Origin of the sequence: Serratia liquefaciens ATCC 27592, assembly GCF_000422085.1 — a bacterium.
Lineage (GTDB): Bacteria > Pseudomonadota > Gammaproteobacteria > Enterobacterales > Enterobacteriaceae > Serratia > Serratia liquefaciens.
Genome location: NC_021741.1, coordinates 3,030,382 through 3,259,313 on the forward strand (window position 1 = coordinate 3,030,382; position 228,932 = coordinate 3,259,313).

Consider the following 228,932-nt stretch of genomic DNA (forward strand, 5'->3'; position numbering starts at 1 on the left):
AAAGTCAGCAGGTCGATAGTTTGGCTTTTGCTGTTCATCTCGCGTACAACGCGGTAAATCACAGCGTGCTGCCGGGTGTAGAACATGTCTGCACTCAGGAAAGAAAAAACGCGCTGAACTCGGTCGCTCTGCGCGTCTAGTAGGATTGAGCCAAGCACTGATTGCTCAGACTCGATGCTGCTCGGCGGCAGCCGGTAATCAGACGTCATCACTGTTCCCCTCTCGAACCTTCAAATAAACCTCATCGCTCAGCAAGTAATCAATATTCTTGCAGCGCCACGTCTTACCAGTCTTGGCATCAGGGCGATCACCCAGCATCCAGCGACAGCTAACCGAGATGTAAGCCAGGTAGTCTTCCCATGCCTTCATGCTGAAAGGCGCGTTGTCCAGCTGACGGGTAATCTTCCCTGCTTTCACCCAGAAGGTTTTGATCAGGTTCTTGCGCTTGTCGCTCAATGCTCGAACGCTAGGGCATTCCGGCAGTATCCGATGGTAGGCATCGATAACGTCTTGGCATGAGTGGGTTGGTTTTTTCTGTTCAGGTTTTACGGCTGCTACGGCACTCTCTTTATCTTTAGATAAAGAGTTATTAGTTATATTATTGTTTATGGACAATCGTTGGACATCCGTTGGACAAACATCGCTGGAAGCCGCATTGTTACTGGTGTTTGCATTGGACAATCGTTGGACATCCGTTGGACAATTTGGGAACTGAAAATCGTCATATTTTAGGATGGTTATCAGGCTAAATTTCCTGCCCATCGCCTCGACTTTTAGCATTCCTTTTGACTCGAAGCTGCGAAGTAAACTCTTCACTTTGTTGTCTGGGATGAATGTCTCAGTTACCAGGGTTGGGCGTCCGGTAATCATCTGCCCACGACCAACCATCATCTCACCCACATCGGTGTTAACGATTGCAGGCGAGTAGTTTGCTTTAAGTATCAGATGGAGCCAGAGGTGTACTGCCTGTGAGTCTTTGTACAGTCTGCTATCCATGAATTGACGGTGTATCAAGGCAAACCCCTTACCGGTTGCCTCCGGTGTCACTACGTGGCGCTCCTGCTGCCTGTAGTCGGATAATTTTCTAACGACGCCCATCTTTCTTCACCCCTGCTTTAGCCAGTCTGAAAACGCCAATCAACCTTTCGGCGAATGGCTTATTGCATGCTGCTGTGTAGACAAGACCGTCAGGTGAATCCGGATGCTGCCGTTCCTCTTCTTGCTTGTAATTTCTGCGTTTTAGCGACATAATTACTCCTGTGAATTGATCCAGTCATTCGCACTTAGGCCTTTGAAGTTGCTGCTTCAGAGGCTTTTTTCTTTTTCAATTTCCATCTTTTCCCCAAAACGATTTTGCTTATAGTTGTTTGGCAAACACCAAATTTCTTACCAAGTGCAGTGCCACCAAATTCTTTGTGCCTAGGGATATAGATAGCTAGAATTTCCTCAATCTGTTCCACGCTCAGCTTCGCTTTCCCGTTGCACTCGCCGCTAGCAGACCTACCTCGAGCAACGCGATCCATTACGTTATCCATGGGGGTTCCGGTTTCTAAATGGGTAGGATTAATGCATGAAGGGTTGTCGCACCTATGCCTTATCACGAGCCCATCGATTTCTTTAAGGGTCAACCCAACAGCAACGCAGTAAGCAAACCGATGGGCTAAAATCATTTCTCCCTTCACGATGATTTTTCCGTACCCAGCCGTGTTTTTTGATCCAGTCCAAACTACGCAGTCACTTCTTTCGGCATTTGGTAATATTTCCAGCATTACGCCTCCATGATGCTTCCCGAGCAGCTCGGGGCTTTTTCATTTGATAGATATCCCGCCAGACGCTTAGCCAATTCAGCCATCTCATCATCTGCAACACCCCACTCCAGAACAGCGAGTAGCATTGCCATGCGAGGGACTAGAGACTCTTTCCAGCGAGTTACTTGTGATGGGTTAACGCCTACTGCAGCGGCGATCGATGACACGCCTTTGAGGGCGATTTTGTTCAACAATGTGCTTTCGATACGACGAGCATCATTGCGTGTTTTTGCAGTTTCCATACGTCATACTTCCTTTGTGGTTTAAATAGTTACGTGCGGCATCCGTGGGGATTGCCACTTGGTTATTGGTGGCCACATTGCGGCAGCCGGTAGTGTTGTTAAAGAGCGGTAAAACTATGCAGCTTGTTCTGGGTGCTTAAACAAGTGAGGTAGGTCTGGGCGGATTTGGTAATCCTGGACTTCCCCACCTGTTGCCAGAACGATGGCCTTAACGTTTTCTGGTGCTACTTTTGCTTTACTGTGTAGCCACTTCTGCACCGCAGACTGGCTAACGCCACATGCTACCGCCAGCTTCTTTTGTGTACCGACGATTGCGATGGCGGTTTTAATTACTTGGTTAATTACTGGTTCCATAAAACCACCTCCGTTGTATTCAAGGTATAATATACAACTATAGTTTTATTTTAGCAATACTGTAGTTGTTTGACCCAGTAAAACCGAGGTTGTATTTTCTTGGTTATGAAAATGACTCTTGCTCAACGCTTAAAAGTCGCGATGGCGGCCAAAAACATGACGCAGTCCGCACTAGCTGAAAAAGTTGGTGTGTCACAGGCTGCAATACAGAAGATCACTTCCGGCAAAGCCAAAACATCCACTAAGATTGTGGAGATGGCCGAGGCATTAGACGTGCGTCCTGAATGGCTAAGCAGTCAAAGTGGGCCAATGAAGGATGGCGAGGATGGTATTTCTTCCTTTCATCACCCCGACTCTACAATCCCGCCTGAAAGCGAGTGGGAGAAGGTTGATTCATGGGATAGCAATACCCCTTTACTAAGGGAAGAAGTAGAGGTGCCTTTTTTGCGAGATATTTCTCTCGCCGCTGGGGACGGAAGTTATAACGAAGAAGACTATAACGGATTCAAATTGAGATTCTCCAAAGCCACATTGCGCCGGGTAGGTGCAAGTACCGATGGCAAAGGAGTGCTCTGCTTCCCTGCTCGTGGGAATAGTATGGAGCCGAACATACCAGACGGTACTACGGTTGCGGTCAATACAGATGATAAGCAGATCGTCGATGGAAAAATCTACGCTATAAGCCAGGATGGCTGGAAACGGATCAAGCTTCTTTATCGTGTCGGCCCCGACAGAATCAGCATCAGGAGTTACAATGCTGCAGAACATGAGCCAGAGGAGAAAGGCATTAACGAAGTAGAAATTATTGGACGCGTTTTCTGGTACTCAGTTTTGCTTTGAGCCACACCTCAAGCTCGGTAACCCCGAGCTTTTACGTTTCTGCCCCTCCTAGCCTGCCCCTATCCAGTTTTAATCTGTATCAAATTGCAAAATAAATAAACTTTAATACAACCAAAAACAACCACTTAAAACAACCACGCCATAATTTACAACTACAGTTGTTGACATAAATACAACTATGGTTTTAAATTAGCCCATCGAAACGAAATATCGATGCGGCAGATGGACCTACCAGCCGCGCCAGACATGAAGTCAGGCTGCTTCTTTAACAATCAGATTTGTATGCCGAGAGGTGTACACCAAAGTGCAGTTGGCTTTGGGATGGTGAATGCGAAGGCTGATTCGCAGGTGCTAGGCAGCGCTTACCGCAAGATGTGGAAATTGCCGCCATATCACAGCAAGCCGGAGATCAGCACCGGCCACCATCACCAAAGCCAATCCACTGGAGATTATCTATGAACGCAAAAGAACGTTGCAAGCTGCGCAGAAAGCTCCGTCGGGCTGCTGAACGCGCAGAGTCAACAAGAGATATCAGATTGAGCAAGAGCGTTGCAACGGCTCTTGTAGGAAGCGAGAGAGTGGCTAAGGCGCTGTCGATGATTGACTACAAAGCCTGCCCTAGACCAGTACGCGAATCATCAGAAGGCGGCGCAATGTGTCTTCCAGAGGTAGCGATGTTCGCTGCAGGGTTCCGCAAGAGCCGCAAAGATGCAACGCACACCGTTAAATAAGTAGTTACATGTGCCTTAATTTTGGTACGTCGATGTACTGAATCGGCGGGACTTTATCCATCCGATATTCATTTTTGCATCGAGGACACTGATGAACAAAAAAGTTATTGGACTTAACCGTTTGAATGCTTGGTTGAAGTATAGATATCTTGTACTCGCCGAAGCAATGTGCACAAAGGTAATGAGAATTAACAACCTCATCGGACGAAGGCTTAGGGCGATATACAATAGAGTTACCTGCCGTCGTGTAAAGCTCATAGTTCTCAGCTTGCATAACAAACATCTTGATTTTGTTATTTTCGTCGCGGAGTTGCACCTCGATATCTCGGGACGATTGATACAAACCAGAGAGCTCCGCATTAAGCATTTGTAGCTCAGTTATTTTTTCTGACAGGTTTCCAGCAGCTTCTTTAACCAGGGCATCGTCTCTGCCATCTTTAATTATTTTCAGTAACTCAAATATCTGCTTACCAAGGGCAACGCCTGCCATTACATCCATTTTCATCACTCTTAAACTGTAGGGGTGATTGAAGTTTATCCGATTTCTCGCTGTAGGGGTACAACGGGAATCCTCGCCGCCTGAGAGGATTAACAAAGCAGGCAACTGATTATATTCATTGCGAATTAACACGGGCGTTATGTCTGGGGAAAGCGCAAACACAAAGCCTCTTCGGAGGCTTTTCTTTTACATCAAGCTGCCACTCGGCGGCTTTTTTATTGAGGTCAATATGAACGCCACTGAGTTACGCAATATTCTTGATGACCATAAGGTCTGGGTGACGTCGTTACGTGAAAGCGGATCCAGAGCCAACCTGCGCGATGCCAACCTGTGCGGTGCCAACCTGCGCGGTGCCAACCTGCGCGGTGCCAACCTGTGCGGTGCCAACCTGTGCGGTGCCGACCTGTGCGGTGCCAACCTGCGCGATGCCAACCTGTGCGGTGCCAACCTGCGCGATGCCGACCTGTGCGGTGCCGACCTGTGCGGTGCCAACCTGCGCGATGCCAACCTGTGCGGTGCCAACCTGCGCGATGCCAACCTGCCTGATCACACATTCGTAATCATGGGTGAACCGTACTTCCTGCAGATATCGAATGGCGAACATGTCCGCGCAGGTTGCCAAAATCACACCGTTGAGCAATGGCGCAATTTCACCAAACGAGAAATCGCAGAAATGGACGGCAAGAAGGCGCTGAAATTCTATCCGAGACTGCTGAAGATTATCGATTTCTACCTAGGCGCCGGTGAGCATCCAGACTGGGTTAACGAACCAGAAACTGATACCGAAGAGGCTGCATAACGCGGCCTTTATTTTTAACTGGAGGGTGCGGCATGACTTACAACGCGAAGGTTTGGTTTGGTGTGTTTGCTATCTGCGCCCTCTTCTGGTGCATAGCGGTTATTATTTTGATTGGGGTAGCAAAATGAGCAAAGAAACAGGCGGGCCTGCGTTCCCTGACCATGGAGGTCAATATGATTACACGGGAGGTATGACATTGCGTGACCACTTCGCCGCAAAGGCCATGCATGCCATCATTCGCAGGTATGACGGGCATAGTTTTGGCGGTGGCCCCGAATCTCCTCAATACAAAGAGTTGTCTGAGGATGCCTACCACATTGCTGACGCCATGCTGAAAGCACGCAATAGCTGACCATCCCAAAGCTCGTTATCTAGCGGGCTTGCTGATGTACCAGTAAGAAGATGTAACCCCTCTTATCATCACTTCGGGCTGCCTTGTGCGGCCCATTTTTTTACCCGGAGAAAAGCATGAGCACCCAATTTGATTTTGGTGATTACGCATTTATCGAGCAACTGAGGTACGGAGCGAACAACGAAATGTTCGTTCACAAGGTGGTAAGCCAGATTCGCTCCAATACGTGGGTTGATGTTCCTGTGAAAGTACCAGCAACGGAAGTTATGCATAGCAACATGGAGGATGTTTGTTTATGCATCTGCTGCGGAGTCGATGAAACCGAAGTTAAAAGGTACCGCGTTTCTGACATGAAAAAGAGCCGCATGTAGCGGCTTTTTTATTCCCATCGCTAAGCCAATTTACGAGTTGGTTCAGCAATGAATACCTATCAATCAGGAGTAACCCTATGCAGCAACTTGCCTATGCTGGGTGCCCGCTAATGGGCGCTCAATCAGAAACACTACTCGAAATTATCACTCGCCGTATGCGCTGCATTGGCCGGTGGTTGAAAGACACTCTCAATCAGCGAGGTGAGCCCTAATGGACCTAACCAGAACAATGCAGCTTCTCGCCCTGCTCGCCAAAGAGAAGAACGACAACATGCTTTTCCAGTTAGCTAATTCACTTTTCTATCGGGGGATGAAATGAGCCTCGCAACCACTATCGAGCAAAGCAAAGCCAACCGGCGCGAGCATATCCTTGATGCCCTGCACTACCGCCGCAAGGGCCTTCGAAAAGCCGTGCAATCATGCCTTAACCGTTCAGCTTGGGAAAAGATGAATCAGCGTTATTTTCTCGGTGAGCAACCATTTTAGGAGGCGATATGAGTAAGGAATTCATTCAGAGACTGGCGAAGATACAGAAGGAACTTAATGCACCTAAGAATCAGCGAAACAGTTTCGGGAATTATAACTATCGAAGCTGCGAAGACATTCTGGAAGGCGTAAAGCCATTGCTTGGCGACCTGTTCTTATCAATCAGCGATGAGATTGTGCAGATCGGCGATCGCTTCTATGTGAAAGCGACGGCCACAATCACCGACGGGGAAACGTCGCACTCTACGTCTGCAATGGCTCGTGAATCGCTAACAAAGAAAGGCATGGATGATGCCCAGGTTACCGGCGCAACAAGCTCATATGCTCGGAAATACTGCTTAAATGGATTGTTTGGTATCGATGATGCAAAGGATGCTGATACCGACGAGCACAACAAGCAGATAGTCGCGCAAGACAAGAAGACCGGCAGTAACAAGCCAAGCTCAACCCAAATTCTTTATGCATTTACTGATGCAGCAAGCAAAAAAGTCTCCGTCCATGAACTTAAAGAGGCATTCGGCAAAGCATGGAAAATGCTGGAAGGGACCGAAGAGCAGAGCAAGGCCAAAGACATCTACGAAATTCGCAAAAATGAACTGGAGTTACCCGCCTAATGCACACCATCACAGTACGACTTAATAAAGCAGCTCGCGAGTTCCAAGCCGGTGAGACCATAGGCTTCAACATACGCGCTGGCGTTCAGTATTACGATCGCCAGAAAAAACAGAAAGAGTGGACAAACTACAGCGCCGTTGTGTTCGCAAAGCCCGGGCCACAAGTAGATTACTATCGCAGCGTATTAACAGAGGGGTCTGTTGTTGAGATTTCTGGCGACAACATAAAAGTTGATGTTTATGACGGACAGAACGGGCAGTCAATTACCCTGGAATTGCTTAACGCAAAATTAGGGTTTGCCCAATCAGGCCAAAGTCAGGGAAAGCCTCAGCAGCAAAATTCAGGGCAGCACTCGAGTCAGCAAAGCCCTCCCGATGACTGGGATATCCCGTTCTAATCCACCCTCCCCGCAGGTAACACCAATGACCAAACAAGAGCTATACACTGCAATCGCGGTGGACGTCCTCGCGGCCATGGACTGTGCCGAACGGGGAGAATCACACTGGCGAGTTAACGGAATGATGGCAAGGACTGCTGCTCATTTCGCAGCCTTCAACCCACCATGCCCCGATCATCTCCTACCACCTGAACGCAGGCCATTCAGTAGGGATAACCCCTACACACCTACAGCAAGTGAACCAACCGGACAAGTACAGACGGTTGTTCGGATTGTTGGTACCTGCTGGGAGTTCCCTGACGGTACGAGAATCCCAAAATTTTGGGCCGCCGACCAGAAAGCCAAGTCACTCGGAATGGTGCTGGAGAAACGCAAAGACTGGCGATTCAGCGTCAACGAATAACTCCACTCCGGAGGTCATCATGAGCACCCACCCTCTTCATGCGAATAACTTTCGCAGAGAAGCCCTTTCTCACGGAAACGTGATGACGTCTCCGGGGAAGGTTATTTCTGCATTCAAGCTGGAGAATCTCAGTCGGGAGTCACCGCTGGCTAAACTAGGCTGGACGCAGTACCTGCCAGTCGATGGACTGCACTCCCCTGACGGCAATTACACCTACGTCTATCAGCTATTCACTGACAGCTACAGGGTGATTCACACGGTCGTCAAAGAGGATGACCTACCCTGCAGCAAGCTGATGCCTGGTGAAGTCCAGTACCTGAACCATCTACTGATTAACGTAGGCAAAGACAAGCCAGATATGGCTGAGCTGCGTTTTAAGGCATCTATCTTTCTGGGAGAAGAACTGGCGTCAATCGTCAATCCATTCTCGTTTAACACAGCCATTAAAAACGCTATCCAGCGCGGATATCGGCTAACGCCAACCCAGATAGAGCAGCAGTTGGTTAGCTTTGACGGCTACTCAGCTGAAGAAATTAAGTTCATCACCGAGCGACTCGGAAAGGTATCCGCTGCAGAAATAGCCAAGGTATGCCAGCGACCCTATCAGTCAATTGTCACATGGGCTAATGAGCACGGTTTCTCCTCGGCATTCCACTATCAAGCGTGGAGCCAGGACGACGAAGACCAACTCGCGACCCTCTATCAGGCAGGTTATTCCATCAGCCAAATAACCGAAATTATGAGCCGTGATTCCAAACGAATCGTCAGTCGCATTGCTGTGCTCATCGCCAGTGGACGGTACCCAGATATGAAGCCAAGGCCACGCGGCCGCATGCCAAAAATCAAACACGAAAATCAAGGGTGAACAATGAACGTATACGAAACAAAACGATATGAACCTGGTTTCAGCTATGAGTCAGGACTCCCCGGCATGTTTGAAACTTCGAAGGGCGGCTACGTGGCACACGGTGACTATGCAACGTTGTTTTCTGAGCTGGAAGGTGTGAAAGCTGAGCGCGATGCGCTGGCTGTGGAGAATGCGGCGTTGAAGGAATCTTCCGCCGATCTCCGTAGGCAGGCATTCAACGGTTGCCGAAACTCTCACAACTGCGGCCCATTCCAATACTCGGATCTGTGCGAGTCGATTATTGAAGCGACCAAGACCGAAACCCCAGCCACTGACGCAGCACTTGCAGCTATCCAGGCGCAGGGGGTGGAGAAGGCCATCGAACGCCTGATGAATATGTTCGCAAGCACTGGGCACATTGGCATCCCTGTCATGGCTCTTGAATGTCTAGCTAAAGAGCTGCGGGAGGCCAAATGAAAATCACCGAAACCAAAGTTCAGAGCCTCGAAATCACAGAAGTCGAACGCCTTGACCCTATCCGCGTTATGGCTGAGAACTACGAGCCAGGCAAAGGCCGCATCACTATCACCTGCTATGGCAAGGCATGGACGTCTGCATGGTTTGCGATGGGTGGCGACACCGTACAGGCGTTTTTCATTCGCGTATCGAATGACTATCTGATCGGCAATTTTGCCCCGCAGCTAAACAGCGAAGTCGATGACGACAACGAAGCGAACCTGGAGTTTGTGAAGCAGGAAATCTGCAAGCTGCGTCGTGATGACGAACTATCGCGTGCTGACGCTCGCAAACTATGGGGTGAATGCGAATACACCGACGACGTAAAGGAATACGTCTGCTCAAGGGGTGTTTCTTCGCCAACGTGTTTATTTGGTGATGACCCTTGGTATGCGCGCTGGCCTACCGTCCCTAATCACGAATACCAGTACCTGGAACGAATTCTGGATGTTGTACGTGAAGCACTGAAGCAAGTGGAGGCCAAATGAAAGAGCGCGACATCGAAAATCTTAATGACCACGAACTTGCCGACCTGAAAAGCGGCGTGGAGCGTGAACTCAAACGCCGCGAAGACGGACCGAAAGTAATCACGTATTACGTGCTTTCCTGCATCACCGAGGTTGAACATTTCGTTGATATGGATTCCGCACTGCGTTGCTTAGCCTTTCGCACAGAAGGCCTACAGAAATGGGTTGCCGAAGGCCAGGAAGGCCGTGATTACGTGAATAAATGCACGGGTATCGTCGGCGTTACGTTCCGAGTTAAAGAAATGAACCTCGACCATTTCAACATGCAAGTAGCTGCGAAATATTTCGATGACATCTGCTATCCGGATCCGGAGGTGCGTGATGCCAGCAAATGAACTGAAGCCCTGCCCGTTCTGCGGTGCGGGTGAAACGTTTATAGCTCCTAATCAGAACTGGACTGGCATGCGCTACGCAATTCACTCGTATGCGTTGCGCCATATCTGCACCGATCGAGCAGTAATAACTATGACCCGCAACACTGAGGTGCTGCTTATTGCTGCATGGAACCAGCGGGCCGAGGCCCAGGAGAAAGCATTATGAGCAAGATAAAAACGATGGGTGCCAGCCCGCTGACCGGGAATATTTATTACGGCACGGTAGACATGGATAAGTCCCGTTACGTAGGAAAGAAAACTGATGTGACAGATATGGCATGTGAGGCTGTTGCTGAACACCTGTTTCACACGCAAAAGAGCAAGGTTTACCGCCTCAAGGATGGTCGTGAATTGGTGATAAGCGTACAGGTTCGGGAGGTCAAAGATGGACAATAAGCTGAGCGAACTGAAAGCGGCAGCCGCGAAATATTCTCTGACGCTCAAGGCTCATCGGGAAAACCCAAGAGATATCGATTCTATTAAGGCTTGGGACGAAGCAGATGCCGAATTATCCCGGCTCACAAGCCACGATGAAACAAACATCATCATCGCCCTGCTGGCAGACAATGAGGCGAAGGATAAGCGCATCGCCGAGCTTGAGCAAGACGAACTAGCAACGCGGGCCTCTAGTCGTGCGGTGCATGAAGCACAGGAAAACCATATCAACCAGCAGCAGGACATAATCGAATCGCTTGAGAAGAAAAACGTCGATTTAGGGCGAGCGTTGGGAGCGGCAGAAAAGCGCATCGCCGTGCTGGAACGTGAACGCGATAATTGGCAGGCGGAAACTTTGGCAATGCGTGATTCCTGGCGTGAAGAACGCGCCGAGCTGGAAGCCAAGCTGGCTACGCCTGTAAGTAGCGGTTACAAATTGCCAGCAGACTGGCGGCTCGATGAATCAACGGGCGCTAAAATTCTCATGTACAAGGACTGCAGCGTTATCGAAGACCAGCAAGCTGAGTATGTCCTATCGCTTATTCAGGCAGCGGCACCGGAGGGCGGCAATTGACTCTCACACCACCGTATTTATACTGTATGTATAAACAGTATTTATTGTGGTGTAAGCATGACAACAAAAAACGGACTCGGCTATCAAGTCGTCTATCGCGGCGAAACTCTTCCCAATTTCGTAGAAGGTGGATGGGTGTTCTTCCAGCGCCTCAAGGAGTACGGCGGCGGCTACTGGCTCGGGCGAACCTATCACGATGTGTTCATTCTGGAGTATGATCGACCAACTTCACTGTACGACGGGATATTGTTCATTTTCGAAATGAAGAGAGTCGAGCGAGGCTACACTGCATTCGACGATGACTTTACCCTTACATAGGATTTGGCTATGTCATACAACCTAGGCGACAAGTCGCCAGAAGAGCGTGAGAAGGTTAACGTAGATTTGGCGGCATCAGGCGTGGCATACAAGGAGCGTATGAATATGCCAGTGATAGCTGATCAGGTTGAGTCTGAGCAGCCTGAAAGCCAGCGTGAGTATTTCCGCGAACGCCTGCAGCACTATCGCGGAGTTAGCGCTAAGCTTCCAGGGCCAAACGATCCGCGCTATCAGCAGATGACTGATGCTAACGGAAAGAAATGACCGCAACAAAAGGAGAGGTAGTAATGGAAGTAGATTATTTGCTCATCGAAGCTGATAAGACTGCCTCGATTCATCGAGCAGAGAGAAATGACAATGTGGTTTATGTACCCCAAGTGAATAATCAGGATATGGAGGATGGAAAGGAACCTATATACAGGAATGGATTCAAGACTTATGGAGTTCATATTCACAAATCCGGGGATGGCAATCGTTATCTTGTTGGGGTTTCCGGAGGACAGATAGATAGCCATGAGATAGATCAGATTTTATTCGCTATAAAGAATAAGCCTGCCCCACTCTAGTTCATAAAAGGTTCGATGCAGCCTCGCATTTGCGGGGTTTTTTATTACCAAAAATCTAGGAGCACATCATGACAGACACTTTTGAAAAGTGGCTGGATGAGCTTATTCAAAATCCAGCAACAGGGTTAACCGAAGCGCGGAGAAGGGTTCTGAGCATCCCCCGCACAGACTTTGCGCGTGAAGTATGGAAAGACTGCCTCAAGGCCAGGAAAGGCAAGGCAGCCAAGTAACCTCTCTCGGAGTATCCCTTATGACAATTCACAACCTACCTACTGAGAAGCGATTCCCAGTAGAGCGTGAGCTTGGCCTGCGTATAGCCGAGCTAATCAGCGAATACCACGGCCAGTTGTCATCGGTGGCCACCGTCGTAATTTTAGAAGTCGTCAAAAACGATTTGTTGAATAAAGGTGGGAAAGAAAATGTGCGATGAATTCGAAGCAGCAAGCGAGTTGGAAACATTTTTGCGTGATGTGGCGCTGGCAAACAGAAAGCCACCGGTGACGTTTACTGGGTTCTGTGCAAGCGAGTGGTGCAGGGAAAAGATAGCTAAAGGGATGTTCTGTGATGAAGGGTGCCGGGAAGATCACCGGCTACAACAGCTGGAGAAGATAAACAAACGGAGGGTGGCAGCATGATTATCAAAAGTTCATGTCTGGATGCTGTGGTTACTGTGGCATTGCTAGTGATTTGCGTGATTGTGCTGGGCTGGGGATTCTATGGATAGGATGCTGCAATGGATACAACGATAGAGAACGCTATCAGGTCTGTAGCCCGACGATGCAGGACTGAAATCATTGCCCAGACCGAAGGCAAGCCGAAGCAACTGCACGACCCTATCACCACCGAAATTCTAAACTCTCACGCCAAGAAAATCACCGCAATTCCTCCAGGTAAATTCAGCGCAAAATTATGGCTGAGTTATTACGTGCATCTCATAGATAAGGAGTCTCATTAATGAAAGCAGAAGAAATGTTAACCAGCGAAGACATCCGGTCTCTGCTGAAAATTTCCAACTCGTCAATGCACAGACTGCGACATAGAGACGTAAATCCATTCCCTGAGCCTGATTTTTACGGCGTCGGTTCAGCTAACAAATGGTTTACTTCAAAAGTCGCAGAATGGCAGCTTGCAGAGAGTCAGCGAGCTAAGATCAAGCCAGCCGAGCACTTACACGAAAAAACTAGGCGGTTTTCTCGTCGCGCTGCTTGAACTCGACAACATCCGGATTAACGATCGCCATCAGCTTAGCGAGCCACCTATCATAAGCAACAGTCATTTCCTTCATGTAGTCATGCCTATCATAGACAGACCACACGCCAGGGAGTTTGTGCCCAAGCATAACCTCAGCAACGTGTGGCTCAGTGATACTAGACCACATCGTCCGCGCTGTACGCCGCAAATCGTGAATAGTGAAGGGCTTAAACTCTGGGTGGTTCTTTCTTATCGCCTTGTTAAGCCCTGCTATCACCGTCACGTGAGCACTTGCCTTTAAAGGTATCTCTTTGGTGGAAAAAACGAACCTACCCGGAGATGCCTTCACCCTTCTTTTTACTATCTCCCCAACAAATTCATTCATTGGCCTAACTATGGGCCGTTTGGTATCCAGTCCAGTTTTGTGATTCTCTGGAGGGACTGTCCATGTCATCTTGTCAAAATCAAAATGGCCCTCCTCTGCCAGCCTGAGCTCTCCAACGCGGCACCCATAAAACAGGCATAGCCTGATAAGGTCTTTGTTGCTTTGCGTTATCCTGCCACCATCTATGGCATGCCAGGCGATAGAAATCTCTTCAGCAGACAGCGAGCGTTCGACAGATTTTGGTTTGATGCCAAAGTCAGAAGCGTTTATCTCCAGCAATGGGTTTTCATCGACTAACTGTCGCTTCTTGGCCCATGAATAGCACCGCTTCGCATTTGATATCAGCTTTACTGCGGTTTCTGCTTGTGACTTCGCAACCCTTTCCAGTGTAGTGATCCAAGTATGGATGGTGATTCTGCTCGCAGGGAGGTCGCCAATAATCGGAAAAATGTGGATTTCAAACGTTCTGAGAATTTGATCTCCGGTTACTGTCGTCGATTTTAGCAACCCATGCCATTCACGATACAGGCTCTCGAAAGACTGCCCCCTCCTCGTCTCATCAATCAGTTTTGAGTGCTTTGGGCTGTCACCGTTAGCCACAAGAGTAGAAAACCTTGCAGCTTCCGCCCTTGCATCTTTCAGCCCAATTGCGGGGTAACTCCCAATCGTCACCTTGTCAGCCTTGCCATTCAGCCGGTACCGATAGAAGAATGTAATAGAGCCCTTGACTGAAATTCGCACCCACAGACCGTCGCGATCAGACTTCTCTTCAATCTTGTCACGCGCCTTACCAAGCTTGGATTTTAAGAATGAGTCAGATAGAGCCATTGTTAGCACCATATTCGCAGAAAGAAAATTCTAACGAGTATAGGCAATGGACATACGGATGGACACAACCAATGAGGATTATATATAAAATGTGGTGGGATGGGTTGGGATGCCATAAAAAGAAAAGGCCCGCTCCATCTCGTCTCAACACCAATTTTTGGCATGGGTTGATAATGAGTAGAGCGAGCCACCTCGTCCCGACACAGGAAGAAGGTAATGGTGTTGAAACTTAGAAACGATAGGTCAGGTTCACTGCCACGACGTCGTCGGTGCTCAGCTTCAGTTTGTTATCGTCGTTCAACTGGTTGATTTTGTAGTCAACGTAGGTGTACATGTTTTTGTTGAAGTAGTAAGTCGCACCCACTTCCACGTATTTCACCAGATCAACATCGCCAATCCCTTCGATATCCTTGCCTTTAGACTGCACGTAGGCCAGAGAAGGACGCAGACCGTTTTCGAACTGGTACTGGGCCACAACTTCGAAGTTCTGCGTTTTGTTGGCGAAGCCAGATACGCCATTGCCGCTGATTGGCGTCATGTTGCGCGTATCGGCGTACATGGCAGCCAGGTAAACCTGGTTGGCGTCGTATTTAATCGCTGTGGTCCAGGCCGTTGCGCTGTCGCCTTTACCGTAATCAGATTTTTTCTGATCGCTGGTGCGGTTAGAATCCGAGAATGCCGCCGCTACGCCGATACCGGAGCCGCCGATGTCCTGGTAATCCAGGGACATGCCGTAACCGTCGCCGTTCTGTTTGGTCACGCCGCGGCTGTCGCTGTCGTTTTTGCCCTGGTACTGCAACGCCAGGTTCAGGCCTTCCACCAAGCCGAAGAAGTCGCGGTTACGGTAGGTAGCCAGGCCGTTGGAGCGCGCGGTCATAAAGTTGTCGGTGTAGCTGTAGGAGTCGCCGCCGTATTCCGGCAGCATGTCGGTATAGGCTTCTGCGTCGTACACCACGCCGTAGTTACGGCCGTAGTCGAATGAACCGTAGTTGGCGAATTTCAGGCCGGCAAAGCCCAGACGGGTTTTGGTGCCGGCAGTGCCCTGCGCTTCATCGTGGTTGGCCTGGACGTTGTATTCCCACTGGCCGTAACCGGTCAGTTGGTCATTGATTTGCGTTTCGCCTTTAAAACCGAAGCGGACATAAGTCTTGTCGCCATCTTCGGATTTGTCATCGCTGAAAACATGTTTGGCGGCTACGCGACCGTACAGGTCGAGTTTATTGCCATCTTTATTATAAATTTCTGCCGCGTTGGCAAAGGAGGTCATTGCCCCTAAGGCAATAGCTAAGGCTAATACACTGCGTTTCATCATTTATTTTCCTAGATATTATAATTTTAATTTCTGCCCATCACGCCCAATTTATGGTTTGGGCTGTGATCTTTATCATTTAGTGTTTTATGAGCGCCTCTAATTAAGAAGCCATGTGACATTAGCATCATGAATCCAAACTTAAAATAAAAAAGTTCATAAAACACCGTGGATAAAGCATGTTTATTTGTAACTAAATATTACAACAAAGAGGTCAATCAACCCATTGATTCATATTGATATTTATTACATATCTTATAACCAATTTGGTGCAACGCACCATAAAGGTGCAATTTAGTTTCCTTTTGTATGCTTTCCATTCGATTCATAAATACCATGAATCTTAGCATGGTTACTAATAACGTTACTTATTTCACATTTTTATCTGAGTAAAGTCATTGCGGTAATTTAGTGCGTTTCACCACGCTTTAAGCAAGTCTTTTACCGCTTCGAATAATTAAATCGATTCAAACCATCAAAAAATGACGGCAAAAATAAATTCAACATAAAATATAAGTTTCGATAGAGAGACTATAAAGAAGGGGAAGTAACAGGAATTAGCAGCAGGATATACCACCGTTATTTAAGGTTGCAGCCGACATCGCTACAACCCTAAATACTGTAAGTATAAAACCGTATTCGAAACTGGCAGGTTAATACAGCGTGCTGCGCGGCGCTTCAATTAGCACCATACCGGCGCGCAATCCAAGTGCGACCTGGGGATTAGGGAATAAAATCCATTCTCTGGCATGCTGAACCCGGTACTCCTCCCCCGGTTGTTCGCACAGTAACGTCCCCTGCTCCAGCTCGGTAAAGTTGGCGGTATCATCACTGAGATGCAGTTTGAACGCTTCGCTACGTTTGATCAGCGATCGCTCAACGCGGAACACCCGCAGAGCCTCTCCCATTCGCTGCGGCAAGGCTTCGCCACTGACTGCCGCCTGCAGTGCACGGTTAATGGCCGCAAATTGCTGTAAATCATTGCTACCAAACGGCCGCGCCTTGCCCAGTTCCAGCGTACAGCTGGCGGCGCCGGCATGTTCACTGGTGAAATTACTGAAGGTGCCGCCCGGCGCACTGTGGATCACCAACGCATCCAAATCGGCCGCGTCCAGCAATGCCAGCATCTCGGCACTGTAAGGCCCGGTCTGGAAAGGAAGAATCCCGAAGCGCGGTAAGCGTGAATCACGAATCGCCGTATGCAGATCATAATGGAAACGTGTCGCTTGCTCACCGTCGAAAAACGCGGCGACGACCTGCTCCAGCTGCTGCGCCCGCATGGTTTCGTCGCTGTGGCTGAAATCGCGATAGCGGCCGCCAAACATCCGGTTCATGTCGCTGTGCAGGTACCGTTTATTGGCGCGCATTGACGGTGGGTTGCCCAATATCACCAGCAGCCGAACCGCCAAAGTTCGCTCGCCGCCAAGCAGATCCTTGACCAGTTGATTGAGCAGCTCAATCGGCGCCGTTTCATTGCCGTGGATCCCCGCCGACAGCACCACCGCCTGCCGGTATCCCCGGCGCGGTGTGATTTCCAGCAGGCCTTCCGCCAGCCAACGCCAGTGTAAATCCGCATTTTCGCCCCGTTGCTCTTCGGGCGTTTGCCCTTCCAGCGTCAGAGCCAACAAATCAAACATGATGACATCGCCTATTGTTGGAAAGGATAAACCGATCCCAGCCCGAGGATGGTCGTCAGGGTATCCAGCGCATCGCGCCCTTCACGCAGCAATTGCGGATCAGCCAAGTCGTTCTGCGTCAGACGATCTCGGTAATAGCGGTCAACCCAGTCATTGAGCGTAACGAACAGCGTATCGTTCATCATCACGCGCGGATTGACCGCCCGCAATTCCTGCTCGTTCAGCGCCACACGTAATCGCAGGCAGGCAGGCCCACCGCCATTGCGCATACTTTCACGCAGATCGAACACCTTGATTTCATCAATTGGTCCGCCACTGGCCACCATCTCGCTCAGATAGCCCCACACGCCGCGATGCTGGCGCGACTCTTCCGGCACCACAATCATCATCTTGCCGTTAGGCTTGGTCAGAATTTGGCTGTTGAACAGATAGGTCGCTACCGCATCCGCCACGGAAACCCGCTCCGTCGGCACCTCAATCGCCACCAGTTCGCTGTCCAGCGACGCCATTTTGCGACGCACTTCATCCAGCGCCTGCTGCTGCTGATAAAACGCTTGCTGATGGTGGAACAATACATTCTGGTTACTGACGGCGATAACGTCGTTGTGGAATACGCCCTGATCGATCACCGCCGGATTCTGTTGCACAAACACCGTATGTTGCTCATCCAACTGGTGCAGACGGGCAATCGCCTCCCCGGCCTCGCGGGTCTGGCGTGCCGGATAGCGAGTTGGGGCGATTTCTCCGCCAAACTCCTGTCGGCCGTAGACGAACATCTGCACGCTACGCTTGCCATAATCGCCGCCCAGTCGGTTGTGGTTGGCCGCGCCTTCGTCACCAAACAGCGCCACCTGCGGCAAAGCCTCATGGTGGGCGAAATGGCGTGGATCGTTGAAAATCGCCCGCAGCACGCCGGTGGTGGTCTCGGCCTCAATCGCACGATGGAATTTGTTGTTCAGATTGGCCGCGGTGAAATGCACTTTGCCATCCGCGCTGTCCGCCGAAGGTGAAACCGTGGCCGCATTGGCGGTCCACATGCAAGAAGCCGAGCTGAGCGCAGACAGCAGGCGCGGAGACTGCTTCATCGCCTGCGCCAAGACCGTTTCGTCGCTGCCGCTGAAACCCAACTTACGCAGCATCGGCAGGTGCGGTCGTTCCTGCGGCGGCAATACCCCCTGCTGAAAGCCGAGATCCGCCAGCGCCTTCATCTTCAGCAGACCCTGTTTGGCCGCCAGTTTCGGATTCGACACGCTGTTTTGATGCTGGGTCGAGGCCTCATTGCCAAATGACAACCCGGCATAGTGATGCGTCAGGCCCACCAGACCATCGAAATTGACTTCATATCCTGACATGCTTTTCTCCTGGGCCCAGCAAGCTCGGCCCTACTCAAAACATACCCTATGAATTTCAAGTTGCAGCCAGGCGAGCAGCTTGCTCATCCCCAGTTATTGTAGGGGCGCTACATGCTGTGCCCGCGTTAAACGGGGCGAACTTATTCGCCCCGCTGCGGCTTGAAAGGCGACGGGTAAAATTTAATTAAACGACAGCCCCGGCGACAAACTGGCCGGCAGCGTCAGGCTTTCGCTTTCCAATGACGCCATTGGCCAGGCGCAATAATCTGCCGCGTAATAGGCGCTCGGACGGTGGTTGCCGGACGCCCCGACACCGCCGAAAGGTGCCGCACTGGAAGCCCCGGTTAAAGGTTTGTTCCAGTTGACGATACCGGCACGCGCTTCCAGCAGCAGATGATCAAACTGCTCACGCTGCGGCGAGACCAGCCCAACCGACAGGCCATAACGCGTTTGGTTGGCGATACGCAGCGCCTCATCAAAGTCGTTATAGCGAATGATGGTGGTTAGCGGGCCGAAGTACTCGTCGTCCGGTACGTCACGCACCCCGGTCACGTCAATAATGCCTGGGCTGAGCAGCGCGGTGCCGCTTTCCAGACGCTGCATGGTCAGCAGAGCTTTGCCGCCCAGTGCCAACAGGTGATGTTGCGCCGCCAGCATTTTTTCCGCCGCCGCCGAAGAGATCACGCCGCCCATAAACGGCTGCGGTTCAGCGTCCCAACGCCCGACACGCAGCGCACTCGCCACCTGCACCAAACGCTCGATAAAAGCGTCGCCCTCACTGCCGCGTTTCACCAGAATGCGGCGCGAGCAGGTGCAGCGCTGGCCGGCGGAAATAAACGCCGACTGAATCGCCAGGTTAACCGTCGCATCGCGATCCTCGATCTGATCGATAATCAGCGCGTTGTTGCCGCCCATTTCCAACGCCAGGATTTTTTCTGGCTGCCCGGCCAACTGGCGATGCAGGTGGTAACCGGTACCCGCACTGCCAGTGAACAGCAGGCCGTCGATATCCGCACTGGCGGCCAGCGCCTCACCGGTTTCACGCCCGCCCTGCACCAGATTGAGAACCCCATCGGGCAGCCCGGCCTGTTGCCACAGTTTCAGGGTTTCTTCGGCAGTTTGCGGCGTCAGTTCACTCGGCTTGAACACCACGGTGTTGCCCGCCAGCAGCGCCGGCACGATGTGGCCATTCGGCAAATGTCCGGGGAAGTTATAAGGGCCGAACACAGCCAGTACGCCGTGCGGGCGGTGGCGCAGCACCGAAGCACCGTCCGCCATCGCAGTCTGGCTTACGCCGGTACGCGCCTGGTAGGCCTGCAATGAAATCGCCACTTTGCCGATCATCGCCTGCACTTCGGTCAGCGTCTCCCAACGCGGTTTACTGGTTTCACGGCTGATCACCGCCGCCAAAGAAGACTTGTGCTCTTCCAGCAAAGCGGCAAAACGCTTCACCAACTGTTCGCGTTGTTCGAACGGAGTACGTGCCCAGGCCGGAAAAGCGGCGCGGGCAGCTTCACAGGCGGCAGCAACATCGCTGCCGTCGGCGGCGTTGGCCTGCCACAGCGGTTGGTTATCAACCGGATCGGTTTTGCTGAACGCAGCGCCATGGCCTTGCTGCCAGGCACCATTAATAAAGAGTGCAGGATGTGACATTACGCTTTCTCCTGTGCAATAAGGGGGATGACCCGCACCGGGCTGCCTTGTTCAACGCCCAGCGCCTCGGCGGTAGCGGCATTGAGATGTAGACGGTCGTCATACAGATCGGCATTGACCAGCAGTGCGCGGTAATTCTCATAATGATCGTTGGCCACCAAAAGAGCCGGCGCATCGGCGCGCATCGGGGTCTCATCCAGCACCACTTTCACCAGACGGCTTTGTTTGACCGCGCGGATCTGATCGATTTCCGCTTCCAGCGTTGGGCCACCGTCAAAAATATCGACGTAACCCTGATAACGCAGCCCTTCGGACTCCAGTACCCGGCGTGCTGGCACGGTCTGCGGGTGCACTTCGCCAATCACTTTTTGCGCGTCTTCGGCCAGGAAATCGACATACAGCGGGTGTTTCGGCATCAGTTCGGCGATAAACGCTTTCTGGCCGGTGCCGCTCAGGTAGTCCGCCTTGGCGAACTCGATGGAAAAGAAATGGTTCCCGACGCTCTCCCAGAACGGCGAACGGCCCTCTTCATCAGAGAAACCGCGCATTTCGGCAATCAGCCGGGCGGAGAAACGCTCACGGAAAGCGGCGATAAACAGGAAACGCACCTTCGACAACAGCTTGCCGTTTTCGCCGTGACGATAGTCCGGATCGAGGAACAGCGTGCACAGTTCGGAATGGCCGGTGTGATCGTTACTGAGGAACAGCGTCGGCACCGATTTATACACGTTCAACTGTTTGGATGCATGCACCTGCGTGCCGACGCGGAAGCTGTACCAGGGTTCAGTCAGCCCGACGGCCACTTCAATCGCGCAAACCCCTACCGCCTGCTGGCGCTCGCTGTCTTCCAGCACAAACAGATAACACTGGTCACCACGCGGAAGTTCGCCTTGCCAGGTTTTTAACGCCCGCTCAATGCGTGCCGACAAGGTATCTTCATCTTGTGGCAGGGAAGTGAGACCGATGCCGGACTTACCGGCTAGCGTCAGTAAGTCAGCCAAATCGCGACGCTCTATAGGGCGAATAATCATCATAATGCGAACCTCGTCTGAATCAGGCTGCGCCGGTAAGGGCGCAGCCTGTGTGTTAGCTGCAAATCCGCGCCACGGCTCGCGCGAATCGCGCCAGCCCCTCTTTCACATCCTGCTCAGGAATAACCAGTGAAGGGGTGAAACGCACCACGTCCGGACCGGCGATCAGGGCAATCACGCCCTCTTCGTTGGCAAACTGCGTGATCTGCTTCGCCTTGCCGGCGTAGTCCTTGGTCAACTGGCAGCCAATCAACAGGCCGCCGCCGCGGATATCAGAGAAAATCGGATACTGCTGGTTAATCTTGTTCAGGCCGTCAAGGAACCACTGGTGGCGTTGCTTAACCCCCTCCAGCACTTCCGGCGTGTTGATGACGGAGAACACCGCGCCCGCCACCGCCGTTGCCAGCGGGTTACCGCCGTAGGTGGTGCCGTGGGTGCCGACGCTCAGGGTTTTGGCCAGTTCGTCAGTGGTCAGCATAGCGCCGATCGGGAAGCCGCAGCCCAGCGCTTTCGCGGTGGTCAGCACGTCAGGAACCACGCCGTACTGCATGTAGGCGTACAGGTCGCCGGTACGGCCCATGCCGGTTTGCACTTCGTCGAAAATCAGCAGCGCATCGTGGCGATCGCACAGCTCACGCAGGCCTTGCAGGAAAGCAGCATCGGCCGGCAACACGCCACCTTCGCCCTGAATAGGCTCGACGATCACCGCGCAGGTGTGGTCGTTAATCACCTCGGCAGCGGCTGCCAGATCGTTAAATGGCGTGTGGGTGATGCCGCCCGGCAATGGCGCGAAGTCCTTGGAATACTTAGGCTGGCCACCGGCAGACACGGTAAACAGCGTGCGGCCGTGGAAGGCGTTGTTGAATGCCACAATCTCGTTCTTGCTGTGGTTGCCGTTATCCAGTGCGCGTTTACGCGCCAGTTTCAGCGCCGCTTCGTTGGCTTCCGCCCCGGAGTTACAGAAAAACACCTTCTCGGCAAAGGTGGCGTCAATCAGCAGTTTGGCCAACCGCAGCACCGGCTCGTTGGTATAGCCGTTGCCGAGGTGCCAAAGTTTGCCCGCCTGCTCCACCAGCGCTGCGGTCACGACCGGGTGCGCATGGCCCAGCGCGTTAACCGCAATGCCGCCAGCAAAATCGATGTAAGACTTACCCTGCTGATCCCATACCTGCGAGCCTTCTCCCCGTACCAGAATAAAATCAGCGGGGGCATAAACCGGGACCATCCAGTCGTCGAAAGACTGGCGGGTAACTGCGATTGGCTGTTCCATAATGACCTCATAACTTCAGCAAAGACTGAATTTTGACTGTAAGGGCCGCTCCAGCCTGGATGGTCCACAACAAAACATAAAAAACCGCGCCGTTCGATCCGTTTTTTAGCCGGTGATAACTCTGCCTTTCACCGCCTATTCAGAAACAAATCTGTTACATCATTCGCGTTTTTCGCTATTTATGCCGGGTATCAGGTCCTGTAACGGGGAATAAATGTTAACGAGCAGTTAAAATACATGCCGTTTGATAAAGAGTGTAGAGCAGCTATCGTGCCAAAACGGGATTTTTGGCGAAAAACGCGGTTTTTTTCGGTAAAACAACGGCTTATAATGCATACTTATTCAATAAATATGCATTGCTAATGAATAATTGGAAAAATAAGGCGAAAAATCATCATTGGCTGCGAAATCCTATTCAATGACAAAAAACTTCGATATTTCTGATCGCGCTCGCAAAAATAATTTGGCCTGATTTGCTCCCCATCACACTTTTGCCCCATTCAGGTGCAGAAAATGCACCGGATGCGGGCAAACCCGCGTCATTACAGGCTCTGCGTGCCCCTGTATGGGCCAAAATCGGGCGTGAACCTGGGCAACTGCCGCGTCAGATCTCATATTTGTTAACTTGCCGAACAAAATGTTGACAGTCTGCTGACGCGATAATAGGTTAATTTCAATGGAACACGTGTTCCATGATGAAAAAACACACACCACATCGACTGCACAGGATCGGGGTTATCATGGCTCAAGTCTGCTTGCGTAATAATAAAAGAATCACCGGGGTCGCACTGGCCGTGCTGCTGGGCCTGCCTCTTTCCGCCAGTGCCAACACCAGCATTACCTTCGCCAACTATTTGCCCAATGATTACATCAACAAAGTGATTAAAGACTTTGAGGCGGCGCATCCGGACATTCAGGTGCAGTCGATCAAATGCGGCTTCGCCGACTGTCATCAAAAGCTGACCACCGCGTTGGCCGTTGGCCAAGGCGCCGCCGATATCTTCAGCGTCAGCACCATCAAACTCGGCAGCTTCGCCAACTCCGGCGGCCTGAATAACCTGAGCGCCCCGCCGTTCAGCATTGATAGCCAGGGCTGGCAGTTCGATCCTTCGATGATCAGCCTGGCTAAGGGTAATGACGGCAATATCTATGGCGTGCCTTACGACACCGGGCCGGTGATCATGATCTACCGTAACGACATGGTTCAGAAAGCGGGTGTAAAGATTGAGGACATCACCCAAAGCTGGGACAGCTTTATCGCCTTCGGTGAGAAGCTGAAAAAAGAGCAAGGCGCCTATCTGCTGCCGGCGGCCACCAGCCTGATCAATCCGCTGGTGGTAGGCATGAACAGTGAGCCGGGTAAGCCGGTATACACCAAAGACGGCAAGCCCAACCTGGATTCACCGCAAATCAAACAGCTGATGACGGTGATCAAAACGCTGTATGACAAAGGGCTGGCAGCCTCCCTGGACGGCTCCACCAACTCGCAGGAATACATCAAACTGTACCGGCAGGGGAAACTGTTCGCCGATATCGATGGCCCGTGGGACGAAGGCCGCATCGAGCAAGAACTGGATCCGGACGGTGCGAAAGCCGGTCTGTGGCGGGTGACGGGCGTGCCGGGCAATATCAAGGTCAACGCAGGCGGCACCACGCTGGTGATCCCCAAGCAAAGCAAGAATGCCCAGGCGGCCTGGCAGTTCATTCAATACTTTATGCAGCGTGACGTGGTGATCGACGCCGCGAAAACCGCCGGCACCTTGCCTGCACGCCTCGATGTGTATAACGCGCCTTACTTCGATACGCCCAGCAGCATTCTCGGCGGTCAACACTCGATGCGCTATTACGCCAGCCTGGTGCCTGACCTCAAGCCCGTAGCTTCCTCACCGGAAGACAATATCGCCAACGAAATTCTCAACGAAGCGGCGAAGAAGATCCTGGTGCAGCATCAGGACATCGACAGCACTCTGCGCGATGCCAATAAGCTGCTGGAGCGGCGGATGCGCGCCCTGTAATCATCAGCCAACGGCGGCTTACCGGCCGCCTTTTTTCGTTTTCCGTCGGTTCGGGGAGTCTATGCGTAAGCGATTTTTCAAAGGGCTGCTGCACGATCACCGCACCGCCTACCTGCTGCTGCTGCCTTTCATGCTGCTGTTTGCGGTGTTCAACGCCTTCCCGATCTTCTTCTCGGCGTTTCTCTCATTCCAATCCTGGAACCCGGTAAAAGGCCTGAGTTCGATGAAGTTTGTCGGGCTGGATAACTTTTACTATGCCTTCACCGATGACGCCTTCTGGGTGTCGCTGGTCAACACCATTAAAATCACGTTGGTGTCCGGCCTGTGCCAACATCTGTTCGCCATCACCCTGGCTTATTCGCTGCTGCACATCATCGTGCGCGGCAGGCGTTTTTTGAAGGCGGCGATCTTCCTGCCCTACATCACCTCTTCCGTTGCCGTCAGCCTGATCGTGTTCAACCTGTTCTCGCCGGTCGGCATGGTCAACGAGCTGTTAAGCGAATTGGCCGCCAAGCTGCACCTGAGCGCGCTGGCCGCCGCGTTGCCGATCAACTTCTTTGACAGCGACTGGATCCGCTTCACCATCGCCAATCAGGTGACCTGGAAGTTCACCGGTATCAATACGGTGATTTACATGACCGGTCTGGCCTCTATTTCGCCGGACCTGTACGAAGCGATCGAGCTGGACGGTGCTGGCCGCTGGCAAAAATTCCGCTATATCGCACTGCCGCTGCTGGCGCCCTTTATCTTCTTCGCCACGCTGATGACGCTGATCGGCAACATGCAGCTGTTCAATGAGCCCATGATCCTGACGCAGGGCACCGGCGGTGTCGACAACAGCGGCCTGACGGTGTCGATGTACGTCTACAAGACCGGCTGGTCCTATCTGGATATGGGCACCGCTTCGGCCATCTCCTGGATCCTGTTCCTGCTGATTGCGCTGGTGAGTGCGCTGGTGTTTTGGGGTTTCGGCAACCGTGGAGGACTCAAAAATGATCGCTGAGGGCCGCCGTTTCGACACCGGCAAGCTGGTGATTTACCTGTTGGTATCGCTGTTCGCCTCGCTGTCGCTGTTCCCGTTCTATTGGTCGGCGTTGCTGGCGACGCAGGACACCCGCAGCATCATGGGCATGTCGCTGCGCTTCGGCAGCCACCTGCTGGAAAACTACCGGGGGCTGGAGCAACAGGTGCCTTTCACCCGCTCGCTGCTCAACACCCTGTATGTCACCGCCATGGCCACCCTGACCAGCGTGTTGGTTTCCGCCGCGGCGGGCTACGCCTTCAGCGTCTATCAGTTCAAGGGCAAAAAGGTGTTATTCACCACCCTCATGTTGACCATGATGGTGCCCAGCGTGGTCAACCTGGTGCCCTACTTCTTCGTGATTAAAAGCGTTGGCCTGCTCGACCAGTTTGCCGCCGTCTGGCTGCCCGCCGGGGTGAATATCTTCGGGATTTTCCTGGTGCGGCAATACGTCAGTTCCTCACTGCCCAGCGAAATACTCGACAGTGCACGCATGGACGGTCTGAATGAACTGCAGATATTTTTGCGTATCGGCCTGCCGCTGATGCGCCCGGCACTGCTGACGGTAGCGATCGTGGTGGTGGTCGATACCTGGAACAACTTTATGTTGCCGCTGGTGGCATTGCAGTCGCCGGACAAGCAAATTCTCCAACTGGTGCTGCGCAGCCTGAGCGGCGCTACCGCCACGCCATGGAACCTGGTGATGACCGGCAGTTTCCTGGCGATCGTCCCACTGCTGATCGCCTTTATCTTCTCGTCCAAACAAATGATGGAAAGCCTCACCCGTGGGGCGGTCAAAGGGTAACCTTATGCAATTCATTGATATTTACATTGAAAACGACACTGCGGCGCGCCAGCAAATCACCCTGTTTACCGCTGCGGAAGGTTCACTGCCGGTAACGCTGCAAAATGCCAGCCTGCAACAAGCCGCCGTCGGCGTGCTTTATCCGCTGGGTGACGGCCGTTTTGCGCTCAATATCGGCCCTGCCCTGACTCCCGCAGCCCTACAGGATGCCGGTGCCGGTATCGCCGTCGGGCAAAAACACTTCGGGCTGCAGCACCTGCGCCTGACACTGGATGAAGGCTCATCGGCCAGTACAGAAACCTGGCGCTGGCTGCTGTTCGGCCTGCGTCTGGGCGCTTATCGCTATCAGCATCATGCCAGCGCTACGCTGACCGACCCGACCCAGCCGTTAGCCAGTCATGATGCGACAACGCAGGCGCTGTGCGACTGGGCCAATCTGCATGCCGAGGGCGTGATCATCGGACGTGAGCTGATGAATAAGCCGGCCAATATTCTCTATCCGCAAAGCTTCGTGGCGGCCGTCGCGCAATTGCCCTTTACTCATGTGCGCCAGGAGGTGCTGGATGAAGAGCAGATGGCACAGCTTGGCTTCGGTGGCCTGCTGGGCGTTGGTCAAGGCAGCGCCCGCGCATCGCAATTACTGATCCTCGATCACCATCCCGCCAACGCACGCCATACTCTGGCGCTGGTGGGTAAAGGTGTCACCTTCGACAGCGGTGGCATCAGCATCAAAGGTGCGGCACGCATGAGCACCATGAAGTTCGACATGGGCGGTGCGGCTGCGGTGGTGGGCGCCATGCGTATCATCGACGCGCTGCAACTGCCGATCCGCGTGTTTGGCCTGTGCGGCCTGGTAGAAAACATGCCCTCCTCCCGCGCACAGCGCCCCGGCGACGTGGTGACCATGCACAACGGCAAGTCGGTGGAAATCATTTCAACCGACGCCGAAGGCCGCATGGTACTGGCGGACGTCATCAGCTATGCCCAGCAGCGCTTCCAGCCCGACTTTTTACTCGATATCGCCACCCTGACCGGCGGCGCAGGCGTGGCGCTGGGCAAGGAGTATGCGGCCATGATGGGTAACGACGACGACTTTCTGGCGCAGGTCACCCAGGCGGGCAAGGCCAGCGCCGAGCCGGTGTGGCCAATGCCGCACGGCGGCTGGTATCGCGGGGTATTGAAGTCTGAATTTGCCGATTACCGTCACGGCGGTGAAGATCCGCACGGCAGCCCGTGCGTGGCGGCGACCTTTATCGGCGAGTTCGTGCAGCCGGGCCAGCGCTGGGCGCACCTGGATATTGCCGCCATGTCTACCGATATGCCGCACCGCAAGCTGTACGCCAACGGCGCGTCCTCATTCGGCGTGCTGCTGCTGGCGCGATTGAGCGCCCTGCTTGCCCAGACGGAGTGCGAATGATGGCTTACGTAGAACTGGTTGATATCAACAAACGCTATGACAACGGTTACCAGGCCGCCAGCGACGTGAATCTGCAGGTAGAGAAAGGTGAGTTTGTGGTGCTGCTCGGCCCGTCCGGCTGCGGCAAGTCCACCACGCTGCGGATGATAGCCGGGCTGGAAACCCTCTCCTCCGGCGAACTGTTGATCGACGGCGAACGCATGAACGAGGTGCTGCCCAAATACCGTGATATCGCCATGGTTTTCCAGAGCTATGCGCTGTACCCGCATATGACCGTCTATGAAAACATGGCGCTGTCTTTGAAAATCAAAGGAATGGCCAAAGCGGAGATTGCCACGCAGATTGCCGCCGTGGCCGAAATGCTGCACCTGACGGAATTCCTGAAGGTCAAACCCGGCCAGCTTTCCGGTGGTCAGCGTCAGCGCGTGGCGTTGGGCCGGGCGATCGTTCGGCGGCCCAAGGTGTTTCTGTTTGACGAACCGCTCTCCAACCTCGATGCCAAACTGCGCAACCGCATGCGTCAGGAGTTGTCTGCACTGCATAAGGCGATCGGCGCGACCATCATTTACGTCACCCACGATCAGGTGGAAGCCATGACCATGGCGGACAAAGTGGTCATCATGAATCAGGGGAAAGTGCAGCAGATCGGTACGCCGCTGGATCTTTATCATCGCCCGGTTAATCGCTTTGTCGCCGAGTTTATCGGTTCGCCGCAGATGAATCTGTTTGACGTGCAGGTTCTGGTGCAGGGCGAGCAGATCGTATTGCAGGGCGACTCTGGTTTGCTGCTGCCCTTGAGCGCCGCCGAATTCCCGGCGCTGGCAGCAAGAGGAGGCGACTGGCTGACGCTGGGCTGTCGTCCGGAAGCGTGCAGCATCAGCGCGCCACGGGCAGAACCCCACTTGAGTGGAACACTGGTGTACAGTGAAAACCTGGGCGCTGAGAGCAACCTGTTCGTACAGGGTGACAACGGTGCGCAGTACATCGTCAAACAGCACGCCCAACTGCAGTATGCCCAGGGCCAGCCGCTGGCCATTACGCTGGATATCACCGCCCTGCACTTTTTTGATCCGCATAGCGGTCAACGGGTAGCTCAAAGCGGGGAAACAGTGTTGCCGGCCGGCATTCTGTGAGACCATATCGCCGCTGCGTGCCTCTGCCGCAGCGCCCCGTTTTCCGTTGAGTAGCTGCCGTATGCCGATGAAAAAAGTCACCTCTCACGATGTCGCCCGCGTGGCCGGCGTTTCACGCACCGTGGTGTCACGCGCCTTTTCCAATCAGGGCCGGGTCTCGCAAAAGAACCGCGATCTGGTGATGCGCGTCGCCAGTCAGTTAGGCTATGCGCCAGACGCCATCGCCCAGAGCCTGCACAGCGGCAAAACCGGCTTTGTCGCGGTGGTAGTGAACCACTTTCACGATTTGTCTGACCTGGAGTTTTTCGATCGTCTGGTTGAACAACTGCAGAAGAGCAACCGGCAGGCGGTGATGATCCGCCTGGAAGGCATTGACGATCCGGCCAACTACCTGAAGCAAACCATCTCTTACCATGTCGATTCTGCCGTGGTGTTCGCCGACAACATCAGCGCGCGTGCAGCAAAAGATCTGTTTCGCATCGCTACGCCCATTATGCTCAACGGTTTGGCGGGCGACGCCCTGTGCGACGCTCTCAACGCCGATGAGTCACCCAGCCTGCAACAGCTGGCGGCACTGATGGCGCAAAAGGGTCAACGCCGCGTGGCGCTGCTCGGTGGCCGCAGCAGCGCCCACGGTGAACAGCTGCGTCAACAAACCTTTCTGGCTCATGCCGCACAGCAGCAGTTAGAGATTGTCGCGCAGCTGAGCGGCGACTACAGCTACCTGAGCGGCTTTAACCTCGCGCCGCAGCTGCTGGACGCGCTTCCGGCTCCGCAGGCCATTTTCTGCACCGCAGACTCCATGGCGATGGGGGTGATGGACTATATTCGTTTGCACACTTCGCTGCAGATCCCTCAGGACGTCGCGGTTTACGGCTTCGACGATATCCCGATGGCAGCCTGGCCGAGTTACCAACTCACGTCGGTACGCCGCGATATGGACGCAATGATCGCCGCCATCGTTCGGCTGGTCGAACTGCGCAGCGGCAGCCCCCAGGCTGCGCCGCAGCAGATCACCATTCCCACCGAGTTGGTGGTTCGCGCGTCTTGCTAAACCGGTAGGGGTGAGCCTGTTCGGCCCGATTTAACGCATTGATGATGCTATTGGGCGCAGCATGCCGCGCCCCTTCCATAAACCACCGAGCAGCGGGTCACCGGGTGGTTATAATCTCCGCGTCGCGCAATTCCGGCGCTGCCATACCGCTCTGCCACAGCCAATACTGAATTGGGCCCGGGCAGTTAAGGCTGACGACCTTATGGTTTCCGTCCTTATCGATGGCGTGAATAGTCACCCCTTCGGTGTAGCCATCTTTCAGGTAATTCAGATCCTCGATGGCCTCGTACACCGCCTGTTCCAGCGTCATGCCCATCTTCATATACAGCACCACTGCGCGGCTGGTACCGCAGCGAATGGTCATTTCCCCGGTGTGGGTACAGGCACAGGCGCCATAGCGGCTGTCGGCATAGGAGCCGCTGCCGATGATCGGGCTGTCCCCCAGCCGCCCCGGGTATTTCCACGCCCAGCCTGACGTTGACGTCGCCGCGCTGAGCGTGCGCCCACCATCCATGGCTAAAAATACCGTGGTGTCGCGCACCCGTTCTGGATCGGTGGCATTATTCGACAACCCTGCCAGTGGGATATTCGGCCAGTTGCGAAGCTGTTCGGCGTCCATCGCCTGCTCCAGTTTTTCCCACCAGACACGCTTGGAGTCGGCAATCAGGTTGTCACCCGCCAATGCGCCGATCTCAGCGGCGAAACGTGCCGCTCCGGCGCCCACCAGGATTTCATGGTTAAGATCTTCCATTACCCGATAAGCGACTTCCACCGGATGCAGATAGCCTTGTAACGCTCCCACCGCACCGGTGCGCAAGCTGTCGCCGTCCATCACCGAAGCGTCCAGCTCCATCTCACCCAGCACGTTGGGCCAGCCGCCGAAACCCACCGTACGTACGCTCGGGTCCAGCTCCACCAGCTTGATGCCCTCAACGATGGCACGCAGGCCATTCTGCCCCTGTCGTAACCGTTCGGCAGACAGACCGATACCCGGATGTCCTTCAGAGTTTGCAATCACAATCATAGGGTTATGTTTCCCGCACGGCGTTCAGCGCTAAAAGAAAGGCACCGGTGATGACCGGTCATTCGCATCAATGGAACACGTGTTCCATGGTGATTAAAAAATATCGCTGCCCACCTGAAAAGTCAAACCGAAGCGGTGAAAAGCGTGGCGTGACGCGCCTTTTCCAACAGGGCACACACCACTAAGCCCACAGGCACATTGTTCTACTACACTGTGATCTCACCAGAAGATTTCATCCCCCTGTGCCAGAGGAATCAAGATGTCCAAGAAAACTGTTGATCTCACCCAGCCTGCAGCACAGCACGATATCCGTACCTTTCTTGATGCGCTGAACTCCAGTGACGCCAAACCCCTGGAGCAGTTGAGGCCGAAAGAAGCGCGTAAGGTGATGGAGGGCCTGCAAAGCGGTACCGAAGTCCCTCTGCGTGAAGTCGAAATCAGCGAAAAAACCATTCACGTCGATGGCCAGGATATCCTGTTGCACATCGTGCGACCGGCCAAAGCAAAGGAGAAGCTGCCGGTATTCATGTTCTTCCATGGCGGCGGCTGGGTGTTGGGGGACTTCCCGACCCACGAACGGCTGGTGCGCGATCTGGTCCACAGCTCCGGCGCAGCTGCGGTGTTCGTTAACTACACCCGATCGCCGGAAGCCCCTTACCCTGTCGCCATCAATCAGGCCTACGCGGCGACCGAATGGGTGGCCGAGTACGGCGAGAAAATCAACGTTGACGGTTCACGTCTGGCGGTCGTCGGCAACAGCGCCGGCGGCAATATCGCGGCGGTGGTCAGCCTGATGGCGAAAGATAAAGGCACGCCTGCCCTGCGCAGCCAGATCCTGCTGTGGCCAGTGACCCATGCCAATTTCGATACCGAGTCTTACCACCAGTTCGGCGAAGGCTATTTCCTCACCCGCAATATGATGAAATGGTTCTGGGACCACTACACCACCGATAAAGCCCAGCGCAAAGAGATCTACGCCTCGCCGCTTAACGCCACGATGGAACAGTTGAAAGGCCTGCCACCGGCGCTGGTGCAAACCGCCGAGCTGGACGTGCTGCGTGACGAAGGCGAAGCCTACGCCCGCCTGCTCAACGCCGCCGGAGTCGAAGTCACCTCCACCCGTTATAACGGGCTGATCCACGACTATGGCTTGCTCAACGCGATCGCAGAAGTCCCGGCGGTGCACTCGGCCATCCATCAGGCCGGGCGCGCGCTAAAACATTATCTGGCCTAAGCTCAGCCGACATAATGGCAGGCCACCCGATGTCCTGCCGCTACCTGCCGCAATGCCGGGGCCTGTTCCCGGCATTGCGCAGTGGCCTGCGGACAGCGAGTGTGAAAGCGACAGCCTTGCGGCGGTTGGGCAGGGTCAGGTAATTCTCCCCGGGCCATCGCCTGCGGCTGACGGTGCGGGTCCAAACTGGGTACCGCGGCCAACAGTGCCTGAGTGTAAGGGTGCAGCGGCCGACGAAACAGCGCATCGCGATCGGCGCTTTCTACAATCTGCCCGAGGTACATTACCGCTACGTCCTGACACAGATGCTCCACCACCCCAAGATCGTGCGAAATAAACAGGAAAGTCATCCCCTGCTGTTCCTGAAGATCGGAAAACAGGTTGATGATCTGCGCCTGAATAGAGACGTCCAGCGCCGAAATCGGTTCGTCGGCGACGATAAACTCCGGCTGCAGGATCAGCGCGCGGGCTACGCCGATGCGCTGGCGCTGGCCGCCGGAAAACTCGTGCGGGAAGCGCCCGTAATGCTGTGCCGACAACCCGCAGATTTCCAGCGTGTCTATCACCCGGTCTCGCAGCTCGCTCTTTTGCGCCAAACCGTGCTGCAGCAGCGCTTCGCCAATCGCATCGCCTACCCGCATTCTCGGATTCAGAGAGCTGTACGGGTCTTGAAACACCAGTTGCATCTTCGGGCGCATCGCGCGCCGCTCGCGGGCGCTGAGCGCATCTAACGCCTGTCCGTTGAACAGTACCTCACCGGCGGTCTTTTCATGCAGCCCCAGCAGGGTTCGGCCTACGGTGGTTTTACCGCTGCCGGACTCCCCCACCAGGCCAAAAACCGTTCCCCGGCGAATGCTGAAGCTGACATCATCCACCGCCCGCAGTTGCCCGGTGGTCTGACCGAATAGCCCTTCACGCAGCGGGAAATATTTCTTCAGCCCTTTTACCTCCACCAAGGGTTCAGCCAACATGAATACGCCCCCCGGCATTCAGGAAACAGGCGGATTGCCGCCGCCGATCGCCATACAATGGCGGAATACCATCACGGCAGCGGGCGCTCGCTTTGTCACAGCGTTCGGCAAAGGCGCAGTAGTCCGGCAAACTGGCCAGATCGGGCACCTGACCGGGGATCGAATACAACCGCCGCCGTCGCTGCCCCGCCACCGGCCGCGAGGCCATCAATCCCTGAGTGTAAGGGTGTTGCGGGTTGGCCAGCACTTCATGCGTGGCCCCCTGCTCGACAATACGCCCGGCGTACATCACCACCAGCCGATCCGCCATCTGGGCAATCACCCCGAGATCGTGAGTAATCAGCATCATCGCCATATTGTGCTTACGCGCCTGCTCGCGCAGCAGCGCCAGAATTTGCGCCTGCACGGTGACATCCAATGCGGTAGTGGGTTCGTCGGCAATCAGCAACGCCGGCCGGCAACTGATGGCCATGGCGATCATGATGCGCTGCAGCATGCCACCGGAAAGCTGGTGCGGATAGCTGGTCATCAGCTGTTCGGCGCGTGCCAGTCCGACCTCGGTAATCAGCGCCGTGGCCTCCCGCCAGGCCGCTTTGGGCGCAGTCCCCCTATGGCGGATTAGCGGCTCAACCAACTGCTCGCCGATGGTCAGCACCGGGTTCAGCGCACTCATCGGCTCCTGAAAGATCATCGCCAAACGGTTACCGCGTAAATCGGCCATCTGTTGCGGCCGCAGTTTCAGCAAGTCCTGGCCGTCGAAGTGAATTTCACCGCCGTCGATTTGCGCCAGCGGTTGCGGCAACAGCCCCATCAGCGCCATCGCGGTCACGCTTTTACCGCAGCCGGACTCACCGACGACCCCCAGCGTTTGTCCGGCATAAAGGTCAAAACTCACCTGTTGCACCGCCCGCACCCGCCCTTGTTCGCCCTGGAAGGCTACCGACAGTTGATTAAAGGCCACCAGCGGTTGGCTCATCGTCTTACCCCGTTCATTTTTGGATCAAGCGCGTCTCGCAGGCCGTCGCCGAGAATATTAATCGCCACCACGGTGATGAAAATCGCCAACCCCGGCGGCATCCACAGCCAGGGGCGGCGTTGAAAATCGATCAGGCTGTTGGCGGCGTCCATCATGTTGCCCCACGACGGCATTGGCGGCACCACGCCCAACCCCAGATAGCTCAGGGCCGATTCACTGAGAATGGCATTAGCGACGCCCATGGTGGCCACCACCACCAGGATCGGAATGGTATTGGGCAGCAGGTGGCCGAAGATACGCCGCGAGGTGGATAACCCCAGCACCTCAGTGGCCAGCATGAAGTCACGCTCGCGCAACGACAAAATTTGCCCACGCACCAGCCGCGCCAGCGACGGCCAGCCCAGCAGGCTGAGCATGATCATCACCATGTAAATACGGTAGTCCGGCGAAACGTCCAGCTCCGACAGCATCGCTCCCATGATGATCAGCAGCGGCAGGCTGGGAATGGTCATCAACAGATCGGCAAAGCGCATAATCAGCTTATCCACCACGCCGCCAAGATAGCCGGAGAGCGCCCCCAGCAGGTAGCCGAGCGTGACTGACAACAGCATCGACACCAGGCCAATGGTCAGCGAAATACGCCCCGCCAGCAGCAGGCGGGTATAAATATCGCGACCGAGAAAATCGGTGCCCAGCCAGTGTTGCGCGCCGGGTGCCTGATTGATACTCAACGCATCGCCGGCATCGTCCTGCCAGGGCGACAGCATCGGGCCGAACAGGCACAGCACCGCCATCAACACCAACAGCAGCAGTGAAATCATCGCCAGGCGGTGACGCCGCAGCCGCTGCCAGGCCTGGGCGGTCGGCGGTGGCGATAGCTGCGCCAGCGCCGGGAGTTGCGCTTGCCGCCAACGGCGACGACGCCCGAAAAACAAGGATGCCAACATAGTTACCTCAAACGAATGCGCGGGTCGGCATAGGCGTACAAAATGTCCGCCAGCAGATTGCCTAAAATGGTCAATACCGCCAGAAACAGCGTAAAGCCCATCAATACCGGGTAGTCGCGCGCCGCCAGCGAATCGAGATGGATGTGCCCGGCACCCGGCCAGTTGAAGATTTTTTCGGTGATCAGCGCACCGGAAAACAGCGCGGGTAGCTCAAAACCCAACAAGGTGATGATCGGCAACAGCGCATTACGCAGCGCATGCCGCAGGATCACCGTCTTTTCCTTCAGCCCCTTGGCGCGTGCGGTACGGATATAATCCATGCGGATCACATCCAGCATACTGGCGCGGAAATAGCGCGTCAGGGTGCCGGCCTGCAGCATCACCAACGCCAGCACCGGCAGCAACAGGTGCGCCGCCACGTCCAGTGCCCACGCCAATCCGCTGGCTTCGCTACCGGTGCGCAGCATGCCACCCGCAGGCAGCCAGTGCAGATCGACGGCGAACCATTTGATCAGCAACAGACACAGGAAAAAGGTGGGAAACGACATGGCACCGAAAACCGCCACGGTCACCAGATGATCGAACAGCGAATAGGGTTTCATCGCCGAGGCGACACCTACCGCCAGCGCAATGCCCCAGTACAGCACCAGCGCTACCGACGCCAGCAGGAAGGAGTTCCAGATGTACTGGTTCAACAAGGTACTGACCGGGATCTGGTATTGCAGCGAGAAACCGAGATCGCCCTGCAGCAGTTGACCGAGCCAGTGCAGATAACGGCTGAACAACGGCTGATCCAGCCCGTACAGCGCCCGCAGCTCAGCCGCGCGCTGCGGCGTCAGGTTGATGTTGCCGTCGATAAAGTCACCGGGGGTCAGCGCGAAAATAAAGAAAATCAGCAGCGATGCCAGCAGCATCATCGGAAGGGTTTGCAGCAAGCGGCGCAGGATAAAATTTCTCATGGTGTTTTCCGTCACCGCTGCCCAAACCGGCGCAGCGGTGCCTTACCGTTACTGAGCGATCTTGACGTCCGGCAGGCTGCCGGTCAGGCCGTTGTATACGTCCGGTTTAAAGCCGGTGACGCGTGCGCTGCTGGCGCTGAGCACTTTACGGTTCCCCAACAGGATCACCGGCGGATCTTCAGCCAGCACCTGATACAGATGGTGATACAGCGGCTTACGCTGCTCGATGTCCAGCGTGGCGTTAGCCTCGCCAATCAGCTTGTCCACCTGCGGATTGCTATAGCCGGTTTCACTGACCTGACTGATGAAATCGCGTACCCCGTCGTGCGGATCATTCAGCCCGCTGGTACTGAGCGACGCCAGATCGTAATTACCGGCCTTGCGTTGCGCCAGCAGCGCATTGAAATCCAGCACCTGCGGCTTCAACAGCACGCCAATCTGCCGATAGTTATCTTTGGCAATCGGCACCAGCGCGTCGTTAATCAGCTTTTTGGTCACCAACAGCGTCAGCTCCAGCTTTTTACCGTCCTTCTGGCGAATGCCGTCCGCTCCCGGTTTCCAACCGGCCTGATCCAGCAGTTGCTTGGCTTTGTTGACATCGTAAGCATAGGGGTTGATCCCCTTGGGATCATAAGCCCAGGATACGGGTGAGATCGGCTGATTGGCGACCGAACCGTAACCCTGGTAGACCACGGTGATCAGCTTTTGCCGATCCAGCCCGTAAATCAGCGCCTGACGCACACGCGCATCCTGCAGTGCCGGGCGTTTAAAGTTGAAATCCACCCGGCTGTAGTCGCTCGAGCTGTACAAATTGATATTGGCGAAGCCGAGCAGCTTCAGCTGTTCAATATCATCCGGTTTGGAAGTAAAGGCGTCGTAGTCGGTTTCACCGGTCTGGAACAGCTGGAAGTTGGTAGAGGGGTTGGTCACGCGGTAAATAAAACGCGCCACCGCTGGCTTACCGAGATAGAAGTTCGGGTTGGCGTGAAAACGGATCTCCTGACCCGGCACGTATTTGTCGTAAATATAAGGGCCATTGCCTAACGGCTTGCCGTTCAGCGCACGCACGCTGTCCAGCTTACCGCGCTGGTACTCCTTGCCGTAATAGGCTTTCGACAGCACCGGCCCGCCGATCAGCTGTAGCGTAGTCGCCCCCGGCTGGGTGGTGGTGATTTGAAGCGTACGATCGTCGATCACCTTTAGCCCGCTGATGCTGGGGGCAGTTCCGTTCTTGTACTCCGCCCCGCCCTGAATGTGCGCCGGAGTAATGTCGGTCTCTCCGTCATAGGCCGGGTCATGCAGCAGCGTCAGGGTAAAGGCAATATCTTCGGCCTTGATTGGCGAGCCGTCGCTGTTGACCAGATTAGGCCGCAGTTTAATGGTGTAGACCCGGTTGTCCGGGCTGACCTGCCAGGACTCTGCCAGCCGCGCCACCGGCTTGCCCTGGCTGTCCAGACCAATCAGCCGGGTAAAGATCACGTCGGTGACGTTCTCATCCCAGCCATTGCTGAACAGATAGGGATTGAAGTTACCCTGAGGTTCAAGAATACCGGCCACCACGGTGTCTTTACGCAACTTGGCCGCCGCCGGCACCAGGCTGGCATCGCTGGCCGGGGTAATACCTTCCGCCAAGGTTTCCGCCTGCACGCTAAATGCCAGCCCCACGGCACAGACGATCGCCAGCGTAACCAGTCGCTTTTGTAAAGGTTTGATTGCCTTGTTTTTTATTTTTCTCACCCACTGCCCCTCGTTTACCCGTTGATAAATGTGACAAAATTTATCGCAGAGTAATCGCCGGCCGGGAGGCTGTCTAACAACGAAACCGGCATTCTATTGCCGGAAATCGCAATATGAATTTTTCTATTGCGATAGCCGGCCGTTGGGGGGAGTTCAGCCTGCCGGCTCGAGCTGCCGGATAAGTTTGGCTAAGGTCTGGATAGCCGCTTCATGCTTGTCGCTCCAGTCGAAAGAGGCGTTCAATCGGAAGCAGTGGTTGAAATGGTTGCCGGTGGTGAACATCCTGCCCGGCGCGATACTCACCCCCAGCGCCAGCGCGCGCTGATACAGCTCCATCGACGACAACGCCGGATCCAGCTCTACCCACAAAAAGTAACCGCCATCTGGCTGGCTGACCTTTACGGTCGGAGGGAAGTGGTGAGCAATCGCCTGACGCATCATGCTCTGACGCTGAGCCAGCAGCCGACGCAAGCGCCGCAGATGGGTATCGTAGCCACCGTGTAGCAGATAATCAGCGATCGCCAACTGGGTGGGCACGCTGGTGGATACCGTGCTCATCAGTTGCAAACGCTGGATCTGCTGTGCGTAGCGCCCGGCAGCCACCCAGCCCACGCGAAAGCCCGGCGCCAGACATTTGGAAAACGACGAACAGTGCAAAATCTGTCCGCCCTGGTCTGATGCTTTGGCCGGCTGCGGGCGCTCAGCGCTGAAGTACAGTTCGCCGTAAACATCGTCCTCAATCAGCGATATCTGCCGCTCGCGCAACATGCCCACCAGCCGCTGTTTATTCTCTGCCGGCATCGAGGCGCCCAATGGATTCTGGAAGTAGGTCATCAGCCAGCAGGCCTTGATCGGGTACTGTTCCAAGGCATGTTCCAACGCATCCAGATCGATGCCGTCCTGCGGATGGGTCGCGATCGCCACCGCCTTTAACCGCAGCCGCTCCAGCGCCTGCAATGCCCCGTAAAAGGCCGGGGACTCGATCGCCACGTAATCCCCCGGCTGCGTCACCGCTTGCAGGCTAAGGCTCAGCGACTCCATGGCTCCGGCGGTAATCACGATTTCATCCGGGGCGACCTGCATGCCGCTTAAAGCATAACGCTGGGCAATGTTGCGGCGCAGCGCGTCGTTGCCGGGCGGCAGGTTAGCCAGCGAACTGTGCGGGGTAAATTTGCGCGCCACGCTGCTCAGCGCCCGCGCCAGCTTCGGCTGAGCAAACAGCGTAGCATCGGGAAAGGCCGAACCGAAAGGGACAATGCCTGGGTCTTTGCACGCCTGCAGCACGTCGAAGACAAAGGTGTTGATGTCTACCTGCTCGCTCAGCAGCAGTTTCTCCCCGCGTGCCGGCTGCGGCAGCGGCTGCGGACGCGCCGCCACGTAATAACCGGACTGCGGGCGCGCAACGATCCAGCCCTGGCTCTCCAGCAGTTGATACGACTGCACCACCGTCATCAGACTCAAGCCGGCGCGTTTACCGCTTTCCCGCAGCGAAGGCAGCTTGTCCCCCGCCCGCCATACCCGGTTCTGGATCTGTTCACGAATTTGTTGTGCAAGCTGCTCGTATCTGGTCATAGGCCTTAACTGTTATATGAAAAAGTGAAATAACTGTCACTATTATAGTCACTGTACTCCGTGCTTAACTTGACGCCAAGCTTTCCACAAAAAAATTACAGCTATACTGAAGAGGTTATTTTATGTCCAACCCAAGGAGGCGCCATGCTGGGTCTTGATGCACTGGAACTTGCCAGAATACAGTTCGCCTTCACCGTTTCTTTCCATATTATTTTTCCTGCAATCACCATAGGTTTAGCCAGTTATCTGGCGGTGCTGGAAGGGTTATGGCTGAAAACGCGCAATGAAGCCTATCGCGATTTGTACCATTTCTGGTCAAAAATTTTCGCCGTCAACTTCGGCATGGGCGTGGTTTCCGGGCTGGTAATGGCCTATCAGTTCGGTACCAACTGGAGCTTCTTCTCTGAGTTTGCCGGCAGTATTACCGGCCCGTTGCTGACCTATGAAGTGCTGACCGCCTTCTTCCTCGAAGCCGGTTTCCTTGGGGTGATGCTGTTCGGTTGGAACCGCGTCGGGCCAGGGTTGCACTTCTTCGCGACCTGCATGGTGGCGCTGGGCACCCTGATTTCCACCTTTTGGATCCTGGCTTCCAACAGCTGGATGCAAACGCCGCAGGGCCACGAAATCATCAACGGCCAGGTGGTACCGGTCGACTGGCTGAAAGTGATATTCAACCCGTCATTCCCCTACCGTCTGTTGCACATGTCGACCGCCGCCTTCCTGTCTTCGGCCTTCTTCGTGGGCGCTTCCGCCGCCTGGCACCTGTTGCGCGGGCGTGATACGCCGGCAATGCGCAAAATGCTGTCGATGGCGATGTGGATGGCGCTGATCGTCGCGCCGGTACAAGCCCTGATTGGTGATGCGCACGGCCTGAATACGCTGAAGTACCAACCGGCGAAGATTGCCGCCATTGAAGGCCACTGGGAAAACCCGCCGGGAGAGGCCACGCCGCTGATCCTGTTCGGTTGGCCGGACATGGAGCGTGAAGAGACTCGCTTCAAGCTGGAAGTGCCCTATCTTGGCAGCCTGATCCTGACTCACAGCCTGACCGAACAGGTCCCGGCGCTGAAATCCTTCCCGCCGGAAGATCGCCCCAACTCCACCGTGGTGTTCTGGTCGTTCCGCATCATGGTGGCGCTCGGCATGCTGATGATCCTCGCTGGGGTGTGGAGCCTGTGGCTGCGCTGGCGCGGCGGGCTGTACCAGTCGCGTCCCTTCCTGTACTTCATCCTGTGGATGGGGCCATCGGGGCTGCTGGCGCTGCTGGCGGGTTGGTTCACCACCGAAATCGGCCGACAGCCGTGGGTGGTCTATGGCCTGCTGCGTACCAAAGATGCGGTCTCTGCGCACGGTGATTTGCACATGAGCATCAGCCTGCTGGCGTTTATCATCGTTTACTGTTCGGTGTTCGGCGTGGGCTACTCCTACATGATGCGTCTGATCCGTAAGGGACCGCAGCAGCATGAAAGCCATGAAGACGACACGGACGGCAGACCGGCTCGCCCGCTGTCTGCGGTAAAAGAAACTCTGGATGACAGGAGCTGAGCATGGGCATTGATCTTCCGTTGATTTGGTTTGTGATCATCGTGTTCAGCACCATGATGTACGTGGTAATGGACGGCTTTGATTTGGGTATCGGTATCCTGTTCCCCTGGGTCAAGGACAGCGGTGACCGCGATGTGATGATGAACACCGTCGCACCGGTGTGGGACGGCAACGAAACCTGGCTGGTACTGGGCGGTGCGGCGCTGTTTGGCGCCTTCCCGTTGGCCTACGCGGTGATCCTCGATGCGCTGGCCATCCCGCTCACCCTGATGCTGTTCGGGTTGATTTTCCGCGGCGTGGCCTTTGAATTTCGCTTCAAGGCCAAGGAAGAAAAGCGGCATATCTGGGATAAGGCGTTTATCTGGGGCTCTCTCTTCGCCACCTTCAGTCAGGGGGTGGTGGTGGGTGCCATCATCAACGGCTTCCCGGTCAACGGCCGTAGCTATGCCGGTGGTGCTCTAGACTGGCTGACGCCGTTCGCGCTGTTTTGCGGGTTGGGGCTGGTGGTGACCTATGCACTGCTGGGCTGTACCTGGCTGGTGATGAAGACCGCCGGGGATCTGCAGGCACGCATGTATCGGTTGGCAACGCCGCTGCTGATCACTCTGCTGCTGGTGTTGGCGGTGGTCAGTATCTGGACGCCGATTGCCCATCCCGAGATCGCCAGCCGCTGGTTTACGTTGCCAAACCTGTTCTGGCTGCTGCCGGTGCCGGTATTGGTGTTGCTCAGCGCCTGGGGTATCCAGCGCGGCGTGAAAAACGCGGCGCACTATTCGCCGTTCTTGCTGACCCTGCTGCTGGTGTTCCTCGGCCTGAGCGGCTTGGGCATCAGCATCTGGCCGCTGTTGATCCCACCGTCCATCACCCTGTGGGACGCCGCAGCCCCACCGCAAAGCCTGGGCTTTATGCTGGTCGGCGCGCTGTTTATCATCCCGATTATCTTGGTCTACACCTTCTGGAGCTACTACGTGTTCCGCGGCAAGGTCAGCCATGAACAGGGTTACCACTGATGAGGGAAGACATTATGCAAAATAAAACCGCATCCGCTCCGGCCCCCTGGTGGAAGCGCGTTGGCTGGCTGGTGATTATCTGGAGCGCCAGCGTACTGGGGCTGTTCCTGGTCGCCTCGATGTTCCGCCTGCTGATGACCGCCGCGGGCATGAAATCGGAATAAGTTGAGCGCTATCTGGCCGAAGTATTGGGGAAGTAGAAGGAAATAACCAGCGTTACCAAGGGTAGTGCACCAATTTTCAACAGCTCGAACACTTGCCTGATAGGCTCGCTTTGATCCCAATAAGCGTGGGCGGTAAAAACGCCCACGCTTATCACGAAGATCCCGCACAGCACCTGACGCGCCAAGCGCAAACGTTCCATTTCATCGAAGACCAATATCTCCTTCAGGTACCCCTTTGCGGCCTCATCGTGCAGGTTTACGTTTTCGGTGCTCATGGGAAGATCCCCACGACTCGCCCCACGGCCTCCAGCTCTTTGCCATTCTCCCGCACGATGCCAAGGGACGTTCCGTTCTGTTTCATCCAGTGCTTATCGGCTATGGCTATCAACGCAAAGGCCATCTTGATCACCTCGGTTTTCTCCATCCCATGGCGCCGGGCTATATCATTCAGATCGTCATCAATCTTATTGGATAAACGGATCGGCAAACTGCGCATACTCCACCTCCTGTGGCTGACTGTCAGTGAGATAGAGTTTACGTGAGCCGCACGGCCTGTTCAATTAGTGAACTGCGTAACGTCTCGCAAATTCAATATGTTGCAAGACTTGCGTTTAGCCACGATCAGCTGGGCTTACGCCCCATAGCGCTGAGAAAACGTTGCTGTAACCGCAGCAGCTCCCTCAGTTCAAGGACCCGATAATCAATGCCAAAACGCGGGGCAACCTCTTCAATGATGCGACTCAATGCCGGGTAGTGCCGGTGATTCCAATGGGGAAACAGGTGGTGCGTCAGGTGCAGGTTAGCCCCGCCAAGCCAATACCCCAGCCACGCCGGTGAAGCTTGCCAGTCAAAGGTGGTGGCAAAAACGTGCTGATACCAACCGTGCGCCAACCTTCCCTGTTCGGGGGCCTGATAAAAGTTGGCTTTGGCCCAGTGGGTGCCGACAATCAGCATCACAAACACCAGCGACGACAGCATCTGGCTGAGCAGATAGGTCAGTAACACCGTGCCGACACCGATCGTCGGCGGCGTGAGCCACAGCGGAACGGCCAGCGCCAGGGTAAAATGCGCCAGCTTGCCCAACAGGAAAATCCCCCATCCCTTCCGGCCATGGAACATCATCTTTGGCGTCATGCGGGTTTTACCGGCGCGATCCAACCAGTCGAACAACCAGATGTAATAAGGGAAAGTCAGCGCCGCGACGATCGGCCAATAGTAAGGCTGAAGGCGCATAAACGCCTTGCGGTGCTGGAACGGCGTTTGGCGCAACACCCCGTTGGGTTCAATGTCCGGATCGTAACCTTCGATGTTGTTATAGGCGTGGTGGAAAATGACATGCCGCACTCGCCAGCAGTCGGCATCCAGCCCCAGGGGCATACTGACAAAGAAGTTAAGCCAGTGATTTAACCGTGCGCGTTTGAAAACGGCATTATGCGAGGCGTCGTGTACTACATTCACCGTTAGCATCATGGCGGAAAAAATAAAGCCGACGTAACAGCCGAAATAGCCCCAGAAATGTTGCTGCTGCAGGCTCAGCGCGTAAAAACCGGCGCACAGCAGTATTAGCGCCAACAGCTTGGCGAACATTCTGCCGTCGGCAAAACGGTGATCGCCGCGCGTCGCCAGGTAGGCCTGGCTAGCCCGCATCAGCTCCTGATGGATCTCACTCGCCTCTCGCTGGAACGCCAAAGGCGGCAGCGGTGTGGTATCCGGCATTTTCATTGTGGTGGCTGCCCCATAGCACGTAAAAAACGTTGCTGCTGTCGCAACAATTCACGATAACCGATACAGCGATAATCCATGCCGTGTCGCGCCGCCGTCTCAGCCAATATGGCAGCCAGCGCCGGATAATGGCGATGATTCCAGCCGGGGAACAGATGATGAGTAAGGTGATAATTCAGCCCGCCGGTCAGATGGTGCAAGCTCTTCGGCGAAGTTTCCCAGTCGCAGGCGGTGGCGAAGTTATGCCGATACCAGCCCTGCGGCATCTGGCTGCCTGCCGGCACCGCATAAAATTCGGCTTGCGCCCAGTGCGTGCCCAACAGCAAAAAAACCACCAGTAACGAGGCCAGCATTTGGCTAATCAAATAGGCAATCAGTACCGTTTGCCAGCCGATGCCATTTTGTTGTGCCACCACCAGCGGGATCACCAGCACCAGCAACAGGTGACACAATTTCCCGGCAATGAACATTGCCCAGCCCTTACGCCCCGGCAATACGTCCTTGGTCACCAACGGTGTTTTGCCCAAGCGATCCGACCAATCGAACACCAGCGCAATGTACGGCAGCGACAGCGCGGCAATCAGCGGCCAGTAAAGATGTTGATAGCGCATATAAGCCCGCCAACGTTGGAACGGGGTTTGGCGGAAAAAGCCGTTCTCTTCCGTATCCAGATCGTAATGTTCGACGTTGGCATACACATGGTGATAGCTGACGTGCCGGGTTCGCCAGTAATCCGGATCGACGCCCAGCGGCAAAGTCACCAGCCGCCCGGCCAGACGATTGACCCACGGCGTGCGGGCGAAGGCGTTGTGCGAAGCATCGTGATTAACGTTGACGTTCAGCAACATGCCCATCATGACAAAAGCGAAGTAACTCAGCATAAAGGCCAGAGCCTGGTGCTGCACCAAACTGAGCAGGTAGAAGCCAACGCAAAGCAGCAACAAAATCGTGGCCTTGGCCCAACGGGCCGCATCGGCAAAGCGGTGATCGTCGCGACCGCTCAGATAAGCATGCGCCCGTCGTTTCAATTCCCGATGAAACGCCTGTTCCCCCGCGACGGGGAAACTCAGCGGCGGCAAATCAGCCATACGCGGCCTCCTTTTGGCGTCCCCAACCGACCGTGACAGCGCAACCGTGCAACACCATGCCACCGGCTACGCACCACCAGAGAGCAGACTGCCCATCGGGCATGCTCAATAACCACAGGGGGAATGCCAACGTCACCAACAGCCAAACGCCTACGCCCCAGCGGCGACCTTCAGCCATCCCACCCAAGGCTATCGCCCCGGCCGCCAACAACACAAACAACGCCGCCTGCTCGCCGGTCACCCCGCCATACCCGTAACCAAAACGATAAACGTAACCCAACACCAGAGCGAACAGCAGCATCGCCCCGCTTACCAGGCAGCCGGCGGAACAGCGGAAATGCCCGCTCTTGCTCGAAGGCTGGAAAGGCAGCTTGAAGTAGCGCATAAACGGCAGGTTACTGGCCCAAAACGGGTTGGCGGAAGATTTGTCGCCACGCACGCCATAGGTAAAGGGCTCCGTCGGCAGCGCCGGGCAAAAGGTGCCAAACAGCTTGTCCCAGAAGATAAAGCTGCCGCCAAAATTCCGGTTGGAATAGGCCAAATCTTTAACGTGGTGCACCCGATGATGCGCCGGTGTCACCAGGATGTGCTCCAGAAAGCCGAGTTTGGGGGTTACCGAATTATGGTTAAACAGTTGAATGCTGTAATGCAGGATAGAAACGGTGATGAACACCGACAGCGGCACGCCCGCCAATGCCAACAGCATAAAGAACGGGATCGAGGTCAGTGACGAATACCACGAGTTGCGCACGCCCAGCGACAGATTGAAATGCTCGCCCTGGTGATGCACCACATGCACCGCCCACAGCAGGCGAAAACGGTGGTGTAACCGGTGCAGCCAGTAAAAGCCGAAATCCCACGCCAGTATCGCAAACAGCCACATCAGCACCGGCGGCCAACCGTCCAGCCAGCCTTGATTAAAATGCGTGACCACGTAGCCGTAGCAGGCTATCTCCAAACCGCGAAACAGCCACAGCATGATATGCCCGGAGTTGAGGTTGAAAATCACGTCATGCCAATCCACGCTGCCCTTGCGCCGCCACTGTAGCCACAGGGCTTCCCCCAGCACCACCAACAGCATAAACACGATAGGTATCACCAGATCGATCATGACTCTTCCCCCTGCCGTACGCCCCAGCCAATCCCTTGAACTCGCTGGCAGACGTAGCCCACGCCCCATGCCAACGCCGCCCCACTGAGCAAATCCACAAACAGGTGCCGACGCAGTTGCAAGATAGAAAAGGCAATCGCCAGCCCCCAGACGATCAGCAACGCGCTGCGCAGTTTTTTGCGGCTTTCCGCCGCTGCCCACACCGCCAACACCGTCAAGGCGATATGCAGTGAAGGCAGGCAGTTTTGCGACGAATCGACGCTGATCAACCTCGCCAGTAAATCGCCGCTCACCGAATCGGACGGAACGATCGGGTAGTTCATCGTCGTCGGCCACAGCAGATAAATGGCTCCCGCCAGCAAGGCGCTAAGCTGCATGGTACTTCTGAGCCATTTTAACCGGTTTAACGGGCAAAGCAGATAGCACAGCGGGATAATCAGGAAAAACGACAGATACAGCCAGATGGCGTGCGGGCTGAACGGGATCGCTCGGTCGACCCAACCTGGTGTCAGCAGGTGGCCGGCACCTTGCCAGCGATCGCTACCGTGGTAGATGACCCCGACAAATCCCCACCCCAGCAGCATCTGCCATAAGCGATAAACAACGAGTTTCATCCGGCCTCCGGCATGCGAACAATGCGGCGACGCTTGGCATCGAACTGCGGCATGATCGCCTGCGCTTGCAGGCGCCACGTCAATTGCTCCGTAGCAATACCTTGCTGTTCGAACAGCGCGATCAATTGCCGTTGGCAATTCGCCAACGCCTCCGGGTTGCAATCGGCCATCAGATGCAGCTCGCTGTCGCCCCGTTGCGTCAGCCGATAATCCGCCACCGCCGGCAACGCATTGGCTATCACGCGGCGACACAGGTCCGCGAAGACCCGCTGCATGGCGCCCTGCCTGGCCGGTAACAGCAGTTGGTCATCGCAGCGCCCTTCGATACGATCCAATGCCATGGTCGCCAGCCCGCAGGGACAGGGCTGTTCGCGCCTCACCAGAATATCGTCCAGGCGATAACGCACTATCGGTTGGGTACGGCGGGTAAAATCGGTAATCAACGGGATAAAACGCCGCTCGTCGATCCACTGCGGTTCGACATGAATAAACTCTTCGTTCAGATGCAAAGTGCCGTGGCTACAGGTCGCGGCCAAAAAACCTTCGGTGGCTTGATACACTTCTCCCACCTGCGCAAACGCCCGCTGCAGGCGCTGGCGATCCTGCGGTTCCAGCACTTCGGCCACTGAAATCACTTTTTTGACGCTGAGCTTGAGTTCGCCGCCTTCAACGGCATCAGCCAGGGCGCACAATACCTGGGCCGGGGCCACGATAATCGTCGGCTGTTCACGTTCAATCTGCGGCAAATGTTCGGCAAAGGGAGCGAACAGATCGTAAAACGACAGGCTCAGCCAACGGTTATTGACGCTGTGGTACAGGTTGTTGTCGGCCCGCAGGAACAGCGCGACCTTCTCCCCGGCAAACACCCCCTGCGGCAACATTTTTGCCAGCATGCCCCCGGCCCAAATCTGCTGCTCCTGCGGGCTGACGACGAACACGCCGCGCCGCCCAGAGGTACCGGTAGATAAACCGACGCTGTAGTTGCCCACTTTAGGGCTGAAATCGCGATCGCTTTCGCTGCGCCGGGCACAGGCCAAAAGCGCCTCCAATCGCAGACCGGCGGTGTTCATCCGATCGAAATTGGCCATCATCACCGCCTTGTCCATCGTTGGCCACGCGGTCAGAGGCAATGAACTATAGGGCTGATAATAGGGACTGTTCGCCAATACGCGCTGGGCAAACCGCTTCAGCTGGCGCGCCTGATAGGCCTCCAGCGCCGCCCGTTGGGTAAAGCGCAGTCGCCGCGCGCGCAGGTAGTGCCATAACGTCATCAGCGGGATCATAAATCCCCCTCATGACACAGGCGGATCTCCGCAGCGCCGCCAAGATAGAGCTGGTTGAGCGCGCCCAGGGTGTCGTAATAGCTGCGCGGATTGTCCATGATCAGGTTAGCCAACCGCGAAGGGCCACGCAGTTGCTGATAGTTCAGCGGCGACCAGGCGGCATCGCTGGCCAGCAGCGTCCAACCGGCATCGGTCAGGACAAAGGCCCCAAGGTGCCCGGCGGCGTGCCCCGGCAGCGGCACGATAACAATTTCTCCACCGCTGCCCGGCAGCACATAGCCCTGTTGGAAGGGGGCCAATGCGGCAGGCAGGCTTTGCTGCGGAAATGCCTCGACGAACTGCAGCGCAGATTCAAAACCTTCCGGGATCAATCCTGGCACAAACGCCCTTTTCAACGCGGCAAAACCGCGCAGCTCTCGGGTTTGCTGCCACCCTTCGCCGGAGCAAATCATCTTCAGGCTGCTGAAGTCTCGCAGACCGGCAATGTGGTCCGCATGAAAGTGCGAAATGATCACCGCCTCGATATCGCCAGTGTTCAGCCCCAGACTGCGCAACTGTTCCAACAGTGCCTGCTGCGGACTGAAATAAACCGGCGTCACCTGGCGATAAAGCCGAAAAATGCCGCTGGCGGTGTAATGTTCAAAATGGCTGGCATAACCGGTATCCCACAGCCAGCGGCGCTCGCCAACTTCCAGCAGATAGGCCCGGGAAGGAAATTTACAAGTGCGCATCGCCGAACCGCGCAGCGCCATGCAGCCCAGATGAGTGCAATAACCGATTTCAAAGGTCGTGATATTAGCCATCTGCGCTCATCCCCTGCTGCTTTAACCATTGCGCCGTCAGTTCGATCCCCTGCTCCAGGCTGTAGCGCGGCCGGTAACCCAGCACCTCTATCGCCTGGGTATTATCCAGCGTCATGTCGAAATAGGCTGCCGCAACGCTATAGCGGGTCAGCATCGGTTCTTTACGGGTGACGTGCGCCAACAGCTCCATCCCCGCCGCAACGCCCGACAATAAGGGATAAGGCACCGCTTTGACGGCGTATTGCCAGCCCAGCTGCCGGTTGAGCAACTGGTGCAACATATCGGCCAGCCGCTGCGGCTGTTGGTTGGTGATATTGAAAATGCTGCCGGACGGCAAACCTGGTTGACGGCTGGCGAGATCCATCGCATGCACCACGTTGAGCACAAAGGTAAGGTCCAGATAAGCCGAACCGCCGCCCGGCAAACGCAACAGGCCTTTATCGCCCTGCAGCTGCGCCAGTATCCTGGGCACAATCACCCGGTCATGGGGGCCGAACAGGCCGCGAGGGCGCAAGATCAGGTAGGTGGTTTGCGGATAATCAGGCAGCAGCGCCGCAATACGTTGCTCGGCAGCAAACTTACTGGCGGCATAGTGATTGGCAAAGCGTGGGGAAACATCCGCTTCGGTCACGTTGTGACGATGACTGAAATCGAAATAAACCGCCGGCGTCGAAATATGAATGAACCGCTGCACTGCGCAACGTCCGGCGGCATGGGCCAGTTTTTCCGTCACGCGGGTATTGGCTTGATAAAATGCCTGGCGGCTCCCCCAGGGAGAAGATTTTGCGGCGCAGTGCCAGACAATATCGTAGCCCGCCATTAACTGCTCACACTGCCCGTCGTCGGCGAGGGTCAGATCCAGCGCGGTAAACTTGGCGCCCCGTGCCGCCAACTGCCGTCCAACGGCAACGTCCCGCCCGGTGGCATGCACCTGATGCCCGGCGGCCAGCAGCCACTCGGCGGCGTTGCGCCCCAGCCCGCTGGTCGCTCCGGTGATCAACACTCTCATGGCAGCAGTACCATGCCGCCCAGCGTTAAACCGGCGGCGGTGCCGATCAGCATCACCGGACGTCCGGCGTGCAGCCTGCCGGTGATCGCCGCTTGGTGCAGGGTCGAAGGGATCGAAGCCGCCACCTGATTGCCCCGATAACGATAGATATCCACCAGGGCCTGCGGGGAAACGTGCAGCCGCTTGCGCATATGTTCCAAAGAGAGATGGCTGGCCTGATGCGGTACCACGGTGGCGATTTGCGCCAGGTTTAGCCCCGCAGCCGACAACAAGCGGCCAAGGAAGCTTTCGATCAGCGCCGACGCCTGGCGGAACAGCTGCTTGCCCTTCATATGGAACAGAAAGTCACTGTCGTTCATGCCGGCACGCGGATTACAGCGCGTCCCCCCAGCCCTGATTTCACACAGATCGCTGCCTTCCGGGTGGGTTTCCATCAGGTAGGACAAAATACCGCTACGCCCGTCACCGCGTTCGACAATGGCACAGGCCGCGCCATCACCGAAGATCAATGAAGACTCTTCGTCTTCCCAGTCGATACCGCGCGAAGCAATATCGGCAGAGACAATGGCAATACGCCGATAAACACCCGTATTGAGTAACCCCGCCGCCACCTGCAATGCGGAAATAAAGCTCACGCAGCTGGTGTTGATATCAAAGCCCGCAATACCCGGCCGCAGTCGTGCCAGTTTAAGAATATGGGCGGCGCTGAAAGGCAATGCCTGCACCGCGATGGCCGAGGCAGAGATCAGCAGATCGATGGAATCTCGCGGGATCGCATGGCGGGCAAGAGCATCGTCCAGCGCGGCAACGGCCAGTTCAGCCTGGCTGGCATCATTGTCGGCATGGAAACGATGAATAATGCCCGAACGTTTTTCTACGTAACCTGCCGACTTGTTCAAGCGACGGTCCAGCGCCGAGGATTCGACGCACTGCGGCGGCAACGCCGCGCCGGTCGCAATAATTTTAAGAGGCAATAAGCTTTGGGAAAGGCTATTTAGGGTCATTATCGTTGTTCAGCCTGTGTGTCCATTATTCCGTTGGCCGACGCTCAAGCGCGGTTAATGATTCAAACCCCGCTATCCACAGCCACACCCTTGTTTGACATCAGTATAAAGAAAAACCTAAGTGGCATTCTTACTGATTGATTCCGTTCATTTAACTGAGCCGATAAATCACGTCTGTTTATCCGGCCACAGCCTAGAGCAAGGTCGAACGGAGATCTACAGGAACTCACTCAGGGGAGATGAATTAAGAATAGGTGGAAAACAACGGAGAAGCAGAAAAGCGGCAACACCTGGCAGGCATTGCCGCTATGTAGGCGAGGAATTAACGGCGGTTACGCACCAATTGGTAGCGACGGGTCAGGTATTCCACCGGCACACTCCAGATATGCACCAGGCGGCAGAACGGGAACAGCACGAACAGCGTCATGCCCAGCACCATATGCAATTTGAAGATCAACGCAACGCCGGTCAAATGCTGTGACGCCCCGGCGTGGAAAGTCACCACTGCCTGCGCCCAGGCCACCAGCTTCATCATCTCGCTGCCGTCCATATGCTGGGCGGAGAACGGAATGGTCAGCAACCCCAGACACACCTGCACCACCAACAGCGTCAGGATCATGATGTCGGCAAAGCTGCTGGTGGCCCGCACTCGTGGGTTGGTCAGGCGGCGTTTCAGCAACAGCGCCCCGCCAACCAGCGTCATCACGCCGCAGGCACCGCCGGCGATCATCGCCAGTTTCTGTTTCACGTCGATCGGCAGGAAGGCTTCATACATCCAGTGCGGCGTCAGCATGCCGAGGAAGTGCCCGGCGAAAATACCCAAAATACCGATATGGAACAGGTTGGAAGCCAACCGCATGCCCCTTTTATCCAGCATTTGGCTGGAGCCGGCACGCCAGCTGTACTGCCCGTAATCGTAACGCAACCAGCTGCCTATCAGGAAAATCGCTCCCGCCAGATAGGGGTAAATATCGAAGAAGAATTGATTTAAAAATTGCATGATTAGCGTCCTTTGGTTCCGGTTAGCGCATCCGTCAGGTCCAGGTACTGTGGCGCCACCGCGCCGGCAAAACGCCGCTGATGCGCCGTTTGCTGTGCCGAAGCGCAGCCTTGATCACCGGGACCGCCCTGGGAAGTGAATCGTATCTGCTCCTCTTCCCAGACCGCGTCCAGCGCCTGCGGCGTGTCGTCCCTGGCTTCTCCCGCCACCTGGCTTTCCAGGCTGGCGCTTTTCACCTCGGTACCGGACAGCACCAGCAACAGGTCAAACAACACCGCGTACGGGCTTTCCCTCTGCTGTAAACGTGCGCCCAACAGCGCCAGGATCGGCGCGATGTCCTGCAAGCCACCGCGCGCCTCCGCTGGGCTGCGGCTGGCCAGGTATTCCAGATACAGCGGCAAAAAGTCCGGCAGTTCACGACTGTCGATCTCCAGGCCCGCTTCACGGTATTGCGCCATCAAATCGACCATCGCCTGGCCGCGATCGCGCGATTCACCATGCACGTGCTCAAACAGCAGCAGCGAGGTGGCGCGACCACGGTCAAACAGTTCGCAGTATTCGGCCTGCACGTCCAACAACGGGCGAGCGCAAAATCGACGAATAAACAGGATCAACTGCGCGCTGTGGTGCAAATCCAGTTCGCTGGCCGGCTCCAGTGCCTCTACCAGCGCCTGCTGATGGTCAAATAACGCCTGCTCCGGATAATCCAGCAGGCGGGCAATCACTTTCAGGCTGATCATGAGGCATCCTCCTGACGGGCGGTTTTTTGCGTCACATCGATGGCGTCAATACGGCGGCTGTTGAACAGGTTGAATTTACCGTCGCTGCCGTGGCAGCCGTCACCAAAGCTGAAGCCGCAGCCTTTGCTTTCCGGGAAAGCCTCACGCGCCAGTTCGCGGTGGCTGGACGGGATCACAAAGCGATCTTCATAGTTGGCGATCGCCAGATAACGGTACATCTCCTGCGCCTGCGCTTCGCTCAACCCCACCTGCTCCAAGGCACTGGTGTCCAGCACGCCGTCAACGGTTTCCGCCCTTTTGTAGTGGCGCATCGCCAGCATGCGTTTAAGCGCCAACAGCACCGGCGCGGTATCCCCGGCAGTCAGCAAGTTGGCCAGATATTGCACCGGAATACGCAGGCTCTCCACGTCCGGCAATACGCCGCTGTGTGCCAGCTCACCGGCATCGGCGGCGGATTGGATCGGTGACAATGGTGGCACGTACCACACCATCGGCAGCGTGCGGTATTCCGGGTGCAGCGGCAGTGCCAACTTCCAATCCATCGCCATTTTATACACCGGCGACTGCTGTGCGGCCTCGATAACCCCTTGTGGAATACCATCCTGCAACGCCTGGGCAATCACCGCCGGGTCGTGCGGATCCAGGAAGATATCCAACTGGCGCTGATAAAGGTCTTGTTCGTTTTCGGCGGCGGCGGCCTGCTCAATGCGGTCGGCGTCATACAGCAACACGCCAAGATAGCGAATACGGCCAACGCAGGTTTCCGAACACACCGTCGGCTGGCCGGATTCGATACGCGGGTAGCAGAAGATACACTTCTCGGACTTGCCGCTCTTCCAGTTGAAATAGATTTTCTTGTACGGACAGCCGGTCAGGCACATGCGCCAGCCGCGGCATTTATCCTGATCGATCAGCACAATGCCGTCTTCGCCACGCTTATAGATGGCGCCGCTTGGGCAAGTAGCGACACAGGCCGGGTTAAGGCAGTGTTCGCACAGGCGCGGCAAATACATCATGAAGGTGTTTTCGAACTGGCCGTACATCGCCTTCTGCATATTGTCGAAGTTTTTGTCCTGCGAGCGTTTTTCGAATTCACCGCCGAGGATCTCTTCCCAGTTCGGGCCGCTTTCAATCTTCTTCATGCGCTGGCCGGTGATCAGCGAGCGCGGACGAGCGATCGGCTGATGTTTCCCCTGCGGCGCGGTATGCAGGTTCTGATAGTCGTAGTCGAAAGGCTCGTAATAATCGTCCAGCGCCGGCACGTCCGGGTTGGCGAAAATCTTCGACAACAGGCCGACGCGGCTGCCCATGCGCGGTTCCAGCTTGCCGTTGATTTTACGGATCCAACCGCCCTTCCATTTTTCCTGATCTTCCCAGGCGTGCGGGTAACCGACGCCGGGTTTGCTTTCAACGTTGTTGAACCAGGCGTACTCCATGCCCTCGCGGCTGGTCCATACGTTCTTGCAGGTCACCGAACAGGTATGGCAACCGATGCATTTGTCCAGGTTCAGCACCATGCCGACTTGTGAACGAATTTTCATTTTGCTTTCTCCTGCTGGCTACCCTGCGAGTCGTCGTTGCCTTCACCGTCTAACCAATCGATGCGGTTCATTTTGCGTACCACCACAAACTCGTCACGGTTCGAGCCGACGGTGCCGTAATAGTTGAAACCGTAGGCCAGCTGCGCGTAGCCGCCGATCATATGGGTCGGTTTCGGGCAGACGCGGGTCACCGAGTTGTGAATACCACCGCGCTGGCTGGTGATTTCCGAACCGGGGATATTCACGATACGTTCCTGCGCGTGGTACATCATGGTCATGCCTGCCGGAATACGCTGGCTGACCACCGCCCGTGCGGTCAGTGCGCCGTTGGCGTTAAAGGCCTCGATCCAGTCGTTGTCCTCAATGCCCAGCTCTTTGGCGTCGTCTTCACTCATCCAGACAATTGGCCCGCCGCGCGACAGGGTCAGCATCAACAGGTTGTCGCTGTAGGTGGAGTGGATGCCCCACTTTTGGTGCGGCGTCAGGAAGTTCAACGCCTTCTCCTTGTTGCCGTTCGGCTTCTGGTTCAGCAACGGCTGCGCGGCGCGAGTATCGATCGGCGGACGGTACACCAGCAAACTCTCGCCAAAGGCGCGCATCCACTCGTGGTCCTGATACAGCTGCTGGCGGCCGCTGATGGTGCGCCATGGGATCAGCTCATGCACGTTGGTATAACAGGCGTTATACGACACATGTTCGTCTTCCAACCCTGACCAGGTAGGGCTGGAAATGATTTTGCGCGGCTGGGCCTGAATATCGCGGAAGCGAATTTTTTCGTCTTCCTTGTTCAGCGCCAGGTGGCGGTGATCGCGACCGGTCATTTTACCCAGCGCGTCCCACGCCTTGACCGCCACCTGCCCGTTGGTTTCCGGCGCTAACGCCAGGATCACTTCGGCTGCGTCAATGGCGCTTTCAATTTTCGGCCGCCCCGCTGCCGGGCCGGCGGTTTTGACGTAGTTGAGCTTTTTCAGGAAGTCGACTTCGTCCTGGGTGTTCCAGCCAATGCCTTTCCCGCCGTTACCCAACTTATCCAGCAGCGGCCCCAGCGAAGTGAAACGCTCATAGGTGGCCGGATAATCGCGTTCTACCGCCATAATATGCGGCGCGGTTTTGCCCGGGATCAGGTCACACTCGCCTTTTTTCCAGTCTTTGACGCCGTAAGGCTGCGCCAGCTCTGCGGCAGAGTCATGCTGGATCGGCAGCGTCACCACGTCGGTTTCCTGCCCCAAATGCCCGACACAGACTTCGGAGAAGGCTTTGGCGATGCCCTTGTAGATTTCCCAGTCGCTCTTCGAGTCCCAGGCCGGATCGACTGCCGCCGACAGCGGGTGAATAAACGGATGCATATCCGAGGTATTCATGTCGTCTTTTTCGTACCAGGTAGCGGTCGGCAGCACGATGTCGGAGTAGAGGCAGGTGCTGGACATACGGAAATCGAGGGTCACCACCAGATCCAGCTTGCCTTCACCGCCGTTTTCCAGCCATTCCACTTCCTGCGGTTTGGCACCGCCCTGCTGGCCCAGATCCTTGCCCTGAATCCCGTTTTCGGTGCCCAACAGGTATTTGAGCATGTACTCATGGCCCTTGCCGGAGGAACCCAGCAGGTTGGAGCGCCAAACGAACAGGTTACGCGGAAAGTTCTGCGGGTTGTCCGGCTGCTCGGCGGCAAAGCCCAACGTCCCTTTTTTCAAGGCGTCGACGGTGTAATCCACCGGCGATTGTCCTGCGGCTTGTGCCTGCGCCGCAATATGCAGCGGGTTAGTGCCCAGCTGCGGTGCGGACGGCAACCAGCCCATGCGCTCGGCACGCACGTTGAGATCGATCAGGCTACCGCCAAAGCGTGATTTGTCCGCCATCGGCGACAACAGCTCTTCGGTGCCTACGGTTTCGTAGCGCCACTGGCTGGAATGGTTGTAGAAGAACGAGGTGCTGTTCATATGACGCGGCGGACGTTGCCAGTCGAGGCCAAACGCCAGCGGCAGCCAGCCGGTCTGCGGCCGCAGCTTTTCCTGGCCGACGTAGTGCGCCCAGCCGCCACCGCTCTGGCCGACGCAGCCGCAGAAGATCAACATGTTGATCAGCCCACGGTAGGTCATGTCCATGTGGTACCAGTGGTTGACACCGGCACCGACGATAATCATCGAGCGACCATGGGTTTTTTCGGCGTTGTCGGCAAATTCGCGCGCAATGCGGATGATGTTGTGGCGGGAAACGCCGGTGATTTGCTCGGCCCAGGCCGGGGTATAGGCTTTGATATCGTCGTAGTCGGTGGCGCAGTTGGCGTCGTTCAGGCTGCGCTCGAGGCCATAGTTGGCCAGGGTCAAATCATACACGCTGGTCACCAGCGCTTCGCTGCCGTCCGCCAGACGCAGGCGTTTGACCGGCAGCTTGTGCAGCAGGATCTCGTCCAGCGCCACGCTGTTGAAGTTCCCGCCCTCGGCAGCGCCGCTTTTGATGCCGCCAAAGTAAGGGAAACCCACCTCGGCCACGTCGTCATGTGCGCCCAGCATGCTGAGTTGAAACTCCACTTCCTGCGCGTCTTGGCCGGCGCGTTGTTCCAGGTTCCATTTGCCCTGTTCGCCCCAGCGGAAACCGATCGACCCCTGCGGAGCAACCAGCTCGCCGCTGCGTTGATCTATGGCGACGGTTTTCCATTCAGGGTTATTTTCTTCCCCCAGGCCGTCAACCAAATCGGCGGCGCGCAACAGACGACCGGCAGCGTAATGCCCTTCTTCGCGCGGCTCCAATATGACCAGCATCGGCATGTCGGTATAACGACGTACGTAATCGCGGAAATAACCCACCTCACGATCCAGGTGGAACTCTTTCAGCATCACGTGGCCCATCGCCATCGCGCTGTCGGTGCCCTGCTTCGGATTCAGCCACTGGTCGCACAGCTTGGCAACTTCGGCGTAGTCCGGCGTGACCGCCACGGTCTTGGTGCCTTTGTAACGGACTTCAGTAAAGAAGTGCGCGTCCGGGGTGCGCGTCTGAGGCACGTTGGAACCCCAGGCGATAATGTAGGAAGAGTTATACCAGTCGGCGGATTCCGGCACGTCGGTCTGTTCGCCCCAGGTCATTGGCGAGGCCGGTGGCAAGTCACAATACCAGTCGTAGAAGCTCAGGCAGGTGCCGCCAATCAGCGACAGATAACGGGCGCCGGCGGCGTAAGACACCATCGACATTGCCGGGATTGGCGAGAAGCCGATGATGCGATCCGGACCGAAGGTTTTGGCGGTGTAGACGTTGGAAGCGGCGATCAGCTCGTTAACCTCCTGCCAGCTGGAACGCACAAAACCGCCGCGCCCGCGCGCCACTTTGTAGCTTTTGGCTTTTTCAGGATCGCTGACGATCGAGCCCCAGGCATCGACGGGATCGCTGTGCAGCGCCTTGGCTTCGCGCCATAGTTTGATCAGGCGTTTGCGCATCAACGGGTATTTCAGGCGGTTAGCGCTGTACAGATACCAGGAATAGCTGGCGCCACGTGGGCAACCGCGCGGTTCATGGTTTGGCAGATCGGGACGGGTACGTGGGTAATCGGTCTGCTGGGTTTCCCAGGTGACCAGGCCGTTTTTCACATAAATTTTCCAGCTGCAGGAGCCGGTGCAGTTGACCCCATGGGTGGAGCGCACAATCTTGTCATGCTGCCAACGGCTACGGTAGCCGTCTTCCCAGTCGCGGTTGGTGTTCAACGTCTGGCCATGATCGCCAGAAAAGGGTTCCGCCAACTGCTTAAAATAGCGGAATCGGTCTAGAAACTTGCTCATCCGGAATTCTCCTGAGGGCTTTTTAATATTTTTTACCCTATGGATTTCAAGTCGCAGCCAGGTGGCCAGTTCGCTCATCTCCAGGCGCTTACTCAAGTAAGTAACTGGAGTGAGCTAACGCAGGTAACAACGCTGCGGCTTGAAATACGGCGGGTAGTGACGTTGCTCAATCTGCCGCCAGCCTACTGAGGCCAGAAGTTGGGCAAATTGATTGCGATCAAGAGAACGGGGGGAGAATAACGGCGGCAACGGCAAGCCTACCCCTAAAGTATCAGTGCATGAAATTGATTTAATTACCTGAAAATAATGTAGAAATTTCGATGGAGTTATTCTGTGACGGAGTGTGCTGAACGAGGTGGGGTATTTGGGGGTAGGAAGCGGACTGATGCCCGCCTCAGACTGCTGACAAACCAGCGAAAGGGCTAAACCGGTAGGGGCCGAACATGTTCGACCCGATTTAACCCATTGATGATGCTATTGGGCGCAGCATGCAGCGCCCCTACCATTAAACTTTGTCAACGGTCTCAAACGGGCTGATTCCCGCTTCCGATTCGGTGAAGTGATTAAAAAAGCGCATTAGCCTAAATCCATCTCATGCCCTATCCACTCGCCGCTGTCGCGGTTGATAAATTGCAGATACTGCTCATATTCCTGTTCGCCATAGAACAGGTTCAGCAGCGGCGTTTTATAGAACGACTGCCACATCTGCCCCAGCATGATCGGGCGACGCGGAACGTAAATGTTCTCTATCAGGTTATAACCGGTGGCCATCAGCATAAAGCACAGGAAGAAGTAGTTAAATCTGCCGCGGATGAACGATCCCCGATGAGCCACGTAATAAAACAGCAAGAACACCGAAGCCACGCTGGCATAACGGCTGGCCGCCTGCAGCGAGCTGGAACACAGAAACACAAACACCACCAGCCATGCCGCGTAGTTTTTGATGTCCCCCATCTGATTGCGCATCGGGTTAGCGAGCATAAACACGCCGAGAAACAGCGCCGGGAATAACACGATCAGGAAGTTAATCATGCCGTTGGCGTTGCCGGATGTCAGGTAGTCGCTGGCGTACATGCCGGAGGTATAGACGTCGGAGTAACTGTTGATGCCGGAGATCGTAATATGGGAAACGATAAACGGCAGCGCAAACTTGGCGGTCAGGAAGGCGATGGCGCTGAACACCACCGTCAGCAGGCGGTTCAGGCGCATCACCCGGCTGCACAGAAACACCCCCACCAGCAGCATGCTGGAAAAATGGGTCAACATGGCGAATAGCATCAGGCCCGCGGCAAGCGGACGGTTAAGCTTATGGCAAAACAGCACCATCGCCAGGGTCATCACCGCCATCGAGAAGCCAAAGCGCAGCCCCATGGCAATGATAAACGGGTTAATCAAAAACAGCACCGCCAGATGCAGCAGCACAAACTGCCGCGCCGTGAACGCCTTGCCGGAATGCAGCATGACGATATTCAGCGCGCTGAGATAGCAGTAAACCGACAGCGCGACGTACAGCCCCGGAATAATGAAAAAGGGGATCCCCAGCGTTTTGAAAATATAGAAATTGGCGTACAGCACCACGTCCACCTTGCCCTGAATGACATCACTCAGGCGGGTCGCCGAATTGATGGCATCGTAGTTGGCAAAGTGGCGGTAAAGGTCCGCCAGCGGCGGAATTTTAATGAAGAAAAAGAAAAAACACAGCGCAATCAGCACATAAGCTGCCGAGTTTTTCTTTCCTGCCCTCAGCGTGCCTATGCTGTGCAACAAGGCGAAAAGCGGTACCGTCAGCAACAGTACGCTGCCGATCAGCGTCGAACGTTCAAAGCGCATAATCATCCTCTGAAAGGGGGAATCTCTTAAGGGTAACGGAGTACGCGAAACGCATCTCAGAATGGCACGCCGCGGAAAAACACATTGCGGATGATATTTTTCATATACACCCCCGCCATCAAGCCGCTATTAACGTAAACAATGCCCTTCAACCCATAGAAAACGCCTGCCAGGCGACTCTTGCCGTCGGTAATGATGCGCGAAGTAATGCAGGTATGGCGCAGACGCATGATCTTGCGTGCCCGGGGTGACACCTGCGGCATCAGCCGCTGCTCAAACTGCATTTTGTTGCGGTAGCCAATAATGCCCTTCGGACTGGAGGTGATGCGTTCGCCGTCATGGTCGTTGTGCACCGCCAGTCGTTCGTGCAGCGTACCGATCTTCGCTCCGGCCGCCAGCAGCCGGTAGAGGAAGATATGATCCTGGTAGCGAGGAGTGTTGAAAAAACCCCGTACCGCAATCGCCGTGCTACGGCGCATCATGATCATCGGCGTGTAGGCTACGCCGGCCAGCATAAAGTCCTCCAGCCCTTCGCAACGCGCGCGGTAGTAATGCTGGGCGCTGATCTGCCCGTTTTTCAGAATATCCATATCGCACAGGCTGACGTCGTAATCGCCCTGCTGCATAAACGCCAGTTGACGGGCGATTTTCTGTGGGTGGTAGTAATCGTCATCATCCAGAAAGCTGATGTACTGACCGCTCGAACGCAGGATCCCGCTATTACGTGCCAGCGCGCCGCCGCCATTGCGCCTGCGCGGGTAATAGATAATCTCACCCCGCTCAATGTAGCCGGCCAGGCGTTCGCGGGTCGCCAGGCGATGGGCGTCGCCCTGCGGGTTGTCATCCACCACGATGATTTCCAACGGGCGATGGGTTTGTGCCAATACGCTATCGATGGCGCGTGCCAGCAGTTCGCTGCGGCCATAGGTGGGTATGATGACGCTGACGGTGATACTCATAGTTTTATTCTGCCTGTTGGGGGCGAGAGGGCTCGCCCCAATTGACATGGGTGCAGCATGCTGCTGCTTTGACGAAAACGGGAAAGAAGCGAATGCTGTGCCGCTAGCCGCGCAGGTTGTACAGCCGGGCCATCAGGTAGTAAGCCAACGGGCTACGGTAAAACAGCCGGTTTTTACGGCTCAGCATTTTACGCTCCTCGCCGCGCAGGCCGGAATAACGGCGCTTCAGCTCGCGGGTTTCGCGCAACGCATCACGCGGCCCGAAAAAGTCCAACCCCACCAACAAGCGCGCTTTCAGGGTGGTGACGTAGAGAATCGAGTAAAGCCCATGCCCCAGTCCCTGCCGTCGCCCGCTGTCAGCGCCGTCGAGTGCGTAATCCAGATCGTCCAGATCGCGTCGCTTGGGCGCGCGCGTAATGCCATTCGGGTTAGCGCGGTATCCCACCAACGGCGTATCGCAGACCACGATGCGTTCGGCCTTCAGGTAAAGCTGCGGGATCAACTGAATATCCTCAAAATTGCGCCCCGCCGGGAAGCGAGCCTCATCGAACAGCGTTTTGCGATAAATCCTCGCCCAGGCGTACCACATGCTGCGGTTAAAGCTGTCTGCCAGCAGCGCCATATGCTCATCACGCTGCTGCGGAGCCGCATTACCGGGCACGATAGCCATGGTTCCGTCCGGTTGGATCTTGCCGTTATTGATAGTCGAAAAGCGCTGAGCGTTGAAGGCCACAATGTCGGCCAACGGATTATCCGCCAACAAACGCCCCAAAATGCTGAAGTAGCCCTCCAGCAGTACGTCGTCGGAGTCCAGGAAGCCAATGTAGTTCCCCTCGGCATGGTCAATGCCGTTGTTGCGCGCCTGGCTTAACCCCTGATTTTCCTGGCGCAGAATGCTGACCCGCCGTTTGTGCTGCGGGTAGCGACACAGCATCTCTTCGGCAATGCCGATGGCACCGTCCGGGCTGCCGTCATCCACGATGATCACTTCCGCCCAGTCAGGTAACTGTTGCAGCACCGAGTCAAGACATGCCTCGATGTAAGCCTCGACCTTGTACACAGGAATAATCAGGCTCAGGGTAATATTCATGACCGGTTATCCTTTATCTTCTGTTTGACGTTGCACCCATACCGCACGGCTGCCCATCGAAGGCAATTCCGCCTCAATCTGCCGTTGCCCCTGAGCCTGCCAACCGGCAGGCAGATCAAAACGTGCCGACATTTGACGGTAATAAGGGTTGGCTATCAGTACCAGGCCGCGATCGCCGCGGATAAACAGCCGGGCCGGGATGGCGGTATTGTTGCCTTGCAACAACCGGCTTTCACCGGAAAGCAGGTAAGGCTCAAAGCTGACAATCTGCTGTGCTACGCCGGAGACGCCGCGCCAGATAGCGTCAAACTCCTGCTGACTGAAGCCGCCACGCTGGCGCTTGTAGAACAAGTCGGTATAGGAATAAAACAGGATGCCTCTGGCCCCGCCGATCAGCCCTAGCCAGGCCTGATTGCGGATCTCCGCCTCGGTAGGCTGACGCGGTTTGCGGCCGGGGCGTAAGCGGCATGATCCATAATTTGCATCACCAACCAGGCTCCTTTTGCCTGGCGCGCCACCTGGCTGGTAATACGGCTGTACTCCAGCGTTCGCGTCAGATCGGCGTCTCTGCCGACCGGATAAGGGTCGCTGGCCAATACGTCCGAACTGTTGAAATAGGCATTGAGCGTCCCGGTCTTGTCCAACACCTGGAACGTCAGGTGATCCGGATCCAACTTCTTGACCTGCAGGTGTTTTTGCTCAATTTGCGGCACATATTCCGGGCCCAGTTCGTCGTTGATGTACCAGGCGAGCAGGTTTGGTTGATGCTTGAACTTCTCCACATAGCTGGCCGTCAGCTGCGGATAGCTCATTTTGGTTTCCGGCGCAAAGCGGGTGCCGGCGTACATATCCTTGAGCGAAAAAATCACCTGCAAACCATATTGCTGGGTTTTGCGGAAATAGTTATAGGGGTCGCGGCCGGTGCCGTAGTTGTAATTGAGCAAGGTATTGAAACCGGCATCGCGGATGCGCGCCAGGTGTTCGTCCGTCGCCATCTCGCCGTACATGTAGATGCCGAGCGGGAAGAAGCGCTTACCTTGCTTCAAAACGTAACCCTGAGCATCCAGCGCTACCTTGGGCTGCGGGCGACCGACGCTGATCGGCATTTCGCTGCGCTGACTGCGTTGCGTGGCCACGTCCGTCACCTGCTGCTGCAGGCGGTACTCGCCGGCAGCCAAATCGGCCGGCAGCGGAAACTCCACCTGCTGTTTTTCGCTGATGGCATAACGGCGGCTGTCATGTTTGACGGTGGTATTCTTGTCGTCGACCAGGGTACTGTCCACCTGCACCTGCTGCGGATCCACCACTTCAATCAGGCTGGAGGCCGCCTCCTTGCCGCTGCGCATCTGGTACAACTCCGGCGCAACGGGTTGCAGGCAGGCGTAAACATCGTCAAACCAGGCACTGCCGGTGGTGCCCTGACGCAGATAAACGCCCAGCACCACTTTCACCGCCCGTGGTGGCACCCGAAAATCGCCGGTCACCGGCTGCCAGCCGCTGGTGCCCAGCAGCCCCTGCGGATAGCTGCCCGCCAAAAAACGCCCTTGGTCGTCATAGCTTTCGACAAACACGCCGGCGCCCTGATTTTCGCCCTTGCCCCTGAGATTTTCACCGCGAACCCAGGCACCAAAAGCCAGCTGTTGACCCGGTTTGACCGACAGGGTTTGCAGCATATTGTGGTAGTTGGCCGGGTTGTGATTTTGATAAAACAGGCTGCTCTGACCGCCGTGGCCACCCGCGACCACCTGCGCCGAGGCCAGCGACCACCCGGCACCACCCTGCTCGAAGCCGGGATCCTTGAGCAGGTTGCTGTCGCAGCCGGCCGCATTGGCCAGCCCCGCCCAGCCGGCGCTCGCCAGCAGGCAGGCCGAGGTTAGTTTGCTGAAATTCATTGTCTTTTCATCACCGCGCTGTACAGATAGGAGAAGAACAGATAACAGGACTTCTGATAGGAAAGCCCCAGATGGCGGCGATATATCTGCCACTGCCAGTCGGCCGCGCGGAATTTATTGCCGGACAGCGACTGCGCCGACAGGCGATAAAAGGCCAGGGGTTCGGGGATGCAATAAGCCATGTGGTTCCGCGCCTTCTCCAGCACCGACAGCCACATCACGTAATCCTCGTGGCCCACTTTGCTCTGGTACACCTTGCCGACCTGTCGCTGGTTGTACATGCCGGTCAGATTGCCAATCCAGTTGCTTTTCAACATGTCTTTATAGGCGATGATTTCGCCGGCGCCGCGGTAGTTTTTCACCCGCGTCGGGTCATCTTCAAAGGTGTAATAATGGGAGCACACCACGTCGTAGCGGTTGGTCTTGAGAATACCGACCTGACGCGCCAGCTTGTTCGGGTGCCAAACGTCATCACTGTCGCAAAACGCAATATAATCGCCGCGTGCGGCTTCAATCGCGATGTTGCGGGTTTCGGCTACGCCCTGATTGGTGTTGTTGCGGATGTAAGTCAGACGATCGTGGATGAACGGTTTCACCACCTCGGCGGTATGATCCGTGGAAGCATCGTCGATCACATACAGGTGATAATCCTGGTAAGTCTGGTTCAACACCCCGAGGATCGACTCTTTGATAAAGCCCGCGGCGTTGTAAGCCGGCATGATAACTGAAACTTTTTCCATCTTAACCTCCAGCGATAAGCTGTTGCCATTGGGGATAAATACGCTCGGGAATGTACTGCTGCGCCCGCGCCAACGAGTGCAGAGAGAAGCGCTGACGCAACTCGCCGTCGCCTATCAGCGCCAGCGTTCGTTGGCTGAAGGCCTCGATATCGTCCTCCGCCACCAGATAACCGTTTTTACCGTTATCGATCAGCTCAGCCGGTCCGGTCAGACAGTCATACGCCACCAGGGGCAGACCAAAACTCATCGCTTCAATCAGCACCATCGGCAAGCCTTCGTAACGCGAGGTCATCAATAGCATCGCGGCCTGACGGTAGTGACTGGCGATGTCCGCCGTCGCCGGCAACAGTTTCACCTGATCACCCAGACCGGCGGCGTCAATCTGTTGTTGCAACGTTTCGCGGTCCGGACCGTCGCCAACGATATGCAATTGCCAGCCTGGCGCTTGTGGCGCTATCCGTTGCCAGGCGGCGATCAAGCGGTCAAACCCTTTCTGCCGGCATAACCGCCCCACCGCCAACGCCACCGGCTGTTGCTGAGCCGGTTGTGGCGGTTGCACCGGGAAGGGCGAAACGTTTTCGATCACCCGACATTTGCGGTCAGGCACCCAACGGCTGATGGTCGCCAAATCTTTCTTCGTCAGCAGAACCGTACGGTCACCGAGTCGGTACACCAGTACCTTCAACCACTTCATCGGCCAGGGGTACTGATGGAAACTGACGTGCTCACTCAGCAGCAGCCGGCTGTGCGGGCACAGCAAGCGCAGGTACGGCACAATAATCGACGAGAGTTTGCCCATCGAAACGGTGATAATTGCGTCATAGCGGCCGCGCCGTAAAAACCATGCCAGTCGCCAGGGCCACAGCAGCGTTCTGCCGCGCATAAAGCGCAAATTCACCGCCGGGTCCAGCGGGTAAAACGCCCGGTCACCGCTGATCGACACCAGATCCACCTGATGCCCTAAACGCGTCGCCAGCGCATTGGCCAAACTGCTGGCCACCCGCTCGGTACCGCCTTTTTCGGCGATATTCTCAATCACAATCGCTACTTTTCGTTGCTGCATGTCATCTCCGAAATCCCTCGCGAGCGGTACGCAACAGCCGTCCGCCCAGTGGAAACAGCCCCAGTCTGGCCAGACAGTCGCCGTACAGTTTTATCGCCCTGAATTTGCTGCTCAGGGCATCACGCTCAGTGCGCGATGAGTAATAGTTAAAGGCCTGCAGATTTTCGCTGTAGAGCGAGGCCAGCAGGTGTTTGCAGGCAAAACCACTGATATAGCGGCCGCTGGCATTGAGATAAGCGTCAATAAACTGTTCGCTGGCGTCGATATTCATCCGGCAGCGGTCCGTATCGGCATCACCGCAGCGGATAAACACGCCGCGTCCCTCGTCAAAGGCCACTTTGGCTCCCAGGTTGGTGGCATTGACCAAAAATCCCCAATCCTGGTACTTATAAAGAAACTCCGGAAATAAAAACCGACGGTCATCCCTTTTGCGCAGGCTGATGGTTGAGGTGCGGATATCGCCCATGTCGATAAATAAAAAATCCGCCCCCGTTGCACCTTCTTTATAATCGAATCGATAGCTGCGTACATTCCTGTCACTTACCGTAACGTAGTTACCAAAAATAATGTCTATACGGGTGTCCTGATGACGTTTCAGGCGGCGGATAATATAGTTGGTGTTAAACGAATCCTCCGGTTCCAGAAAGAAAACCACTTCCGCTCGCGCTAACCGAAAACCGGTATTGCACGACGCCGCGGTATTACGGCGAACTTTATTTTCATGCAACCGCGCCCGACGATTTGCAACCAACAGGCTACGCATATTATCCAGCTCTTGTTTATCCGACGCATTATCCACCACGATAATTTCATAATCGAATCCGGAGCAGGCATTAGTCATCCTGACTAATGTAGTGGCCAGGCTGGCTGAGTTATTAAAAACGGGCATGACAATCGATAAGTCCATTTATTACCTCAACAATATATTATCATTTGGCAAAACAACGCTAATGCCAACGGAATAGCTTGTTATCCCAGAATGTCCTTGTCCGGTTACTCCCCCCGTCCTGACGCGGTGAAATACGCGCAGCCCACCGGTTACTCAACTACTCCTGGAAATAACCTCCCCACTCCTGTTCAATAATTTCCGGTGTAAATCGTTGCAGGCCGGCTCCGGGAGTAAATGTCAACTCGCCAAAATAGATCCGTTCCTGCACCTGATAAAAATCGACACGCACATAGGAGAACTGCTCTGCCACCTGGCGTGCCAGCTTCAGCATCTGTTCTAAACGGCAAGGTTTCTCCATCGGAACATCGCTGTTAGGCACCCCCATGCGGATTTCCGTGCGGTTCCAGTGGGCGTCGAAGAAGTCGCGGCGGTGGTCGATAAAGCGCTGGTAATCAATCTGAATGAAAAAACGCACCTCTCCATTGCGATTAAAACAGTGGATCTTGATGTCGTTCGGCGTCTTGCCGTCTTCCAGCAACATCTTTTCCACCATGATGCAGGGCGAAATATCCTTATAATGTCGCTCGCGATAGACTTGATAAAAATTCTGTCGCAACCAACTGTTGGTCAATACCCTTAACTCATTAAAACTGGTCTGGCTTTTATCAAACACCAGCTTATTATAACCGCTGCCGTGATTCGCCTTGATAACGAAGGTATTCGGCAATGACTCATACATTTCCTCAGTTAATTTTTTACCCTGTGCATAGAGTTCGATGAGGTATTCTTTTCCCCACAGCCGTTCAATGTACTCTCTGACCAGATATTTATCGGACAGTTGAGTATACATTGCCAGAGGATAGACTTTTCTGCGCATCAGTTTCTCGCTATACCCCACCGGTTTAGCAAGATGTGGCACCTTGCGAAAAAATAAGGCGTATTTTAACTGATGATATAATGCATCGGGTATATTACGGTAAAAACCCTTCACCAGATTATTTAGCATAAAGTTCTCGCACCTTCCCTATTAGTTGCGGTAAACAACGGTAGCAGGTGACCTGCAGCCGGGTAATTTGTCCTTTTTTAAAAAAGCCATTAAGTACAAAAAACGAAATAAATTCGGTAATAAATGTTGATATCGCCGCGCCCAAAATGCCATAACGCGGGATCAACACCAGATTCATCAGCACGTTGACCAAAGCGGCCAAAGGCATTTTTATCGCGATAAACCGATAACCGCCAAACAACACGATCGCCCGGTAAGAAACAGTGCCCATCACCGAGAACAGTGAAGTCACCGAGCACAGCGCCAGAATGGCGGCGGTTTCACGGTAACTGTCGCCAAACATCAGCTTCACTATCGGGCCCGGGAACAGCGACAGCAGTAATATCACTGGCATAGAAAGCAGCAGAACCACCAGATACAGCAGTCGGATCCGCCCTTCCTGCTCGCTTAAGGAACCGGCGTTGGCCACCCCCGGCATCATCGAGGTAATCAGCGCAATGGGCACGAAGACCCATCCCTGACTCAAAGTGATGGCGGCACTGTACAACCCAACGCTGTGTTCCCCGAGGTAGTTACCGATCATGATCTGATCGATACGCGTATAGATGACAATCGATAACCCGGACACGGCCAACGGCAGCCCCACCTTCAGCAGATAGCGGCCATAGCGCCGTTGATGACGCAGGCTGATGGGCCGCATGCCCCCTTGCTCGCGGCGAAACAGCAGCCAACGTACCCCGTAGGGGATCAGGCTGCTCAGCACATAGGGCACCGCGAACCACTCCAGCGGCAGCTTGGCATGCACCAGCGCCAACCGCATCACAATCGACAACAGCAGCGCCACATTGTTGATCAGCGTGTTCAGCTTCGATTTCAACAGGGCGTCGTAATAAATTTTATAAACGTCCTGTACCGAGAAATATGCGCTGACCAGCATTAGCGCCATCATGATCTGGCTGGTGCGATCCTGCGTTAACAATGCCCAGGCCATCAGCGGCACCGCGATCAGCGCAAAGAGTTGCCGCCGCAGACGCATCGAGGCCAACATCAGCCGAATGCCGCTGTGCCGCTGGCGGGCTACGCGATTGAACAACACCGCATCGGCCCCCAGTTGCACCAGCGGAACCGCGATGGCAATCACCGACAGCAAATAGTTAATCAGCCCGTACTGCGCCGGCCCAAGATAGCGCGCGACGTAGACCGAAACGAAAATCCCCGACAGGCTCAGCGATACTCGCTCCAACATTAACCACAGGGAGTTCATCAGCATCGCTTTCATAGGGTTACTGGACCTTTTCCTGGTGGCTCGGGTAAGCAAAGGCATAGTAACCGGCGTCGGTAGCGGTTTTCTTCACCATGCCGTTGAGGATCACCCCTTTAATGGTGACACCATTTTGTTCGAACCGGCGGATGCTGGTCTCAATCTGCCTGACGGTGTTGACCTCAAAACGCACCACCATCAGTGCCGTACCGGCGTGGTGCCCGACAATGGCGGCATCGGTCACCGCCAACACCGGTGGTGTGTCGATCAGCACCAGATCGTAGTTCTGGCCCGCCCAACGCAGAAAATCGGCAAAGCGCTGGTGCATCAGCAGTTCGGACGGATTAGGTGGCACCTGCCCGCGCGGCACAAAATCCAGGTTGGCGATATCGGTCTTTTTCACCGCCATCTCTGGCGCAATCAGCCCTGACAGCATGTCTGAAAGGCCTTCCTTGGCGCTGTTGTTCAACCAACGGTGCAAGAAGCCTTTGCGCATATCGGCATCAATCAGCAACACCCGCTGCCCTGCCTGAGCGATCACCACCGCCAGGTTGGTGCTGGTGAAACTTTTACCACTGGCAGGGCTGGCACCGGAAACCATCAGAATATTGTTTTTGGCCTCCATCATGGCGAAATGTAGGCTGGTGCGCAGGCTGCGGATAGCCTCAACGGATAAGTCTTCCGGTTCTTCCTGCGCCAGGATCGGCAGTTTGCCGCTGCTGTGTTTGGTCAACAGCTGCTGCTGAACTCGATTGCGCTTTTGCTGCCATGGCGACAACGGCACCGTGGCATAGACGCTGATCCCACGTTTTTCCAGCGTATCGGTATCGCTGATGCCGCGATGAAGCGCAGCACGCAGTACCACCACTGACGCCGACAGCACGCCCCCCATCAACAGAGCGAAGAAAACGATCATCGCTTTCTGCGGCTGTACTGGCCGCAGACCGGTTTCGGCCTCATCGATAATGCGGATGTTGCCCACGGTACCGGCCTTGCTGATGCTCAACTCCTGCTGCTTGTTCATCAGCTGCATATAAACCTGCTGATCCACCTGCACGTCGCGGGTGAGGCGCAAAATTTCCTGTTGGGTTTTCGGCAAGGTTTGTACCTGTTTACCGAGCCGCGCCTTTTCAGCCTCCAGCGTGGCGCGTTTTTCCAACAGTGCGCGGTAGGCTGGGTGCACCCGGGTATAGAGCTTGGAAATTTCCGCCTCTTTGAAGGTCAGCTCATTGAGTTGCCCTTCAAGTTGCACCTGGGTGTCCAGCACCGACTTGGCCTCCAGCGACAGGTCTACCGAGTCGTTCTGCTGACGGAATTGATTAAGCTGGTTCTCGGCGTTATTGAGCGAGGTCTGGGTCCGCGGCAACTGCTCGTGCAAGAAAGCCAGCATGCGCTGGGCCTCTTCAGTTTTGCGATCCACATTCTGCTGCAGGTAGTTATCGGTGATGCTCTTGAGCACCGCTTCCGCACGCTGCGGATCCTCTCCCGCCAGGCTGAAGGTCATGATGCCGCTTTCCTTGCCGCCAGGTGCGACATCCAGAATATTGCGCAGATCGTCCACCGCTTTTTGGCGCGGCACGTTAACCACGGTGAAGGTGGTGCCCGGCAGCGCCTCAAGCTCGCTCACGTTGACCGACCAACCGCCCTGCTGCAGCGTTTGCCCCACAACGCCGCTGAACAAGGTTTTGCCGTCATGACTCAGGCTGTAATGCTGCGGATCATCGACGGTCAGGGTCAGTTCCTGGCCCTGCATCACCGCCGGCACCTTCATGGAAGAAATACGCAGTACCGGCGTCACTTCGCCACTCAGGCGAGCGATGCCCTTGCCGAACAGCGGGAAATAGTCCGGGCTGATGCGCACCGTCAGGCCGAGGTCGTCGACGGTTTTGCCAATTACGTAACGTGATTTCGCCAGCGAGACCTCGTCCTGGGTCGCCGAGTTCTGGCCGACTCCGCCGATCGAACTGTCCAGCGTTTCGCGCAGCAGCGAGTCGCCCGAAAGTTGTTTTTCCACCTGCACCAAAGCCGTGGCCTGATAGATTGGCGTTGCCATCAACGCATAGGCACAGCCCAGGATCCCGGCTACGCCGGTCACCAGCAGAATGCGCCAGCGGTTGTCCCACAGCGGGCCAATCAAGCGCTCCCACTCCAATTTGTCGTCCTGCTCAGCCATCACAATCGGCAATGCATTGTTCTTCATCATCGGTCTTCCTTTAGTCACCGTTACGGGATTACCAGTTACGTACCCGCAACGTGGCCTCACTGAGGTCGTTGAAGCTGGAAATGGTCGGTACCAGCTGGCTAATCAAGCGGTTCCAGCGTGCGACCGGTGCCGCGGTGACGTACACCACGTCATAAGGCTCCAACTGGAATTCGGTGCCCATCGCCAGTGCGGCGGCATCAGACAGGTCGAACTGGTACAGCGACGCCAGCCGTTTTGGCTGCTTGCCGCCGTTTGGACGGATCACGAACACCCCGGTAGCATCGGCCACCGTCTGGCTGATCCCTTCGGAACTGCCCAGGGCTTCGGTCAGGGTCATGCCGCTGCGGTCCATTTTCAGCGTCGACTGCTTACCAACCTCGCCCATCACAAACACTTTCAGTTCGTCGTTGCGCGGCACATAGAGAATGTCGCCAGGCGTCAACAAATGGTTCTGGCTGATGTCGCCGCGCTGCATCAATGCCTGCAGTGAAATCGGCTGTTCTTTGCCCTGGTGCGTCAGCACCACGTTGCGCCAGTCGGCGTTATCGGTCAGCCCGCCGGCGGCGTTGATGGCATCCAGAATGGTCAGCGGCACGTTGGTCACGGCCTGCTGCCCAGAGGTTTTCACCTCGCCAGTCACATACACCTTTTGCGAGCGGAACGCGGCGATACTGACGTCCACCTGGGGACTTTCCACATAGGTCGCCAGGCGGCTGGCTATCTGGTTACGCACCTCGGTGACGGTTTTACCCACCACCTGCACTCGACCTATGTACGGATAGAAAATGCTGCCATCGGCATGCACCCAGTTGCCGGTGTCGCTGGCGCTGCGGTATTGCCCTGCCGGGGTGGTCAGTTCCGGGTGATCCCAGACGGTAACGTTGAGTACATCTCCAACGCCGATGCGGTACTGATAGCTTTGCAACCGCTGGTCCAATGCCAGGTTGGGGCGCGCTACCGGTTCTATGCGACGCATTTTTTCCAGCAGCATCGGCGTGACGCGATACACCTGAACCTGCTTGTTGAGGTCGAAATCTTCGTCCTGCTGAGTCACTTTTTCTTTTCCCTGGGTCGGCAGGTGTGAACCCGGAAAGGCGGTGCAACCACTGAGCAGCACGCTGGACAGCACCAGTGGCATCAAATGAGGCAAATGAAGGTTCATAACGGTACCGTGAAAAACAGGCCGCCGTTGCGGCCTGTGGGAGGATTAACGATCGGCGGTAGGGTTGTCGGTAAAAACTCTGGTCTGACGGGGTTCGTGCAGCAGGGCAAAATAACCGAAGAAACAAAATACAAAGGCCAACAGCATCAGATGATCGGGCAGTTGCAGCACTTCACTGCAGATGCCGACGCAGGCCAGCGTCACCGCCAGCATGCAGCTCATACCCAACGCCTGACGCGCATTAAGACCGCGACGCATCAAAATATGATGCAAATGATCACGCCCGGCCTTGAAGGGACTCTGGCGACGCAGCAAACGACGCGCCATCACCGTCACCATATCCATTAGCGGAATGGCAATCAGCCACAGCGCAGTCACCGGCCGCATCACGGCGTCGTCGCCCTGAGTGGCGACAATCAGCAACCACAGCACGCTGAATCCAATTACCATGCTGCCGGCATCCCCCATGAAAATCTTGTTACGCACACCAAACACGCTGAGGTTGAATAACAGGTAGGCGGCCAGAGCCGCGATCAGGCTCAGGCACCACAACGCCTGCTCTTCATGCCCGGCCAAACCGAACAGGATGGCCAACGCGGTAAAGGTAACGCAGGACAATGCACCCAACTGGCCGTCGATGCCGTCAACCATGTTATAGGCGTTGATCGCACCCCATACCGCCAGGGGCGTGATCAACAAGGCCGCGTAGCCCAGCAGCAACTCTTGATGGCCCCACAGGAAACCGAATGAGGTAAGTTGCATCCCTGCCGCCAGCATCATCGCCAGCGCGATCCCTCCCTGCACAATGACGCGTGGCGCCACCGGCAGATCAAAACGGTCATCCAGTACCCCAAGCAGCACCAATGCCGTGATGCTCAGTAAATAGGTGGTACTGTGCGGCAACCAGTCCGGCTGCCAAAAGGTCACCAGCGTCATGATCAGATAAATGGCAATTCCACCAACCAATGGAACATGCCCCTGATGACGCTTGCGCGCATTGGGCTTATCCACTAGCCCCACCGCCAGCGCAGCGCGGCGGGCAATAACCACCAGCATCAGCGCCAAAATAAATATCACGCTCAGTTGATATAACATTGTTCCTCCAGCGAATAAGCACGCTACCGCCCTTGAGTTACAGCTCCCAATGCGCTATTAACAAAAATAAAATTGACAGCCCCAGGATATAAGTCAGCATGAGCCGATCCCGTGTAATACAGATTTATCTGCTTGTCAGAGGCAAAAAAATAAACAACCCTAACCCGTAATAAAGTTATCTCTAGGAAAACTCGTGTTTAATTGTTTTTTCGATTGCCGAATCAAGTTCGACTGGCGCCACGAAATCACATTGCACATTGCTTTTAAATTGCGTTCTGGCACAGAATTTTTGCACCCGTACTCGGCTAATAGGAAATTTACGGCGACTTATTTTACTCACTACATCTAATGCCATGGCACCGCAGATCCCAAATAGATAAGGAATGCGAATAGTCTTATTATTTCTGCCTAATGAAGAGGAAATAACGTCAACCAATTGATTCATGGTGAAGTCAGGCTTATCAACATAATTGCTGACCTGATAAGTGGCTTGCTGATCCAGCGCGTACTCCAGTCTGGCAGCGATATTTTCGACATAAGCCATCGATTTCATATTATTGCCGCTGCCAATCATCACAAAACGGCCACTGGCAATTTGTCGGAACAGGTTATAAACGTTGCCACGATTGTTTTCGCCAAACACCACCGTCGGGCGGATGATGGTTAATTTGTTGCTGCCATCGGCTTTACGCCAGGCTTCGTAGACATACTCCGCTTCCAGCTTGGATTTACCGTAATGGTTAAAGGGTTCGAAAACCCCTTCCTCACCGGTTTCCCGAGTGACAAAGCCATAGACCGCCACGGAGGAGGTAAAGATGATCTGTGTGATATTCAACGCCGATGCCGTCATGCAAACATTGCGCGCACCCTCAACGTTGACCTGATAATACAGTGAGATAGGATCGACATTATCCTGATGCTCGGCCGCAAGGTTGATCACGGCGTCGCAACCCGCCAACGGCTGCTGCAGTGTCTCGGGCTGGGTTACATCGCCAAACTGATAGAGCTCAGGAAAATGCTCACTCTGCTTTTTATCTACGATGGTCAACACCAGGTCGTCACGTGCACTCAGACGCTTAACCAAACGCGTGCCGATAAAGCCGGAACCCCCGATGATCGCTACTTTACGCTTATCCATAATTTGTCACTCAACCCGGTTTCCCATTATTCCCCACCACACCATTGAGGCAGGACGCTAATTCGCGTTAGAACATGGAAACCAGACTGGACAAAACAGACCAGGCTTTCAAATAACAAATAATGAAATAAAAATAAGTACCAAATGTAAAATTATCGATAAAGGTGAAATGTTATCTCATGCTAATTTTTAACATCGTAAGCGACCTGATATTCCATGGTTTTATTCGGCAAGATGAGATTAATCTTACCCGCGCCCTGCGCATCCGAAGTTTCGTATTTCACCGGCTGTTTCAGCTTTCCTTGTTTAGGATCGACGCATTCGATGGTTGCCTGTTCCAAACTTTCTCCCTGATACAAGCAAAGCAGCGTTTGCGGACTGTTGGTTCGGGAGTTGTTCAACGTCAGAGTAAGCACTACGCGAGTGTTGTTTTGAATATCATTGATAATGGGTGGACGTGTTTGATTCCCCAGGACATAAGAAAAATGTGAAATAATCAGTAACGACACGAATACCGACAGGTATTTCACAACTCTGACGGCCGGTACGGAGAAAAAACCTGCCGACGCCGGGATTTTTTTTCTGATCGTCGTATTTTTAATCGTTCCTGGTGTGACAGATGAAGCAACGGGAGCAATATCCGCCTCATTCAACTCTATTTCTTCAGTAGCAATTTCATCCTGTTTATCGTTACTTTCAGAAAGTTCCGCTTGAATGTCTTTATTAACATCATCGTCGACACCCCATATTTCATCAGCGACATATTCTTCTTCTTCCGAAATAAAGTGAAAAACACCCTTGTTTTCCACCTTATAACCCAGGCGCGGAATAGTTCTGATAAGTGTATGCTCAGCATCACCGATTTTTTGACGAATTGATTTAATTGTTTGATTTATAGTTGAATCCGAACAATAAGTTCCTTTCCATATGTTTTCTATAATTTCTGTACGACTAACCAGTTCTGGGGATCTGGCGACAAGAAGTGAAAGTATCTGATACTCCTTCCAACGTAGGCGAAACTTTTCCCTGGACGGTGTCAGAACATCTAGATTCCTAATCTTTATTCTTTTATCAAGATTCACTTTTAATTTCCTTAGCGTGCCTGTCCTGCACACTTTGTATAGAAATATGAAAAAATGTTCAAGAAATTAAATGTAAACTCAACAGGTTGCATTCATGGGATATTTATTTTTATAAAAAATTACTGATTTCATTTTTTACAACACCTCTCAAAAGGAGGTTAGGATTCTTTGAATGTCTTTATTTCCCTGTTGGAAACATGGTTTCTCATCATGATTTCCGGCAATAAAACCAACTTACTTTATTGTTTTATAAGACTAAATACAAAAATGTTATCGAATTGTTATTTTAATGAAATTGTGAAATTTCATTCTGACATCCAACGATATCATCTGTTTTTCCACCTAATCCGATTGCCAGATAGCCTACAAAAAGCCTGCTAAAACAGAATGAGAGTTATCTGATTTAGCCGCTCTTGGAATGTAGAGTTAAAATATAGCACCAAATACAAAGGCCTATTGTTATCTTGGTGAAATGAATCTCATCCGTCGCAATAAAACGGAATTTCATTCCAACCCGACACGGCCATCACAATGCTTTATTTTTGTAAGAAACTCGACGTGAAAATGAAAAAATAATGCACAAATAACATTTTTGGTAAAGACAAGAGAAAGTCACAGCAGGATAGATGCGCCTATAAACAAAGGGAAAAACAGCGCGTAATAATAAGAATATTACCTAAAGCGTCGAGGATTTCACTGAGGGGGTAAAAGATTCATCTAAAAAGAGGATAAAAAGCTCCTCCCCGGCCGGAGAGGAGCAGGTGTTACCGAAAGGCTTTCTATTTCTTACGGCCGTAGACAATCCAGGTGACCAAAATGCACGCCACGTAGAACACCAGGAAGATTTTCATCGCGCCAGCCGGTGAGCCGGTCAGCGCCAATGAGGTACCGAAGGCCTGTGGAATAAAGAAACCACCGGCGGCGCCGATCGCCGAGATAAAACCCAAGGCCGCAGCAGAGTCGGTGACAGCTTCGCGCTGAGCGCTTTCGTCACTGCCACCGGCGGCCTTAACCCGATCGACGGTAATTTTACGAAAGATAACGGCAATCATCTGGAAGGTGGATCCGCTGCCCAACCCGGCGGTGAGGAACAACAGCATAAAGACGCTGTAAAATGCGATAAACGATCCTGCGTGCCCTGCCCCCGGTAAAGTCAGGAACAGTAAGGCAGCAAACACCGCCATCAGCACAAAGTTAATCAACGTGACGCGGACACCACCGAAACGATCGGATAACGCTCCACCTACCGGTCGTGCCAATGCGCCCAGGAATGGCCCAAAGAAGGCATAGTGCAGGATCACCACGTCCGGGAACTGGGTTTTAGACAGCATGGCGAAGCCGGCGGAAAAGCCGATGAAGGAACCAAAGGTGGCGAGGTACAGCAAGCTCAGTACCCACAGGTGACCGCGTTTGAGCACCGGCAATTGCTGACGCAGCGACGCTTTTGAGGCCGCCAGGTCATTCATGCCGAACCAGGCTGCCAGCGTGCCGATCAACAAAAATGGCACCCAAATCCAGGCCGCATTCTCCAGCCACAATGCGCTACCGTCCGGCTGTAAATGGCCGGTTCCTCCAAATGCGCCGAAAATGGCGATGGAGATGGCCAGTGGAGCCACCAACTGCATCACGCTCACGCCCAGATTGCCTAAACCGCCGTTCAGGCCCAGAGCACCGCCCTGTTTGGCCTTGGGAAAGAAGAAGCTGATATTGGCCATGCTGGAGGCAAAGTTGGCGCCGGCAAAACCGCACAGCAAAGAAATAATGATGAATACGCCGTAAGGGGTAGTGGCGTCCTGCACCGCAAAGCCCAGCCACAGGCAAGGGACCAGCAGGAAACAGGTGCTGATGGCCGTCCAGCGGCGTCCGCCGAAGATCGGGATCACGAATGAATAAGGCACGCGCAGGATAGCGCCAGAAACCGAAGGCAGTGCAGTGAGTAGGAATAGTTGATTGGTGGTGAAGTTGAAGCCAACTTTGTTCAAATTGACGGCGACCGCGCTAAACAGCATCCACACGCAGAAGGCCAATAGCAGGCAAGGAATGGAAATCCACAGGTTGCGGTTAGCAATGCGTTGGCCACGCTGCTGCCAAAATGCGGCATCCTCAGGTTGCCAATCCTGAATAACCGCGCCTGTTTGTTTTGATAATGACGTTGCAGATTGCGACATAAAAACCTCAGACACAGGGTGATAACTTCGCTCACCCTATGGGCCGCCCCCCGCGGCAAAGTTGATGTAAATCAACCCGGATGCAGGTAGCCAAATGCCGAAAAACGCCAGCCATCCCTTTATGAGTAACCCGCAATTCAAGGTAAAAACAAAATAAATCAATCGATTGAAAATCACCCCATACCGCTGCCACGACGCCATATTACCGGGCGGAAACTAATGGGTACTTCGTTAGAGGTATGGGGTTATCTCTGGGTATGATGAAAAATAACGCTGAAACGTTACTACCCTCGCTGGCACCACCTGCTTTCGTCCTCTGGTTCCAGCCGTTGTTTTGCTATGTTCCAGGGATCCAAAGCTTATGAAACGCCTGTTAGCTCCGCTTTCCATCGTTAACCAGGTGGCTATTTTGATGCTGCTCCTGGGCATCCTGGGCGTGGCCGGCATGAGCATTTCCGCCTGGATGTCACAAAGCATTCAGGGCAACGCGCACGCCATCAACAAAGCCGGTTCACTGCGGATGCAGAGCTATCGCCTGCTAGCCCAGGTGCCGCTGGATGCCCGCAGCGAATCCCTGATACGCGAGCTGGACCAGGATGCCAACAGCCCCGACCTGCAACGCCCGCTGGAACAAGAAGGCTTAACCGAACAGTTTCAGGCGCTGCACGACTACTGGCGACTGACGCTGCTGCCGCAATTGCACCAGGCCCATAAACCGGCCGACGCTGCGCCGCAGGTAGCCCATTTCGTCTCTCTGCTGGACGCACTGGTCTCGGACATCGACCGTCATACCGAACGCCGGTTGCTGACGGTGACGCTGGTGCAGGCGGTGTTTATCGCGCTGACGCTGCTGCTGTTGGTAGGTACCATTTGTTACCTGCGCCGGCGCCTGCTGCATCCCTGGCGGCAATTGGTGGCGATGGCGCTGTCGGTGGGCCGCGGCGATTTCAGCCGCCGCTTCACCCAACGTGGTCACCAGGATGAAATGGCCTCGCTTGGCGGCGCGTTAAACACCATGTCCGACGAACTGGCCACCATGTACAGCGGGCTAGAGCAACGGGTGGTGGAGAAAACTGCCGATCTGCAGCAAAAAAATCAGGTATTGAGCTTTTTGTACCGCGCCAGCCGTCAACTGCACGCCAATGAACCGCTGTGCAGCCGCCTGACGCCAATACTCAATCAGTTGCAAACCCTGACGCCATTGCGCGCCATTCAGGTGCGGCTGTATGAAAACAACAGCCAGGAGCAGTTTGTGCAGTTGAGCGGCAACCAGCCTCTGCGACCGGAGTACTGCAATAATCCGGTGTGCAGCGCCTGCCTCAACGACGACGAGCAACAGCATGCCAGCCACCCATCGCTAAGCTGGAGCCTGAGCGACAAGCTGGGAGATTATGGGGTGATTGTCGCGCAACATGCGCCACAGCGCCCGCTGAATGACGACCATAAGCAGTTGATGAATACCCTGGTAGAGCAGTTGACCAGCGTGCTGGCGATTGAACGCCAGGTTGATCACCAACAGCAGTTGATGCTGATGGAAGAACGCGCGGCAATCGCCCGTGAACTGCATGATTCCATTGCCCAGTCATTGTCGTGCCTGAAGATGCAGATCAGTTGCCTGCAAATGCAAGGTGCGGAGCTTTCCCCCGCCAACCTGGGGCTGGTGCAACAGATGCGAGAGGAACTTAACATTGCCTATCGCCAACTGCGCGAGCTGCTGACCACCTTCCGCCTACGACTGACGGAGCCTGGGTTACTGGCCGCACTGCAATCGACGGTACAGGAGTTCAGCCAACGGCTGGGCATTCCCATCAGCCTCGACTATCAGTTGACGCCGCGCACCGTGCCCACTTATCAGGCTATCCACCTGCTACAGATTGCCCGTGAAGCGCTCAGCAATATCCATAAACATGCCCAGGCCAGCCAGGTGAGCATTCAGGTGATCAATCAACGGGGCGAAGTCACCCTGAGCGTCTGCGATAACGGCTGCGGCCTGCCGCAAGATACCCTTCGCCCCGATCACTATGGCCTGATCATCATGCGCGATCGCGCCAAAAGCCTGCACGGCCGCTGCGAAATTTTGCCCCGCAACGGCGGCGGCACCGAAGTCCGGGTGGTATTCAAGCCGGACAACCACGCCATCGACTAATGGGAGAAACCATGACGACCGAAACTGCCGCCACCATTTTATTGATTGACGACCACCCGATGCTGCGCAACGGCGTAAAACAGCTTATCGGCATGGACCCGCGCCTGCAGGTGATTGCCGAGGCCGGCAACGGTGAACAAGGTGTTTCGCTGGCCGAGGAGCACGATCCTGACCTGATCCTGCTCGATCTGAATATGCCGGGCATCAACGGGCTGGAAACGTTGGATCGCCTGCGCATGACCGCGCTTTCTGGCCGCATTGTGGTGTTTAGCGTGTCGAATCACGAAGATGACGTGGTCAGCGCGCTAAAACGCGGCGCAGACGGCTACCTGCTAAAAGACATGGAGCCGGAGGAACTGTTGAAGGCGCTGCACCAGGCTGCCGCAGGCCAGATGGTATTGAGCGAGGCGTTAACCCCCATTCTGGCCGCCAGCCTGCGTGAAAACCGCCCGAGCGCCGAACGGGATATTCAGCAACTGACACCGCGCGAGCGCGATATTCTCAAACTGATTGCCCAGGGTCTACCGAACAAGATGATCGCACGCAGGCTGACCATCACCGAAAGTACCGTCAAGGTGCACGTCAAACACCTGTTGAAAAAAATGAAGCTGAAATCGCGCGTTGAGGCCGCCGTGTGGGTACTGCAGGGCAAAAACGGCTAGTCAGCGCCGTTCAACGGCCCGGTCTCTGCCGGAATGGTGGGCGTTTGCAGCGTTTTTGGCGGTGGCAAGCCCTCGCCCTCCCCGGAAGAGGCGGTCAGCGGCGGCGTCACCTGCAGTTGGATCCAGTTGGACGTCACCAATTGCTGCTTATCGTCTTCCAACGTGACCGATAAACGGTAGCGGTTTTCCGCCCCCGGCGTGTCATCCCACTGCGGCACAATCAGGCTCCAGCCGTGTGGATCGTTGCTGTTTTGCGACGACGTCAGGCTAAGTGCCTGGGTATCCCCCTGCCAACTGACGCGGGTGATTTTATTGGTGGTTTTAATCTCCAGCTTCAACGGCAGCGTTTCCCCCGGTTGCAGGCTCCAGGGCGGCGTGGCCAGGAAGACCTGCAGCGTTTTACGCTGGCGGAACTCCATTACCGGGACATTTTTCCGTTCGATATTGTCATAGCGGCTGCCGCGCAGCGATTTGGCCTGGGCCACATACTCCGGGGATATCTGCTTTACCAGCGGTACACCAAGGCGATAGCTCAGCGCCAGTTCGACCTGATCCTGGCTCACCCCGCCTTCCCCCATCTTGTGCAGCGCTTTCACCGTCACCAGCGGCACCGGCGTGTAATTCACCCCCAGTTGCATGGCGCGCGGGTCGTTTTGTTTTTTACCGCTGCCAAACAGGTTGACGTTCTCCCCCCAGTACTGCTCGTAGCTGAGAGAGCCGCCGATCTGGCGGTAAAACGGCAGGTAACCCTGGGTGGTGATGTCGTAACCGCTTGCCGGACGACTGAGAAATTCGGCGTTATCCTTCTGTTGCGCCAGTGCCGATAACGGATAGTAATAATTGGCGGAAAAACGCAGGAAGTCACCCCAGGCTTCGGCCCCCAGGCTGGCGCGGTTTTGATTGCGCTTGAAGTCGCTGTCGAGCACCGTGTTATATCCCAGCAGCCAATCACCGGCGACCCAACGCTGCCCAAGGCCAAAGTTACCCAATGAACCTTGGCTTTGCTGCAGCAGACCGAGCTGGCTGTAAGTCAACAAACCGTTAACGTCATACAGAGGGCTGAACAGCTGGCCGCTGCTGCCGGAAAAATCCCCCTGGTCGGACATCACCAGCGACAGTTTGGCGGTGCCCAGCGGTGACAGCAGCTCTTGCGCCTGTTGTTGCAGCATCTCACCGGCTTGCCCTACCGCGTAACTCTCGGCGCGGGTTCGCACCTGCTGGCCGGAGACGTTATTCAGGTTACGCTCACCCAGCTGTTTGGCCATGGTGGCCCACTCTTTCTCTCGCTCTGCGTCATTCGAGGCGTTGCCCCCCAGCTCGGGCAAGTTGTCGTTTGCGTTCGCTTGATGGCTGACCGAGGGCGGCGCAGGGGGAGATTCGGCACCAGCCGGCAAGCTGCACAACAGCCACGCCAAACCCACCGCCGGTAAACGGGCAGGGAGTGAGAGGAAATCAACGGCTTTTTTCAATCTGTTACGCGCATTAAGAATAACGTCAGTCATTACACCACCGCCGTTCCCTCATCCCGAGAGTGGGCGGAAAAACCTTTTTTGCTGCGGCCACTCCAGGCAGCAGAACAACGACCTTTGCACAGCGAACAACCAGGGTATTGGCCCTGTCGGGCGCCGGGGCGCCAAAGTGCATCATGAACCCCAAATTCTAATCGGTTTCTGATGATAAACCATCAGATAAACCTCAGTTTATTTTGTGACAACGTCACCCGAGCGGTTGATATTGCTTTGCGAAGAAAGGTCATTCCAGAACGCGCCGAACATTCGCCGTCGGTCAGGATAAATTCACTAAATTTCATCGCAGATTTTGCCTGATTAATCGGCATTCATCTTTTCATAAAACACAGTAATACGTTGATTATGTGTGGAAACCCTCAATTTCAGCGTATTTTACCTGGCTATAAACAATGCTTTGCGATCGCCTGCACAAAGCGCGTCATGACCTGGCATCTGCTCTGCTGTAAAACCCATTTTGCCGCTATTTTGAACGTTAATTTCAGTTCAGCAAGGATGCTTATGTTTAACGACCCGCAGGGGGATCTCTGGTTTCGCGGCCTGTTTATTGCGGCCATGTTACTGTCGGCGGTGATCGCCAGATGGCTTATGCATTCCGTACCTCAGGACGTGGGGCAACGCCTGCCGCCGCTAAAAACCCGCACTCTGATGTTGATAGCCGTCAGCGCCGGACTGGCGGCATTGCCTTTTAGCCTATCGCCACTGCAGCGAATCAGCTTGCTGCCGGTGGCGACCCTGCTGCTCGCGCTGGCGCTTATCGACTGGCGGCACAGGCTGTTACCGGATCGCCTGACGCAACCGCTGTTATGGGCCGGGCTGCTGGCCAATCAGCAAGGCTGCTTTACCTCGCTCGACGAGGCAGTGATCGGGGCCGTCACCGGCTATCTGTCGCTATGGTGGCTTAACGCCCTTTATCGCCTTCGGCGGAAAACGGAGGGTATCGGCCAGGGCGACTTTAAATTGCTGGCGGCCCTGGGGGCCTGGAGTGGCTGGTCTGCCCTGCCGATGTTGGTGACCGGCGCAGCCACGGCAGGCTTATGCGTTGCGATTGTGGCCCAGTTACGCCGCAGCCCCGGCAGAGATGCCCCGCTGCCGTTCGGCCTTTATCTGGCGCTTTCCGGCTGGTTTACCCTGCTTACGATGGCCGACATGGATATCACGCCCTTCATCAAGGGAAATTCTCTCATTTCAGCTTATTTCACCCCAATGGCGGATTAATGCCGTGGTTGGCGCTGTTATAGCCGACTGTTGGCCAGGCTGTTATAGCGAGCCTGTCTCTGCACCACTATGCTTTATTTAACCAAACACAGGAGGCTGTATGATCGGTCGTGGTTTATCTGCTCTCGCGCTCAGCGCGGCATTACTTTCCGGTTCGCTGTCGTTCGCGGCGCAGGCTGCCGGTACCTTTACCCTCAGCTCATCGGCGTTTCAGGATGGCGGCATGCTGGCCCAGAAATATGCCGGGGCCACCCCGGGCAACGCCAGTTGCACCGGTGACAATGTTTCACCTGCGCTGAACTGGGCCAACCCGCCGGCGGGCACTACCAGCTTCGCCTTGCTGGTGTCCGATCCCGAGGGCCGCGCCGGATTGGGCGCCAGCCACTTGGTGGCCTACGGTATTCCAGCCACGGCTCAGGGGTTCGCTGAAGGCGATCTTACCCAGGGCAAAGGCTTTGTCGGCGGCAAGAACTCACCGGGCACCGCGGTGTATCACGGACCATGCCCACCGGCAGGCTCTGGGTTGCACCACTATACCTTCGTGCTGATCGCCACCGATCTCCCGCCCCATGCGCTGGGGCCAGGGTTAACCCGCGAACAGCTGTTGGAAAAATTGCAGGGCCATGCCAAGGGCGGTGCGGGTATTATCGGTCGTTTCGGTCAATAACCGGTGCCGGGGTGGCCTACTTACTCACGCGATCCAGATACAGCATGCTGTTGGCGATATCCACATGCGCATCTTTAACATTATCGCGCAGCGCCACCAGGGTTTGCCCCTGTAAGGCCACAACGTAAGGGGAACTGGCCTGCAGTTCGCGCTGCAGCGTGACGTAACGCGCGGCGCGGGTTGCAACATCCCCCTCTGCCGCGGCTGCACGGGTTTCCGCACTCAATGTCGGGATGTTCCATTGCGTACGCCAGGCCAGGGTTTTCGGCCCATTCGGCACGTTGTAGGCGAAGGCGCTGGCGTTGGTGTTAGGATCCAGATAGTCGGCCCCCCAGTAGGTGAAGATGGCCTGGAAATCACGGCCGCGCATTTTGCCCCACAGATCGCTCTCCACTACCGGATGAATGTCCAACTGCAAACCGGCCTTGGCAAAGCTGGCCTGCAGCGCCTGGGCGATATCGGTATACGGCGGCTGGTTGATGACGATCAGATCAATACGCGTTCCTTCGGCGATACCCGCGTCATGCAGAATCTGTTTGGCTTTGGCCACGTCGAGCTTAAAAGGTTGATTATCCAAGGCGCCATCCAACCCCTGCGGCAGGAATGCCTGGTGTACGCGATACTGCCCCTTCAGCAGGTTGTCGGCAATCGTCTGGTAATCCACCAGCCAGCGTGCCGCCTGCCACAAGGCCGGGTTACCCAAAGCCGGTACCTGCTTGCTGCCGGTATTGAACCCCAGGTAATAGACTTTGGCCGAATCGCGCTGCTCGATCCTGATGCCCTTTTCGTTACGCAGCGAGTTGAACTGATCGGCCCCCAGATCGTAGGCCACGTCAGCATCCCCTTTCAGCAGCAATAAACGGCGGGTGCCGGCATCGCTGACGTTTTTCAGCAGCACCGTTTTCAGCTTGGCCTGCGGTTGAGCGTAATCGTTGCGGCTGAACAACAGCGCCTCGTGCGGTACATAGTTGCTGACGCGATAAGGGCCGGCACCGGCTGAGTTCGAACGCAGCCAGGCATTGCCGAAGTCCCCCTGCTGACCGTGCTGGCTGAGCAGCTTTTCATCGACTATCGACGCCACCGGCGCGGTTAACAGCCGCAGCGCCAGCCCACTGCCGATATTCGCCGACCAGCTTAGCTGCACCTGGTTATCGCCCAGTTTCTTCAACTGACTCTCGACGTTTTCCGGCGTCCAGCCGAATTCACCAAGGATAAACGACGGTGCCTTGTTCAGTTTCACCGCCCGCACCAGTGAGAAGATCACATCCTCCGGGCGTACCGGGTTGCCGGAGGCAAACCGTTGGTTGGCGTTCAAGGTAAATATCAAACTGTGGCCGTCTGCCCCCGTTTGCCAACTGCTGGCCAGTTCCGGCGCCAGCTTTTCCGGCGTGGTGCGATCCGGTGTCAGCAGGCGCTGATACAGATTGACCAGGTTGGCCGAACTGACGGTTTCAAAGCTTTCGGCAGGATCGAGACTGATGATGCCTTCCAGCGAACTGACCACCACCAGCGTGTCTTTCGGGGTGGCGGCCTGTGCGCCGAAGCTCGCCGCCAGGGCACTGAACAATAACGTTGGAATTAGCCGTTTCATTGATGCACTCTCCAGAATCACGCGGATGCGTTATTTGGCGAGTGTAGGGGCAGCGACTTAGCAGAAGAACGACTATAAATTGCTTTATTTATTACGCAGATGGATAAGCCCGCCGGATGAACGGCAGGCAGATTTCAGTTCACCAACCGGCCATACGCCATCGCCACCGAACGATCGCACATGTGGTCAATCACGTCGGCATCATGGCTGACCAGGATCATCGTCAGATCGCCCGCCTGCTTCAGCTCGTTCAGCAGGTTGAGGATTTCCGCCTGCACCGACATGTCCAGCGCCGAAGTTGGCTCATCCAGCAACAACAGCTTTGGTTTCAGCAACAGCGCGCGCACGATCGCCACCCGCTGACGTTGCCCGCCGGAAAGCTGGTGCGGATAACGATCCAACAGCCTGGGATCCAGCCCCACCTGGCGAAAACCGGCGCTGATTTTCTGCTCGATATTGCTCTCTTTCAGCAACTTTAGGGGTTCCGCCAGCGTGCGCAGCAATCGGTGCTTGGGATGTAACGAGGCATAGGGGTCCTGGAATACCATCTGGACCTCACGCCGCAGATCACCGGTAAAAGGACGGCCCGGTTGCAAATCACAGCCGAGCAGCTGAAAACCGCCGCTCCAGCTTTCATTCAGCCCGGCCAACACCCACAGCAGCGATGACTTGCCGCAGCCGGACGGGCCAACCAGGCCGAAGCACTCGCCCGGTTCGATGTGCAGATTGACATCATGCACCACGGTGCGTATCTCATAGCCCTGGCGGTGGCTGACGCTAAGGTTTTCCAGGGTAATCAGGCTCATTTCAGTGACTCCAGCAGTGCGCGATCCAGTACCGGCAACGTTTTGCCGTGAGTCTCGCGGCTTGGCCGACATGACCACAGCGTGCGCGTGTAAGGATGGGTGGCGGAGGCCAAACGATCGGCAGGCAACTGATCCAACAGTTCGCCCTTGTACATCACCAGCACCCGTTCGCAGTAGTGCGCCACCTGCTGTAAATCGTGACTGATCAAAATCAGGCCCATATTACGTTGCTCCACCAGATTTTCGATCAGTTGCAACACCTGATCGCGCATCTGGTGATCCAGTGCCGAAGTCGGTTCGTCGGCAATCAACAGCTGCGGATCGTTGATTAATGCGATGGCCAACATCACCCGCTGCCCCATGCCGCCGGACAGCTGATGCGGATAGCGCTGGCTCAGCGCCTGCGGATCGGGCAAGCCAACCGCCGCCAGCATGTCCAGCACCTTCTCCCGCCGCTCGGCGCGGCCCAGGCGGGTATGCAACAGCAGCGGCTCCTCCACCTGACGCCCAATCGGCTGGGTTGGATTCAGCGCGTGCTTGGGATCCTGCATCACCATGGCCACCTTGTTCCCGCGCAGCCGGTTCCACTGGCGCTCGTTCAAGCGCGTCAGGTCGTCATCGCCCAGCGTCAGACGCTGCGCCTGCAGCTGTAACGGCGGTGGCAACAGCCCCATCAGGGCACGGGCGGTCAGGGATTTGCCGGAACCGGACTCCCCCACCAGCGCCAGCCGCTCCTGTCCCATGCTGAAAGAGATGCCTTTCACCAACGGTGGTGAGGCCGGTAACAGCACCGACAGGCGTTCGACGGTCAATAATGGGTTATCAATGTCCATGACGAGGATCCATTTTATCGCGCAGGCCATCGCCCAGCAGGTTAAAGGCCAGGCTGGCAAACAGAATAGCCCCGCCCGGTGCAGCGGCGACCCACCACTGATCAAAAATCACTTTGCTGCCCTCAGCCACCATCGAGCCCCACTCGGCGGTCGGCGGAGCCACGCCCATGCCGAGAAAGCCCAATCCCGCGGCGGAAAGAATTATCCCGCCCAAGCTCAGCGCCGCACGCACCACTGCGCTTGGCAGGCACAGGGGTAAAATATGCCCCGCCATCAGCCGCAGCCCACCGATGCCCTGCATACGCGCCGCCGCCAGATAGTCACTGCGACGCAGCGCCAGCGTTTCCGCCCGGGCTTGTCGGGCAAAAGCCGGCCAACTGGTCAAGGCCAGCGCCAGTGCGCCGTTCATCAGCCCCGGCCCCAATACAGCGACAAAGGCCAGCGCAATCACCAGGCTGGGTAATGAGAGAAAAATATCGGTGACGCGCATCAGAATACGCTCGACCCAGCCGCCGAGATAACCGGCGCTGATGCCCACCAATAGCCCAATCGGGATGGTCAGCAGCAGGATTAACGACACCAGGATCAACGTAGGCCGTGCACCATAAATCACGCGCGACAACAGGTCGCGACCAAAGCCGTCGGTCCCCAGCCAATGCCCGGAGGACGGCGGCAACAGGCGCAGTTCGATGTGTTGCAAGTTAGGGTCGAAAGGCGCCAGCCAGGGAGCCAGCAACGCGGTCAGGATCAGCACAGCCACCAGCGTCGCCCCCAGCGTCAGCGTGGTGAGCTTGCCGCGCTGGCGGTAGCCGACCGCAGGTTCGCTCTGGGGTTCATGTTCAGAAAGATATTGGCTCATCGGGTTCGCGGGTCCACTAAATAGGTCAGAGCATCGGCCAGCGCGTTCAACACCACAAAGCAGGTGCCAATCAGCAAGGTAGCGCCAAGAATGGCCGGGGTATCGGCGGCAAACAGCGCAGTGGTCAGGTAACGCCCCACGCCCGGCCAGGCAAACACCGTTTCGGTCAGCACCGCCCCTTCCAGCAGGCTGGCATAGGACAGGGAGAGAACGGTGATCAGCGTGCCGAGCACGTTGGGAAATACGTGTCGCACCAAAATACGCGTACGGCTGGCCCCCTTGGATCGCGCCAGGGTGACGTACTCTTTATTGCACTCTTCCAGCATCGCCGCCCGCAGCAAGCGGGTGATACCCGCCATCGACAACAGCGCCAACGCCACCACCGGTAACCACAGGTGACTGATGGCGTTGTAGAACATGTCGCGATCGCCGGACAGCCAGGTGTCGATCAGCACAAATCCGCTGCGCGGTTCCATGCTGTAAAGGTAGATATCGTCCAACCGCCCCGGCCCCGCCGACCAGTGCAGCGTGGCGTAAAACAGCAGCAGCCCCAACAGACTGAGCCAGAAAATCGGCACCGAATAGCCGATCAGCGACAGCAGGCGCGCGGCGTTATCCAGCCAACTGCCCGGTTTTATCACCGCCAAAAACGCCAGCGTAATGCCGCCGAACGCACCGAGGATAATGGCGCAGGTCGCCAGTTCCACCGTGGCCGGGAAGGTACGCAACAGATCGCTCAGCACCGGCTGCGCGGTAATGCGCGATATCCCCATATCCCCGTGCGCCAGGTGCACCAGATAGCGCCAGAACTGCACCGGCAACGGCTGATCCAGCCCCAGGTCGTGACGGACCTGTGCGTAGGTGGCCTCGCTGGCATGATCGCCAGCGATCTGCAACGTAGGATCGATCGGCGCCAGATGCGAGAGCATAAAGGTGAACAGCAGTAGCCCAAGCAGCGTCAGCGCCAATGACAGCAAGCCGGTAAGCAGCCGGCGTCCCCAACGCCAACTGTGCCGGGCGAACCCGGCGGAAGCGGTACGGCTTATCATTACTTGCTGACCTTGCTGTAGAACACCATGTCAGGGTTGATGCCCTGCTCGTAACCTTTCAGGTTGTCACGCACCGCAATCAGGCTGCGAGCCTGCAGGCCGATGACAAACGGCGAACTCTGCTGCACGGCTTGCTGTAGCTGTTGATAATCCGCAACCCGTTTGGCGGTGTCGTTTTCCGCCGTGGCTGCCAGCGTCAGCTTGCTTAGCGCAGGGATCTGCCAGTTGGCGCGCCAGGCCAGCGTTTTGCTGCCGTCTTCCGGGTTATAGGCAAAGGCGGCGGCGTTGGTGTTCGGATCAAAATAATCCGGCCCCCAGGAGGTCAGGGTCGCGTCATAGTTCAGGGATTTCACCTTGGTGGAAACCTGCGCGCTGAGGCCCGGCACCAGTTCCACCTTCACCCCCCCCTGGGCAAAGCTGGCTTGCAAGGCCTGCGCGATATCCAGGTACGGCGGCTGATTGTTGACGTCCAGCTTGAAGCTGACGTTGGTCAGGCCAGCCTTCGCCAGGATCTCTTTAGCCTTTTGCGGGTTAAAACTGTATGGGCGATCTTTCAGCGCGCCCAGATAACCTTCCGGCAGAAACGCCTGATGGGTCTGGAACTGGCCCTTCAGCAGATCGTCAGCAATGCCTTTATAGTCGAACAACCAACGCGCGGCTTCCCAGAACGCCGGATTGCCCAGCGCCGGTGACGCCTTGGCGTTGAACTGCAGGAAATAAAGTGAGGCGTAAGGGATGGCCAACGGCTTGACGCCCGGCTTGCCTTTCAGCGCCGCCATCTGATCTGCACCCAGATTACGCGCGATATCGGCGTCGCCCTGTTCGATCAGCAACCGACGCGCCGCCGGATCCGGCACGTTTTTGATCAGGATAGTCTTCAACGTCGGGGCGCCTTCCGGCGAACTCGGGTTGGCGTCGAGCACTACAACTTCGTGCGGTACGTAGGTGCGAATTTTATACGGGCCGCTGCCGGCGGAATGGCTGTTCAGCCATTGGTGACCCAGGTCATCCCCCTGCTGGTGCGACAAGGCTTCTTTGGCATCGACAATAGAAGATACCGGCGCCGAAAGCAGGCTAAGCACAAAGGCCGGGCTGACGTTTTCGCTCCAGCTTATTTTGACCCGTTGATCATCCACCTTGGTCAGGTGCTGGTCGACGTTCTTGGCGTCCCAGCCCAACTGGGTGAGGATAAACGAGGGTTCCAGATTCAGTTTCACTACCCGCGACAGTGAGAAAATCACGTCTTCCGGGCGCAGCGGATTGCCGCTGGAAAATTTGGCATCCGGCCGCAGAGTGAAGGTCAGGCTGCGGTTATCGCTGCCCGCCTGCCATTCGCTGGCCAGCGTCGGTTTGAGTTCGATAGGATTTTTGGGATCGGACTGGATCAGCCGCTGGTAGAGGCTGTTGAATGACTGCACCGTGGTTAACTCAAAACCCTGGGCCGGATCAAAACTGACCACGTCATCGATGGACTGGGCAATCACCAACGTGTTTGCCGGGGTTGCTGCCTGTGCGTTGAAACTGGCCGCCACGGCCAAAAACACCAAAGAGGGAACGAACGCTTTCATCAAAACTCTCCAAGCGGATGGAATTTATAGTAATTTCGCGAGTGTATGTGAGAGCTCTCGGCAGGCGAAGGTACTTAAATAACTATAGATATTCTTTTTCTGTCTATAGCTGAGATTTTGATTATTAAGCAGGCGAGGTTCTGCGATGTGTGGCGCAATCACCGTGTTCAATCCTGAACACACCCTCTATTTTTATGGCGTGAATCTGCACGCGCAAGGGCTGATATCTACACCCCTTCCCGCCATACTGATCGGTAACGTCCTAAACAATCGGCTACTCGAGCTTTATACCCGCCATGCGTCATTCACCGTGGTGCCCGGCACCATGAATTGCATAACGGATTTCATCGCCCTGAGAGAATACATACTTCGCCCTAGAAATATTCAGCGTCAAATCCCTACGTGATAGGGATGTGTACAAATAACGTTCAAAAAGGAGAGCAACATGAAGGACAAGGCCTGAACGACCCAACGCTAACTATTCAAGAAGAAAAAGAAATTGCGATCGAAATTTTGAAACAACATCTCCACTGGCAAATGGCGAACCCTCCGTCCCCAGAAGAAATCCCCATTTTAGAACTCATTGGCCCAGTGCAAAAAAGTAAACGCCGTATGGTCAGAAAACTGTTGAGAAAACAGCTCTAGCATCGTCAAATGCCGGGCAGCAAGCCCGGCCCGTTATTGTCACATGCCGATCAAATCTGGTAATCGATCACCGTTTCCAGCTGTGAAGAGAACACCTTGTCTTTGATTTCCGTCAGTGACAGCGTCGGGTTGCACAGCTGGATAAACTGCCAGGCATAGTTACGTTGTAACTGACTGCGTTTCAAACCTAACCACACGGTATTGGGCTCGAACAGGTGCTCGGCGTTAAGGCTGACCAGCCCATGATCGCGCTCTTTCTCATATGACATGTCTGCCAGTACGCCGACCCCCAACCCCAGCTCGACATAGGTTTTTATTACGTCGGAATCCTGAGCGCTTAGGGCAATGTCCGGCGTCAGCCCGGCGGCTTTGAAGGCGCTATCCAGCCGCGAGCGACCGGTAATGCCCTGGCGATAGGTTATCAACGGTAAGGTACTGAGCATTTCCAGCGTCACCTGCGGTTGCCGGGTCAGTTCGTGCCCTTCCGGTACCAGGATGGTGTGATGCCAGCGGTAGTAAGGGAACGCCGCAAGAGATTCATCACTCATCAGCCGTTCACTGGCAATGCCGATATCGGCTTCGCCCGAGGCCAGCATCGCGACGATTTCTTCGGGACTGCCCTGATTCAGCACCACCCTTACCCGCGGGTACAGCGCACGAAACTCCTTGATGACACCCGGTAGGCTGTAACGCGCCTGCGTATGGGTGGTCGCAATATGCAGTTGGCCGGTGTCGTTGCTGCTGAACACATCCGCCAGTCGGCGGATATTATTGGCATCATTCAGGATGCGTTCCGCCACCACCAGCAGCTCTTTACCCGGTTCGGTCATGCCCAATAAACGCTTGCCGCGGCGGATAAATATCTCAATGCCCAGTTCTTCTTCCAGTTCCCGAATATGACGACTGACCCCAGACTGCGAGGTAAATAAAGTATTGGCCACCTCGGTCAGGTTGTAGTTGCAACGCGCCGATTCCCGAATAATTTTTAATTGTTGAAAGTTCATCCACTCCCCCTGACGAGCAATATTGTTAACACCAGTGATACGGAGTCTGGCGGGAGGGGACAAATAAGAAATAACCTTTAGTTATGCATTTTCATGCTAAGTGAATTTTTCACCATTGCAAATTTGCTGTTTTTTAATCTTAAATTATCGAATGGCTTTAAAATTAATAACATAGATATCCACTTTAAAAATGTGGATTAAATGCTTATGCAAAATAAAGTTATTAAATATAGGCATTAGATATATAAACAAAAAAGGCTCAGCAAGCTGAGCCTATCGAAAGCGTCATATGAGCGGGATCAGGCAGTTGCCTCTCCGCCGATAGGGCCGGAGGTATTTTGCTGCAGCCATTGCTGCACGTAGCTGACCAAATCGCCAATGCAGTCATCCTGCATACCGTGGTTTTTCAGCTCGTTATCCAGCGAGAACAGGTACTGGGCGTTAGTTCCCAGCGGGCCGCTGGCACTGGCGATCAGGGGTGCTATCACCTGATGGCTGGTATCTTCTTCAAACAGCGGGTGCTGTGGGTTCATGACAAACACCAGCGCGGTCACCACTTCGCCATCTGCCAAGGTGAGATCGCACCAGGTCGGCAAATAACAGCCGGTGACCATTTCGCGTTTCCACAGCAGTTCCAGCTCTTCGCGCAGTTTGGCTTCCGGCAGGCGAAACGCCAGACCAGTGGTATGGCCGCCCTCTTTTAACGCCAGCATCCGCCCCGGCTGGTGCAGGGTGCCGCGCCCGGCGGTAAGCCGCAAACAGAAGGCGCGGTGCCAGCCTTGCAGCGTGGCCGGCCGCACCTCTTCGGATTCAAACACCGGGTTCCACATCAGTGAACCGTAGCCGAAGACCCACACCGGGCTATTATCCGGCCGACGGGATAAAGTACAATCCAACGAGGCCGCCCGCTGCTCTGATGTCAGTAACAGCGACTCCTCAATGGTGCCGAATGCAGTTTTGCAATCCGCATTTTGCAGAAAATCTCGCGTTAACACCTTAACAACCTCCCGGGAATAGGATTGCCCATACTCCCTCGCCACTGTTCAATCTTATTTATTAAGTGCGGAATTATATTAATACAATAATCTTCCCGCGATAATAATGACCTTATTCTTTTCTCAGTGAGCAATCAAGTTTCAAAAGAGCTTTAAAGTGAAAAAGTATTTGTACTCAGCAGCAATAATATTAATTGCCCGCGTAATAGGTTCGGATTTCATGATTTACCGGCGCACAAAGGCGCCGGGGAGCGCCTTACTTTTTGTGCCAGCGGTCGTCATCACCTTTGCGGTAGTTTTGCTTCACCGCCGCCCAGGCTACCTTGTGGGCGGTTTCCTCTCGGCTATCGTCGCCGCGCCGGTCATCCGGATCGCTATATTGATCCCAGGCGCGGTTAAAAGCTTCCTTATAGATCTCTTGCGCATGGGCCGGCAACACGTGTTTGACGTTGTCCGGCAAGGCATTTGTGCTGTTGTAGGGCATCATTTCCTCCCGCAGATATTCAGTGAACCTTAAGCTTAGATGACACCCCCGCCCGCCTCAATTAGCAAACAATTCTCATTATCACATGGCATGTTATACTCCTCGCCAAATGAACATAAGGAGAACCCCGTGACTACCGAAGCCCCACGCTCACGCGCACCCTACCTGATTGCTGTCAGCGCGATTCGCGATGTTACCCCGCACCTGCGCCGCATCACTTTCACCGCCCCGGACCTGCGGTATTACCCGGCAAACGCCGCCGCCGCGCATATCAAGGTTTTCCTGCCGCTCGAAGGCCAGACGCAGCCGGATCTGCCGACGCTGACCGAAAACGGCCCACGCTGGGCGGCCGATGCGGTTCGTCCGATTGTCCGCACCTATTCGATTCGCGCAGTACGCCCGGAGCTGGCGGAAGTCGACATTGAATTCGCCATTCACGATCACAGCGGCCCGGCGGTTAACTTTGCGCGATCGGCCAAAGCAGGCGATAAAATCGGCATCAGTAACCCGGGCGGTCCTAAACCTATGCTGCCAGAGGCCGATTTCTACTGTCTGGCCGGCGATCCTTCCTCCTTGCCCGCGCTGGCGGCCTTGCTGGAAGGGTTACCAGCACGTAGCGAAGGCCACGCCTTTATCCGCGTCGACACTGCGGCTGACGTTATCGATCTGAAAAAACCGGCAGGCTTCGAACTGAGCTGGATTATCGGCGGCACCGAAAAAACCGCCGAGTTGGTGACGCAATTTTGCTCATTGCCGCTACCTGAGACAAAAATCCAGTATTGGCTGGCCGGGGAAGATCGTTTGGTGGTAGACCTGCGCCGTTACCTGCGCCGCGAGCGCCAATGTGACCGTAATCAGCTTTATGCCGTACCTTACTGGCGTGAGGGGTTAAACGAAGAGGGTTATCATAATAAACGGCATGAAATCATGGACAATATTGACGATTGACTGTGATTTTCCCCTTTATTAATCAAGCAGCGCAGCTATAAACTGCAATTTATGTGCCGTTAATGAAGAAAACTCATCTCACTACGTAAAAGTAAGTAAATAAAACCGCATCCAATGCGGTTTTTTTGTTAACCTAGTCACAGAAAGCAAGCTTTTGCTTTTACAAGTAAAACAACATCACATCATTCCCCGGCACAAGCCTGCGGGTGTATCCTATTATTATTAAATATAAATACATTCTGGATGCGCATAATTGCCCTTAACGGCAGTCAGCGATGACGGGACCACGCTGTTTGAGAAGGAGTACCATCGAAATGAAGTCGCAAAACGATCCTGGCCGATCCAAATCCCGCCACACTGAGTACTCGCTGCTTTTCCCCATCGCCGCCTTGGTGGTGTTGAACCTGTGGGGCAGTACCAGCAATTTCCCGCTGATCGTCGGCATTAACATCATTGCCCTGGTCGGTATTCTCAGCAGCGCGTTCAGCGTTGTGCGCCACGCCGACGTGCTGGCTCACCGTCTGGGTGAACCCTATGGCTCGCTGATCCTCAGCCTGTCGGTGGTTATTCTGGAAGTGAGCCTGATTTCTGCGCTGATGGCCACCGGCGACGCCGCACCGGCACTTATGCGCGATACGCTTTACTCCATCATTATGATTGTCAGCGCCGGCCTGGTGGGCTTCGCTTTATTGCTGGGCGGTCGCAAATTCGCCACCCAATACGTCAATCTGGGCGGTATCAAACAGTATCTGATGGCGATTTTCCCGCTGGCGGTGATCGTACTGGTGTTCCCCAGTGCGCTGCCGGGCGGCAACTTCAGCACTGGGCAGGCGCTGCTGGTCGCGGTGATTTCCGCCGCCATGTACGGCGTGTTCCTGGTGATCCAGACCAAAACCCACCAGAGCCTGTTTGTCTACGAGCACGAAGATGACGACGGTGACCCGCACCACGGCAAACCTTCTTCGCACAGCAGTGCCTGGCATGCCGGCTGGCTGGTGGTGCATTTGATTGCGGTGATCGCCGTGACCAAGTTCAACGCCAACCCGTTGGAAGGTTTGCTGACCAAGGTGAATGCCCCTGCGCAGTTTACCGGCTTCCTGGTCGCGCTGTTGATCCTGTCGCCAGAAGGCCTGGGGGCACTGCGTGCGGTGTTGAACAATCAGGTTCAACGTGCGATGAACCTGTTCTTCGGCTCGGTACTGGCGACCATTTCACTGACGGTACCAGCGGTAACCATCATCGCCACCCTGACCGGGCAAACGCTGATCTTCGGCCTGCAGACGCCGCATATCGTCGTGATGCTGACCGTGTTGCTGCTGTGCCAGCTGTCATTCTCGACCGGCAGAACCAACGTGCTGAACGGCACCGCGCACCTGGCGCTGTTTGCCGCCTATATGATGACCATTTTTGCCTGATTGCCGGAGGGCGCTTTCGTAGCGCCCTCCCTTTTTAAATCGCGAAAAAAATACCCGCCGCGATACCGCCAAACAAAATCCATTTAATGATGTAGTACCCGGTTCGGTTCCACGCCTTCAGCCGTTTCCCCACCTTGCGTACCGCATAGATATACTTGAACAACTTGTTGACGCCACCGGTACGATCGCCCTCTTCATTGGGTGCGGTAGCCGCGCTCATCAGGTTGCGCCCCAGCCAGTGGTTAATGCCCTGTGCCCAGCGGAAACGCATCGGTCGCTCAATATCGCAAAACAGAATCAACCGGTTCTGCCCACTCTGATTTTCGGCGTAATGCAGGTAGGTTTCGTCGAACATCACCGCCTCCCCGTCGCGCCAGCTGTAGCGTTCGCCATCCACCTCGATAAAGCAACGGTCATCATTCGGTGTGATCAACCCCAAATGGTAACGCAGTGAGCCGGCGTAGGGATCGCGGTGGCGTGGCAGGCGGCTGCCATCCGGCAGTTCGGCAAACATCGCCGCCTTGACCGAAGGCAGGCTACGCAACAGTGCGGTAGTCTGCGGGCACAGGCTCATCGCCGACGGGTGGTTGTCTTCATACCACTTCAAATAGAAGCGCTTCCAGCCGGTTTTGAAGAACGAATTGAAACCGGCATCATTATATTGGTCCGAGGCTTTAATCTGCTGGATAGCCATCAGCTGCCGACCTTCATCGCGGATGCTTTGCCAGTTATCCCGCAGCGCCTGCAATTCCGGGAATTGCTCCGGCTGCAGATAGGGCGTGGTCGGTACGCGTGAAAACAGGTACATGAAAACGTTCAGCGGAGCAGTAAATGTGGAATGATCGGAGAGCTGCCGCCAGAAGGTGTAACGCACCCGCCCACGGTAATGGACATACACAACGCATAAAATAAATAGAAGTAAAATAATATATTTCATGATTGAACCGCATTGAAGATCCCAATACCTTGCACGCCCATCCGGCGTGCACCCCAGATATTTCCTTTAGGCCAATAAGTTGTTGCGCCCGTCTGGAACACCCCTAAGCATTAACGCTAAACCAACAAAAATCTATACAAAAAACCACAATAGTTTACACAAAGGCTAAACGAGCCGGCGTTATGGGCGGGAACCGCTTGCCCTCTGTCGATTCGCTGGTTGGCGCCCAAACCGATGACTGCCCGCCCTCCGGGTTAGATAAAATAGCCTTTGAAATAAAAATAAGCGGGTATTTCAGGCTTGGGTTATTAACGATATCCGTTATTCACTCCAGAATAATAAATGACTAATTTGATTTTGATCAGTGTGCAGCAATTCAACCATGATTAACTCAGGGGGCCTGATTAATCCCAAGGCAAGCCATTAAACAATAATAAAAACAAATAATACGTACGGAATACATCATGAAAAATATATCTGACATCAGAATGAATCGCCGAACCTTGTTAAAAGGGCTTGGCGTGATTGGGCTGGCCAGCATATCGCCCTGCGTATTTTCCATGGCAATGGATAAGGGCAAACCCCTGCCCCGGGTGCGTCTCAAACTCAGTGACTACCAGACGTTTCGTTCAACCTGCGCGATGGAGTGTTTACATTGTAATTTAACGGCTTATGTCTATCAGGGGGAGCTTAAAAAAATAGAAGCCAGCAAAGATTTTAACGTCAAATGCTGCCTGCGCGGCATCAGCCGGACCAAATGGGTCTATCACCAACAGCGGGTTAAAACACCTTTGCTTCGGGCGGGGGAAAAAGGTGAAGGGAAATTCAAACCCATATCCTGGGATGAAGCGCTCGATCTGGTTGAACTTAATATTCGTAATACTCTTGCCAGTCACGGTAATAAAGGTCTGTTAATTTCAAGCCATGCCGGGAATATGGATTCCATTAAAAACGACATGGGGAAAGCCTTCTTTGATTACCTCGGCGGGGCGACAAAACGCTCCGGTTCCTTATGCTGCTCTGCGGTGACCGCCGCCATGATCCCAATGCTTGGCCTGCGCTACGCGGATATGCGCGACACCATTGCCGACAGCCGCTACATTCTGTGCTGGGGCAATAATCCGGCCGTGACCATGCAGGCCTATTTCAAAGAATATATTAAGGCACAGGAAAGAGGCGCGCGCCTGGTGGTGATCGATCCCCGCTTTAACGAAACCGCCGCCAAAGCCGATGAGTGGATCCCTATCGTTCCCGGCACCGACACCGCACTGGCATTGGGGATGATCAAAATCATCATTGATGAACAGCGCTACGACGCTGACTTCCTGCGGCGACACACCGGGGCCGTTTATCTGGTGAACCCCCAGCAAAAACAGCTCCGAGAAGATCCGCAGGACAAAGAAAGCTATCTGGTGTACGACACTCTAAGCCGCCGTCTGGTGCGCCATGACACACCCACCATCGTCCCGGCGCTCACCCAGGCCGAATTGCCTGCCGATGCGGCTTATACCACGGTATTTGAACTGATCCGTCAGGAGTCGGTTCCCTGGACCGTCGAGAAAGTGGCGGCGGAAACCGACATCCCGGCGGCCACCCTGCTCCGTTTGGCGCGTGAATATGCCAGCAATACACCTTCGATGATCGTACAGAACATGTCCGGCGCTCAGCGCACCGAATTCGGCACATACGTGGCGGCCAGCCAGTTTTATCTGGCGCTGCTGACCGGCAATATGGGCAAAGCCGGTGGCGGAGTCTGCGACGCGGGCGGCGCCAAACAAATGATGAAGTTCAGTCCGCCGCTGCCTCCGGCACCCAACGTACAAAAAATTCCGCCGATACCGGTCGCCAAAACCGGCGAGTGGATTGTCAACGATCGCCCTCACCCCATCAACTTTTGGTGGATCATGACCATGGGCGCGCTGACCCAGTTGCCCAACACCAATATGGTGAAGAAAGCCCTGAAGAAGGTGCCGTTTGTCGTCGTGGCCGATAACCTGATGAGTTCCACCACGCTGTATGCCGATCTGGTGTTGCCGGTCACCACCATCTTTGAAGATCTCAGCCTGATGGCTGGCGTTCGCAGCCACTATGTCCAACTGATGGAAAAGGCGGTAGAACCGGTGGCGGAGGCCAAACCGGATTACTGGATTTTTGCCCGGTTGGCGGAACGCTTCGGCTTCGGCGAGGTGTTTAACCAGCCGATCGAACACTATATAGAAAACTGTTTGGCCGGAACCGGCCTCACTATCGAACAGCTACGTAAAGGACCGATTAAACCAGCCCCCACGCCGTGGATCCCGTTCAAAGACGGTATTTTTCGCACGCCAACCCGAAAGGCCCACTTCTTTATTGAAGAGTGGCAGAAGAAAGATTTCCCACCGATTGTGACCTACATGCAGGTGAAAGAGTCGCCGAAAGGCTCGCCGGAGCTGGCGAAAACATATCCATTAATGGCCGTTCAGCGCAAGCTGGCGCGCAGCATCCACTCCAGCCACGGCATGAATGAATGGATCCTCGAGGTGCAGCGCAATCAGCCCAATATCATGATCCATCCGGATGATGCCGCCAGCCGCCATATCAGGAACGGTGAATGGGCGATTGCTTTTAATCACCGTGGAGAACACCGGGCATTGGCGGTGGTAACGCGTCAAATCAAACGCGGCGTGGTATGCCTGGATAACGGCTGGTGGGAACAGCAAGGCGGCAGCAGCAGCCACGTCACCAACGACCATGCGGAAGTGCTGGGCAACGGTCATTGCTGTAACAGCACCCTGGTCGACGTCCGGGCGGAGGCATAATCATGGTCAGACAATATGGATTTTTAGTCGATATGCGCGGCTGTTATGGCTGCAAAACCTGCTCGATGGCCTGCAAATCTGAAAATGCCACCCCGGCTGGCGTGCTGTGGCGGCGGGTCAGAGAATTTCACTTTGACGCCCCGAACGCGATGGCGTTTATCTCGATGTCGTGCAACCACTGCGACGATCCGCAGTGCATGAAAGTCTGTCCGGCGGATACCTACAGCAAGCGACCTGACGGCATTGTCGTGCAGGATCATGACAAATGTATTGGTTGCCGGATGTGCATTATGGCTTGCCCTTATAATGCGCCGGTATTTGATCCCGTCGAAGGAAAAACCAGTAAGTGCAATCTGTGCGCTGAGCGCCTGGATGAAGGGCTGCTGCCCCGCTGCGTCGCGTCCTGCCCGGCCGGTGTGCTGCAGTTTGGCGATATTGACGAACTGCGCGCTCGCCATTCCGCTGACCTGACGCGTATCGAGACCCGCTACTCACTGCCGGATCATCGAATCAGTCAGCCCAATATCGTCATTATTCCCGCCGGTGATAAGGAATAGCCCATGTCTGAATATGAACTTCCCTTGGTCTTTTTTACCGTGTTTTGTCAGTGGGCGGTCGGCACTATCGTAGCCATCACGGTATTGATTCTGGCGCAGCCGAGCTGGCTAAGCGACAAGAGACGCTTAAATGTCCTGCGACAGCTGGCGTTAGGGATTGTGGCGATCAATATCCTCGGCTCCGTGCTGTCGCTGTTGCATCTGGGTTCACCCACCGGCGCCTATCGAGCGATTCTGGGGATCGGCCATTCCTGGCTCAGCCGGGAAGTCATCGCTTTCTCCTTGCTGAACGCGGTGGTCGTCATCTGGGCCGCCATGATGTTTCGCTTTAACTCAAACCCCAGGCTGATTCGCCAGGTTAGCCTGCTGGCATCGGGCGCGGGCGTGGCTGCAATCCTGGTTTCCGCACAGGTTTATTACCAGATGGTGAGCCACCCTCTGTGGCACTCGCCGCTCACCCACCTCGGTTTTATCGCCACCGCCCTGTTGCTGGGGTTTACCACCCTTGGGCTGCGGCTCAGCGTGTTCAATGCGGCTCAAAATGATCGCGAAAGGTGGCTCCCCGTCGCGTTGCCGACAGGCATTTTATGCGGCGTGCTATTGCTGTTAGTCGTGATCCTGGGCTACAGCGCCGGGTTCAACCAGCAAGGAAAAATGCTCGCCAGCGCCGTCACCGTTTTTGGCTCGGGTCTGATGGGGTGGCTTATTTTTGGCGCGCTGATTACCGGCAGCGGATTGGCGGCCTATCTGTACCAACGGCCGGTTCTGAACGTTGGCGTGGCGGGCGCACTGATGCTGACGCTGCTCTCAGCCTGTATTGGTGGCCGAATGCTGTTTTACGCCGGCGTCATGAGCCAATACCCTTGGTTTTAATGTTGCGGCTGCGCTGATATTCAAGGCAAGAAAAAGGCCGCCGAGGCGGCCTTTTGTGAACGGGCAGGTGTTAACTGTAGGCGTTGAGCGTACGCTGGCACAAGGCGGAGCGGACGCAGTCTTGTTTATCAAAGCGGATGATGCCGATCATTTCATCCTCTTCGAAGCGCTCCATCGCATCGCTGAGGCCGGACTTCACGCCGCGCGGCAAGTCGCACTGGGTGATGTCACCATTGACGATGACCGTGACGTTCTCACCCAGACGGGTCAGGAACATCTTCATTTGGCTGGCGGTAACGTTCTGGGCTTCATCCAGAATAACCACCGCATTTTCGAAAGTACGCCCGCGCATATAAGCGAAAGGCGCGATCTCCACCTTGCCGATTTCCGGACGCAGGCAGTATTGCATAAAGGACGATCCTAAACGGCGCACCAGAATGTCATACACCGGACGGAAATAAGGGGCGAATTTCTCAGAGATATCCCCCGGCAAGAAACCGAGGTCTTCATCCGCCTGCAGAACCGGACGAGTAACGATAATCCGATCCACTTCTTTATGTATAAGGGCTTCGGCCGCTTTCGCAGCGCTGATAAATGTTTTGCCGCAGCCGGCTTCACCGGTGGCAAATATCAACTGCTTCTTGTCTATGGCTATTAAGTAATGACCCTGAGCTTCGGTTCGAGCCAGAATGGGGGAGCTATCGCGCTTGTCACGTGCCATGCCGATAGACTCAACACCACCCATTTGTACCAGCGAGGTTACGGATTCTTCTTCCAGCTGGCGATGACTACGAGCGTCACGGCGAATAACGCGTTTCGCTTCACGACGTGCTTTGATCACTGCTTTTTGTCTCATAGTGGCACCTTACAGTTTGTTTCACCTACCGCAACGGCCTGGCCGTGCGATTATGTTTCACATACAGATGCGGGTTTGGCTCCCTTTTGAGCCGACGATAGCCAATAGAAAAAGTGAATATCCGACGGGCATTTCGGCACGCCGATTTTTCACGGGACAACGCGATTGCATAATTAAATCGAGAGAGAAAAGTGACAGGAATTTGTGATAACGGGAGTGCGGTCTGGTCAGAAAAAGAGAGTCGGAGAGAGTGCCCTCGTTACAACGAGTCATCAGGGAAGAACTGTTATTTTTTCTTTCTAGCCCAACCAAGGACTTTACCATTAGCGATCCCCGCAGTGTTATTTACAGCTTCGAGCTGTGCACCTTGTGAAAACTACCGCCAGATGATTACAGTATAATGACATTCAAACCGCGCACGTTGCTAAAATGTAAAAAAATTTAATCTTTTTTGTTTTTAGGCGCCGCAAGAACACTATATCACGCCGATTACGTCATTCAATAAAATTTTTATCACGTTAGATATCATGCTGTTATGATTAAAATACGCGGATGACATTTCGGTTTCCTGATTAAATTTTGCACAAACAAAAACCTGCACATCGCCCCAAATTTATAAATAAAAAAGGCGGGAAAGCTCCCGCCCTGCCGTTCTTTGATTGCGTCGGTAACGCTGTTTAGCGTTATTCGAAGGTATAAGAAACGCTTACCCCGCCGCCCCAGTTTCTTCCCGGAGCCGGTTCGTAGTAACGGCCATTGCCTTCATTGACGATCACCGACCCCACGTATTGGCGGTCAAACAGGTTATCCACCCGACCGAAAACATTCAGCATCCAGTTCCCCATTGGATAACGATAGCCTGTATTTAAACCCACGGTGGTATAGGCCGGAGCCTGTTCAGTGTTGGCATCATTAACTTCGATATCGCTCATGTAACGTACCTCCGCACCGGCATACCACCCTTCAGGTGGGGACCAGGCCAATGAGGCATAGCCCATATTGCGCGCAATGCCCGGCATACGGTTGCCGCTTGGCACCTTATTGGCTTCTGAACACTGGCTGTCCCCGCACACATCATCGCGGTAACGCGCATCTAACAGTGTCCAGGCCAACTGCACTCGCCAATCGTAGGCGAATTGCTGATCCAGCGCCAATTCCAGCCCGCGTCGGCGGGTCTGCCCGGCGTTTTTGTAGCTGGTGCGGCCGTTGCTGCTTTCATCCACCACAATTTCGTTACGCGTGTCGGTCTGGAATACTGCGGCGGTCAGCAGGCCGTTGCCAATGCGGGTTTTACTGCCCAACTCAACAGTGTCACTGGTCGAAGGCTGTAAACCAAAGTTTAGCCCAGCCTGATCGCCGGAACGGTACGACAGTTCGTTAATGGTCGGGGTTTCAAACCCGCGACCGGCGGACAGATACAGGTTCCAGCCGCTCATCACCGCATAGTTCAGCGAGCCTGCCGGCAACCATTTATGGTAGCTGGCGTTACCGCTGTCATCACCGTTGCTGCTGGTCACGTAGTGGTCGTTGGAGTCGAAATTGACCGTGCTGTAACGCATGCCGGCATCCAGCGTCAGTTTTTGCGTCAACTGCCACGAACTTTGCAGATAGGGATCCAGGTTCCACATCAGGTTGCGCTCATTGCGGCGCAGCGCCCCCTGGGTGCCCAACTCGGTTACGCCGTTAACCTGGGTAAAGTTTTCATAGCCTTTACGCTGTTCGGTCATGGTTTCATAGTCCAACCCGCCGGTCAGGGTATAGGGTACGCCCAGCTCACCGCGGTGCGTCCAGCGGGTATCAATCCCCTGATAGTGGCGCGTCAGGTCAATCACCCCGCCAGGATGCTGGGCGCTACGCTGCTGCACCGCAACCGGGATCGACTGGTACTGGGTGGTTTCGCGCTCACCGGCGTACATCATGATGCTCAGGTCGTCATCGGCCCCCATCTGGCGCTCATAGTGCAACCCGGCCTGGGTCTGCGAAGTGCTTTTTCGGGTGTTGTACTGGTCGGCACGCGGCGCCTGGCGCGGATTATCGTGCCATTCCGCGTTCGTCAGGCCTCCCGGGTCATTGGCGTGAATATCGACGCTGTTGAACAACAGCGTCAGGGTGCTGACATCGTCGATGCGTACGCCCAGCTTGGCATTGCCGAGGTTTTTCTGCGCGCCGCTGTGATCGCGAAAGCCCTGTGTCGTGAACCGGGTACCGGAAATAGTGTAGTTAACGTCACCGGCGTGGGTGCCGTCGCCGGTTGCCCCGGTCGCCTTGACGCCATAACGCCAGGTGCCGTAACTGCCAAAGTACGAACTGGCTTCAAGGCGCGCAGGTTGCTGGCCGGTTTCGGTTTCCACATTCACCATGCCGCCAGAGGCATTGCCGTAGAGGGCGGAAAACGGCCCGCGCAGCACCTCCACCTTTTCAACCGAGTTAAGGTCAATGTTCGACGTCTGGCCCTGACCATCCGGCATGGTGGCAGGAATACCATCGACATAAATACGTACGCCGCGCACGCCATACATTGAACGTGCACCAAAGCCCCGCACCGAAAGCTGCAGATCCTGCGCGTAGTTCTGGCGGTTCTGAATTTGCAGGCCGGGCACGCTGCCCAGACTTTCCGACAGGTTGATCTGCGGCCTGGCCTCACGGATTTGATCGCCATTCACCACGCTGACGGCAGCCGGGGTGGACAGTTCGGATAGGCCGCTGCGTTTGGCCGTGACCACCATGGTCTGTTCGCTATCCTTGTCCTGCGCCAGGGCGCAGACAGGCAGTAAGGCAGGGATAACCAGAGCTGAAACCGCCAACCGGTTTTTATGAGTGCTTTTCATCAGGAGAATGCCGTTAAAGGGATCGGAAAATATGAACCATTTGGAACGTTATGGCCGATATGTTAATGCTTTTAACAAAAAATGAAAATAGTTAGCCTAATTAAAGACGGAGCTCTCGATTTCGCAAGCCCAGGGTTGATTTTAATTAACGGCTGTTGATTCAAAAATAAGGCGGGGAAACCCCGCCTGGTGAAGTGAGGCTCAGGCTTTCAGCAAGCCGCTGCCCAGATAGTCGTTGCTGTCTTTGACCCCTGGCAGCGCAAAGAAATAACCACCGCCGATAGGTTTGACGTACTCTTCCAGCGCCTCGCCGTTCAGACGTTTTTGCACCGTCAGGAAACCTTTCTCCAAATCGGCCTGGTAGCAGACGAACAGCAGCCCCATTTCCAACTGGCCGGCGTTGGACACGCCGATCGAATAGCTATAACCCCGGCGCAGCAGCAAATTACTCTGAGTTTGCGGGGTGCGCGGGTTTGCCAGGCGGATATGCGCATCCATCGGGATCATCTTCCCTTCGGGATCCTTCTCATAGTCCGGCTCGTCGTGTTCATGCTTCATACCCAGCGGCGCACCGCTGTGCTTTTCGCGGCCGAAAATGGTTTGCTGCTCCTGCAGCGGAGTGCGATCCCAGAACTCCACGTGGAAACGGATAATACGCGCGGCCTGATAGCTACCGCCCACCGCCCATGCCGGTTCCCCGACGTTATCAGCCACCCACACCACCTGATCCATCAGCGGCTTATCGTCGGTTTTCGGGTTGGCGGTGCCGTCTTTAAAGCCCAGCAGGTTGATTGGCGTTTCTTTGCCCTTGCTACGTGCGGCGTGGGCGGAAATAAACCCTTCTCGCTTCCAGCGCACGCTGAGCAGATCCGGCGAATGCTTGATGATGTCACGCAGCGCGTGGATCACGGTTTCATTGGTATTGGCGCAAATCTGCAACACCAAATCGCCGTGGCACAGGCTGGCGTCCAGCGAGTCGTTGGGAAAACGCGTCATTTTTTGCAGCCGCAGCGGCTTCTGGGCCTGCAGACCGAAACGCTCGTCAAACAGCGAGGTTCCAACCGACACGGTGATGGTCAGGTTATCCGGGTAGATCTCCGGCCCCATGATGCCCGAATCAAGCGGTGGCAGCTTGGGATCCACTTCCGGCGCTTTGCCGCCGGTGGTCAAAAACGCAATGCGGTTGGTCAACAGCCGAAACAGCCGCTCCAAATCCTGCTTGTTGCTGGCCAGCACGTCAAAGGCCACCAGCATCATCGCCGCTTGCTGCGGCGTGAGGATCCCGGCCTGATGCGCGCCGTAGAACGGTTGCTTCTGCCAGCGTTCATCCTTGGCGACCGCCAGCGGTTCCGCCGTTTTATCTGCCGCCTGGGTCAGACGACTGCCGCCCAGCGCCAGTACGCCCAGCCCCAATCCCTGCAATAAACGACGGCGCGACGGTGACGCCGCACCCTGCGTTTGTGGATGCGGCCCGTTTTCCGGGCCGATCTTGTTACTCATGATGCTTTGCCTCAGTCCAGACCCAGAACGCCACGCAGCTGTGACAAATCTTCCGCCAGAGTGGTGATTGGCCCTTTCATGGCGTTGCGATCGGCATCGGTCAGCTTCTCGTAAGACTCATAGCCATCTTTGGTTTTGTATTTCGCCAGAATGGTATCGACGGTTTTAAAGTTGGCGTCGATCTTGTCCAGCAACGGCTTGTTGGCCTTGACCAACAGCGGGCGCAGCAGGTTAACGATTTTTTGCGCGCCGTCTACGTTGGCCTGGAAGTCCCACAGGTCGGTGCGGCTGTAACGGTCTTCTTCACCGCTGATTTTGCTCGCCGCCACTTCTTCGATCAGGCCCGCAGCGCCGCCCACTACCTTACTTGGCGGGAAGGTCAGGTCGGTCACGCGTTTTTGCAGCTCAAGGGTGTCCTTGTACAGCTGATCGGCGTATTGGTTCATGTCTTTGGTGGTGTTGTCGGCAAACAGCGCTTTCTCCAGGCGGTGGAAACCGGTGAACTTCGGATCTTCCGCTTTTTTCTCGTAGTCATCTTCGCGGGCGTCGATACTGCCGTCCAAATCGGAGAACAGCTCGGCGATCGGCTCAATTCGCTCGTAATGCTGACGGGTCGGCGCATAGAGTTTACGCGCTTCTGCCACGTTGCCGGCCTTCACGGCATCGGTGAACAGCTTGGTCTGTTTGACCAGCCCTTCCACTTCTTTGGTGACGTAGACTTTGTATTCAGCAATCGGCCCAACCAAATCCATGGCGTTCGGTTTGCCGTCGGTGGCAGCACCGGCCGCCGCGGTCACGGTCAGCTTGCCTTTCGGATTGCTGAGCAGCCCACAGGTCATGTCGTATTCGCCCGCTTCCAGATTGGCGGTCATCTTCTGGGTGAAGCCCGGCGCGATGTTTTCACGCTCTTCCACCACCATCACCCCTTTCAGGATTTCCCACTCCACGTTTTTCTGGCTGGTGTTGTGCACCACAAACTGGGTTTTACCGGCCGGCACCGTCAGTTGCATCGGCTCACACTGTTTGTCGTTAACGGTAATCTTTACCTGCGGCACGTCCGCCGCCAGAGCATCAATGCTCAGCGCGAACGCCGGGAGAGCCAGTAATGCTGCGTGCAAAGCCTTGCGGCGGAATAACGGAGTAGACATACAAGATTCCCTATTAAATTAGTGATTGATTTTACGTTGCGTCGAAACCGCGACCGGTTCCACACGCTGCGGCAGGAAAAAGAAAATCAGTGCTGGGATCAAATACAAGAAGTAGACCGCCACTTCGCTTACCGTTGGCGTTTCCTGGTAGCCGAAGATGCCTTCAAGCAGGGTGCCAAACAGGGAGTGGGTCGACAGATGGTTACTCAGATCAAACGCGATGTCCTGGAAGTGGTTCCACAACCCGGCCTCGTGGAAGGCGCGGATCGCCCCGGCTGCCAGGCCGGCGGCAACGAACAGGATAAACAGGCTGGTCCATTTGAAGAATTTGGCCAGGTGCAGCTTCACGCCGCCCCAGTAAATCATCATGCCCAGTACAATGGCGGCCACCAGACCAAGCACCGCACCTATCGGGGCTTCAATCCCCACGTCTTGCTGGAAAGCCGCCAGCAGGAAGAACACCGACTCCAGCCCTTCACGCGCCACGGCAAAAAACACCATCGCTACCAGCGCCCAGCCCTGACCTTTGCCGGAGTTGAGCGCATTGTCGATGGCGCCTTCCAGATGCACCTTGACCGATTTGGAGACCTTACGCATCCAGAACACCATATAGGTCAGGATCAATACCGCTACCACCGCGACAATGCCCTCGAACAGTTCTTGCTGCTTTTGCGGGAATTCGCCGGTGGTTTCATTGATGAAGATGCCGAGCGCCAGGCACAGAGCGGCGGCAACAATCACCCCTATCCATACCACGCCTAACCATTGACCCCGCTGCGTGCGTTTCAGGTAGCTGGCAATCAGGCTGACGATCAACGCCGCCTCCAGCCCCTCACGGAACATGATAAGGAAGGGAACAAACATAAGTAATAACCCCTAAAAAGGCAGCTGCTGCGAAGCGTCCGCACGTCAGAAATGACGGCAGCGCCAATGTAAAGAAAAGTAAAACACAACGATAGTGATTATCATTCTGGCTGAAAGAAATACAAGAGCGCCAAGGGTGATTTTTTCTAATCAAATGTCGCCAGTTGTTTCCGCAAGATGGCGAAAAACCTGGGAGGATGAAATAAAAAAGGCGCCTTAAGCGCCTTTTTGACTCGCGATGCGAGAGATTAAACGGTTTTGAACTCGGCTTCCGCCTGATCGAAACGCTCGGTAATGGTGGCGGAAGGAGAACGCCCCATCAGGCTCACCACCACGATGGCGATACAGCCGAACAGGAAGCCCGGGATGATTTCATACAGATCCAGCCAGGCGAAGTGTTTCCAGACGATCACCGTTACTGCGCCAACCAGCATGCCGGCCAGGGCGCCGTTACGCGTCATGCGTGACCACATGACCGAGATCAGCACCACCGGACCGAAGGCAGCGCCGAAGCCGGCCCAGGCGTAGCTCACCAGACCCAGCACGCGGTTTTCCGGGTTTGCCGCCAGCGCGATAGCCACTAACGCCACCACCAGCACCATGATGCGCCCTACCCATACCAGCTCACGCTGGCTGGCGCCCTTACGCAGGAAGGCTTTGTACAGATCTTCGGTAATCGCACTTGAACACACTAACAGCTGGCAGCTCAGGGTACTCATTACCGCCGCCAAAATTGCCGACAGCAAAATGCCGGCGATCCACGGGTTGAACAGAATCATCGCCAGCTCGATAAACACGCGCTCGCCGTTTTGCGACACGTTGCCCGCCTGGTCCGGGTTATTGGCGAAGTAAGCAATACCGAAGAAGCCGACGGCAATGGTGCCCGCCAGACACAGGATCATCCAGGTCATGCTGATGCGACGTGCGCTGCGGATAGTGCGGTGAGAGTCGGCCGCCATAAAGCGCGCCAGAATGTGCGGCTGACCGAAGTAACCCAGCCCCCAGCCCAGCAGCGAGAGAATAGCCACAAAGTTCAGGCCTTTCAGCATGTCGATATTGGCCGGGTTTTGCGCTTCGATAACCAGCATCGAAGTATCGATGCCGCCGACGGCAAAGATAACAATCACTGGCGTCAGGATCAGCGCGAAAATCATCAGGCTGGCCTGGACGGTGTCGGTCCAGCTCACCGCCAGGAATCCGCCGATAAAGGTATAAAGGATAGTGGCCGCAGCGCCGGCCCACAGCGCCGTTTCGTAGCTCATGCCAAAGGTGCTTTCGAACAGACGCGCACCGGCGACGATGCCGGAAGCACAATAGATAGTGAAGAACACCAGAATGACAATCGCGGAGATCACCCGCAGCAGCTTGCTGTTGTCTTCAAAACGGCTGGTGAAATAATCCGGTAACGTCAGGGCGTTATTGTTGGCTTCGGTATGAACACGCAGCCGCCCTGCCACCAGCTTCCAGTTAAGGTAAGCGCCGATGGTCAGGCCTATCGCAATCCAGCTTTCGGAAATGCCGGACAGGAAGATGGCGCCCGGCAGGCCCATCAGCAACCAGCCGCTCATATCCGATGCGCCGGCAGAGAGCGCGGTCACCACGCTGCCCAGGCTACGACCGCCCAGAATGTAGTCGTCAAAGTTATTGGTTGCCCGGTAGGCAAGTAGGCCGATTAACACCATCCCGAAGATATACACCAGGAAGGTGACCAGCATTGGTGTGCTCATTGTCATGAAATTCTCCACTCTCATTATTATTTCGCGCTGTATTGCGATAGTTACTGCTTGCCAATCCGCCGGAACGTGGCGAAAAGCGGACACTCCCGCGAGTGAAAATAGTTTCCCCCCGCAATTGTCTGACCGTCGGCTATCCTAGTTGACCTGTTGATTATCCAACAAGACATTTAACAACAAAGTTACACAAAGTTTACCCTGCGTCACATTTAACCACCCGCAAGGTTACACCCCGCATTCAAAAACAGAGTTGCACCTCATACTAATTCAACGTTACCCCTGATATTGCTGGGGTTAACGCGTATAGACGACCGACCCTCGACGCACCACCCCACTGGCAGAGCAAGAACCATGCCGATTATTGATGTTAAAAAACCGATGGAACTCACACTTCGTTCATCCGCCTGATTTAACACGGTTGCACAAAGTTGCAACATGCAGGATATTGTCTGCATTCATCACAGCACACAACGCACGAACCTATCCCAGCAGCCTATCTGGCCCGCAGTTTGTATAGCCTGATGGGATAGGTTCTTAACACAGGAGTTGGATTGGCATGGGCACTACCACAATGGGCGTGAAACTCGACGAGGCCACTCGCGAGCGAATCAAAAGCGCCGCACAGCGTATCGATCGCACGCCGCACTGGCTGATCAAGCAGGCCATTTTTAATTATCTCGAACGTCTCGAGAACGGTTCCGATATCCCTGAAATTCCAGCACTTGCCGCTGCCGGCCAGGCCGAAGCGGACGACATTATGCCGCAAGTGCAGGAAGAGTCCCACCAGCCATTCCTTGAATTTGCAGAACAAATTCTGCCGCAGTCGGTTAATCGCGCAGCCATCACCGCGGCCTATCGCCGCCCTGAGACTGAAGCGGTGCCGATGTTGCTCGAACAGGCGCGATTACCTGCAGATCTTGCCAAAGCCACCCACAAGATGGCTTACGACATCGCCGAGAAGTTGCGTAACCAAAAGAGTGCAAATGGCCGCGCCGGTATGGTGCAAGGGCTGCTGCAAGAGTTCTCCTTGTCTTCACAGGAAGGCGTGGCGCTGATGTGCCTGGCCGAAGCCCTGCTGCGCATTCCAGACAAGCCAACCCGCGATGCGCTGATCCGCGATAAAATCAGCAACGGCAACTGGCATTCTCACCTCGGCCGTAGCCCATCGCTGTTTGTTAACGCCGCCACCTGGGGCCTGTTGTTCACCGGCAAGCTGGTGTCGACCCATAACGAAGCCAACCTGTCACGCTCGCTGAACCGCATTATCGGCAAAAGCGGCGAACCGCTGATCCGTAAAGGCGTGGATATGGCGATGCGCCTGATGGGCGAACAGTTCGTGACCGGCGAAACCATCGCCGAAGCGCTGGCCAACGCCCGCAAGCTGGAAGACAAAGGGTTCCGTTATTCCTACGACATGCTGGGTGAAGCTGCCCTGACCGAAGCCGACGCGCAGGCCTATCTGGTGTCTTACCAGCAGGCAATCCATGCGATCGGCAAAGCGTCGAACGGCCGCGGCATCTATGAAGGCCCGGGCATTTCGATCAAGCTGTCCGCTTTGCACCCGCGTTATAGCCGCGCGCAGTACGAACGCGTAATGGAAGAGCTTTACCCTCGCCTGCTGTCATTGACCCTGCAGGCGCGCCAATACGACATCGGTATCAATATCGACGCTGAAGAAGCCGATCGCCTGGAAATCTCGCTCGACCTGCTGGAAAAGCTGTGCTTTGAACCTCAGTTGGCCGGTTGGAACGGTATCGGCTTTGTGATCCAGGCCTATCAGAAACGCTGCCCGTTCGCCATCGATGCAGTCATCGACATGGCACAACGCAGCCGCCGTCGCCTGATGATCCGTCTGGTGAAAGGCGCCTACTGGGACAGCGAAATCAAACGTGCCCAAATGGACGGGCTGGAAGGCTATCCGGTTTACACCCGCAAGGTCTACACCGACGTTTCCTACCTGGCCTGCGCCCGCAAACTGCTGGCGGTGCCGAACCTGATTTATCCGCAGTTCGCGACCCATAACGCCCATACCCTGAGCGCGATTTATCATCTGGCGGGCAACAACTACTACCCGGGCCAGTATGAGTTCCAGTGCCTGCACGGCATGGGTGAACCGCTGTACGAACAAGTGGTGGGTAAAGTGGCCGACGGTAAGCTGAACCGTCCATGTCGCATCTATGCACCGGTCGGCACCCATGAAACGCTGTTGGCGTATCTGGTACGTCGCCTGCTGGAAAACGGCGCTAACACCTCGTTCGTTAACCGTATCGCCGATGCCACCCTGCCGCTCGACGAACTGGTTGCCGATCCGGTCACCGCGGTCGAAGCCCTGGCCGCCAGCGAAGGTCAACTTGGTCTGCCGCACCCACGCATTCCGTTGCCGCGTGAACTCTATGGCACCAAGCGCATCAACTCCAGCGGCCTGGACCTGTCGAACGAACAGCGTCTGGCGTCTCTGTCCAGCGCACTGCTGACCAGCGCTACTCAACCCTGGCGCGCAGAGCCGATTATTGACGCCGAGCTGGATCAGGGCGTGGAGCAACCGGTCATTAACCCTGCCGAGCCGGGCGACGTGGTCGGTTACGTGCGTGAAGCCACCGAAGGTGAAGTCAGCCGGGCGCTCGACGCCGCTGCCGCCGCCGGTCCAATCTGGTTTGCCACCCCGCCGTCCGAGCGCGCCGCCATTCTTGAGCGCGCCGCCGAACTGATGGAAGGCCAACTGCAAAGCCTGTTGGGCATTCTGGTGCGCGAAGCGGGCAAAACCTTTAACAACGCCATCGCCGAAGTGCGCGAAGCGGTCGACTTCCTGCATTACTACGCCGGTCAGGTGCGCGATGATTTCGCCAATGACAGCCACCGTCCGCTGGGCCCGGTGGTGTGTATCAGCCCGTGGAACTTCCCGCTGGCCATCTTCACCGGCCAGATTGCCGCTGCGCTGGCGGCAGGCAACAGCGTTCTGGCCAAACCGGCAGAGCAAACACCGCTGATCGCCGCACAGGCGGTGCGCATTCTGTTGGAAGCCGGCATTCCGCAAGGCGTGCTGCAACTGCTGCCGGGTCAGGGCGAAAGCGTCGGCTCGGTTCTGGTTAATGACGCTCGGGTTCGCGGCGTGATGTTTACCGGCTCGACCGACGTTGCCGGTATCCTGCAACGCAGCATCGCAGGCCGTCTGGATCCGCAAGGTCGTCCAACGCCGCTGATTGCCGAAACCGGTGGTCTGAACGCCATGATCGTCGACTCTTCCGCTCTGACCGAACAGGTAGTGACTGACGTGGTCGCCTCCGCATTCGACAGCGCAGGCCAACGCTGCTCCGCCCTGCGAATCCTGTGCATTCAGGAAGACGTGGCGGAACACACGCTGCAAATGCTGCGCGGCGCGATGGCCGAATGCCGCATGGGCAACCCGGAACGCCTGTCGACCGATATCGGGCCGGTGATCGACGCCGAGGCCAAAACCGGCATCGAACGTCATATTCAGGCGATGCGCGCCAAGGGCCGTAAGGTCTATCAGGCCGCGAAAGGCAACGTACAGGATGAGAAAGAGTGGTCCCGTGGCACCTTTATCAAGCCAACCCTGATCGAACTGGACAGCTTCGACGAGCTGCAAAAAGAGATCTTCGGCCCGGTGCTGCACGTGGTCCGCTTCCAACGCACCAATCTGGAGTCGCTGGTCGATCAGATCAACGCCGCCGGTTATGGTCTGACGCTGGGCGTTCACACCCGTATTGATGAAACCATCGCCCGCGTGACCGAACGCGCCAAGGTGGGCAACCTGTACGTTAACCGCAACATGGTCGGCGCCGTGGTCGGCGTGCAGCCATTTGGTGGCGAAGGCCTGTCCGGCACCGGTCCTAAAGCCGGTGGCCCTCTGTACCTGTATCGCCTGCTGGCCAACCGTCCGGATGATGCGGTGCAACGCACCCTGCACCGCCAGGACGAAGAACGTCCGCTGGAAGCCACCGCGCGGCCACAGTTGCTCAAAGCCCATCAGGCACTGGAGCAATGGGCGATTGCCGAAAACCAGCGCGATCTGGTGACGTTGGCGCAACGCTACGCCGAACTAGGCCAGGGCGGTACCCTACGTCCACTGCCTGGCCCTACCGGCGAGCGCAATACCTATGCCCTGTTGCCGCGTGAGCGCGTACTCTGCCTGGCCGATAACGAGACCGATGCCTTGACGCAGTTGGCCGCAGTACTGGCCGTCGGCAGCAGCGTGCTGTGGCCGGAAGCCGAGCTGCAACGCACCCTGTATCGCCGCCTGCCGGCGGCGGTTCAGGCCAGCATCAGCTTCAGCAAAGACTGGCAGCAGGACAAGGTGGAGTTCGATGCCGCCATTTACCACGGCGACGCCGATCAGCTGCGCACCCTGTGCGAGCAAATTGCCCAGCGCAGTGGCGCGATCGTGTCAGTGCAGGGCTTTGCTCACGGCGAAACCAACATTCTGTTGGAACGCCTGCTGATCGAGCGCTCGCTGAGCGTCAATACCGCAGCCGCCGGCGGTAACGCCAGCCTGATGACCATAGGGTAATCCGTCTGACTGGATGACCGCCGCAGGTCACTTAATCTGCGAACCCTCCCGCAAACCCTGCATTCGTGCAGGGTTTTTTATTGTCTGCGCCCATTCTGCACGCTAGCGTATCGCCCTGATTGTCAAAAAGTGTGTATGGTGTGTATCATAAGGGGACGGTAATCACGTGAGAAGTTCAGAACTGATCGGGCTGTTAGAACAGGAAGGTTGGGTTTTAACGCGGATCAAGGGAAGCCACCATCAGTTTAAGCACCCGAACTCCCGTCTGGTGATCACCGTTCCACATCCGCGAAAGGATCTGAAAGCGGGGACGCTGCGCCAAATCATGAAAGATGCCGGATTGTGCTAACCCGGCGCCATGAGTTAACAGGAGAAATTATGTTCTACCCTGCTTATGTACATTCTGAACCGGACGGCAGCGCCAGCGGCTTCTTTCCCGATGTGCCAGGCTGCTATTTTGCCGGCGATACCCTGGACAGAGCCTTTGAAGACGCCAGAAGTGCGCTGGACGCCCATTTCGAATTCTTGAGCGAAGACAATCAGCCCATTCCTGGCCCACAGGCCGTGACCTTTCATCTGGCACAGGATAACGACAGTCTGAATGGCGGACAGTGGTTGTTGGTCAATATTAATATGGATAAGTTTGATGGTCGGGCGGAGCGTATCAATATTACCTTGCCGCACCGTCTGCTGAACCGCATAGATTCTCTGGTGCAGCAGCATCCCGGTTACGGTAGCCGCAGCGCCTTTTTGGCCGCCGCCGCCCGCAATGAATTATTGAAAGCCGGGTAGTCTATAGCCAGGGGGCTGCACGCCCCCTTGCTTACTGATTCAAAAACTTGTCGAGGAATTGTTGAGTACGCTGGTGCTGCGGATTAGCGAACAGCTCTTTTGCCGGCCCCTGCTCCACGATACGACCGTGGTCCATAAAAATGGCGCGGTCGGCCACGTCGCGGGCAAAGCTCATCTCGTGCGTGACGATCACCATGGTGCGTTTTTCTTCCGCCAGCGAACGTATGGTGTTGAGCACCTCGCCCACCAGCTCCGGGTCGAGCGCCGAGGTCGGTTCGTCAAACAGGATCACTTCCGGTTGCATCGCCAGCGCCCTGGCAATTGCCACCCGCTGCTGCTGGCCGCCGGAAAGACGGCGCGGATAGGCCGACTCTTTGCCGCTCAGCCCCACTTTGGTCAACAAGGCCCGTGCGCGCTGTTCCGCGCTGGCCTTGGGCTCGCCTTTTACGATGACCGGACCTTCAATAATATTTTCCAATACCGAACGGTGCGGGAACAGATTGAAGTTCTGAAACACGAACCCCACCTGCTGGCGTAAGGCACGAACCTGTTTTTTCTGTTTGCTCAGTGGCTTGGAACCGTCGATCAGTATATCGCCGACGCGAATGGTACCGGAATCCGGCACTTCCAGCAGGTTGATGCTGCGCAATAAGGTGGTTTTCCCCGAGCCGCTTGGCCCGATAATCGCCACCACCTCACCGGCACCGACTTCCAGATCAATCCCATGCAGCACCGTTTGACCGTTGAACTGCTTGGTCAGATTTTTCACTTCAATGGCACTCATGCGTTACTCCTGATCCTGGCGGTTTACGTGGGCTTCCAGACGATTTTGCAGCGCAGAAAGCAGGGTCGCCATCACCCAGTAAATCAGCGAGGCCGCCAGATACATGGTGAACACTTCCAGGGTACGCGAGGTAATCAGCTGCGCCTGACGGAACAGTTCCGGCACCTGAATGGTCGCCGCCAGCGAGGTGTCCTTCACCAGGCCGATAAAGCTGTTGCCCAACGGCGGCAATGCGGTACGCGCCGCCTGCGGCAGGATCACCCGACGCAGCGTCTGCCAGCGGGTCATGCCGATGCTGGCTGCCGCTTCCCACTGCCCTTTTTCGATCGACGAAATCGCGGCACGCAGGGTTTCCGAAGTATAGGCGGCAGTATTGAGCGACAGGCCAATCAGCGCCGCCGGGAAGGGATCAAACTCGATACCGAACTGCGGCAGGCCGTAGTAAATCATGAACAGCTGGGCAATCAACGGCGTACCGCGAAACAGTGACACATAAATGCGCGACAGCCATGACAGCGGCCATAACGGCGAAAGGCGCATCAGCGCCAGCAGAAAACCGAGCAGTAAACCGAGCGCCATGCCCCCCAGACTGAGCTGGAGAGTGAGGATCGCGCCCCGCAATAAAAATGGCGCTGAATCCAACGCCAGTTGGATACTTTCGTGCATTATTTAGTTACGTCCGCGCCAAACCATTTCTCGGAGATCTTCGCCAGCGTGCCGTCTTTTTGCATTTCGGCAATCGCCTGGTTAATCGCAGCCAGCAGTTCCGGGTTGTTTTTACGCACCGCCACGCCAGACTCCTGACGAGAGAACGCCGGGCCCGCTACCGCCAGCGTGTCGCCGGTTTTCTTCACCAGATCCAATGCCGCCAGACGGTCAACCAGAATAGCGTTGATACGGCCTACGCGCAGATCCTGGTATTTGGTCGGGTCATCATCATAGGTACGCACGTCCACACCCTGCACATTGTCACGCAACCATTGCTCGTAGTTGGTGCCCAGGCCCACGCCGACCTTTTTACCCTTCAGATCTTCCGGCTTGGTGATGGTGCCTTCGTTACCCTTCTTCACCAAGGCCTGAATGCCGGAGACGGTATAAGGCGTCGAGAAATCGTATTTCTTTTTGCGCTCGTCGGAAATGGTCACCTGATTGATCACCACATCGATGCGTTTTGAGTCCAGCGAAGCCAGCATGCCGTCCCACTTGGTAGGATTCAGCTTGGCTTTAACGCCAAGATGCTCCGCCAGGGCGTTGGCGAAATCCACCTCGAAGCCGGTCAATTTTCCGTCTTCCCCCTGGAAGCTGAACGGCGGATAAGTGCCTTCCAACCCGACAACCAGGGTCCCGTGATGCTTCACCTGCTCCAGCAGGTTATCGGCGGCATAGCTCTGCGTGCTCAAACCGGCGGTCAGCGCAACGCTCATCACGCCCAGCAGCAATTGACGACGAACTTTGGAAAAGATCATAAACACCCCATCTGTTGTTTATCTTTTTTGATATCAGCACTTTAACAGTGTGACCGCCTGCTTGAAGGAATATAACCTTATAAATATAGTTCAAAATGGAATAACAAAGTGCGCTTACACCTGTGGATGATAGGCGAACAGCGCCGGCGCACCGCCGGTATGGATAAACAGGATCGGGCCCTCGTCACGGAAGCGCTGCTGGGCTACGCCGTCGATCAGACCGGCCATCGCCTTGCCGCTGTAAACCGGATCCAACAACACCCCTTCCTGCTGCGCCAAAAGCTGTATCGCCGCCGTGCCTTCTTCGTTTGGCATACCGTACTGCGGCGCAAAATAGTCGTCCCACAGCGTAATTGGTGCCAGTTGGTCAATATCCAATGAACAGGCCAGCGCTTTTTGGATCAGCTCCACCTTGGGCAACTGGTCGATCACCTTGCGTGAAACAGTTACACCAATCAGTTGCGTTTCCGGCAGTAACTGCTGCAGGCCAACGGCCAGCCCGGCATGGGTTCCTGCGCTGCCCGAGGCCACCACTACTGAGCTGAATGCAACGTTGCTGCGCTGGCTCTGCTCGGCAATTTCCAACGCACACTGCACGTAACCCAGCGCCCCCAGCGCATTGGAGCCGCCTACCGGCACCACATAAGGCCGGAAGCCTTGCCCTTCAATACGGGTCGCCAGATCGGCCAACTGCTGTTGCGGGTCATGCAGCGCGTCACACATCACCACTTCCGCGTTAAACAACCCGAGCAGCAAGCGGTTACCGTTGGTCAGGTAGTTTTCTGCCTGAGTGTCGATTGGGTTTTCCAGCAACGCTACGCAGTGCAGACCCAGCTTGGCCGCCACTGCAGCCGTTTGGCGCACATGGTTGGATTGGATGGCGCCGGCGGTGAGCAGCGTGTCCGCGCCTTGACGCAGCGCTTCTGCGGCAAGAAATTCCAGTTTTCTCAATTTGTTACCGCCCATCGCCATCGGCGTGACGTCGTCACGTTTGATGTAAATTTCGCGGCCAAGGTAGTCTGAAAGGCGAGACAGTTTTTCGAGCGGAGTGGCAGAGCCCACTAAATCGAGGCGCGGGAATTGCGCCAGTTTGTGTTGCAGATTCACAACTTCCCCCAGGGAATCAGGTATCAACATCTAAACGATAGATTTAGCAGATGTGAACCTAATAATCACTCTTTATTCGTAACGGGGAAAGGGTGAGAGCCCCGGCTGGCGTGCCGGGGAAGCCAGATCAGTAGCTTTTTTGCCAGGCAAGGTACTGGTCATATTTGCGCAGCGCAATGCGGTAATTGTTGTGCGCCGCAGAAGGCAAGTCTTCGATAATACGCTGATGGCTGGCGTTACTGGCGAATTTATCCGCCGGATAGTTGCGCTCCACCAGCATTTCATCCAGCCGCCGCAGGCGCACCACGTATTCACGAATGGTGCTGTGGCTCATTTCGGTTTGCTCAAACAGATATTGCTTAAACGACATAATATCGAAATAGCTCGGATGGCTATTGCAGGAGATCTCACTGCAAAAGCGGCACAGCGCCGTCAGCTCATTTTGCACATTCAGCCAAACGTGATCGTCAATCGGCTGATCCATGCGCGCAATGGCATCTTTGTTGATGATCTTGCCACGAAACACCAACGCCATGCGATCCAATAGCTTGCCGCACTGAGAGCAATGGGTCTGGCTGTGTTTGTAATCTTTCAAATAACGACTCAGCGGCCGTTTTTTCAATAATATTCCTGGCATAGAAGCAGTCCGATTATCGCAATGGTGATCAGGTTGAAGGGGCAGAGTTGAGTGCATGTCAGTTCTCGTTCGCCAGGCGGGAGCGCAGGCGTTTTATTGCCTGGCTATGCAATTGGCTGACACGTGATTCCCCTACGTCCAGCACGGCGCCGATCTCTTTCAGGTTCAACTCTTCCTGGTAATACAGCGTCAGCACCATTTTTTCGCGTTCCGGCAACGCCTCAATGGCGTCAATCACCCGTTGGCGTAAATTGCCCTCCAGCAGATGATGTAACGGATTGGCCTCTTCGTGCCCTTCCAGCAGCGGTTCCGCGCTTTCGCCATGCTCTTCCCGCCATTCGTCGTAGGAAAAAAGCTGACTGTTATTGGTGTCCAACAGAATTTGACGGTACTCATCCAGTGGCAGGTTCAGCGTCTGCGCCACTTCCACTTCGCTGGCCGGCCTGCCGAGCCGCTGTTCCAACTGCCGCATCACCTGCGCCACTTCACGGGCATGGCGACGCACGCTGCGCGGTACCCAATCACGGCTGCGCAGCTCATCGAGCATGGCGCCGCGAATGCGTTGCACCGCATAGGTGGTAAAGGCGGTTCCCTGCAGGGCGTCATAACGCTCAACGGCGTTTAACAGCCCAATTCCCCCGGCCTGCAGCAGATCGTCGAGCTCCACGCTGGCGGGCAGCCTGACCTGCAGGCGCAACGCCTCGTGGCGCACTAACGGAACGTAGCGCAGCCAGAGAGAATTTTTGTCCATCACGCCTTCGGCGGTATACAGATCGCTCACTATGTCTAAAACCTGCGGATAAGAGAGTCAGCGCTATTATCCGTAGGGGGCAAAATGCCAATCGGCTGAACAGTCGTACAAAACAGGCCTTATTTGCGCCATGCATTAGCTGAGCGGTGCGCGACCATAAAAAAACCCCGCCGAAGCGGGGTTCTTTTGCGACAGGTTAATCGGGGAGAGTCGATTAACGCAGCAGGGACAACACGTTCTGAGTAGACTGGTTAGCCTGTGCCAGAACAGAGGTGCCAGCCTGTTGCAGGATGTTGGCACGGCTCATGTTAGACACTTCGGTCGCGTAGTCAGCATCTTGAATACGAGACTGAGAAGCAGACAGGTTGTTCACGGTGCTGTTCAGGTTGTTGATAACAGAATCGAAACGGTTCTGTACCGCACCCAGGGAAGAACGCAGACCGTCAACCTGAGCCAATGCTTTGTCCAGGGTTGCCAGTGGGTCTTTAGCATCAGTGTTAACAGCGCCTTTGGTGACTGCACCGGTTTTTCCATCGACAGTAGCGTTATTGTAAACGGTGTTGCCATCGGCATCTTTGCTCTTAACAACGAAACCGGCTTTACCAGTGCTGTCAGTATAAGAATGCAGCTCTTCGCCTGCAGCCAGGCCAGTTACGTTGGTTTTACCAGCAACGGCTACATCTTTAACTGCAGTTACACCACCAGCTGCTGCCGCAGTGCTGACATCTTTGCCTGTATCGTAGTTAAATTTGCCTGATGCATCGACAGTCGCTGCATAGTATTTGCCTGCATCGTCTTTAACTGCATACTTGGTAACACCGCCTTCAGTATAGGATGCGTACGGATCTGTACCATCCAGTGTTGGAGTAGGAGTACCAGTTTTAGTCCCGGTACTTGCAGCCACTGTTTTATCAACGGTAGTTACCGCGGCACCCACTTTATTAGTGTTTTTAGAAGCAACGCTGAAGTCTTGCAGACCCAGAGTATCTTTATTGATATTTTTCAGGTCGATTTCAATTGTTTCGCCATCGTTAGCGCCAACCTGAACGGTCAGTTTCTGGTCGCTGCTCAGTACTTTTACGCCGTTGAAATCGGTCTGCTGAGAGATACGGTCGATCTCAGACAGACGCTGGGTGATTTCGTCCTGGATGGACTGCAGGTCGCTGGAAGAGTTAGAACCGTTCTGCGCCTGTACGGTCAGACGACGGATGTTTTGCAGGTTATCGTTAACTTCGTTCAGTGCGCCTTCAGTGGTCTGCGCCAGAGAGATACCGTCGTTGGCGTTACGGGAAGCCTGAGTCAGGCCTTTGATGTTAGCGGTGAAACGGTTAGAGATCGCCTGACCCGCAGCATCGTCCTTGGCGCTGTTGATACGCAGACCGGAAGACAGACGCTCGATCGCAGTACCCAAAGAAGACTGAGATTTGTTCAGGTTGTTCTGCGCCATCAGCGACAGGCTGTTGGTATTAATTACTTGTGCCATTGTATGCTTTCCTTACGTGTCAGTTGCGATCTTCGCAACGTAGTTAAAAGGTTCGGGCTGCTTTGCCCACGGCGTCAACCACCGTCCCATCAGGTATCGGCCCTCCCCCTGCAACCTTTAGAATTTTTTTGTTTTTTTTTCGCTTCGCCGCAATGGCAGAAATAACGCGGGTTTTCCTTCTTCTATTACGTCATCGTTTTTTAAACTTTCCGGTAAACTTTTTCTCCGCTGGGCCGATAAACGCGTAAAGCGAATAAAGTCATTATTAAGGAGAATTACGAATGGCATCGATCAGTTCATTAGGCATCGGCTCAGGACTCGACCTCAACGGCTTGCTGGACAAGCTGAGTAAAGCGGAACAGCAGCGTCTGACCCCGTACACCACCCAGCAGACCAGCTATAACGCCCAGTTGACTGCCTATGGCACGTTAAAAGGCTCGCTGGAGAAGTTCGATAACCTCAGTAAAGAGCTGGCGAAACCGACGTTTTTCAACAACACCACCGCCAGCAAACACGATCAGTTTGCCATCACCACCACCGACAAGGCCGTGGCGGGTAACTACAGCGTTGAAGTGCTAAAGCTGGCGCAGCCGCAAACGCTGACCACACAGGCCCCAGTGACCGATCAGACGGAAAAACTGGGCACCGCAGGCAGCAGCGATCGTTCAATCAGCATCACCGCCGGCAACCCACCGAAAAACGTGAATATCCCACTGAGCGATGACCAAACCTCGCTGGTGGAAATGCGCGATGCGATTAACAATGCCAAGGCCGGCGTCAACGCCAGCATCATGCGAGTGGGTGACAACGACTACCAACTGGCACTCAGTTCCACCACCACCGGCGAGAAGAACACCATTTCGGTGCAGGTCAACAATGACGATAAGCTAGGCGCTATCCTCAACTACGACCCCACAGCCAAAAGCAACGCAATGAAACAAACCGTGGCCGGTCAGGATGCTGAAGTGCTGGTTAACGGCACGAAAATCAAACGCAGCACCAACTCGATTGCCGATGCCCTGCAGGGCGTGACCATCGATCTGAAAACCACCACCAAAAAAGATGAACCGCAAAACCTGGTGATCAGCACCGACAAAACCGGTACTGCTGACAAGATCAAAGAGTGGGTCGACAACTATAACTCGCTGCTGGATACCTTTAACTCGCTGACCAAATATACTCCGGTCAAAACCGGCGAGGCGCAGAATGCCAAAAACGGCGCGCTGCTGGGGGATAACACCCTGCGCGGTATTCAATCGTCGATTAAAAGTGCGCTCAGCGCAGCACAGGATAACCCGGATCTGAAAGGCTTGGGCAATCTGGGCATTTCAACCAATACCAAAACCGGCAAGCTGGAGATCGACAGCACTAAGCTCAACAAAGCCATCGATGAGAAACCGACGCAGGTTGCCAACTTCTTCGCTGGCAACGGCACTGATACCGGCATGGCCACCGAGATCCACAATGAGATCCAAAGCTACATCAAGGCCGGCGGCATCATTGAGAACTCGACCAAAAGCATCAATACCAACCTCGATCGCCTGAACAGCCAGATCACCACCGTGACGGCCAGTATTCAAAGCACTATCGATCGTTATAAACAACAATTCGTCCAACTGGATACCATGATGTCCAAACTGAGTGGCACCGGTGATTATTTAAAACAACAGTTCAAGTAAGAACTTTTTAACCAGGTAAAAAATCGCATGTATAACCGTAGCGGAACTCAGGCCTACGCCCAGGTCAGTCTGGAAAGTGGCGTAATGAGCGCCAGCCCGCACCAGTTAATCGTGATGTTGTTCGACGGGGCGCTTAGCGCCCTGTTACGCGCACGGATACTGATGAATCAGGGTGATATCGCCGGCAAAGGACTGGCTCTGTCTAAAGCCATCAATATTATCGATAACGGCCTGAAAAGCGGTCTCGATCATCAACAGGGCGGTGAAATGGCCGATAACCTGGCGGCGCTGTATGACTATATGAAGCGACGCCTGATGCAAGCCAACCTGCACAATGACGAAGCGGCGATTACCGAAGTGGTGAAGCTGCTGGAAAATATTGCTGACGCTTGGCGCCAGATTGGCCCCAACTACCACCCCACTCAGGACGCCGTGTAATGGAACGTCAACAACAGCTGTTAGCCGCCTATCAGCAGGTGTATAGCCTGAGTAGCCAGATGATCGTTCTGGCACAAACGGAAAGATGGGAAGACCTGGTCGAGCTGGAACTGTCCTACGTGACGGCGGTGGAAAGAACCGCCGCCTTTACCGGGCAGGCCGGTCCCTCAATGGCACTACAGGAATTGCTGCACCACAAGTTGCAGCAGATCCTGGATAATGAAACCGAACTGAAGCGCCTGCTGCAACAACGTATGAATCAACTGAAAGAATTAATCGGTCAGTCGACGCGGCAAAACGTGGTCAATAATACTTATGGTCAGTTTCACGATCGCGCCCTGTTGTTGGGAGACCCACAAGTCAGATGAGTTCGCAGCAATAACGACGAAGGCAGAATAGATAGCAGCATGCACTATTACTCCCTGGTTAAGTCAGGATATTAATCCATGGCATTTGAATTATTCAGATAATGGGTAATTAGAAAAAATGCACAATTCGAGCCTTGCTCTCACTTTAATGGATAAATACCATTCCGACACGGACGTTTTCTGTTCAGCAGGAAATTGATTTTTGATAGATAAAACACGTCGTTGTGTTTCACAACCTATGGAAAGATGTTGCTCCAACGCCAATCAAAGCGTAAAGATATTCATAGATAATGGCTGCGAAATGAATATCGATGGAACGTACAATTAATCTTTGTCCAGGAATTGGTGCATCGGCACACATCATTCAGCATACTGAATTATTATTTCCTTCAGTCTATTTTGAGCAACCGCATCTGTATCTGGTACAGCAAGGCCACAAACGCGTGCGTTGGCAACAGCATGAAGTGGTGGCACATGCGGGTGAGCTGTTGATTATCGACGGAGGGCAAACCGTGGATATTATCAACGAGCTTTCCGAGGAGGGGGTATTCAGCTGCCAGCTATTGGCCTGCGATCCGCAGTTACTCAGCATACCACCGACCCAGGCTGAAAGCGCGCCACTGAGCCCCTTCGACGCGGTGATGGCGTTACGTAACCTGCCCTGCGCGTTGATACACAGTTTCGAGACCACCAGTTTGGCGCTGACGCTTAAGCATCGTTTCCCCACGGTCATCATTCGCCACAAAATGCTGGAAATATTGCTGTGGTTAAAACAATTCAATATCAACTTCATTCATAACGAGGCCAGAAATTTAACCCAGCGAGTACGTCGCTGTCTGGCAACCGATCCGCATAATATCTGGACCGCGGCCGAGGTGGCGGAAACCCTGTCGATGAGCGAAGTCATGCTGCGACGCAAACTGTCGGCGGAGAATACCGCGCTGCGTAATCTAATGATCGACGTGCGTATGAGCAGCGCACTGACCTTGCTGCAATCTACCGATTGGCCAATATCCGCCATCGCTCAGCACGTGGGCTATGAAAGTTCTTCGCGATTTGCCGAGCGCTTTCGCAAACGCTTCGGTTTTGCCCCCACAGCCATTCGTGGGCACCAGCGAGCCATGGAACCCCAGGCCATTCGCCCCGATCCTTTCAGCATGATGCAAGCCCAGGAGTGATGACCTCCGGGATAAATTAAATCATTGAACAATGAAAGCGTCGTTTATACAGGCAATATTGGCGCAAAACAGGCGGGTGGGATAGCATCGGCGGGCATTCAGTCATCGGAAGGGAATAAACCATGCTCAACGAAAAACTGCTGTTTTCCCTAGTTGTGTTGTTGCTCGGCATGTGGCTGCTGGGTTTGGTGTATGAAGAAGACGCCATGCGGCTGCTGGCGGGAAAATAAAGCGGCAGGGCCACCCAACGTGGCCCGGGTTATTTTAGCTTTCTTTAATTAAAACGCTTATTAATACAACCAAAACGATCAGAATTAAAATACTGAACAACCGCCATCTGCGTTCACTTTTGCTACACATTATCTTATCCGGTAATTGAAACGACCTTAACCCGGAAATTATAACCCCGTGAATACCATGGCAATGTGAGTTTAACCGGGGTTTCTGCCCTGCTACTCCAGCGATTGATGTTCCCGGCCAGACACTTGTCTCGGCTTTAGAGAAGCTCTACATCTCAGAATCCGGAACCGATACTTACCTTTCGCTAAAAAGCAAAAACCCACCGTGGGTGGGTTTAGGGTCAGTTCTTAAGCGGCCTTTCCCTGTTCAGCAAAGAATTCAGGCTTTCATTTCTGGCTGCGGGTACAAGGCCAGTCTCATCACACCGGCATATTCATTACTTCTTGATAAGCAGAAACCAGCTTATTACGCACCTGCACCCCTAACTGCAGCGAGATGGACGATTTTTGCAGATCGACCATCACGTCATTCAGGCTAATGCCCGGCGCACCGACTTCGAAATCCTGTGCCTGTTTGCGCGCAGCCTGCTGGGTATCGCTGATCTTGCCGATCGCCGCCTTCAACTCACTGGCAAAACTGATGCCCTGCGCGGATGCGCCTTGCCCCATCTGCCCTGCCTGAATCGCCGTGGCCTGCAACTGCTGCAAAACCCCTTCAATACCCTGAATTGCCATTATGACCTCAATAAAAACGCTGCTGCCGGACGTTGTTGCATCAGGCACTACTTTGATGCTGAACACCCTAACACAGCATTTTCATCCTAAAGCGGCTAATTAACTGCAAAAAACCCGGCTTATCGGGCCATCGAAATGGGCCCTAAGGGCGAATAATAACATGCCCAGAAATGGGAGCGCCGCTATACCCGTCGCTTTTCAAGTTGCAGCGTTGTTGTCTGCCCGCGCTCATCCCAATCACTGTAGGGGGCGAATAAAATCGCCCCGATTAACTCAGGCGCAGCATGCCGCGCCCCTACAAGACCCCGGGATGAGCGAGCGGGTCGCCTGGCAGCAACTTGAAAGGCATAGGGTATATTTATATGTGTATCAGGGAGTCTGTTTTGTCACACAACGCTAACCACACCGTTCATCAGCCTGGCAGGGAGCTACGCCGTGGCCCGCACCGGATCCTGAGCGTCATTGAAGGACTCGGGCTAAAATGAATGCTTCAATCTCCGCTACCGAAAGCCGCGATAATGGCCTGCTGGCCATGTGGAACCGCCTGCGCGCCAACCCCAAAGTCCCGCTGCTGATTGCGGCCTCCGCAGCCATCGCCATCGTGGTCGCGCTGCTGTTATGGGTGAAAAGTCCAGACTACCGCGTGCTGTACAGCAACATTAACGATCGCGACGGCGGCGCCATCGTCACCCAACTGACGCAGATGAACATCCCCTACCGCTTTGCCGAAAACGGCGCGGCGTTGCTGATCCCAGCCGAAAAAGTTCATGAAACCCGTCTGCGTTTGGCGCAGCTCGGCCTGCCTAAAGGCGGTGCCGTGGGCTTCGAACTGCTGGACCAGGAAAAATTCGGCATCAGCCAGTTCAGCGAGCAAATCAACTATCAGCGCGCGCTGGAAGGTGAATTGTCCCGTACCATCGAATCACTGGGGCCGGTACAAAACGCCCGGGTGCATTTGGCTCTGCCCAAGCCTTCGCTGTTTGTCCGCGAGCAAAAATCCCCTTCCGCTTCCGTGACCCTGACGTTGCAACCGGGTCGGGCCCTGGATGACGGCCAGATCAACGCCATCGTTTATATGGTCTCGAGCAGCGTAGCCGGTCTACCACCGGGCAACGTGACGGTGGTCGATCAGGCCGGCCGCCTGTTAACGCAGTCCGACGGCACCGGACGCGATCTGAATGCCGCACAGCTTAAGTACGCCAGCGAAGTGGAAAACCGCTATCAGCGCCGTATCGAAGCGATTTTGGCCCCGATGGTCGGCAGCGCTAACGTACGCGCTCAGGTCACCGCACAGATCGACTTCTCCACTCGCGAGCAAACTGACGAACAGTACCAACCTAACCAAGAGCCAAATAAGGCCGCCGTACGCTCACAGCAAATGAGTCAAAGCGACCAAATTGGCGGGCCATTGGTCGGCGGCGTGCCGGGCGCATTGTCAAATCAGCCGAGCGCACCGGCTGCTGCCCCGATTGAAACCGCCCAACCGGCCACCGCCGGCAATAATGCCGACGCAGCTAAAACCGATACGGCCACGGCGCGCAGTTCGGCAGCCAAGGGCAGCGGGCCGCAAAACTCCCGCCGCGATGAAACCATCAACTATGAGGTCGATCGCACCATTCGCCATACCCAGCATAAAGCCGGGACGGTACAGCGCCTGTCGGTCGCGGTGGTCATCAACTATCGCGGCACCGATAAGGACGGCAAACCACTGCCGATGAGCAAAGAGCAGCTGGCGCAGATCGAATCGCTGGCGCGTGAGTCCATGGGCTTCTCCAGCGCCCGTGGCGATACCCTCAACGTGGTCAACACGCCGTTTACCGATAACGAAATTACCGGCGGCGAGCTGCCGTTCTGGCAGAGCCAGTCGTTTATCGATCGTCTGATCGATGCCGGTCGCTACCTGCTGATCCTGCTGGTCGCCTGGGTGCTGTGGCGCAAACTGGTGCGTCCGCAACTGCAAAACCGTCAGGCGGTACAAAAGGCCGCGCTCGCCGCCGCCGCTACGCCAATGGCCAAGCCGGCTGACAGCAGCAAACCCAGCAATGAGGAGCTGGCGCAGCACAAGAAATCCCAGCAGCGCGTCAGTGCAGAAGTCCAGAGCCAGCGGATCCGCGATTTGGCTGATAAAGACCCACGCGTGGTCGCTCTGGTAATCCGCCAATGGATGAGTAACGAACTATGAGTCTGACCGGAACCGAAAAAAGCGCCATCCTGCTGATGACGCTGGGCGAAGATCGCGCCGCCGAGGTGTTCAAACACCTTTCCTCGCGTGAAGTGCAGCAGCTGAGTGGCACCATGGCCAGCATGAGCCAGGTGTCGCACAAGCAGCTCAATGAAATACTGCGCGAATTTGAAGACGACGCCGAACAGTATGCCGCGCTGAGCGTCAACGCCAGCGACTACCTGCGTTCGGTGCTGGTCAAGGCGCTGGGCGAAGAACGTGCCGCCAGCCTGCTGGAGGACATTCTCGAATCTCGCGAGACCACCACCGGCATGGAAACGCTCAACTTTATGGAACCAATGAGCGCGGCCGATCTGATCCGCGACGAACATCCGCAGATCATCGCCACCATCCTGGTTCACCTCAAGCGTGGCCAGGCAGCGGACATTCTGGCGCTGTTCGACGAACGCCTGCGCAACGACGTGATGCTGCGTATCGCCACCTTCGGCGGCGTGCAGCCGGCGGCGCTGGCGGAACTGACCGAAGTGCTGAACAACCTGCTCGACGGTCAAAACCTCAAGCGCAGCAAAATGGGCGGCGTACGCACCGCAGCCGAGATCATCAACCTGATGAAAACGCAGCAGGAAGAGGCGGTTATCGACGCCATGCGCGAATACGACGGCGAGCTGGCGCAGAAGATCATCGACGAGATGTTCCTGTTCGAGAATCTGGTGGAAGTCGACGATCGCAGCATCCAGCGCCTGTTGCAGGAAGTGGAAGGCGAATCCTTGCTGGTGGCGCTCAAAGGCGCGGAACAACCACTGCGCGAGAAGTTCCTCAAAAACATGTCGCAACGCGCCGCAGATATCCTGCGCGACGATCTGGCCAACCGTGGCCCGGTGCGCATGTCGCAGGTGGAGAACGAGCAGAAGGCTATCCTGCTGGTGGTCCGTCGTTTGGCCGAGAGTGGCGAAATGATTATCGGCGGTGGCGAGGACACCTATGTCTGATCGCATTAATACCCTGCCCTGGCAGCCTTGGTCGCTCAGCGATCTCAACGAGCCCAAACCGGTGCTCGACCCGCTGCCGCTGCCGGTGGAAATCACCGACGGCGCACCGCTGGACGACAGCCTGGTTCGGGAACAACAGCTCACTCAGCTCCGCCTGCAGGCCGAGCAGCAGGGCCAGCAGTTAGGCTATGCGGACGGGCAGCAAAAAGGCTACGACGCCGGCTTCCAGGCTGGCATGGAAGAGGGTCGCCAACAGGGCTTGCTGGAAGCTCAGCAACAGCAACAACCGCTGACCGCGCACTGGCAGCATCTGGTGACGGAATTCCAGCACACGCTGGACGCCCTCGACAGCGTGATTGCCTCGCGCCTGATGCAGTTGGCCCTGACTGCCGCCAAACAGGTGCTGGGCCAACCGCCGGTGTGCGACGGCACTGCCCTGTTGGCGCAGATCCAACAGTTGATCCAGCAAGAGCCGATGTTCAGCGGCAAGCCGCAATTGCGCGTGCACCCGGATGACTATCAGCGAATCGAGCAACAGTTGGGTGCCACGCTCAGCCTGCACGGCTGGCGGTTACTGGCGGACGGTCAGTTGCATCCTGGTGGCTGCAAGGTCAGCGCCGACGAAGGCGATCTTGACGCCAGCCTGGCAACCCGTTGGCATGAACTCTGCCGTCTGGCTGCTCCGGGAGACGTTTAATGACCCTGCGCCTCGGCCGCTGGCTGACCTCACTGGATGCGCTGGAAAAACGCATCGCACACGCCCCGACGGTACGCCGCTACGGCCGCCTGACCCGCGCCACAGGTTTGGTGCTGGAAGCCACCGGGCTACAGCTGCCGATCGGTGCCACCTGCCTGATCGAGCGTCACGACGCCGGTGAGGTCCAGGAAGTAGAAAGCGAAGTGGTCGGCTTTAACGGCCAGCGGCTGTTTCTGATGCCGCTGGAAGAAGTGGAAGGCATCGTGCCCGGCGCCCGGGTTTACGCCCGCATCTCGCCGGAAGGCCAAAGCGCCAGTAAGCAGCTTCCGCTCGGTCCGGCCCTGCTGGGTCGGGTACTGGACGGCAGCGCCAAGCCGCTCGACGGCCTGCCCGCACCGGAAACTGGCTACCGTGCGCCGCTGATCACCGCCCCATTCAACCCACTGCAACGAACGCCGATCGAACAGGTGCTGGACGTCGGCGTGCGCACCATCAACGGCCTGTTGACCGTCGGTCGCGGTCAGCGCATGGGGCTGTTTGCCGGTTCCGGCGTCGGTAAAAGCGTGCTGTTGGGCATGATGGCGCGCTACACCCAGGCCGACGTGATTGTCGTCGGTCTGATCGGCGAACGTGGCCGTGAGGTGAAAGACTTTATCGAAAACATTCTCGGCCCCGAAGGCCGGGCGCGTTCGGTGGTGATTGCCGCACCGGCGGACGTCTCACCGCTGCTGCGCATGCAGGGTGCAGCCTACGCCACACGCATCGCTGAAGATTTCCGCGATCGCGGCCAGCACGTGCTGTTGATCATGGATTCCCTGACGCGCTACGCCATGGCGCAACGTGAGATAGCCCTGGCCATCGGCGAGCCGCCGGCCACCAAAGGCTATCCGCCTTCCGTCTTCGCCAAGCTGCCGGCACTGGTTGAACGCGCGGGCAACGGCATCAGCGGCGGCGGGTCCATTACCGCCTTTTATACCGTGCTGACCGAAGGCGATGACCAACAGGATCCGATCGCCGACTCGGCACGCGCCATTCTCGACGGCCATGTGGTGCTGTCGCGACGCCTGGCGGAAGCCGGCCACTATCCGGCCATCGACATTGAAGCCTCCATCAGCCGCGCCATGACCTCGCTGATCGACGAAGAACACTATCGTCGGGTGCGTAACTTCAAACAGATGCTGGCCAGCTACCAACGCAACCGCGATTTGATCAGCGTAGGCGCTTACGTCGCAGGCAGCGACCCGCTGCTGGATAAGGCCATGACGCTGTATCCGCAGATGGAAGCCTATCTGCAGCAAGGCATTTTCGAACGCAGCGGCTATCAGGACGCCTGCCAGCAGCTACAGCAGTTGATCGTTTAACGTCACCAAAGGCGCAAACCCGATGAAACCACAGTCCCCCCTGATTACCCTGCGCGATCTGGCGCAGGATGCAGTAGAACAGGCGACTCGCCAACTGGGCCAGGTGCGCAAAGCTCAGCAAGCCGCTGAACAGCAACTTTCCATGCTGCTCAACTATCAGGATGAGTACCGTCAGAAGCTGAATAATCAACTGAGCGGCGGTATGGAATCGTCCAACTGGCAGAACTACCAGCAGTTTATCGGCACGCTGGAACAGGCGATCGCCCAGCACCGCCAGCAGTTGACGCAGTGGGGAGAGAAAGTGGACCACGCGATGAAACAATGGCAGGACAAACAGCAACGTTTGAACGCTTTCGAAACCCTGCATACCCGAGCCCAGAGCGCGGAGTTGCAGTTGGAGAACAAACGGGATCAAAAACTGATGGATGAGTTCGCTCAACGCAGTGCACAAAGGAATATACATCAATGAACCTGAACGCTTTGCCGGGCCTGTCGCTGCCGGGCGACTCCGGCCTGCTGCCGGACGCGCAGCTCCCGCTGGATGAGTCATCGCTCTCTTCCGCTTTTGCTCAACTGCTTGGCGCCCGCGTGCTGCCAGCCGACAAGTCCGCAGGCAAACTGTCACCGATGGCGTTGAGCGCAGAAGAAGACTCTGCGCCGCTGAGCCGCAACCAACTGACGCAGTTACTGGCCGCATTCGGCGAACGCGATGGGCTGTTAGCGCCTTCGCTGTTAACGCAAGGCCAGCCAGCCGCCATCAGTAACGACGAAGAGCCGACGTTGAAGCAACTGTCGCACGACGCCGCGCTGCGGCCTGCCGGTGAGATCGACGCCGCTACGCTGCAAGCGCTGTTCGCCATGCTGCCAATCGCTATTCCCCCAGCAATGCCTGATGCAGGTACCGGCTCGGCGGAACTGAGCCTTGAAGGCGATCGAGATACCCCTCAGGCTGCAACGATCCAGAGCGCTTCACTGGGGCGCCAGACTGAGGTAACCGGCACGCAAAAGGCACCAACGCCGGTAACCCCAGCTTCGCTCGGCAGTGAAAGCCGTGCCGACATCCCACAGCAAATTGCAGTTGCGCACGAAAAACCGGATGCAGCGGCGTTGAAGCTTGGCGCCGATAGCCAATCGCCAACATCAAACGTCCCTCTGATGGCCCCACCGGTCTCCAGCCCAACGATCGCTGCAGCGCCAGGCGCTGCGTTGGTCACTGCCCCGCCTACGCCGCAGCTAAACGCCCAGTTGGGCAGCCCGGAGTGGCAGCAGGCGTTGAACCAACAGGTGCTGATGTTCCATCGCAACGGTCAGCAAAGCGCCGAGCTGCGTCTGCATCCGCAGGATCTGGGGGCGCTGCAAATCACCCTCAAGCTGGATGACAACCAGGCACAGCTGCATATTGCCTCGGCACACGGACAGGTTCGTGCCGCCGTGGAGGCCGCGATGCCGCAACTGCGTCACGCGCTGGCTGAGAGTGGCATCAATTTGGGACAAAGCAGCGTGGGCGGCGACCAGATGCCGCAGTGGCAACAGGCGCAGCAGCACAATGGCGGGCAGCAGGGTCGCCCGGATTATCGCGAGCGTCAGGGTGACGGCGATTTGTCCACCGATGCCCACAGCGCACCGCTGGAATTGCAGGCGATGGCCCGCGCCGTCAGCGGCGTTGATATTTTCGCCTGAGTGGCCGCAAACGCCCAAGCTGGCACGCTTTTCCCTGCCTATTCTGGCTATTGCGTGCCGGAATAGGCGCGATAATACCGCTACCCTTCATACTTGAAGCTGCATCATTGTTGGCTGCATTTGCGCGCCCCGGTCACATAGTTATCTATGCTGCTGAGGACTTACAAACTTGCCGTCGCGATGCAACTCCAAATATTTTGGGTAAATAATGTCATGCGTGCGGCTTTTACACGCGTTATATACCCGCGAGATCTTAGGTTGCAGCTTGAAAAATGAAGGGCATATACCCTATGGATTTCAAGTTGCAGCCAGGCGCCCAGCTCACTCATCCCCAGGGGCTTACTCAAGTAAGTGACTGGGGGAGTGAGTGCAGGGAACAACGCTGCAGCTTGAAAGACGACGGGTATAACAACAGGAATTTGATTTAGCTATGTCTCAAAATACCCTACCGGCAGCACCGAAACGCTCCCTTCTGGTCATACTGCTGGTGCTGATAACCCTCGTCGCCTGCGGCGCGGCTGGCTACAGCTGGTGGCAGCTCAAGCAGCACCAGGAGGGCGCGCAGCCCGTAGCCAAAGAACTCCCCCCGGCCGCACCGGTGTTTATGCCGCTGGACACCTTTACCGTCAATCTGCTGACGCCCGATAACAACCCGGATCGGGTGTTGTATATCGGCCTGACGTTACGCTTGCCGGATGAAAGTACCCGCCGCCAACTGAATGATTTCCTGCCGGAGGTGCGCAGCCGTCTGCTGATGCTGCTGTCTCGTCAGGAAGCGGGCCAGTTGAGCAGTGAACAAGGAAAGCAGCAACTGGTGGCGCAGATTAAGGACGTGCTTAGCCCGCCGCTGGTTAAGGGACAACCGAAGCAGGTGGTCAGCGACGTGCTGTTCACTGCCTTCATATTGCGGTAATCACTATGGGCGACAGCATTCTTTCACAGGCAGAGATCGACGCCTTGCTCAACGGCGACAGCGCGGGTGATGAACCCGAAGCGGTTGCCCTCAATGAGAGCGAGGTCAAGCCGTACGATCCGACCACCCAGCGCCGAGTGGTGCGCGAACGGCTGCACGCGCTGGAAATCATCAACGAACGTTTTGCCCGGCAGTTCCGCATGGGGTTATTCAACCTGCTGCGCCGCAGCCCGGACATTACCGTTGGCCCGATCAAGATCCAGCCGTACCACGAATTTGCTCGCAACCTGCCGGTGCCCACCAACCTGAACCTGGTGCACCTGAACCCGCTGCGCGGTACTGCGCTGTTCGTGTTCGCACCGAGCCTGGTGTTTATCGCCGTCGATAACCTGTTCGGGGGCGACGGTCGCTTTCCCACCAAAGTGGAAGGCCGCGAATTTACGCCAACCGAACAGCGGGTGATCAAGCGCATGCTGCGGCTGGCGCTGGACGCCTACGGCGACGCCTGGAGCGCAATTTACAAGATTGACGTGGAATACGTGCGCGCTGAAATGCAGGTGAAGTTCACCAACATCACCACGTCGCCAAACGACATCGTGGTCACCACCCCTTTCCAGGTGGAAATTGGCGCGCTGAGCGGTGAGTTCAACATCTGCATTCCGTTTGCCATGATCGAACCGCTGCGCGAACTGCTGACCAACCCACCGTTGGAGAATTCGCGGCAGGAAGACAGCCACTGGCGTGAAACGCTGGTGAAGCAGGTGCAGCATTCCGAGCTGGAGCTGATTGCCAACTTCGTCGATATCCCGATGCGCCTGTCGAAGATCCTGAAGCTGCAGCCGGGCGATGTATTACCGATTGATAAACCGGATCGCCTCATCGCTCACGTCGACGGCGTGCCGGTTTTGACCAGCCAATACGGCACGTTAAACGGGCAGTACGCCCTGCGTGTTGAACATTTGATTAACCCTATTTTGAATGCTCTGAGTGAGGAACAGCCCAAATGAGTGATCCTAAGCAACCGTCTGGCGAAGGAAAGGAATCCGTGGACGATCTGTGGGCTGATGCGTTTAACGAACAGCAAGCAACCGAAAAGACGTCTGCCAGCGATGCGGTGTTCAAATCGCTGGAGCCGCAGGATACCAGCGGCAGCCTGCAGGATATCGATCTGATCCTCGACATCCCGGTCAAATTGACCGTTGAACTGGGCCGCACCAAGATGACCATCAAGGAACTGCTGCGCCTGTCGCAGGGCTCTGTCGTGGCGTTGGACGGGCTGGCGGGTGAACCGCTGGATATTATGATCAACGGTTATCTGATTGCCCAGGGCGAAGTGGTGGTGGTGGCCGACAAATTCGGCGTGCGCATTACCGATATCATCACCCCTTCCGAGCGCATGCGCCGCCTGAGCCGCTGATGAACCCAAGCACCGCCACGCCCACCGCGGGCACCTTGCAATCCACCGAGCCGGCACTGCCGGCCGGTTCAGTGCTGACGCAGGTCAGCAGCGCACTTGGCGGCATTTTGCTGCTGATCCTGCTGGCCGGCTGGCTGTTTCGTCGCCTGGGGTTTGCCCCGCAGGCACGCAACAGCAAACTGCTCAATCTGCGCGCCAGCTGTCAGGTTGGACAGCGCGAACGCGTGGTGGTGATCGAAGTGGATAACACCTTGCTGGTGTTGGGCGTCACCGCCCAGCAAATCACCCCGCTGCATAGCCTGCCCGCGCCGGTGCAGGACACCGACGCCGCCGAAGTGACCACGCCGGCGGATTTTCGCCAACTGATGCAAAAAGTTCTCAAACGTCCGGAAAAATCGGCATGAAATCCCTCGTTCAGTGTGTCGCCTTCTGTGGGCGAGGCAAAATACTTCTGCGCGTATTGGCAACGGCTTTACTGTTGCTCAGCCCCACCGCCTTCGCACAACTTCCCGGTCTGATCAGCCAGCCATTAGCCAACGGCGGCCAAAGCTGGTCGCTGCCGGTGCAAACCTTGGTGTTGCTGACCTCGCTCAGTTTCTTGCCGGCCATGCTGCTGATGATGACCAGCTTCACGCGCATCATCATCGTCCTGGGGTTGCTGCGCAATGCCCTCGGCACCCCCTCGGCCCCACCCAACCAGGTGATGCTGGGCCTGGCGCTGTTCCTGACCTTTTTCATTATGTCGCCGGTGTTCGACAAGGTTTATCAAGACGCTTATCTGCCGTTCAGCCAGGACAAAATCAGCCTGGACATCGCGCTGGATAAAGGTTCACAGCCGCTGCGCGAGTTTATGCTGCGCCAAACGCGTGAAACCGATCTGGCGCTGTATGCCAAGCTCGCCAACCAGCCGCCGCTGGCCGGGCCGGAAGCGGTGCCGATGCGCATCCTCCTGCCGGCCTACGTCACCAGCGAACTGAAAACCGCGTTCCAAATCGGCTTCACGGTGTTTATTCCGTTCCTGATTATCGATCTGGTGGTCGCCAGCGTGTTGATGGCGCTGGGGATGATGATGGTGCCACCGGCAACCATCTCGTTGCCCTTCAAGCTGATGCTGTTTGTTCTGGTGGACGGCTGGCAACTGCTGCTGGGCTCGCTGGCGCAAAGTTTCTATTCGTAATTCGCGGCATACCTGCCGCCACTGAGGGATCCATAATGACACCAGAATCGGTTATGGCGCTGGGCACCGAGGCGATGAAGGTGGCGTTGGCCTTGGCCGCGCCGCTGTTGCTCGCCGCGTTGGTCAGCGGCCTGGTGGTCAGCCTGCTGCAGGCCGCGACCCAGATCAACGAAATGACGCTGTCGTTCATTCCCAAAATCCTGGCGGTGGTCGCGACCATCGTGATTGCCGGACCGTGGATGCTGAACCTGCTGCTGGACTATATGCGCACGCTGTTCACTAACCTGCCCAACCTGATTGGTTAACCATGCTCACATTTGACAGCGCGCAGTTCGGCGTCTGGCTCAGCCAATATTTCTGGCCACTGCTGCGTATTTTGGCGCTGATCAGCACCGCGCCGGTATTCAGCGAAAAGCAGATCAGCAAGAAGGTGAAAATTGGCCTCGGCGGGCTGATCGTGATACTGATTGCCCCCGGGCTACCCACCAGCACCGTGCCTATTTTCTCTGCGGCCGGTTTGTGGCTGGCGGCCCAGCAAATTCTGATCGGTGTCGCGCTGGGCCTGACCATGCAGTTCGCCTTCGCGGCGATACGGCTGGCCGGCGAAGTGATCGGCATGCAGATGGGTTTGTCGTTCGCCACCTTCTTCGATCCCAGCGGCGGGCCGAACATGCCAGTGTTGGCACGGCTGCTCAACCTGCTGGCGATGCTGCTGTTTCTCAGCTTCAACGGCCATCTGTGGCTGATTTCTCTGTTGGTGGACAGCTTCCATACCCTGCCGATCCAGGCCGAGCCGCTTAACGGCAATGGCTTTCTCGCCTTGACCCAGGCCGGTTCGCTGATTTTCATCAACGGCATGATGCTGGCACTGCCGCTGATCTGCCTGTTGCTGACGCTGAACATGGCGCTCGGCCTGCTTAACCGCATGACACCGCAGCTGTCGGTGTTCGTCATCGGTTTCCCGGTGACCATGACCATTGGCATTATGACCATCGGCATGATGATGCCGATGCTGGCGCCGTTTTGTGAGCACCTGTTTGGCGAGTTCTTCGATCGCCTGGCCGATGTCGTCGGCAGCATGACCCCCTAGCGTTACCCTCACTGAGCGGCTTAACGGCCGCCTGACGCCGGATAAAGTGGCAACAAATTCCCTTTCTCAGTATAAAAAATTGGAAAAAGCAAATTATCACTATTTGCCTTCAATTACTCTTATTGGCTTGAATAATAAAATACCCACCCTAGAATGTCCTTATTAAATAAAAACATCAAAAAATAAACTCAATAAATAAGGAGTGGGACACACTGTAAAAAACAGAGACGTGATAATAAAAGCATCCCTTTAACGCTCATTATAATTTAAAAAACATCACCGGCATGCCCGGCGAAGCTGGCACATTTATTTTCTACGGAATTATTACTTACCCTACAAAAGGAATATAAAAATGAAAGCTAAAACCAACCGAAGAGCACGCAGGGCCTTAGGCCTGGCACACTGGGCCACCAACCGTTCTCAGATTGCCTTGTCACCCAGTGGTGAAAAATGGCTTGTGGTAAAAAAGAAAAAATAACCACGGGGGTTACCCAAAAAAAATATAATTTGCGTTCTTATCTCTGCACTCACCCTTGAATATTCTAACGCTTCCCGCCGTTAAATTCAGGCAGATATAAGTGCACATAATTTCGGGTAGCCGAAAAAAAGGCACGTCACGCCAAACCTGTGTGGGGGAAGCGTGACGTGCCAAACAAGTGCGCCCGGTTTCAAGAATTCCCTACCGCTGCTACACAGCAATAACGTCTTCTAAGCACACCCAAAGAGATTGCCCGCCGTGACTGCACGGTAGGCTAAGAGCTATTTATTACCCGGTACTATGGATTTCGACGCCCCACCCCAGCTAGCGTAGAGGCGCGGTATGCTGCGCCCGTAACAACCATACTGGAGTGGATCTATCGGCCCCGCACAGCAAAGGGGATTAGCGGTTCAACTGGAACAGCGACATCCCCTGCATATCCCCGAAGGTTTTGTATGACGCCTGCAAGGCCGCCTGCTGCATGAAATAGCTGGAAATCGACTCGGCCAGATCGGCATCAACCAGCGCGCTCATTTGCGTTTTGTTGATCATGTCGCGGTCCTTGCCGATACTGTCCAGCGTATCCATTTCCTGCAGTTGGCTGCCCAGCTCCGCGCGCACGCTAAGCACTCTGTTATAAGAGTTGTCCAGGCCGCGGTTGGCTTTGGCCAGCGCATCGTTCACCTGCTGCTTGGTGGCATCATCCGCATCCTTCTGAGGTGTTTTCAACGCCTTCAGCGCGATATCAATGCTTTCAAACACGTTAGCGACAGAGGCGCTGCCATCCGGTTCCGGCTTCGGGTTGCTGGTCAATGCCATGAAGACCTTATCGCCGGTATGCCCAATGGTCATGGTGCGGTTGGCATCCACTTTCTGCTCGACCGGCGTGTTACCGCCGACATAGCTGACCGATCCGCCCTTGTCTTCAAAGGGAGGCTTGTCGTTCACAAAACCGCCAAACATATAGCGGCCGTTGCCGTCGGTGCTGTTGGCCTGGTTGAGCAACTGATCTTTCAGCCCCTGCAGCTGGGTCGCCAGCGAATCGCGGTCGTCGTCGCTTTTGGTGCCGCCGGCGCTGACGATCAGCGCTTTCATATCGGAGATGGTGCTGGTCACCCCGGACAGCACAGTCTCTTCCATCGACACGCTTTGACGGGCAAAGGTCCGCGCCAAGGCATATTGGGTGTTTTCCGACTGTGATTGAGCCAGCATCACCGCCTGCGAAGCCGCCAGAGGATCGTCGGACGGATTGCTGACTTTTTTGCCGGTGGAAAGCTGCTCGGCGGCTTTCATAAACAGCGACTGATTGCCGGTAATGCCGGACATGTTCTGTTGGTACATCATGCTGGTGGACATGCGCATGGTGCGGGTTCCTCAAAATCAGCGACCGGAACCGCCAGGGCTCCGGTCAAAGTGGAAATCAACGGATATTCAGCAGTGCGTCAAACATTGAGCTGGCGGTTTGAATGACCTGTGCATTGGCCATGTAATATTGCTGAAAACGCAGCAATTCACCGTACTCTTCGTCCAGGTTGACACCGGAGATCGACTGCTGCTGAATGGTCAGCTGCTTGACGATATTGGCCTGAGAAGTCGCCGAAACCTTGGCCGATGCCGTCTGGTTACCAACGCTGCTCACCATGCTGGCGTATGCGCCGCTGAAGGTGGCTTTGCCGTCGACCAACTTTTTGGTCTGCAGATCGAGCAGCTTTTTGGCGTTTTCGTTATCGCCGCGGCCACTGTCGTCTTTGCCGGCGGCTGCGATGTTCGCCGAATCGGTAATCGCGACTTTCAAGCTGCCCGCCACGTCGCTGACCGGCTTCACGGTAAAGCTGTCGTTCTTTTGTGCCGTGCCGTCGATGTCGACCTTCAGGCCGTCAAAGCTCAGCGTCGGTTTGCCGGTGGTGGCATCGACGCTCGCCGTGGCGTTGACCTTCACGTTATCCGGCAGGCGGCTGACCTGCCAGTTGCTGCCATCGAACTCCACCCGGTAATCGTTGGCCTTCACCTTGCTGGTATCGGTGTAGGACACCGACAGCGCCGCATCGCCGGCATTGCGGCTGTTATCCACCACGCGCCCACCACCGAAGCTGAAGAAATCGGTGCCGGCGTCGCCGTTGAGATCGAACCCGGCACGGTGCTGCTGGTTAAAGCTGTCCGCCATCGCCAGCGCCAATTGCCCCAACTGGTTGCGTGCGCTATCCAGCGATTCGCTGCGGAACTTCAGTACGCCGCTAACGCTGCCGCTGGTAATTTGCCCTTCCGGCACTTCGCTGACGCCATTGCCGCGGTTATAGCCGATGGTCAGGCGAGAAGGATCGCCGCTGGAAGGCACTGCCTCCACCTGGTATGCATTGCTCCCCTGCACCAGCGTCAGGCCGTTGGCGAAAGACACGGTATAAGCGTCGCCGTCTTGCTGCATCACCTGCACGCCCACCACCTGGTTTAACTCAGTCACCAGTTGGTCGCGCTGATCGAGCAAGGCATTCGGCTCACCGCCGCTGCCGCGCAGGCGGGTAATTTCATCGTTCAGTTTGGCGATTTGCTGGCTGTAGCTGTTGATCTGGTTAGCGCTGTCGCTGAGCTGTTGGTTAACGCCGCTGTCCATATCGCGCAGGTATTTGTCGGTGTTATTGAACTGATTGACCAACCCATTGGCCTTGCCCAGCACCGTTTGGCGCGCGGCGTCATCGCCGGCGTTGCTGACCAGGTTCTCCAGGTTGCTAAAGAAATCCTGCATATTGGTCGACAAGGTATTGGTTTTGCTCGCCAGCAGGTTATCGATCTGCGAGATTTTCTCGAAGTAGGCGTTCTGTGCCCCGGCCTGGCTCTGTGCTCCGCGCAACTGATTGGTGATGAACTGGTTGTACTCGCGGTTAACGCTGGTCACGGTGACCCCGTTGCCAATGAAGCCACTCATGGTACTCATACCGCCGTTCTGCGCCAGGATCGCAGTCTGTCGGTTATAGCCCGCCACGTTGTAGTTAGAGATGTTGTTACTGACGGTGCTGAGCGCCACCTGAGCCGCATTCAGCCCGCTCATCGCGGTATTGATTAAGCTGTTGGACATAGAAGTTCCTTTTGCTGCGGCGCCGGTGGCCCACAGGAGTCAATTAATCTGCTGAGCCGTTCACTCAGCCTGTCTTGGTTATCGGCAAAAACGGGGGAAACTTGAGGGAAAAATCCGGGTCCAGCATGCTGGACCCCTACATTTAAATTCGGCCTATTGCGTAGGGGCGCTGCATGCTGCGCCCAGTGGCTAAAAAAGATCCTTCAGGTCGTGGGTATACGCCTTCACCACCTGCTCGCCGGCGTTTTTCATCTGCTGTATCACGCTGACCAACTTGCTGGCATATTGCGGATCGGTGGCATAACCGGCCTGTTGCAGCGCCTGCGCCGCCTGCTCCGGGCTGCGGGCGTTGGCCACCCCGGCGTAGCGTGGGTTATTGGTCAACAGCTTGACGTAGTCGGCCATCGCCTCGACGTAAGAACCGTAAACCCGGAACTTCGCCTTGATCTTCTTCGCCGCACCCTGCTCGAACTCGGTGGTGGTGATCTCGGTCACCGGCCCGTCCCAGCTGCCGCCCGCCTTGATGCCAAACAGGTTGTAGCTCGGCGAACCGTCGGCGGCCGGGATCTCACGCTGACCCCAGCCGGATTCCAGTGCGGCCTGTGCCACAATCAGCTGATGCGGAATGCCGCTCTGCTGGCTGACGACGCGCGCAGGAGTAGACAGCCGGGCAACAAAGTTGCCGTTGTTGAGCGACAGCGGGGCAGCGCTCGGCGCTTTTGGCACCGCGCGGCGGATCATCTGCTCCAGCGCCTGATTCGGCAGCGTTCGCAACACCTCATCGTCCAGCGCCATCGGCGACGTGCCCGCCGTTTCGCTCGGCACCGCGTTGGCGTTGCTCATCTGCTTCACCATCATGTCGGCCAACCCCAGGCCTTTCTGCGACATCTGCTGGGCAATTTGCTGGTCATACATTGAGGTGTAGAGCCGAGACTGATCGCTGCTCAAGATCCCATCCTGCGGCAGCGCGGCACGCATGCTTTTCAGCATCATCTGCACGAACATGCCTTCAACCTGCTGCGCCACCTGTTTCAGGTTGCCCTGCGGATCGCTCGCCGCATCGCGTTTCAGTCCATTAAGCGCCTGCGCATCATAGGCGGCGCCCGACATTGCCATCAGATCGCCGGCCATCAGATAATTTCCAGCTTGGCGCGCAGACAGCCGGCGCTTTGCATCGCCTGCAGGATAGACATCAGATCGATCGGCGTTGCCCCCAACGCGTTAAGCGCGCGGATCACGTTGTTCAGATTGGCGCTGGCGTTAACCTTCTGCAGCGAGCCGCCCTGCTGTTGCACCGAAATCTGGGTGTTCGGCGTCACCACCGTTTGCCCGCCGCCAAACGGGGTATTTGGCTGGCTGACGGTATTTTGCCGATCGACCACCACCGACAGGTTGCCTTGCGCCACCGCGCAGGAATCCAGGATCACGTCGCGGTTCATTACAACCGAACCGGTGCGTGAGTTGATGATCACCTTGGCGTCGATCGCCCCGACGCTAACGTTAATGTTCTGGATCTCCGCCAGGAAGCGCACCTGCGAACTGTTGCCCTGTGGCACCAGCACCTGAATGGTACGGGCGTCCAACGGTGAAGCCGTGCCACCGCCGCGTTGACGGTTGATGGCGTCGCTGATCTGTTGTGCCAGCGTAAAGTCCTCATCGTTGAGCTGCAGGTTAATCACTCCGCCGGCCCCGAAGGTGGTCGGCAGCTCGCGCTCAATGGTGGCGCCGTTGCTGATGCGCCCGCCGGCCAGTTGGTTAACCTGTACGCTGCTGCCACCGGCCGAAGCGCCGGCTCCGCCGACCAGCACGTTGCCCTGCGCCAGCGCGTAAACCTGATTATCTACCCCTTTCAGCGGCGTCATCAGCAAGGTGCCGCCACGCAGACTCTTGGCGTTACCCATGGAGGACACCACCACGTCGATGTTCTGCCCGGTGCGCGAAAACGGCGGCAGCTTGGCGGTGACCATGACCGCCGCCACGTTTTTCAACTGCATGTTGGTGCCCGGTGGCACGGTGATACCCAACTGCGACAGCATGTTGCTCAGGCTCTGGGTGGTGAACGGGGTCTGCATGGTCTGGTCACCGGAACCGTCCAGCCCCACCACCAGTCCGTAACCGATCAGCGCGTTATCGCGTACGCCCTGCACCGTGACCAGATCGCGAATGCGCTCCGCCGCGGCCGGCAGGCTCAGCGCACAAATCACCAGCGCCATTAGAAATTTCTTTAACATTGGAACCTCATTCGCCTTACCCACAAGGCGTTATTGTCGCAGGCAGCTCGGGGGCGGGCGGCGCACAGGGAATGGAGCGTACACGCAGTACGTGACTGCCCCGAGCACTGCCCAACCTCAAAATGGCAAGAAAAATAGCCTGTACTCAAAACGGTGAGACATTTAAGAAGAAGCGTTGTAACCACCCCATGGTCTGCGCTTCGTTGATATAGCCGTTGCCGACATATTCAATGCGCGCATCCGCCACCTGGGTGGAGGTAACCGAGTTGCTGCCGCTGATGGTGCGCGGGTTGACGACCCCGGAGAAACGGATGAATTCGGTGCCCTGATTAATGGCGATCTGTTTTTCCCCCACCACGTGCAGGTTTCCGTTCACCAGCACCTGATTGACCGTCACGGTAATGGTGCCGTTAAAGGTGTTGTTGGCGTTGGCCCCGCCCTTGCCGCCGAAGGTGCTGTCACCGGAGATATCCATGTCGGCACGCGCATTGCCCAGCAAGCCATCGAGGTAGCGTGGCGAGGTGGCTACGCCGAACTTGCTGGCCCCGTTGCGGCTAGCGTTGGCAGAAGAGCTTTTGCTGGCGCTGACGTTTTCCTGCAGCACGATCGTCAGGGTATCGCCGACGTTGCGCGGACGACGGTCTTCAAACAGCGGCTGATAACCGTAGTTCATCGGCTGCACCGTCTGGAAAATGGAACCGTTCGGCACGGGCGCGCCCGCCGGCGCCGGCTGTGCCGTGGTAGCCCCGTCAACCAGGGGTTTATGTGGAATGTAAGCGCAGCCGCTCAGCGTCAGCATCACCATTGCCGCCAGCCAGCGTTTTCCTTGCGGCGGGTTTTCCATCAGAGTTGTGGTTACCACGGGTATCGCCTTTGTTTCACAAAATAGGGTTACGGGCGCTGCAGCGCCCGTCAATTACAGTTGCGTCAGCTTTTGCAGCATCTGATCGGACGTCGATACCGCTTTGCTGTTGATTTCGTAAGCACGTTGGGTCTGGATCATGTTGACCAGCTCTTCCGCCACGTTGACGTTGGAGGTTTCCACATAGCCCTGATACAGCAGACCTGCACCGTTTAGCCCAGGCGTGCTCTCGTTCGGCGCACCGGAACTCTCGGTTTCCTGGTACAGGTTCTCGCCCATGCTTTCCAGGCCGCTGTCATTGATAAAGGTGGTCAGCGTCAGTTGGCCCACCTGCTGGGCGGCGGTCTGCCCCTGCAGGGTGGCGCTGACGATGCCGTCGCGGCCGACGGTGATGCTCAGGGCATTGGCCGGAATGGTGATCGCCGGTTGCACCTGGAAGCCGCTGGCGGTCACCAGTTGGCCGTTCTGATCTCTCTGGAACGAGCCGTCGCGGGTATAGGCCAGGGTGCCGTCCGGCATCATCACCTGGAAAAAGCCCTGCCCCTTGATGGCGATGTCCTTGCTGTTGTTGGTCTGCGACAGGTTGCCCTGGCTGTGCAGACGCTCGGTCGCCACCGGCCGCACGCCGGTACCGATCTGCAGCCCGGACGGCAGCGTCGTCTGCTCGGAGGACTGCGCCCCCGGCTGACGCATGGTCTGGTACAGCAGATCTTCGAATACTGCACGCTGGCGTTTAAAACCGTTAGTGCTGACGTTGGCCAGGTTATTGGCGATCACGTCCATATTGGTCTGCTGCGCATCCAGACCGGTTTTGGCAATCCATAAAGATGGGATCATGGGTTATTTCCTTGCTAATTAACTCATTGATAACAATGAATTGGCGCGCTGTTCATTTTCATCCACGCTGTGGATGACCTTCATCTGCATTTCAAAGCGGCGGGCGTTGGCAATCATGTCGACCATGGTTTCCATCGGTTTGACGTTGCTGCCTTCCAGCACGCCCGGCATCACCTGCACCAGCGGATCGTTCGGCAACTGATTGCCGCGCTGCCGTTGGGTTTCCGGCGTCAGGCGGAACAACCCGTCATCGCCACGCATCACTTCGCGCGCGTCGGCCTTCACCAGTTTCAGCCTGCCGATCTGAGCAATGCTGTTCGGCGGATCGCCCGCATTCAGCGCCGAGATGGTCCCGTCGGCGGCAATGGTGATCTCTGCCGACGGGGGTACCTCAATCGGTCCGCCGTCGCCCATCAGCGGCACGCCCTGCACCGTCAACTGCCCGGTGGAGGAGATCTGGATGTTACCGTTACGGGTGTAGGCTTCGCCGCCGTCCGGCAGGCTGACGGCCAGAAAGCCGTCCTGCTGCAGCGCCACGTCCAGCGGGCGGGCGGTGTAATTCAGCGCCCCCTGGCTCATGTCCGCGCCCGGCGTTGACGCGGTAACCAGCGTTCGCGTCGGCAAGCTTGGCCCATCCACCGGCACGGCACGCAGCGCCGACAGCTGGGCGCGAAAGCCCGGCGTCGATGCGTTGGCCAGATTATTGGCGGTGACAGACTGCTGCTCCAGCGTCTGTCGCGCTGCGCCCATCGCGGTATAAATCGCGTGATCCATAAATCAGTCCTATTAGCGCAGGCTAACCAGCGTTTGCAGGATCGAGTCCTGCGTTTTGATGGTTTGGGCGTTCGACTGGTAGTTACGTTGTGCGACGATCATGTTCACCAGTTCCTGGCTCAGATCGACGTTGGAGGCTTCCAGCGCGCCGCTGGTCAGTTTGCCCAAACCGCCGTTGCCCGCCAGACCTACGCGTGGCTGGCCGGATGCGCCGGTTTCCTGCCAAACGTTATCGCCCTGAGAAGACAGGCCTTCCGGGTTGGAGAAGTTGGCCATGACGATCTGGCCCAGCACCTGAGTCTGCTGGTTGGAGTAGATGCCCATCACCGTGCCGTCGTTGTTGATCTGGAAGTTGGTGTATTCACCTGCGCCATAGCCATCCTGCGACACTTTGCTGACGGAATCGGCACTGACGCTCTGCTGCATGCTCTTGGCGAAGTTCAGGGTGAAATTCTGTGCCGGCGCGCCATCTTTGGCCTCCATCGGGATCAGCATGCTGAATTCGCCGGCGGTGCCTTGTTTGCTGGTGGTGCTGGCCAGATTGCCGCTGGTGTCGAACGTCATGGTACCGGCATCTACCGGAGCAGCCGTTCCATCCTGGGTATAAACCTGCCACTTGTTCTCGTCGGTTTTTACAAAGTAGGCGTTGATGTTGTGCGCGTTCCCTAACGAGTCATAAGTGGTGATGGTGTTGACGTAGTTGTAAGAATCCTTCTTGGCGGGATCGAAGGTGTGGTTATCCGGAACCTTATGCGTGGATTTAAGGTTGGCGACCATGTTGCCGGAGGTTGACGCCTTGGCGTTCATCATGCCTTCCGGAATGCTCAGCGGCACCGGGTTCGCGCCCTGTTGAATGGTCGGCGGCGTACCGGCAGCCGGGTAGCCGGTCAGTTGCAGGCCCTGCATGTTGGTCAGGTTGCGGTTTTCATCCAGTTTGAACTGGCCGTTACGGCTGTAGAAAATGCCGCCGTCCTGATCCTGCAGACGGAAGAAACCGTTGCCGGAAATCGCCACGTCCAGCGCACGGCTGGTGCCGGTGGTGGTGCCGCCTTTAAAGTTCTGGGTGATCCCCGCCACCTTAACGCCCAGGCCAACCTGTGAACCGGCGAACATGTCAGCAAAGGAAACGCTGCCTGATTTAAAACCGGAAGTGGCGGAGTTAGCGATGTTGTTACCGATCACGTCCAGATTGGTTGCTGCCGCGTTTAAGCCGCTTACTGCCTGAGAAAAGGCCATGTCATTCTCCGAATAGTGGTCAGGCTATCGTCCGATAACGCCTGATAGTGTTTTGAGATACCCAATAGCTTTCATGTTGCAGTTAGGCGGCAAGCGCAGGAGTCCCCAGGAGCTTACTCACGTAAGTGACTGGGGTGAGTGCGCACAGCCAACAACGCTGCAGCCTGAAGGATGAAGGGTATTGGGTTAAAGGATCTGCCGGACATCCTCCAGCGTGGCGCTGCCCGCCAGGCCCAGATCCAGCTTCGCGCCGTTCGCGTCGCGGATGACGCCGTTGACCATGCCAAAATGCAGGTTGCGCGCCACCAGCTGTTCGCCGTTGGCTTTGGCGTTGATCGTAAAGCTGTAGGCACCGTCCGGTGCGGTGGTGCCGTCCGTCATCGACCCGTCCCAACTGAACGAATGCACGCCAGCGGTCAGGCCGCCGAGATCAATGGTGCGTACCGCTTTGCCGGTGGCGTCGGTGATGGTGGCGGTCACCGAGTCGGCCGCACGCTCCAGTTCCAGACCAAACGGCGTGGTGCTGACCTTGCCGTCTTTGCTACCGGCCAGAATATTGCTGCCCGGGACCATCACGCCGTGGCCGATCAAAGCGGTAGCCTGCAGCGATTGATTGCTGTTGATCTGCCCGGAGATCGACCCCAGCGTGGTGTTGAGTTTCTCGATGCCCTGTACGGTATTGATCTGCGCCAATTGGCTGGTCAGTTCATTGTTCTGCATCGGGTTGGTCGGATCCTGATTCTTCAACTGCGCCACCAGCAGCGTCAGGAAGCTGTTGCTCAGATCCTGGCTGGTGTTATTTTTTGCGTTGGCACCGATGACGCTGTTATCCAGCGATTCAGTGGTGGTTGCGGCAATCGCCATGGCAAGCTCCGGTTATTGACCCAGCGTCAGGGTTTTCATCATCATCGACTTGGTGGTGTTGAGCACCTCGACGTTGGCCTGATAGCTGCGGGAGGCGGAAATGGTGTTGACCATCTCACCCACCACATCCACGTTAGGCATGCGCACATAGCCCTTGCCGTCTGCCAGCGGGTTACCCGGTTGGTAAACCAGACGCTCCGGCGCCGGGTCGTCAACCACCTGCGCTACGCGTACGCCGCCGGTAGGTTGTCCGGCCGCGGCAGCAACTTCAAACACCACCTGCTTGGCGCGGTAGGGTTGGCCGTCCGGCCCGGTGACGCTGTCGGCATTGGCCATGTTGCTGGCGCTGACGTTCATGCGTTGCGACTGGGCAGACAGCGCCGAGCCGGAGATATCAAAAATATTCAGTAGCGACATGCGCCTTATCCTTGTTGTAACACTGACATCATCCCTTTGATCTGACCGTTGATCAGCGTCAGGTCGGTCTGATACTTCAGGCTGTTATCGGCGAAGTTGGTGCGTTCGCGATCCATGTCAACCGTGTTGCCGTCCATGGAGGGCTGATCCGGCACGCGGAACAGCAAGTCGAGCTGTGGCGGCTGCATGTTCTGCGCCGGAATATGGCGCGATGACGTCATGTTCAGCGCAATGCCACTGCCGCTGGCGCGCCCTTGTTCCAGCACCTTGTTCAGTTGGCCGGCGAAATCGATATCCCGCGCCTGATAACCCGGGGTGTCTGCGTTGGCGATGTTGGCGGCCAGAATTTCCTGCCGCTGGGCGCGCAGGTTCAGCGCCTCTTGACCAAAGCGCAGAGCAGCGTCCAGTTTGTCGATCATGCTCCCTCCGCGAGGTTAGAATTTGGAGCCGACAGCATAAACGTCCCTTCCGCCAGCCTATCGTGGGAATAAGGGCAAAATGCGTCGCTATTTATCTGCTTAGCCTGCGCGCACTCCGGGTACACTTACGCGCACCCTGAGGCTTTTTGAGGAAGAAGCGGAGATGAAAGCGAAAATGCTGTTGTTGGCAGCCCTGCTGTGCAGCCTGAACGCACGGGCCGAAGATCTGGCGGCGCAGATCGATCGCTTCATCAGCAGCCAGTTCAGCGGCAGTCCGGTGCAGGTTAAAGTGCTGGTGCGCACGCCCGCCACCCAATGGCCACAGTGCGAATTCCCGCAGCTCTCTTTGCCACAGAATGCGCGGCGTTGGGGTAATATCAGCGTTTCGGCACGCTGCGGCCAGGAACGGCGCTTTATCCAGACCCAGGTTCAGGTGATCGGCCAATATCTGGTGTCGGCCCGCGGCATCAGCGCCGGCAGCAAGCTGACGGCGGCGGATATCACCTTTAAAAGTGGCCGGCTCGACACCTTGCCACCGCGCACGCTAAGCGAAACCGGCAAAGCGCTGGGGGCCGTCAGCCTGCGCAATATCAGTCCCGGTCAGCCGCTGACCTTCGCCATGCTGCGTCGCGCCTGGGTGATCAAGGCCGGTCAGGCGGTACAGGTGACCGCGCAGGGAAGTGGATTTAACATCAGCGGTACGGGCAAAGCCATGAACAATGCTGCCGCCGAAGACAACGTCCGTGTGCGTATGGCTTCCGGACAAATCGTCAGCGGCATAGCCAGTGATGACGGTACGATCCGTATTGGGTTATAAGACGGTACGATCCGTATTGGGTTATAAAAAGGTAAAGGTTTATCAAAACCTGCCGATAAGAAAATCATAAGCAGACTTTTATTGGCCGCCAGGGCCACAAAATATCAGCCATTGCCTTCGCGGCGACGGCATCGATGGAGATTGACCATGAGTATCGATCGCACCCAGCGGCTGCAACCCGTTCCAACGGTGCAACCTCGTGAAACCGCGACTGAAAGCCCACTTCAGCCACGCAAAGCTGCCCAGACGGAAAACACCGTCAGCGGCACCCAGGTAAAATTGAGCGACGCGCAAGCGCGCCTGATGCAGCCGGGTACGCAAGATATTGATATGAATCGGGTGGACGCCATCAAGCAGGCGATCCGCAACGGCGAACTGAAAATGGATGCCGGGAAAATTGCCGATGCGCTACTGAAAGACGCGCAAAGCGATGCCCTGTGGATGGCTAACGGCCAGCAAACGCCGGAGGCTTAACCCTCGGGTTAAACACCAAGGAATTCTTTGACAGGTGGTTATTCGTAATGGAAAGTCTGGCGCAACTGATTGATAAGCTGTTGGAAACCCTGAATGCGCTGAGTACGGTGCTGACGGAAGAACATCATCTGCTCTGTTCGGGACAATTACCGGGCGTGGCGCTGCAACGCGCTACCGATGCCAAGAGCCAGTTGCTGGCCACGGTAAACTATCTGGAGCAGCAGCGGCTGAACCTGGAGCGCGCACAGGGGCAACAGGCACCCTATTCCGCGCACCCGCGCCTGGCGGACGGCTGGCAACGAGTACAAACGCTCAGCCAGCAGCTGCGGGAAAAAAACCAGCATAACGGCATGCTGCTCAATCAACAGATCGATCACAACGCTCAAGCGTTGGCGATCCTGAGCAAGCAAAACAAATCGCTCTACGGCCCGGATGGCCAGTCGCGCAATGCCAGCCTGCTGGGGCGAAAAATCGGCGTTTAATCAAAGAATGATTGTTGATCCACCTGAGCGGCTCAACCGGTGGATGATAAGACCCCAGGGCTATTTGACGAACGGCAGATCCGAGTACCTTGTGGTATAGCTGGGGGACAGCATTTCGCGTTTCATCGCCCAGCTTTTTTGGATCCCCTGCCCGGCAAACCACACCGTGCCCCGACCGGACTGATTAAGCCGATCAAGGGTCTGCATTAACTCACTGCTGTTAGGCCTGGGCTGGTGTTCATCAAACAAATTAAGCTGCGCCACCCCCTGGCTAAAGAAATCACTCAGCATCACACCGGCTTTCATATAGCGAAAATCGTCTTTCCAGATACGGTCAAGCGCACTGACAGCAACGCGAATAATGTCACGCGTATCGTTGGAAGGGATCGCCAGGCGCCCGCTGGCCTGAGGGCCGTAAAATGTTTCATTCTCGGCATGGGGACTGGTTCGCATAAAGACGCTGATCACACAGCAGAACTGCTTCTCTGCCCTGAGCTTTTCGGCTGCGCGTTCCGCATAGGTACAAATGGCCTGGCGCATATCTTGATAAGCCGTGATGCGATGACCAAATGAGCGGCTACAGATGATCTGCTGTTTGGTGGGCGCAAACTCATCCAAGGCCAAACAGGATTCGCCGCGCAATTCACGAACCGTACGTTCGAGTACCACATTAAAGTGTTTACGGATCACCCAGGTTGAACAGTCAGCAAGCTGTAGCGCCGTTTCGATCCCCATAAAGCTGAGCTTCTTGCCAATGCGGCGGCCCACGCCCCACACCTCGTCCACCGGCACTAACGCCAGCAGTTTTCGCAGGCGCTCAGGATCGGACAACTCAACAACGCCCCCCGTTTGACGCCACTTCTTTGCCGCAAAATTGGCGATCTTCGCCAGTGTCTTGGTTTGCGCGATCCCCACGCCAACGGTTAACCCGGTATTCTTTAACACCCGATCGCGCATTTGATGGCCAAAGGTGCTCAGCGGAAGGCTGCTACTCAGGCCAGACACATCGATAAAAGCTTCATCGATGGAGTATATCTCTACGACAGGGGCCATCTCGATTAGCGTCAGCATCACCCGATGGCTGAGATCGGCATAAAGCGTATAATTCGAGCTAAAAACGCTGACCTGCTGGTGCCGTAATTGCTCTTTGATTTTGAAGTAAGGCGCCCCCATTTTGATGCCCAGCGCTTTGGCTTCCGCCGAAAGTGAAATAACGCATCCGTCATTGTTTGAAACGACGACGATCGGTTTGCCCTTAAGATCTGGCCGAAAAACAGTCTCGCAGGACGTGTAGAAGCTGTTGACGTCAACAAGTGCGAACATGTCGGTTTGATTTCAAGGTAAATGTCACAACGCCAAAGATTTCCAGCTCTTCTTCGGCCTGGAAAACGATCGGAGAATAATCCGTATTATGAGGCACCAGCTGAATACGTGGATGGGTTTGCAGCTCCTTCACGGTAAATTCGCCGGCCACTGCCGCTATGACGATGTCGCCATGAACGGCGGTCAAGGAACGATCAACCACCAGTAAGTCACCGTGGCTGATACCTGCGCCGATCATCGAATCACCACTGACCCGGACAAAGTACGTCGCACTGGGGTGTTTCACCACCAGCTTATTCAGGTCGAGACTGTCTTCGACATAGTCCTGAGCCGGGCTGGGAAAACCGCAGGGGACTCGCTCCATAAAGAGGGGAAGTAATAAACCGGGAGTGAGCTGACTGGGGTGAATAAACTGCATAATGGCCGATCCGAATAACTGTATTTATATACAGTATCCATGATCGGCAGCAACGATCAAGCGGCATATAATAAAATTCCTGAAAGCAGTTGAAGCATCAGGCAATTTAAATTGGCCTACCTGCCCCGTGGCTAAACACGCTTTGGGGTAACGGAATAAAACCAGGTCAAGGGCAACGGCCAGAGGAGCCTGGCTTGTGTCGTTTTAGTTTTACTCGTAATTCACAATCACCTGATTGCTGATCACGCGCAGCGGCGGATTCAGACTACCGCGCGCCTGCACGTAATAAACAAAACGCAGTTCGGCGTTCGCCGGTTCCCCTTTCAGCCCGGTGCTGCTGCCGCTGCCACCGCCCAACACAATGCAGCGCGTCAGGGTGCAAAGCTGCGCCTGCATGCCCGCCGGCTCATCGGCCAGCAGCCGGTAACGCCAACTTACGCTGGTGATGCGGGCATTGGCGTCCGGCAACGCATTGGGGGCGCGTAACCCCGGCGATTCCCCCCGCTCACCACCATATTCCAGCGTTGCGCCGACGCTGTCGGCTACCCAAGAACCGGATGCTGCCTGCACGCTCAACGGCGCTAACAGGCAAATTAACGCCAGACGGTGTTTCATTATGCGGCCCCAATGGTGGAGGTCATGCGGATTTGGCGGTCGTCATTGATCTCCAGATTCGACAACACCACCATCTGCGGCAGGCTGCGACGCAGGAAACGCGCCAGCAAGGCCCGCAGTGCGTGATTCACTAACAGTACCGGCGGCGCGCTGAGCATTTCCTGCCGCTGCAACGCCTGTTTGGCCTGATCCAACAAACGATCCGCCAGGCCCGGTTCCAAACCGCCGCCGCCCTGCAGCGCTTGCAGTAACAGACGCTCGAGCTGGGTATCCAGGCCAATCACCTGAATTTCACCGTTGCCCGGGAACCACTGTTGGGTGATCGCCCTTCCCAGCGCCACGCGCACCACGGTGGTCAGCTCATAAGGGTCGGTTTGTGATGGGGCATGCTCCGCCAGCGTTTCAATAATGGTGCGCATATCGCGGATGGAAACCCGTTCCGCCAGCAGGTTCTGCAACACCTTGTGCAGCGTGGTCAGGCTTACCACGCCCGGCACGAAATCTTCGGTCAGCTTCGGCATGTCCTGTGCGACGCGATCCAGTAATTGCTGCGCTTCCTGTCGGCCAAACAGCTCACTGGCAAACTGGCCAATCAAATGATTAAGGTGCGTCGCGACCACCGTGCTGGCTTCCACTACGGTGAAGCCCTGGATCTGCGCCTGCTCGCGCAGCGCGCTGTCAATCCATACCGCTTCCAGCCCAAACGCCGGATCGGTAGTTTTATCCCCCGCCAACTCGCCCACCGCATTGCCTGGGTTAATTGCCAGCCAGCGGCCCGGTTGCGCTTCGCCACTGCCGATTTCTACGCCCTTCATCAAAATACGGTAGCTGGCCGGCGGCAGTTCCAGGTTGTCGCGGATATGCACCACCGGTGGCAAATAGCCCATCTCCTGCGCGAATTTTTTACGGATGCCGCGGATACGGCCCAGCAATTCACCATTCTGTTGGAAATCCACCATCGGGATCAGCCGGTAACCGACCTCCATCCCCAACGGATCTTCCAGCTGCACGTCAGACCAACTGGCTTCCACCGCCTGCGGATTATCCTGGGTGACCGGCACTTCCTGCACTTTGGGCGCTTGCTGATCGCGCCCGCGCAGCCACCAGGCCAACCCTAACAGAGCGGCGGTAAACAGCAGGAATACCAGGTTCGGCATCCCCGGGACCAGCCCAAGCAGGCCGAGTACCGCGGCGCTGAGCAACATAACCCGTGGGTTGTTGAACAGTTGGCCAACCATCTGCTCGCCAACGTCCTGATCGGTCGCCACGCGAGTCACGATCACGCCGGCGGCGGTCGAAATCACCAACGCCGGGATCTGCGCCACCAGGCCGTCACCGATGGTCAGCAAGGTGTAAGTTTCCGCCGCCGTGCCCAGTTCCATTCCGTGCTGGAGCACGCCGACCAACAGACCACCGACCACGTTTAGCATCATGATCATCAGACCGGCGACCGCATCGCCACGGACGAACTTACTGGCACCGTCCATCGAACCGTAGAAGTCCGCTTCCTGCGTGACCTCAGAGCGACGTTTTTTCGCCTCTTCTTCACCGATCAAACCGGCGTTGAGATCGGCATCGATCGCCATCTGCTTGCCCGGCATGCCGTCCAGCACAAAGCGTGCGCCCACTTCGGCAATACGCCCGGCACCCTTGGTGATAACCATAAAGTTGATCAGCACCAAAATGATAAACACCACGATACCGATGGCGAAGTTACCGCCCACCAGGAAGTGACCGAAGGCCTCTACCACGCGGCCTGCGGCGGCAGATCCGGTATGCCCTTCCATCAGGATGATGCGCGTCGAAGCTACGTTGAGCGACAGGCGCAGCAAGGTTGAGAACAGCAAAATGGTGGGGAATGCGGCAAATTCAAGCGTACGCTGGGTAAACATCGCTACCAGCAACACCATGATCGACAAGGCAATATTGAAGGTGAACAGCAGATCGAGGATAAATGCCGGCAACGGCAGCACCATCATCGACAGGATCATCAGGATCAGTATCGGGCCGGCCAGCACCTGCCACTGCGTATCTTTAAAACTGCCCGGCAAACGAAGCAAGGCGGCCAAATTAGCCATTTGTATTACTTTCTCCAGCAAAATCCAGTGCTTCCGGCACCGGTAAACGTTCAGGTTTTTTCGGGATCAGCCCCCCTTCGCGCCGCCAGCGTCGCAGCTGGTAAACCCAGGCCAATACTTCGGCCACGGCGGCATACAGGGTGGCGGGAATGTGTTGTCCAATCTCGCTGTGTCGATATAGAGCACGTGCCAGCGGCGGTGCTTCGAGCATGGGAATACGGTGTTCCGCCCCCAGTTCACGAATGCGCAGCGCAATTTCGCCGGCCCCCTTGGCCAGCACCTTCGGCGCACTCATGTTTTTATCGTTGTACTGCAGCGCGACGGCGTAATGCGTCGGGTTGGTCACAATGACGTCGGCCTTGGGGACGTCGGCCATCATTCGCCGCCGTGCAACGGCACGCTGTTGCTGTCGGATGCGCCCTTTAACGTGCGGGTCACCCTCCTGCTCCTTGAACTCGTCGCGGATGTCCTGCTTGGTCATCTTCAGCTTTTTGAAGTGGCTCCACAGTTGGTAAAACACGTCAAACGCCACCATCGGCGTCAGCCCGAGTACCACCAGCAGGCCGCAAAAGATGATCATTCGCAGCGCGTTACCCAGCGCATCGAGCGGCTGTTGCGTCACCAGATGCAGCATCGCTGCCCAGTTGTGCCACAGGTATAAACCGGTGATCCACCCTACCAGCGTCGCCTTCAGGATGCCCTTCAACAGCTCCGCCAGCACCTGGCTGGAAAAGATGCGTTTCAGCCCGGACAGCGGGTTCATGCGCTTGAGATCGAACTTGAGCGATTTACCGCTCAGCAGCAGGCCGCCCAGCAGCATCGGCGCCGTCAGCGCTACCAGCGCCAACCCGGCCATGATCGGCAACAGCGCCCATACCGCCTGGCGTAACAACATCGCCAACTGGCGCAGCATCTGCTTGTCGTTACTGACCATGCCGTGGTCGAAATTCAGGCCCTGGGTCAGCATGGCCGCCAACTGTTGCGCCATGTTGCCGCCGGAAACCCAGATGATCGACAGGCCTGCCACCAGCATCAGCACCGACGTCAGCTCGCGGGAACGCGGGATCTGGCCATCTTCACGCGCCTTCTCCACCCTATGGGGCGTGGGGGCCTCGCTCTTTTCCAGATCGCTGTCTTCAGCCACGGGGCGGTTCCTGTGCCGGAGGGAATAAAATTGCGGTCAGCATGCCAAAAAAATGCTGATTTCATTGGTGGAACAACGGGAGAAAAGGACGGTTATTTGCGGGATGGGGAAGATTGGGGACGCAGGATCAGTGCTGCCTGTCTGGGGCGCAACAAAATGCGCCCCAGGAGCTATCAGAAACCCAGGCTGTCCAGAAGATCGTCCACCTGCGCCTGATTGGCGATAACGCCGGCGCCATTCTGGTCGAGCTGCGGGCCATTGAGCAGGCTGTCGTTCGGTTTTTTCTCTTTCGCCGGTTGCTCAGGAATATTTTCCATCAGCACCATCAGCAGCTGCTTTTCAATCTCCTGCACCACGTCCATCATGCGTTTGATCACCTGGCCGGTCAGATCCTGGAAATCCTGCGCCATCATGATTTCCAGCAGTTGGGCATTGGTGAACGCCGTATGCTCCGGCACCTGATCCAGGTACTGACGGGTATCGGTAACCAATTCACGGGCGTCGTCCAACTCTATCGGGTTGGCGAACCACTCGTCCCAACGGCCTTTCAATCCTTTGGCTTCGGACTCCAGCTGTGCCTGGCGCGGCTGCGCCGCTTCCACACAGTTCAACGCCCGTTCCGCCGCCTGCGCCGTCATGGTGACCACGTAATCAAGACGATCGCGTGCATCCGGGATTGCCTCTGCCGCCTGGGCGATCGCCTGATCGAGCCCCAGTTCGCGCATGCTGTCGCGCAGCATCCGCGTCAGTTGGCCAATGCGCGAGATGATCTCCCCCGCGGTTGCCGCATCGCTGGCAGGCATTGGAATGTCTCTCATCGCCCTCTCTCCTTACATGCCCAGTTTTTCAAAAATCTTATTGAGCTTTTCTTCCAGCGTCGCCGCCGTAAAAGGTTTCACCACGTAACCGCTGGCACCGGCCTGCGCCGCCGCGATAATGTTTTCTTTCTTGGCTTCCGCCGTCACCATCAGCACTGGCATCGCCGCCAATGCGCCATCGGCACGAATGGTTTGCAACAGTTCCAGGCCGTCCATGTTCGGCATGTTCCAGTCGGACACCACGAAATCGAAGCCGCCGGCACGCAGTTTGTTCAGCGCATCCGCACCGTCCTCGGCCTCTTCTACGTTGTTGAATCCCAACTCTTTCAGCAAGTTTCTGACGATGCGACGCATAGTGGAAAAGTCATCCACCACCAGAAATCTGAGACTCTTATCTGCCATATATACTCCCAAGGTTTACCTAATCCAAACAACAGCCAGCCTCACGGCAGCTGTTCGCTATAACCCCCTATATACCCTATGAATTTCGAGTTGCAGCCAGGCGACCAGCTCGCTCATCCTCAGGAGCTTACTCAAGAAGTAAGTGACTGGGGTGAGCGACAAATCTGTCGGGAACAGATTTGAACGCTGCTTGCAGCGGCCCTGAAAGGGCAAGGACCATGGATGGGCCTTGTAAGCAGGTAACAACGCTGCGGCTCGAAAGGCGACGGGTATAATTAAGGGTAAAAATCAAATACGCAGCGCCTGCCCACCGGCAATTTGCGCCAGCATGCGTTGGCTCATGCGCTCCAGTTCGACAACTTCATTCACCCCACCGGTGGCGATCGCCTCACGCGGCATGCCGAACACCACACAGCTGGCCTCGTTTTGCGCCAGGGTGTAGGCACCGGCACGATGCATTTCCAACATGCCCGCCGCGCCGTCATTGCCCATGCCGGTCAGGATCACGCCAACTGCATTTCGGCCGGCGTACTGCGCAACCGAGCGGAAAAGCACGTCTACCGATGGCCGGTGACGATTGACCGCCGGGCCGTCATGCAGCTTCACCTGATAGTTGGCACCGCTGCGTGACAGTTCCATATGGCGATCGCCCGGTGCGATGTAGGCATGGCCCGGCAGCACGCGTTCGCCGTCCTCGGCCTCTTTCACCGTAATCTGGCACAGCTTGTTCAGCCGCTCGGCGAACGAGCGCGTAAACCCCGGCGGCATATGCTGGGTGATCAACAACGCCGGGCTGGTGGCCGGTAGCGGTTGCAGCACCTGCCGAATGGCTTCGGTGCCGCCGGTAGAGGCCCCGATGGCAATCAGTTTTTCGCTGCTCAACAGCGGCGTATGGCTGAGGATCGCCGGTGCAGGGCTGCTGGAGCGTTGCGGCAAGCGCGCCTTGGCCGCGGTGCGAATTTTTTCGGCTATCAGCTCGCTGTAGGCCAACATGCCTTCGCGGATGCCAAGCTGCGGTTTGGTGACAAAATCCACCGCCCCCAGCTCCAGCGCGCGCAGCGTGATTTCCGACCCCTGGCCTGTCAGCGACGACACCATCACCACCGGCATCGGCCGCAAACGCATCAGTTTTTCGAGGAAGTCGAGGCCGTCCATGCGCGGCATTTCGACGTCCAGCGTCAGCACCTGCGGGTTAAACTTTTTGATCAGATCGCGCGCGACCAGAGGGTCGGGCGCGCTCGCCACCATCTCCATATCGGGATGGCTGTTGACAATTTCGGTCATCAGCTGCCGCATCAGGGCCGAATCGTCTACGCTCAATACTCTGATTTTATTCATTACCTCTCCTTGGTCAGGCCATACACGGTCTGCCCACGCAAGTAGAAATCCCGGCTGATCTGGCTGAAATTCTCGGAGTGGCCGGCAAACATCAGGCCCCCCGGTTTAAGCAAGGGCACGAAGCGGCGCAGAATGCGCTCCTGTGTCGCCTTATCGAAATAGATCATCACGTTGCGACAGAAAATAGCGTCGAATTGCCCCGGCAACGCCCACTCTGGCGCCAACAGGTTGAGCGTCTGAAAATTCACCCTCCCCGCCAGCTCCGGCCGCACCCGCACCAACCCCTGATGCGGGCCGGTGCCGCGCAGGAAATAACGCTGCATCTGCGCCGGCGTCAGGGTACGCAGATCTTCCTGGCGATAAACGCCCGCTTCCGCTTTCTCCAGCACCTGGGTATCGATATCGCTGGCCCATACCTGGCAGCCGGTGGCGCGCTGCCCGAGCACCTCACTTAAGGTGATGGCAATCGAATAAGGCTCTTCGCCGGTCGAGGCCGCCGTGCTCCACACGCTGTAGCCGTTCGGCCGCTGACGCGCGTGCTCCGCCAGGATCGGGAAGTGATGCGCTTCGCGGAAAAACGCCGTCAGGTTGGTGGTCAGGGCATTGATAAACGCCTGCCATTCGGCGCTGTTAGGATCGCTTTCCAGCAGCGCCAAATAATCGCCAAAGTCGTTCAGGCCCAGCAGCCGCAGGCGTCGCACCAGGCGGTTATAAACCATCTCGCGCTTGTGCTCTGCCAGCACGATGCCGGCACGCTGATAAATCAGTTGGCTGATGCGACGAAAATGCACGTCCAGCAACGGCAGGCGCTGCACCATCTGCGTCAACAATGTCGCAGGGTCTCTGTTAGGGTTCGACGGCGCCGGCTTCATGCCATATCACTCAAAAAAAACGGGCTGCTTATGCGGTTTGACAATCTGGGGCTTCCTTTACCACGGGTGAAACTGCGTCTTGATGGTTGGCCTGCGCGGTGAAGTTATCGTCCGCCAGGCGGAATACCGACACCGCATCGGCCAGGGTAATCGCCTGATCCTCCAGTGCGGTGGCCGCCGAGGCGGCTTCTTCTACCAGCGCGGCGTTCTGCTGGGTTACCTGATCCATTTGGGTCACGGCCTGCGTGACCTGTTCAATGCCGCGGCTTTGTTCGTCGGACGCCGAGGCGATTTCGCCCATGATGTCGGTAACCCGAGTGACCGAACGGACGATGTCCTGCATGGTGGCACCGGAGTTTTCAACCAGCACCGAACCTTGCTTGACCCGGCTGACCGATTCGTCGATCAGACCTTTGATTTCTTTTGCCGCCTGGGCGCTGCGCTGTGCCAGATTACGCACTTCACCCGCCACCACCGCAAAACCTCGCCCCTGCTCACCGGCACGCGCCGCTTCGACCGCCGCGTTCAATGCCAGGATATTGGTCTGGAAGGCAATGCCGTCGATAACGCTGGTAATAGCGCCAATCTTCTGCGAACTGTTGGCAATATCATGCATGGTGGTCACCACGTCGCCCGCCAGTTCGCCGCCCTTGGCTGCGGTGGTAGAGGCGTCACGCGCCAGCTGAGAGGCCTGACGTGCGTTATCAGCGTTCTGTTTCACCGTCGCGGTCAACTGTTCCATGCTGGCGGCCGTTTCTTCCAGCGAGGCGGCCTGCTGCTCGGTGCGGGAAGAGAGATCGTTGTTGCCTTCGGAGATTTCCTGCAGGCCAATCAGGATCGACTCGGCACCGTCACGTACCGCACCAACGGTGCCGATCAGCGACTGCTGCATGCGCTGTAAACTGGCGAACAGCTGGCTGATCTCATTGCGGCCATACACCTGAATCGGCGTGGCCAGATCGCCGGCTGCAATGCGGTCAAAATGACTGCGCATAATGTTCAGCGGCTGCACCAGCATATTGCGTAACCACCACATGGCGCTGCCGGTCACCACCAGCAACATCAGTACCGCACCGGCCACCAGCCAACCGGACAGGGTGAAGGATTGCTGATTCGCCGCATTGGCTTCGCTCACGTTGGCGTTTACCAACTGCAGATACTGGACAAAATCCGCTTCAAACAGATCCTGAGTTTTCTGCGTCGGCTGGTCCATAAAGGCCTGCAGCCGATCGTTTTCCAGGAAACCGATCAGCTCACGTAACGCGCTGCGCAACCGGTCGTAACTGGCTTTGGTGGTTTCGGTCAGCTGCTGTTCCTGCTCGCTGTTACGCGGCACGGCCAGGAACTGGTTGAAATAGAGGTCGGCTTTCTGCAGCGAACTGCGCGCGTTGCCCATCAAGGCATTGACCTGATCCTGCGGCAGTTTGAGCGCCGCACGGGTCCCGGCACGGTTCAGCGTATTGCGGGCCTGCAGCAGGGAAACCCAGCTCAGGCTGAGGGCGTCGCGCTGTTGGCTGCCGAGGGTGATCAGGTTCAGATTGTGGTTATCGGAACGGAAAGCGGTGTACGACAAGCCGCTGGTGGCCAACTGCATAACACAAAAAGTCATCAACAACAGAAACAAGCTGGTAGAGACGCGGATTCGGTTAAACACTATGAACCTCCTTGCAGCCGGCCGAGGGCCAGCTTACGACGGGGAATCGGCCTCCCCCGGGAATGCAGGGAGGCCCAATGCCGGTTAGAACGTTTCCCAGTTATCCTGCGGATCGCTGGCGTTCATTTTTTTATGATTGAGTACCGGTGTTACTGCCGCCTTGCTGCTGACGGGCATTTTGAACTCTTCCTGACCTGCCGCTTTCAAGCGGAATACCGCCACGGACTGGGTCAGCATGCTGGCCTGTTCTTCCAGCGCCGCTGCCGCCGACGCGGACTCTTCTACCAACGAGGCGTTCTGCTGAGTGACGCGGTCCATTTCCGCCACCGCCTGGCCGACCTGATCGATACCGCGGCTCTGTTCGTCCGACGCCGAAGCGATTTCACCCATGATGTCGGTAACGCGGGTCACGGCATTGACGATATCGCCCATGGTTTCCCCGGCGCTTTCTACCAGTACCGAGCCCATATCGACGCGATTGACGGAGTCTTCGATCAGGCCTTTGATTTCTTTCGCCGCCTGGGCACTGCGCTGCGCCAGGTTACGCACTTCACCGGCCACCACCGCAAAGCCACGGCCCTGTTCACCGGCACGCGCCGCTTCGACCGCCGCGTTCAGCGCCAGGATATTGGTCTGGAAGGCAATGCCGTCGATTACGCCGGTAATGTCGGCAATTTTCTGCGAACTGCCGGCGATGTCGTGCATGGTCTGCACCACGTTAGCCACCACCTTGCCGCCTTTCTGCGCGGTTTCGGAGGCACTCAATGCCAGTTGGCTGGCCTGACGGGCATTTTCGGCGTTCTGTTTCACCGTCGCGGTCAGCTGCTCCATACTGGCGGCGGTTTCTTCCAGCGAGGCAGCCTGTTGTTCGGTACGTGAAGAGAGATCGTTGTTGCCGGCGGCAATTTCGGAAGCGCCGCTGTAGATGGCGTCGGCACCCTGACGCACGCCGCTGACGGTGTCGATCAATTCGCTCTGCATATGCTTCAGGCTGGCTGCCAGCACGCCCATTTCATTGCGGCTGGTCACGGCGATCGGCTGAGTCAAATCGCCGGCGGCAATCATCTTGATGTGTTCGATCATTCGGTTCAGCGGGCGCACCAGAATGTGGTGAATACCGCTCCACACCAGCACAATCACGGCCAGTACCACCAACAGCACCACCACCAGCGTCCAGATGGCGAAGCTGAATGACTTATTGCTGTCTTCAACCGCGGTCTGGTAAAGCTTGTCGTTTTGCGCCAGATAGATGTTGTAGATGTCTTCGAACGCGTCCTGATAGCTTTGCGTCGGCTGATCAAAGAATGCGTTGATTTTGCCTTCACCCAGCAGTTGGGTCAGTTCGGTCAACGCGCCCTGCAAGATGCCGTATTGCTGTTTCAGCTTTTCGGCCGATTGCGCGTCCTGACGGGCGTCGAGAGGAATTTTGTCATAGGCGGCATAGTGCTGTTCCGCAACCACCAGGTTGCTCTTGGCGCGAGCCAACAGTTCGGTGACGCTGGCGCCGCTGCCGATGTTATTGGCGTCCATCATGTGACGAATACCGGCACGGTTCAGCGTGTTGCGAGCCTGCAGCAGGTTGACCCAGCTTTCGTTCAGCTCGGACTGCTGCTGGCGAATGGTCTGCAAAACGGTGAAGTTTTCTTTGTCATTCTTCAGTGAGGAGAAAAAGAGCCCGCCTGAAACCAGCTGCAAGGCGCCAAATAACACCAGCACCAGTAACAGGCTGGTGACCACCTTCATACGATTAAACATGTTTTCCCTTGTTGAACGCCCGCGCGGACAGGCCCTGATTACGTTGATTGACAGAGTTATCGGCGCGGCGGGGAAGAACTTTATGAGAAGAGGTAACTATTTTGTGCAGAGTTTGGGTTTGTCCGGTTTTCGAATCAGGGCGCGGCATGCCGCGCCCCTACGGGGAGCGGATCAGGCACTTTTCGCGACGCTGTCGACCAGTGACATCTCTTCGCTGCTCAGCAGCTTTTCGATATCGACCAGGATCAGCATGCGTTCCCCCAACGAGCCCAGCCCGGTGAGGTATTCGGTGGCCAGCGTCACGGCAAACTCCGGCGCCGGGCGGATCTGTTCGGTGGTCAGCGACAGCACGTCAGACACGCCGTCAACCACAATACCCACCACCCGCTGACCAAAGTTCAACACGATCACCACGGTGTTTTCATCGTAGGACACGTCCTGCTGGGCGAACTTCACCCGCAAATCGATAATCGGCACAATCACGCCGCGCAGGTTGGTGACGCCCTTGATAAAGGCCGGAGTATTGGCAATGCGCGTAACCTGATCGTAACCGCGGATCTCCTGCACCTTGAGGATATCAATGCCGTATTCCTCGTTACCCAAGGTAAAAATCAGGAACTCCTGCCCTACCGTTTCGCCAGCCAGTTTGCTGACGGTTGCCAGTCCTGCCATGTCATTCACCCTTTAAATCAATAGATTAATTATTATGCAGCCGCGTCCGTCTGACGCTGCTCGCGGTTCAGGGTTTGCAGCGCCGAGACATCGACAATCAGCGCCACGCTGCCGTCACCGAGAATGGTGGCGGCGGAAATGCCCGGCACCTTGCGATAGTTGCTTTCCAGATTCTTCACCACCACCTGATGCTGGCCGATCAGTTGATCCACCAACAGCGCATAGCGGCGGCCGGCGCTTTGCAGGATCACCACAATGCCCTGGGTGGCGTCGGTTTTGGCCCCCGCCACGTCGAACACTCGGAATAGCTCCACCAGCGGCAAATATTCCCCGCGCACCTGCAACACCCGCTCGCCACCGGCCAACGGATGCAGATCTTCAGCCTGCGGCTGCAGCGATTCCATTACCGCGTTGAGCGGCAGGATAAACACTTCATTGTTCACCTTGACCGACATACCATCGAGGATCGCCAGCGTTAACGGCAGCAAGATCCGGATAGAGGTCCCCTTGCCCGCCTGGGAATGGATTTCGACGTGCCCACCCATTTCCTGAATATTTCGCTTCACCACGTCCATGCCGACGCCACGGCCGGAAACGTCGGTCACCTGCTCGGCGGTAGAAAAGCCCGGCGCGAAAATCAGCATGCCGACGTCTTCGTCGCTCATGCTGTCGCTGACCGCCAGCCCCTGCGAGGCCGCTTTCGCGAGAATTTTCTCGCGGTTCAGGCCGGCGCCGTCGTCGGTGACTTCGATACAGATATTGCCGCCCTGATGCTCTGCCGACAGGATCAGGTTCCCCACCTCCGACTTGCCCCCCGCGAGGCGCGTGGCCGGATCTTCAATGCCGTGATCCAGGCTGTTGCGCACCAGGTGTGTCAGAGGATCGATAATGCGTTCAATCAGGCTCTTATCCAGTTCGGTAGAACTGCCCTGCAGCTGCAATTCCACCTGCTTGTTCAGCTTGCCGGCCAGATCGCGCACCAGACGAGGGAAGCGGCTGAATACGTATTCCATCGGCATCATACGGATCGACATCACCGACTCTTGCAGGTCGCGTGCGTTGCGTTCCAACTGGCTCATGCTGTTGAGCAGATCGCCGTGATTCACCGGATCCAGACTGCCGGAGCGCTGCGCCAGCATCGACTGGGTGATCACCAACTCCCCCACCAGATTGATCAATTGGTCCACTTTTTCTACCGCTACGCGGATGCTGGTGGATTCGCTGGCCTTGGCGCGCGGTTTGGGCGTTTCCGCCACCGTCGGCGCCGGTTTGGCGGCCACGGGCGCAACGGCAACGGCAGCGACCGGCTCGATCGCTACCGGCGGCAGCTCAGCCTGAGGCGGCGTGGTAAAACTGATTTGCTCCGGCTCCAGTACAAAACACAGCACCGCGCTGATGTCATCTTCGCTGGCGGAGGTCAGCAGCGTCACTTCCAGGCTGTTTTCGGTCTGATGCGGGTTTTTCACCTCACCCAGGTTGCCCAACTCTTCCAGCATCAACGGGACTTCGTTCGGCTTCAGACCACACAGACAAACCCGCATGCCGCCTTCAATGGCCGCCGGTGCTGCGACGGCGTGTTGCGCGACGGCAGGTGCTGCGGGGGCATCTTGCTGCTGTGCGTCCAACGCAAGCTGCCGCAACGCCTGACAGATGTATTCAAAGCTGTCGACGTCAGGCTTTTGCGAAGTTTTATAAGCGTCCAGTTGCTCCTGCATAATGTCTTTGGTTTCCAGAAACAGGTTTATAATCTCGGTGCTCAGGCTCATTTCCTGACGCCGCGCACCGTCCAACAGGTTCTCCAGCAGGTGGGTGGTTTCCTGCAGCACCGAAAAGCCAAAGGTCGCCGCACCGCCCTTGATCGAGTGCGCTGCGCGAAAAATGGCGTTCAGCGGCTCAATGTCCGGAGCCAGCGGATCCAGCTCCAGCAGGTGTTGCTCCATGTCGGCCAGCAACTCGTCTGCTTCATCAAAAAAGGTCTGATAAAACGCACTAATATCCATGCTCACGGGGTCACCTCTGCTGTGAGTCGCTGTTAGTCGGTGCAGGGACAGCCGCCGGCTGCTCCGGTGCAATGAGGGTGGCCGGAGCCGTCGCCGACGGGGCCAACGGTTTTAAATCGACCGGCTGGGCAATCTCCATCGCGTTGCTTTCGCCATTTTCATGTTCAATGCCCTGCTGGGTTTGTTTGTTGAGCACCAGAACGGTAATGCGACGGTTGATGGCATCGTCGGCGCCGTGTTGTTTCAGGCTCATGGTGGCGGCCATGCCGACCACCCGCAGGACCTTCCCTTCCGACAGCCCGCCGGCGATCAGCTCGCGCCGCGACGCGTTGGCGCGATCGGCCGAAAGCTCCCAGTTGCTGTAACCGCGCTCGCCGGTGGCGTAGGGAATATCGTCGGTGTGGCCGGACAGGCTGATTTTGTTCGGCAGGTCATTGAGGATCGGCGCAATCGCCCGCAGGATGTCGCGCATGTAGCTTTCTACCTGCGCGCTGCCGGTTTTGAACATCGGACGGTTTTGACTGTCGATGATCTGAATGCGCAAGCCTTCATCCATCATGTTGATCAACAGATGCGGCCGCAGCGCTTTCAGGCGCGGATCGGACTCAATCAGTTCGTCCAGTTTTTCCCGCAGCTTGTTCAGCCGCAGCTCTTCGTCACGCTTCTCGAGCGTATCAATCTGCTTTTTCACCAACCCGTCTTGCTGGGTAGGATCGTCGCCGCCGCCGGGGATCGGGCTGCTTTCAGAGCTGCTCTTGTCGCCGGAAGTCAGCGCCACCTTCAGCGGCGTGCGGAAGTATTCGGCGATTTGCGTCAGTTCCTGCGGGCTGGCGATTGCCAGCAGCCACATCACCAGGAAGAAAGCCATCATTGCCGTCATAAAATCGGCGTAGGCAATCTTCCAGGAACCCCCATGATGGCTGGCGTGATGCGACTTGCGTTTTCTGACCAAAACAACCGGGTGATTCTGTTTCATGCCTGTTCTTCTTCCGTCGCCTGCTGTGCCGGCGCCTTCACGCGACGCACATGTTCTTCCAGCTCAACAAAGGAGGGACGTTCGGTGGTGTACAGCGTTTTACGGCCGAATTCGACCGCAATCTGCGGCGCGTAGCCATTCAAACTGGACAACAAAGTGACCTTGATGCACTGCATCATTTTGACGTTTTCGGCACTCTTTTGTCGCAACAGGGTCGCCAGCGGTGAGATAAAGCCGTAAGCCAGCAAAATGCCCAGGAAGGTGCCGACCATCGCGTTGGCGATCAACGCCCCCAGTTCGGCTGCCGGGCGGTCGGCCGAGGCCAGCGCATGCACCACCCCCATCACCGCCGCAACAATGCCGAAGGCCGGCAACGAGTCACCGACCATCGCCAGGCTGCCTGCCGGCACCTCGCTTTCCTGTTCAAAGGTTTCGATCTCTTCGTCCATCAAGGCTTCGATCTCAAAGGCATTCATGTTGCCGCTCACCATCAGCCGTAAGTAATCGGTAATAAACTCCACCAGGGTGTTATCGGCAAGAATGCGGGGATAATTAGAGAAAATTTCACTTTCCTGCGGATTATCAATATCGAACTCGAGGGAAAGCATGCCTTGTTGACGGGATTTGGCCAGCAGCCGGAACAGCAGCGCCATCAGATCCATGTAGAGATCTTTGCTGTATTTCGAACGACGCATCAGCTTGGGAATGGCGCGCAGGGTGGATTTTATCGCCTTACCGTTGTTGCCCACGATAAAAGCGCCGATACCCGCGCCGCCGATAATCAGAAATTCTGCCGGCTGATAAAGCGCGCCCAGATGGCCCCCCACAATCAGGTAGCCCCCAAAGACCGCACCCAATACCACGAGATAACCCAAAATAACTAACACACGCATTCCTTAAATTAACAATGTGGATGGAAGGTGGGCTAAGCGCGCATATGAGCCGCACGGGCACAACAGGCTGAGCTGCGCCTTTGGGTTCGGCACGCCGAACCCTGCATTTCACCAATCGGTTTAAATCTGGATAAACCGGCGCTGCCGCCGGCTCAAATTGCGCGTTTAACCTGCTCGTCCAGCAGTTGAGGAATAATATCGGCCAGTTGCGGCGAAAGTTTACGTCTTTTTACTGCGCGGGATGGGGGTTGGCATAAACTGCAAACAAAATTGTTCAACGGTTGGTGCGCGTGGGTGATAAAAGTGCCACCGCAGCAGTTGCAGGCAGAAAGCTGCAGCATGCCGCTATCGACGAAGCGCACCAGCGTCCAGGCTCGCGTCAGCGCCAGCAACGGCGGCTCACCCGGCTGGTGCGGACACTGTTCCAGATACAGACGATAGGCTTTAATCACTGCTTCAACGCCCGTGCAGTGCCCGCTTTTCATCAGGAAACTGTAGGCGTTGTAGAACATCGATGAATGGATGTTCTGTTCCCAGGTCATAAACCAGTCCGTCGAGAACGGCAACATCCCTTTCGGCGGTGGACTGCCGCGTAACTCCTTATAGAGCTTGATCAAACGCCCACGGCTGAGCTGCGTTTCGCTTTCCAACATCTGCAAACGCGCACCCAATGTAATCAGCTCCATGGCCAGCTGAATATCCTTGGCTTCCTGAACAATACTTTTCTCTGCCATCATCAAGCTCTTTTCTTCGTCGCACTGCCGTCTTTCGCCGACAGTTCTTGCAGTAAATGGCTTGAGAGCAAAATACCGGTATGGATTTGCTGCAGATCGTCCACGCGAGACTCTTTCGTCAGACGCTCGATGGTTTGGTGATCGTTAAAGCGGAAGTGACAAACCAGCTGGTTGGTTTCAGCCAATTTGACCATTTGCGGTAACGTAAGTTGAACAAGCGCATCGGCCATGGTTTCGTCGATACCCAGACGGAACATTGCCGATGCTTTTTCATCATTAATCAGACGCTGTGCTAAAAGTAAATACGACAAATTGATGTCATAAATATGCTTAAGTAATTCAGACGTACCCATATTCCCCATCCCGACAGACTATGTTTAAAAACATACGCTGGGTGATAATTTTTATCGCCCGTGACCTGGGTTTGTTCCCTAAGTTGGCAAATGAAACCCTGAATAACGACCGTTATAAATTTTTCAACATCACTAAATTCGGACCATCATTCAGTATTTGATACGTGCGTAAACCAACGTGTATGGATGTACAGCATTTTGCTTCAGCAGTGTTTAATCACCGTGAAACTATTTTTACAAAATTAATAAGATTATTCCTAATGCAGCGCAACTCTACCCCTGAACCATTAGCACACACAATGTAAGTGAGAGGCAATTTTAAATACAATGTGATCTAGATCACAAAAATAAAAAATAATTAAGCCAAATAGCCCGTTACCAGTATGATTTTTAACCGCATTTTCGCTCACAAAATAAACATAAGTAAAAAAACGTCTTAAAAACAATGTATATAAGCCAAAAAAATATCTTTTTTAGATCAATTCGAACAAAAGCATCACCAAACTAAAATAACAGAACAAAAATCTGCTCGTAGCCGATAAAGACAGTATAAATAACCGTTTAATAAACAATAAACTATCCGCATTGAAATATAACGCATGTAAACTATAAGGTTATTAGGTTTCGGATTTGACTTAAGCTTGCGAGAAATTCCTGTTTTATTTTTCAACGAATGCTTCCATTCGGTTAACAATGATTCGCTTAGGTTGTGAACAAGAAAACAGAGGTAACCATATGTTTCATGGTAAATAGAATGAAAGCGGGAGGTTTCGCATGGTTTTTTGGCGTGAGTCATGCCAAAACGATTTATCGGCAGTATTAATTAAAACTTTAATAAATTTTCTATTCGATTGAAAAAATGAGATCTCCGCTGATGTTTATTGTTCAATAATACCCATCCCCCCTACCCGTTGTGCAAATAAAGTAAAACGCGGTTTCGTTTTATTCTCCATAAGGGTTTCATTTATCTCATACAGATTGCAAATTCCAGCCTGACGAAGCCTTGGCTCACTTACGGGGTTGGCAGGCAAAGGAGCTAGCGGCTGAACATACGCATTAACCGTGGAAAAAATATCCAACGTCAGACATAACTGACTACGCCTGGGCACTAACGGGAAGGCGACATCTGTTCAGCGCCATCAACTGGCGAGGAGTTTCCCCTCCTTTAGCATGAGGCTTTCCCTATTTTGCATGTTGAACGGCAGGATGGCATTGCCGCCGGCGCAACGGCATATTATTATTCTCACTGCAGCGGCACTCACGCGCAGCCAATTATTACCGTATCGCAATTTATTTATTTGAAATTAATTTTTCAGGTCGCACATCACACCTTTGCTGCTGTCACGATGACAGGGTGATGTTTCTTCGTTCGGCTACAACTCTTAACAGGCTATATTTTAATCATGACCGATACCCTTGATTATCTGATGACATTCCGCAAATGCACCAGCTTGGACAGCGTGGAGAAAGTGTATGACAAGCTTAACTACTCCATCGATAATGACATTGAAATCAGCAATATGTACCGTGCAGCGGATCACCGCCGCGCCGAACTGGTGGCGGGGAAATTGTTCGATTTGGGTAAGGTGCCAAAAACGCTGTGGGCGCAGGTGCTATAATTTGCATTAATTACGCGCGCATGTACTTTATCTTTTATTGCTAAATAACGGCAACTTCCTCGGATTTATTGGCGCGCGTGATACAAACCACATTTATTCGCTTCACCAGGCTCTACCCTTTTACCCTATCAACAGGAAACAGGAGTGGAAGATGGGATATCAAAACGTTTTGGTTACCGTCGCCGTGGCGGCAGACAGCCACCGCCTGGTTGAAAAAGCCGTCTCCATCGTGCGTCCTTACAACGGCAAAATTACCCTGCTTAGCACCATTGCCAATCCGGAAATATACAATAACTTCGCCGGACCGATGCTGGGCGATCTACGTGCGCTGATGGAAGAAGAAACGCTGCTGTTTCTGGAAGAACTTCGCCTGCGGGCGGATTACCCGATTGCCGACACGCTGATTGTCCACGGTGAACTGGCCGACAGCCTGAACTATGCCAGCCAACGGCAACCTTTTGATCTGGTGGTTTGCGGTAATCACAGCGACGGCATGATGAACAAAATCTCCTGCTCTGCCGCGCGCTTTATCAACACTAGCCGTATCGACGTGCTGATAATCCCACTGTAACGCTGAGCACATTAGGCCATTCGCTCTTTTCGATGATTGACTAGACTTAGGCTCTCTGTCCGCATAAGGAATGCCTGATGTCTCAGTCTACACAACAAAACCGCCGTTTTCTGTTGGCTTCTCGCCCGCACGGCGAACCTGTCGCAGACAACTTCCGTTTGGAAACCGTCGCTACGCCGCAGCCCGCCGCCGGCCAGGTGTTATTGCGCACCGTCTACCTGTCGCTCGATCCTTACATGCGTGGCCGAATGAGCGACGCGCCCTCTTATGCTCCGCCGGTGCAGATTGGCGAAACCATGGTGGGTGGCACGGTCTCACGGGTCGTCACATCACAGCACCCCGATTTCAAACCCGGCGACTGGGTATTAGGCTACGACGGCTGGCAGGATTATGCCCTGTCTGACGGAAGCGGCTTACGTAACCTCGGCCCTCATCAGGCGCATCCTTCTCGTCTGCTTGGCGTCCTGGGCATGCCGGGCTTCACCGCTTATATGGGCCTGCTGGAGATCGGCCAGCCGAAACCCGGTGAAACCCTGGTGGTCGCCGCCGCCAGCGGCGCCGTCGGTTCGGTCGTCGGACAGGTTGCCAAACTGAAAGGCTGTCGGGTAGTCGGCGTGGCGGGCGGTAAAGAGAAATGCCGCTATGTGGTGGAAGAGCTGGGCTTCGATGCCTGTGTCGATCACCGAGCCCCAGACTTCGCTGAGCAACTGGCCGCCGCCTGCCCGCAAGGCATCGATATTTATTATGAAAACGTCGGCGGTGCGGTGTTTGATGCGGTGATCCCACTGCTGAATACCCAGGCACGTATTCCGGTCTGCGGGATTATCGCCCACTATAACGCCACCGACCTGCCCGCCGGGCCGGACCGCTTGCCGATGCTGCAGGGCTTGATCTTACGCAAGCGCATCCGCATGCAAGGCTTCATCATTTTCGATGACTTCGCGGAAGGTTTTGATGAATTCCTGCAGCACATGAGCGAATGGGTCGATCAGGGGAAAATCAAATTCCGTGAAGACCTGGTCGACGGACTGGAAAATGCACCGCAGGCATTCATTGGCCTGTTGCAGGGCAAGAACTTCGGCAAATTGGTGATCCGCGTCGCCGACGAGTAATCCCCACTGGGCGCGGTGATGTACTGCCGCGCCCTGCTATGCCCTCAATGCAACGCACCGCCACTGAGAGATAAATCCTCATCGACCGTCAGAGTGGTATGCACAACACTGCGTACCGCCTCAATCATTGCGGCTAACGCCAGGCTGGGTTTTCCCGGATGATTCACCGCCAGCTCATGACTGTAAGGGATGTGGATAAAGCCACCTTTGATCGCCAAATTTTGGCTGGCGATATGATGGCTCAGCCCGTAGAAAAGCTGGTTGCAATTATAAGTGCCTGCCGTGTGCGACACCGCCGCCGGAATGCCTGCCTGATGTAAATGATGCACGATCGCCTTCACCGGCAGCGTGGAAAAATAGCCCACCGGCCCCCCTTCCACCACCGGGATGTCTATCGGTTGTTTTCCGGCGTTATCGGGAATGCGGGCGTCAATCAGATTGATGGCAACCCGTTCAACGGAAATTTCGCCGCGCCCGCCGGCCAGCCCCAGGCAGATCACGGCTTTGGGCCGCAGCTCTTCGATGGCGGCAATCAGCTGCTGGTTGGACACCCCCAGCACGCAGGCCAATTGACGCACCACCACTTCTGCGCCGGCGATCCGCTCTCCCGCCAGCGCCTGCGCTACCTGCCAAGAAGGGTTAACCTTATCCCCGTCAAACGGCTCAATGCCGGTCACCAATACCCTTTCCATCATCGCACCTCAGGTTGTTATTGAATCCGCGTGCTCTCAGCCTAAACAACGCGCTATGATTCTGGAAATGGATTATCTGTATATAGAGTATTCATAAAATGAATTTATCCAGCGTCGATCTCAATCTTCTGGTGGTGTTTGAGGCGTTATACCAAACGCGTAACGTCACCGCTGCCGGCGGACGTCTGAACCGTGCCCAACCGTCGGTCAGCAATGCGCTGTCGCGCTTGCGGCTGTTGTTTGACGATCCGCTGTTTACCCGCAGCGGCGGCGGCATGTTGCCAACCGCGCGTGCTCACCAACTGATGCTGCAAATCCACCCGGTACTGGAACAAATCCACCAGACGCTGACGCCGCCGACGCGCTTCGATCCCGCGACGGCCAGCCAGCGCCGCTTCAGGCTAGCTGCAGGCGACTACGCCGATATCACGCTGCTGCCTACCATTATCAGCCGACTGCGGCAGGATGCTCCAGGCATCGATATCCGGGTTTCCCGGCTCGATCGCCGCAATGTGGTGCAACAGCTTGAGAGTGGCGAGATAGATGTGGCGTTGGGCGGGCATATCGAGGCGGTGAAGGGCATGCTGGTGCAGCCGTTGTTTACCGAAAGCTTTACCTGTATCGCCAGCCGACATCATCCGCGGTTAGCTGCCGAAAGTTGGGGCTTGGCGCAATACGTCGGCCTGCCCCATGCCCTTTACGCGCCCTCGGACGACGGCTCCGCCCGCGGGATTATCGATCGTCGACTGACGGAACTGGGGCTGGAGCGACGCGTGGCCGCAACATTTTCGCATATCGTGGCGCTGCCTGCGGTAGTCGCCGGCAGCGATCTGATCGCAACCCTGGCACACAGCGTCGCCAGCCAGTTTGCCGATCCGGCGAAGGTACGCTTTCTGCCGCTACCGTCAGAACTGGCGGTGAGTACGTTTTCTGTCGATCTGGTTGCCGGTCGCCAGGCCCGGCGCGATCCGGCGCTGACCTGGCTGTGCGATACCCTTACCCAACTGAACTGGGGGAAGAGTGAATGAGAAGCGCCCCTCCTGCTACGATTAAGGCCCTAAGCTAGGCGCCGATTTCGGTGCGCACATCCAACAGTTCAGGGAAGAAAGTCAGCTCCAGCGCCTTTTTCAGGAAGCTGACGCCGCTCGAACCGCCGGTGCCCGTTTTAAAGCCGATAATCCGCTCTACCGTTTTCATATGCCGGAAACGCCACAGGTGGAAACTTTCCTCTATATCCACCAGCTTTTCGGCCATTTCATAGGCTTCCCAATACTTTTGTGGATGGTCATAGATCTCTTTAAAGGCCGGCAGCAGGTTTGGATTACGTTGGTAAGGTTGCGTCCAGTCACGTTCGATACACTCCTGCGGGATCGGCAGACCGTGACGGGACAGGTAAAGCAGGTATTCATCGTACAGGCTCGGCGCTTCAAGAATGGCCTTCAGCGCCGCGTGTTTTTCCGCATCGTTGCTGAACACCGCCAGCATGGCCGCATTCTTGTTGCCGAGCAAAAACTCAATCGAGCGATATTGATGGGACTGGAAGCCCGACGAACTGCCCAGCACGTCGCGAAACTCGACGTATTCCGACGGCGTCAGGGTTTCCAGCACCGCCCATTGCTCGAACAGCAGCCGCTGGATCTGTTTGACCCGCGCCAGGATCTTGAAGCAGTGGCTGAGCTTATCTTGTTGCACCAGCATCCGCGCCGCCTGCAGTTCATGCAGCATCAACTTCATCCACAGCTCCGACGTCTGGTGCTGCACCACAAACAGCATTTCATCATGGTGTTGCGGGTTGGACAGCGGGTGCTGGCAGTCCAGCAGTTGATCCAGGCACAGATAGTCGCCATAGCTCATGCGTTTGGAAAAATCGGTGACAATCGCGCTTTCTAATTCCCGTTTGTTCATCTGTTATCTCCGCTGCGCCCACGACCGGAAGCGGTGTGTAGCGTGCTGCAAACAGAAAACAATAGTCCATATCGCCCCAACCCGAAGGACTATAAACGAGAGTTGCCTCGCAGATTTCAGGGTTGGTCATGTCAGGTTGATTCCCTCCTTATTTCTGCCTGGATTGAAATCCCCGCAGTGATTATCCGCGGGGATGGGATCAGCAACTCCTGAGCATCTACATTGCTCTGCCGATCCCCGAACCGCTGAAAATCAAGGCTCTCTGTAATCTCGTCGCCGAACCATAAAGGATCGTTCGAAGGTGATCACCGTTTCGCCCGTGGATTTGATGCCCCGCGTTTCCACCGTAATGATGCCGTTGTTCGGTTGGGATTTTGACGGCCGTTTAGCCAGGATCTTACTGATGGCGTAAAGCGTATCACCGACAAAAAGCGGCTCTTTCAGGCGCACCGTTTCCCAGCCCAGATTGGCCACCGCCCTGGCAGACAATGCCTGCACGGTCATCCCGCTGACCAACGCCAACGTGATGCTGCTGTTGACCAAAACGCGGCCATATTCCGCTTGGGCGCCATAGGCCTTGTCGAAATGCAAAGGGTGCTGATTCATCGTCAACAGGGTGAGCCAGGTGTTGTCGGCTTCGGAAAGCGTGCGCCCCGGCCAGTGTTTGATCGTCATGCCGGTTTCGAAGTCTTCATAGTCCCCGCCGTGCTCTTCCTGGTACTCATTTTCGCCGACTTTTCTTAACATGGGGTTTTCTCCCTGAATGGGTATAGCGCCACCGCGGCAGCGGTGTCTTCAATGGCCAGCCCCACGCTGCGAAATACCGTGGTCTGCCCCGCCGGTGCAGCGGACTCACCCAAAACGACAGCGCCCAGCTCATTCAGTCCTTCAGGCTGAATGTATCCCTGCGCCATAGCGCTTCGAACCTCCCCCGCATCCTCCCTGGCAGCTGCGCCGGTTTCCACCACGACAAAGGCGGTTTTCAATAACGCGGGGTCGACCTCAATGGCGTCCTCGTGGGTGCCGCCGATAATGTTCAGGTGGGCCCCTGGCGCTACCCAATCGGCATACACCAAAGGTTCACGGGCACGGGTTGAGGTGGTGGTGCAGATAAGATCCGCCCCCTGCACGGCCTCGAATGCGCTACTGCAAACGCTGACCGGCGCGGTGGTCAGCGTACGAGCCCAGTGCGCAAACTCTTGCGTTCTGAGCGCCGAACGGGAAAAAATGCGCACCCTGCGGATCTGTCGCACCGCCAGCATCGCCAGCAGCGTGGCCCGTGCCTGAACCCCTGCCCCGAGGATAGCAAGATCGCCAGCCTGCTCCGGAGCACACAGCTGGGTCGCCAGTCCGGCCACCGCTCCGGTTCGCAACGCGGTCAGACTAGCGCCATCGAACAAGGCCAGCATCTGGCCCGTATCGATGTCGGTGAGCAGCACCACCCCATGGATCAATGGCAACCCTCTCTCAGCATTGCCGGGCGTGAGCGTAGTGATTTTGACGCTGGCGACACCGCGTCTGTTCCAGGCCGCCGGGCTGATCAACGTCTCTGAAGGACCATGCTGGAGTAAGGTCCGCGTCGGTGATTGTTCGTCACCGCGACGTAAATCCCCGAACGCCTCACTCAGCATCGCCATGACCTGCCGCAGTCGGATCTCTCCGGACATTTCAACTGCATTGATGATTTGCATCGTCACAGGGCGATCCTCTTCAACTGCGCGGCCACTTCTACGATAAGGTCTTCTTGCCCGGCCACGGCCTGGCGTTTTCCCAATTCGAAGAAGACGTCACGCGGATCGACCCCCGCAGAGGCCGAATGGCTTAACACCGGATTTTTGAAGCCGGAAAAAACGCCGGCCAGGCCACTGACTATGCCCACGGAGTCGATCATCGGTGGGGTGACCATCAGTTCCCGGGCGGCAAGCTCGGCGGCGTCGAGAAAATGATAAAGGTCAATGCCGGTGTTGAACCCCAAACGTTCCAATACCGGTACCAGAACTTCAAGTTGGGTGTTCCCTGCCCCAGCCCCGAATCCGCGGGCACAGCCATCAATCACGCTAGCGCCGGCCTGAGCGGCGGCAACCGAGTTGGCCACCGCCATGCCCAAATTATTGTGGGCGTGGAAAATAAGCGGCACATCCACCTGCCGCCGCATCGCGGTGATGCGTTCGGTCACATCCTGCGGCAACAGGTTACCGGCAGAATCCATGATGCCGACGGCCTGCGCACCGTACTCCACCAGCAGTTGAGCCTGATCGGCTAACTGTTGGGGAGTGGCCATATGGCTCATCATCAGTACCGCATGCGCTTCTGCCCCGTGATCTCGCAGCCATCCCAGATGACGTTCGGCCAGGGTTGCCTCAGTGCAATGGGTACCGATGCGCACCACATCCGCACCGCAGGATAACGCCTTCGACAGATCGACGATGGTTCCCCAACCGGGCAGCATAAACACGCCCATCTTGCTGTTTTGCAAACACTCGCGCACGGTGTTCAACATGGTTTCATCGCTCAACGCGGCGCGCCCGACCTGATACGAGGAGGCGCCAAGCCCGTTGCCATGGCCAACCTCGACAATCGCCACCCCCGTTTTATCTACCGCAGTCGCGTAGTCTCGTAACTGAGCCACCGTGAGCTGATGCTTCACGGCGTGTTGACCATCACGCAGGGTTGAGTCGTTAATCAGCATGGCCATTAGCCCCCTCCGTTTTATTTCGATAGCTCGCATACTGTTCGGCAACCAGGATGGCGGCAGAATTAATCAGATCCAGATTCCCGGCGTATTCAGGCATCACCTTGCTGCTGGCAACCACCTCCAGCGAGATCGAAACGCGTCCTTCGCTGACGTTAAGAGCGGTAAGCGAATAGCCCGCCGAGAATCCCCGCACCGCCTCAACGGCCTCAGCAAGCACCGGAGTAATCTGTTCCTTCGTGACCCCGGGAATACCGGCGAAAATGGTGACCCTGAACATGGCGGGTGGCGCAGCCGGGCTGATGTTGAGGATCGCCTTGGTGTTGGCTACGCCGGTAAAAGCGCTGAGCGCCCGCTGCGTGGTGTCCACATATTCGTCGATGTTGATCCGGGTGGCCCGCCCCAGAATATTGCTGGCGACGGTCGCCACCACCTCGATATCGTTGATACGAAAATGTCGGCTCAGGGCATGCAAAATGGGTATCGACGCCTGTCCACCGCAGCTGATCAGGCTGACATTGCGCTCGGCCAGCGCCTCGGTTCCCGTTACCGTGGGTACAATCATTTTTCCCAGGTGGCTGGGGGTTAAGTCGATCATTAAGGAGCCCAACGGTCGCAACAGCTCCCAATGTTTGGCATGCGACATCGCGTTGGTGGCGTCAAACACCACGTCGAAAGGTTTGGGCGATGCCAAAACAGCGTCAATGCCACCGGCGCTGGTCGGACACCCCAATTGGGCCGCAAGCTCAAAACCGGCGGAGTCCTTGTTGCGCCCCGCGAGCAGCCCACAATTGAGCAGCGGAGAACGATGAATTTTATTGACCAGATCCATGCCAATAGCGCCGGTTCCGATGACAGCAACGGAGAGCGTCATGAGTTGCTCCTGCCGAAACGGTCGGCCCAGGCCTTGCCGGATTGCAAGGTATTACGTGCCATGCGGGCAAAAGGCGGCCCCACCATGTGCCCGTCCAACAAGGCAATTCCCCCCTGCGCCGCTTTCACAGCATCGGTAATGCGGCTTGCCGCCAAGAGTGCGCTCTCGCAGGGCCGTAACGTCGAGTTGATCAGTTCGAGCTCGCTAGGATGAACGGTGGCTTTGCCATGGAAACCCAGATCTTTGACGCACTGAATTTCATTGGCCAACACGTCGGGTTCGGAAAGCCGATAGTTGGCGGTATCGATACAGCCAATACCGTGTCTGGCACTCGCCAACACCATCGCCTGACGAGCGGCCAGCATCCCGGACCAGGTGATTGGCACCCCCAACGTGGCCGCCAAATCTGCAGAGCCGAAAATCAGCCCATCCGCCACCGCCGCGACATTATCCAGATCGGTAATGGCCTCGACGGTCTCTATCGTCAGGTAAATTTCTGGGAACCTTCCGGCTGAGGCGAAGGTTTCACGCAGGAAAACCACCTCGGCAGGGGTTCGAACCATCGACATTACGATAAAGCCAGGCGTGGTTTGGCCGGAGCACAACATCACCAGATCATGCACCGCATCAAGAGTGCCCAACGCGTTGATCCGAACAGCAATATTTGCGGACGGCGGTGCATTATCGAGAGCCGTGCGGCAAATGGTCCTGGCCTCCGCCTTGGCCGGGCCAGGAACAGAGTCCTCCAGATCCATCAAATGCACATCGGCGTCATAAGACAGAGCCTTGACCACACGGTTTAGTGACAAGGCCGGCGTGTACAGAATGCTGCGGGGAACAGCCCGGGCGATATCCGTCATTGCGGCCCCCTGACAGCAGAGATCACCTGGCACAGGCCGCGGATCTGCTCTTGCGTTTGTCCGGCTCGCATCATGACTCGCAGGCCGGCGGTGCCTTTGGCGACGATAGGGAAAAACACCGGCGAGACATAGAAGCCAGCCTCGATCACCTGGCGCCCCGCCTCGATCACCCGGTCATCGCTCATCGGCACCAGGCGGATCGGATAGGTATTGCCGCTTTGCTCCGTCGGGATCAGGGAATCGAACAGCGCGATGTTGTCGTACAGTTTCTTTTGTAACCGGGGCAATTCATCCGTGCGGTGAATTTCCGCCGACGCCAGGCTGGCGCCGATGGCCGCCGTATTCAGGTTTTGCGAGTAGTTGAGCCCGCCGCCAAAGCGTTCGACCAGGCGCAGCATCTGCTGCGAATAACCGTTGAGCAATATCGCCGCCCCGCTGGTGCCGAAAGCTTTGTTGAGCGTGACCACCATAATGGTGTTTTCATCCAACGCCGGACTATGAGAACGAACATAGCCAACACCGCGTTCGCCATAAGCGGAGATCGAATGCGAATCGTCGTAAAACACCATCAGGCCGTATTTGTCCTGCAGTTCAGCCAGGGCTTTGACCGGAGCATAGCCCCCCAGGCTATCGCTGCCGTCGACCACGTAACAGACCCGTTGATATTGCTTGCAGCAGTCTTCAATGAAATTCAAATCATGATAATTGCAGGTGACGACTTCGGTTTCATCGGCACAGGCGGGTTTGGCAGCCGCCAGCGACACGTGGGCGTGCTTATCGAAAATCATCAAAGGCCGTACACCGTTGCCTAAATGGCCCGAAGCTATAAGAGGAAGCAAGCCGCCGCTGACGCTGCTCGCTGACACGCCGCTGAGTACATCAGCCTGGAACAGCTCACCCAGCGACGCTTCCAACTCCTTCATGGCAGGGAGCTGGACCCGACTGCGGGCGATGCAGTGATCCAACACGCCGTAGCGGCGCACCGCGTCGATAGCACCTTCGACCACCTTGCTGTGGGAGTCCAGGTTCAGGTACGAGCAGCAGCTGAAATTGACAAACTGATGGCCACTTTGGGTGGACAACAGGTCGTTATCGAGCCCGGCAACGATACCCGCAAGGCCGTTTTGCTCTGACATATCCCAGAAAGGATTGCCTATGCCAATGGCCTTATCGTTGTTGCGGAATTTGTTAGTGGGAATGATCTGCTTACGGCTGCTCATCAAGTGCCTTCCTCTTGGTGGGTTCTGGTTGATAGTTGTAGATGCCTTTAAACTTGCGGTAAGCCGCCGTGTAGAGCGCGGAGTAGAAAACATAAGGGCGACGCAGGATTTTCAGATCCCACAGCCAAAAATTAACGTTGATATTCAGATCGTCTAAAGATTCGGCCTGGTGCCACCACCCCAGCGGCAAATACAGCATTTCACCGGGTTCTAAAATAAAGTCGCGGCGCTGCGGGATTTTTGCCGCCAAGCGGGGAAAACGCTGCGGGTCGATATTGTCAAAATCAAAGGCCTGCGATTTATCGCCGAACCCCTGCAGGATAGATCGCGGATAGTAATCTCCGCGGCCCGGAGGAAAAAGAATGAACCGTTTTCTGCCCTGCAAAGAAATATTAAAGTTTTCCAGCTCATCGAAATGGCTTTGGGTAAATACCCCGTGGTAGCTGACCCATAAATTGGCGGCGTTCAACCCACGACGGGAGGCCAGCAGGGAAAAAGCATCAAAGCCAAGGATATTATTGACGTCCTCGGGGCGGTGCATAATATTGGACACCACGCGATACCAGGTATTGTTGTCGCTTTGGTACTCTTTATTTTCCAAAAAACCACGCAGCTGAATTTTCATGGTTTGCCAGCGTTCGGTATTTTCTTTATTACTGGCCTCTCGGAACAAGGTGACATTATCATCGCCCAAGCGTTGTGAGATCAGGTCACTCGCCCCTATGCTGGTATCAATGGGTAAATCGGTAATAATGACCGGAACGTCGGCTCGGAAAATAGCTTCAACACCAAAGGCGACGAACTCTTTAAAGGTCATGCGCGGAACGGGAACCCCCGTCGTTAACTGTTTCACGATTGCCGTTTTCCTGTTTCGAAAATAATAATGTGAGGCCCCGATATTTTGGGGCGTAGTTTTTATTTATTGCTGAGTAATTTCTGGCTAAACAGGCTGGATAATAAAGCGAGTGTTCCGGCGGCCATGGCTACCCAGGCCACCTGACCCGCTCCGCTTTGATCAGAAAGCTGTCCACCCACCGAGACGCCCAGTGAAAAGCCCAGCCAGCCGGCGCTGGACAACCAGGAGAAGCCTTCGGATAAACACCCTTTCGGCGTCAAGGACTCCAGCAGGTTGCTGCAGGTGATCAATAACGGCGCCACCGACAGCCCGGCGACGAAAGCGGAAATGCCCATGACAACGGGAACGCTGGTGAAAATCAGCGGAAGCGTGCCGGCACACAGGGTGGCGGAGGTGATCAGCAGCAGGCGGGGTTGCGATAAGGACCAGTTCATGGCGCCGTAGCAGGTGCCACCCACCAGGCTGCCCGCGGCGCAAATGGATAACAGCACACCGGCGAGGGTTGGATTGCCTACTTCTTTGGCGTAGGCGATCATCATGACGTCGATTGAGCCAAGAAACAGGCCTACCGCCGCATAGGAGATCATTAACGCCCGTACCCAGACCATGCTGATTGCCCGACGGTCGCTTTCTGCGCTCTTGTGCACAATAACCGGCTCAGAACGCCGATGTAACACCAGGGCCAGAGAACCACTGAAGGTGAGCGCGGCGCATAACGCCAGCCCCGCTGCGGGGTGCCATGCCGTGGCCAAAACAATGGCGATTAACGGCCCCAATAAGAAAATGATCTCATCAAGCACGGTTTCTAACGCGTACGCGGTTCGTAGCGCTTCATCGGTCACCATGGAGGCCCAGCGAGTACGAATAAATCCATCCACCGGCACCGACGAACAACCGGTAGCAATGGCCGCCGCCATAATTGCCCATAAGTGCATATTCAGCAGCACCAAGCCAATTAACGAAAGGATCGCAATGACGTGGCAGCAGCAGGTAATAATAAGCACCTTTCGCTGGCTGAATTTATCGGCAAATCGGCCTAAAACCGGGCTGGCTATCGCCTGCGTAATCATTAATGTTCCCGCCACGGTTCCGGCAATCCATAACGAGTCCATAGTGGCGGAAATCAACATTATGCAACTGATGGACCGCATCGCCACCGGGAACCTGACCAGCAGGCCAAACAATGAAAGCGTCGCATGTCCGGGATCAGACAATAATCGGGTATAAGAACCAAAACTGAACTTGGACTCAACGGCCTCTGTTTCCATAAGGTGCTCTCAATAGATATTCGCTAAAAGAACGAATGAATATATCAATCGAACATACCCACTCATTTATTTGATCGGGCACACTCAATGAAATAAATAACTTAACTATTTATTTATGCGCAACAATAAAACGAAGGTAACGCGCTCAGGCATTAATCCCTCCCGAATGGAATTCAGGTCATAGAATATTGTTCGCGTTGAAATCATCTTGGTTAATAATTATTAATTCGCCATCTTAAAAAGTCCCCGAAATTTATCATAAACAATTTTAATGCATGGGCATTAAGAATTAGCAACGCTAATCATTATTTACAAGAGCGTTTTTGCATCACATTGATGCGTTATTGCATTCATATTTAATTACAGTGAGTTAAGTGTTAATTATGGTGAAAATAATAATTTTCAGTCTGCGAATGACGCCCTTTGAACCACACTCTCAGGGCCCTCTGGCGCTATAGCGGCTCAGAAAACAGAAACTGTGCCGTAATCGTCATTTTTACTCCCTATTGGAGCCAAGTATTCCTGCCGCGCTTTATTTATGATGAAGGTTTGACGCGCGGGGACATTGGCCCTGACATTAACATCACGCGAGGAGAACACATGGCTACAGGCATTGGCGGTAGTACGCCACAACAGGCCCTGGAACAGCTGCAACCGCTCACGGACAACCCGCCTGAAATCGCCGCGGTGGAATACCGGCAACGCATTCAGCACGCGCAGCGCCTGATGCGCGACAACGGCATTGACGCCTGCTATCTCAATGCCGGCAGCAACCTGCTCTATTTTACCGGTACCGCCTGGTCGCCCAGCGAACGTATGGTGGGCGCGGTGATCCCGGCCGAGGGGGAAATCGCCTATATTGCGCCCTGGTTTGAGATCGGCACGTTCAAGGACGCGCAGGTGATTGAGGGGGAGATATTTAGCTGGCATGAGGAAGAAGATCCCTACCGGTTGTTCTTCACCGTACTGGCCGCGCGTGGGCTGACAGGTTCGGGCCGCCAACTCAAAGTGGCCATTTGCGAAACCGCGTCGGTCACGCTGTTCCTCGGCCTGCAACAGCATGCCGGTGAAATAAAGTTGGTCAGCGCCCTGCCGATCACCGGGTACTGCCGCAGCCGCAAATCGGCGGCCGAAATTGCGCTGATGCAAACCGCGAATAACATTACCCTGCGGGTCCAACAGGCGGCGGCAAGCATATTGCGCCCAGGGATCACCGCCAGAGAGCTGGTCGAGTTTGTCGATCAGGCCCATCGCAAAATGGGCACCACCGGTTCTTACTTCTGCATTGTACTGTTCGGATCCGATAGCGCGTTTCCTCATGGCGTTAAAGCCCCCAACCCGCTGCAACATAACGATGTCGTGCTGCTGGATACCGGCTGTCGCTACAAGGGCTACCTGTCCGATATCACCCGAACTTATGTCTACGGCGAAGCCAACCCGCGCCAACGCTTTGCCTGGCAGGCTGAACATGATGCGCAGGCTGCGGCATTTGCTGTAATCGCGCCCGGCGTGCCCTGCCATAAAGTGGATGATGCCGCGCGCGAAGCGCTGGTTTCTCATGGTTTTGGGCCGGATTATCAGCTGCCGGGGCTGCCGCACCGTACCGGTCACGGTATCGGGCTGGACATTCATGAAGCGCCGTATCTGATCCGCAAGCAGCAGGAGCCGCTCGACGTGGGGATGTGCGCCAGCATCGAACCCATGCTATGCCTGCCAGGCGAGTTCGGCATTCGTCTTGAGGATCATTTCTACGTCACCGAAGACGGAGCGCGCTGGTTTACCGCGCCGGCGAAATCTATTGATGACCCTTTCAATTTGATGTCCTGATCCCCTGCCGGGCGGCGTCGCCGCTCGGATTTAAAAACAACTCTCCCCATAATAATAAGAAACTTTAATATCGATTATATTTACTCACCTCATTTAACACTTCATGTTAATGCAATCATTAATTCATTCCATTTTATACACTCCGGATAAAATAGTTGTTGATATGCAAAATGACTTGGGTTAATAATCAATCCACCATCAAGGTGAAGCATAATAAAAAATCATAAACTCAAAGGGAGTTGGTTATGAAAACGATTGATCATTCTTTATTAGACTCTATCGCCGGCGGCCGTGGTAATAATGGCGGAGACCGTGCGGACAATAGTCGTAAGAATAAAGGAAAAAACAATGGCGGTAACAAAAGCGGCTCAAGTGACTACTATACTAAAAACACGTCGGAAGACTGTATCAATGGCATGGTGGCAGGTACAGCTTTAGGAGCGTTTGGTGGGCTACCTGGCGCCGCTATGGGATTGGTTGGCGGCGCAGTTACCGGCGGTTGTTTCAAGGATGGCAACAAGGGTGGCGGTAACGTAGGTATGGGCAAAGGCGGGAATAAATGCGGGTCAAGTTCCGGTGGCAAATGTTCTTGGTAGACGGTAACGTTAAAGAAAATAACTACGGGCAGGATACTCGCCATTTTTAGGTGATTACATGAATGATAAAGTTATAAAAATAATATCAGTTATTCTGGGTATATTTCTTTCTTCATCCTTGCTAAGCGGGGCTGGGGTAGGCTTTTCAACATGGTATCCCGCACCGAGAGGCATTTCCGTTCTGTTGGTTTCAATTAGCTGCGGTATTGTCTTAGTAAGACTTATATACTTAATAATTAAATTCTCTTTAGGCAAGCCGCAGAAAGGGAGCTAAATTCCCTAGTTTTAACGACCATGCTTTCGTTCATAAATTTGTTAATTAAAGGCGTCAGTTAATCGCTGTCGCCTTGCTCTCCCCCACGTTTCCTGTGCGGCATTACTGACTACTTTACATTCAAGCGTTAACCAACCGATACCGGTTGCTGCCATCCAGCTTCAATTTACGTGCTGCGACGACCCAGTTCATGCCTGTGTCATCCTGACGATACCCTATGCCAGTGCATCTTCGCTGATAGAGATGTTTTTATTCACGCTCCGCGTTGGGCTTTCCACACGCCAACTGGGGTTAATCAGTTGGCGTAACCGCTAAAATAGATTAGTTTTAAGCTCTGACTTTCCTCGGCACTGGATGCTATGACTACCCAAAATCAACAACCTCAGGCTGTCTTCAGCCCCGTTACACGTCATGCCATATTTTTGGTCGCCACCTTGTCGCCCAACCCCGCTCAGCTTGCTGCGGTGCGTGGCTGGTGTGCGGATATCAGCGGCGTAATCCGTTCCGTCGGCAAAAGATCCCCGGCGGGCAATCTGTCCTGCGTCTGCGGATTTGGCTCTACGGCCTGGGATCGGCTGTTCGGCCAACCCCGTCCGGCGCTGCTTCATCCTTTTCGTGAGATAGGCACCGGCGACCGCGTTGCCGTTTCGACCCCTGGCGATATCCTGCTGCACATTCGCGCCGACGAGATGGATTTGTGCTTCGAACTCGCCACACAGTTGATGAACAAGCTTGGCGATGCCGTGACGGTAATAGAGGAAGTGCACGGTTTCCGCTACTTCGATCAGCGGGCAATGATTGGTTTTGTCGATGGTACAGAAAACCCCGAAGGGCACGAAGCCTTCGACTATACGGTGATTGGCGAGGAAGACGCTGAGTTTTCAGGCGGCAGCTACGTGCTGGTACAAAAATACCTGCATGACATGAAAGGCTGGAATTCACTGAGCGTTGAAACGCAAGAACGCATTATTGGTCGCCACAAGCAATCCAATATTGAACTGGATGAAGACGTCAAGCCTTCGTCATCCCACAGTTCCCTGACGACGCTGACCGATGAAAACGGCAATGAAGTCAAAATATTGCGTGACAATATGCCGTTCGGGAAACCCGGCATGGGGGAGTTCGGCACTTACTTCATCGGCTACGCGCGATCCCCTCAGCCCATCGAGCAAATGTTGGAGAACATGTTTGTTGGTCGGCCAGCCGGCAATTATGATCGCCTGTTGGATTTCAGCCGCGCGGTCACCGGCAGCCTGTTCTTTACGCCATCGGCAACCCTGCTGGAAGCCTTGGCTGAGCGTGACGCCCCACAATAATCCCCGATGAGCAATGACTGCCCCGGTCGGTTGGGGGGCAGTTCTGCCAACTGCAACATCGGCTGTCGACGCCCGCATCAGATACGTATTTCAGGGCGCTGGATACGAATGCTCACTATCCCCAACCCCTCTTCTATTGCCAAGGCGTGACAAGAGTTTGAAGAAGATGGCCGCATGAAACCTTCCGCCTACGATGATCGAATCGTTGACGTGATAGAAGAACTGATGAGGTTTACCCTTCTGACGCGAGGCAATGCCAGGTATCTGGTCGACCGTTACAGCAAGAGAAAAGAGCGCGCGGCTGAACTGTCTGCACGAGTCAATCAACGCAGCATCTAAAAAGTCAGGCCCGCAATCCAACCGCGGGCCTTTAATGCTCATTTCACCGAAATTCGCCGCCCTTGCGCATCGATCACAGGCTCGCCGTCTTCCTTGGTGAAAGGGCCTTGCTGCGGATCCGGCAGGATATCCAGCACGGCTTCCGACGGTCGACACAGACGGGTGCCCAAGGGTGTCACCACAATAGGTCGATTAATCAATATCGGTTGTTGCAACATAAAGTCGATCAATTGTTCGTCACTCCAGCCTGCATCTGCCAGCCCCAACGATTCATAAGGCTCGACGTTTTTACGCAGTAAGGCTCGCGCAGATATTCCCATATCGGCGATCAGCCTGATCAATTGCTCGCGGTCGGGCGGTGTCTCCAGATACAAAATCACCGTCGGTTCCACACCACTGTTGCGGATCAGTGCCAACGTATTGCGCGATGTGCCGCAAGCCGGGTTGTGGTAAATCTTGATGTTACTCATGGCGTTCTCTCTGAGTTATGGCTAAAGCGACAGGCGCAGGGCCAGGGCGGTCAGCGCAACCAACAGCACCGGCAGGGTCATCACTACCCCGACCCGGAAATAGTATCCCCAGCTTATGACGATGCTTTTCTTCGACAATACGTGCAGCCACAACAGCGTGGCCAGGCTACCGATCGGCGTAATTTTCGGCCCAAGATCGCTGCCTATGACATTGGCATAAATCATTGCCTGTTTAATTACGCCTTCGGCATTGCTGCCGTCAATCGACAAGGCCCCCACCAACACCGTCGGCATGTTGTTCATCACCGAGGACAAAAATGCCGTCAGGAAACCGGTGCCCAGCGTAGCTGCCCAAATTCCGCGTTCGGCCAGAAAATCCAGCACACCGGCCAGGGTATCGGTCAGCCCTGCATTACGCAGCCCGTAGACCACCAGATACATCCCGAGAGAGAAGACCACGATCTGCCAGGGGGCGCCCCGCAACACTTTAGCAGTGTCGATGGCCTGCCCCTTTTTCGCCACCAGCAGCAGGATTAACGCACCAACGGCGGCGACCAGGCTAACCGGCACGCCCAGCGGCTCAAGCCCAAAAAAACCCACCAGCAGCAGCACCAATACGCCCCAACCGGCTCTAAACGTCGGCAAATCGCGAATGGCCTCACGCGGTGGCCGCAGCAACCTCAGGTCATAGCTGCGCGGAATGTCCTTGCGGAAGAACAGGTGCAACATCACCAGCGTGGCGACAATGGCGGCAAGGTTCACCGGCACCATCACTGCCGCATACTGCGTGAAACCCAGTTGAAAGAAATCAGCGGAGACGATATTCACCAAATTGGACACCACCAGCGGCAGGCTGGCGGTATCGGCGATAAATCCCGCCGCCATCACGAAGGCCAGCGTTGCCCCTGAACTGAACCCCAACGCCAGCAGCATCGCAATCACTATCGGCGTCAGGATCAGCGCTGCCCCGTCATTGGCAAACAACGCCGCCACCGCGGCGCCCAGCAGCACAATATAGGTGAACAACCAGCGCCCTTTGCCCTTGCCCCAGCGCGCAACATGCAGCGCGGCCCATTCAAAGAAGCCGGATTCATCCAGCAGCAGGCTGATAATGATCACCGCGATAAAGGTCGCGGTAGCGTTCCAGACGATCTGCCAGACCAGCGGAATATCACCGACCTGTACCACACCGGTCAGCAATGCCAAGAGCGCGCCGAAACAGGCACTCCAGCCTATGCCCAAGCCTTTCGGCTGCCAGATCACCAAAACGATCGTCAGGATAAATATTGCCCCGGCCAACACCATCACAACTCCTTAGTCTCTCACATCAAACATATATGTTATTTCGAATGTATTGATTTAAATTTTTTAGCGTTACCGGCAGACCGCCCCTAACGCGCGCTGCGCCAGCTCGGTCACCTGCTGTTGCCGGCTAAGGTAAGCCTGTTCGATGATTGCCGCCGCCCAGGCCGGCATATGCGGCGACAGGCGGTAGTAAATCCACTTGCCCTCGCGACGATCGATCAGCAGACCACTTTCACGTAACATCGCGAGGTGACGAGAAACTTTGGGTTGCGATTCCTCCAATGCGCTGACCAATTCGCACACGCACAGCTCACCCGCCTGGCGCAGCAAAAGCACCAGCGTGAGGCGAGTTTCCTCCGACAGATTTTTAAACAATGCCAGTGGCGTCAGTGATGTCATGGGGATCCTCCTTTTACGATAACCGCCATCATAAGCCGAAGGAGGAAAAACGCCAAGTAACACATATGAATTAGTGAATATTAAGGTTTGTGGAGATTGTGCAGAATGGCTCACTTTCGCGATGGTCCGGTGAAAACGCTCACTCAGCCTGAGTTAAGTTTCAGCTATTGATTCCATACGCCAAAGCGACTGTTCATTATGTGCTCTTTCGTTACAATCTCTAGCGTGAAATCCACCGTTTAGAGGGCTCTTATGTACAACTTCTCACGTTATCAGGCAAAAGAACTGGCGCTGGCTTATATGAGCGGCAAAAAACACGACCTGTCACCGCAGGAATTTCTGCAGCAGCTGAAAAGTAGCGAGAAATCTTTCGACTATCTGTTGAAGCACGGCAACGAACAGCCGCGCGAAGTGCTGGTGAAAAGTTTCTAACACCCCGCACCTTAATCTCCCTTCGCCGGTGGCGTACCTATAGGCACGCGTATTCCCGGTCGAATGGCGACGGGGTGTTATCAGCGATCCGGGGTATCCCAATAAGGCCGCTCTCCTCCGAGCTGAGCCAGTAGAAAATCGACAAAGGCCGATACCTTAGCCGGTAAGTATTTGCGCTGTGGATAGACGGCATAAATGGCATGCTCGGGCAGCCGATAGTCCGGCATCAACTCAAGCAGTCGCCCCTGCGCAATATCGTCTCCAACGATGAAAGTCGGCATCTGACAAATCCCCAAACCGGCGATCAACGCTTCACGCAACGCCTCGCTGTTATTCACCTGGTAATTGCCTCTGGGTTGGAAACGTACAGCTCCCGCAGGCCCGTCGAACTGCCATTCGCTCCCCCCGCGGAAATAGCTGTAAAACAAACAGTTATGCTTCGCTAATTGCTCCATGTCCGTCGGTGTTCCACAACGCGCCAGATAAGAGGGTGCTGCGCACAAGACGCTGTTGCACGGCGCAATACGCCGGGCTATCAGGCTCGAGTCGGCCAGTCGACCGATGCGGATCGCCAGGTCATAGCCCCCTTCGACCAAATCGACCAGTTGGTCGTCCATCATCATATTGATCTCCACCGCCGGATAAGCCGCCAGGAAACGGGGGATCAACGGGGCAATATGCAAACGACCAAACACCATGGGTACGCTGATCCTCAGGCAGCCCTGCGGCTGTCCCTGCAAACGGGTGACCGCATCCTCTCCCTCTTGCGCTACGGCGCAGGCATTGCGTGCATAGCCAAAATACTGCTCACCGGCCTCGGTCAGGCTCAAACTGCGGGTGGTTCGCTGCAATAATTGCACGCCCAGCGAGCGTTCCAGCTGGGTGATGCGTTTGCTTACTGCCGATTTGGTGATGCCCAGTCGCTCGGCGGCGGCAGAAAAGCTTTCACATTCCACCACCGCCACAAATACCGGGATTGCTGCAAAGCGATCGTTCATTATCAGTCAACTTTTTCTCAACAATGAGTTTCCATTTTAGTGGATTAAGCTTTAAACAAAAACAATATAGGCTGCTCTTCAAATTAATTTTGAAGTTGAAACCCTGATGCGTGAACGTTTTTCCGATCCTCTGCTGGCGCTGGGCGCCGGTGCCCTATTGGCCCTGATGATTGCCATCAACAGCCTGCTGGCCAGCTATAACTCCCCCTTGCTGGCCTCGTGGTTGGCTCACGGTATGGGCGCCATCACCGCCTGGTTGCTGCTGCTCCTGCTGAACCGTCGTACTCCGCGCCGCGCGCCCTCATCGGCCAGGACGCCTCGCTGGGCTTATTTGGGCGGTCTGCCCGGTGCCTTGACGGTGGTGCTGGCCGCCATTACGGTCAACAGCCCGCTGGCGCTTTCCGGCAGCCTGGCGCTGATGCTCACCGGTCAGGTTTTGTTCGGCATGCTCGCCGACAGCTGCGGCTGGTTTGGCTCGCTTAAACGCCGTTTGAGTCTCAACGATATCGTCGCCACGCTGCTGATCCTCTGCGGCTGCGCTCTGCTCATTTTCCTGAGGTAACGCCCATGTTTACCCTGATAGTCCTTGCTCTACTCAACGGCGTCTGTATCGGCCTCAGCCGCGCAATCAACGGTCGTCTGGCGCTGGATCGTGGCGCTTTTCATGCCTCACTTTGCAATCATATCGTCGGTTTTTTGTTCCTCAGCCTGCTGCTGGTGGCAACCGGCAGCGTCAACGGTGCAACCTTCGGCCAGGCCCCGTGGGGTGCCTACCTTGGCGGTGTCATCGGGGCGTTGTTTGTCGCGCTGAATAGCTATGTTCTGCCGCGTCTCGGCACCCTGCGCGCCGCACTACTGATTATCAGTGGCCAAATGCTGGCAGGCGTGGTTATCGACCGACTGCGCGACAGCGGCGATACCATCAGCGCGCAGATCTTGGGCGTGGGGCTGATCCTGCTGGGCGTCTATGTGGCCCGGATGGAGAAATCGCTGCTTATGCTGATGCTTGAGCCTATTCAGCGGCGGCGTTGATTTCGCCTTGAGAGACGAATATTTACCATATTCGTACTCAGATACGAATTATTGACATATTCGCCTTGAGGTGCGAAATTTACCGATAACTCCCGCTTCAGAGTAGAAAAGAGATGCCAGCACAAGTTAGCGTGATCACCGGCGATCTGGTCAATTCACGGCAATTAGACACCACTCACTACATTACCGGGTTAAATGCCCTGCTGAGTCAATTGCAACGGGCTACGCTTATTGAGCGATTCGAGATTTTCCGTGGCGATGCTTTTCAAGCGGTGGCCGAACCGCAATCCGGTTTGCTGCTGGCGGTGTATATCCGTATTGCGCTTAGAGCGATGGACTCACGCCATTGGGATGCCCGCATCGCCGTTGGCCTCGGCAGCGACCAGGGACAAACCTCTGGTTATGGCAGCGCCTTTGTGAATTCTGGCCAGGCCCTGGACGCTTTGATGAAAAATTGCCGACTGGCTCTAAAAAATGACAATGAGCAGACAAATGCCATTGTCAGCGATCTATTGCCGATGTTAGATCATGTGATTAGCCGCCTTTCACAGACCGAAGCGCAGGTCGTCCAGGCACGTTTCTTCGCCGACACCAGCCAAGAGGTAGCGGAAAAGCTGCAAAAGGCCGCCTCCACCGTTTCTGCTACGCTGAAACGCGCGGCCTACGAGGAAATGATGCGATTTATTCACGCGATTAACAGGATCACCTGAATATGGATTTGAGCTACGCGCCGTTGCTGACCTGGTTGCTGGTGGTTCACCTGCTTGCCGACTTCCCGCTGCAGCCGCGCAGTTGGGTCGAGGATAAGGCTCGTCACCGCGCACGTTCTCGTTTCCTGTTGCTGCATGCCTTACTGCACGGCGTGCTGGCCGCCTGGGTGGTGGCCGGTTTTGCGTTGCTGCATGGCGGACTCTCTTCCGGCCAGGTGCTGACCGCCCTGTTGGTTATCGCCATCAGCCACTGGCTGATTGACCTGTTGAAGGTCACGTTATTGACCCGCATCAGTCAAGCGGGCGGTTTTCTGCTCGATCAAGGCCTGCATCTTACGGTGATTGCACTGCTGTGGCTGTCGCTGACGCCCAATGCCCATGGCCTGCTTAGCACGCTGGGAGCGGCCATAGCCGGCTGGCAGGCTGGACTGGTTGTGGTGACGTATTTGGTGATTTACATGCCGATGGGCGTGCTTATCGGCCAGCTTTTGGCTCACTGGGCACCGCAGATGCCTCCTTCAGCCAAAGCCGATAACGACTCGTTATTACGTGCGGGCAAGCAAATTGGCTATCTGGAAAGAACGCTGATCCTGACCTTTGTGCTGATCGGCCAAATCCCGGCGGTCGGTTTTTTGCTGGCGGCCAAGTCAATCTTTCGCTTTGGCGATTTGCGCCAGAGCGATGACAAAATGCGTACCGAGTATGTGCTACTGGGTACGCTGTTTTCCTTTACCCTAACCATCATGCTGGGTCTGCTGGTGAAAAAAATGCTGTAGAGGCGGATAATATTTCGCCCCTACAGCCGGCACTTATTACAACCACTCACCGAAGCGGCGAATATAGAAACGCTTCATCAGCTGCGCCACCACGCAGTAGCTCACCAAGGTACCTGCCAGCCACGGGAAGTATTCCCACGGCAACGGCTGCAACCCAACCAGTGCGCCCAGCGGCGAGAACGGCAGATAGATACCCAGCCCCATCACCAGCGCCGTGGTCAGCAACACCGGCAGCGCGGCGGTGCTCTGAATAAACGGGATCTTCTGGGTGCGCAGCATATGCACCACCAGGGTTTGCGACAGCAAGCCTTCAATAAACCAGCCGGACTGGAACAACGCCTGATGCTCTACGCTGTTGGCGGCGAAAACAAACCACATCAGCGCATAGGTAGTGATATCAAAGATGGACGACGTTGGCCCAATCCACAGCATAAAGCGGCCAATGTTTTTCGCATCCCACTTGCGCGGCTTGCGCAGGAACTCTTTGTCCATCTTGTCCCACGGCAGCGACAGCTGAGAGATATCGTACATCAGGTTCTGGATCAGCAGGTGGATCGCCAGCATCGGCAAGAACGGAATAAAGGCGCTGGCCACCAGCACCGAAAACACGTTGCCGAAGTTGGAGCTGGCGGTCATGTTCAGGTACTTGATGATATTGCCGAAAGTCTCCCGTCCCTTGATCACCCCCTCTTCCAGCACCATCAGATTTTTTTCCAGCAAAATGATGTCTGCCGACTCTTTGGCGATGTCCGTACCGGTGTCGACCGAAATGCCCACGTCGGCATCGCGCAGCGCCGGCGCATCGTTAATGCCGTCGCCGAGGAACCCGACGGTATGGCCATTCGCCTGCAGCATTTTCAACACTCGCGACTTCTGCAGCGGCGTCAGTTTGGTGAAGACCGTGCGCTGTTCCACTTCTTGCGCCAGCATGGCGTCGTCCATCTGTTCAATTTGCGGACCGGAAAGCGGTTCACCCGGCTCCAGGCCAACATCGCGGCAGATTTTGCAGGTGATCACCGGGTTATCACCGGTCAAAACCTTAATCGCTACGCCGTTTTCCTGCAGGGCGGCGATCGCTTCCTGTGCGCTCTCCTTCGGTGGATCGAGGAAGGTCAGAACGCCCTGGATCACCATATCGCGTTCATCGATAATACTCAGCGGCAGAGCATTTTTCTGTTCGCCCAGATCTCGCGTTGCCAGTACCAGCACGCGGAATCCCTCTTCGTTATATTGAGCGGCAAGCGCCTGCAACGCCTCACGCCGAGCCTGATCCAGCGGTAAAATCTGCTGCCCGTCGCGCACATGGGTGGCAATTTCGAGCATTTCCTCCACCGCCCCTTTGCAAATCAGGCGTTGTTGGCCATTTTCATCCGCCACCACGATCGATAAACGGCGGCGTATAAAATCAAAGGGCAGCTCATCGACCTTGCTGTAGCGGCCCAACGCCTCGATGCCCGGCTTGCCGCGACCAAAACGGATCACCGCCTGGTCCATCAGGTTTTTCATTCCGCTCTGGTGGAAGCTGTTCAACCAGGCCAGGTGCAGCACCTCATTGTCTTTGGTCCCGCTGGCATCCAGATGGTGCTCAAGGATGATGCGATCCTGCGTCAGGGTGCCGGTTTTGTCGGTGCACAACACGTCCATCGCGCCAAAGTTCTGAATGGCGTTCAAACGCTTGACCACCACTTTGCGTCGCGACATGGCGATAGCGCCCTTCGCCAGGTTGGAACTGACGATCATCGGCAGCATTTCTGGCGTCAACCCAACCGCTACCGCCAGGGCAAACAGCGCGGCTTCGCTCCAGTCACCTTTGGTGAACCCGTTGATCAGCAACACAATGGGCACCATCACCAACATAAAGCGGATCAGCAGCCAACTGACGCTGTTAACCCCACGATCAAACGCGGTTTGCGAACGAGTGCCGACAATCGACTTCGCCAGCGACCCGAAATAGGTGCGTCCGCCGGTTGCCACCACCACCGCAGTGGCGGTACCACTGGCGACGTTGGTGCCCATCAGGCAGATGTTCGACAGCTCCAACAGCGCATGTTCGCTGGAGACTTCGTCCTCACTCGATTTTTGGCTGACGTTGCCCATAACGTCGTATTTCTCAATCGGGATCGCCTCGCCGGTCAGAATGGCCTGGCTGATAAACAGATCGCGCGACGCCAGCAGGCGAACGTCCGCCGGTACCATATCCCCGGCAGAGAGCTGAATAATATCGCCCGGCACCAGTTCGCGGATCGGGACCTCCAGCGTCAGCGGATGTGCGCTGTAGCTGCTGCGACGCATCACCGTTGCAGTGGTTCGCACCATCGACTTCAGCGTTTCCGCCGCCTTGTTGGTGCGGTATTCCTGCCAGAAGCGCAGCAGCCCGCTGAGTGACACCATCACCAGAATGATGATGACACCGGTGAGATCGGTTTCTTCACCGCGCCGGGCAGGCAGCCAGTAATCGGTAAAGAAACTGATCGCAGCCAGCACCATCAGTACATAGATAAACGGGTTATTAAAGGCGCTGAACAACTGCACCAACGCGTGCGGAGCCTTCTCATGAGCCACCTGATTAATACCAAACTGCGTCAGGCGTTCATCAACATCCTCCTGGGTTAATCCATTACGGTTGCATTTTAAATTTGCCAGCGTCTGGTCAACGCTGTTTTTCGCCTCTTGTGCGATGGCGTATGGCGTCGATTTTTTATCCCGGCGACGTACGGTTTCATTAATATAGGTCATAATGCAATTCTCTTATCTTACTCTGCGCACAGGGATACCCCGCCTGATTAACAGGTGAATAAGCACAGAATGGAATTTATTTAGTTGGCGTGATTAACGCGAATTATTGCCGCGTCGTGCACGCTGAATAATTAAACTTTCGGGGTCACCGTCCATGACGCCTCCTTATCACTGAGTACAGTGAAACATTAATGACTTATTAGACAGGCAATTCAGAAGCGATACGCCAACGTACAGCACTGACGCTTTTTTCCAGACTGACGCGACAGACAATACCCTCAATCTCTTTTTGCACCGAAGGGTTAGCGGTTATTTCCGCGCAAACCTCCAGCTGGCCGGGAATAGCAATATCGGCACTGCGCAATGATTGTAATCTTAATGGCACGCCATTTAGCGCCTGTAATATCAGGGTGCGTACCAGTATTTCATCCTGCTCGCCGCAGGTGACCTGTATGCGGTAGCACACCTCCAGATCGGTCGCCTGTTGTTGCGGCTGCAGATTGATGCGCTGCGCCGCTTCGCGCAGCAGAATATTGGCGCACAGGATCACCAGCGTCGCCAGCACCGCGTTCCAATACTGCCCCAGGCCGCACAGCACGCCTATTGCGGCTGAGCACCAGAGCGTGGCCGCCGTATTAAGGCCGCGGATATTCAGGCCTTCACGCATGATCACCCCGGCTCCCAAAAAGCCGATGCCAGAGACAATTTGTGCCGCAACCCGGCCAGCGCTGGAAGGGTCGGTAGACATGGAGCTGAGGATAAATACCGCCGCCCCGGTCGCCACCAGTGCATTGGTACGCAGGCCGGCCATACGCTGGCGCCATTGCCGTTCTGCGCCAATAACGGCGCCCAGGCTCATCGCCAGTAATAAATTTAAAACAAAAGGAGTCATAGCCATGACTTTCCCCTTAAATAACCACAGGAGATAAAATCATGTGCTTTTTAGCACACGCGAAATCGCGCCGATAATAAATCAGCGATTGAGCGTATAAGTGCCAGGAGGGAATAGGCTGTGGCTGCAAATAACCATAATTACGTCCAAATCAATTCACCCGATGCCATTTGGCCTCAGGAACAACAGTCAGATTCGGGTTTGCACAGCTCGGAATAACCAGAGAGGGGTGCTGCCCGCCGTTTTCGGCAAGCAACAAATCAGAAGAGGATTGGTCAGCTTGCCTTATTTATATCACTGCAACTAAAACTGTCCAATTGTGTTTCCTCTTTGAAATTTTGGCTGAGTATAGTGACGCAGAGTGACGATGTAAAGGCGAATTTATTAAACGGAAATTAAACTCAATAACCCCAATATTTGATGAGTCACACGATTATAACTTATTGGCATTGGGCAATTGGCTAATTACCGATAAGCTTGAGCTTCAACAGGACAATCATCCTCAAGGACACGCATTCAATGAACCTGCTTCGCCTTTCCATCAGCCTCGCCCTGCTTGCCGGTTTTCCCGCTCAGGCCCTGCTCTTGCAACAGGGCGAAACGCGTTTCGATATCGATCCTGCCACGCTGCAAATCGTTGCGGGAAAAAACCAGGTTAACCAGGCACTGGCTGGGCAAACCGTGGCTGAACTGCAAAGCACATCGACGCAGGCAAGCTGGCAATGGCCCAACAGCGCCATGCAGGTTACCGTCAAATTGGAGGGTGGCGATCTGCGCTTGAGTTTCAGCAGCAAGCGGGCACAAACCCTGAATTGGTTCAGGCTGCCGTCGCAGGCAACGACCCTGCTGCTGCCGATTGGCGAAGGTAGCCGCATCCCGCTGGACAATCCCGTCTGGCGGAATTATCTGGTCAAGGAAATGACGCCGCTGGATACCAACTGGGATCTGAAACTGCCGCTGTGGAGCCAGCAACAGCAAGGCAAGGTCTACAGTTGGTTACTGCTAACCCCATTCAGCAACCAGGTAACCTTCGCCAGCGCAGGAAAGGGACTCGCCATGCGCAGTAGTCATGAGTTCAACCGCTTTAATCAGCAGCAGGCTTTCGAGGTGCTGCTGCACGTGGGAGACACGCCGCTGTCCGGCGCGCGCCGTTACCGTGAATACCTGCAACAAAGCGGTCAGTTCAGCAGCCTGCGAGATAAAATCCGCATCGCGCCGGAAGGCGAAAAGTTGATTGGTGCTACGCACATTTATCTGTGGGGCGACAAACTGCTGGCGGTGAACGACGTGAAAGATTGGCCGGGTCTGTTGGCCTGGCTTATCACCCCCAAGGGTGAAGTTCTGTGGCGGAAAATGGATGCCGATAGCCAAAAAACCGTGCGCACGCTGGCGGAAAAAACGCCGCAGGGCTGGCAACAGCAAGCGCTGATTGATGCCCTTAATCAGGCGCTGGTGACACTGACACCGCTCAAGGCGACGCCGGATGACGCCGACTTCTTATCGGCACAACGCCAACAGGCCGCGGATATCCGGGCATTGGCGCTACGGCAACTCGGGCCCTATCTGACTGCGCCGGAGAGCTGGGGACAGGGGCTGGCTAGCCCCCTGGTCGAGTCGCTGCAGCAGGCCGGCCTGCCTCGGCTGTGGTTGGGTACCGACAACTGGACCGCCGAGTTTCTGCACCCGCATGCGGTAGAAAGCGCCAAAAAGGCGGGATACCTGATCGCCAGCTACGATTCTTACGACACCGCCATTCCACGTGGAGTCAATGACAGCTGGTTAACCGCCCAACTGCCGACGTCCCTGCGAGAAAAGTGCGCCATCGTGCGTGCCGACGGCAGTAAGAAACCCGGCTTCGGCAAACAAGGCTACTACCTGAATCCAGGCTGCGTACTGCCTTACTCTCAACAGCGGATGACCGAACTGGTGCGACTGGCCGGGCTGAACAGCCTGTTCCTCGACGTTGACGGTACCGGGATGGTCTCTGACGATTATCAGCCCAACCACCCGACCGGTGCCGAGCAAATGGCGCAGGCTCGCAATGCGCGGCTGGCCTGGTTCAGCAATACCCTTCGCCTGCCGCTCGGCTCCGAAGATGGCAATGCGGTGACCGCACGCCACATCATGTTTGCCCACGGCATGGAAACCTGGGGATTTGGCTGGGGCGATAAGCAGATGAATCACGATAAGTCCTCCCCTTATTACCTGGGTGCCTGGTGGCCCAATGCCCAACCGGCCTTCTTCTTCAGCCCGGCCAAGGTGAAGGAACCCTACCGCACGGTGGAATTCGATCCGCGCTATCGCCTGCCCATGTATCAGGCGGTGTTCCACGACGCGGTGATCAGCAGCCACCACTGGAACTACGACAACCTGAAATTCAGCGATGTCAAAACCACCCGCAGCCTGCTGAGCCAGCTCTACAATACCGCGCCGATGTTCCATCTCAGCCGTGCCACGCTGCAGGCGCGCCTGCCGCAAATCAAACAGGCCGACGCCGCCTTCCGTCCGCTGCATCAGGCCCTTTGGGATAAAGCGCTGATCGATTTCCGCTGGCTGGATAAAGCCGGGTGGGTGCAGCAAACCACCTTCAGCGACGGCACCACGCTGACCGCCAATTTTGGCGAGCAGCCGTTCGACGGCATAGCCGCCCAGAGTCTGCGTGCCAAACTGGCGGACGGTCGCACCCTGAACGTTACGCCATAGCAACACCGATCAGGGTGAACTACGCTAGGTTCAGTCCCCTGACCGTCACCGCTGGAGTTGATAATGGATAGCCTTACTCAAACGCTGCTCGCAGAGATCGAGCAAAGCTTTGGTCACGACGCCTTTTCGACGGGGTCGGTGACGGTCAGCGGCGAAGGTGTGCTGAGCAGCGCATTCCCAGTCAGCGAATTGGCGACCGCCTGCTGGGCCGCCGCCGGGCTGGCCTGCGCCCGACTGCTGCAACAGAATCGCAGCGCAGCACCGCAGGTGTTTGTCGATCGACGGTTGGCGTCCTTATGGTTCGGCTGGACGTTACGTCCACTAGGTTGGTCATTGCCTGCGGCCTGGGACGCGTTGGCGGGCGATTATGCCACCAGCGACGGTTGGATCCGCCTGCATACCAATGCACCGCATCACCGTAAAGCCGTAGAGCAAGTGCTCGGTCCGAATCAGGATAAAAATGGGTTGGCGCAAAAGGTGCTGGCATGGAAAAAAAACGAGCTGGAGCAGGCGGTGATAGAGGCCGGTGGCTGCGCGGCGCAAATGCTTTCTGTCGAAGCGTGGCGGCAGCATACCCAAGGTAAAAGCGTTGCCCTGGAACCGCTGATCCATCAGACGCAACTTCAGGAAGCTGCGACGCCAGTCTGGACGCTGCCCAACGCCAGGCCGCTGCACGGCGTACGGGTGCTGGATCTGACGCGGATTATCGCCGGCCCGGTAGCCACCCGTTTTCTCGCCGGTTTAGGGGCGGACGTATTGCGTATCGATCCCTACGGCTGGGACGAACCGGCTGTTGAGCATGAGGTGATGCTCGGCAAACGCAGTGCACGATTGAACCTGACCAACGTCCACGATCGCCACACCTTTGAACATCTGCTGAAAAACGCCGATGTTATCGTGCACGGCTATCGCGCCGGAGCCTTGGAAAAACTGGGTTATGGCGCGGAACAACGACAGGCTTTATCTCCGGGATTGATCGACGTTTGCCTGAATGCCTATGGCTGGAGCGGTCCGTGGCGCGGGCGGCGCGGTTTCGACAGTCTGGTACAGATGAGTTGTGGTCTGGCAGAGGCGGGCATGACGTGGAAAGGCGCCCCTCACCCCGTACCCTTGCCGGTACAAGCGCTGGACCACGCCACCGGTTACCTGATGGCCACGGCGGTGCTGCAGGGCATCCGCCGACGTCTGCAAAATGGCACCGGCTACAGCGCCCGGCTGTCGCTGGCCCGAACGGCAGAGCTGCTGTTGCGTCATCCTTACCCGCCACAACATTCGGGAGAACCACTGGCGCCGTCGGTTGATGCAGATGAAAACCCGGAAACCGAACTGACCTGCTGGGGCCCGGCGCAACGTCTTAACCCCGCGTTATGGTTCAATGGCACCGCGCTACTTTGGGCACTGCCGGCCACCCCGCTCGGCCGCTCGCAACCGGCCTGGCGACGACGCTGAACTCAGGCCAATTGACGCTGCAACCAATGTAACAAGGCTTCGACCCCCGGCGTCAACCCGGAGTTTTGCGGCCAGACCAGATAAAAATCAACCGGTTCGAGTTGCCGAGCCGCAGCCAACGACACCAGCCGGCCCTCGGTTAGCGCATCGCTCACCAAAAGTCTTTTCACCAGCGCGATACCAAATCCCTGTTCGGCCGCGCGGATCAACAAGCCAGCGTCATTGAACGACGCCAGAGGCCTGCCATACTCCCTCTGCTGATGCACCAAAAACCAACTGCGCCATGGCGTAACATCATGCTCCAGCAGCGGCATGCCTGGCGTACCATCGTCGAAGGCCGCCTGCCATTGGCGCGCCAACGCAGGGGTTGCGACCGGCACCACCTCTCCCCTGGCAATAAGTTGCGCCTGCATATCCGCCCATTGCCCATTGCCAAGACGAATAGCCGCATCAAAACCTTTGCGCGTCAGATCCTGCACCGCCAGCGAGGCATCGATATCCAACGTAATATCGGCACAGGCCGCGTGAAAAGACGACAGCCGCGGCATTAACCAGTAATGAGCGAAAGAAGGCAAGACGCTGATACGCAGAGCCTGACTTTGCGCAACGCGCCTGACCCGGCCAATCCCCTGTTGCAATGCTTCCAGCGTTGGTTCGGCCACCGCCAACAGCTCGCGCCCGGCAGCGTTCAGACGCAGCCCCCGCCCCTGCCGTTCAAACAACGGACAGCCCATCGCCTGTTCAAGCTGCTGGATCTGCTGGCTGACGGCACCGTGGGTAAGGTGCACCTGCTGGGCGGTGGCGCGCAGGTTCTCTAGCCGGGCGGCAATTACAAAGGTCGGCAGAAAGTGTAAAGGAATACGCTCATCGAACATTGGTTAGCCCTGCTATCCAAAAAGGGTATTTTTCATCGATTTTCGCGCCAAAGTAAAGGGTTTAGGGTGTCACTATTCCCCCTTACGTCCGGAGTTATCGATGCACCCACGTTTGCAGCAAGACCTTGACCAGTTTCCACAGATCCTCGATCACACCCGTCAGTTGGCCGAAACGTTTCTGAGCGGCATAAAACAGCGCCCGGTTTGCCCGCCCTTAGATGCACAGCAACTTCAGCCGGGTGATGACCAACTGGCCGAAGGTGGCAAGGGCGCGATCGCGGCACTGGACCACTTCTGGCAACGTTATGCCGAGGGGATCTCCGCCAGCGCCGGGCCACGTTACTTTGGCTTTGTGACCGGTGGAGCAACCCCGGCGGCACTGGCGGCGGATTGGCTGGTTAGCGCTATCGACCAAAATAGTCAATTGAGCCAGGATACCGTTGCCGCAGCGATTGAATTGGCGACGGTAGACCAGCTAAAAACCTTGCTGGGGCTGCCGGAAACCTTCAATGGCAGTTTTGTCAGCGGGGCGACCATGGCCAACTTTGTCGGTATCGCCATTGGCCGCCAGTGGCTCGGGCAGCAACGCGGCATCGACGTCGCCGCGCAGGGGGTTGCGGCCCTGGGCCCCGTACAGGTGCTGTCGGCGAATCCGCATGCCAGCAGCGTGAAAGCGCTCAGCATGCTGGGGATCGGTCGTGATGCGCTGAAAATTATCGACTGTCTTCCCGGCTCCGAAGCTATAGATCCGGCGGCGCTGGAACGGCATCTGGCTAGCAGCGTCGGCATACCGACTCTCGTCCTGGCCAGTGCCGGCACGGTGAATACCGTGGCCTTCGACGACCTGCAGCAGTTATTGGCGCTGCGGGAACGTTACCCGTTCTGGCTACATGTCGACGCGGCCTTTGGCGGCGTGGCGGCCTGTTCGCCGCTTTATGCAGCGCGCCTGGCAGGCTGGCAGCAGGCGGATTCCATCACCGTTGACGCGCATAAATGGTTGAACGTGCCCTATGACAGCGCTATTCAATTCAGCCGTCATCTGGCATTGCAGATGCAGGTGTTCCAAAACCATTCGGCCTATCTGGAAGCCCCCACGTTACGACCGGACAACTATCTGCATCTGACCCCTGAAAACTCGCGGCGCTTCCGGGCACTCCCTTTATGGATGGCGCTGAAAGCCTATGGTCGCAGCGGCATGCAGGATATGGTGGAACGTAATGTCCGACTGGCAAAACTATTGGGCCAAGAGCTGACGGCCAGCGAGGGTTTCCACCTGCTGGCACCGGTCAATTTAAACGTAGTGTGCTTTGCCCTTAAAAATACCGAAGGCGATGCCGTTGCGGCACGCGATCGTTTTATCGCCCGCCTGGATCGGCATGGCATCGTGCGTTGTACCCCTACTCGCTACAATGGGCAGCCGGGGATCCGTGCTGCGCTGGTCAATTGGATGACGCAGGAAAGCGATATTCATTTGACCCTGGAATCGATGAAGTTCTGTTTGCCGGACCTTGGCTAATCGGGAAAAGTGAAGGCTATTCCTTGCGTGGGACGCTCTATTATTACGGCCGGGAGTCAACGGCCGTAAACCTTTATCAATAATTTATAATTGACAGCCCGTAACTACGAAGAAATAGTTCAGCAAAACCAATTAATCACTTACTGACATTTTTCACATTTGTCGAAATAGCACGATTGGTCACATCAACTCGTTGTTATACCACCGTTTTTTTTAACAAAAAAACGCATTAATGTTAACTCTATGTGATTATTGATTATCACAAGTGATAAGGACTGGAAGAATAATCATTATCAAAAACAAAAGAATAAAACATAACACTATGATAATATTATTAAATATTAAGTCATACAAATAAAACAACACTCTCTGTGATCAATAAATAAGCTAAAAAATGTTAAAAAAACAACACATGAATTTTTTTTAAGAATTTTCCTAGCAATCTAAAATTTCGTTTCGTGACATGATGGGTTGAATCAATGATAAAAAGACCAGCAGGCACGCGGTTCAAGCACAAATTGGCGTTACCTCACGGCAATTCCTACGCCAGCAGATTATTCTGACTTAAGCTAAACTTATAGATTCACAGTGTTAATTAGTTTAGTAATAAAATATCGTTGAGTACAGCCGTGTTTATTGATAGAACACTGCTTCTACGTGAATTTTTTGTTCCTTTTTTTTGCCTTTTAGGCTTCAGGCTTTTTCTTTTTGTTACCGCGGTAAAACGGATTTAAGTGGGGGTGCGATATGCCAACGATCATTATGGATTCATGCAGCTATACCAGATTAGGTTTGACAGACTACCTGACAACACACGGAGTAAAAAAACGCCAGATTAATGCCATCAACGATATCGACGATCTGCACGAAAAGTGCAGCAAGCTGAAACCCAGCCTGGTTTTTATTAATGAAGACTGCTTTATACACGAAGCGAACGCTACGGAACGTATAAAAGGGGTGATTTCACTACACCCTGACACCTTATTCTTCATCTTTATGGCCATCACCAACGTACATTTCGACGAATATTTATATGTTCGTAAAAATGTCATCATCTCGTCAAAATCAATCAAACCAGAGACTATGAATCAACTACTTAGTCACTATCTGGAGAGAAAAGCGCCCCGCACGGAAAAAACCTCATTTGATCAGACTCCCGTTACGCTGAGCCAAACCGAGTCAAACATGCTGCGCATGTGGATGTCGGGTCAGGGTACTATCCAGATCTCCGACCAGATGCAAATTAAGGCCAAAACCGTGTCTTCCCATAAGGGAAATATCAAAAGAAAAATTAAAACGCACAACAAGCAGATTATTTACCATGTTGTTCGTTTGACCGACACCCTGACCAGTGGAATATTTGTCAATAGCCGCTAGATAAAGGTTTGTCGTTTAGTCTGCCAAACGTTGGTTTTAAATGTCTTTCAGAGTGTCCTGCTGGAAACCGCGCATTTAAATAACCTAAATACCTGCTCGCGACGATACTCTCGGCCGCGACGGGTATTCCCGTTTTAAAAACAGAGCTTTCCTCCCTTTCCGGGATAATTACCTAACGGAAATTTTGCGAATTAAATTAATGCGCCAGTGAAGTAACGGCCATTGTCAGGCTATTACTTGGGATCCGCCTGCCGGAGTTCAACAAAGGTACCATCACGGCTGTCAATCTCGTTAAAGAACCAAACACCGGCTGGGTAGTCCGGCAAAGAAACCAGGTACATGATCCCTTCGTTAAACTCTTCTACCGCCAGGATCACCCCTTCACGCCGTTGTTTGCCATCCGTCTTTACCGTGACCAGATCGTTAACTTTCATGCCGTACCCCATCATTTATCAGTGATGTCAGTGTATTACAAAATGAGGTGAGAAAAATACCGCGCCGGTAGTTAATCCGGCATCAACCTGTATGGATCCTGCTAAAGCGTAGCAGCCCAACGGCTTTTCACTTTCTTAACGTTTTGTCCGCAGAATCTTAAGCGCACAACGGTTAGTCTGTTTTCTGGTGCTTCCCCCCAGAGAAGTATCAGCAAATGAAGAAGTAACAAGGAACTTTTGCCCGCAGACTTGCGGGCTTTTTTTTGCCTGCACCAAATTACAGGCACAAAAAAACCCGCCTTGGCGGGTTTTTATTAATCAGCAGAAGCCGATTAGATAGCGGTAACGTTAGCCGCTGACGGACCTTTAGCACCGTTCTCGATAGAGAACTGTACGTTCTGGCCTTCAGCCAGGGTCTTGAAGCCTTGATCCTGGATAGCAGAGAAGTGTACGAACACGTCTTTGCTGCCGTCTGCTGGAGTGATGAAACCAAAACCTTTAGACTCGTTGAACCACTTCACTTGACCTTTGATCATGTTAGACATGTCTAATTCCTTCAATATTAAATGTAAGCCACCATGGGCAAGATATAGCCGGTCATCAGTTACTTATGGAGGCACTAGAAAGGAAATTCGTCAGTGAAGAGCTATCTAGGATAACGCTTTAAATTTGAACTACTTTACTCAAAATGTCGTGCATAAATAGGTCTGTACCACAGGCCGAGAAGCATTAACTCATGATGGGACTTTAATAGCAACTCTTTTTGTTAGCCCCTCGGTGGAAACGGGGCTAAACGCACAGGATTTAACCCATTTTGCTTGTTTTTTGGTCACTTCTGGTTCTGTTTACCCGATAATGGGGGCAATCGGCTGCCGCAATATTTGCAAAATATTGCCTCCGTCTCGTGGCCACCTCGTTGACATTGTTCACAATTTCGCCTTTCACGACTGCGTTGCAGTTCTTGCGACATGTAAGCTGTCAGAATACCGGTCGGTACCGCAATGATCGAATAGCCCACCAGGATTAGGACCGAGGTCAATAATCGGCCCAACGGAGTATGGGGAACGATATCGCCGTAGCCCACGGTGGTCAGCGTGACGACCGCCCAATAGATAGCCGCCGCCAGGCTGGTAAACCCGCCGCTGCCGCCCTCTATCGCATACATCAAACCGCCAAAGACGCACAACACCACGGCGACAAAACCAAAAAACATTGCCAGCTTATGGCGCGCCAGCTTGATGCTGCGCCAAATCATGCCCATTTCGCTCATGTAACGCAGCAGTTTCAATACCCGCAACACCCGCAATATTCTCAGGACACGCAGCAGCATGACGAATTCCATCGTCATCTGCGGGAACAACCAGATGATGTACAGCGGCAGCACCGTCAACAAATCGACGATGCCGAAAAAACTTAATGCATAGTGTTGCTCAGGTGGCGTACTCCACAGGCGTAACAGATACTCAAGGGTGAAAATGCCGGTAAAAATCACCTCGGCCCAGAAGAACAGATAAATGGCCTGCCGTCCGGGCGAATATAAGGCACTGCCCCCCGGCTCGAGGAACAGCAGTATCACGCTGAGCAGCGCGGCACCTATCCAAAAGGTTTCCATTCTGCGCCCAATGCGCGAATGGTTATCGAACAACAGCCGATAGCTGCGCTGGCGCCAACTGAGCGCCGCGGTGTCAGTAGTCATAGTCCAATGTCTTATAACGGGAAGTTGCTCATATACTAGACCTGAACCTTAACGCCGCCAACTCTCCGCCCCTTCTTCAGCGGCTACAAATGATAGTAATTCTCGCCTGAGTAATTTATAGTTGCGCTGCGTAACTATAAAGGGAGATTGACCATGCTTAGAGGGCATACGCTGGCAGCATTTTGCTGCACCACACTATTATTGTTGGGCGCTCCAGCTCAGGCACTGGACCTGTCCTACAAGGCACCCGAGCCCAGTATTAAACCCGCACCCGCACCCAAAACCGCGCTCGGCCCTGCGGAAAAAACTGCCAAGGCGCCCGTGGTCTGGTCGGAGTCAGAAGATAAAACCGGTTTTCGCGTCGATCTGGAATGCGATCACCCCGGGTGTAGCCAGAAGCGCACCAAACCGTATTCGTCGCTGAACAGCCCGGTGAAAAAAACCGACCGCCGTCGCCAGTCCGATCCCTATTCCACCAATCAGGATCCTGAGTACAGCGTGAATATGGGTTATCAATGGTGACCGTGCTTTAAGAGTTATCCCTATATCGGCAGCAACGCACACTTCATACAATGGCTTCCTGTTCACCACTCCTCCTGGTGCTGGACACAACAAGCTGTGTTGCAATTTTTTATGCGCCTCCCTATAGGCGCTTTTTTTATGTATGAATATCAGCCAGTTACAACCTTACAGAATGGTCTCATTGCAGCTCAATGTGATAGCTGTCACAAATAACGCCTCTTAAGCCACGCTTTATCGGAGGTTAGTCAGATGGCGACTGAATATTTATCTTTGCTGGCAGTGTTAGCCGGCATCGCAGGTTTCGCACTGTATAAACACTTTAAATCACAGAAGAAGAGTACTTTGCTGCGTCCGCACGACCGTTGATGCAACGGTGGTTTGGGGAATGGCATCAATGCTGTGCCCCAAACCACACAACCGCACTTTGTCATTTTTTTATCACAAAATTGTCACAATATAGCCATATCATGGTCGGCGATTATCCGCACTGGCTCAACACCAAGGATTTCGTTATGACCACCATGATTAAAGCAACAAACCACCAGGAAGCCGAAAAGCTGATCCGCTACGGCACGGCGAAAAAAATCGAACTGGCCTATGACATCGACAGCGATGATTTTTTCCAGCTCGCCAGCCTGTGGTGTGATAGAGGTGCCAAAATTTCCAAAGGGAAAGAACACTTTATCGTCTCGCTAAAAGGTTTTCGCATCCCGCCAAATGATTGATGTTATGCCGCCCTTGCGGCGGCGCCCCCTTCCCCCGAAAAAATCGCCCTGTGAGCTACACTCTCTCCTTAGCATTTCAGTAAGATAAATCATCAATTACTGCAGCTGGTTACCTAGATGGGTCACTGCGCCTGAATGCCAACCGAGGAGAATCGTCATGTCTGCGAACCCGCAACTGCCCAGCACCATGAAAGCCATTGAGATCAGCCAGCCCGGCGAACCGGAAGTTTTGGTTGTCGCACAGCGGCCGCTGCCGTTCCTGCAACAAGGGGAGATCCTGGTGAAGGTCGCCGCCGCCGGGGTTAACCGCCCTGACGTGTTGCAACGCCGCGGCCAATACGCACCGCCTCCCGGCGCATCGGATATCCCAGGCCTGGAGATCGCTGGCGTGGTGGTCGCCACCGGCGTCGGCGTGCAAAATTATGCCGTTGGCGATAGCGTCTGCGCCCTGATTGCCGGTGGCGGCTATGCCGAATACTGCAAGGTGCATGAAAGCAATGCGCTGCCGGTCCCCAAAGGATTTAGCCTGGTCGAGGCAGCAGCCATCCCGGAAACCTTCTTTACCGTTTGGGTCAATGTGTTCCAGCGCGGCAACCTGAAAGCTGGCGAAACCGTTTTGATCCACGGTGGCACTTCCGGCATTGGTACCGTCGCCACCCTGCTGGCGAAAGCCTTCTGTGCTCATGTGATTACCACCGTTGGCTCGGAAGAGAAGCGTCAGGCCAGCCTGGCCTTGGGGGCCGATGTGTCGATCAACTATCGCGACGAGGATTTTGTCGAGCAGACCCGGCACGCAACTAACGGCAAAGGGGCTGACGTGATTGTCGATTTGATCGCCGGCGACTACCTGGCGAAAAACTACCAGGCGGCAGCGATGGATGGCCGCATTGTGCAAATTGGCACCCAGAATGGCGTGGTGAAGGAGTTGAACCTGATGCCGCTGCTGCTCAAACGTCTGACCCACACCGGTTCCACGCTGCGTTCGCGAAGCGTTGAAGACAAAGCGGGTATTGCCGCCGATTTGCTGCAAAAGGTTTGGCCATTGCTGGATCGCGGTGCGTTAAAACCGCAGATCTTTAAAACCTACCCGCTGGAACAAGCAGCCGAAGCCCATGCGTTGATGGAGTCGAGCCAGCACATCGGCAAGATCATGCTGACCCTCTAAGCTGTGCCCCGCAGCCTAGGCTGCGGGGCCTGTTTCATCTGCCTGGCGTATGCACGTCTTCAGGCGTTGAGTCGGTACTGTCTAACTTTTCCTGCGCCAGCGCTTCATCTTCGCTGTCTTTCTCCAGGCTTTCCTGCTGCGCCCCCTGCTTCGGCGAATACACCAACTCCACCATAATCGGGAAGTGATCTGAACCGACGCTGGTCAACCGACGCAGCGATCCGAGCACGAAATCATCGCTGTGGAACACGTGATCCAATGGCCAACGCAGGAACGGATAACCGGCATGAAAGGTGCTGAACATGCCCCGACCACGGCGCGGATCCAACAAACCGCTGACTTTAAGGAACAACCGGGTGGTGGTCGACCAAGCCACGTCATTCAGATCGCCGGTCACAATCACCGGAAACTCCGATTTGGCCGCACTTTTCCCGACCATCACCAGTTCGGCGTCGCGGTCTTCCGATTCCTCGTTTTCAGTCGGGCTCGGTGGCATTGGGTGCACACAGTGCAGACGCACCTGCGGCCCCTGATCCAAATGCACCATCATGTGCATCGACGGGATCTGATCATCCACCAGATATTGGATCTGCGCATCGCTGAGTTTCAGCCGCGAATAAACGTGCATGCCGTACAGATTATCCAACGGACATTTCAACGTGTACGGGTAATCCTGCTCCAGCACCGAGAGCTGCTGTTCCCACCAGCGGTCGGTTTCCACCGCCACCAGCACGTCCGGACGCTCGGTCGCCACCAACGCCAGCAGCTTATCCGCCTGGCGATTGGGTGTTAACACATTGGATACCAGAATGCGGATACGCGGCTTTTTTTGATAGCCGGTAAAGTCCAGCACCTGCGGTTTGCTCAGCCGGGTGTAAGGGTAAATCCAGGCCGCCTGGTAAACCACACAGGCCAGGTTCAGCGCCATCATGCCCCACACCCAAGGCGACAGCGGCACAAACAGCAGATTCAGCAACAACACCAGTAGCGAAAGCGCCAGTATCTGCAGGCGGGGAAAATCCCACACCCGAATCCACCAGGCTGCATGCTTTGAAAGCGGCGCAATAGTCACCAGCGCCAGCAAAAGCGTCAGTATGGCGGTAATCCCTGTCACGTTTATTTCCTCATTCTCATCGGCCTGGGCCTGTCGGGGTGACGGCCTCTTGGCTGCCGTATCTGGCGGCAGCCAAAGATTGCCATAAAAAACCTATCCCCCGCCAGCGGGCTTAAGGAATAATCTTGCGACGACGGAATTCGTCAAACAGTGCGAACAGCATCGCTTCGGTGTCGACAAACTGATGAAAGCCAAAGCGTCGCGCCTTGCTGCCGTCGGCAAACATGTCGTAATCCCACGAGAAAACAAAGTCCGCGAAGCGCCAGCTCGCCACCGCGCGATAATCCGCTTCGGCCAGGCCATGCTGCTGCGCCAGCGCCTGCCACAACTCGCTTTTGTCTGCCATCACCGACGTCAGCGGCATAGGCAGCGGCGGCGCCACTTCCAGACCAAAGTAGCCGGCAATTTTCGGCCACATCTCACTCCAGCGAAACAGATCGCCATTGTTGATATTAAACGCCTGATTGGCCGCCGCCGGTTCCGTCGCAGCCCATAGCGTGGCGCGCGCCAGCAGACCCGCATCGGTCATTTCCAGCAGGCTGTGATAGGCCCCCGCTTTGCCGGGGAATCGCAGCGGCAACCCCAGAGACTTGCTGATGGAGGCATAGACCGCGATAGTCAGGGCCAGATTCATCGGATTGCCGAGCGAGAAGCCCCCCACCACGCTGGGCCGGATCGCGCTCCAGCGCCAATTTTTGCCCTGCTGACGCCGTTCAAGATAGCTCTGCTGCTCAAGATTAAACTCCGGCGGCATGTGCCCGGCATCGCTTTCCCGCGCCGGCGTCTTGAACGGCCCCAGATGCGCGCCGTAAACTTTATAGCCCTGCATCAGGCTGATGTGCTCCAACCCATGCGCTACCGGCTCCAGCGCCTCCACCACATTGGCCAACATCGCCAGATTCGGTGCAACCAGCCCCGCCCAGTCCGGCGCATCCTGGTAGGCAGCATAGAAAATATGGCTGACCTCGGTTAGCGGGCGCAAGGCATTGCGCGTCGCCTGAGCATCCAACAGATCGACCGCCACATAGCGCACTTGCGGCCGGTCGACGCCCCCGCGTCGTGACAGGCCAACCACCTGCCAACCTTGCCGTTCCAGTTCTTCAATCAGCTTGCCGCCAATCACGCCGTTAGCCCCGACTACCAACGCCAGTTTTTCATTTTGCATAGGTCACCCTGCTCGCTTTTGTTTGAGGCCCTCACTGTGAGTGATTAGCAAAGCTTGCGGTAGAGGCGTAGTGTTACTAACACTTATAAGTAAAACCTATAACTGGAGCGCTGATGGACAAGCTGAACGCCATGAAGACTTTCATGCGGGTCGCGGAACTGGGCAGCCTCTCGGCAGCCGCCCGCGATTTGGGCCTGACGCAGCCGGCGGTCAGCCAGCAGATTACCGGTCTGGAACAACAACTGGGCGTGCAGTTGCTGTTTCGCAGCACCCGCTCCGTCACGCTGACCGACGCTGGCGGCGGCTATTATCGACAAATCAAACCGATTCTGGCGGCGGTGAGTGAAGCAGAGGAAGCGCTGCACGGCATGCAGCTGCGCCTGCAGGGCCCCTTGCGCATCCATGCCCCAACCGGCTTCGGTCAACAGCACCTGACGCCGCTGGCGATAGCTTTTCAGCAACAGCATCCGGAATTGAATATCGAACTGTTGCTCGACGATCGCCGGGCTGACGTGATCGGTGAAGGTATCGACGTGGCAATCCGCGTTGGCGAAATAAATACGCCGGGCACGGTGGCGCGCCGGCTGGGGGAATTACAGCGTATTTTAGTGGCTTCCCCGGCCTATCTGGCAGCGCAGGGCGAGCCGCAAACTCCCGCAGAGCTGGCGAGACATCCGCATATCCGCTATAGCGGCTTGAGTGACGGCGATGCGCTGACCTTAATTGGCCCTCAGGGTGCCGAGGTAGTGAACCTGCGCCCGGTCTTTCGCGCCAACAATACGTTTTCGCTGCTGGCGGCCATCGAATCAGGATTGGGTATTGGCGGAGCACAGCGCCCGCTGATTGGTCGGCAACTGGCCAACGGCAGCCTGGTACCGGTGTTAACGGCCTGGCATTATCCGCCGATGGCGCTGCATGCGGTTTACCCCGCAGCGCGGTTTATTCCCGGTAAAGTCCGGGCCTGGGTAGATTATTTGCTGGCGGCGTTGGGGAGTATTGAGGGAATTAGGGTGAACAAAGCCCCCGACAAGGTGCCAGGGGCATAAAGATTATTTGAACAGTTTACCGACCATGTCGCCCAGTTCGTTGCTGTTCGACTGCACTTCGCCATTTGGCGAGGCCGCGTCAGCGACCGTTGGCAGGAACTGTGCAATGGTGGCTGAAGCCTGAGCCGGATCGATCCCCAGCTTTTCCGCCAGTTGGTTGATGGCATCGCTGCCCAGCGCTTGCTGCACGTGATCGCCGCTAATCTGCTGGTTTTCACCGTTGCCCAGCCACGAGCCGACCACATCGCCGAATTGACCCTGGCGGAACTTGTCCAGAATCGCCTGCAGGCCACCCTGCTGCTCAACCCATTGCATAATGGCGACGTAATCAATGCCCTTACCGTTGGCACCGCCCAGAATGTTGCCCAATACGCTATCAAACAGACCCATGGTATTCCCCTTCCGATCGTCGGCTCTGCCGCTCGACCGCAGTGATTTAACGAAAAAGGGCCGCCGCAGCGACCCTGTTGATCAGCAACTGATTAATTTCTGATCTTTCTGTAGACAAAAAGCACCACCAGGGCACCGATGACCGCGACAACAAAGCTGCCCAGGTTGAAGCCATCAACACGGCCCATACCGAAGAAGGTACTGATATAGCCGCCGACAACCGCACCGATGATCCCCAGAATAACGGTTACGATAAAGCCGCCGCCGTCTTTGCCCGGCATAATCCATTTAGCCAAGATACCGGCGATTAACCCAAAAATGATCCAGGAAATGATGCCCATTTTTACTCTCCCTATTACTTTTTGCCCAAAGAAACTCTGTTTTCAGGCCCGCGTCGGCGCCTGATCCAACCCTGACGATACTTTCACAACCACAATCCTGTTGCCCTGTGCTGACCGTTAACGGCAGCGCGATGCAGGGTGAATCTTGATAAACACGCATATTCACACTGTTACTATAGACAAATATCAGCAGTTTACCCATTTCCGTGTGTCTGAATTTAGCTGTGCAAAAATCAACCGCATTCATCAAACTGTCATTACTCCGCGCTATAACAACAGGTGAATATTGCTGCAGGGGACAGACCATGACCAACACACCGTTTCTGCTGATACTGGCTGCAATCTATGCGCTGGCCGCCGCCTGGGACGGTTCTGCCGCCTTGTTGTTCCAGTGATGTTACACGCGCTTTGTCACTTTTCGAGTGGTTTTAAATGTGTCTTGTTTTGTCTGCAAATTTAATCAGTTGAAAAATAATGACAAATAGCGAGCCGTTTGGATAAAAATCCCATTGGCTACCGGGCCTCAATTTTCGCAAAAGGGCTTGATAAGGTGGCTGAACCACTCGGCAAAGGCGGTTAAACGCGCCGAACGTTGGCGGCGGTGAGGATAAAGCAAGGCAATGCCCATTGCCGGTGGCCGGGCCTGCGGCAAAACCTCACATAAGCTCCCGTCCTCCAGGTAGTGCTGAACATCAAAGCGCGGTATCTGAATCATCCCCAACCCTGCCAGACAGCACCCAATATAATTTTCCGCATTGTTTACCGTGACCCGGCTACGCAAGATTTTTTCCATGTGCTGATCGCCCCGCTGCCAAACCCAGGTATCTGCCCCGGCCAAAGTCGGCTGCGCGTAGCCTACCCCCCAATGCCCCGCCAACTGCTCGGGATGCTCCGGCGTGCCGTAACGTTGCAAATAGTCCGGGCTGGCGCAGTTGATCATGCTTAATCGCCCCAGCGGCTGGCTGACCAGGCTACTGTCGCTGAGACTGCCGACGCGCACCACGCAGTCGATCCCTTCCTGGATCAAATCGATCGAACGGTCGCTGGCGCTGAGAAACAGTTGAATGTCGGGGTACTGCACAAAAAAGTCCGGCAGCGCAGGCACTATCATTCGCCGGGCTATACGACTGGGCACATCGACCGTCAAACGACCGTCGATCGGGCCGTTTTGCCGATGAAACAGGCCTTCCAGTGTTTGAACGTCGAACAACAGGCTGCGCGCTTTTTCGAGCAACAGCTCACCGTCGCTGGTCAATTGCACCCGGCGAGTGGTGCGGTGAAACAGGCGGGCACCCATTTCGTGTTCCAGTTGTTGTATCGCCGCCGAAACCGTGGTTTTTGGCATCAACAGGATTTGCGAAGCGCGGATGAAACTGCCCACCTCAGCAACCTGGATAAAAACCCGTAATCTCCCTATTTTATCCACCGGTTGTGCGTCCTGATTAACAGGCTGCGGCCCGGGCCGCAGCAGAATTAAGGTTAACGGGTAGTATAGCCACCGTTGGCGAACAGCGTCTGCCCGGTGATCCACCAGCCGTCAGTGACCAAAAATTTAACGATCGGCGCAATGTCCTCGATATCGGTCAGACCGGTTTTCGAGAACTTGCTCAGCGCGGCGGCACTGCTGTGGTACGCCACCGCCTCCTTGCTTTCCTGGCCATAGAAGAACGGCGTATCCATTGGTCCCGGACCAATGGCGTTCACGCTGATGCCGCGTTCGCCAAACTCCTTGGAAGCCGCGCGGGTAAAGTGCTCCACCGGCGCCTTGCTGCCCGGATAGACCGCATAAAACGGCGTATAGGCCGCCAACAGCGAGCTGACAATGGTCACAATTCGGCCGTTATCGGCCAAATGTTTACCGGCCTGCTGGATAAAGAAAAATGCCGCTTTGGCATTGATGTCGAAACTGCTGTCGTAATCGGCTTCGGTCACTTCGGCAATCGGTTTTTTAATCACCAGACCGGCGGTATTGATGGCAATGTCCACCTTGCCAAACGCCTTGACGGCCTCCTTAAACAGCAGCGCCACGTTAGCCGGCTGGGTGAGATCGCCCTGCACCGCAATCGCCTCGGCACCTGCCGCCTTAACCGCCTGCAACGTTTCCTCCGCGGCAGCACGAGTGGCGTCGCTGTTGTAGTGCACCACCACGGCCGCCGCGCCGTTGGCGGCCAAATCACGCGCCACCAGGCCACCCAGGTTCTTGGCGCCGCCGGCGATCAACACCACTTTTCCATTTAAAGATTGCTTGCTCATTACAGTGACTCCGTTAGTGAAGGTTGCAACGAGTATAGAAACTGCGACCGCTCAGATAATCTGTCCAAATTGGGATGAACCATCCCGCTTTTTCGGTCAATAGCAACGATCAGGCCGTTAATTTCCACAGCGTGATCGCCCGCCGGGCATTCGGCGTAAATCGCACTACACTTGTAAGTTCCCGGCAGCAATAGTCACAACCAGAAACTATTGTCCCTCGCCCGTGGGATGCAAAACGCCTGACGGGCCACAACAGAGGTCAATGTCATGTTGATTCAACCCTATCTTTTTTTTAACGGTAACTGTGAACAGGCGATCAACTTCTACCAGCAGCAGCTGGGCGCCAGAATCGAAATGATTATGCGCTACAAAGATATGCCCGAGGAGGCCAAGCAAGGCGGTCCTCAGGACGTCAATCCAGAGTCCATCATGCATGCCCGTTTACTGATTGGCGAAACGGCGCTGATGGCCTCCGATGGGTGTCCGCAGGACGGCGGCGAAGCTTCGCATAAAGGATTTGCCCTGTCGCTGGATCCGAGCGACGTGGAGCAAGGCCGAGCATTATTCGAGAAGCTGGCGCAGGGCGGCCAGGTCACCATGCCATACCAGGCCACCTTCTGGGCCAAGGGTTTTGGCATGCTGACCGACCAGTTCGGGGTCAATTGGATGATTAACGTTGAATAACCCGTCATCCCGCCAGGGTGTCCGCCACCGACAGCGGATACCCTGGTGCCAAGATCAACGGTAGTGATACCAGTCATAAGCCGCCATCGCGAACAGCACAAACAGCACCGTCAACAGCACCAGTCCCAAACGCCAATAGGGCGATTTACGCTGCCGCCAGGCAAAAATCATCATTAGCGCCAGCACACCCAAGGTCAGCGGGTAATAAACCACCAGCGTCAGCAAAGTAATAATGATGTAGTCAGACATATGCGTGAACCCTGTATTTTCTATGCCGGTTTTGCGGCGAATTGTAACACTCCGCTTGAGTGGCTCATGCATTTTTGATGTTAAGGGAGTAGTGGTCGGCGTGATTAACGAATAAGATGTAAGATTGTTCTTAACACGATTTAAAGACTTTATAACAAGGGTGACATGACACAGCAGCAACCGCAGGATGCCGAACGGCCACGCAACGGTAAAAATTCCCCGTTACTTTTTCAGGCCGGCGTATTTGTCGTCATCGTTGCCGTCACGCTGATTCTGTTTAACGGCTGGCAGATTTGGAATGCGCACCAGCGCGACTTGCAAAGTGCCGAAAATGAATCGGCCAACCTGGCCCGCTCTCTGGCACAGCATGCCGATGACACCTTTATGCAGACCGACACTACGCTGTCCGATCTGACCGAACGCATTCAGACCGACGGCCTGGGCCAACCGCAACAGCTGCGACTACAGAAAGTGATGCAAACTCAGGTTGGCAACCTGCCCCAGTTGCATGGCCTGTTTGTTTACGATGCTCAGGGGAACTGGATCGTCACCTCATCGGGCCGGTTCATACAAAATGCCAACAATGCCGATCGTGAGTATTTCAAATTCCACCTGAGCCACAACAGCAACGCGATATTTATCGGCAAAGTGGTACGCAGCCGCTCTACCGGTGATTTAATCATTCCGGTCTCACGCCGGATCAACAACCCGGACGGCAGCTTTAATGGGGTGGTACTGGCCACGCTGTATGTCGATTATTTCCGCCAATTTTACGACACCTTCGCATTGAACAGTGACGCCTCGCTCAACCTGCTATTGGCGGACGGCACCATTCTCTACCGCCGCCCCTACTCCATTGCCGCGATTGGCAAAAATATTTCGGAAGGCGTGTTGTTCCGCGAAATTCTACCCCACTCTGAGTTCGGCAATGCCACCATCACTTCGCGGTACGACAAGGTGGAACGGATCTACGGTTATTCGCGGGTTAATCGCTATCCGCTGGTGATAGCTGCCGGACTGTCGAAGGAAGATGCGCTGTCCGACTGGCGTAATGATACCGGCGTGTTTGCCCTGGGTGGCGCGACACTGTTAATCATTTTACTGGCGATGGGTCTGGTACTGATGCGCCAGATTAACCACAGCGTACGCACCGAAGCTGAACTGATGCGCACCCGCGATCAGCTCACTACCATCAACCGAACGTTGGAAGAGTTGGCGTTGCTGGACGGGTTAACCGGCCTGGCCAACCGCCGTCAGTTTGATATCGCCATGAAGAACGAACTGATGCGCGCTTCGCGCAATTACCGCAGCGTGGCGTTGCTGATGCTGGATATCGACTGTTTCAAACAATATAACGACATCTACGGTCACGTAGCCGGCGATCAGTGTCTGCAACAGATTGGACAAACGTTGAAAGGGCTGGCGTGCCGCAGCAACGATATTATGGCCCGATATGGCGGTGAGGAAATGGCCATTATTCTGCCGGATACCGACACTCAGGGCGCACTGATTTTCGCCGAACGGGTGATTGAATCGGTGCGTGAGCTGAAAATACCGCATACGGGCAACCCTCACGGTATTGTCACCATCAGTATTGGCATATTCGCCAAAGTGCCGCATATGTATAACGACACGCCAATTGGCTTTATTAATCAGGCCGACAGCGCCCTGTATCAAGCCAAAGCACAAGGGAAAAACCGCATTTATCCCGCCTGACCCATTGGGCCGCCTCCCCCCGGAGGCGGCCCCTGAATTTGTTTTCTTCCGCTCGGAAAATCAAAATCAACCCGCTGATCATAAAACTAAATTTAATTTAAATCGTTAATCTACTTTCGCTGATAAATTAATTAATAGCGATTAAATCTATTTTTATCCATTCGTGCCATTAGCGCGTCGTTTAATATCTGTTTACTTTTTGGCGCATTTTAATAGTGCTAGGATAATTCAATCCAGCTATTAGCATCAACTAGTTCAATTCAACAATAATTCCCGCTGGTTATATATTCCTTTCAAATAAAAACAATCAAAACATCCCCTTCGCAAGGAGATATTATGCGCATGGAAAACCTGACGCCGGAGCAGGCGTTAATAACGTTGCCACAGCAACAGTGGGATAGCGCCCCAGCGCCCTTTTCCCCCTCAGCCGTCGAAGCGCTCGAGCAAGGCAAGCTGGTATTTTTGCCCGAACTGGCGTTTCCCTTGTTGGCTGGTGAAATGGCGCTGCTGGATCCCGCGTTGGTCGATACAAAACGTAAAAACATCAGCTACTGGCCAGAAACGAGCAAATTATCCGGCGTGGCGATAGCCGCGCAGCAGCCACAGGTCGAGACGTTGCTGTCACGCTATTATCAAGCCTGCCTTCAACTGGTTGCCACTGTGCTGCCCCACTATCAACAAGCTTTGCATTCGCCGGTCAACACACTGCGCCTGCATCCGGTTGCGGCCTGGCGCAAGACCAGCTCATGGCGCAAGGATGATAGCCGGCTGCACGTCGATGCCTTCCCGTCGCGCCCGAACTATGGTGAGCGCATTTTGCGCATTTTCACCAACATCAACCCCAATGGTGAACTTCGCCAATGGCGCATCGGCGAACCCTTTCCTCAACTGGCGCAACGCTTTATACCGCGCCTGGGCCGCTATTCACCGCTGAACAGCTGGCTGCAGCACAAGGTCGGCATCACCAAACGGCGCCGCAGTCATTACGACCACCTGATGCTGCAACTGCATGATGCCATGAAAGCCGACCAGCACTATCAGCAACAGGGCCCGCAGCTGGCGCTCGACTTGCCGCCGGGCAGCAGTTGGATCTGTTTCTCCGATCAGACGCCACACGCGGCGATGGCGGGTCAGTTTATGCTGGAGCAAACTTTCCTGTTGCCCGTCACCGCAATGAAGAATCCACAGCAATCACCGCTCAAGGTACTGGAAACCCTGCTACACCAGCCCTTGATCTAATCCGGTTCCGCCAGCAGGGTTTCACCCTGCTGCTGTGCCAGTTGATAGTGGGTGACATCGCTATGGCGACCAATCAGTTCGGCAAGCTGCGGTGAGTGGCTGGTGATCCACAATTGGCTATAACGGCTGGCTTCGGCGATCAGCATGGCCAATGCCGGCAACAGTTGCGGATGCAGACTGTTTTCAGGTTCATTGAATGCCATAAATGCCGGCGGACGCGGGCTGAGCATCGCTACCGCCAAACAGAGGAAACGCAGCGTGCCGTCGGAAAGTTCGGCACTGTCCAAGGGGCGTAAAATGCCGGCACGGTGCATCAATAGCTGGAAGCGTCCCTGAGGGGCCTGAATTTCAAATTCGCTGTCGGGAAACGCCTGCGCCAGAATGTCGCGCAGCAACTCGCCGTTGCCGATCTCGCAGATGGTTTCAAAAGCGGCCGCCAGATTACTGCCGTCATGCGCCAGTACCGGCGCGCGAATACCCACCTGTGGCGCTCGCAACGGTGAACCGGGCCACACGGCAAACTCGTGGTAAAAACGCCACTGCCGCAGATTCTCTCGTACCTGGGACACTTCAGGATACAGATGCGGATCGGCAAGCTGACCAAATACCGATTCCTCCGCATGGAGACTGGCAGGATAAGTGGCGCGATCGCCCTGGATATTCGTCAGGAATGCACTCTGGTTGCGCCTTTCGAGTACCCGGGTTGAGGGGCGACGACCGTGGCCCGAGATCCACAGTGACTCCTCTTTGACCAGCGGGTCGAGTTGAAACAGGCTGCCGGTCGGCTCAGGGAAGCCTAGCTGCAGCTGATAGTCGAAATCATCCAGAGTGGCTGACAACAGCATCCGTTTCGGATCGCCCCGGCGATCACCCGGTCGCAATCCCCCGGCCCACATCGCCTTCTGAATGCCCCCCTCTTCAGCCAACGCAGCAGAAAGCCGCCCACAGGCGGCCTCGTGGATCAATCGCACCGCTTTATACAGGTTAGATTTTCCGCAACCGTTCGGGCCGCTGATCACATTCAGACGGCCCAATTGCAGCTGCAAATTACGTATAGAGCGAAAACCGCTCAGTTGGAGTTGTTGGATCATCGTCGCCACAAACTCTGTGTCAGGAGATGGTGCATCTTACCATGGCACCATCTCACCGGCCTTTAGCTTGTCGGACCGAGGTCCCCTTCCTGCCGCGCCACCAACGTCAGGATACTGTACAGCGCCACCGCCTGCTGATGTTGGTTGAGTACCTGAACATCCCATACCACCACGCCGTGTGGACGATCCTCCGCCGTTTTCTGCGGCTTACGGATTTTCTTTTTGCAGGTCAGCCGTACCTGAAGGGTATCGCCAATCTTCACCGGCTCGATAAAGCGCAGGTTTTCCATACCGTAGTTGGCAATCACCGGTCCGACGCCCGGATCAACAAACAGCCCGGCGGCAGCAGAAACCACAAAGTAGCCGTGCGCGACCCGCTCGCCAAACAGCGATTCGGCCGCGCCGATCTTGTCCATATGGGCATAGAAGTGGTCGCCACTCAGGCAGGCAAAATTGACGATATCGGCCTCGGTCACGGTACGCCGCGCCGTCAGCAGGCTTTCGCCCAGGCGCAGTTGCTCGAAATATTTGCGGAACGGATGTACCGGCTCTTCAATCACCGTCGCGCCGCGCACCCACTCACGGCCGATTGCCGCCAGCATGGCCGGACTGCCCTGAATGGCCGTGCGTTGCATATAGTGTTTTACCGCGCGTAGCCCACCCAATTCTTCACCACCACCGGCTCGCCCTGGCCCGCCGTGCACCAGCATCGGCAACGGAGAACCGTGGCCGGTGGACTCCACCGCCGCCTGTTGATCCAGGATCAGCATTCGGCCATGCGCGCAGGCGGTGGCGCGGATAAAGCGCGTCGCCAGCGCCTCATCGGCGGTCACCAGTGAGCCAGCCAGACTCCCCTGGCCCATTAACGCCAGCTCAATCGCCTGTTCGGTATGCTGATAGGGCATCAGCGTCGCTACCGGGCCGAATGCTTCGGTGCCATGCACCGCCTGATGGCTAAAGGGATCGGCACAGTACAACAGCGTGGCCGGATAAAATGCCCCCTGCTGCACGCCTTCCCCGCTCACCTCCAGGTTATCTGTTCTCGCGCCGCACAACGGTTCGCAACCGTTATGCAGCAGGTAATCCACCTTCTGTTGCACATCGTCGCGCTGCTCGCGGCTGACCAAGGCCCCCATCCGCACCTGTTCCAGTTTAGGATCGCCCACCGTGACGCCACTCAGCCGCTGCAACAGCGCCTGCTGTACCTCTGCCACCCGTTTCGCCGGCACGATAATCCGCCGGATTGCGGTACATTTTTGCCCGGCCTTGGCGGTCATCTCGCGGCACACTTCTTTGATAAACAGCGCAAACTCCGGCATCTGCGGCGTAACGTCCTCGCCAAGCACGCAGCAGTTGAGCGAGTCTGCCTCCATGGTGAAAGCAATCGACTTTTGCAACAGGCGCGGGTGCGCACGCAGCTGCTGACCGGTCTGCGCCGAGCCGGTAAAGGTCACCGCATCCTGATAATCCAGATGTTCAAACATATCGCCGACGCCACCGCATACCAGTTGCAACGCGCCCTCTGGCACCAGACCGCTGTCGATAATCAGTCTGACCATCGCCTGCGTCAGCTGCGCCGTGGCGGTCGCCGGTTTGATGATCGCCGGCATGCCGGCCAACCAGGTGGGCGCCAGTTTTTCCAGCATCCCCCAGCAGGGAAAGTTAAAAGCATTAATATGCAACGCCACGCCAGGGCGTGAAGTCAGCACGTGTCGGGCGGCAAACTGCGCCTGTTTGGACAGCGGGATCAGTTCGTCTTCCGGCCACAGGGTATCGTCCGGCAGTTCGCGCCCAGCCAGCCCGGCATAGGCAAACAGCGTGGCGATACCGCCTTCGATATCCACCCAGCCGTCACTGCGAGTCGCGCCGGTCTGGTACGAAATCTCATACAGCGTTTCTTTGTTGGCCAGCAGGTGCTTAGCCACCGCTTTCATCATTTGCGCGCGCTGCTGGAAGGTCATCTGTGCCAGCGCCTTGCCGCCCTTGCTGCGCGCATACTCCAGACTGGCGGCCAGCGGTAGACCGTCGGAACAAACCTGATACAGCGGTTGGCCGGTGACGGCATGGTGGATTTCACGGGCTTTGCCCTGGCCGTACACCCAGGCGCCAGAAAGATAACTGTGTAGCTGCTGCATTTGCTCCTCCGGAATTCATAAATTTACACCACAAGGATTAATTACGTATCACATATTGTCCAGTTTTCACCAGAATGAAATTTAACAAAATAAAAACAACCAGACATTGAAAGCGCTCAGACAGGCGTTCACTCTCATAAATTAATTTTTAATATCATTAAAAAACAATAAAATAACAACACTCCTTGTGAGCACCCTCGCAAAACCACACAAATGCCGTTTGATCTTTTTGTTATCAGTTTGTAGCCTTATGGTTAGTTAATGTGATTCACATTTTTATATTTAATGTGAAAAATACGAATCACCAAGAGGCACGCATGACAACTGACGCGCAACATCAGCAGCACTTCGACGACAAAATTGCGGCGGATACCTCGATTGAGGCCAAAGACTGGATGCCGGACGCCTACCGCCAAAACCTGATCCGCCAGATTGGCCAGCATGCCCATTCCGAAGTGGTCGGCATGTTACCGGAAGCCAACTGGTTGACGCGCGCCCCCACCCTGCGCCGCAAAGCGGTGTTGTTGGCCAAGGTGCAGGACGAAGCGGGGCACGGCCTGTACCTGTACAGCGCCGCGGAAACCCTGGGCTGCTCTCGTCAGGATATCTACCAGAAGATGCTCGACGGCAAGATGAAATACTCCTCGATCTTCAATTACCCGACGCTCAACTGGGCGGATATCGGGGTGATCGGCTGGTTGGTGGACGGCGCGGCCATCGTTAACCAGGTGGCGCTGTGTCGTGCGTCCTACGGCCCCTATGCGCGGGCGATGGTGAAAATTTGCAAGGAAGAGAGCTTCCACCAGCGCCAGGGTTACGAAGCGGTCATGGCGATGGCTAACGGCAGCGAACAACAGAAGGCCATGCTGCAAGATGCGATTAACCGCTTCTGGTGGCCGGTACTGATGATGTTTGGCCCCAGCGACACCGATTCACCGCACAGCGCGCAGAGCATGGCCTGGAAAATCAAACGCCACAGCAACGATGAGTTACGGCAGAAATTTGTCGACAACACCGTTCCCCAGTTGGAAGCCCTGGGCATGGTCGCACCGGACGCCGATTTGGCCTGGGACGAAGCCACCGGCCACTACCGCTTTGGCGAAATCGACTGGAGTGAACTGCATGAGGTGATCAAGGGGCGCGGCCAATGTAACCACGAACGGCTGCAAGCCAAACGCCGCGCCTGGGAGGACGGTGCCTGGGTTCGCGATGGCGCTCTGGCCCACGCGTCAAAAAACACCTCAACCGCCGCATAAGGAACCGATGATGACACATGCCCAATGGCCACTGTATGAAGTGTTTATCCGCAGCAAACAAGGGCTGGCGCACCGTCACGTCGGCAGCCTGCACGCCGCCGACGACCAGATGGCGCTGGAAAACGCCCGCGATGCCTATACCCGCCGCAACGAAGGCTGCTCAATCTGGGTGGTGCAATCCAGCCACCTGATCGCCTCGCAGCCGGAAGATCGTGAAGCCTTTTTCGATCCGTCCGATGACAAGATCTACCGTCATCCGACGTTCTACACCATTCCCGACGGCATCAAGAACATGTAGGGGCGACCATGACCTTCAATAACGATCCACTCGTCACCTATGTCCTGCGTCAGGGCGATACGCCACTGATCCTCGCCCAGCGCTTGTGCGCCTGGTGCGGCCACGCGCCGGAACTGGAGATCGACCTGGCGCTGGCCAACATCGGCCTAGACCTACTCGGCCAGGCGCGCAACTTTCTCGGTTATGCCGCCGAACTGGCCGGGCCGCAATTCAGCGAAGACCGACTGGCCTTCGGCCGTGACGAACGTGAGTTCCATAACCTGCTGCTGGCGGAACAGCCCAACGGCGGCTTCAACGACACTCTGGTGCGGCAGTTCCTGATGGACGCCTACCACGTGCAGCTGCATCTGGCCTTGAGCCAAAGTCGCGATGCGCAACTCGCCGCCATCGCCGCCAAGTCACTGAAAGAGGCGCATTACCACCTGCGTTTCAGCCGTGGCTGGATGATCCGTCTGGGTGACGGCAGCCCCGTCAGCCACCAAAAAATGCAGCAGTCGCTGGATGGCCTGTGGCGTTTTACCGCCGAGCTGTTCCATGCCGATGAGCTTGAACTGCAGTTGGCAGAACAGGGTATCGCCGCCGATCCGCGCCAGCTTGAGGCTCCGTGGCTGGCGCTGGTTGAAGAAACGCTGCAACAGGCCACCCTGACGCTGCCGGCAGAGCAGGCGTTCCGCCACGGCGGTAAACAGGGTCGGCACAGCGAACATCTCGGTCCGCTGCTGGCCGAGATGCAGTTCCTGCAACGCGCCTATCCCAACGCAAACTGGTAAGGGGCCGCTATGAACATTACCCGGCTGCAGGCCGCGGAAATTCCGCAAATCTGGCACTGCCTGCAACAGATCAGCGATCCGGAACTGCCGGTGCTGTCGATTACCGATCTGGGCATGGTTCGCGACGTTGAAGCCGACGGCGACGGCTGGCGCATTACCTTTACGCCAACCTACTCCGGCTGCCCCGCCACCGAGTTCCTGCTCGAAGCCATCGAGCAGCGGCTGGCCGAGGCCGGCTTTGCCCCGGTCAAAGTGGACATTCGCCTCAGCCCGGCGTGGACCACCGACTGGATGAACGCCTCGGCGCGTGAACGGCTGCGTGAATACGGCGTCGCACCGCCACAGGGCCATACCTGCGACAAACCGCAGGCTGCAGGCCCGGTGCCCTGCCCGCGCTGCGGCAGCACCCACAGCGAAAAAATCAGCGAATTCGGCTCCACCGCCTGCAAAGCGCTGTATCGCTGCTGCGATTGCCGCGAACCCTTCGACTATTTCAAATGCATTTAGGAGCGCAGAAAACCATGACGGTCTTCCATCGCCTGAACGTCGCCGCCATCGAGCGCGAAACGCCGGACGCCGTAGCTATCACTCTGCGCGTGCCCGAAGAGCTGAAAAGTCATTACTGCTACACCCCCGGCCAACATCTGACGCTAAAGGCGCAGGTGGATGGCGAAGAGCTGCGCCGCTGCTATTCCATCTGCAGCGCTCCTCAGGAAGGGCTGCTGCAGATCGGCGTTAAAGCCATCCATCAGGGCCGCTTTTCCTCGTTCGTTAATCGGCTACTGAAAGTCGGCGACGCGCTGGAGGTGATGGTGCCGCAGGGCCGTTTCGGCTACCAGCCACAGGCGGAAAACAGCGGCAACTACCTGGCGATTGCCGCAGGTTCCGGCATCACGCCGATGCTGTCGATCATCAAAGCCACCCTGCAACTTGAACCAAACAGCAGCTTCACGCTGATTTACGGCAACCGCAGCAGCCGTTCGGTGATGTTCAAGGAGACGCTGTCCGATCTGAAAAACCGCTATCCACAACGTTTTCAGCCGCTGTATCTGTTCAGCCAGGAGAGCCTCGACAGCCCGCTGCTCAGTGGGCGCATCGACCGCGAGCGCCTGTTGGCGATCGGCGGCGCGCTGCTGGATTACCGCGACTATGACCATGCCTTTATCTGCGGCCCGCAAACCATGATGGACGACGCCCAAAGCGTGCTGGAACAGGTCGGCGTAGCCGCCGAGCGTATCCACAGCGAGCGCTTTAACACCAGCGGCGTGGTCGCCCGCCCGGTCAACGACACCCCGCGCAACGCCACGCGAGTGGCGATTTTGCTCGATGGCCGCCGGTTGGATATCGAGGTCGGCTCGCAGGACGACAGCATTCTGGACGCGGCGCTGCGTCAGGGTGCCGATCTTCCCTATGCCTGCAAAGGCGGCGTGTGCGCCACCTGCAAGTGCCGGTTAAAAGCCGGTCAGGTGGACATGGCCGTCAACTACAGCCTGGAGCCGGATCAACTCGCGGCAGGCTACGTATTGAGCTGCCAGTCGTGGCCACGCGGTGACGGTGTGGTGCTGGACTTTGACGTATAGGAGCCGCCAATGGAAACCCCTTTGATCCTGCAACATCGCCAGGCGCGCGTGCTGACGCTGGAACTGCACCGTCCACAAGCGCGCAATGCCCTGAACACACCCTGCCTGGAGCAGCTGGTTTATTTACTGGAACAGGCCGATGCCGATACCGCCATTGGCGCAGTAGTGATCACCGGCACAACGCGTTTCTTTGCCGCCGGTGCCGATCTGCACGAACTGCAACGGCAGGACCTGCCCGCTACGCTGACGGATCGCCGCCCGCTGTTGTGGCAACGGCTGGCGCAGTTCAGTAAACCGCTGCTGGCGGCAGTGAACGGCTATGCACTCGGCGCCGGCTGCGAGCTGGCGCTGGCCTGCGACATTGTCATTTGCGGCGAAAGCGCCCGCTTTGGCCTGCCGGAAATCACCCTCGGCCTGATGCCAGGGGCCGGCGGCACTCAGCGCTTGATTCGCTGCGTCGGTAAGTCCTTCGCCAGTCAGATGGTGCTGAGTGGCGAAGCCATTAACGCCTCGCGCGCATTGCAGTGCGGGTTGGTCAGTGAAGTGTGCGTCGACGCCCTGACGCTGGAACGCGCACAGCAGATCGCCGAGCACATCAGCAGGCAGGCCCCGCTGGCACTGCGCGCCGCCAAACAGGCGCTGAAACAGGCGGAGGAAACCGGCCTTAGCCAAGGGCTGCTCATCGAACGCCAGCAGTTTGCCACCCTGGCCGCCACCGACGATCGCCGCGAGGGCATCGCCGCCTTCTTCGAAAAACGTACGCCAAACTATCAGGGGCGCTGATTTATGGAAAACGCATTGATTCTCACCCACCTTGAAGCCGGGGTGCTGACGCTGACCCTCAATCGGCCAGACCGGCTCAATAGCTTCAACGACGAGATGCACCGCCAACTGAGCGAAGCCTTGACCCTCGCCGAGCGGGACGAAACCGTACGCTGCCTGCTGATCACCGGTGCGGGACGTGGCTTTTGCGCCGGGCAGGATCTGAACGATCGCAACGTCAGCGTCGAACAGCAGGCGCCGGATCTCGGCCTGTCGGTAGAGCGTTTTTACAATCCGCTGATCCGTCGTCTGACCGCCCTGCCAAAGCCGGTGGTGTGCGCCGTCAACGGTGTCGCTGCGGGGGCCGGCGCAGCGCTGGCGCTGGCCTGCGATATCGTGATCGCCGCCGATAACGCCAATTTTATTCAGTCTTTCTGCCGCCTGGGGCTGGTGCCGGACTCCGGCGGCAGCTGGTTCCTGCCCCGTTTGGCAGGCCACGCCCGCGCCATGGGCATGGCGCTGCTGGGAGATAAAGTCAGCGCACAACAGGCGCTGGCATGGGGCATGATCTGGCAGGTGGTAGCGGCGGACCAACTGGCCGCCACCAGCCAAACGCTGGCACAACACCTGGCCACCCAACCCACTTACGGGCTGGGGCTGATTAAAAAAGCCCTCTACAGCTCGGCGAACAATACCCTCGATCAGCAGCTCGATCTGGAGCGCGACCTGCAGCGCCTCGGCGGCCGCAGCGACGACTACCGCGAAGGCGTCAGCGCCTTCTTCGCCAAACGCCCCCCTAATTTCAGCGGGAAATAATCATGAACCTGCCGAACGTCAACGCAAGGGTCGCCGTGATTGGTGCCGGCACCATGGGCATCGGTATCGCCCAGGTGGCGGCCGGGGCCGGGCATCCGGTGTGGCTGTTTGATATCGATGCCGCCGCCGCCCGGCAGGCACTCGATGCGTTAGGCCAACGCCTGCGCCAAAGGGTCGAGTCCGGCAAGGCCGACGCCGATGCCACCGAGGCCCTGCTGGGCCGTATTCAGCCGGTCGAGTCGCTTGACCAGTTGGCCGACAGCGCACTGGTGATAGAAGCAGTGGCGGAAAAACTGGCGATCAAACAGAGCCTGTTTCGTGAGCTGGAAGCGCTGTGTTCCCCCGCCGCACTGTTCGCCAGCAACACTTCATCGCTGTCGATTACTGCCATCGGCGGTGCACTGCACCATCCACAGCGCCTGGCCGGTTTGCACTTCTTCAACCCGGCCCCGGTGATGAAGCTGGTCGAGATCGTCAGCGGGTTGGACACCAGCGCCGAAACCGTTGCCGAACTGCAGGCGCTGACCCGGCAATGGGGCAAACAAAGCGTGCTGTGCCGTTCCACGCCCGGCTTTATCGTTAACCGCGTGGCGCGACCTTTTTACGCCGAAACCCTGCGCGCGCTCGAAGAACAAGTTGCCGACGCCGCCACGCTGGATGCAGTAATGCGCGACGCAGGCGGCTTCGCCATGGGGCCACTGCAACTGACCGATATGATTGGTCAGGACATCAATTACGCCGTCACTGAATCAGTGTTTCAGGCCTTCTTCCAGGATCCGCGCTTCACGCCGTCTTTGGTGCAGCAGGAACGGGTGGCCGCCGGGCGTCTGGGCCGCAAAAGCGGGTGCGGCTTTTATCGCTATGACAAACAAGCGCCACCTCAAATTGTCGCCGGGTTACCTCCATCCTCAGCGGAATTGCCGCACAGCATTAAGCTGCACGGCGACGCGGCAGGCGTCACTCTGCTGGCCGAGTTACTGGCAGGAAATGCGGAGGCGATCATACAACCCGGCCAGACCAGTGCTTTTGCCCA

General features: G+C 55.9%; 228 protein-coding genes and 2 pseudogenes (2 of these 230 only partly in view). 98 read left to right on the plus strand and 132 right to left on the minus strand.

Going from position 1 to position 228,932, the window contains the following annotated elements:
• From M495_RS14235 to M495_RS14255, 6 genes are all read right to left on the minus strand, one after another.
• Positions 1–209, minus strand: the beginning of a protein-coding gene (locus tag M495_RS14235; protein ID WP_020827367.1) for a DnaB-like helicase C-terminal domain-containing protein. The gene continues 1,195 nt to the left of window position 1, outside the view; 209 of the gene's 1,404 nt are visible here — the first part of the coding sequence; it begins with the start codon at positions 207–209; its stop codon lies off the left edge, out of view.
• Positions 199–1,098 (minus strand): hypothetical protein, encoded by a 900-nt coding sequence (locus tag M495_RS14240; protein WP_020827368.1) that lies wholly within the window; start codon positions 1,096–1,098, stop codon positions 199–201. Before M495_RS14240 ends, M495_RS14235 begins: the two co-directional genes overlap by 11 nt.
• Entirely contained in the window at positions 1,085–1,249 is a 165-nt protein-coding gene (locus tag M495_RS25840) for a hypothetical protein (RefSeq protein WP_020827369.1), read from the minus strand. The genes M495_RS14240 and M495_RS25840 overlap by 14 nt, the downstream gene beginning before the upstream one ends.
• A 34-nt stretch (positions 1,250–1,283) precedes the next feature.
• Positions 1,284–1,769: an HNH endonuclease gene (locus M495_RS24685; RefSeq protein WP_020827370.1), complete on the minus strand. Its 486-nt coding sequence runs from the start codon at positions 1,767–1,769 to the stop codon at positions 1,284–1,286.
• Positions 1,769–2,050, minus strand: coding sequence for a CII family transcriptional regulator (locus tag M495_RS14250; RefSeq protein ID WP_020827371.1), 282 nt, complete (start codon positions 2,048–2,050; stop codon positions 1,769–1,771). Before M495_RS14250 ends, M495_RS24685 begins: the two co-directional genes overlap by 1 nt.
• A 114-nt stretch (positions 2,051–2,164) precedes the next feature.
• Positions 2,165–2,392 carry a transcriptional regulator gene (locus M495_RS14255; protein WP_041415468.1) on the minus strand — a complete coding sequence of 76 codons (228 nt, stop codon included), beginning with the start codon at positions 2,390–2,392 and terminating at the stop codon, positions 2,165–2,167.
• Positions 2,393–2,509: 117 nt separating this feature from the next.
• Here M495_RS14255 and M495_RS14260 point away from each other — a divergent pair, with 117 nt between their 5' ends.
• Positions 2,510–3,244 carry a S24 family peptidase gene (locus tag M495_RS14260; RefSeq protein WP_020827373.1) on the plus strand — a complete coding sequence of 245 codons (735 nt, stop codon included), beginning with the start codon at positions 2,510–2,512 and terminating at the stop codon, positions 3,242–3,244.
• 455 nt (positions 3,245–3,699) lie between these two features.
• Positions 3,700–3,975 (plus strand): transcriptional antitermination N peptide, encoded by a 276-nt coding sequence (locus M495_RS14270; protein ID WP_020827375.1) that lies wholly within the window; start codon positions 3,700–3,702, stop codon positions 3,973–3,975.
• Positions 3,976–3,979: 4 nt separating this feature from the next.
• Here the strand turns inward: M495_RS14270 and M495_RS14275 are convergent, their stop codons facing one another.
• Positions 3,980–4,636 (minus strand): hypothetical protein, encoded by a 657-nt coding sequence (locus tag M495_RS14275; RefSeq protein WP_236615013.1) that lies wholly within the window; start codon positions 4,634–4,636, stop codon positions 3,980–3,982.
• Between the two features lie 67 nt (positions 4,637–4,703).
• Here M495_RS14275 and M495_RS14280 point away from each other — a divergent pair, with 67 nt between their 5' ends.
• The 20 genes from M495_RS14280 (at position 4,704) to xis (ending at position 13,263) form a co-directional block, all read left to right on the plus strand.
• On the plus strand, positions 4,704–5,273 hold the full coding sequence (locus M495_RS14280; protein WP_020827377.1) for a pentapeptide repeat-containing protein: 570 nt from the start codon (positions 4,704–4,706) through the stop codon (positions 5,271–5,273).
• 124 nt (positions 5,274–5,397) lie between these two features.
• Positions 5,398–5,625: a hypothetical protein gene (locus M495_RS14285; RefSeq protein ID WP_020827379.1), complete on the plus strand. Its 228-nt coding sequence runs from the start codon at positions 5,398–5,400 to the stop codon at positions 5,623–5,625.
• Between the two features lie 116 nt (positions 5,626–5,741).
• The gene (locus tag M495_RS14290) at positions 5,742–5,996 is read left to right on the plus strand and encodes a hypothetical protein (RefSeq protein ID WP_020827380.1); all 255 of its coding nucleotides are present in this window, start codon (positions 5,742–5,744) and stop codon (positions 5,994–5,996) included.
• Between the two features lie 77 nt (positions 5,997–6,073).
• Positions 6,074–6,208: a protease FtsH-inhibitory lysogeny factor CIII gene (locus M495_RS25595; RefSeq protein ID WP_020827381.1), complete on the plus strand. Its 135-nt coding sequence runs from the start codon at positions 6,074–6,076 to the stop codon at positions 6,206–6,208.
• 103 nt (positions 6,209–6,311) lie between these two features.
• Positions 6,312–6,482: a hypothetical protein gene (locus tag M495_RS25845; protein WP_020827383.1), complete on the plus strand. Its 171-nt coding sequence runs from the start codon at positions 6,312–6,314 to the stop codon at positions 6,480–6,482.
• An 8-nt stretch (positions 6,483–6,490) separates the two neighbouring features.
• Positions 6,491–7,096, plus strand: coding sequence for an ERF family protein (locus M495_RS14295; RefSeq protein WP_020827384.1), 606 nt, complete (start codon positions 6,491–6,493; stop codon positions 7,094–7,096).
• Positions 7,096–7,494 (plus strand): hypothetical protein, encoded by a 399-nt coding sequence (locus M495_RS14300; RefSeq protein ID WP_020827385.1) that lies wholly within the window; start codon positions 7,096–7,098, stop codon positions 7,492–7,494. Before M495_RS14295 ends, M495_RS14300 begins: the two co-directional genes overlap by 1 nt.
• Positions 7,495–7,916: 422 nt before the next feature.
• Positions 7,917–8,762: a hypothetical protein gene (locus M495_RS14310; RefSeq protein WP_020827387.1), complete on the plus strand. Its 846-nt coding sequence runs from the start codon at positions 7,917–7,919 to the stop codon at positions 8,760–8,762.
• Between the two features lie 3 nt (positions 8,763–8,765).
• Positions 8,766–9,221 carry a hypothetical protein gene (locus M495_RS14315; RefSeq protein ID WP_020827388.1) on the plus strand — a complete coding sequence of 152 codons (456 nt, stop codon included), beginning with the start codon at positions 8,766–8,768 and terminating at the stop codon, positions 9,219–9,221.
• Positions 9,218–9,748, plus strand: coding sequence for a hypothetical protein (locus M495_RS14320; RefSeq protein WP_020827389.1), 531 nt, complete (start codon positions 9,218–9,220; stop codon positions 9,746–9,748). The genes M495_RS14315 and M495_RS14320 overlap by 4 nt, the downstream gene beginning before the upstream one ends.
• Positions 9,745–10,122 (plus strand): DUF5448 family protein, encoded by a 378-nt coding sequence (locus M495_RS14325; protein WP_020827390.1) that lies wholly within the window; start codon positions 9,745–9,747, stop codon positions 10,120–10,122. The genes M495_RS14320 and M495_RS14325 overlap by 4 nt, the downstream gene beginning before the upstream one ends.
• Positions 10,109–10,327, plus strand: a complete 219-nt coding sequence (locus tag M495_RS25850; protein ID WP_020827391.1) for a Lar family restriction alleviation protein — start codon at positions 10,109–10,111, stop codon at positions 10,325–10,327. The genes M495_RS14325 and M495_RS25850 overlap by 14 nt, the downstream gene beginning before the upstream one ends.
• Entirely contained in the window at positions 10,324–10,557 is a 234-nt protein-coding gene (locus tag M495_RS14335; protein WP_020827392.1) for a DUF7446 family protein, read from the plus strand. The genes M495_RS25850 and M495_RS14335 overlap by 4 nt, the downstream gene beginning before the upstream one ends.
• Positions 10,547–11,170, plus strand: a complete 624-nt coding sequence (locus M495_RS14340) for a hypothetical protein (protein ID WP_020827393.1) — start codon at positions 10,547–10,549, stop codon at positions 11,168–11,170. Before M495_RS14335 ends, M495_RS14340 begins: the two co-directional genes overlap by 11 nt.
• A 57-nt stretch (positions 11,171–11,227) precedes the next feature.
• Positions 11,228–11,488 carry a hypothetical protein gene (locus tag M495_RS14345; protein WP_020827394.1) on the plus strand — a complete coding sequence of 87 codons (261 nt, stop codon included), beginning with the start codon at positions 11,228–11,230 and terminating at the stop codon, positions 11,486–11,488.
• Between the two features lie 9 nt (positions 11,489–11,497).
• On the plus strand, positions 11,498–11,752 hold the full coding sequence (locus tag M495_RS14350; protein WP_020827395.1) for a DNA polymerase III subunit theta: 255 nt from the start codon (positions 11,498–11,500) through the stop codon (positions 11,750–11,752).
• A gap of 23 nt (positions 11,753–11,775) precedes the next feature.
• On the plus strand, positions 11,776–12,054 hold the full coding sequence (locus tag M495_RS14355; RefSeq protein ID WP_020827396.1) for a hypothetical protein: 279 nt from the start codon (positions 11,776–11,778) through the stop codon (positions 12,052–12,054).
• Between the two features lie 68 nt (positions 12,055–12,122).
• A complete protein-coding gene (locus tag M495_RS25855; RefSeq protein ID WP_020827397.1) occupies positions 12,123–12,284 on the plus strand; it encodes a hypothetical protein in 162 nt (53 codons plus the stop codon).
• A gap of 20 nt (positions 12,285–12,304) precedes the next feature.
• Positions 12,305–12,484, plus strand: coding sequence for a hypothetical protein (locus M495_RS14360; RefSeq protein ID WP_020827398.1), 180 nt, complete (start codon positions 12,305–12,307; stop codon positions 12,482–12,484).
• A 524-nt stretch (positions 12,485–13,008) separates the two neighbouring features.
• Positions 13,009–13,263 carry an excisionase Xis gene (gene xis / locus M495_RS14375; RefSeq protein WP_041414676.1) on the plus strand — a complete coding sequence of 85 codons (255 nt, stop codon included), beginning with the start codon at positions 13,009–13,011 and terminating at the stop codon, positions 13,261–13,263.
• On the opposite strand, the gene M495_RS14380 is transcribed toward xis, so the two are convergent.
• The 7 genes from M495_RS14380 to M495_RS14410 form a co-directional block, all read right to left on the minus strand.
• Positions 13,235–14,458, minus strand: coding sequence for a tyrosine-type recombinase/integrase (locus tag M495_RS14380; protein WP_020827401.1), 1,224 nt, complete (start codon positions 14,456–14,458; stop codon positions 13,235–13,237). The genes xis and M495_RS14380 overlap by 29 nt on opposite strands.
• 229 nt (positions 14,459–14,687) lie before the next feature.
• On the minus strand, positions 14,688–15,770 hold the full coding sequence (locus M495_RS14385; protein WP_020827402.1) for a porin: 1,083 nt from the start codon (positions 15,768–15,770) through the stop codon (positions 14,688–14,690).
• Positions 15,771–16,420: 650 nt separating this feature from the next.
• Positions 16,421–17,404 (minus strand): succinylglutamate desuccinylase, encoded by a 984-nt coding sequence (gene astE / locus M495_RS14390; protein WP_020827403.1) that lies wholly within the window; start codon positions 17,402–17,404, stop codon positions 16,421–16,423.
• Positions 17,405–17,415: 11 nt separating this feature from the next.
• A complete protein-coding gene (astB, locus tag M495_RS14395) occupies positions 17,416–18,756 on the minus strand; it encodes an N-succinylarginine dihydrolase (protein ID WP_020827404.1) in 1,341 nt (446 codons plus the stop codon).
• A gap of 180 nt (positions 18,757–18,936) precedes the next feature.
• A complete protein-coding gene (gene astD / locus M495_RS14400; RefSeq protein WP_020827405.1) occupies positions 18,937–20,409 on the minus strand; it encodes a succinylglutamate-semialdehyde dehydrogenase in 1,473 nt (490 codons plus the stop codon).
• Positions 20,409–21,443: an arginine N-succinyltransferase gene (gene astA, locus M495_RS14405; RefSeq protein WP_020827406.1), complete on the minus strand. Its 1,035-nt coding sequence runs from the start codon at positions 21,441–21,443 to the stop codon at positions 20,409–20,411. The genes astD and astA overlap by 1 nt, the downstream gene beginning before the upstream one ends.
• 52 nt (positions 21,444–21,495) lie before the next feature.
• On the minus strand, positions 21,496–22,710 hold the full coding sequence (locus M495_RS14410) for an aspartate aminotransferase family protein (protein ID WP_020827407.1): 1,215 nt from the start codon (positions 22,708–22,710) through the stop codon (positions 21,496–21,498).
• A 740-nt stretch (positions 22,711–23,450) separates the two neighbouring features.
• On the opposite strand from M495_RS14410, the gene M495_RS14415 reads away from it, so the two are divergent.
• From M495_RS14415 to M495_RS14440, 6 genes are all read left to right on the plus strand, one after another.
• Positions 23,451–24,725, plus strand: coding sequence for an ABC transporter substrate-binding protein (locus tag M495_RS14415; RefSeq protein ID WP_020827408.1), 1,275 nt, complete (start codon positions 23,451–23,453; stop codon positions 24,723–24,725).
• 61 nt (positions 24,726–24,786) lie between these two features.
• Positions 24,787–25,728 carry a carbohydrate ABC transporter permease gene (locus M495_RS14420; protein ID WP_020827409.1) on the plus strand — a complete coding sequence of 314 codons (942 nt, stop codon included), beginning with the start codon at positions 24,787–24,789 and terminating at the stop codon, positions 25,726–25,728.
• Positions 25,718–26,551, plus strand: a complete 834-nt coding sequence (locus M495_RS14425) for a carbohydrate ABC transporter permease (protein WP_020827410.1) — start codon at positions 25,718–25,720, stop codon at positions 26,549–26,551. The genes M495_RS14420 and M495_RS14425 overlap by 11 nt, the downstream gene beginning before the upstream one ends.
• A 4-nt stretch (positions 26,552–26,555) precedes the next feature.
• Positions 26,556–27,968 (plus strand): leucyl aminopeptidase family protein, encoded by a 1,413-nt coding sequence (locus M495_RS14430; protein ID WP_020827411.1) that lies wholly within the window; start codon positions 26,556–26,558, stop codon positions 27,966–27,968.
• A complete protein-coding gene (locus M495_RS14435; protein WP_041415470.1) occupies positions 27,968–29,101 on the plus strand; it encodes an ABC transporter ATP-binding protein in 1,134 nt (377 codons plus the stop codon). The genes M495_RS14430 and M495_RS14435 overlap by 1 nt, the downstream gene beginning before the upstream one ends.
• Positions 29,102–29,162: 61 nt before the next feature.
• Positions 29,163–30,155, plus strand: coding sequence for a LacI family DNA-binding transcriptional regulator (locus tag M495_RS14440; RefSeq protein ID WP_020827413.1), 993 nt, complete (start codon positions 29,163–29,165; stop codon positions 30,153–30,155).
• A 97-nt stretch (positions 30,156–30,252) separates the two neighbouring features.
• On the opposite strand, the gene M495_RS14445 is transcribed toward M495_RS14440, so the two are convergent.
• Complete coding sequence (locus tag M495_RS14445; protein ID WP_020827414.1) at positions 30,253–31,179, minus strand: N(4)-(beta-N-acetylglucosaminyl)-L-asparaginase; 927 nt, start codon at positions 31,177–31,179, stop codon at positions 30,253–30,255.
• Between the two features lie 259 nt (positions 31,180–31,438).
• On the opposite strand from M495_RS14445, the gene M495_RS14450 reads away from it, so the two are divergent.
• The gene (locus tag M495_RS14450; protein ID WP_020827415.1) at positions 31,439–32,413 is read left to right on the plus strand and encodes an alpha/beta hydrolase; all 975 of its coding nucleotides are present in this window, start codon (positions 31,439–31,441) and stop codon (positions 32,411–32,413) included.
• 2 nt (positions 32,414–32,415) lie between these two features.
• Here M495_RS14450 and M495_RS14455 read toward each other — a convergent pair whose 3' ends face one another.
• The 6 genes from M495_RS14455 to M495_RS14480 form a co-directional block, all read right to left on the minus strand.
• Positions 32,416–33,384 carry an ABC transporter ATP-binding protein gene (locus M495_RS14455; protein ID WP_020827416.1) on the minus strand — a complete coding sequence of 323 codons (969 nt, stop codon included), beginning with the start codon at positions 33,382–33,384 and terminating at the stop codon, positions 32,416–32,418.
• Positions 33,374–34,360, minus strand: coding sequence for an ABC transporter ATP-binding protein (locus tag M495_RS14460; RefSeq protein WP_020827417.1), 987 nt, complete (start codon positions 34,358–34,360; stop codon positions 33,374–33,376). The genes M495_RS14455 and M495_RS14460 overlap by 11 nt, the downstream gene beginning before the upstream one ends.
• Positions 34,357–35,307 carry an oligopeptide ABC transporter permease gene (opp4C, locus tag M495_RS14465; protein ID WP_020827418.1) on the minus strand — a complete coding sequence of 317 codons (951 nt, stop codon included), beginning with the start codon at positions 35,305–35,307 and terminating at the stop codon, positions 34,357–34,359. Before opp4C ends, M495_RS14460 begins: the two co-directional genes overlap by 4 nt.
• A gap of 2 nt (positions 35,308–35,309) precedes the next feature.
• Positions 35,310–36,266 (minus strand): ABC transporter permease, encoded by a 957-nt coding sequence (locus M495_RS14470; protein WP_020827419.1) that lies wholly within the window; start codon positions 36,264–36,266, stop codon positions 35,310–35,312.
• 48 nt (positions 36,267–36,314) lie between these two features.
• Positions 36,315–38,003 carry an ABC transporter substrate-binding protein gene (locus M495_RS14475; protein WP_020827420.1) on the minus strand — a complete coding sequence of 563 codons (1,689 nt, stop codon included), beginning with the start codon at positions 38,001–38,003 and terminating at the stop codon, positions 36,315–36,317.
• Positions 38,004–38,156: 153 nt separating this feature from the next.
• Positions 38,157–39,575 carry an aminotransferase-like domain-containing protein gene (locus M495_RS14480; RefSeq protein ID WP_020827421.1) on the minus strand — a complete coding sequence of 473 codons (1,419 nt, stop codon included), beginning with the start codon at positions 39,573–39,575 and terminating at the stop codon, positions 38,157–38,159.
• Between the two features lie 144 nt (positions 39,576–39,719).
• Here M495_RS14480 and M495_RS14485 point away from each other — a divergent pair, with 144 nt between their 5' ends.
• Genes M495_RS14485 through M495_RS25060 form a run of 3 tightly spaced genes read left to right on the plus strand, consistent with a single transcriptional unit; the run spans position 39,720 to position 42,294 of the window.
• Positions 39,720–41,120, plus strand: coding sequence for a cytochrome ubiquinol oxidase subunit I (locus tag M495_RS14485; RefSeq protein WP_020827422.1), 1,401 nt, complete (start codon positions 39,720–39,722; stop codon positions 41,118–41,120).
• Between the two features lie 2 nt (positions 41,121–41,122).
• On the plus strand, positions 41,123–42,130 hold the full coding sequence (cydB, locus tag M495_RS14490; protein ID WP_020827423.1) for a cytochrome d ubiquinol oxidase subunit II: 1,008 nt from the start codon (positions 41,123–41,125) through the stop codon (positions 42,128–42,130).
• Positions 42,131–42,144: 14 nt separating this feature from the next.
• Entirely contained in the window at positions 42,145–42,294 is a 150-nt protein-coding gene (locus M495_RS25060) for a DUF2474 domain-containing protein (RefSeq protein WP_071844604.1), read from the plus strand.
• Positions 42,295–42,302: 8 nt separating this feature from the next.
• On the opposite strand, the gene M495_RS14495 is transcribed toward M495_RS25060, so the two are convergent.
• The 29 genes and pseudogenes from M495_RS14495 to M495_RS14635 all read right to left on the minus strand — a co-directional run bounded on the left by M495_RS14495 (position 42,303) and on the right by M495_RS14635 (position 77,554).
• Positions 42,303–42,569 (minus strand): hypothetical protein, encoded by a 267-nt coding sequence (locus M495_RS14495; RefSeq protein WP_020827425.1) that lies wholly within the window; start codon positions 42,567–42,569, stop codon positions 42,303–42,305.
• On the minus strand, positions 42,566–42,790 hold the full coding sequence (locus M495_RS14500; protein WP_020827426.1) for a hypothetical protein: 225 nt from the start codon (positions 42,788–42,790) through the stop codon (positions 42,566–42,568). The genes M495_RS14495 and M495_RS14500 overlap by 4 nt, the downstream gene beginning before the upstream one ends.
• Positions 42,791–42,915: 125 nt before the next feature.
• Positions 42,916–44,010, minus strand: a complete 1,095-nt coding sequence (locus tag M495_RS14505; RefSeq protein ID WP_041415472.1) for a fatty acid desaturase family protein — start codon at positions 44,008–44,010, stop codon at positions 42,916–42,918.
• 2 nt (positions 44,011–44,012) lie between these two features.
• Positions 44,013–45,104 carry a fatty acid desaturase family protein gene (locus M495_RS14510; protein ID WP_020827428.1) on the minus strand — a complete coding sequence of 364 codons (1,092 nt, stop codon included), beginning with the start codon at positions 45,102–45,104 and terminating at the stop codon, positions 44,013–44,015.
• The gene (locus M495_RS14515; protein ID WP_020827429.1) at positions 45,097–46,215 is read right to left on the minus strand and encodes a sterol desaturase family protein; all 1,119 of its coding nucleotides are present in this window, start codon (positions 46,213–46,215) and stop codon (positions 45,097–45,099) included. The genes M495_RS14510 and M495_RS14515 overlap by 8 nt, the downstream gene beginning before the upstream one ends.
• Positions 46,212–46,829, minus strand: a complete 618-nt coding sequence (locus M495_RS14520) for a phosphatase PAP2 family protein (RefSeq protein WP_020827430.1) — start codon at positions 46,827–46,829, stop codon at positions 46,212–46,214. The genes M495_RS14515 and M495_RS14520 overlap by 4 nt, the downstream gene beginning before the upstream one ends.
• Positions 46,826–48,112 (minus strand): F390 synthetase-related protein, encoded by a 1,287-nt coding sequence (locus M495_RS14525; protein ID WP_020827431.1) that lies wholly within the window; start codon positions 48,110–48,112, stop codon positions 46,826–46,828. Before M495_RS14525 ends, M495_RS14520 begins: the two co-directional genes overlap by 4 nt.
• Positions 48,109–48,915 (minus strand): MBL fold metallo-hydrolase, encoded by an 807-nt coding sequence (locus M495_RS14530; protein WP_020827432.1) that lies wholly within the window; start codon positions 48,913–48,915, stop codon positions 48,109–48,111. Before M495_RS14530 ends, M495_RS14525 begins: the two co-directional genes overlap by 4 nt.
• Entirely contained in the window at positions 48,908–49,924 is a 1,017-nt protein-coding gene (locus M495_RS14535) for an NAD-dependent epimerase/dehydratase family protein (RefSeq protein ID WP_020827433.1), read from the minus strand. Before M495_RS14535 ends, M495_RS14530 begins: the two co-directional genes overlap by 8 nt.
• Entirely contained in the window at positions 49,921–50,928 is a 1,008-nt protein-coding gene (locus M495_RS14540; RefSeq protein ID WP_020827434.1) for a 3-oxoacyl-[acyl-carrier-protein] synthase III C-terminal domain-containing protein, read from the minus strand. The genes M495_RS14535 and M495_RS14540 overlap by 4 nt, the downstream gene beginning before the upstream one ends.
• A gap of 322 nt (positions 50,929–51,250) precedes the next feature.
• Positions 51,251–51,928 carry a respiratory nitrate reductase subunit gamma gene (gene narI / locus M495_RS14545; RefSeq protein ID WP_020827435.1) on the minus strand — a complete coding sequence of 226 codons (678 nt, stop codon included), beginning with the start codon at positions 51,926–51,928 and terminating at the stop codon, positions 51,251–51,253.
• A gap of 2 nt (positions 51,929–51,930) precedes the next feature.
• Positions 51,931–52,668, minus strand: coding sequence for a nitrate reductase molybdenum cofactor assembly chaperone (narJ, locus tag M495_RS14550; RefSeq protein ID WP_020827436.1), 738 nt, complete (start codon positions 52,666–52,668; stop codon positions 51,931–51,933).
• Positions 52,665–54,209, minus strand: a complete 1,545-nt coding sequence (gene narH, locus M495_RS14555; protein WP_020827437.1) for a nitrate reductase subunit beta — start codon at positions 54,207–54,209, stop codon at positions 52,665–52,667. The genes narJ and narH overlap by 4 nt, the downstream gene beginning before the upstream one ends.
• Positions 54,206–57,976 carry a nitrate reductase subunit alpha gene (locus M495_RS14560; RefSeq protein ID WP_020827438.1) on the minus strand — a complete coding sequence of 1,257 codons (3,771 nt, stop codon included), beginning with the start codon at positions 57,974–57,976 and terminating at the stop codon, positions 54,206–54,208. The genes narH and M495_RS14560 overlap by 4 nt, the downstream gene beginning before the upstream one ends.
• Positions 57,977–58,552: 576 nt before the next feature.
• Complete coding sequence (locus M495_RS14565; protein WP_020827439.1) at positions 58,553–59,806, minus strand: hypothetical protein; 1,254 nt, start codon at positions 59,804–59,806, stop codon at positions 58,553–58,555.
• Positions 59,807–59,862: 56 nt separating this feature from the next.
• Complete coding sequence (locus M495_RS14570) at positions 59,863–60,765, minus strand: glycosyltransferase family 2 protein (protein WP_020827440.1); 903 nt, start codon at positions 60,763–60,765, stop codon at positions 59,863–59,865.
• 103 nt (positions 60,766–60,868) lie between these two features.
• Positions 60,869–61,855: a glycosyltransferase family 2 protein gene (locus M495_RS14575; RefSeq protein ID WP_020827441.1), complete on the minus strand. Its 987-nt coding sequence runs from the start codon at positions 61,853–61,855 to the stop codon at positions 60,869–60,871.
• A 6-nt stretch (positions 61,856–61,861) separates the two neighbouring features.
• A pseudogene (locus M495_RS14580) lies at positions 61,862–63,747 on the minus strand (carbohydrate-binding protein CenC).
• The gene (locus M495_RS14585) at positions 63,744–64,487 is read right to left on the minus strand and encodes a glycosyltransferase family 2 protein (RefSeq protein WP_020827444.1); all 744 of its coding nucleotides are present in this window, start codon (positions 64,485–64,487) and stop codon (positions 63,744–63,746) included. Before M495_RS14585 ends, M495_RS14580 begins: the two are co-directional and overlap by 4 nt.
• A gap of 1 nt (position 64,488) precedes the next feature.
• Positions 64,489–65,550, minus strand: coding sequence for a glycosyltransferase family 4 protein (locus tag M495_RS14590; protein WP_020827445.1), 1,062 nt, complete (start codon positions 65,548–65,550; stop codon positions 64,489–64,491).
• A 1-nt stretch (position 65,551) separates the two neighbouring features.
• Positions 65,552–66,457, minus strand: a complete 906-nt coding sequence (locus M495_RS14595) for a glycosyltransferase family 2 protein (RefSeq protein ID WP_041414682.1) — start codon at positions 66,455–66,457, stop codon at positions 65,552–65,554.
• Between the two features lie 139 nt (positions 66,458–66,596).
• A complete protein-coding gene (locus M495_RS14600; RefSeq protein WP_020827447.1) occupies positions 66,597–67,445 on the minus strand; it encodes an ATP-grasp fold amidoligase family protein in 849 nt (282 codons plus the stop codon).
• The gene (locus M495_RS14605; RefSeq protein WP_020827448.1) at positions 67,435–68,724 is read right to left on the minus strand and encodes a flippase; all 1,290 of its coding nucleotides are present in this window, start codon (positions 68,722–68,724) and stop codon (positions 67,435–67,437) included. The genes M495_RS14600 and M495_RS14605 overlap by 11 nt, the downstream gene beginning before the upstream one ends.
• 4 nt (positions 68,725–68,728) lie before the next feature.
• Entirely contained in the window at positions 68,729–70,909 is a 2,181-nt protein-coding gene (locus tag M495_RS14610) for a polysaccharide biosynthesis tyrosine autokinase (RefSeq protein WP_020827449.1), read from the minus strand.
• A gap of 28 nt (positions 70,910–70,937) precedes the next feature.
• The gene (locus M495_RS14615; RefSeq protein WP_020827450.1) at positions 70,938–72,071 is read right to left on the minus strand and encodes a polysaccharide export protein; all 1,134 of its coding nucleotides are present in this window, start codon (positions 72,069–72,071) and stop codon (positions 70,938–70,940) included.
• A 45-nt stretch (positions 72,072–72,116) separates the two neighbouring features.
• Positions 72,117–73,166, minus strand: a complete 1,050-nt coding sequence (gene wecA, locus M495_RS14620) for a UDP-N-acetylglucosamine--undecaprenyl-phosphate N-acetylglucosaminephosphotransferase (RefSeq protein ID WP_020827451.1) — start codon at positions 73,164–73,166, stop codon at positions 72,117–72,119.
• 181 nt (positions 73,167–73,347) lie between these two features.
• Entirely contained in the window at positions 73,348–74,304 is a 957-nt protein-coding gene (locus M495_RS14625) for an NAD-dependent epimerase/dehydratase family protein (protein WP_020827452.1), read from the minus strand.
• Positions 74,305–74,486: 182 nt separating this feature from the next.
• Positions 74,487–75,386, minus strand: coding sequence for a transcriptional regulator (locus tag M495_RS14630; RefSeq protein WP_020827453.1), 900 nt, complete (start codon positions 75,384–75,386; stop codon positions 74,487–74,489).
• 779 nt (positions 75,387–76,165) lie between these two features.
• Complete coding sequence (locus M495_RS14635; RefSeq protein ID WP_020827454.1) at positions 76,166–77,554, minus strand: NarK family nitrate/nitrite MFS transporter; 1,389 nt, start codon at positions 77,552–77,554, stop codon at positions 76,166–76,168.
• 361 nt (positions 77,555–77,915) lie between these two features.
• Here M495_RS14635 and narX point away from each other — a divergent pair, with 361 nt between their 5' ends.
• Positions 77,916–79,700: a nitrate/nitrite two-component system sensor histidine kinase NarX gene (narX, locus tag M495_RS14640; protein ID WP_020827455.1), complete on the plus strand. Its 1,785-nt coding sequence runs from the start codon at positions 77,916–77,918 to the stop codon at positions 79,698–79,700.
• An 11-nt stretch (positions 79,701–79,711) separates the two neighbouring features.
• Positions 79,712–80,362: a two-component system response regulator NarL gene (gene narL, locus M495_RS14645; RefSeq protein ID WP_020827456.1), complete on the plus strand. Its 651-nt coding sequence runs from the start codon at positions 79,712–79,714 to the stop codon at positions 80,360–80,362.
• Here narL and M495_RS14650 read toward each other — a convergent pair.
• Positions 80,359–81,864 (minus strand): YchO/YchP family invasin, encoded by a 1,506-nt coding sequence (locus M495_RS14650; RefSeq protein WP_020827457.1) that lies wholly within the window; start codon positions 81,862–81,864, stop codon positions 80,359–80,361. The two genes, narL and M495_RS14650, sit on opposite strands and share 4 nt — an antisense overlap.
• A gap of 525 nt (positions 81,865–82,389) precedes the next feature.
• Here M495_RS14650 and M495_RS14655 point away from each other — a divergent pair.
• Positions 82,390–83,106 (plus strand): prepilin peptidase, encoded by a 717-nt coding sequence (locus tag M495_RS14655; protein WP_020827458.1) that lies wholly within the window; start codon positions 82,390–82,392, stop codon positions 83,104–83,106.
• Positions 83,107–83,206: 100 nt separating this feature from the next.
• Complete coding sequence (locus tag M495_RS14660) at positions 83,207–83,773, plus strand: YbhB/YbcL family Raf kinase inhibitor-like protein (RefSeq protein WP_020827459.1); 567 nt, start codon at positions 83,207–83,209, stop codon at positions 83,771–83,773.
• A gap of 16 nt (positions 83,774–83,789) precedes the next feature.
• Here the strand turns inward: M495_RS14660 and M495_RS14665 are convergent, their stop codons facing one another.
• From M495_RS14665 to M495_RS14690, 6 genes are all read right to left on the minus strand, one after another.
• The gene (locus tag M495_RS14665) at positions 83,790–85,364 is read right to left on the minus strand and encodes an ABC transporter substrate-binding protein (RefSeq protein ID WP_020827460.1); all 1,575 of its coding nucleotides are present in this window, start codon (positions 85,362–85,364) and stop codon (positions 83,790–83,792) included.
• 134 nt (positions 85,365–85,498) lie between these two features.
• A complete protein-coding gene (locus M495_RS14670; RefSeq protein ID WP_020827461.1) occupies positions 85,499–86,170 on the minus strand; it encodes an ABC transporter ATP-binding protein in 672 nt (223 codons plus the stop codon).
• Entirely contained in the window at positions 86,167–87,003 is an 837-nt protein-coding gene (locus tag M495_RS14675) for an ABC transporter ATP-binding protein (RefSeq protein WP_020827462.1), read from the minus strand. Before M495_RS14675 ends, M495_RS14670 begins: the two co-directional genes overlap by 4 nt.
• The gene (locus M495_RS14680; protein WP_020827463.1) at positions 86,993–87,862 is read right to left on the minus strand and encodes an ABC transporter permease; all 870 of its coding nucleotides are present in this window, start codon (positions 87,860–87,862) and stop codon (positions 86,993–86,995) included. The genes M495_RS14675 and M495_RS14680 overlap by 11 nt, the downstream gene beginning before the upstream one ends.
• Positions 87,859–88,911, minus strand: coding sequence for an ABC transporter permease (locus M495_RS14685; protein ID WP_020827464.1), 1,053 nt, complete (start codon positions 88,909–88,911; stop codon positions 87,859–87,861). Before M495_RS14685 ends, M495_RS14680 begins: the two co-directional genes overlap by 4 nt.
• Positions 88,911–90,479, minus strand: a complete 1,569-nt coding sequence (locus tag M495_RS14690) for an ABC transporter substrate-binding protein (RefSeq protein WP_020827465.1) — start codon at positions 90,477–90,479, stop codon at positions 88,911–88,913. The genes M495_RS14685 and M495_RS14690 overlap by 1 nt, the downstream gene beginning before the upstream one ends.
• A gap of 411 nt (positions 90,480–90,890) precedes the next feature.
• Between M495_RS14690 and M495_RS14700 the strand changes: the two genes are divergently transcribed.
• Entirely contained in the window at positions 90,891–91,124 is a 234-nt protein-coding gene (locus tag M495_RS14700) for a hypothetical protein (protein ID WP_020827467.1), read from the plus strand.
• A gap of 50 nt (positions 91,125–91,174) precedes the next feature.
• Here the strand turns inward: M495_RS14700 and cbl are convergent, their stop codons facing one another.
• The 3 genes from cbl to chaB form a co-directional block, all read right to left on the minus strand.
• The gene (gene cbl / locus M495_RS14705; RefSeq protein ID WP_020827468.1) at positions 91,175–92,128 is read right to left on the minus strand and encodes an HTH-type transcriptional regulator Cbl; all 954 of its coding nucleotides are present in this window, start codon (positions 92,126–92,128) and stop codon (positions 91,175–91,177) included.
• Positions 92,129–92,427: 299 nt separating this feature from the next.
• Positions 92,428–93,123, minus strand: coding sequence for a gamma-glutamylcyclotransferase (locus M495_RS14710; protein ID WP_020827469.1), 696 nt, complete (start codon positions 93,121–93,123; stop codon positions 92,428–92,430).
• Positions 93,124–93,379: 256 nt separating this feature from the next.
• Positions 93,380–93,607 carry a putative cation transport regulator ChaB gene (gene chaB, locus M495_RS14715; protein WP_041414685.1) on the minus strand — a complete coding sequence of 76 codons (228 nt, stop codon included), beginning with the start codon at positions 93,605–93,607 and terminating at the stop codon, positions 93,380–93,382.
• A gap of 129 nt (positions 93,608–93,736) precedes the next feature.
• Between chaB and M495_RS14720 the strand changes: the two genes are divergently transcribed.
• Together M495_RS14720 and chaA are read left to right on the plus strand one after the other, a co-directional pair.
• Positions 93,737–94,555: a siderophore-interacting protein gene (locus tag M495_RS14720; RefSeq protein ID WP_020827471.1), complete on the plus strand. Its 819-nt coding sequence runs from the start codon at positions 93,737–93,739 to the stop codon at positions 94,553–94,555.
• Positions 94,556–94,869: 314 nt separating this feature from the next.
• Positions 94,870–95,970 carry a sodium-potassium/proton antiporter ChaA gene (chaA, locus tag M495_RS14725; RefSeq protein WP_020827472.1) on the plus strand — a complete coding sequence of 367 codons (1,101 nt, stop codon included), beginning with the start codon at positions 94,870–94,872 and terminating at the stop codon, positions 95,968–95,970.
• A 34-nt stretch (positions 95,971–96,004) separates the two neighbouring features.
• Here the strand turns inward: chaA and lpxO are convergent, their stop codons facing one another.
• Positions 96,005–96,907, minus strand: coding sequence for a lipid A hydroxylase LpxO (lpxO, locus tag M495_RS14730; RefSeq protein WP_020827473.1), 903 nt, complete (start codon positions 96,905–96,907; stop codon positions 96,005–96,007).
• 464 nt (positions 96,908–97,371) lie between these two features.
• Here lpxO and M495_RS14735 point away from each other — a divergent pair, with 464 nt between their 5' ends.
• Genes M495_RS14735 through M495_RS14745 form a run of 3 tightly spaced genes read left to right on the plus strand, consistent with a single transcriptional unit; the run spans position 97,372 to position 101,135 of the window.
• A complete protein-coding gene (locus M495_RS14735; protein ID WP_020827474.1) occupies positions 97,372–99,705 on the plus strand; it encodes a molybdopterin-containing oxidoreductase family protein in 2,334 nt (777 codons plus the stop codon).
• 2 nt (positions 99,706–99,707) lie between these two features.
• Positions 99,708–100,262 carry a 4Fe-4S dicluster domain-containing protein gene (locus M495_RS14740; protein WP_185959390.1) on the plus strand — a complete coding sequence of 185 codons (555 nt, stop codon included), beginning with the start codon at positions 99,708–99,710 and terminating at the stop codon, positions 100,260–100,262.
• Between the two features lie 3 nt (positions 100,263–100,265).
• Positions 100,266–101,135, plus strand: a complete 870-nt coding sequence (locus M495_RS14745; RefSeq protein ID WP_020827476.1) for a dimethyl sulfoxide reductase anchor subunit family protein — start codon at positions 100,266–100,268, stop codon at positions 101,133–101,135.
• Between the two features lie 70 nt (positions 101,136–101,205).
• Here the strand turns inward: M495_RS14745 and phoH are convergent, their stop codons facing one another.
• The 6 genes from phoH to putP form a co-directional block, all read right to left on the minus strand.
• Entirely contained in the window at positions 101,206–101,991 is a 786-nt protein-coding gene (phoH, locus tag M495_RS14750) for a phosphate starvation-inducible protein PhoH (protein ID WP_020827477.1), read from the minus strand.
• Positions 101,992–102,674: 683 nt separating this feature from the next.
• Entirely contained in the window at positions 102,675–104,819 is a 2,145-nt protein-coding gene (gene pqqU, locus M495_RS14755) for a TonB-dependent receptor PqqU (RefSeq protein ID WP_020827478.1), read from the minus strand.
• Positions 104,820–105,020: 201 nt separating this feature from the next.
• Complete coding sequence (efeB, locus tag M495_RS14760) at positions 105,021–106,319, minus strand: iron uptake transporter deferrochelatase/peroxidase subunit (protein ID WP_020827479.1); 1,299 nt, start codon at positions 106,317–106,319, stop codon at positions 105,021–105,023.
• 11 nt (positions 106,320–106,330) lie between these two features.
• Positions 106,331–107,467, minus strand: a complete 1,137-nt coding sequence (efeO, locus tag M495_RS14765; protein WP_020827480.1) for an iron uptake system protein EfeO — start codon at positions 107,465–107,467, stop codon at positions 106,331–106,333.
• Between the two features lie 18 nt (positions 107,468–107,485).
• Positions 107,486–108,331 (minus strand): iron uptake transporter permease EfeU, encoded by an 846-nt coding sequence (gene efeU / locus M495_RS14770; protein ID WP_020827481.1) that lies wholly within the window; start codon positions 108,329–108,331, stop codon positions 107,486–107,488.
• 248 nt (positions 108,332–108,579) lie between these two features.
• Positions 108,580–110,064: a sodium/proline symporter PutP gene (gene putP / locus M495_RS14775; RefSeq protein WP_041414689.1), complete on the minus strand. Its 1,485-nt coding sequence runs from the start codon at positions 110,062–110,064 to the stop codon at positions 108,580–108,582.
• Between the two features lie 556 nt (positions 110,065–110,620).
• Between putP and putA the strand changes: the two genes are divergently transcribed.
• The 3 genes from putA to M495_RS14790 all read left to right on the plus strand — a co-directional run bounded on the left by putA (position 110,621) and on the right by M495_RS14790 (position 115,384).
• Entirely contained in the window at positions 110,621–114,592 is a 3,972-nt protein-coding gene (gene putA, locus M495_RS14780) for a trifunctional transcriptional regulator/proline dehydrogenase/L-glutamate gamma-semialdehyde dehydrogenase (RefSeq protein ID WP_041414691.1), read from the plus strand.
• Between the two features lie 166 nt (positions 114,593–114,758).
• Positions 114,759–114,941, plus strand: coding sequence for a type II toxin-antitoxin system HicA family toxin (locus M495_RS14785; RefSeq protein WP_020827484.1), 183 nt, complete (start codon positions 114,759–114,761; stop codon positions 114,939–114,941).
• Between the two features lie 29 nt (positions 114,942–114,970).
• Entirely contained in the window at positions 114,971–115,384 is a 414-nt protein-coding gene (locus M495_RS14790; protein ID WP_020827485.1) for a type II toxin-antitoxin system HicB family antitoxin, read from the plus strand.
• 31 nt (positions 115,385–115,415) lie between these two features.
• Here the strand turns inward: M495_RS14790 and tcyN are convergent, their stop codons facing one another.
• The 7 genes from tcyN to M495_RS14825 all read right to left on the minus strand — a co-directional run bounded on the left by tcyN (position 115,416) and on the right by M495_RS14825 (position 121,612).
• A complete protein-coding gene (gene tcyN, locus M495_RS14795; protein WP_020827486.1) occupies positions 115,416–116,168 on the minus strand; it encodes an L-cystine ABC transporter ATP-binding protein TcyN in 753 nt (250 codons plus the stop codon).
• A gap of 3 nt (positions 116,169–116,171) precedes the next feature.
• On the minus strand, positions 116,172–116,834 hold the full coding sequence (tcyL, locus tag M495_RS14800) for a cystine ABC transporter permease (RefSeq protein ID WP_020827487.1): 663 nt from the start codon (positions 116,832–116,834) through the stop codon (positions 116,172–116,174).
• Positions 116,834–117,634, minus strand: a complete 801-nt coding sequence (tcyJ, locus tag M495_RS14805) for a cystine ABC transporter substrate-binding protein (RefSeq protein WP_020827488.1) — start codon at positions 117,632–117,634, stop codon at positions 116,834–116,836. The genes tcyL and tcyJ overlap by 1 nt, the downstream gene beginning before the upstream one ends.
• 114 nt (positions 117,635–117,748) lie before the next feature.
• A complete protein-coding gene (locus M495_RS14810; RefSeq protein WP_020827489.1) occupies positions 117,749–118,741 on the minus strand; it encodes a D-cysteine desulfhydrase in 993 nt (330 codons plus the stop codon).
• A gap of 127 nt (positions 118,742–118,868) precedes the next feature.
• Positions 118,869–119,378, minus strand: coding sequence for a flagella biosynthesis regulatory protein FliZ (fliZ, locus tag M495_RS14815; RefSeq protein WP_041414695.1), 510 nt, complete (start codon positions 119,376–119,378; stop codon positions 118,869–118,871).
• 58 nt (positions 119,379–119,436) lie between these two features.
• Positions 119,437–120,159: an RNA polymerase sigma factor FliA gene (locus tag M495_RS14820; protein ID WP_020827491.1), complete on the minus strand. Its 723-nt coding sequence runs from the start codon at positions 120,157–120,159 to the stop codon at positions 119,437–119,439.
• A 184-nt stretch (positions 120,160–120,343) separates the two neighbouring features.
• Positions 120,344–121,612: a FliC/FljB family flagellin gene (locus M495_RS14825; protein ID WP_020827492.1), complete on the minus strand. Its 1,269-nt coding sequence runs from the start codon at positions 121,610–121,612 to the stop codon at positions 120,344–120,346.
• A 281-nt stretch (positions 121,613–121,893) separates the two neighbouring features.
• Here M495_RS14825 and fliD point away from each other — a divergent pair, with 281 nt between their 5' ends.
• The 4 genes from fliD (at position 121,894) to M495_RS14845 (ending at position 125,275) form a co-directional block, all read left to right on the plus strand.
• On the plus strand, positions 121,894–123,291 hold the full coding sequence (fliD, locus tag M495_RS14830) for a flagellar filament capping protein FliD (RefSeq protein WP_020827493.1): 1,398 nt from the start codon (positions 121,894–121,896) through the stop codon (positions 123,289–123,291).
• 27 nt (positions 123,292–123,318) lie between these two features.
• Entirely contained in the window at positions 123,319–123,729 is a 411-nt protein-coding gene (gene fliS / locus M495_RS14835) for a flagellar export chaperone FliS (protein ID WP_020827494.1), read from the plus strand.
• Positions 123,729–124,097 carry a flagella biosynthesis regulatory protein FliT gene (gene fliT / locus M495_RS14840; protein ID WP_020827495.1) on the plus strand — a complete coding sequence of 123 codons (369 nt, stop codon included), beginning with the start codon at positions 123,729–123,731 and terminating at the stop codon, positions 124,095–124,097. The genes fliS and fliT overlap by 1 nt, the downstream gene beginning before the upstream one ends.
• A 311-nt stretch (positions 124,098–124,408) precedes the next feature.
• Positions 124,409–125,275 carry a helix-turn-helix transcriptional regulator gene (locus M495_RS14845; protein WP_020827496.1) on the plus strand — a complete coding sequence of 289 codons (867 nt, stop codon included), beginning with the start codon at positions 124,409–124,411 and terminating at the stop codon, positions 125,273–125,275.
• 659 nt (positions 125,276–125,934) lie between these two features.
• Here M495_RS14845 and fliE read toward each other — a convergent pair.
• Positions 125,935–126,249, minus strand: a complete 315-nt coding sequence (gene fliE / locus M495_RS14850) for a flagellar hook-basal body complex protein FliE (protein ID WP_020827498.1) — start codon at positions 126,247–126,249, stop codon at positions 125,935–125,937.
• 481 nt (positions 126,250–126,730) lie between these two features.
• Between fliE and fliF the strand changes: the two genes are divergently transcribed.
• The 14 genes from fliF (at position 126,731) to sra (ending at position 138,233) form a co-directional block, all read left to right on the plus strand.
• A complete protein-coding gene (gene fliF / locus M495_RS14855) occupies positions 126,731–128,431 on the plus strand; it encodes a flagellar basal-body MS-ring/collar protein FliF (protein ID WP_020827499.1) in 1,701 nt (566 codons plus the stop codon).
• Positions 128,428–129,420, plus strand: coding sequence for a flagellar motor switch protein FliG (fliG, locus tag M495_RS14860; RefSeq protein ID WP_012145670.1), 993 nt, complete (start codon positions 128,428–128,430; stop codon positions 129,418–129,420). Before fliF ends, fliG begins: the two co-directional genes overlap by 4 nt.
• Positions 129,413–130,117, plus strand: a complete 705-nt coding sequence (fliH, locus tag M495_RS14865; RefSeq protein ID WP_020827500.1) for a flagellar assembly protein FliH — start codon at positions 129,413–129,415, stop codon at positions 130,115–130,117. The genes fliG and fliH overlap by 8 nt, the downstream gene beginning before the upstream one ends.
• The gene (gene fliI, locus M495_RS14870; protein ID WP_020827501.1) at positions 130,117–131,478 is read left to right on the plus strand and encodes a flagellar protein export ATPase FliI; all 1,362 of its coding nucleotides are present in this window, start codon (positions 130,117–130,119) and stop codon (positions 131,476–131,478) included. The genes fliH and fliI overlap by 1 nt, the downstream gene beginning before the upstream one ends.
• Before the next feature lie 22 nt (positions 131,479–131,500).
• Positions 131,501–131,947, plus strand: coding sequence for a flagellar export protein FliJ (fliJ, locus tag M495_RS14875; RefSeq protein ID WP_020827502.1), 447 nt, complete (start codon positions 131,501–131,503; stop codon positions 131,945–131,947).
• Positions 131,944–133,158 (plus strand): flagellar hook-length control protein FliK, encoded by a 1,215-nt coding sequence (locus M495_RS14880; RefSeq protein ID WP_020827503.1) that lies wholly within the window; start codon positions 131,944–131,946, stop codon positions 133,156–133,158. The genes fliJ and M495_RS14880 overlap by 4 nt, the downstream gene beginning before the upstream one ends.
• Positions 133,159–133,588: 430 nt before the next feature.
• Positions 133,589–134,071: a flagellar basal body-associated protein FliL gene (gene fliL / locus M495_RS14885; protein ID WP_020827504.1), complete on the plus strand. Its 483-nt coding sequence runs from the start codon at positions 133,589–133,591 to the stop codon at positions 134,069–134,071.
• Between the two features lie 5 nt (positions 134,072–134,076).
• Positions 134,077–135,078 (plus strand): flagellar motor switch protein FliM, encoded by a 1,002-nt coding sequence (gene fliM / locus M495_RS14890; RefSeq protein ID WP_020827505.1) that lies wholly within the window; start codon positions 134,077–134,079, stop codon positions 135,076–135,078.
• Entirely contained in the window at positions 135,075–135,488 is a 414-nt protein-coding gene (fliN, locus tag M495_RS14895) for a flagellar motor switch protein FliN (protein WP_020827506.1), read from the plus strand. The genes fliM and fliN overlap by 4 nt, the downstream gene beginning before the upstream one ends.
• Positions 135,488–135,892 (plus strand): flagellar biosynthetic protein FliO, encoded by a 405-nt coding sequence (gene fliO, locus M495_RS14900; protein WP_020827507.1) that lies wholly within the window; start codon positions 135,488–135,490, stop codon positions 135,890–135,892. Before fliN ends, fliO begins: the two co-directional genes overlap by 1 nt.
• Positions 135,889–136,665, plus strand: coding sequence for a flagellar type III secretion system pore protein FliP (fliP, locus tag M495_RS14905; protein ID WP_020827508.1), 777 nt, complete (start codon positions 135,889–135,891; stop codon positions 136,663–136,665). The genes fliO and fliP overlap by 4 nt, the downstream gene beginning before the upstream one ends.
• 35 nt (positions 136,666–136,700) lie before the next feature.
• Entirely contained in the window at positions 136,701–136,970 is a 270-nt protein-coding gene (fliQ, locus tag M495_RS14910) for a flagellar biosynthesis protein FliQ (RefSeq protein ID WP_041414697.1), read from the plus strand.
• A gap of 2 nt (positions 136,971–136,972) precedes the next feature.
• Positions 136,973–137,755, plus strand: a complete 783-nt coding sequence (fliR, locus tag M495_RS14915; RefSeq protein WP_020827510.1) for a flagellar biosynthetic protein FliR — start codon at positions 136,973–136,975, stop codon at positions 137,753–137,755.
• Between the two features lie 352 nt (positions 137,756–138,107).
• The gene (gene sra / locus M495_RS25945; protein WP_020827511.1) at positions 138,108–138,233 is read left to right on the plus strand and encodes a stationary-phase-induced ribosome-associated protein; all 126 of its coding nucleotides are present in this window, start codon (positions 138,108–138,110) and stop codon (positions 138,231–138,233) included.
• Positions 138,234–138,635: 402 nt separating this feature from the next.
• Here sra and flgL read toward each other — a convergent pair whose 3' ends face one another.
• The 11 genes from flgL to flgB form a co-directional block, all read right to left on the minus strand.
• The gene (flgL, locus tag M495_RS14920; RefSeq protein WP_020827512.1) at positions 138,636–139,595 is read right to left on the minus strand and encodes a flagellar hook-associated protein FlgL; all 960 of its coding nucleotides are present in this window, start codon (positions 139,593–139,595) and stop codon (positions 138,636–138,638) included.
• Between the two features lie 58 nt (positions 139,596–139,653).
• Positions 139,654–141,303: a flagellar hook-associated protein FlgK gene (gene flgK / locus M495_RS14925; RefSeq protein ID WP_020827513.1), complete on the minus strand. Its 1,650-nt coding sequence runs from the start codon at positions 141,301–141,303 to the stop codon at positions 139,654–139,656.
• 189 nt (positions 141,304–141,492) lie between these two features.
• The gene (flgJ, locus tag M495_RS14930) at positions 141,493–142,434 is read right to left on the minus strand and encodes a flagellar assembly peptidoglycan hydrolase FlgJ (RefSeq protein ID WP_020827514.1); all 942 of its coding nucleotides are present in this window, start codon (positions 142,432–142,434) and stop codon (positions 141,493–141,495) included.
• Positions 142,434–143,534 carry a flagellar basal body P-ring protein FlgI gene (locus M495_RS14935; protein ID WP_041414699.1) on the minus strand — a complete coding sequence of 367 codons (1,101 nt, stop codon included), beginning with the start codon at positions 143,532–143,534 and terminating at the stop codon, positions 142,434–142,436. The genes flgJ and M495_RS14935 overlap by 1 nt, the downstream gene beginning before the upstream one ends.
• A 145-nt stretch (positions 143,535–143,679) precedes the next feature.
• A complete protein-coding gene (gene flgH / locus M495_RS14940) occupies positions 143,680–144,378 on the minus strand; it encodes a flagellar basal body L-ring protein FlgH (RefSeq protein ID WP_020827516.1) in 699 nt (232 codons plus the stop codon).
• A gap of 72 nt (positions 144,379–144,450) precedes the next feature.
• Positions 144,451–145,233 carry a flagellar basal-body rod protein FlgG gene (gene flgG / locus M495_RS14945; RefSeq protein WP_020827517.1) on the minus strand — a complete coding sequence of 261 codons (783 nt, stop codon included), beginning with the start codon at positions 145,231–145,233 and terminating at the stop codon, positions 144,451–144,453.
• Between the two features lie 18 nt (positions 145,234–145,251).
• Positions 145,252–146,007, minus strand: a complete 756-nt coding sequence (locus tag M495_RS14950) for a flagellar basal body rod protein FlgF (protein ID WP_020827518.1) — start codon at positions 146,005–146,007, stop codon at positions 145,252–145,254.
• 12 nt (positions 146,008–146,019) lie between these two features.
• Positions 146,020–147,243 carry a flagellar hook protein FlgE gene (gene flgE / locus M495_RS14955; RefSeq protein ID WP_020827519.1) on the minus strand — a complete coding sequence of 408 codons (1,224 nt, stop codon included), beginning with the start codon at positions 147,241–147,243 and terminating at the stop codon, positions 146,020–146,022.
• A gap of 186 nt (positions 147,244–147,429) precedes the next feature.
• The gene (flgD, locus tag M495_RS14960) at positions 147,430–148,107 is read right to left on the minus strand and encodes a flagellar hook assembly protein FlgD (protein WP_020827520.1); all 678 of its coding nucleotides are present in this window, start codon (positions 148,105–148,107) and stop codon (positions 147,430–147,432) included.
• Between the two features lie 12 nt (positions 148,108–148,119).
• Positions 148,120–148,524 (minus strand): flagellar basal body rod protein FlgC, encoded by a 405-nt coding sequence (gene flgC / locus M495_RS14965; RefSeq protein ID WP_020827521.1) that lies wholly within the window; start codon positions 148,522–148,524, stop codon positions 148,120–148,122.
• Positions 148,525–148,529: 5 nt separating this feature from the next.
• A complete protein-coding gene (flgB, locus tag M495_RS14970) occupies positions 148,530–148,943 on the minus strand; it encodes a flagellar basal body rod protein FlgB (protein ID WP_020827522.1) in 414 nt (137 codons plus the stop codon).
• 163 nt (positions 148,944–149,106) lie between these two features.
• On the opposite strand from flgB, the gene flgA reads away from it, so the two are divergent.
• From flgA to M495_RS14985, 3 genes are all read left to right on the plus strand, one after another.
• A complete protein-coding gene (gene flgA, locus M495_RS14975; RefSeq protein WP_020827523.1) occupies positions 149,107–149,760 on the plus strand; it encodes a flagellar basal body P-ring formation chaperone FlgA in 654 nt (217 codons plus the stop codon).
• A 147-nt stretch (positions 149,761–149,907) separates the two neighbouring features.
• Positions 149,908–150,234, plus strand: a complete 327-nt coding sequence (gene flgM / locus M495_RS14980) for a flagellar biosynthesis anti-sigma factor FlgM (RefSeq protein WP_020827524.1) — start codon at positions 149,908–149,910, stop codon at positions 150,232–150,234.
• A gap of 47 nt (positions 150,235–150,281) precedes the next feature.
• On the plus strand, positions 150,282–150,716 hold the full coding sequence (locus M495_RS14985) for a flagella synthesis protein FlgN (protein WP_020827525.1): 435 nt from the start codon (positions 150,282–150,284) through the stop codon (positions 150,714–150,716).
• A 60-nt stretch (positions 150,717–150,776) separates the two neighbouring features.
• Here M495_RS14985 and umuC read toward each other — a convergent pair whose 3' ends face one another.
• From umuC to flhD, 17 genes are all read right to left on the minus strand, one after another.
• Positions 150,777–152,039 (minus strand): translesion error-prone DNA polymerase V subunit UmuC, encoded by a 1,263-nt coding sequence (gene umuC, locus M495_RS14990; RefSeq protein WP_020827526.1) that lies wholly within the window; start codon positions 152,037–152,039, stop codon positions 150,777–150,779.
• The gene (gene umuD, locus M495_RS14995) at positions 152,023–152,457 is read right to left on the minus strand and encodes a translesion error-prone DNA polymerase V autoproteolytic subunit (protein ID WP_041414703.1); all 435 of its coding nucleotides are present in this window, start codon (positions 152,455–152,457) and stop codon (positions 152,023–152,025) included. Before umuD ends, umuC begins: the two co-directional genes overlap by 17 nt.
• Positions 152,458–152,667: 210 nt before the next feature.
• Complete coding sequence (locus M495_RS15000) at positions 152,668–153,072, minus strand: flagellar protein FlhE (RefSeq protein ID WP_020827528.1); 405 nt, start codon at positions 153,070–153,072, stop codon at positions 152,668–152,670.
• Positions 153,072–155,150: a flagellar biosynthesis protein FlhA gene (gene flhA, locus M495_RS15005; protein WP_020827529.1), complete on the minus strand. Its 2,079-nt coding sequence runs from the start codon at positions 155,148–155,150 to the stop codon at positions 153,072–153,074. Before flhA ends, M495_RS15000 begins: the two co-directional genes overlap by 1 nt.
• Positions 155,143–156,294, minus strand: a complete 1,152-nt coding sequence (flhB, locus tag M495_RS15010) for a flagellar biosynthesis protein FlhB (protein WP_020827530.1) — start codon at positions 156,292–156,294, stop codon at positions 155,143–155,145. The genes flhA and flhB overlap by 8 nt, the downstream gene beginning before the upstream one ends.
• 173 nt (positions 156,295–156,467) lie before the next feature.
• Positions 156,468–157,112, minus strand: coding sequence for a protein phosphatase CheZ (gene cheZ / locus M495_RS15015; RefSeq protein WP_041414707.1), 645 nt, complete (start codon positions 157,110–157,112; stop codon positions 156,468–156,470).
• A gap of 12 nt (positions 157,113–157,124) precedes the next feature.
• Entirely contained in the window at positions 157,125–157,514 is a 390-nt protein-coding gene (gene cheY / locus M495_RS15020) for a chemotaxis response regulator CheY (protein WP_020827532.1), read from the minus strand.
• Between the two features lie 288 nt (positions 157,515–157,802).
• Positions 157,803–158,852 (minus strand): protein-glutamate methylesterase/protein-glutamine glutaminase, encoded by a 1,050-nt coding sequence (locus M495_RS15025; protein ID WP_020827533.1) that lies wholly within the window; start codon positions 158,850–158,852, stop codon positions 157,803–157,805.
• Entirely contained in the window at positions 158,852–159,724 is an 873-nt protein-coding gene (cheR, locus tag M495_RS15030) for a protein-glutamate O-methyltransferase CheR (RefSeq protein WP_041414709.1), read from the minus strand. The genes M495_RS15025 and cheR overlap by 1 nt, the downstream gene beginning before the upstream one ends.
• A gap of 28 nt (positions 159,725–159,752) precedes the next feature.
• Entirely contained in the window at positions 159,753–161,378 is a 1,626-nt protein-coding gene (locus tag M495_RS15035) for a methyl-accepting chemotaxis protein (protein WP_020827535.1), read from the minus strand.
• An 84-nt stretch (positions 161,379–161,462) separates the two neighbouring features.
• On the minus strand, positions 161,463–163,133 hold the full coding sequence (locus M495_RS15040; protein ID WP_020827536.1) for a methyl-accepting chemotaxis protein: 1,671 nt from the start codon (positions 163,131–163,133) through the stop codon (positions 161,463–161,465).
• A 171-nt stretch (positions 163,134–163,304) separates the two neighbouring features.
• The gene (gene cheW / locus M495_RS15045) at positions 163,305–163,805 is read right to left on the minus strand and encodes a chemotaxis protein CheW (protein ID WP_020827537.1); all 501 of its coding nucleotides are present in this window, start codon (positions 163,803–163,805) and stop codon (positions 163,305–163,307) included.
• 32 nt (positions 163,806–163,837) lie between these two features.
• Complete coding sequence (cheA, locus tag M495_RS15050; protein ID WP_041414712.1) at positions 163,838–165,811, minus strand: chemotaxis protein CheA; 1,974 nt, start codon at positions 165,809–165,811, stop codon at positions 163,838–163,840.
• Positions 165,812–165,815: 4 nt separating this feature from the next.
• Complete coding sequence (motB, locus tag M495_RS15055) at positions 165,816–166,781, minus strand: flagellar motor protein MotB (RefSeq protein WP_020827539.1); 966 nt, start codon at positions 166,779–166,781, stop codon at positions 165,816–165,818.
• Entirely contained in the window at positions 166,778–167,668 is an 891-nt protein-coding gene (motA, locus tag M495_RS15060) for a flagellar motor stator protein MotA (protein ID WP_020827540.1), read from the minus strand. The genes motB and motA overlap by 4 nt, the downstream gene beginning before the upstream one ends.
• Positions 167,669–167,826: 158 nt before the next feature.
• Entirely contained in the window at positions 167,827–168,411 is a 585-nt protein-coding gene (gene flhC, locus M495_RS15065) for a flagellar transcriptional regulator FlhC (protein WP_020827541.1), read from the minus strand.
• A complete protein-coding gene (flhD, locus tag M495_RS15070) occupies positions 168,411–168,761 on the minus strand; it encodes a flagellar transcriptional regulator FlhD (RefSeq protein WP_020827542.1) in 351 nt (116 codons plus the stop codon). Before flhD ends, flhC begins: the two co-directional genes overlap by 1 nt.
• Positions 168,762–170,164: 1,403 nt before the next feature.
• On the opposite strand from flhD, the gene ydgT reads away from it, so the two are divergent.
• The 3 genes from ydgT (at position 170,165) to M495_RS15085 (ending at position 172,063) form a co-directional block, all read left to right on the plus strand.
• Entirely contained in the window at positions 170,165–170,380 is a 216-nt protein-coding gene (gene ydgT, locus M495_RS15075; protein ID WP_012145712.1) for a transcription modulator YdgT, read from the plus strand.
• Between the two features lie 151 nt (positions 170,381–170,531).
• Positions 170,532–170,951, plus strand: a complete 420-nt coding sequence (uspC, locus tag M495_RS15080; RefSeq protein WP_020827544.1) for a universal stress protein UspC — start codon at positions 170,532–170,534, stop codon at positions 170,949–170,951.
• A gap of 77 nt (positions 170,952–171,028) precedes the next feature.
• Entirely contained in the window at positions 171,029–172,063 is a 1,035-nt protein-coding gene (locus M495_RS15085; RefSeq protein WP_020827545.1) for an NADP-dependent oxidoreductase, read from the plus strand.
• Positions 172,064–172,107: 44 nt separating this feature from the next.
• Here M495_RS15085 and pcp read toward each other — a convergent pair whose 3' ends face one another.
• Entirely contained in the window at positions 172,108–172,755 is a 648-nt protein-coding gene (pcp, locus tag M495_RS15090) for a pyroglutamyl-peptidase I (RefSeq protein WP_041415482.1), read from the minus strand.
• A 98-nt stretch (positions 172,756–172,853) separates the two neighbouring features.
• Between pcp and M495_RS15095 the strand changes: the two genes are divergently transcribed.
• Positions 172,854–173,783, plus strand: a complete 930-nt coding sequence (locus M495_RS15095; protein WP_020827547.1) for a LysR family transcriptional regulator — start codon at positions 172,854–172,856, stop codon at positions 173,781–173,783.
• A gap of 34 nt (positions 173,784–173,817) precedes the next feature.
• On the opposite strand, the gene kynA is transcribed toward M495_RS15095, so the two are convergent.
• The 9 genes from kynA to M495_RS15140 form a co-directional block, all read right to left on the minus strand.
• Positions 173,818–174,660, minus strand: coding sequence for a tryptophan 2,3-dioxygenase (gene kynA, locus M495_RS15100; RefSeq protein ID WP_020827548.1), 843 nt, complete (start codon positions 174,658–174,660; stop codon positions 173,818–173,820).
• 252 nt (positions 174,661–174,912) lie between these two features.
• On the minus strand, positions 174,913–175,407 hold the full coding sequence (locus M495_RS15105; protein WP_020827549.1) for a MaoC family dehydratase: 495 nt from the start codon (positions 175,405–175,407) through the stop codon (positions 174,913–174,915).
• The gene (locus tag M495_RS15110; RefSeq protein ID WP_051150514.1) at positions 175,401–176,351 is read right to left on the minus strand and encodes an ornithine cyclodeaminase family protein; all 951 of its coding nucleotides are present in this window, start codon (positions 176,349–176,351) and stop codon (positions 175,401–175,403) included. The genes M495_RS15105 and M495_RS15110 overlap by 7 nt, the downstream gene beginning before the upstream one ends.
• A 2-nt stretch (positions 176,352–176,353) precedes the next feature.
• On the minus strand, positions 176,354–177,355 hold the full coding sequence (gene dmpG, locus M495_RS15115) for a 4-hydroxy-2-oxovalerate aldolase (protein ID WP_020827551.1): 1,002 nt from the start codon (positions 177,353–177,355) through the stop codon (positions 176,354–176,356).
• On the minus strand, positions 177,339–178,226 hold the full coding sequence (locus M495_RS15120; protein ID WP_020827552.1) for an acetaldehyde dehydrogenase (acetylating): 888 nt from the start codon (positions 178,224–178,226) through the stop codon (positions 177,339–177,341). The genes dmpG and M495_RS15120 overlap by 17 nt, the downstream gene beginning before the upstream one ends.
• Positions 178,223–179,086: an HpcH/HpaI aldolase/citrate lyase family protein gene (locus tag M495_RS15125; protein ID WP_020827553.1), complete on the minus strand. Its 864-nt coding sequence runs from the start codon at positions 179,084–179,086 to the stop codon at positions 178,223–178,225. The genes M495_RS15120 and M495_RS15125 overlap by 4 nt, the downstream gene beginning before the upstream one ends.
• On the minus strand, positions 179,083–180,306 hold the full coding sequence (locus tag M495_RS15130; protein ID WP_020827554.1) for an 8-amino-7-oxononanoate synthase family protein: 1,224 nt from the start codon (positions 180,304–180,306) through the stop codon (positions 179,083–179,085). Before M495_RS15130 ends, M495_RS15125 begins: the two co-directional genes overlap by 4 nt.
• Positions 180,293–181,159, minus strand: a complete 867-nt coding sequence (locus M495_RS15135) for a cupin-like domain-containing protein (protein WP_201766286.1) — start codon at positions 181,157–181,159, stop codon at positions 180,293–180,295. Before M495_RS15135 ends, M495_RS15130 begins: the two co-directional genes overlap by 14 nt.
• 62 nt (positions 181,160–181,221) lie before the next feature.
• Positions 181,222–182,430, minus strand: coding sequence for an MFS transporter (locus M495_RS15140; RefSeq protein WP_041414717.1), 1,209 nt, complete (start codon positions 182,428–182,430; stop codon positions 181,222–181,224).
• Positions 182,431–183,030: 600 nt separating this feature from the next.
• Here M495_RS15140 and M495_RS15145 point away from each other — a divergent pair.
• From M495_RS15145 to M495_RS15160, 4 genes and pseudogenes are all read left to right on the plus strand, one after another.
• Positions 183,031–184,257: a M24 family metallopeptidase gene (locus M495_RS15145; protein WP_020827557.1), complete on the plus strand. Its 1,227-nt coding sequence runs from the start codon at positions 183,031–183,033 to the stop codon at positions 184,255–184,257.
• 245 nt (positions 184,258–184,502) lie between these two features.
• Positions 184,503–184,853, plus strand: coding sequence for a hypothetical protein (locus M495_RS15150; RefSeq protein ID WP_020827558.1), 351 nt, complete (start codon positions 184,503–184,505; stop codon positions 184,851–184,853).
• Positions 184,854–185,486: 633 nt separating this feature from the next.
• Entirely contained in the window at positions 185,487–186,443 is a 957-nt protein-coding gene (locus M495_RS15155; RefSeq protein WP_020827559.1) for a Dyp-type peroxidase, read from the plus strand.
• 75 nt (positions 186,444–186,518) lie between these two features.
• Positions 186,519–186,782 (plus strand): annotated as a pseudogene (locus M495_RS15160) (arsenical resistance protein ArsH); the annotation flags it as partial.
• A 38-nt stretch (positions 186,783–186,820) separates the two neighbouring features.
• On the opposite strand, the gene arsC reads toward M495_RS15160, so the two are convergent.
• The 3 genes from arsC to M495_RS15175 all read right to left on the minus strand — a co-directional run bounded on the left by arsC (position 186,821) and on the right by M495_RS15175 (position 188,956).
• A complete protein-coding gene (gene arsC / locus M495_RS15165) occupies positions 186,821–187,252 on the minus strand; it encodes a glutaredoxin-dependent arsenate reductase (RefSeq protein WP_020827561.1) in 432 nt (143 codons plus the stop codon).
• Between the two features lie 21 nt (positions 187,253–187,273).
• A complete protein-coding gene (locus M495_RS15170) occupies positions 187,274–188,557 on the minus strand; it encodes an arsenic transporter (protein ID WP_020827562.1) in 1,284 nt (427 codons plus the stop codon).
• Positions 188,558–188,626: 69 nt separating this feature from the next.
• The gene (locus M495_RS15175) at positions 188,627–188,956 is read right to left on the minus strand and encodes a metalloregulator ArsR/SmtB family transcription factor (protein ID WP_020827563.1); all 330 of its coding nucleotides are present in this window, start codon (positions 188,954–188,956) and stop codon (positions 188,627–188,629) included.
• A 252-nt stretch (positions 188,957–189,208) separates the two neighbouring features.
• On the opposite strand from M495_RS15175, the gene M495_RS15180 reads away from it, so the two are divergent.
• Complete coding sequence (locus M495_RS15180; protein ID WP_020827564.1) at positions 189,209–189,388, plus strand: hypothetical protein; 180 nt, start codon at positions 189,209–189,211, stop codon at positions 189,386–189,388.
• An 80-nt stretch (positions 189,389–189,468) separates the two neighbouring features.
• Here M495_RS15180 and M495_RS15185 read toward each other — a convergent pair whose 3' ends face one another.
• Positions 189,469–190,386: a LysR family transcriptional regulator gene (locus tag M495_RS15185; RefSeq protein ID WP_020827565.1), complete on the minus strand. Its 918-nt coding sequence runs from the start codon at positions 190,384–190,386 to the stop codon at positions 189,469–189,471.
• Positions 190,387–190,492: 106 nt separating this feature from the next.
• On the opposite strand from M495_RS15185, the gene M495_RS15190 reads away from it, so the two are divergent.
• The 4 genes from M495_RS15190 to M495_RS15205 all read left to right on the plus strand — a co-directional run bounded on the left by M495_RS15190 (position 190,493) and on the right by M495_RS15205 (position 192,904).
• Positions 190,493–190,948 (plus strand): DMT family transporter, encoded by a 456-nt coding sequence (locus M495_RS15190; RefSeq protein WP_020827566.1) that lies wholly within the window; start codon positions 190,493–190,495, stop codon positions 190,946–190,948.
• Positions 190,949–190,953: 5 nt separating this feature from the next.
• On the plus strand, positions 190,954–191,418 hold the full coding sequence (locus M495_RS15195) for a DMT family transporter (RefSeq protein WP_020827567.1): 465 nt from the start codon (positions 190,954–190,956) through the stop codon (positions 191,416–191,418).
• Between the two features lie 113 nt (positions 191,419–191,531).
• Positions 191,532–192,128, plus strand: coding sequence for a SatD family protein (locus tag M495_RS15200; RefSeq protein ID WP_020827568.1), 597 nt, complete (start codon positions 191,532–191,534; stop codon positions 192,126–192,128).
• Between the two features lie 2 nt (positions 192,129–192,130).
• The gene (locus M495_RS15205; protein WP_020827569.1) at positions 192,131–192,904 is read left to right on the plus strand and encodes a DUF3307 domain-containing protein; all 774 of its coding nucleotides are present in this window, start codon (positions 192,131–192,133) and stop codon (positions 192,902–192,904) included.
• Positions 192,905–192,940: 36 nt separating this feature from the next.
• Here the strand turns inward: M495_RS15205 and mgtA are convergent, their stop codons facing one another.
• Positions 192,941–195,640: a magnesium-translocating P-type ATPase gene (gene mgtA / locus M495_RS15210; RefSeq protein ID WP_020827570.1), complete on the minus strand. Its 2,700-nt coding sequence runs from the start codon at positions 195,638–195,640 to the stop codon at positions 192,941–192,943.
• A gap of 199 nt (positions 195,641–195,839) precedes the next feature.
• The gene (locus M495_RS15215) at positions 195,840–196,538 is read right to left on the minus strand and encodes an MgtC family protein (RefSeq protein WP_020827571.1); all 699 of its coding nucleotides are present in this window, start codon (positions 196,536–196,538) and stop codon (positions 195,840–195,842) included.
• 513 nt (positions 196,539–197,051) lie between these two features.
• Here M495_RS15215 and M495_RS15220 point away from each other — a divergent pair.
• Both M495_RS15220 and M495_RS15225 read left to right on the plus strand, forming a co-directional pair.
• Complete coding sequence (locus M495_RS15220) at positions 197,052–199,235, plus strand: glycoside hydrolase (RefSeq protein ID WP_020827572.1); 2,184 nt, start codon at positions 197,052–197,054, stop codon at positions 199,233–199,235.
• A 63-nt stretch (positions 199,236–199,298) separates the two neighbouring features.
• Positions 199,299–200,684, plus strand: coding sequence for a CoA transferase (locus M495_RS15225; RefSeq protein ID WP_020827573.1), 1,386 nt, complete (start codon positions 199,299–199,301; stop codon positions 200,682–200,684).
• A 2-nt stretch (positions 200,685–200,686) separates the two neighbouring features.
• On the opposite strand, the gene M495_RS15230 is transcribed toward M495_RS15225, so the two are convergent.
• A complete protein-coding gene (locus M495_RS15230) occupies positions 200,687–201,559 on the minus strand; it encodes a LysR substrate-binding domain-containing protein (RefSeq protein ID WP_020827574.1) in 873 nt (290 codons plus the stop codon).
• 100 nt (positions 201,560–201,659) lie between these two features.
• Between M495_RS15230 and M495_RS15235 the strand changes: the two genes are divergently transcribed.
• Positions 201,660–203,075 (plus strand): pyridoxal phosphate-dependent decarboxylase family protein, encoded by a 1,416-nt coding sequence (locus M495_RS15235; RefSeq protein ID WP_020827575.1) that lies wholly within the window; start codon positions 201,660–201,662, stop codon positions 203,073–203,075.
• A 747-nt stretch (positions 203,076–203,822) separates the two neighbouring features.
• Entirely contained in the window at positions 203,823–204,452 is a 630-nt protein-coding gene (gene rcsA / locus M495_RS15240) for a transcriptional regulator RcsA (RefSeq protein WP_020827576.1), read from the plus strand.
• Between the two features lie 233 nt (positions 204,453–204,685).
• Here the strand turns inward: rcsA and dsrB are convergent, their stop codons facing one another.
• From dsrB to M495_RS15255, 3 genes are all read right to left on the minus strand, one after another.
• The gene (gene dsrB / locus M495_RS15245) at positions 204,686–204,886 is read right to left on the minus strand and encodes a protein DsrB (protein ID WP_020827577.1); all 201 of its coding nucleotides are present in this window, start codon (positions 204,884–204,886) and stop codon (positions 204,686–204,688) included.
• Between the two features lie 332 nt (positions 204,887–205,218).
• Positions 205,219–205,431 carry a transcription antiterminator/RNA stability regulator CspE gene (cspE, locus tag M495_RS15250; RefSeq protein WP_004946278.1) on the minus strand — a complete coding sequence of 71 codons (213 nt, stop codon included), beginning with the start codon at positions 205,429–205,431 and terminating at the stop codon, positions 205,219–205,221.
• Positions 205,432–205,715: 284 nt separating this feature from the next.
• Entirely contained in the window at positions 205,716–206,582 is an 867-nt protein-coding gene (locus M495_RS15255) for an ion transporter (protein ID WP_020827578.1), read from the minus strand.
• A gap of 153 nt (positions 206,583–206,735) precedes the next feature.
• On the opposite strand from M495_RS15255, the gene M495_RS15260 reads away from it, so the two are divergent.
• The 3 genes from M495_RS15260 (at position 206,736) to M495_RS15270 (ending at position 208,994) form a co-directional block, all read left to right on the plus strand.
• A complete protein-coding gene (locus M495_RS15260) occupies positions 206,736–207,104 on the plus strand; it encodes a hypothetical protein (protein WP_041414720.1) in 369 nt (122 codons plus the stop codon).
• Positions 207,105–207,616: 512 nt separating this feature from the next.
• Positions 207,617–207,829: a hypothetical protein gene (locus tag M495_RS15265; protein WP_041415483.1), complete on the plus strand. Its 213-nt coding sequence runs from the start codon at positions 207,617–207,619 to the stop codon at positions 207,827–207,829.
• 157 nt (positions 207,830–207,986) lie between these two features.
• Positions 207,987–208,994: an NAD(P)H-quinone oxidoreductase gene (locus M495_RS15270; protein WP_020827581.1), complete on the plus strand. Its 1,008-nt coding sequence runs from the start codon at positions 207,987–207,989 to the stop codon at positions 208,992–208,994.
• Positions 208,995–209,028: 34 nt separating this feature from the next.
• On the opposite strand, the gene M495_RS15275 is transcribed toward M495_RS15270, so the two are convergent.
• Together M495_RS15275 and M495_RS15280 are read right to left on the minus strand one after the other, a co-directional pair.
• The gene (locus M495_RS15275; protein WP_020827582.1) at positions 209,029–210,108 is read right to left on the minus strand and encodes an endonuclease/exonuclease/phosphatase family protein; all 1,080 of its coding nucleotides are present in this window, start codon (positions 210,106–210,108) and stop codon (positions 209,029–209,031) included.
• A 112-nt stretch (positions 210,109–210,220) separates the two neighbouring features.
• The gene (locus M495_RS15280; protein WP_020827583.1) at positions 210,221–211,273 is read right to left on the minus strand and encodes an SDR family oxidoreductase; all 1,053 of its coding nucleotides are present in this window, start codon (positions 211,271–211,273) and stop codon (positions 210,221–210,223) included.
• Between the two features lie 113 nt (positions 211,274–211,386).
• On the opposite strand from M495_RS15280, the gene M495_RS15285 reads away from it, so the two are divergent.
• A complete protein-coding gene (locus M495_RS15285; RefSeq protein WP_020827584.1) occupies positions 211,387–212,319 on the plus strand; it encodes a LysR family transcriptional regulator in 933 nt (310 codons plus the stop codon).
• A 3-nt stretch (positions 212,320–212,322) separates the two neighbouring features.
• On the opposite strand, the gene M495_RS15290 is transcribed toward M495_RS15285, so the two are convergent.
• The 4 genes from M495_RS15290 to M495_RS15305 form a co-directional block, all read right to left on the minus strand.
• Positions 212,323–212,709, minus strand: coding sequence for a YidB family protein (locus M495_RS15290; protein ID WP_020827585.1), 387 nt, complete (start codon positions 212,707–212,709; stop codon positions 212,323–212,325).
• Between the two features lie 92 nt (positions 212,710–212,801).
• Positions 212,802–213,050: a GlsB/YeaQ/YmgE family stress response membrane protein gene (locus tag M495_RS15295; RefSeq protein WP_017893301.1), complete on the minus strand. Its 249-nt coding sequence runs from the start codon at positions 213,048–213,050 to the stop codon at positions 212,802–212,804.
• A gap of 523 nt (positions 213,051–213,573) precedes the next feature.
• Positions 213,574–214,476 (minus strand): LysR family transcriptional regulator, encoded by a 903-nt coding sequence (locus M495_RS15300; RefSeq protein WP_041414723.1) that lies wholly within the window; start codon positions 214,474–214,476, stop codon positions 213,574–213,576.
• Positions 214,477–214,529: 53 nt separating this feature from the next.
• Complete coding sequence (locus tag M495_RS15305; RefSeq protein ID WP_020827588.1) at positions 214,530–215,303, minus strand: SDR family oxidoreductase; 774 nt, start codon at positions 215,301–215,303, stop codon at positions 214,530–214,532.
• Between the two features lie 267 nt (positions 215,304–215,570).
• On the opposite strand from M495_RS15305, the gene yjdN reads away from it, so the two are divergent.
• Entirely contained in the window at positions 215,571–215,987 is a 417-nt protein-coding gene (gene yjdN, locus M495_RS15310; protein ID WP_020827589.1) for a VOC family metalloprotein YjdN, read from the plus strand.
• Positions 215,988–216,041: 54 nt separating this feature from the next.
• Here yjdN and M495_RS15315 read toward each other — a convergent pair whose 3' ends face one another.
• Complete coding sequence (locus M495_RS15315) at positions 216,042–216,236, minus strand: hypothetical protein (RefSeq protein WP_020827590.1); 195 nt, start codon at positions 216,234–216,236, stop codon at positions 216,042–216,044.
• 165 nt (positions 216,237–216,401) lie between these two features.
• On the opposite strand from M495_RS15315, the gene M495_RS15320 reads away from it, so the two are divergent.
• Together M495_RS15320 and M495_RS15325 are read left to right on the plus strand one after the other, a co-directional pair.
• Positions 216,402–217,952, plus strand: a complete 1,551-nt coding sequence (locus tag M495_RS15320; RefSeq protein ID WP_020827591.1) for a sensor domain-containing diguanylate cyclase — start codon at positions 216,402–216,404, stop codon at positions 217,950–217,952.
• A 342-nt stretch (positions 217,953–218,294) separates the two neighbouring features.
• Positions 218,295–219,191 (plus strand): Kdo hydroxylase family protein, encoded by an 897-nt coding sequence (locus M495_RS15325; protein WP_201766299.1) that lies wholly within the window; start codon positions 218,295–218,297, stop codon positions 219,189–219,191.
• On the opposite strand, the gene M495_RS15330 is transcribed toward M495_RS15325, so the two are convergent.
• Positions 219,188–220,282, minus strand: a complete 1,095-nt coding sequence (locus M495_RS15330; protein WP_020827593.1) for an AAA family ATPase — start codon at positions 220,280–220,282, stop codon at positions 219,188–219,190. The genes M495_RS15325 and M495_RS15330 overlap by 4 nt on opposite strands.
• 62 nt (positions 220,283–220,344) lie before the next feature.
• Complete coding sequence (gene paaZ, locus M495_RS15335) at positions 220,345–222,417, minus strand: phenylacetic acid degradation bifunctional protein PaaZ (protein ID WP_020827594.1); 2,073 nt, start codon at positions 222,415–222,417, stop codon at positions 220,345–220,347.
• Between the two features lie 317 nt (positions 222,418–222,734).
• On the opposite strand from paaZ, the gene paaA reads away from it, so the two are divergent.
• The 8 genes in view from paaA to M495_RS15375 are tightly spaced (at most 14 nt apart) and all read left to right on the plus strand, a layout consistent with a single transcriptional unit that may run on beyond the window.
• Positions 222,735–223,673, plus strand: a complete 939-nt coding sequence (gene paaA, locus M495_RS15340; protein ID WP_020827595.1) for a 1,2-phenylacetyl-CoA epoxidase subunit PaaA — start codon at positions 222,735–222,737, stop codon at positions 223,671–223,673.
• A gap of 10 nt (positions 223,674–223,683) precedes the next feature.
• Positions 223,684–223,971, plus strand: a complete 288-nt coding sequence (gene paaB, locus M495_RS15345) for a 1,2-phenylacetyl-CoA epoxidase subunit PaaB (RefSeq protein WP_020827596.1) — start codon at positions 223,684–223,686, stop codon at positions 223,969–223,971.
• An 8-nt stretch (positions 223,972–223,979) separates the two neighbouring features.
• Positions 223,980–224,741, plus strand: a complete 762-nt coding sequence (paaC, locus tag M495_RS15350; protein WP_020827597.1) for a 1,2-phenylacetyl-CoA epoxidase subunit PaaC — start codon at positions 223,980–223,982, stop codon at positions 224,739–224,741.
• 9 nt (positions 224,742–224,750) lie between these two features.
• Positions 224,751–225,248 (plus strand): 1,2-phenylacetyl-CoA epoxidase subunit PaaD, encoded by a 498-nt coding sequence (gene paaD, locus M495_RS15355; RefSeq protein ID WP_020827598.1) that lies wholly within the window; start codon positions 224,751–224,753, stop codon positions 225,246–225,248.
• Between the two features lie 14 nt (positions 225,249–225,262).
• A complete protein-coding gene (paaE, locus tag M495_RS15360; protein ID WP_020827599.1) occupies positions 225,263–226,321 on the plus strand; it encodes a 1,2-phenylacetyl-CoA epoxidase subunit PaaE in 1,059 nt (352 codons plus the stop codon).
• 9 nt (positions 226,322–226,330) lie between these two features.
• Entirely contained in the window at positions 226,331–227,104 is a 774-nt protein-coding gene (gene paaF, locus M495_RS15365) for a 2,3-dehydroadipyl-CoA hydratase PaaF (protein ID WP_020827600.1), read from the plus strand.
• A 3-nt stretch (positions 227,105–227,107) separates the two neighbouring features.
• Positions 227,108–227,899, plus strand: coding sequence for a 2-(1,2-epoxy-1,2-dihydrophenyl)acetyl-CoA isomerase PaaG (paaG, locus tag M495_RS15370; RefSeq protein WP_020827601.1), 792 nt, complete (start codon positions 227,108–227,110; stop codon positions 227,897–227,899).
• A 2-nt stretch (positions 227,900–227,901) separates the two neighbouring features.
• Positions 227,902–228,932: the 5' portion of a 3-hydroxyacyl-CoA dehydrogenase gene (locus M495_RS15375; RefSeq protein ID WP_020827602.1), read on the plus strand. The gene runs 490 nt beyond the window's last position; the window shows 1,031 of its 1,521 coding nt (coding positions 1–1,031); its start codon is at positions 227,902–227,904; its stop codon lies beyond the right edge, outside the window.

What these genes read in the sequence shown, in the direction of transcription:
- M495_RS14270 (WP_020827375.1), top strand. Translation starts at nt 3,700, where the DNA reads ATGAACGCAAAAGAACGTTGCAAGCTGCGCAGAAAGCTCCGTCGGGCT.
- narI (WP_020827435.1), bottom strand. Translation starts at nt 51,928, where the DNA reads ATGCAATTTTTAAATCAATTCTTCTTCGATATTTACCCCTATCTGGCG.
- M495_RS14590 (WP_020827445.1), bottom strand. Translation starts at nt 65,550, where the DNA reads ATGCAGCAACGAAAAGTAGCGATTGTGATTGAGAATATCGCCGAAAAA.
- M495_RS14625 (WP_020827452.1), bottom strand. Translation starts at nt 74,304, where the DNA reads ATGGATAAGCGTAAAGTAGCGATCATCGGGGGTTCCGGCTTTATCGGC.
- M495_RS14260 (WP_020827373.1), top strand. Translation starts at nt 2,510, where the DNA reads ATGAAAATGACTCTTGCTCAACGCTTAAAAGTCGCGATGGCGGCCAAA.
- M495_RS15175 (WP_020827563.1), bottom strand. Translation starts at nt 188,956, where the DNA reads ATGACATCACTGACGCCACTGGCATTGTTTAAAAATCTGTCGGAGGAA.
- M495_RS15085 (WP_020827545.1), top strand. Translation starts at nt 171,029, where the DNA reads ATGTCTCAGTCTACACAACAAAACCGCCGTTTTCTGTTGGCTTCTCGC.
- M495_RS15255 (WP_020827578.1), bottom strand. Translation starts at nt 206,582, where the DNA reads ATGACTACTGACACCGCGGCGCTCAGTTGGCGCCAGCGCAGCTATCGG.
- M495_RS14595 (WP_041414682.1), bottom strand. Translation starts at nt 66,457, where the DNA reads ATGGACTTATCGATTGTCATGCCCGTTTTTAATAACTCAGCCAGCCTG.
- chaA (WP_020827472.1), top strand. Translation starts at nt 94,870, where the DNA reads ATGAAGTCGCAAAACGATCCTGGCCGATCCAAATCCCGCCACACTGAG.
- paaF (WP_020827600.1), top strand. Translation starts at nt 226,331, where the DNA reads ATGGAAACCCCTTTGATCCTGCAACATCGCCAGGCGCGCGTGCTGACG.
- M495_RS14560 (WP_020827438.1), bottom strand. Translation starts at nt 57,976, where the DNA reads ATGAGCAAGTTTCTAGACCGATTCCGCTATTTTAAGCAGTTGGCGGAA.
- flgH (WP_020827516.1), bottom strand. Translation starts at nt 144,378, where the DNA reads ATGGAAAACCCGCCGCAAGGAAAACGCTGGCTGGCGGCAATGGTGATG.
- arsC (WP_020827561.1), bottom strand. Translation starts at nt 187,252, where the DNA reads ATGAGTAACATCAAGATTTACCACAACCCGGCTTGCGGCACATCGCGC.
- M495_RS14635 (WP_020827454.1), bottom strand. Translation starts at nt 77,554, where the DNA reads ATGTCGCAATCTGCAACGTCATTATCAAAACAAACAGGCGCGGTTATT.
- M495_RS14360 (WP_020827398.1), top strand. Translation starts at nt 12,305, where the DNA reads ATGACAATTCACAACCTACCTACTGAGAAGCGATTCCCAGTAGAGCGT.
- M495_RS14355 (WP_020827396.1), top strand. Translation starts at nt 11,776, where the DNA reads ATGGAAGTAGATTATTTGCTCATCGAAGCTGATAAGACTGCCTCGATT.
- ydgT (WP_012145712.1), top strand. Translation starts at nt 170,165, where the DNA reads ATGACCGATACCCTTGATTATCTGATGACATTCCGCAAATGCACCAGC.
- M495_RS14505 (WP_041415472.1), bottom strand. Translation starts at nt 44,010, where the DNA reads ATGCCGGATACCACACCGCTGCCGCCTTTGGCGTTCCAGCGAGAGGCG.
- dmpG (WP_020827551.1), bottom strand. Translation starts at nt 177,355, where the DNA reads ATGGCCATGCTGATTAACGACTCAACCCTGCGTGATGGTCAACACGCC.
- M495_RS15320 (WP_020827591.1), top strand. Translation starts at nt 216,402, where the DNA reads ATGACACAGCAGCAACCGCAGGATGCCGAACGGCCACGCAACGGTAAA.
- M495_RS15200 (WP_020827568.1), top strand. Translation starts at nt 191,532, where the DNA reads ATGCCAGCACAAGTTAGCGTGATCACCGGCGATCTGGTCAATTCACGG.
- umuC (WP_020827526.1), bottom strand. Translation starts at nt 152,039, where the DNA reads ATGTTCGCACTTGTTGACGTCAACAGCTTCTACACGTCCTGCGAGACT.
- M495_RS15290 (WP_020827585.1), bottom strand. Translation starts at nt 212,709, where the DNA reads ATGGGTCTGTTTGATAGCGTATTGGGCAACATTCTGGGCGGTGCCAAC.
- flgC (WP_020827521.1), bottom strand. Translation starts at nt 148,524, where the DNA reads ATGTCGCTACTGAATATTTTTGATATCTCCGGCTCGGCGCTGTCTGCC.
- fliQ (WP_041414697.1), top strand. Translation starts at nt 136,701, where the DNA reads ATGACACCAGAATCGGTTATGGCGCTGGGCACCGAGGCGATGAAGGTG.
- M495_RS14310 (WP_020827387.1), top strand. Translation starts at nt 7,917, where the DNA reads ATGAGCACCCACCCTCTTCATGCGAATAACTTTCGCAGAGAAGCCCTT.
- M495_RS14650 (WP_020827457.1), bottom strand. Translation starts at nt 81,864, where the DNA reads ATGACTGACGTTATTCTTAATGCGCGTAACAGATTGAAAAAAGCCGTT.
- M495_RS15110 (WP_051150514.1), bottom strand. Translation starts at nt 176,351, where the DNA reads ATGCAAATCATCAATGCAGTTGAAATGTCCGGAGAGATCCGACTGCGG.
- cspE (WP_004946278.1), bottom strand. Translation starts at nt 205,431, where the DNA reads ATGTCTAACATGATCAAAGGTCAAGTGAAGTGGTTCAACGAGTCTAAA.
- M495_RS14690 (WP_020827465.1), bottom strand. Translation starts at nt 90,479, where the DNA reads ATGAAAGCGTTCGTTCCCTCTTTGGTGTTTTTGGCCGTGGCGGCCAGT.
- M495_RS15325 (WP_201766299.1), top strand. Translation starts at nt 218,295, where the DNA reads ATGGAAAACCTGACGCCGGAGCAGGCGTTAATAACGTTGCCACAGCAA.
- cheR (WP_041414709.1), bottom strand. Translation starts at nt 159,724, where the DNA reads ATGAAGCCGGCGCCGTCGAACCCTAACAGAGACCCTGCGACATTGTTG.
- fliN (WP_020827506.1), top strand. Translation starts at nt 135,075, where the DNA reads ATGAGTGATCCTAAGCAACCGTCTGGCGAAGGAAAGGAATCCGTGGAC.
- paaZ (WP_020827594.1), bottom strand. Translation starts at nt 222,417, where the DNA reads ATGCAGCAGCTACACAGTTATCTTTCTGGCGCCTGGGTGTACGGCCAG.
- M495_RS14675 (WP_020827462.1), bottom strand. Translation starts at nt 87,003, where the DNA reads ATGGACATTGATAACCCATTATTGACCGTCGAACGCCTGTCGGTGCTG.
- M495_RS15270 (WP_020827581.1), top strand. Translation starts at nt 207,987, where the DNA reads ATGTCTGCGAACCCGCAACTGCCCAGCACCATGAAAGCCATTGAGATC.
- M495_RS15120 (WP_020827552.1), bottom strand. Translation starts at nt 178,226, where the DNA reads ATGACGCTCTCCGTTGCTGTCATCGGAACCGGCGCTATTGGCATGGAT.
- fliE (WP_020827498.1), bottom strand. Translation starts at nt 126,249, where the DNA reads ATGGCAATTCAGGGTATTGAAGGGGTTTTGCAGCAGTTGCAGGCCACG.
- dsrB (WP_020827577.1), bottom strand. Translation starts at nt 204,886, where the DNA reads ATGAAAGTTAACGATCTGGTCACGGTAAAGACGGATGGCAAACAACGG.
- fliT (WP_020827495.1), top strand. Translation starts at nt 123,729, where the DNA reads ATGGAACGTCAACAACAGCTGTTAGCCGCCTATCAGCAGGTGTATAGC.
- M495_RS14420 (WP_020827409.1), top strand. Translation starts at nt 24,787, where the DNA reads ATGCGTAAGCGATTTTTCAAAGGGCTGCTGCACGATCACCGCACCGCC.
- umuD (WP_041414703.1), bottom strand. Translation starts at nt 152,457, where the DNA reads ATGCAGTTTATTCACCCCAGTCAGCTCACTCCCGGTTTATTACTTCCC.
- M495_RS14380 (WP_020827401.1), bottom strand. Translation starts at nt 14,458, where the DNA reads ATGGCTCTATCTGACTCATTCTTAAAATCCAAGCTTGGTAAGGCGCGT.
- M495_RS15215 (WP_020827571.1), bottom strand. Translation starts at nt 196,538, where the DNA reads ATGGCTATGACTCCTTTTGTTTTAAATTTATTACTGGCGATGAGCCTG.
- M495_RS14335 (WP_020827392.1), top strand. Translation starts at nt 10,324, where the DNA reads ATGAGCAAGATAAAAACGATGGGTGCCAGCCCGCTGACCGGGAATATT.
- M495_RS15125 (WP_020827553.1), bottom strand. Translation starts at nt 179,086, where the DNA reads ATGACGGATATCGCCCGGGCTGTTCCCCGCAGCATTCTGTACACGCCG.
- M495_RS14680 (WP_020827463.1), bottom strand. Translation starts at nt 87,862, where the DNA reads ATGAGCCAATATCTTTCTGAACATGAACCCCAGAGCGAACCTGCGGTC.
- M495_RS15170 (WP_020827562.1), bottom strand. Translation starts at nt 188,557, where the DNA reads ATGGTGTTGGCCGGGGCAATATTTATCCTGACGATCGTTTTGGTGATC.
- M495_RS14565 (WP_020827439.1), bottom strand. Translation starts at nt 59,806, where the DNA reads ATGCGCTTTGAACGTTCGACGCTGATCGGCAGCGTACTGTTGCTGACG.
- putA (WP_041414691.1), top strand. Translation starts at nt 110,621, where the DNA reads ATGGGCACTACCACAATGGGCGTGAAACTCGACGAGGCCACTCGCGAG.
- cheZ (WP_041414707.1), bottom strand. Translation starts at nt 157,112, where the DNA reads ATGAGAGACATTCCAATGCCTGCCAGCGATGCGGCAACCGCGGGGGAG.
- M495_RS14340 (WP_020827393.1), top strand. Translation starts at nt 10,547, where the DNA reads ATGGACAATAAGCTGAGCGAACTGAAAGCGGCAGCCGCGAAATATTCT.
- astA (WP_020827406.1), bottom strand. Translation starts at nt 21,443, where the DNA reads ATGATGATTATTCGCCCTATAGAGCGTCGCGATTTGGCTGACTTACTG.
- M495_RS15225 (WP_020827573.1), top strand. Translation starts at nt 199,299, where the DNA reads ATGGATAGCCTTACTCAAACGCTGCTCGCAGAGATCGAGCAAAGCTTT.
- M495_RS14665 (WP_020827460.1), bottom strand. Translation starts at nt 85,364, where the DNA reads ATGAAACGGCTAATTCCAACGTTATTGTTCAGTGCCCTGGCGGCGAGC.
- flgG (WP_020827517.1), bottom strand. Translation starts at nt 145,233, where the DNA reads ATGATCCCATCTTTATGGATTGCCAAAACCGGTCTGGATGCGCAGCAG.
- M495_RS14605 (WP_020827448.1), bottom strand. Translation starts at nt 68,724, where the DNA reads ATGAAAGCGATGCTGATGAACTCCCTGTGGTTAATGTTGGAGCGAGTA.
- flgL (WP_020827512.1), bottom strand. Translation starts at nt 139,595, where the DNA reads ATGCGCATGTCCACCAGCATGATGTACCAACAGAACATGTCCGGCATT.
- M495_RS14430 (WP_020827411.1), top strand. Translation starts at nt 26,556, where the DNA reads ATGCAATTCATTGATATTTACATTGAAAACGACACTGCGGCGCGCCAG.
- M495_RS14485 (WP_020827422.1), top strand. Translation starts at nt 39,720, where the DNA reads ATGCTGGGTCTTGATGCACTGGAACTTGCCAGAATACAGTTCGCCTTC.
- astD (WP_020827405.1), bottom strand. Translation starts at nt 20,409, where the DNA reads ATGTCACATCCTGCACTCTTTATTAATGGTGCCTGGCAGCAAGGCCAT.
- M495_RS14585 (WP_020827444.1), bottom strand. Translation starts at nt 64,487, where the DNA reads ATGGAAAAAGTTTCAGTTATCATGCCGGCTTACAACGCCGCGGGCTTT.
- M495_RS14985 (WP_020827525.1), top strand. Translation starts at nt 150,282, where the DNA reads ATGGAAAGTCTGGCGCAACTGATTGATAAGCTGTTGGAAACCCTGAAT.
- fliD (WP_020827493.1), top strand. Translation starts at nt 121,894, where the DNA reads ATGGCATCGATCAGTTCATTAGGCATCGGCTCAGGACTCGACCTCAAC.
- pqqU (WP_020827478.1), bottom strand. Translation starts at nt 104,819, where the DNA reads ATGAAAAGCACTCATAAAAACCGGTTGGCGGTTTCAGCTCTGGTTATC.
- astB (WP_020827404.1), bottom strand. Translation starts at nt 18,756, where the DNA reads ATGTCAGGATATGAAGTCAATTTCGATGGTCTGGTGGGCCTGACGCAT.
- pcp (WP_041415482.1), bottom strand. Translation starts at nt 172,755, where the DNA reads ATGGAAAGGGTATTGGTGACCGGCATTGAGCCGTTTGACGGGGATAAG.
- M495_RS14495 (WP_020827425.1), bottom strand. Translation starts at nt 42,569, where the DNA reads ATGAGCACCGAAAACGTAAACCTGCACGATGAGGCCGCAAAGGGGTAC.
- M495_RS14345 (WP_020827394.1), top strand. Translation starts at nt 11,228, where the DNA reads ATGACAACAAAAAACGGACTCGGCTATCAAGTCGTCTATCGCGGCGAA.
- flgK (WP_020827513.1), bottom strand. Translation starts at nt 141,303, where the DNA reads ATGTCCAACAGCTTAATCAATACCGCGATGAGCGGGCTGAATGCGGCT.
- M495_RS14845 (WP_020827496.1), top strand. Translation starts at nt 124,409, where the DNA reads ATGGAACGTACAATTAATCTTTGTCCAGGAATTGGTGCATCGGCACAC.
- M495_RS14510 (WP_020827428.1), bottom strand. Translation starts at nt 45,104, where the DNA reads ATGGCTGATTTGCCGCCGCTGAGTTTCCCCGTCGCGGGGGAACAGGCG.
- fliM (WP_020827505.1), top strand. Translation starts at nt 134,077, where the DNA reads ATGGGCGACAGCATTCTTTCACAGGCAGAGATCGACGCCTTGCTCAAC.
- fliG (WP_012145670.1), top strand. Translation starts at nt 128,428, where the DNA reads ATGAGTCTGACCGGAACCGAAAAAAGCGCCATCCTGCTGATGACGCTG.
- M495_RS15330 (WP_020827593.1), bottom strand. Translation starts at nt 220,282, where the DNA reads ATGATCCAACAACTCCAACTGAGCGGTTTTCGCTCTATACGTAATTTG.
- paaE (WP_020827599.1), top strand. Translation starts at nt 225,263, where the DNA reads ATGACGGTCTTCCATCGCCTGAACGTCGCCGCCATCGAGCGCGAAACG.
- M495_RS15025 (WP_020827533.1), bottom strand. Translation starts at nt 158,852, where the DNA reads ATGAATAAAATCAGAGTATTGAGCGTAGACGATTCGGCCCTGATGCGG.
- M495_RS15285 (WP_020827584.1), top strand. Translation starts at nt 211,387, where the DNA reads ATGGACAAGCTGAACGCCATGAAGACTTTCATGCGGGTCGCGGAACTG.
- M495_RS24685 (WP_020827370.1), bottom strand. Translation starts at nt 1,769, where the DNA reads ATGCTGGAAATATTACCAAATGCCGAAAGAAGTGACTGCGTAGTTTGG.
- M495_RS14240 (WP_020827368.1), bottom strand. Translation starts at nt 1,098, where the DNA reads ATGGGCGTCGTTAGAAAATTATCCGACTACAGGCAGCAGGAGCGCCAC.
- fliJ (WP_020827502.1), top strand. Translation starts at nt 131,501, where the DNA reads ATGAAACCACAGTCCCCCCTGATTACCCTGCGCGATCTGGCGCAGGAT.
- paaG (WP_020827601.1), top strand. Translation starts at nt 227,108, where the DNA reads ATGGAAAACGCATTGATTCTCACCCACCTTGAAGCCGGGGTGCTGACG.
- M495_RS14700 (WP_020827467.1), top strand. Translation starts at nt 90,891, where the DNA reads ATGTGTACAAATAACGTTCAAAAAGGAGAGCAACATGAAGGACAAGGC.
- cheW (WP_020827537.1), bottom strand. Translation starts at nt 163,805, where the DNA reads ATGGCAGGACTGGCAACCGTCAGCAAACTGGCTGGCGAAACGGTAGGG.
- fliZ (WP_041414695.1), bottom strand. Translation starts at nt 119,378, where the DNA reads ATGCCAGGAATATTATTGAAAAAACGGCCGCTGAGTCGTTATTTGAAA.
- M495_RS14655 (WP_020827458.1), top strand. Translation starts at nt 82,390, where the DNA reads ATGTTTAACGACCCGCAGGGGGATCTCTGGTTTCGCGGCCTGTTTATT.
- M495_RS15155 (WP_020827559.1), top strand. Translation starts at nt 185,487, where the DNA reads ATGACTACCCAAAATCAACAACCTCAGGCTGTCTTCAGCCCCGTTACA.
- M495_RS15260 (WP_041414720.1), top strand. Translation starts at nt 206,736, where the DNA reads ATGCTTAGAGGGCATACGCTGGCAGCATTTTGCTGCACCACACTATTA.
- cbl (WP_020827468.1), bottom strand. Translation starts at nt 92,128, where the DNA reads ATGAACTTTCAACAATTAAAAATTATTCGGGAATCGGCGCGTTGCAAC.
- flgA (WP_020827523.1), top strand. Translation starts at nt 149,107, where the DNA reads ATGAAAGCGAAAATGCTGTTGTTGGCAGCCCTGCTGTGCAGCCTGAAC.
- paaD (WP_020827598.1), top strand. Translation starts at nt 224,751, where the DNA reads ATGAACATTACCCGGCTGCAGGCCGCGGAAATTCCGCAAATCTGGCAC.
- fliF (WP_020827499.1), top strand. Translation starts at nt 126,731, where the DNA reads ATGAATGCTTCAATCTCCGCTACCGAAAGCCGCGATAATGGCCTGCTG.
- M495_RS14425 (WP_020827410.1), top strand. Translation starts at nt 25,718, where the DNA reads ATGATCGCTGAGGGCCGCCGTTTCGACACCGGCAAGCTGGTGATTTAC.
- tcyL (WP_020827487.1), bottom strand. Translation starts at nt 116,834, where the DNA reads ATGCACGAAAGTATCCAACTGGCGTTGGATTCAGCGCCATTTTTATTG.
- uspC (WP_020827544.1), top strand. Translation starts at nt 170,532, where the DNA reads ATGGGATATCAAAACGTTTTGGTTACCGTCGCCGTGGCGGCAGACAGC.
- M495_RS15315 (WP_020827590.1), bottom strand. Translation starts at nt 216,236, where the DNA reads ATGTCTGACTACATCATTATTACTTTGCTGACGCTGGTGGTTTATTAC.
- M495_RS14470 (WP_020827419.1), bottom strand. Translation starts at nt 36,266, where the DNA reads ATGAGAAATTTTATCCTGCGCCGCTTGCTGCAAACCCTTCCGATGATG.
- narJ (WP_020827436.1), bottom strand. Translation starts at nt 52,668, where the DNA reads ATGATCAGCCTGAAAGTGATTGCCCGCCTGCTGGATTATCCGGAGCAG.
- M495_RS14570 (WP_020827440.1), bottom strand. Translation starts at nt 60,765, where the DNA reads ATGAGTATCACCGTCAGCGTCATCATACCCACCTATGGCCGCAGCGAA.
- M495_RS14450 (WP_020827415.1), top strand. Translation starts at nt 31,439, where the DNA reads ATGTCCAAGAAAACTGTTGATCTCACCCAGCCTGCAGCACAGCACGAT.
- M495_RS14315 (WP_020827388.1), top strand. Translation starts at nt 8,766, where the DNA reads ATGAACGTATACGAAACAAAACGATATGAACCTGGTTTCAGCTATGAG.
- M495_RS14670 (WP_020827461.1), bottom strand. Translation starts at nt 86,170, where the DNA reads ATGAGCCTGATTACCCTGGAAAACCTTAGCGTCAGCCACCGCCAGGGC.
- efeU (WP_020827481.1), bottom strand. Translation starts at nt 108,331, where the DNA reads ATGTTTGTTCCCTTCCTTATCATGTTCCGTGAGGGGCTGGAGGCGGCG.
- fliO (WP_020827507.1), top strand. Translation starts at nt 135,488, where the DNA reads ATGAACCCAAGCACCGCCACGCCCACCGCGGGCACCTTGCAATCCACC.
- M495_RS14575 (WP_020827441.1), bottom strand. Translation starts at nt 61,855, where the DNA reads ATGAATATTACCCTGAGCCTGATTATTCCTGTGTACAAGGTCGAGGCT.
- fliS (WP_020827494.1), top strand. Translation starts at nt 123,319, where the DNA reads ATGTATAACCGTAGCGGAACTCAGGCCTACGCCCAGGTCAGTCTGGAA.
- M495_RS14295 (WP_020827384.1), top strand. Translation starts at nt 6,491, where the DNA reads ATGAGTAAGGAATTCATTCAGAGACTGGCGAAGATACAGAAGGAACTT.
- M495_RS15295 (WP_017893301.1), bottom strand. Translation starts at nt 213,050, where the DNA reads ATGGGCATCATTTCCTGGATCATTTTTGGGTTAATCGCCGGTATCTTG.
- M495_RS14935 (WP_041414699.1), bottom strand. Translation starts at nt 143,534, where the DNA reads ATGTTAAAGAAATTTCTAATGGCGCTGGTGATTTGTGCGCTGAGCCTG.
- M495_RS15000 (WP_020827528.1), bottom strand. Translation starts at nt 153,072, where the DNA reads ATGAAACACCGTCTGGCGTTAATTTGCCTGTTAGCGCCGTTGAGCGTG.
- M495_RS15130 (WP_020827554.1), bottom strand. Translation starts at nt 180,306, where the DNA reads ATGAGCAGCCGTAAGCAGATCATTCCCACTAACAAATTCCGCAACAAC.
- flhD (WP_020827542.1), bottom strand. Translation starts at nt 168,761, where the DNA reads ATGGGTACGTCTGAATTACTTAAGCATATTTATGACATCAATTTGTCG.
- M495_RS14445 (WP_020827414.1), bottom strand. Translation starts at nt 31,179, where the DNA reads ATGATTGTGATTGCAAACTCTGAAGGACATCCGGGTATCGGTCTGTCT.
- efeB (WP_020827479.1), bottom strand. Translation starts at nt 106,319, where the DNA reads ATGAGTAACAAGATCGGCCCGGAAAACGGGCCGCATCCACAAACGCAG.
- efeO (WP_020827480.1), bottom strand. Translation starts at nt 107,467, where the DNA reads ATGTCTACTCCGTTATTCCGCCGCAAGGCTTTGCACGCAGCATTACTG.
- cydB (WP_020827423.1), top strand. Translation starts at nt 41,123, where the DNA reads ATGGGCATTGATCTTCCGTTGATTTGGTTTGTGATCATCGTGTTCAGC.
- flgD (WP_020827520.1), bottom strand. Translation starts at nt 148,107, where the DNA reads ATGGCGATTGCCGCAACCACCACTGAATCGCTGGATAACAGCGTCATC.
- M495_RS14285 (WP_020827379.1), top strand. Translation starts at nt 5,398, where the DNA reads ATGAGCAAAGAAACAGGCGGGCCTGCGTTCCCTGACCATGGAGGTCAA.
- M495_RS25850 (WP_020827391.1), top strand. Translation starts at nt 10,109, where the DNA reads ATGCCAGCAAATGAACTGAAGCCCTGCCCGTTCTGCGGTGCGGGTGAA.
- M495_RS15140 (WP_041414717.1), bottom strand. Translation starts at nt 182,430, where the DNA reads ATGGAAACAGAGGCCGTTGAGTCCAAGTTCAGTTTTGGTTCTTATACC.
- M495_RS15230 (WP_020827574.1), bottom strand. Translation starts at nt 201,559, where the DNA reads ATGTTCGATGAGCGTATTCCTTTACACTTTCTGCCGACCTTTGTAATT.
- M495_RS15180 (WP_020827564.1), top strand. Translation starts at nt 189,209, where the DNA reads ATGTACAACTTCTCACGTTATCAGGCAAAAGAACTGGCGCTGGCTTAT.
- M495_RS14740 (WP_185959390.1), top strand. Translation starts at nt 99,708, where the DNA reads ATGGTCAGACAATATGGATTTTTAGTCGATATGCGCGGCTGTTATGGC.
- M495_RS14735 (WP_020827474.1), top strand. Translation starts at nt 97,372, where the DNA reads ATGAAAAATATATCTGACATCAGAATGAATCGCCGAACCTTGTTAAAA.
- paaC (WP_020827597.1), top strand. Translation starts at nt 223,980, where the DNA reads ATGACCTTCAATAACGATCCACTCGTCACCTATGTCCTGCGTCAGGGC.
- narH (WP_020827437.1), bottom strand. Translation starts at nt 54,209, where the DNA reads ATGAAAATTCGTTCACAAGTCGGCATGGTGCTGAACCTGGACAAATGC.
- M495_RS14460 (WP_020827417.1), bottom strand. Translation starts at nt 34,360, where the DNA reads ATGAGCCAACCGCTGGTGGCCTTTAATCAACTGTCGGTAGCCTTCCAG.
- M495_RS14415 (WP_020827408.1), top strand. Translation starts at nt 23,451, where the DNA reads ATGGCTCAAGTCTGCTTGCGTAATAATAAAAGAATCACCGGGGTCGCA.
- M495_RS15220 (WP_020827572.1), top strand. Translation starts at nt 197,052, where the DNA reads ATGAACCTGCTTCGCCTTTCCATCAGCCTCGCCCTGCTTGCCGGTTTT.
- M495_RS14455 (WP_020827416.1), bottom strand. Translation starts at nt 33,384, where the DNA reads ATGTTGGCTGAACCCTTGGTGGAGGTAAAAGGGCTGAAGAAATATTTC.
- flgE (WP_020827519.1), bottom strand. Translation starts at nt 147,243, where the DNA reads ATGGCCTTTTCTCAGGCAGTAAGCGGCTTAAACGCGGCAGCAACCAAT.
- M495_RS15150 (WP_020827558.1), top strand. Translation starts at nt 184,503, where the DNA reads ATGAAAACGATTGATCATTCTTTATTAGACTCTATCGCCGGCGGCCGT.
- motB (WP_020827539.1), bottom strand. Translation starts at nt 166,781, where the DNA reads ATGAAACAGAATCACCCGGTTGTTTTGGTCAGAAAACGCAAGTCGCAT.
- M495_RS14290 (WP_020827380.1), top strand. Translation starts at nt 5,742, where the DNA reads ATGAGCACCCAATTTGATTTTGGTGATTACGCATTTATCGAGCAACTG.
- kynA (WP_020827548.1), bottom strand. Translation starts at nt 174,660, where the DNA reads ATGAACAAACGGGAATTAGAAAGCGCGATTGTCACCGATTTTTCCAAA.
- fliL (WP_020827504.1), top strand. Translation starts at nt 133,589, where the DNA reads ATGTCTCAAAATACCCTACCGGCAGCACCGAAACGCTCCCTTCTGGTC.
- M495_RS14280 (WP_020827377.1), top strand. Translation starts at nt 4,704, where the DNA reads ATGAACGCCACTGAGTTACGCAATATTCTTGATGACCATAAGGTCTGG.
- M495_RS15205 (WP_020827569.1), top strand. Translation starts at nt 192,131, where the DNA reads ATGGATTTGAGCTACGCGCCGTTGCTGACCTGGTTGCTGGTGGTTCAC.
- M495_RS14350 (WP_020827395.1), top strand. Translation starts at nt 11,498, where the DNA reads ATGTCATACAACCTAGGCGACAAGTCGCCAGAAGAGCGTGAGAAGGTT.
- paaA (WP_020827595.1), top strand. Translation starts at nt 222,735, where the DNA reads ATGACAACTGACGCGCAACATCAGCAGCACTTCGACGACAAAATTGCG.
- M495_RS25840 (WP_020827369.1), bottom strand. Translation starts at nt 1,249, where the DNA reads ATGTCGCTAAAACGCAGAAATTACAAGCAAGAAGAGGAACGGCAGCAT.
- M495_RS14520 (WP_020827430.1), bottom strand. Translation starts at nt 46,829, where the DNA reads ATGAAACTCGTTGTTTATCGCTTATGGCAGATGCTGCTGGGGTGGGGA.
- fliI (WP_020827501.1), top strand. Translation starts at nt 130,117, where the DNA reads ATGACCCTGCGCCTCGGCCGCTGGCTGACCTCACTGGATGCGCTGGAA.
- M495_RS15145 (WP_020827557.1), top strand. Translation starts at nt 183,031, where the DNA reads ATGGCTACAGGCATTGGCGGTAGTACGCCACAACAGGCCCTGGAACAG.
- chaB (WP_041414685.1), bottom strand. Translation starts at nt 93,607, where the DNA reads ATGCCCTACAACAGCACAAATGCCTTGCCGGACAACGTCAAACACGTG.
- M495_RS14600 (WP_020827447.1), bottom strand. Translation starts at nt 67,445, where the DNA reads ATGCTAAATAATCTGGTGAAGGGTTTTTACCGTAATATACCCGATGCA.
- M495_RS14540 (WP_020827434.1), bottom strand. Translation starts at nt 50,928, where the DNA reads ATGACCCTAAATAGCCTTTCCCAAAGCTTATTGCCTCTTAAAATTATT.
- fliH (WP_020827500.1), top strand. Translation starts at nt 129,413, where the DNA reads ATGTCTGATCGCATTAATACCCTGCCCTGGCAGCCTTGGTCGCTCAGC.
- paaB (WP_020827596.1), top strand. Translation starts at nt 223,684, where the DNA reads ATGACACATGCCCAATGGCCACTGTATGAAGTGTTTATCCGCAGCAAA.
- M495_RS15190 (WP_020827566.1), top strand. Translation starts at nt 190,493, where the DNA reads ATGCGTGAACGTTTTTCCGATCCTCTGCTGGCGCTGGGCGCCGGTGCC.
- rcsA (WP_020827576.1), top strand. Translation starts at nt 203,823, where the DNA reads ATGCCAACGATCATTATGGATTCATGCAGCTATACCAGATTAGGTTTG.
- M495_RS14950 (WP_020827518.1), bottom strand. Translation starts at nt 146,007, where the DNA reads ATGGATCACGCGATTTATACCGCGATGGGCGCAGCGCGACAGACGCTG.
- narX (WP_020827455.1), top strand. Translation starts at nt 77,916, where the DNA reads ATGAAACGCCTGTTAGCTCCGCTTTCCATCGTTAACCAGGTGGCTATT.
- wecA (WP_020827451.1), bottom strand. Translation starts at nt 73,166, where the DNA reads ATGTTATATCAACTGAGCGTGATATTTATTTTGGCGCTGATGCTGGTG.
- M495_RS14325 (WP_020827390.1), top strand. Translation starts at nt 9,745, where the DNA reads ATGAAAGAGCGCGACATCGAAAATCTTAATGACCACGAACTTGCCGAC.
- tcyN (WP_020827486.1), bottom strand. Translation starts at nt 116,168, where the DNA reads ATGAGTGCCATTGAAGTGAAAAATCTGACCAAGCAGTTCAACGGTCAA.
- M495_RS15040 (WP_020827536.1), bottom strand. Translation starts at nt 163,133, where the DNA reads ATGTTTAATCGTATGAAGGTGGTCACCAGCCTGTTACTGGTGCTGGTG.
- tcyJ (WP_020827488.1), bottom strand. Translation starts at nt 117,634, where the DNA reads ATGATCTTTTCCAAAGTTCGTCGTCAATTGCTGCTGGGCGTGATGAGC.
- M495_RS14300 (WP_020827385.1), top strand. Translation starts at nt 7,096, where the DNA reads ATGCACACCATCACAGTACGACTTAATAAAGCAGCTCGCGAGTTCCAA.
- flgM (WP_020827524.1), top strand. Translation starts at nt 149,908, where the DNA reads ATGAGTATCGATCGCACCCAGCGGCTGCAACCCGTTCCAACGGTGCAA.
- xis (WP_041414676.1), top strand. Translation starts at nt 13,009, where the DNA reads ATGAAAGCAGAAGAAATGTTAACCAGCGAAGACATCCGGTCTCTGCTG.
- M495_RS14880 (WP_020827503.1), top strand. Translation starts at nt 131,944, where the DNA reads ATGAACCTGAACGCTTTGCCGGGCCTGTCGCTGCCGGGCGACTCCGGC.
- M495_RS14410 (WP_020827407.1), bottom strand. Translation starts at nt 22,710, where the DNA reads ATGGAACAGCCAATCGCAGTTACCCGCCAGTCTTTCGACGACTGGATG.
- M495_RS15185 (WP_020827565.1), bottom strand. Translation starts at nt 190,386, where the DNA reads ATGAACGATCGCTTTGCAGCAATCCCGGTATTTGTGGCGGTGGTGGAA.
- M495_RS25845 (WP_020827383.1), top strand. Translation starts at nt 6,312, where the DNA reads ATGAGCCTCGCAACCACTATCGAGCAAAGCAAAGCCAACCGGCGCGAG.
- M495_RS14435 (WP_041415470.1), top strand. Translation starts at nt 27,968, where the DNA reads ATGGCTTACGTAGAACTGGTTGATATCAACAAACGCTATGACAACGGT.
- M495_RS14685 (WP_020827464.1), bottom strand. Translation starts at nt 88,911, where the DNA reads ATGATAAGCCGTACCGCTTCCGCCGGGTTCGCCCGGCACAGTTGGCGT.
- fliR (WP_020827510.1), top strand. Translation starts at nt 136,973, where the DNA reads ATGCTCACATTTGACAGCGCGCAGTTCGGCGTCTGGCTCAGCCAATAT.
- cheY (WP_020827532.1), bottom strand. Translation starts at nt 157,514, where the DNA reads ATGGCAGATAAGAGTCTCAGATTTCTGGTGGTGGATGACTTTTCCACT.
- M495_RS14385 (WP_020827402.1), bottom strand. Translation starts at nt 15,770, where the DNA reads ATGATGAAACGCAGTGTATTAGCCTTAGCTATTGCCTTAGGGGCAATG.
- M495_RS15095 (WP_020827547.1), top strand. Translation starts at nt 172,854, where the DNA reads ATGAATTTATCCAGCGTCGATCTCAATCTTCTGGTGGTGTTTGAGGCG.
- opp4C (WP_020827418.1), bottom strand. Translation starts at nt 35,307, where the DNA reads ATGTTGGCATCCTTGTTTTTCGGGCGTCGTCGCCGTTGGCGGCAAGCG.
- flgB (WP_020827522.1), bottom strand. Translation starts at nt 148,943, where the DNA reads ATGATCGACAAACTGGACGCTGCTCTGCGCTTTGGTCAAGAGGCGCTG.
- phoH (WP_020827477.1), bottom strand. Translation starts at nt 101,991, where the DNA reads ATGAGACAAAAAGCAGTGATCAAAGCACGTCGTGAAGCGAAACGCGTT.
- M495_RS14525 (WP_020827431.1), bottom strand. Translation starts at nt 48,112, where the DNA reads ATGATCCCGCTGATGACGTTATGGCACTACCTGCGCGCGCGGCGACTG.
- M495_RS14440 (WP_020827413.1), top strand. Translation starts at nt 29,163, where the DNA reads ATGCCGATGAAAAAAGTCACCTCTCACGATGTCGCCCGCGTGGCCGGC.
- yjdN (WP_020827589.1), top strand. Translation starts at nt 215,571, where the DNA reads ATGTTGATTCAACCCTATCTTTTTTTTAACGGTAACTGTGAACAGGCG.
- mgtA (WP_020827570.1), bottom strand. Translation starts at nt 195,640, where the DNA reads ATGACCTATATTAATGAAACCGTACGTCGCCGGGATAAAAAATCGACG.
- flhA (WP_020827529.1), bottom strand. Translation starts at nt 155,150, where the DNA reads ATGGCTAATTTGGCCGCCTTGCTTCGTTTGCCGGGCAGTTTTAAAGAT.
- M495_RS14480 (WP_020827421.1), bottom strand. Translation starts at nt 39,575, where the DNA reads ATGACCAGATACGAGCAGCTTGCACAACAAATTCGTGAACAGATCCAG.
- sra (WP_020827511.1), top strand. Translation starts at nt 138,108, where the DNA reads ATGAAAGCTAAAACCAACCGAAGAGCACGCAGGGCCTTAGGCCTGGCA.
- M495_RS14515 (WP_020827429.1), bottom strand. Translation starts at nt 46,215, where the DNA reads ATGATCGATCTGGTGATACCTATCGTGTTTATGCTGTTGGTGGTGCTG.
- M495_RS15235 (WP_020827575.1), top strand. Translation starts at nt 201,660, where the DNA reads ATGCACCCACGTTTGCAGCAAGACCTTGACCAGTTTCCACAGATCCTC.
- astE (WP_020827403.1), bottom strand. Translation starts at nt 17,404, where the DNA reads ATGTTTGATTTGTTGGCTCTGACGCTGGAAGGGCAAACGCCCGAAGAG.
- M495_RS14610 (WP_020827449.1), bottom strand. Translation starts at nt 70,909, where the DNA reads ATGATGAAGAACAATGCATTGCCGATTGTGATGGCTGAGCAGGACGAC.
- M495_RS14320 (WP_020827389.1), top strand. Translation starts at nt 9,218, where the DNA reads ATGAAAATCACCGAAACCAAAGTTCAGAGCCTCGAAATCACAGAAGTC.
- M495_RS14745 (WP_020827476.1), top strand. Translation starts at nt 100,266, where the DNA reads ATGTCTGAATATGAACTTCCCTTGGTCTTTTTTACCGTGTTTTGTCAG.
- M495_RS14530 (WP_020827432.1), bottom strand. Translation starts at nt 48,915, where the DNA reads ATGGCTAATATCACGACCTTTGAAATCGGTTATTGCACTCATCTGGGC.
- M495_RS15105 (WP_020827549.1), bottom strand. Translation starts at nt 175,407, where the DNA reads ATGTTAAGAAAAGTCGGCGAAAATGAGTACCAGGAAGAGCACGGCGGG.
- M495_RS15305 (WP_020827588.1), bottom strand. Translation starts at nt 215,303, where the DNA reads ATGAGCAAGCAATCTTTAAATGGAAAAGTGGTGTTGATCGCCGGCGGC.
- M495_RS14660 (WP_020827459.1), top strand. Translation starts at nt 83,207, where the DNA reads ATGATCGGTCGTGGTTTATCTGCTCTCGCGCTCAGCGCGGCATTACTT.
- flhC (WP_020827541.1), bottom strand. Translation starts at nt 168,411, where the DNA reads ATGATGGCAGAGAAAAGTATTGTTCAGGAAGCCAAGGATATTCAGCTG.
- M495_RS25060 (WP_071844604.1), top strand. Translation starts at nt 42,145, where the DNA reads ATGCAAAATAAAACCGCATCCGCTCCGGCCCCCTGGTGGAAGCGCGTT.
- lpxO (WP_020827473.1), bottom strand. Translation starts at nt 96,907, where the DNA reads ATGAAATATATTATTTTACTTCTATTTATTTTATGCGTTGTGTATGTC.
- M495_RS14535 (WP_020827433.1), bottom strand. Translation starts at nt 49,924, where the DNA reads ATGAGAGTGTTGATCACCGGAGCGACCAGCGGGCTGGGGCGCAACGCC.
- M495_RS14500 (WP_020827426.1), bottom strand. Translation starts at nt 42,790, where the DNA reads ATGCGCAGTTTGCCGATCCGTTTATCCAATAAGATTGATGACGATCTG.
- M495_RS14615 (WP_020827450.1), bottom strand. Translation starts at nt 72,071, where the DNA reads ATGAACCTTCATTTGCCTCATTTGATGCCACTGGTGCTGTCCAGCGTG.
- M495_RS14825 (WP_020827492.1), bottom strand. Translation starts at nt 121,612, where the DNA reads ATGGCACAAGTAATTAATACCAACAGCCTGTCGCTGATGGCGCAGAAC.
- M495_RS15265 (WP_041415483.1), top strand. Translation starts at nt 207,617, where the DNA reads ATGACCACCATGATTAAAGCAACAAACCACCAGGAAGCCGAAAAGCTG.
- putP (WP_041414689.1), bottom strand. Translation starts at nt 110,064, where the DNA reads ATGACAATGAGCACACCAATGCTGGTCACCTTCCTGGTGTATATCTTC.
- M495_RS15195 (WP_020827567.1), top strand. Translation starts at nt 190,954, where the DNA reads ATGTTTACCCTGATAGTCCTTGCTCTACTCAACGGCGTCTGTATCGGC.
- M495_RS15280 (WP_020827583.1), bottom strand. Translation starts at nt 211,273, where the DNA reads ATGCAAAATGAAAAACTGGCGTTGGTAGTCGGGGCTAACGGCGTGATT.
- M495_RS25595 (WP_020827381.1), top strand. Translation starts at nt 6,074, where the DNA reads ATGCAGCAACTTGCCTATGCTGGGTGCCCGCTAATGGGCGCTCAATCA.
- M495_RS14790 (WP_020827485.1), top strand. Translation starts at nt 114,971, where the DNA reads ATGTTCTACCCTGCTTATGTACATTCTGAACCGGACGGCAGCGCCAGC.
- fliP (WP_020827508.1), top strand. Translation starts at nt 135,889, where the DNA reads ATGAAATCCCTCGTTCAGTGTGTCGCCTTCTGTGGGCGAGGCAAAATA.
- M495_RS14250 (WP_020827371.1), bottom strand. Translation starts at nt 2,050, where the DNA reads ATGGAAACTGCAAAAACACGCAATGATGCTCGTCGTATCGAAAGCACA.
- M495_RS25855 (WP_020827397.1), top strand. Translation starts at nt 12,123, where the DNA reads ATGACAGACACTTTTGAAAAGTGGCTGGATGAGCTTATTCAAAATCCA.
- flgJ (WP_020827514.1), bottom strand. Translation starts at nt 142,434, where the DNA reads ATGGCCGGCGATCTGATGGCAATGTCGGGCGCCGCCTATGATGCGCAG.
- narL (WP_020827456.1), top strand. Translation starts at nt 79,712, where the DNA reads ATGACGACCGAAACTGCCGCCACCATTTTATTGATTGACGACCACCCG.